At 67.0% G+C, this 225,366-nt stretch carries 207 protein-coding genes, 5 tRNA genes and 3 pseudogenes; 127 read left to right on the top strand and 88 right to left on the bottom strand.

Annotation, left to right across the window (positions count from 1 at the left end):
• Positions 1-293, bottom strand: a 293-nt coding sequence (locus BM031_RS02960) for a zinc ribbon domain-containing protein (protein ID WP_229408500.1), incomplete at its 3' end; no start/stop codon positions are given.
• Positions 294-324: 31 nt separating this feature from the next.
• Positions 325-375, bottom strand: a pseudogene (locus tag BM031_RS25830) (hypothetical protein); the annotation flags it as partial.
• A gap of 270 nt (positions 376-645) precedes the next feature.
• On the opposite strand from BM031_RS25830, the gene BM031_RS02950 reads away from it, so the two are divergent.
• Positions 646-2,844 carry an NADP-dependent malic enzyme gene (locus tag BM031_RS02950; RefSeq protein ID WP_091870871.1) on the top strand — a complete coding sequence of 733 codons (2,199 nt, stop codon included), beginning with the start codon at positions 646-648 and terminating at the stop codon, positions 2,842-2,844.
• Positions 2,845-2,884: 40 nt separating this feature from the next.
• Here the strand turns inward: BM031_RS02950 and BM031_RS02945 are convergent, their stop codons facing one another.
• From BM031_RS02945 to BM031_RS02935, 3 genes are all read right to left on the bottom strand, one after another.
• Entirely contained in the window at positions 2,885-4,255 is a 1,371-nt protein-coding gene (locus BM031_RS02945) for a serine hydrolase domain-containing protein (RefSeq protein ID WP_091870867.1), read from the bottom strand.
• A 167-nt stretch (positions 4,256-4,422) separates the two neighbouring features.
• Positions 4,423-5,193, bottom strand: a complete 771-nt coding sequence (locus BM031_RS02940) for a slipin family protein (RefSeq protein WP_091870864.1) — start codon at positions 5,191-5,193, stop codon at positions 4,423-4,425.
• Between the two features lie 10 nt (positions 5,194-5,203).
• On the bottom strand, positions 5,204-6,580 hold the full coding sequence (locus BM031_RS02935) for an NfeD family protein (RefSeq protein WP_091870860.1): 1,377 nt from the start codon (positions 6,578-6,580) through the stop codon (positions 5,204-5,206).
• 212 nt (positions 6,581-6,792) lie between these two features.
• Between BM031_RS02935 and BM031_RS02930 the strand changes: the two genes are divergently transcribed.
• Genes BM031_RS02930 through BM031_RS02920 form a run of 3 tightly spaced genes read left to right on the top strand, consistent with a single transcriptional unit; the run spans position 6,793 to position 10,540 of the window.
• Positions 6,793-8,028, top strand: coding sequence for a benzoate/H(+) symporter BenE family transporter (locus BM031_RS02930; RefSeq protein ID WP_091870858.1), 1,236 nt, complete (start codon positions 6,793-6,795; stop codon positions 8,026-8,028).
• Positions 8,029-8,063: 35 nt separating this feature from the next.
• The gene (locus tag BM031_RS02925) at positions 8,064-9,419 is read left to right on the top strand and encodes an MFS transporter (RefSeq protein ID WP_091870856.1); all 1,356 of its coding nucleotides are present in this window, start codon (positions 8,064-8,066) and stop codon (positions 9,417-9,419) included.
• 20 nt (positions 9,420-9,439) lie between these two features.
• Positions 9,440-10,540: a porin gene (locus tag BM031_RS02920; protein WP_091870853.1), complete on the top strand. Its 1,101-nt coding sequence runs from the start codon at positions 9,440-9,442 to the stop codon at positions 10,538-10,540.
• 16 nt (positions 10,541-10,556) lie between these two features.
• On the opposite strand, the gene BM031_RS02915 is transcribed toward BM031_RS02920, so the two are convergent.
• Positions 10,557-11,471, bottom strand: coding sequence for a LysR family transcriptional regulator (locus BM031_RS02915; protein ID WP_091871237.1), 915 nt, complete (start codon positions 11,469-11,471; stop codon positions 10,557-10,559).
• Between the two features lie 101 nt (positions 11,472-11,572).
• Here BM031_RS02915 and BM031_RS02910 point away from each other — a divergent pair, with 101 nt between their 5' ends.
• The 12 genes from BM031_RS02910 to gudD all read left to right on the top strand — a co-directional run bounded on the left by BM031_RS02910 (position 11,573) and on the right by gudD (position 22,063).
• Positions 11,573-12,688 carry a muconate/chloromuconate family cycloisomerase gene (locus tag BM031_RS02910; RefSeq protein ID WP_091870851.1) on the top strand — a complete coding sequence of 372 codons (1,116 nt, stop codon included), beginning with the start codon at positions 11,573-11,575 and terminating at the stop codon, positions 12,686-12,688.
• 12 nt (positions 12,689-12,700) lie between these two features.
• Complete coding sequence (gene catC, locus BM031_RS02905) at positions 12,701-12,991, top strand: muconolactone Delta-isomerase (RefSeq protein WP_091870848.1); 291 nt, start codon at positions 12,701-12,703, stop codon at positions 12,989-12,991.
• 37 nt (positions 12,992-13,028) lie between these two features.
• Positions 13,029-13,949, top strand: coding sequence for a catechol 1,2-dioxygenase (catA, locus tag BM031_RS02900; protein WP_091870845.1), 921 nt, complete (start codon positions 13,029-13,031; stop codon positions 13,947-13,949).
• An 11-nt stretch (positions 13,950-13,960) separates the two neighbouring features.
• Positions 13,961-15,331: a benzoate 1,2-dioxygenase large subunit gene (gene benA / locus BM031_RS02895; protein ID WP_091870842.1), complete on the top strand. Its 1,371-nt coding sequence runs from the start codon at positions 13,961-13,963 to the stop codon at positions 15,329-15,331.
• The gene (gene benB / locus BM031_RS02890) at positions 15,328-15,819 is read left to right on the top strand and encodes a benzoate 1,2-dioxygenase small subunit (RefSeq protein WP_091870840.1); all 492 of its coding nucleotides are present in this window, start codon (positions 15,328-15,330) and stop codon (positions 15,817-15,819) included. Before benA ends, benB begins: the two co-directional genes overlap by 4 nt.
• A 13-nt stretch (positions 15,820-15,832) precedes the next feature.
• The gene (gene benC, locus BM031_RS02885; RefSeq protein ID WP_091870837.1) at positions 15,833-16,858 is read left to right on the top strand and encodes a benzoate 1,2-dioxygenase electron transfer component BenC; all 1,026 of its coding nucleotides are present in this window, start codon (positions 15,833-15,835) and stop codon (positions 16,856-16,858) included.
• Positions 16,855-17,640: a 1,6-dihydroxycyclohexa-2,4-diene-1-carboxylate dehydrogenase gene (locus BM031_RS02880; RefSeq protein ID WP_091870834.1), complete on the top strand. Its 786-nt coding sequence runs from the start codon at positions 16,855-16,857 to the stop codon at positions 17,638-17,640. Before benC ends, BM031_RS02880 begins: the two co-directional genes overlap by 4 nt.
• A 10-nt stretch (positions 17,641-17,650) precedes the next feature.
• Positions 17,651-18,433 (top strand): 3-oxoadipate enol-lactonase, encoded by a 783-nt coding sequence (pcaD, locus tag BM031_RS02875; RefSeq protein WP_091870831.1) that lies wholly within the window; start codon positions 17,651-17,653, stop codon positions 18,431-18,433.
• Positions 18,434-18,466: 33 nt separating this feature from the next.
• A complete protein-coding gene (locus BM031_RS02870) occupies positions 18,467-19,177 on the top strand; it encodes a YjjG family noncanonical pyrimidine nucleotidase (protein WP_091870829.1) in 711 nt (236 codons plus the stop codon).
• 14 nt (positions 19,178-19,191) lie between these two features.
• On the top strand, positions 19,192-19,614 hold the full coding sequence (locus tag BM031_RS02865) for a DoxX family protein (protein ID WP_091870826.1): 423 nt from the start codon (positions 19,192-19,194) through the stop codon (positions 19,612-19,614).
• Between the two features lie 246 nt (positions 19,615-19,860).
• Entirely contained in the window at positions 19,861-20,571 is a 711-nt protein-coding gene (locus BM031_RS02860) for a GntR family transcriptional regulator (protein ID WP_091870824.1), read from the top strand.
• 151 nt (positions 20,572-20,722) lie between these two features.
• Entirely contained in the window at positions 20,723-22,063 is a 1,341-nt protein-coding gene (gudD, locus tag BM031_RS02855; protein ID WP_091870821.1) for a glucarate dehydratase, read from the top strand.
• Between the two features lie 17 nt (positions 22,064-22,080).
• Here gudD and BM031_RS02850 read toward each other — a convergent pair whose 3' ends face one another.
• The 3 genes from BM031_RS02850 to BM031_RS02840 all read right to left on the bottom strand — a co-directional run bounded on the left by BM031_RS02850 (position 22,081) and on the right by BM031_RS02840 (position 23,442).
• Positions 22,081-22,503 (bottom strand): response regulator, encoded by a 423-nt coding sequence (locus BM031_RS02850; protein WP_091870819.1) that lies wholly within the window; start codon positions 22,501-22,503, stop codon positions 22,081-22,083.
• Positions 22,496-22,999, bottom strand: coding sequence for a GAF domain-containing protein (locus BM031_RS02845; protein ID WP_091870816.1), 504 nt, complete (start codon positions 22,997-22,999; stop codon positions 22,496-22,498). Before BM031_RS02845 ends, BM031_RS02850 begins: the two co-directional genes overlap by 8 nt.
• Positions 23,000-23,079: 80 nt before the next feature.
• Positions 23,080-23,442 carry a translation initiation factor Sui1 gene (locus BM031_RS02840; protein WP_091871233.1) on the bottom strand — a complete coding sequence of 121 codons (363 nt, stop codon included), beginning with the start codon at positions 23,440-23,442 and terminating at the stop codon, positions 23,080-23,082.
• A 135-nt stretch (positions 23,443-23,577) separates the two neighbouring features.
• On the opposite strand from BM031_RS02840, the gene lldD reads away from it, so the two are divergent.
• The 5 genes from lldD to BM031_RS02815 all read left to right on the top strand — a co-directional run bounded on the left by lldD (position 23,578) and on the right by BM031_RS02815 (position 29,104).
• A complete protein-coding gene (gene lldD, locus BM031_RS02835; RefSeq protein ID WP_091870813.1) occupies positions 23,578-24,711 on the top strand; it encodes an FMN-dependent L-lactate dehydrogenase LldD in 1,134 nt (377 codons plus the stop codon).
• Between the two features lie 169 nt (positions 24,712-24,880).
• Entirely contained in the window at positions 24,881-26,332 is a 1,452-nt protein-coding gene (locus BM031_RS02830) for a glycoside hydrolase family 30 protein (RefSeq protein ID WP_218147554.1), read from the top strand.
• Between the two features lie 30 nt (positions 26,333-26,362).
• Positions 26,363-27,436: a LacI family DNA-binding transcriptional regulator gene (locus BM031_RS02825; RefSeq protein ID WP_091871228.1), complete on the top strand. Its 1,074-nt coding sequence runs from the start codon at positions 26,363-26,365 to the stop codon at positions 27,434-27,436.
• Positions 27,437-27,534: 98 nt separating this feature from the next.
• Positions 27,535-27,951, top strand: a complete 417-nt coding sequence (locus tag BM031_RS02820; RefSeq protein ID WP_091870810.1) for a ribbon-helix-helix domain-containing protein — start codon at positions 27,535-27,537, stop codon at positions 27,949-27,951.
• A gap of 28 nt (positions 27,952-27,979) precedes the next feature.
• Positions 27,980-29,104 (top strand): extracellular catalytic domain type 1 short-chain-length polyhydroxyalkanoate depolymerase, encoded by a 1,125-nt coding sequence (locus BM031_RS02815; RefSeq protein ID WP_091870808.1) that lies wholly within the window; start codon positions 27,980-27,982, stop codon positions 29,102-29,104.
• Between the two features lie 2 nt (positions 29,105-29,106).
• Here the strand turns inward: BM031_RS02815 and BM031_RS02810 are convergent, their stop codons facing one another.
• A complete protein-coding gene (locus BM031_RS02810; RefSeq protein ID WP_091871225.1) occupies positions 29,107-30,042 on the bottom strand; it encodes a N5-glutamine methyltransferase family protein in 936 nt (311 codons plus the stop codon).
• A gap of 171 nt (positions 30,043-30,213) precedes the next feature.
• On the opposite strand from BM031_RS02810, the gene BM031_RS02805 reads away from it, so the two are divergent.
• The 5 genes from BM031_RS02805 to BM031_RS02785 all read left to right on the top strand — a co-directional run bounded on the left by BM031_RS02805 (position 30,214) and on the right by BM031_RS02785 (position 35,257).
• A complete protein-coding gene (locus BM031_RS02805; RefSeq protein WP_091870805.1) occupies positions 30,214-30,396 on the top strand; it encodes a hypothetical protein in 183 nt (60 codons plus the stop codon).
• A gap of 34 nt (positions 30,397-30,430) precedes the next feature.
• A complete protein-coding gene (gene ypfJ / locus BM031_RS02800; RefSeq protein ID WP_091870803.1) occupies positions 30,431-31,303 on the top strand; it encodes a KPN_02809 family neutral zinc metallopeptidase in 873 nt (290 codons plus the stop codon).
• Between the two features lie 169 nt (positions 31,304-31,472).
• The gene (locus BM031_RS02795) at positions 31,473-32,657 is read left to right on the top strand and encodes a zinc-dependent alcohol dehydrogenase (RefSeq protein WP_091870800.1); all 1,185 of its coding nucleotides are present in this window, start codon (positions 31,473-31,475) and stop codon (positions 32,655-32,657) included.
• A gap of 9 nt (positions 32,658-32,666) precedes the next feature.
• Positions 32,667-33,314 (top strand): hypothetical protein, encoded by a 648-nt coding sequence (locus BM031_RS02790; protein ID WP_091870797.1) that lies wholly within the window; start codon positions 32,667-32,669, stop codon positions 33,312-33,314.
• 149 nt (positions 33,315-33,463) lie between these two features.
• Positions 33,464-35,257 carry a M4 family metallopeptidase gene (locus BM031_RS02785; RefSeq protein WP_091870795.1) on the top strand — a complete coding sequence of 598 codons (1,794 nt, stop codon included), beginning with the start codon at positions 33,464-33,466 and terminating at the stop codon, positions 35,255-35,257.
• An 8-nt stretch (positions 35,258-35,265) separates the two neighbouring features.
• Here the strand turns inward: BM031_RS02785 and BM031_RS02780 are convergent, their stop codons facing one another.
• Both BM031_RS02780 and BM031_RS02775 read right to left on the bottom strand, forming a co-directional pair.
• Entirely contained in the window at positions 35,266-35,991 is a 726-nt protein-coding gene (locus BM031_RS02780; protein ID WP_091870792.1) for a M23 family metallopeptidase, read from the bottom strand.
• Positions 35,992-36,020: 29 nt separating this feature from the next.
• Positions 36,021-37,004, bottom strand: coding sequence for a L,D-transpeptidase family protein (locus tag BM031_RS02775; RefSeq protein WP_091870791.1), 984 nt, complete (start codon positions 37,002-37,004; stop codon positions 36,021-36,023).
• A gap of 113 nt (positions 37,005-37,117) precedes the next feature.
• Here BM031_RS02775 and BM031_RS02770 point away from each other — a divergent pair, with 113 nt between their 5' ends.
• Positions 37,118-37,408 carry a 2Fe-2S iron-sulfur cluster-binding protein gene (locus tag BM031_RS02770; protein ID WP_091870789.1) on the top strand — a complete coding sequence of 97 codons (291 nt, stop codon included), beginning with the start codon at positions 37,118-37,120 and terminating at the stop codon, positions 37,406-37,408.
• Here the strand turns inward: BM031_RS02770 and BM031_RS02765 are convergent.
• Entirely contained in the window at positions 37,405-38,319 is a 915-nt protein-coding gene (locus tag BM031_RS02765; protein ID WP_229408437.1) for an alpha/beta hydrolase, read from the bottom strand. The genes BM031_RS02770 and BM031_RS02765 overlap by 4 nt on opposite strands.
• Positions 38,320-38,447: 128 nt before the next feature.
• On the opposite strand from BM031_RS02765, the gene BM031_RS02760 reads away from it, so the two are divergent.
• Positions 38,448-38,639 carry a hypothetical protein gene (locus BM031_RS02760; protein WP_091870783.1) on the top strand — a complete coding sequence of 64 codons (192 nt, stop codon included), beginning with the start codon at positions 38,448-38,450 and terminating at the stop codon, positions 38,637-38,639.
• Between the two features lie 12 nt (positions 38,640-38,651).
• On the opposite strand, the gene BM031_RS02755 is transcribed toward BM031_RS02760, so the two are convergent.
• Positions 38,652-39,065, bottom strand: coding sequence for a hypothetical protein (locus tag BM031_RS02755; RefSeq protein WP_143084499.1), 414 nt, complete (start codon positions 39,063-39,065; stop codon positions 38,652-38,654).
• Between the two features lie 144 nt (positions 39,066-39,209).
• Entirely contained in the window at positions 39,210-39,401 is a 192-nt protein-coding gene (locus BM031_RS02750) for a hypothetical protein (protein WP_091870778.1), read from the bottom strand.
• A 186-nt stretch (positions 39,402-39,587) separates the two neighbouring features.
• On the opposite strand from BM031_RS02750, the gene BM031_RS25410 reads away from it, so the two are divergent.
• Together BM031_RS25410 and BM031_RS02745 are read left to right on the top strand one after the other, a co-directional pair.
• Complete coding sequence (locus tag BM031_RS25410; protein ID WP_177207636.1) at positions 39,588-39,725, top strand: hypothetical protein; 138 nt, start codon at positions 39,588-39,590, stop codon at positions 39,723-39,725.
• Positions 39,726-39,786: 61 nt separating this feature from the next.
• The gene (locus BM031_RS02745; protein WP_091870775.1) at positions 39,787-40,164 is read left to right on the top strand and encodes a hypothetical protein; all 378 of its coding nucleotides are present in this window, start codon (positions 39,787-39,789) and stop codon (positions 40,162-40,164) included.
• Between the two features lie 19 nt (positions 40,165-40,183).
• On the opposite strand, the gene BM031_RS02740 is transcribed toward BM031_RS02745, so the two are convergent.
• The 3 genes from BM031_RS02740 to BM031_RS02730 all read right to left on the bottom strand — a co-directional run bounded on the left by BM031_RS02740 (position 40,184) and on the right by BM031_RS02730 (position 44,310).
• The gene (locus BM031_RS02740; RefSeq protein WP_229408435.1) at positions 40,184-40,414 is read right to left on the bottom strand and encodes a hypothetical protein; all 231 of its coding nucleotides are present in this window, start codon (positions 40,412-40,414) and stop codon (positions 40,184-40,186) included.
• Between the two features lie 129 nt (positions 40,415-40,543).
• Entirely contained in the window at positions 40,544-43,408 is a 2,865-nt protein-coding gene (locus BM031_RS02735) for a bifunctional diguanylate cyclase/phosphodiesterase (RefSeq protein WP_091870772.1), read from the bottom strand.
• Positions 43,409-43,527: 119 nt separating this feature from the next.
• Complete coding sequence (locus tag BM031_RS02730; RefSeq protein WP_091870769.1) at positions 43,528-44,310, bottom strand: fused MFS/spermidine synthase; 783 nt, start codon at positions 44,308-44,310, stop codon at positions 43,528-43,530.
• 115 nt (positions 44,311-44,425) lie between these two features.
• Between BM031_RS02730 and BM031_RS02725 the strand changes: the two genes are divergently transcribed.
• From BM031_RS02725 to BM031_RS02695, 7 genes are all read left to right on the top strand, one after another.
• On the top strand, positions 44,426-44,701 hold the full coding sequence (locus tag BM031_RS02725; RefSeq protein ID WP_091870767.1) for a hypothetical protein: 276 nt from the start codon (positions 44,426-44,428) through the stop codon (positions 44,699-44,701).
• 12 nt (positions 44,702-44,713) lie between these two features.
• A complete protein-coding gene (locus tag BM031_RS02720; protein ID WP_091870765.1) occupies positions 44,714-45,886 on the top strand; it encodes a GGDEF domain-containing protein in 1,173 nt (390 codons plus the stop codon).
• A gap of 64 nt (positions 45,887-45,950) precedes the next feature.
• Positions 45,951-46,904: a Ppx/GppA phosphatase family protein gene (locus tag BM031_RS02715; RefSeq protein WP_177207635.1), complete on the top strand. Its 954-nt coding sequence runs from the start codon at positions 45,951-45,953 to the stop codon at positions 46,902-46,904.
• Positions 46,905-47,018: 114 nt separating this feature from the next.
• Complete coding sequence (locus BM031_RS02710) at positions 47,019-47,828, top strand: transporter substrate-binding domain-containing protein (RefSeq protein WP_091870761.1); 810 nt, start codon at positions 47,019-47,021, stop codon at positions 47,826-47,828.
• 16 nt (positions 47,829-47,844) lie between these two features.
• The gene (locus tag BM031_RS02705) at positions 47,845-50,892 is read left to right on the top strand and encodes a response regulator (protein ID WP_091870759.1); all 3,048 of its coding nucleotides are present in this window, start codon (positions 47,845-47,847) and stop codon (positions 50,890-50,892) included.
• Positions 50,889-52,028, top strand: coding sequence for a response regulator (locus tag BM031_RS02700; protein ID WP_091870756.1), 1,140 nt, complete (start codon positions 50,889-50,891; stop codon positions 52,026-52,028). The genes BM031_RS02705 and BM031_RS02700 overlap by 4 nt, the downstream gene beginning before the upstream one ends.
• 78 nt (positions 52,029-52,106) lie before the next feature.
• On the top strand, positions 52,107-52,559 hold the full coding sequence (locus BM031_RS02695) for a hypothetical protein (protein WP_091870754.1): 453 nt from the start codon (positions 52,107-52,109) through the stop codon (positions 52,557-52,559).
• Positions 52,560-52,611: 52 nt separating this feature from the next.
• On the opposite strand, the gene BM031_RS02690 is transcribed toward BM031_RS02695, so the two are convergent.
• From BM031_RS02690 to BM031_RS02665, 6 genes are all read right to left on the bottom strand, one after another.
• On the bottom strand, positions 52,612-52,899 hold the full coding sequence (locus tag BM031_RS02690; RefSeq protein ID WP_036211798.1) for a hypothetical protein: 288 nt from the start codon (positions 52,897-52,899) through the stop codon (positions 52,612-52,614).
• A 180-nt stretch (positions 52,900-53,079) separates the two neighbouring features.
• Positions 53,080-53,724 (bottom strand): ABC transporter ATP-binding protein, encoded by a 645-nt coding sequence (locus tag BM031_RS02685; RefSeq protein WP_091870751.1) that lies wholly within the window; start codon positions 53,722-53,724, stop codon positions 53,080-53,082.
• Between the two features lie 7 nt (positions 53,725-53,731).
• On the bottom strand, positions 53,732-54,523 hold the full coding sequence (phnE, locus tag BM031_RS02680) for a phosphonate ABC transporter, permease protein PhnE (protein WP_091870747.1): 792 nt from the start codon (positions 54,521-54,523) through the stop codon (positions 53,732-53,734).
• A complete protein-coding gene (locus BM031_RS02675) occupies positions 54,520-55,356 on the bottom strand; it encodes a PhnE/PtxC family ABC transporter permease (protein ID WP_091870744.1) in 837 nt (278 codons plus the stop codon). Before BM031_RS02675 ends, phnE begins: the two co-directional genes overlap by 4 nt.
• Complete coding sequence (locus BM031_RS02670; RefSeq protein WP_091870741.1) at positions 55,356-56,174, bottom strand: phosphonate ABC transporter ATP-binding protein; 819 nt, start codon at positions 56,172-56,174, stop codon at positions 55,356-55,358. Before BM031_RS02670 ends, BM031_RS02675 begins: the two co-directional genes overlap by 1 nt.
• 21 nt (positions 56,175-56,195) lie before the next feature.
• Positions 56,196-57,083, bottom strand: a complete 888-nt coding sequence (locus tag BM031_RS02665; RefSeq protein WP_091870739.1) for a putative selenate ABC transporter substrate-binding protein — start codon at positions 57,081-57,083, stop codon at positions 56,196-56,198.
• Between the two features lie 179 nt (positions 57,084-57,262).
• On the opposite strand from BM031_RS02665, the gene egtD reads away from it, so the two are divergent.
• From egtD to BM031_RS02640, 5 genes are all read left to right on the top strand, one after another.
• Positions 57,263-58,222 (top strand): L-histidine N(alpha)-methyltransferase, encoded by a 960-nt coding sequence (egtD, locus tag BM031_RS02660; RefSeq protein ID WP_229408433.1) that lies wholly within the window; start codon positions 57,263-57,265, stop codon positions 58,220-58,222.
• A complete protein-coding gene (gene egtB / locus BM031_RS02655) occupies positions 58,222-59,445 on the top strand; it encodes an ergothioneine biosynthesis protein EgtB (RefSeq protein WP_091870734.1) in 1,224 nt (407 codons plus the stop codon). The genes egtD and egtB overlap by 1 nt, the downstream gene beginning before the upstream one ends.
• A 29-nt stretch (positions 59,446-59,474) precedes the next feature.
• Positions 59,475-60,377: a YihY/virulence factor BrkB family protein gene (locus BM031_RS02650; RefSeq protein WP_370660032.1), complete on the top strand. Its 903-nt coding sequence runs from the start codon at positions 59,475-59,477 to the stop codon at positions 60,375-60,377.
• Between the two features lie 157 nt (positions 60,378-60,534).
• Entirely contained in the window at positions 60,535-60,729 is a 195-nt protein-coding gene (locus tag BM031_RS02645) for a hypothetical protein (protein ID WP_091870729.1), read from the top strand.
• Positions 60,730-60,766: 37 nt separating this feature from the next.
• Positions 60,767-61,960: a glycosyltransferase gene (locus BM031_RS02640; protein WP_091870726.1), complete on the top strand. Its 1,194-nt coding sequence runs from the start codon at positions 60,767-60,769 to the stop codon at positions 61,958-61,960.
• 94 nt (positions 61,961-62,054) lie between these two features.
• Here BM031_RS02640 and selD read toward each other — a convergent pair whose 3' ends face one another.
• Positions 62,055-63,107, bottom strand: coding sequence for a selenide, water dikinase SelD (selD, locus tag BM031_RS02635; RefSeq protein WP_091870724.1), 1,053 nt, complete (start codon positions 63,105-63,107; stop codon positions 62,055-62,057).
• Positions 63,094-64,107: a selenoneine biosynthesis selenosugar synthase SenB gene (senB, locus tag BM031_RS02630; protein WP_091870721.1), complete on the bottom strand. Its 1,014-nt coding sequence runs from the start codon at positions 64,105-64,107 to the stop codon at positions 63,094-63,096. The genes selD and senB overlap by 14 nt, the downstream gene beginning before the upstream one ends.
• Positions 64,108-64,311: 204 nt before the next feature.
• Here senB and BM031_RS02625 point away from each other — a divergent pair, with 204 nt between their 5' ends.
• The 3 genes and pseudogenes from BM031_RS02625 to BM031_RS02615 all read left to right on the top strand — a co-directional run bounded on the left by BM031_RS02625 (position 64,312) and on the right by BM031_RS02615 (position 66,343).
• Complete coding sequence (locus BM031_RS02625) at positions 64,312-64,776, top strand: carboxymuconolactone decarboxylase family protein (protein WP_091870718.1); 465 nt, start codon at positions 64,312-64,314, stop codon at positions 64,774-64,776.
• 29 nt (positions 64,777-64,805) lie between these two features.
• Entirely contained in the window at positions 64,806-65,699 is an 894-nt protein-coding gene (locus BM031_RS02620) for an RNA polymerase sigma-70 factor (RefSeq protein WP_091870715.1), read from the top strand.
• A 75-nt stretch (positions 65,700-65,774) separates the two neighbouring features.
• Positions 65,775-66,343, top strand: a pseudogene (locus BM031_RS02615) (flavodoxin family protein).
• Between the two features lie 115 nt (positions 66,344-66,458).
• On the opposite strand, the gene BM031_RS02610 reads toward BM031_RS02615, so the two are convergent.
• Both BM031_RS02610 and BM031_RS02605 read right to left on the bottom strand, forming a co-directional pair.
• Complete coding sequence (locus BM031_RS02610) at positions 66,459-68,060, bottom strand: DEAD/DEAH box helicase (RefSeq protein WP_091870712.1); 1,602 nt, start codon at positions 68,058-68,060, stop codon at positions 66,459-66,461.
• Between the two features lie 389 nt (positions 68,061-68,449).
• Positions 68,450-69,784 (bottom strand): transglycosylase SLT domain-containing protein, encoded by a 1,335-nt coding sequence (locus BM031_RS02605; RefSeq protein WP_177207634.1) that lies wholly within the window; start codon positions 69,782-69,784, stop codon positions 68,450-68,452.
• A 334-nt stretch (positions 69,785-70,118) separates the two neighbouring features.
• Between BM031_RS02605 and BM031_RS02600 the strand changes: the two genes are divergently transcribed.
• Together BM031_RS02600 and BM031_RS02595 are read left to right on the top strand one after the other, a co-directional pair.
• Positions 70,119-70,685 (top strand): DUF1415 domain-containing protein, encoded by a 567-nt coding sequence (locus BM031_RS02600; protein ID WP_091870710.1) that lies wholly within the window; start codon positions 70,119-70,121, stop codon positions 70,683-70,685.
• Positions 70,669-70,878, top strand: a complete 210-nt coding sequence (locus BM031_RS02595; RefSeq protein WP_091870708.1) for a DUF1289 domain-containing protein — start codon at positions 70,669-70,671, stop codon at positions 70,876-70,878. The genes BM031_RS02600 and BM031_RS02595 overlap by 17 nt, the downstream gene beginning before the upstream one ends.
• A gap of 25 nt (positions 70,879-70,903) precedes the next feature.
• On the opposite strand, the gene BM031_RS02590 is transcribed toward BM031_RS02595, so the two are convergent.
• Positions 70,904-71,413 (bottom strand): DUF1993 domain-containing protein, encoded by a 510-nt coding sequence (locus tag BM031_RS02590; protein ID WP_091870706.1) that lies wholly within the window; start codon positions 71,411-71,413, stop codon positions 70,904-70,906.
• 231 nt (positions 71,414-71,644) lie between these two features.
• On the opposite strand from BM031_RS02590, the gene BM031_RS02585 reads away from it, so the two are divergent.
• Positions 71,645-74,764, top strand: a complete 3,120-nt coding sequence (locus BM031_RS02585; protein WP_502500395.1) for a bifunctional diguanylate cyclase/phosphodiesterase — start codon at positions 71,645-71,647, stop codon at positions 74,762-74,764.
• Positions 74,736-77,057 carry a xanthine dehydrogenase family protein molybdopterin-binding subunit gene (locus BM031_RS02580; protein WP_091870701.1) on the top strand — a complete coding sequence of 774 codons (2,322 nt, stop codon included), beginning with the start codon at positions 74,736-74,738 and terminating at the stop codon, positions 77,055-77,057. The genes BM031_RS02585 and BM031_RS02580 overlap by 29 nt, the downstream gene beginning before the upstream one ends.
• Here BM031_RS02580 and BM031_RS02575 read toward each other — a convergent pair.
• Positions 77,054-77,473, bottom strand: coding sequence for a thioredoxin family protein (locus BM031_RS02575; protein ID WP_091870700.1), 420 nt, complete (start codon positions 77,471-77,473; stop codon positions 77,054-77,056). The two genes, BM031_RS02580 and BM031_RS02575, sit on opposite strands and share 4 nt — an antisense overlap.
• A gap of 69 nt (positions 77,474-77,542) precedes the next feature.
• Between BM031_RS02575 and tsaB the strand changes: the two genes are divergently transcribed.
• Genes tsaB through BM031_RS02555 form a run of 4 tightly spaced genes read left to right on the top strand, consistent with a single transcriptional unit; the run spans position 77,543 to position 80,505 of the window.
• Positions 77,543-78,253: a tRNA (adenosine(37)-N6)-threonylcarbamoyltransferase complex dimerization subunit type 1 TsaB gene (gene tsaB / locus BM031_RS02570; RefSeq protein WP_091870697.1), complete on the top strand. Its 711-nt coding sequence runs from the start codon at positions 77,543-77,545 to the stop codon at positions 78,251-78,253.
• Positions 78,250-78,720 (top strand): ribosomal protein S18-alanine N-acetyltransferase, encoded by a 471-nt coding sequence (gene rimI, locus BM031_RS02565; RefSeq protein ID WP_091870695.1) that lies wholly within the window; start codon positions 78,250-78,252, stop codon positions 78,718-78,720. Before tsaB ends, rimI begins: the two co-directional genes overlap by 4 nt.
• A complete protein-coding gene (locus BM031_RS02560) occupies positions 78,717-79,565 on the top strand; it encodes a uracil-DNA glycosylase (protein WP_091870692.1) in 849 nt (282 codons plus the stop codon). Before rimI ends, BM031_RS02560 begins: the two co-directional genes overlap by 4 nt.
• Positions 79,549-80,505, top strand: a complete 957-nt coding sequence (locus tag BM031_RS02555) for a DUF1853 family protein (protein WP_091870690.1) — start codon at positions 79,549-79,551, stop codon at positions 80,503-80,505. Before BM031_RS02560 ends, BM031_RS02555 begins: the two co-directional genes overlap by 17 nt.
• A gap of 129 nt (positions 80,506-80,634) precedes the next feature.
• On the opposite strand, the gene lplT is transcribed toward BM031_RS02555, so the two are convergent.
• Positions 80,635-81,897, bottom strand: coding sequence for a lysophospholipid transporter LplT (gene lplT, locus BM031_RS02550; protein ID WP_091870687.1), 1,263 nt, complete (start codon positions 81,895-81,897; stop codon positions 80,635-80,637).
• Between the two features lie 137 nt (positions 81,898-82,034).
• Between lplT and alr the strand changes: the two genes are divergently transcribed.
• The 18 genes from alr to BM031_RS02460 all read left to right on the top strand — a co-directional run bounded on the left by alr (position 82,035) and on the right by BM031_RS02460 (position 101,703).
• Complete coding sequence (alr, locus tag BM031_RS02545; protein WP_091870684.1) at positions 82,035-83,141, top strand: alanine racemase; 1,107 nt, start codon at positions 82,035-82,037, stop codon at positions 83,139-83,141.
• Positions 83,134-84,510, top strand: coding sequence for a DNA repair protein RadA (gene radA / locus BM031_RS02540; RefSeq protein WP_091870681.1), 1,377 nt, complete (start codon positions 83,134-83,136; stop codon positions 84,508-84,510). Before alr ends, radA begins: the two co-directional genes overlap by 8 nt.
• Before the next feature lie 59 nt (positions 84,511-84,569).
• Positions 84,570-84,890 carry a PilZ domain-containing protein gene (locus BM031_RS02535; RefSeq protein WP_091870679.1) on the top strand — a complete coding sequence of 107 codons (321 nt, stop codon included), beginning with the start codon at positions 84,570-84,572 and terminating at the stop codon, positions 84,888-84,890.
• A gap of 534 nt (positions 84,891-85,424) precedes the next feature.
• Complete coding sequence (pstS, locus tag BM031_RS02530) at positions 85,425-86,462, top strand: phosphate ABC transporter substrate-binding protein PstS (RefSeq protein ID WP_091870677.1); 1,038 nt, start codon at positions 85,425-85,427, stop codon at positions 86,460-86,462.
• Positions 86,463-86,545: 83 nt separating this feature from the next.
• Entirely contained in the window at positions 86,546-87,571 is a 1,026-nt protein-coding gene (gene pstC / locus BM031_RS02525; RefSeq protein WP_091870674.1) for a phosphate ABC transporter permease subunit PstC, read from the top strand.
• Positions 87,571-88,428: a phosphate ABC transporter permease PstA gene (gene pstA, locus BM031_RS02520; protein WP_091870672.1), complete on the top strand. Its 858-nt coding sequence runs from the start codon at positions 87,571-87,573 to the stop codon at positions 88,426-88,428. The genes pstC and pstA overlap by 1 nt, the downstream gene beginning before the upstream one ends.
• 18 nt (positions 88,429-88,446) lie before the next feature.
• Complete coding sequence (gene pstB / locus BM031_RS02515; RefSeq protein ID WP_091870669.1) at positions 88,447-89,241, top strand: phosphate ABC transporter ATP-binding protein PstB; 795 nt, start codon at positions 88,447-88,449, stop codon at positions 89,239-89,241.
• Positions 89,242-89,279: 38 nt separating this feature from the next.
• Positions 89,280-89,981, top strand: coding sequence for a phosphate signaling complex protein PhoU (gene phoU / locus BM031_RS02510; protein ID WP_091870667.1), 702 nt, complete (start codon positions 89,280-89,282; stop codon positions 89,979-89,981).
• Positions 89,982-89,983: 2 nt separating this feature from the next.
• Positions 89,984-90,670 carry a response regulator gene (locus BM031_RS02505; protein ID WP_091870664.1) on the top strand — a complete coding sequence of 229 codons (687 nt, stop codon included), beginning with the start codon at positions 89,984-89,986 and terminating at the stop codon, positions 90,668-90,670.
• Positions 90,671-90,680: 10 nt separating this feature from the next.
• Positions 90,681-91,973 (top strand): phosphate regulon sensor histidine kinase PhoR, encoded by a 1,293-nt coding sequence (gene phoR, locus BM031_RS02500; RefSeq protein WP_091870662.1) that lies wholly within the window; start codon positions 90,681-90,683, stop codon positions 91,971-91,973.
• A gap of 132 nt (positions 91,974-92,105) precedes the next feature.
• On the top strand, positions 92,106-93,557 hold the full coding sequence (locus BM031_RS02495; RefSeq protein ID WP_091870659.1) for a hypothetical protein: 1,452 nt from the start codon (positions 92,106-92,108) through the stop codon (positions 93,555-93,557).
• Positions 93,558-93,578: 21 nt separating this feature from the next.
• Complete coding sequence (locus BM031_RS02490) at positions 93,579-94,499, top strand: hypothetical protein (RefSeq protein WP_091870656.1); 921 nt, start codon at positions 93,579-93,581, stop codon at positions 94,497-94,499.
• A 96-nt stretch (positions 94,500-94,595) separates the two neighbouring features.
• Entirely contained in the window at positions 94,596-95,510 is a 915-nt protein-coding gene (locus tag BM031_RS02485) for a patatin-like phospholipase family protein (RefSeq protein ID WP_091870653.1), read from the top strand.
• Positions 95,511-95,525: 15 nt separating this feature from the next.
• Positions 95,526-95,936 (top strand): GlcG/HbpS family heme-binding protein, encoded by a 411-nt coding sequence (locus BM031_RS02480; RefSeq protein ID WP_091870651.1) that lies wholly within the window; start codon positions 95,526-95,528, stop codon positions 95,934-95,936.
• Between the two features lie 307 nt (positions 95,937-96,243).
• Positions 96,244-97,407, top strand: a complete 1,164-nt coding sequence (gene carA, locus BM031_RS02475) for a glutamine-hydrolyzing carbamoyl-phosphate synthase small subunit (RefSeq protein ID WP_091870649.1) — start codon at positions 96,244-96,246, stop codon at positions 97,405-97,407.
• 1 nt (position 97,408) lies between these two features.
• Positions 97,409-100,639 (top strand): carbamoyl-phosphate synthase large subunit, encoded by a 3,231-nt coding sequence (gene carB, locus BM031_RS02470; RefSeq protein WP_091870646.1) that lies wholly within the window; start codon positions 97,409-97,411, stop codon positions 100,637-100,639.
• 102 nt (positions 100,640-100,741) lie between these two features.
• Positions 100,742-101,221, top strand: coding sequence for a transcription elongation factor GreA (greA, locus tag BM031_RS02465; RefSeq protein ID WP_091870643.1), 480 nt, complete (start codon positions 100,742-100,744; stop codon positions 101,219-101,221).
• The gene (locus tag BM031_RS02460; RefSeq protein WP_091870641.1) at positions 101,221-101,703 is read left to right on the top strand and encodes a DUF4149 domain-containing protein; all 483 of its coding nucleotides are present in this window, start codon (positions 101,221-101,223) and stop codon (positions 101,701-101,703) included. Before greA ends, BM031_RS02460 begins: the two co-directional genes overlap by 1 nt.
• Positions 101,704-101,954: 251 nt before the next feature.
• Here the strand turns inward: BM031_RS02460 and yhbY are convergent, their stop codons facing one another.
• Complete coding sequence (yhbY, locus tag BM031_RS02455) at positions 101,955-102,425, bottom strand: ribosome assembly RNA-binding protein YhbY (RefSeq protein WP_091870638.1); 471 nt, start codon at positions 102,423-102,425, stop codon at positions 101,955-101,957.
• Positions 102,426-102,467: 42 nt separating this feature from the next.
• On the opposite strand from yhbY, the gene BM031_RS02450 reads away from it, so the two are divergent.
• The 11 genes from BM031_RS02450 (at position 102,468) to BM031_RS02400 (ending at position 114,598) form a co-directional block, all read left to right on the top strand.
• Positions 102,468-103,115 (top strand): RlmE family RNA methyltransferase, encoded by a 648-nt coding sequence (locus tag BM031_RS02450; RefSeq protein WP_091870635.1) that lies wholly within the window; start codon positions 102,468-102,470, stop codon positions 103,113-103,115.
• Between the two features lie 226 nt (positions 103,116-103,341).
• Positions 103,342-105,228 (top strand): ATP-dependent zinc metalloprotease FtsH, encoded by a 1,887-nt coding sequence (ftsH, locus tag BM031_RS02445; protein WP_091871214.1) that lies wholly within the window; start codon positions 103,342-103,344, stop codon positions 105,226-105,228.
• Positions 105,229-105,311: 83 nt separating this feature from the next.
• The gene (gene folP, locus BM031_RS02440) at positions 105,312-106,160 is read left to right on the top strand and encodes a dihydropteroate synthase (protein WP_091870632.1); all 849 of its coding nucleotides are present in this window, start codon (positions 105,312-105,314) and stop codon (positions 106,158-106,160) included.
• Between the two features lie 21 nt (positions 106,161-106,181).
• A complete protein-coding gene (gene glmM, locus BM031_RS02435) occupies positions 106,182-107,522 on the top strand; it encodes a phosphoglucosamine mutase (RefSeq protein ID WP_091870630.1) in 1,341 nt (446 codons plus the stop codon).
• 54 nt (positions 107,523-107,576) lie between these two features.
• A tRNA-Pro gene (locus BM031_RS02430) sits at positions 107,577-107,653 on the top strand.
• A 72-nt stretch (positions 107,654-107,725) separates the two neighbouring features.
• A tRNA-Arg gene (locus tag BM031_RS02425) sits at positions 107,726-107,799 on the top strand.
• Between the two features lie 110 nt (positions 107,800-107,909).
• On the top strand, positions 107,910-108,257 hold the full coding sequence (locus BM031_RS02420) for a DUF5710 domain-containing protein (RefSeq protein ID WP_091870627.1): 348 nt from the start codon (positions 107,910-107,912) through the stop codon (positions 108,255-108,257).
• Between the two features lie 105 nt (positions 108,258-108,362).
• Entirely contained in the window at positions 108,363-109,322 is a 960-nt protein-coding gene (locus tag BM031_RS02415) for an MBL fold metallo-hydrolase (protein WP_091870623.1), read from the top strand.
• Between the two features lie 95 nt (positions 109,323-109,417).
• Complete coding sequence (locus BM031_RS02410; protein ID WP_091870621.1) at positions 109,418-111,034, top strand: energy transducer TonB; 1,617 nt, start codon at positions 109,418-109,420, stop codon at positions 111,032-111,034.
• Between the two features lie 106 nt (positions 111,035-111,140).
• Positions 111,141-112,268, top strand: coding sequence for a polysaccharide biosynthesis/export family protein (locus BM031_RS02405; protein ID WP_091870618.1), 1,128 nt, complete (start codon positions 111,141-111,143; stop codon positions 112,266-112,268).
• A gap of 53 nt (positions 112,269-112,321) precedes the next feature.
• Positions 112,322-114,598: a polysaccharide biosynthesis tyrosine autokinase gene (locus BM031_RS02400; protein WP_091870616.1), complete on the top strand. Its 2,277-nt coding sequence runs from the start codon at positions 112,322-112,324 to the stop codon at positions 114,596-114,598.
• 591 nt (positions 114,599-115,189) lie between these two features.
• On the opposite strand, the gene BM031_RS02395 is transcribed toward BM031_RS02400, so the two are convergent.
• From BM031_RS02395 to BM031_RS02320, 16 genes are all read right to left on the bottom strand, one after another.
• Positions 115,190-116,380, bottom strand: a complete 1,191-nt coding sequence (locus BM031_RS02395; protein ID WP_177207633.1) for an acyltransferase family protein — start codon at positions 116,378-116,380, stop codon at positions 115,190-115,192.
• Positions 116,381-116,407: 27 nt separating this feature from the next.
• Positions 116,408-117,001, bottom strand: coding sequence for a hypothetical protein (locus tag BM031_RS02390; RefSeq protein ID WP_091870611.1), 594 nt, complete (start codon positions 116,999-117,001; stop codon positions 116,408-116,410).
• Between the two features lie 15 nt (positions 117,002-117,016).
• Positions 117,017-117,607 (bottom strand): sugar transferase, encoded by a 591-nt coding sequence (locus BM031_RS02385; protein WP_091870608.1) that lies wholly within the window; start codon positions 117,605-117,607, stop codon positions 117,017-117,019.
• Positions 117,604-118,809 (bottom strand): DegT/DnrJ/EryC1/StrS family aminotransferase, encoded by a 1,206-nt coding sequence (locus BM031_RS02380; protein WP_307185275.1) that lies wholly within the window; start codon positions 118,807-118,809, stop codon positions 117,604-117,606. Before BM031_RS02380 ends, BM031_RS02385 begins: the two co-directional genes overlap by 4 nt.
• Positions 118,802-120,049 carry a glycosyltransferase family 4 protein gene (locus BM031_RS02375; protein ID WP_091871209.1) on the bottom strand — a complete coding sequence of 416 codons (1,248 nt, stop codon included), beginning with the start codon at positions 120,047-120,049 and terminating at the stop codon, positions 118,802-118,804. Before BM031_RS02375 ends, BM031_RS02380 begins: the two co-directional genes overlap by 8 nt.
• Entirely contained in the window at positions 120,046-120,825 is a 780-nt protein-coding gene (locus tag BM031_RS02370; RefSeq protein ID WP_229408430.1) for a polysaccharide deacetylase family protein, read from the bottom strand. The genes BM031_RS02375 and BM031_RS02370 overlap by 4 nt, the downstream gene beginning before the upstream one ends.
• Positions 120,826-120,830: 5 nt before the next feature.
• Positions 120,831-121,517, bottom strand: a complete 687-nt coding sequence (locus BM031_RS02365; RefSeq protein ID WP_091870603.1) for a hypothetical protein — start codon at positions 121,515-121,517, stop codon at positions 120,831-120,833.
• Positions 121,518-121,610: 93 nt separating this feature from the next.
• Complete coding sequence (locus tag BM031_RS02360; RefSeq protein ID WP_091871206.1) at positions 121,611-122,783, bottom strand: glycosyltransferase; 1,173 nt, start codon at positions 122,781-122,783, stop codon at positions 121,611-121,613.
• Positions 122,689-123,972 carry a hypothetical protein gene (locus tag BM031_RS02355; RefSeq protein ID WP_177207632.1) on the bottom strand — a complete coding sequence of 428 codons (1,284 nt, stop codon included), beginning with the start codon at positions 123,970-123,972 and terminating at the stop codon, positions 122,689-122,691. Before BM031_RS02355 ends, BM031_RS02360 begins: the two co-directional genes overlap by 95 nt.
• A gap of 11 nt (positions 123,973-123,983) precedes the next feature.
• Positions 123,984-125,243 (bottom strand): oligosaccharide flippase family protein, encoded by a 1,260-nt coding sequence (locus BM031_RS02350; protein WP_229408422.1) that lies wholly within the window; start codon positions 125,241-125,243, stop codon positions 123,984-123,986.
• 3 nt (positions 125,244-125,246) lie between these two features.
• Positions 125,247-126,371, bottom strand: coding sequence for a DegT/DnrJ/EryC1/StrS family aminotransferase (locus BM031_RS02345; protein WP_091870600.1), 1,125 nt, complete (start codon positions 126,369-126,371; stop codon positions 125,247-125,249).
• 75 nt (positions 126,372-126,446) lie between these two features.
• Complete coding sequence (locus tag BM031_RS02340; RefSeq protein ID WP_091870597.1) at positions 126,447-127,040, bottom strand: acyltransferase; 594 nt, start codon at positions 127,038-127,040, stop codon at positions 126,447-126,449.
• Positions 127,041-127,042: 2 nt separating this feature from the next.
• Complete coding sequence (locus tag BM031_RS02335; protein ID WP_091870594.1) at positions 127,043-128,104, bottom strand: Gfo/Idh/MocA family protein; 1,062 nt, start codon at positions 128,102-128,104, stop codon at positions 127,043-127,045.
• Positions 128,105-128,144: 40 nt separating this feature from the next.
• On the bottom strand, positions 128,145-129,473 hold the full coding sequence (locus tag BM031_RS02330; RefSeq protein ID WP_091870592.1) for a nucleotide sugar dehydrogenase: 1,329 nt from the start codon (positions 129,471-129,473) through the stop codon (positions 128,145-128,147).
• Between the two features lie 52 nt (positions 129,474-129,525).
• Positions 129,526-131,490 carry a polysaccharide biosynthesis protein gene (locus BM031_RS02325; protein ID WP_229408420.1) on the bottom strand — a complete coding sequence of 655 codons (1,965 nt, stop codon included), beginning with the start codon at positions 131,488-131,490 and terminating at the stop codon, positions 129,526-129,528.
• A 432-nt stretch (positions 131,491-131,922) separates the two neighbouring features.
• Positions 131,923-132,903: an N-acetylmuramoyl-L-alanine amidase-like domain-containing protein gene (locus BM031_RS02320; RefSeq protein ID WP_091870589.1), complete on the bottom strand. Its 981-nt coding sequence runs from the start codon at positions 132,901-132,903 to the stop codon at positions 131,923-131,925.
• A gap of 253 nt (positions 132,904-133,156) precedes the next feature.
• Between BM031_RS02320 and BM031_RS02315 the strand changes: the two genes are divergently transcribed.
• The 7 genes from BM031_RS02315 (at position 133,157) to BM031_RS02295 (ending at position 139,904) form a co-directional block, all read left to right on the top strand.
• Entirely contained in the window at positions 133,157-136,120 is a 2,964-nt protein-coding gene (locus BM031_RS02315) for a TonB-dependent receptor (protein ID WP_091870587.1), read from the top strand.
• A gap of 290 nt (positions 136,121-136,410) precedes the next feature.
• Entirely contained in the window at positions 136,411-136,572 is a 162-nt protein-coding gene (locus BM031_RS25405; RefSeq protein ID WP_177207631.1) for a hypothetical protein, read from the top strand.
• 59 nt (positions 136,573-136,631) lie between these two features.
• Positions 136,632-136,805, top strand: coding sequence for a hypothetical protein (locus BM031_RS25400; RefSeq protein ID WP_177207630.1), 174 nt, complete (start codon positions 136,632-136,634; stop codon positions 136,803-136,805).
• A gap of 203 nt (positions 136,806-137,008) precedes the next feature.
• Entirely contained in the window at positions 137,009-137,386 is a 378-nt protein-coding gene (locus tag BM031_RS02310; protein WP_091870584.1) for a LiaI-LiaF-like domain-containing protein, read from the top strand.
• Positions 137,376-138,086 (top strand): LiaI-LiaF-like domain-containing protein, encoded by a 711-nt coding sequence (locus BM031_RS02305; protein WP_091870582.1) that lies wholly within the window; start codon positions 137,376-137,378, stop codon positions 138,084-138,086. The genes BM031_RS02310 and BM031_RS02305 overlap by 11 nt, the downstream gene beginning before the upstream one ends.
• The gene (locus BM031_RS02300) at positions 138,086-139,162 is read left to right on the top strand and encodes a sensor histidine kinase (protein WP_091870579.1); all 1,077 of its coding nucleotides are present in this window, start codon (positions 138,086-138,088) and stop codon (positions 139,160-139,162) included. The genes BM031_RS02305 and BM031_RS02300 overlap by 1 nt, the downstream gene beginning before the upstream one ends.
• A 4-nt stretch (positions 139,163-139,166) precedes the next feature.
• Positions 139,167-139,904 (top strand): LytR/AlgR family response regulator transcription factor, encoded by a 738-nt coding sequence (locus BM031_RS02295; protein ID WP_091870577.1) that lies wholly within the window; start codon positions 139,167-139,169, stop codon positions 139,902-139,904.
• Here the strand turns inward: BM031_RS02295 and BM031_RS02290 are convergent.
• The 3 genes from BM031_RS02290 to BM031_RS02280 all read right to left on the bottom strand — a co-directional run bounded on the left by BM031_RS02290 (position 139,885) and on the right by BM031_RS02280 (position 144,677).
• A complete protein-coding gene (locus BM031_RS02290; protein WP_091870574.1) occupies positions 139,885-142,149 on the bottom strand; it encodes an ATP-dependent DNA helicase in 2,265 nt (754 codons plus the stop codon). The genes BM031_RS02295 and BM031_RS02290 overlap by 20 nt on opposite strands.
• Positions 142,146-143,816: a VRR-NUC domain-containing protein gene (locus BM031_RS02285; RefSeq protein WP_091870572.1), complete on the bottom strand. Its 1,671-nt coding sequence runs from the start codon at positions 143,814-143,816 to the stop codon at positions 142,146-142,148. The genes BM031_RS02290 and BM031_RS02285 overlap by 4 nt, the downstream gene beginning before the upstream one ends.
• Before the next feature lie 102 nt (positions 143,817-143,918).
• Entirely contained in the window at positions 143,919-144,677 is a 759-nt protein-coding gene (locus tag BM031_RS02280) for a hypothetical protein (RefSeq protein WP_091870569.1), read from the bottom strand.
• A 92-nt stretch (positions 144,678-144,769) separates the two neighbouring features.
• Between BM031_RS02280 and BM031_RS02275 the strand changes: the two genes are divergently transcribed.
• From BM031_RS02275 to BM031_RS02260, 4 genes are all read left to right on the top strand, one after another.
• Positions 144,770-145,612: a M15 family metallopeptidase gene (locus BM031_RS02275; RefSeq protein ID WP_177207629.1), complete on the top strand. Its 843-nt coding sequence runs from the start codon at positions 144,770-144,772 to the stop codon at positions 145,610-145,612.
• A 98-nt stretch (positions 145,613-145,710) separates the two neighbouring features.
• Positions 145,711-149,442, top strand: a complete 3,732-nt coding sequence (gene tssM, locus BM031_RS02270) for a type VI secretion system membrane subunit TssM (protein WP_091870566.1) — start codon at positions 145,711-145,713, stop codon at positions 149,440-149,442.
• A complete protein-coding gene (gene tagF / locus BM031_RS02265; RefSeq protein WP_091870563.1) occupies positions 149,442-150,407 on the top strand; it encodes a type VI secretion system-associated protein TagF in 966 nt (321 codons plus the stop codon). Before tssM ends, tagF begins: the two co-directional genes overlap by 1 nt.
• Positions 150,404-151,165, top strand: a complete 762-nt coding sequence (locus BM031_RS02260; RefSeq protein ID WP_370660031.1) for an OmpA family protein — start codon at positions 150,404-150,406, stop codon at positions 151,163-151,165. Before tagF ends, BM031_RS02260 begins: the two co-directional genes overlap by 4 nt.
• A gap of 123 nt (positions 151,166-151,288) precedes the next feature.
• Here BM031_RS02260 and icmH read toward each other — a convergent pair whose 3' ends face one another.
• The 3 genes from icmH to tssJ form a co-directional block, all read right to left on the bottom strand.
• Positions 151,289-152,050, bottom strand: a complete 762-nt coding sequence (icmH, locus tag BM031_RS02255) for a type IVB secretion system protein IcmH/DotU (protein ID WP_091870561.1) — start codon at positions 152,048-152,050, stop codon at positions 151,289-151,291.
• Positions 152,047-153,387: a type VI secretion system baseplate subunit TssK gene (tssK, locus tag BM031_RS02250; protein WP_370660030.1), complete on the bottom strand. Its 1,341-nt coding sequence runs from the start codon at positions 153,385-153,387 to the stop codon at positions 152,047-152,049. Before tssK ends, icmH begins: the two co-directional genes overlap by 4 nt.
• A gap of 61 nt (positions 153,388-153,448) precedes the next feature.
• The gene (gene tssJ / locus BM031_RS02245) at positions 153,449-154,012 is read right to left on the bottom strand and encodes a type VI secretion system lipoprotein TssJ (RefSeq protein WP_091870555.1); all 564 of its coding nucleotides are present in this window, start codon (positions 154,010-154,012) and stop codon (positions 153,449-153,451) included.
• Between the two features lie 197 nt (positions 154,013-154,209).
• Here tssJ and BM031_RS02240 point away from each other — a divergent pair, with 197 nt between their 5' ends.
• The 7 genes from BM031_RS02240 to tssA all read left to right on the top strand — a co-directional run bounded on the left by BM031_RS02240 (position 154,210) and on the right by tssA (position 161,575).
• On the top strand, positions 154,210-154,800 hold the full coding sequence (locus BM031_RS02240) for a tetratricopeptide repeat protein (protein ID WP_091870553.1): 591 nt from the start codon (positions 154,210-154,212) through the stop codon (positions 154,798-154,800).
• 52 nt (positions 154,801-154,852) lie between these two features.
• Positions 154,853-155,365, top strand: a complete 513-nt coding sequence (gene tssB, locus BM031_RS02235) for a type VI secretion system contractile sheath small subunit (RefSeq protein ID WP_091870550.1) — start codon at positions 154,853-154,855, stop codon at positions 155,363-155,365.
• Position 155,366: 1 nt separating this feature from the next.
• Positions 155,367-156,866: a type VI secretion system contractile sheath large subunit gene (tssC, locus tag BM031_RS02230; protein ID WP_091870548.1), complete on the top strand. Its 1,500-nt coding sequence runs from the start codon at positions 155,367-155,369 to the stop codon at positions 156,864-156,866.
• Between the two features lie 31 nt (positions 156,867-156,897).
• Entirely contained in the window at positions 156,898-157,389 is a 492-nt protein-coding gene (locus tag BM031_RS02225) for an Hcp family type VI secretion system effector (protein ID WP_091870545.1), read from the top strand.
• Between the two features lie 72 nt (positions 157,390-157,461).
• Positions 157,462-157,932, top strand: coding sequence for a type VI secretion system baseplate subunit TssE (gene tssE / locus BM031_RS02220; RefSeq protein WP_091870542.1), 471 nt, complete (start codon positions 157,462-157,464; stop codon positions 157,930-157,932).
• Between the two features lie 25 nt (positions 157,933-157,957).
• Complete coding sequence (tssH, locus tag BM031_RS02215; protein WP_091870540.1) at positions 157,958-160,588, top strand: type VI secretion system ATPase TssH; 2,631 nt, start codon at positions 157,958-157,960, stop codon at positions 160,586-160,588.
• 9 nt (positions 160,589-160,597) lie between these two features.
• Entirely contained in the window at positions 160,598-161,575 is a 978-nt protein-coding gene (gene tssA, locus BM031_RS02210) for a type VI secretion system protein TssA (protein ID WP_091870537.1), read from the top strand.
• A gap of 75 nt (positions 161,576-161,650) precedes the next feature.
• Here tssA and phaP read toward each other — a convergent pair whose 3' ends face one another.
• Together phaP and BM031_RS02200 are read right to left on the bottom strand one after the other, a co-directional pair.
• Entirely contained in the window at positions 161,651-162,202 is a 552-nt protein-coding gene (gene phaP, locus BM031_RS02205; RefSeq protein WP_091870535.1) for a phasin family protein, read from the bottom strand.
• A 52-nt stretch (positions 162,203-162,254) separates the two neighbouring features.
• On the bottom strand, positions 162,255-162,452 hold the full coding sequence (locus tag BM031_RS02200) for a hypothetical protein (protein WP_091870532.1): 198 nt from the start codon (positions 162,450-162,452) through the stop codon (positions 162,255-162,257).
• Between the two features lie 96 nt (positions 162,453-162,548).
• Here BM031_RS02200 and cueR point away from each other — a divergent pair, with 96 nt between their 5' ends.
• The gene (gene cueR, locus BM031_RS02195) at positions 162,549-162,977 is read left to right on the top strand and encodes a Cu(I)-responsive transcriptional regulator (protein WP_218147553.1); all 429 of its coding nucleotides are present in this window, start codon (positions 162,549-162,551) and stop codon (positions 162,975-162,977) included.
• On the opposite strand, the gene BM031_RS02190 is transcribed toward cueR, so the two are convergent.
• The 4 genes from BM031_RS02190 to BM031_RS02180 all read right to left on the bottom strand — a co-directional run bounded on the left by BM031_RS02190 (position 162,974) and on the right by BM031_RS02180 (position 164,147).
• A complete protein-coding gene (locus BM031_RS02190) occupies positions 162,974-163,501 on the bottom strand; it encodes a hypothetical protein (RefSeq protein WP_091870529.1) in 528 nt (175 codons plus the stop codon). The two genes, cueR and BM031_RS02190, sit on opposite strands and share 4 nt — an antisense overlap.
• 16 nt (positions 163,502-163,517) lie before the next feature.
• Positions 163,518-163,646 (bottom strand): hypothetical protein, encoded by a 129-nt coding sequence (locus BM031_RS26180; protein ID WP_267873303.1) that lies wholly within the window; start codon positions 163,644-163,646, stop codon positions 163,518-163,520.
• A 263-nt stretch (positions 163,647-163,909) separates the two neighbouring features.
• Positions 163,910-163,994: transfer RNA gene (locus tag BM031_RS02185), tRNA-Leu, on the bottom strand.
• Positions 163,995-164,062: 68 nt separating this feature from the next.
• Positions 164,063-164,147 (bottom strand) — tRNA-Leu (locus BM031_RS02180).
• A 330-nt stretch (positions 164,148-164,477) separates the two neighbouring features.
• Here BM031_RS02180 and rnr point away from each other — a divergent pair.
• The 4 genes from rnr to BM031_RS02160 all read left to right on the top strand — a co-directional run bounded on the left by rnr (position 164,478) and on the right by BM031_RS02160 (position 169,489).
• On the top strand, positions 164,478-167,060 hold the full coding sequence (gene rnr / locus BM031_RS02175) for a ribonuclease R (protein ID WP_091870527.1): 2,583 nt from the start codon (positions 164,478-164,480) through the stop codon (positions 167,058-167,060).
• A gap of 3 nt (positions 167,061-167,063) precedes the next feature.
• Positions 167,064-167,807 carry a 23S rRNA (guanosine(2251)-2'-O)-methyltransferase RlmB gene (rlmB, locus tag BM031_RS02170; protein ID WP_091870524.1) on the top strand — a complete coding sequence of 248 codons (744 nt, stop codon included), beginning with the start codon at positions 167,064-167,066 and terminating at the stop codon, positions 167,805-167,807.
• 255 nt (positions 167,808-168,062) lie between these two features.
• The gene (cysE, locus tag BM031_RS02165) at positions 168,063-168,800 is read left to right on the top strand and encodes a serine O-acetyltransferase (RefSeq protein ID WP_091870522.1); all 738 of its coding nucleotides are present in this window, start codon (positions 168,063-168,065) and stop codon (positions 168,798-168,800) included.
• Between the two features lie 8 nt (positions 168,801-168,808).
• Entirely contained in the window at positions 168,809-169,489 is a 681-nt protein-coding gene (locus tag BM031_RS02160; RefSeq protein WP_091870520.1) for a YceH family protein, read from the top strand.
• Here BM031_RS02160 and BM031_RS02155 read toward each other — a convergent pair.
• Genes BM031_RS02155 through BM031_RS02140 form a run of 4 tightly spaced genes read right to left on the bottom strand, consistent with a single transcriptional unit; the run spans position 169,449 to position 172,475 of the window.
• Complete coding sequence (locus BM031_RS02155) at positions 169,449-170,255, bottom strand: hypothetical protein (RefSeq protein ID WP_091870517.1); 807 nt, start codon at positions 170,253-170,255, stop codon at positions 169,449-169,451. The genes BM031_RS02160 and BM031_RS02155 overlap by 41 nt on opposite strands.
• Before the next feature lie 5 nt (positions 170,256-170,260).
• Entirely contained in the window at positions 170,261-171,229 is a 969-nt protein-coding gene (locus BM031_RS02150; protein WP_091870515.1) for a hypothetical protein, read from the bottom strand.
• Entirely contained in the window at positions 171,226-172,098 is an 873-nt protein-coding gene (locus tag BM031_RS02145; protein ID WP_091870512.1) for an ABC transporter ATP-binding protein, read from the bottom strand. Before BM031_RS02145 ends, BM031_RS02150 begins: the two co-directional genes overlap by 4 nt.
• Positions 172,095-172,475 (bottom strand): GntR family transcriptional regulator, encoded by a 381-nt coding sequence (locus BM031_RS02140; RefSeq protein WP_091870510.1) that lies wholly within the window; start codon positions 172,473-172,475, stop codon positions 172,095-172,097. The genes BM031_RS02145 and BM031_RS02140 overlap by 4 nt, the downstream gene beginning before the upstream one ends.
• 204 nt (positions 172,476-172,679) lie before the next feature.
• Between BM031_RS02140 and BM031_RS02135 the strand changes: the two genes are divergently transcribed.
• Positions 172,680-173,072, top strand: coding sequence for a type II TA system antitoxin MqsA family protein (locus tag BM031_RS02135; RefSeq protein WP_091870507.1), 393 nt, complete (start codon positions 172,680-172,682; stop codon positions 173,070-173,072).
• A 99-nt stretch (positions 173,073-173,171) separates the two neighbouring features.
• On the opposite strand, the gene BM031_RS02130 is transcribed toward BM031_RS02135, so the two are convergent.
• From BM031_RS02130 to BM031_RS02120, 3 genes are read right to left on the bottom strand one after another with little or no spacing between them, the layout of a single operon-like run.
• Entirely contained in the window at positions 173,172-173,933 is a 762-nt protein-coding gene (locus BM031_RS02130; protein WP_091870505.1) for a UDP-2,3-diacylglucosamine diphosphatase, read from the bottom strand.
• A complete protein-coding gene (locus BM031_RS02125) occupies positions 173,933-174,424 on the bottom strand; it encodes a peptidylprolyl isomerase (protein WP_091870502.1) in 492 nt (163 codons plus the stop codon). Before BM031_RS02125 ends, BM031_RS02130 begins: the two co-directional genes overlap by 1 nt.
• Before the next feature lie 49 nt (positions 174,425-174,473).
• Entirely contained in the window at positions 174,474-175,142 is a 669-nt protein-coding gene (locus BM031_RS02120; protein ID WP_091870500.1) for a peptidylprolyl isomerase, read from the bottom strand.
• A gap of 244 nt (positions 175,143-175,386) precedes the next feature.
• On the opposite strand from BM031_RS02120, the gene cysS reads away from it, so the two are divergent.
• The 6 genes from cysS (at position 175,387) to BM031_RS02090 (ending at position 181,505) form a co-directional block, all read left to right on the top strand.
• Entirely contained in the window at positions 175,387-176,781 is a 1,395-nt protein-coding gene (cysS, locus tag BM031_RS02115; RefSeq protein ID WP_091870497.1) for a cysteine--tRNA ligase, read from the top strand.
• Positions 176,781-177,446, top strand: coding sequence for a DNA-3-methyladenine glycosylase family protein (locus tag BM031_RS02110; RefSeq protein WP_091870495.1), 666 nt, complete (start codon positions 176,781-176,783; stop codon positions 177,444-177,446). Before cysS ends, BM031_RS02110 begins: the two co-directional genes overlap by 1 nt.
• A gap of 91 nt (positions 177,447-177,537) precedes the next feature.
• Positions 177,538-178,515, top strand: coding sequence for an acetyl-CoA carboxylase carboxyltransferase subunit alpha (locus tag BM031_RS02105; protein ID WP_091870492.1), 978 nt, complete (start codon positions 177,538-177,540; stop codon positions 178,513-178,515).
• On the top strand, positions 178,512-179,930 hold the full coding sequence (gene tilS / locus BM031_RS02100; RefSeq protein ID WP_370660029.1) for a tRNA lysidine(34) synthetase TilS: 1,419 nt from the start codon (positions 178,512-178,514) through the stop codon (positions 179,928-179,930). The genes BM031_RS02105 and tilS overlap by 4 nt, the downstream gene beginning before the upstream one ends.
• A 139-nt stretch (positions 179,931-180,069) precedes the next feature.
• Positions 180,070-181,317: an aspartate kinase gene (locus tag BM031_RS02095; RefSeq protein WP_091870489.1), complete on the top strand. Its 1,248-nt coding sequence runs from the start codon at positions 180,070-180,072 to the stop codon at positions 181,315-181,317.
• 95 nt (positions 181,318-181,412) lie between these two features.
• Positions 181,413-181,505, top strand: a tRNA-Ser gene (locus BM031_RS02090).
• Between the two features lie 231 nt (positions 181,506-181,736).
• Here BM031_RS02090 and BM031_RS02085 read toward each other — a convergent pair.
• The 4 genes from BM031_RS02085 to BM031_RS02065 all read right to left on the bottom strand — a co-directional run bounded on the left by BM031_RS02085 (position 181,737) and on the right by BM031_RS02065 (position 185,985).
• Positions 181,737-182,312 carry a TadE/TadG family type IV pilus assembly protein gene (locus BM031_RS02085; protein WP_177207628.1) on the bottom strand — a complete coding sequence of 192 codons (576 nt, stop codon included), beginning with the start codon at positions 182,310-182,312 and terminating at the stop codon, positions 181,737-181,739.
• A 7-nt stretch (positions 182,313-182,319) separates the two neighbouring features.
• Positions 182,320-182,799, bottom strand: coding sequence for a TadE family protein (locus BM031_RS02080; protein ID WP_091870484.1), 480 nt, complete (start codon positions 182,797-182,799; stop codon positions 182,320-182,322).
• Complete coding sequence (locus BM031_RS02075) at positions 182,796-184,283, bottom strand: hypothetical protein (RefSeq protein ID WP_091870481.1); 1,488 nt, start codon at positions 184,281-184,283, stop codon at positions 182,796-182,798. Before BM031_RS02075 ends, BM031_RS02080 begins: the two co-directional genes overlap by 4 nt.
• A 940-nt stretch (positions 184,284-185,223) precedes the next feature.
• On the bottom strand, positions 185,224-185,985 hold the full coding sequence (locus BM031_RS02065) for an AraC family transcriptional regulator (protein ID WP_091870476.1): 762 nt from the start codon (positions 185,983-185,985) through the stop codon (positions 185,224-185,226).
• Positions 185,986-186,000: 15 nt separating this feature from the next.
• On the opposite strand from BM031_RS02065, the gene BM031_RS02060 reads away from it, so the two are divergent.
• Together BM031_RS02060 and BM031_RS02055 are read left to right on the top strand one after the other, a co-directional pair.
• Positions 186,001-186,708: an SDR family NAD(P)-dependent oxidoreductase gene (locus BM031_RS02060; RefSeq protein WP_143084495.1), complete on the top strand. Its 708-nt coding sequence runs from the start codon at positions 186,001-186,003 to the stop codon at positions 186,706-186,708.
• 14 nt (positions 186,709-186,722) lie between these two features.
• Positions 186,723-186,920, top strand: coding sequence for a hypothetical protein (locus BM031_RS02055; protein WP_143084494.1), 198 nt, complete (start codon positions 186,723-186,725; stop codon positions 186,918-186,920).
• A 43-nt stretch (positions 186,921-186,963) separates the two neighbouring features.
• On the opposite strand, the gene BM031_RS02050 is transcribed toward BM031_RS02055, so the two are convergent.
• The 6 genes from BM031_RS02050 to BM031_RS02025 form a co-directional block, all read right to left on the bottom strand.
• Positions 186,964-187,587, bottom strand: a complete 624-nt coding sequence (locus BM031_RS02050) for an OmpA family protein (protein ID WP_177207627.1) — start codon at positions 187,585-187,587, stop codon at positions 186,964-186,966.
• Between the two features lie 20 nt (positions 187,588-187,607).
• Positions 187,608-188,207 (bottom strand): OmpA family protein, encoded by a 600-nt coding sequence (locus BM031_RS02045; protein ID WP_091870468.1) that lies wholly within the window; start codon positions 188,205-188,207, stop codon positions 187,608-187,610.
• A gap of 20 nt (positions 188,208-188,227) precedes the next feature.
• Positions 188,228-189,658 carry a DUF4384 domain-containing protein gene (locus tag BM031_RS02040; RefSeq protein ID WP_091870464.1) on the bottom strand — a complete coding sequence of 477 codons (1,431 nt, stop codon included), beginning with the start codon at positions 189,656-189,658 and terminating at the stop codon, positions 188,228-188,230.
• On the bottom strand, positions 189,648-190,574 hold the full coding sequence (locus BM031_RS02035) for a hypothetical protein (RefSeq protein WP_177207626.1): 927 nt from the start codon (positions 190,572-190,574) through the stop codon (positions 189,648-189,650). Before BM031_RS02035 ends, BM031_RS02040 begins: the two co-directional genes overlap by 11 nt.
• Positions 190,571-191,164 (bottom strand): hypothetical protein, encoded by a 594-nt coding sequence (locus tag BM031_RS02030; protein ID WP_143084492.1) that lies wholly within the window; start codon positions 191,162-191,164, stop codon positions 190,571-190,573. The genes BM031_RS02035 and BM031_RS02030 overlap by 4 nt, the downstream gene beginning before the upstream one ends.
• Before the next feature lie 73 nt (positions 191,165-191,237).
• Complete coding sequence (locus BM031_RS02025; RefSeq protein ID WP_177207625.1) at positions 191,238-194,987, bottom strand: caspase family protein; 3,750 nt, start codon at positions 194,985-194,987, stop codon at positions 191,238-191,240.
• A gap of 172 nt (positions 194,988-195,159) precedes the next feature.
• On the opposite strand from BM031_RS02025, the gene BM031_RS02020 reads away from it, so the two are divergent.
• On the top strand, positions 195,160-196,293 hold the full coding sequence (locus tag BM031_RS02020) for a helix-turn-helix transcriptional regulator (RefSeq protein ID WP_143084491.1): 1,134 nt from the start codon (positions 195,160-195,162) through the stop codon (positions 196,291-196,293).
• Here BM031_RS02020 and BM031_RS02015 read toward each other — a convergent pair.
• The 3 genes from BM031_RS02015 to BM031_RS02005 all read right to left on the bottom strand — a co-directional run bounded on the left by BM031_RS02015 (position 196,199) and on the right by BM031_RS02005 (position 198,805).
• A complete protein-coding gene (locus BM031_RS02015; RefSeq protein ID WP_229408409.1) occupies positions 196,199-196,927 on the bottom strand; it encodes a polyhydroxyalkanoate synthase family protein in 729 nt (242 codons plus the stop codon). The two genes, BM031_RS02020 and BM031_RS02015, sit on opposite strands and share 95 nt — an antisense overlap.
• A gap of 51 nt (positions 196,928-196,978) precedes the next feature.
• The gene (locus BM031_RS02010) at positions 196,979-197,803 is read right to left on the bottom strand and encodes a universal stress protein (RefSeq protein WP_091870451.1); all 825 of its coding nucleotides are present in this window, start codon (positions 197,801-197,803) and stop codon (positions 196,979-196,981) included.
• A gap of 105 nt (positions 197,804-197,908) precedes the next feature.
• Complete coding sequence (locus BM031_RS02005) at positions 197,909-198,805, bottom strand: LysR family transcriptional regulator (RefSeq protein WP_091870449.1); 897 nt, start codon at positions 198,803-198,805, stop codon at positions 197,909-197,911.
• Between the two features lie 151 nt (positions 198,806-198,956).
• Here BM031_RS02005 and BM031_RS02000 point away from each other — a divergent pair, with 151 nt between their 5' ends.
• A complete protein-coding gene (locus BM031_RS02000) occupies positions 198,957-200,138 on the top strand; it encodes an MFS transporter (RefSeq protein WP_091870446.1) in 1,182 nt (393 codons plus the stop codon).
• On the opposite strand, the gene BM031_RS01995 is transcribed toward BM031_RS02000, so the two are convergent.
• The 6 genes from BM031_RS01995 to BM031_RS01970 all read right to left on the bottom strand — a co-directional run bounded on the left by BM031_RS01995 (position 200,128) and on the right by BM031_RS01970 (position 207,448).
• Positions 200,128-200,763: a response regulator transcription factor gene (locus tag BM031_RS01995; protein ID WP_091870444.1), complete on the bottom strand. Its 636-nt coding sequence runs from the start codon at positions 200,761-200,763 to the stop codon at positions 200,128-200,130. The two genes, BM031_RS02000 and BM031_RS01995, sit on opposite strands and share 11 nt — an antisense overlap.
• A gap of 60 nt (positions 200,764-200,823) precedes the next feature.
• Entirely contained in the window at positions 200,824-202,638 is a 1,815-nt protein-coding gene (locus tag BM031_RS01990; protein ID WP_091870441.1) for an ATP-binding protein, read from the bottom strand.
• An 84-nt stretch (positions 202,639-202,722) separates the two neighbouring features.
• Positions 202,723-203,949 (bottom strand): MFS transporter, encoded by a 1,227-nt coding sequence (locus BM031_RS01985; protein ID WP_091870439.1) that lies wholly within the window; start codon positions 203,947-203,949, stop codon positions 202,723-202,725.
• Positions 203,950-204,052: 103 nt separating this feature from the next.
• The gene (locus BM031_RS01980) at positions 204,053-204,892 is read right to left on the bottom strand and encodes an alpha/beta fold hydrolase (RefSeq protein ID WP_218147552.1); all 840 of its coding nucleotides are present in this window, start codon (positions 204,890-204,892) and stop codon (positions 204,053-204,055) included.
• A 29-nt stretch (positions 204,893-204,921) separates the two neighbouring features.
• Positions 204,922-206,790 carry an amidohydrolase gene (locus tag BM031_RS01975; protein ID WP_177207624.1) on the bottom strand — a complete coding sequence of 623 codons (1,869 nt, stop codon included), beginning with the start codon at positions 206,788-206,790 and terminating at the stop codon, positions 204,922-204,924.
• 16 nt (positions 206,791-206,806) lie between these two features.
• Positions 206,807-207,448: a LuxR C-terminal-related transcriptional regulator gene (locus tag BM031_RS01970; RefSeq protein ID WP_229408407.1), complete on the bottom strand. Its 642-nt coding sequence runs from the start codon at positions 207,446-207,448 to the stop codon at positions 206,807-206,809.
• A gap of 184 nt (positions 207,449-207,632) precedes the next feature.
• On the opposite strand from BM031_RS01970, the gene BM031_RS01965 reads away from it, so the two are divergent.
• The 9 genes from BM031_RS01965 (at position 207,633) to BM031_RS01925 (ending at position 218,262) form a co-directional block, all read left to right on the top strand.
• A complete protein-coding gene (locus tag BM031_RS01965; protein WP_091870436.1) occupies positions 207,633-208,316 on the top strand; it encodes a YoaK family protein in 684 nt (227 codons plus the stop codon).
• A 105-nt stretch (positions 208,317-208,421) separates the two neighbouring features.
• The gene (locus tag BM031_RS01960) at positions 208,422-209,108 is read left to right on the top strand and encodes a hydrolase (RefSeq protein WP_091870434.1); all 687 of its coding nucleotides are present in this window, start codon (positions 208,422-208,424) and stop codon (positions 209,106-209,108) included.
• A 17-nt stretch (positions 209,109-209,125) separates the two neighbouring features.
• A complete protein-coding gene (locus tag BM031_RS01955) occupies positions 209,126-209,404 on the top strand; it encodes a XapX domain-containing protein (protein WP_091870431.1) in 279 nt (92 codons plus the stop codon).
• Complete coding sequence (locus BM031_RS01950; RefSeq protein ID WP_091870428.1) at positions 209,405-210,511, top strand: sensor histidine kinase; 1,107 nt, start codon at positions 209,405-209,407, stop codon at positions 210,509-210,511.
• Positions 210,499-211,065 (top strand): response regulator transcription factor, encoded by a 567-nt coding sequence (locus BM031_RS01945; protein WP_091870426.1) that lies wholly within the window; start codon positions 210,499-210,501, stop codon positions 211,063-211,065. The genes BM031_RS01950 and BM031_RS01945 overlap by 13 nt, the downstream gene beginning before the upstream one ends.
• A gap of 191 nt (positions 211,066-211,256) precedes the next feature.
• Entirely contained in the window at positions 211,257-213,215 is a 1,959-nt protein-coding gene (locus BM031_RS01940) for a TOL_0244 family TonB-dependent receptor (RefSeq protein ID WP_177207623.1), read from the top strand.
• A 1-nt stretch (position 213,216) separates the two neighbouring features.
• On the top strand, positions 213,217-213,786 hold the full coding sequence (locus tag BM031_RS01935; protein WP_091870420.1) for a TOL_0243 family YfiR-like periplasmic protein: 570 nt from the start codon (positions 213,217-213,219) through the stop codon (positions 213,784-213,786).
• Positions 213,787-213,788: 2 nt separating this feature from the next.
• Positions 213,789-216,203, top strand: a complete 2,415-nt coding sequence (locus tag BM031_RS01930) for a sensor histidine kinase, YfiR-like protein-associated (RefSeq protein ID WP_091870418.1) — start codon at positions 213,789-213,791, stop codon at positions 216,201-216,203.
• Between the two features lie 145 nt (positions 216,204-216,348).
• Entirely contained in the window at positions 216,349-218,262 is a 1,914-nt protein-coding gene (locus tag BM031_RS01925) for a PAS domain S-box protein (protein WP_091870415.1), read from the top strand.
• A 75-nt stretch (positions 218,263-218,337) separates the two neighbouring features.
• Here BM031_RS01925 and BM031_RS01920 read toward each other — a convergent pair whose 3' ends face one another.
• Positions 218,338-219,600, bottom strand: coding sequence for an aryl-sulfate sulfotransferase (locus tag BM031_RS01920; RefSeq protein WP_218147551.1), 1,263 nt, complete (start codon positions 219,598-219,600; stop codon positions 218,338-218,340).
• Between the two features lie 135 nt (positions 219,601-219,735).
• Here BM031_RS01920 and BM031_RS01915 point away from each other — a divergent pair, with 135 nt between their 5' ends.
• Both BM031_RS01915 and BM031_RS01910 read left to right on the top strand, forming a co-directional pair.
• Complete coding sequence (locus tag BM031_RS01915; protein WP_229408496.1) at positions 219,736-222,123, top strand: heavy metal translocating P-type ATPase; 2,388 nt, start codon at positions 219,736-219,738, stop codon at positions 222,121-222,123.
• A 119-nt stretch (positions 222,124-222,242) separates the two neighbouring features.
• Positions 222,243-224,963, top strand: coding sequence for an ATP-binding protein (locus BM031_RS01910; RefSeq protein ID WP_091870406.1), 2,721 nt, complete (start codon positions 222,243-222,245; stop codon positions 224,961-224,963).
• 273 nt (positions 224,964-225,236) lie between these two features.
• Here BM031_RS01910 and BM031_RS01905 read toward each other — a convergent pair.
• A pseudogene (locus BM031_RS01905) lies at positions 225,237-225,366 on the bottom strand (transposase); the annotation flags it as partial.

Here is a 225,366-nt window from a genome sequence, read left to right as displayed (position 1 = left end):
TCGCGGTCATGCAAGGTGCTGCAGCCGGGGCAGCTCCACTGGCGCATGCCCAGCACCATCGTGTCGAGCTTGTAGCCGCAGCACGAGCATAGCCTGCTGCTCGGGCACCAGCGGTCCGCCACCACGACACGTCCGCCGCGCAAAGCCGTCTTGTCGTCCAGCTGGCGCCGCAGTTCATGGGACCCCATGTCGGCGATGGCCCGCGCCAGCTTCCGGTTGCCCAGCATCCCTTTTACGTTCAAGTCCTCGATGCCGATCGTGTGGAAGCGCCGTGTGATGCCAGTTGTAGGCAAAGCGAGCCGTGCCTGCCGCCTTGGCGAAACAGGTGGCTTGCACATTGTTGGGTGCGAGCCGGATTTTGTGGGCTGGGAGCATGGCGTTTCCTGCACGACCAGGCATACGCCGGTTATGATAAGTCGCGGCTCCGTTACACTTCCCCCACCTGGCTCGATGATCATGCCCTGGACCTCCCTACCCTGAGACAGGAAAAAACCGCAGGCGTTCTCCGCCGGCGAGCCGTTCGGGCCGTATTCGAGGCATTCTTGTTGAGGCTCGACCCGGGAGCAGGAAACTTGCTCATTTTAGGCAGAAATGAGCAAAATTTGGTAAGTTCTATGAGAACTGTAACAACCCACCGACGACGACATGAGCACAGAATCCAGCAACAGCGAAAAAGACACCCAACTGCGCGCCGATGCGCTCGAGTACCACCGCAGCCCCACCCGCGGCAAGATCGAAGTGGTCGCCACCAAGCCGCTGTCGAACCAGCGCGACCTGTCGCTGGCCTACTCGCCGGGCGTGGCCTATGCCTGCGAGGAAATCGCCGCCGACCCGAACATGGCGGCCGAATACACTTCACGCGCCAACCTGGTGGCCGTGATCACCAACGGCACCGCCGTGCTCGGCCTGGGCAACATCGGCCCGCTGGCCTCCAAGCCCGTCATGGAAGGCAAGGGCTGCCTGTTCAAGAAATTCGCCGGGGTCGACGTATTCGACCTGGAGCTGGACGAGCTGGACCCGGACAAGCTGGTCGACGCCATCGCGATGCTCGAGCCCACCGTGGGCGGCATCAACCTGGAAGACATCAAGGCGCCGGAGTGCTTCTACATCGAGAAGAAGCTGCGCGAGCGCATGAACATCCCGGTCTTCCACGATGACCAGCACGGCACCGCGATCATCTCCACCGCCGCGCTGCTCAATGCGCTGAAAGTGGTGGGCAAGGACATCGGCAGCATCAAGCTGGCCGCCTCCGGCGCCGGCGCCGCGGCGATCGCCTGCCTCGACATGATGGTGCTGCTGGGCGTGAAGCGCGAAAACATCTTCGTCACCGACTCCAAGGGCGTGATCTGGGCCGGCCGCGAGGCCAATATGGAAGCCAACAAGGCGCGCTACGCCCAGGACACGGCGGCGCGCACCCTGGCCGACATCATGATTGACGCCGACGTCTTCCTCGGCTGCTCCACCGCCGGCGTGCTGACCGGCGACATGGTCAAGACCATGGCCAGCCAGCCGGTGATCCTGGCGCTGGCCAACCCGGAGCCGGAAATCCGCCCGGAAGTGGCCAAAGCCGCCCGGCCCGACTGCATCGTCGCCACCGGCCGCTCGGACTACCCGAACCAGGTCAACAACGTCCTGTGCTTCCCCTACATCTTCCGCGGCGCCCTCGATTGCGGCGCCACCCGCATTACCGACGAGATGAAGCTGGCCTGCGTGACCGCGATCGCCGAACTGGCCGAAGCCGAAGCGAGCGACGTCGTGGCCTCGGCCTACGAAGGCCAGGACCTTACCTTCGGCCCCGAGTACATCATCCCGAAACCGTTCGACCCGCGCCTGCTGGCCGCCATCGCGCCGCGCGTGGCCGAAGCGGCCGCCGCATCGGGCGTGGCCGCCCGTCCGATCGAAGACATGGCCGCCTACCGCGACAAGCTGGCGCAAATGATCTACCACACTGGCTTCTTCATGAAACCGGTGTTCACCAAGGCCAAGGCCACACTGCGCAAGGTCGCCTATGCGGAAGGGCAGGATGTGCGCGTGCTGCGCGCGGTGCAGACCGTGGTCGACGAAGGCATCGCCCACCCGGTTTTGGTCGGCGACAAGGGCGGCGTCGAGCGCGCCATCCAGGCAGCCGGATTGCGCCTGCAGGCGGGCAGCGACTACACGCTGGTCGAGGCCAGCGGCGACGCCACACTGCAGGGCGCGCGCCTGCTCAAGTCAGGCGAGGTCGACGCCCTCATCTGCGGCATGGCGGGGACCTACGACAGCCACCTGGAACACGTGAAAAACGAAATCGGCATGGCGCCCGGGGCCCCGGTGCTGGCCGCGATGAATGCGCTGGTGCTCGATCGCCTGACCCTGTTCATCACCGACACCTACGTCAACGAGCAGCCGAGCGCGCAGGAACTGGCGGGCATCGCGCGCCTGGCCGCATCGGCCGTGCGCCAGTTCGGCCTGGAGCCCAAGGTGGCACTGCTCTCGCACTCCTCGCAGGGCTCGTCCGAACGCCCGTCGGCGCGGCGCGTACGTGAAGCGCGCGCTCTGCTCAAGGAGAGCGCGCCGGAGCTGGCGGTGATCGGCGAAGTGCATGGCGACGCCGCGCTGTCGGAAGAAATCCGCGACATCTACCGCATCCCGGACAGCTTCGCCGGCAGCGCCAACCTCTTGGTGATGCCGTCGCTGGACGCCGCCAACATCCTGTTCAACGTGCTCAAGGTGGCGGCGGGCAAGGGCGTCACGGTGGGCCCGATCCTGCTGGGCACGGCCAAGCCGGTGCACATCCTGAGCCCGAGCGCGACGGTGCGGCGGATCGTCAACATGACGGCGCTGGCCGCGGCCAACGTGCAGTAAGGAAGGGGCGGGCGCCCATGCGTGGCCGGCCGCCCGCTGCTTACTCGGGCGAGAAATTGAAGCTCTTGAACTTGCCCGACTTGTCGAGCACCGCCGACACCAGCAGCGTTTCGTTTGCGTAGCTGAAGCGGTAGCGCAGGCTGCGGCCCGTGTCCGCGTCCTTGCTCGAGAGCAGGTCGACCGCGCGCAGCGACCCGGCTTCCGTGAGGAGCTCGCTGACCCGCTTGAGCATGGCCGGCTGGAATCGTTTGGCCAGTTCCTCGTCCATGTTGCCAGGCTGCTGTCCGGCGGCAAAGCTGGCCATGGCCGCGCGCGCCTGCGCTGTCACGGCCGGGTCCTGGTCGGCGATCGGCTTGGCGGGCGCATCGAACAGGGCCGGCACGTAGTGGGCCGCGATCATGTCGGCGAACTTGTTCGGGCGTGCCGAATCCGCATTGGCCAGCACCACCACGGTCAGCTTGTCGTCGACATAGCGGCACAGCTGGGCGCGGAAGCCCTGCCAGGAACCGCCGTGCATGATGTGGCGGCGTCCCTTTACCGTGTTGACGAACCAGCCCAGGCCGTAGGGCGCGGCGCTGCCGTCGTTCAGCCTGGCCGGCGTGAAGGCGGCGGCTCGCAGGTCCGCGTCCAGCACCTTGTCGCCATACAGGGCCTGGTCCCAGGCCGCCAGGTCGCGCGCCGTCAGGTACAGGCTGCCGTCGGCCGTGGTGTTCAGGCGCGGCGCGACCCAGTCCTGGTTCTTCAGCGCGCCCCCTTTCCAGGTATAGCCGGCGGCGCGGTGCGGGACGATGTCGGCCTCGCTGATCACGCGCGTACCCATGCCGAGCGGGGCGAAGATGCGCTCGCGCAGTTGTTCGCCGTAGAACTTGCCGCCGGCCCGGTTGGCGATGAAGCCCAGCAGGTGGTAGCCCATATTACTGTAGGCCCATTTTTCTCCCGGGGCGAAGCGCACCGGCACCGTCGCCTCAAGCGCGATCAGCTCTTCGTCGCTGTAATCCTTGCGAAAGTCGATGATCTCGTACGGGTCGCCCAGGCCCGAGGTGTGGCTGAGCAGGTGGCGGATCGTGATCTTTTCCCAGGCCGCCGGGGCGCCGGGCAGGTGGCGCGCCACCGGGTCGTCCAGGCGCAGCTTGCCATCCTTTTCCAGCAGCATGATGAGGGCCGCGGTAAAGGTCTTGCCGACCGAGCCGGACTGGAACACAGTCTGCGGCGTGACCTTCACACCGTGCTCGATATTGGCCAGGCCATAGCCTTTCTCCCTGAGCACCTTGCCATCCTTGATGACCAGCACGCTCAGGCCGGGCACATGGCGCAGCCTCATTTCCTTGAGCAGGGCATCGTCGAGGCTGTCGGCGCGCACGGCGCCGGCAAGGAGGAGGGCGGACAGCAGGGCAAGGCGGGCAAGGCGCATCGTGACTTCGGGGTAGTGTGAGCCTTGGATGATAGCCGTCGCTGCGCGGCAAAAGGGTGGTGCGGGGCATTTCATGCCGCACGCATGGTTCAGGCGCGATGCATGCTCGTAGGGCGGTCGGCAGAGCCGACCACCCTACCGTGCAGGCAACAGCACCGCCAGAAAACCTAGCCGGCGTCCTTGCGGCCTTGTCCCATGACGCCCGCCAGCACGTCGAGCGGCAGCGGGAACACGATGGTCGAGGATTTGTCGCCGGCGATCGCGCCCAGCGTCTGCATATAGCGCAGCTGCATCGCGCCCGGTTGCTGGGCCAGCACGAAGGCGGCCTGCTGCAGCTTTTCCGAGGCCTGCAGCTCGCCTTCGGCATGGATGACCTTGGCCCGCCGTTCCCGCTCGGCTTCGGCCTGGCGCGCGATGGCGCGGATCATCGATTCGTCCAGGTCGACGTGCTTGATCTCGACATTGGCCACCTTGATGCCCCAGGCATCGGTCTGGGCGTCGAGCACTTGCTGGATGTCCAGGTTCAGGCGCTCGCGCTCGGCCAGCATTTCGTCGAGCTCGTGCTTGCCCAGCACGGCGCGCAGGGTGGTCTGGGCCAACTGGCTGGTCGCTTCCATGAAGTTCGCCACCTGGATGATGGCGCGTTCCGGATCGACCACCCGGAAATACAGGACCGCGTTGACCTTGACCGACACGTTGTCGCGCGAGATCACGTCCTGGGTCGGCACGTCGAGCACGATGGTGCGCAGGTCGACCCGCACCATTTGCTGCACCACCGGGATGATGATTACCAGGCCCGGCCCCTTCACGCCCCAGAAGCGGCCAAGCTGGAACACGACGCCGCGCTCGTATTCGCGCAGCACCCGGATCGCCGTGGCCAGCAGGGCCAGCAGCAGGAACAAGAGGCCGCCAAGGCCGATACCGATACCGGAAAACATGGTTTTTCTCCTAGGCTGGGTCGACGGGAACCACTTCGACGGTCAGGCCGGTGCGGCCAACCACCCGCACGGTCTGGGATGGCCGCAGTGGGGTGCTGCAGACGGCCCGCCACAGCTCGCCTTCGAGCTGGACCCAGCCTTCGTGCGGACGGCGTTCGCCCACGCTGGACACGGTGCACAGCGCGCCGATGAGGCCATCGGCGCCGCTGCGTACCGGGCGCCGGCGGGTCTTGAGGGCCAGGCGCACGGTGCCGAACAGCAGCAGCGCGCTGGCGACGCCAAGCGTGCCGACCAGGCCCGGGGGAATCCCGTAGCCGGGTAATTCGGTGTCGACCAGCATCAGCGCGCCGGCCACGAAGGCGGCGATGCCGCCCAGCCCCAGGATGCCGAAACTGGGCAGGAAGGCTTCACCGGCCATGAAGGCCAGCCCCAGCACGATCAGGGCCAGGCCGGCGTAGTTCACCGGCAGCATCTGCAGCGCGTACAGGCCCAGCAGCAGGCAGATGGCCCCGATCACGCCCGGCGCCACCGCGCCCGGGTTCATGAACTCGAACACCAGGCCGTAGAAGCCGATGGTCATGAGCAGCAGGGCGACGCCGGGGCTGGTGATGGCGGCCAGCGCACTGGTGCGCCAGTCGGGGAGATACTCGACGAGCGCTGCGCCCCGGGTGGCAAGGCGATGCACCTTGCCGCCCGCCACGACGCGGCGCCCATCGAGTTGCGCCAGCAACGCCGGCAGGTCGGCGGCCAGGTGGTCGACGACGTTCAGCCGCAGCGCGTCCTCGGCGCTCAGGCTGCTGGCATCGCGCACGGCGCGCTCGGCCCAGTCGGCATTCCGGCCGCGCAGCTGGGCCAGGCTGCGCAGGTAGGCGGCCGCGTCGTTGACCTGCTTGGCCGTCATCGCCGGCGGCTTGTCCTGGCCGGCGCCGGCGGCGTCCTTTGGCGCCGGGCCCGGCTCGGGCTGGCGCGGCGCCAGGCCGATCTCGACCGGGGTGGCCGCGCCCACGTTGGTGCCCGGCGCCATCGCCGCGATGTGGCTCGCAACCAGGATATAAGTGCCGGCGCTGGCGGCGCGCGCGCCGCTCGGCGCCACCCAGGTGGCAACCGGCACCGGCGAAGCGAGGATGGCCTTGATCACCGTGCGCATCGACGTATCGAGCCCGCCGGGCGTATCCATCCGCAGGACCAGCAGTTGCTGGCCGCGCTCGTGGGCGTGGGCCAGGCTGCGCACGACGTGGTCGGCGGTGGCCGGCCCGATGGCGCCGTCCAGCGTCAACAGGCCGACCGGCGCGGCGCCGGCGGCCGGGCCGGGATGGGCCAGGGCCAGCACCAGCAAGAAGCTGGCGCAGGCCCAGGCGCGGTGGCGGAACAATCGGCGGAAGTTCATGACGGCCCCCGCAAGGTGGTGAGTCCAGTATGGTCCTGCCGGCGCCAGCTTGCAAGCGTTCGCGCGGCCGTGAAAACACGGGCGGCGCCATACCCTGGAGGTATTAACAAGATACCAAATCAGTGTTGGACCGGCCCAGCCGGTTTATCTACCCTGCAGTCAAAGGAGGCGCCACCCGGCGACCATCCGCACTGATCACAAGTGGAGACAGCATGCAGGGTCAAGGCCAGGACGGGTTTGGCGGGACGGGCGCCGCCCGCGCCGCGCGGCAGCACAGTTCGGTCGTGCCGGCGGTCGTGGCAGGCTTCGTCGCCGTGCTGGTGTCCTATTCCGGTCCCCTCGCCATCTTCTACCAGGCCGCCCAGGCCGCGCAGGTGTCGAACGCCATGTTCGCGTCCTGGGTCTGGGGCATCTCGATCGGGGCCGGCGTGGCCGGCATTGCGCTGAGCTGGTGGCTCAAGACGCCCGTCATCACCGCCTGGTCGGCGCCGGGCACGGCCCTCCTCATCACCCTGTTTCCCGCCTTGTCGCTCAACGAAGCGGTGGGCGCCTACCTGACGGCCGCTCTCATCCTGCTGGTGATCGGCATGTCGGGCTGGGTCGAGCGCGTGGCGGCCTGGGTGCCGCCCGGCGTGGCCAGCGGCATGATGGCCGGGATCCTGCTGCCCTTCGGGATGGGCGCCTTCACCGGCCTGAAGACCATGCCGCTGCTGGTGATGTGCATGATCTGCGCCTACCTCCTGTTCAGGAAGACTTCCCCGCGCTACTGCGTGGCGCTGCTGCTGGCCACGGGAGTCGCCGTGGCCTGGATGAGCGGCACGACCCATCTCGGTGCGCTCCAGCTGGAGCTGGCGGTGCCCCAGTGGATCGAGCCCGCCTGGTCCTGGTCGAGCACCTTCAGCCTGGCCTTGCCGCTGGTGCTGGTCACGCTCACCGGCCAATACCTGCCGGGCATGACGGTGCTGAAAACCTCGGGCTACGACACCCCGGTGCGGCCGGTGATCGCGGCCAGCAGCATCGCCTCGCTGGCGGTGGCCTTCAGCGGCGGGATCACCATTGCCATTGCGGCCATCACGGCCGCCATGTGCACCGGGCGCGACGCCCACGAAGACCCGCGCCGCCGCTATATCGCCGGCATCGCCAACGGCGGCTTCTACCTGCTCGCCGGCCTGTTCGGCGGCTCGGTGGTGATGCTGTTCGCCGCGCTGCCCAAGGAACTGATCGCCACGCTGGCGGGGCTGGCGCTGCTCGGGCCCATCCTCGCCACCTTGAACGGCGTGGTGGCCGCGCACGACCACCGCGAGGCCGCGCTGGTGGCCTTCGTCGCCACCGCGTCCGGCACCAGCTTCCTGGGCCTGGGCGCGGCCTTCTGGGGAATCGTCATTGGCATGATCGCGTGCCGGGTGCTGCATGGACCCGGCGCGGGCAGGGCAAGCAAGACCGTTTGATCGATAAAAAATCCAACCAACAAGGAGACAGCAGCATGCGACACATCGACGTACACAAGCTCGCCGACGGGGCCAGCTTCAATCGCTTCCACCTGGGCGTCCTGGCCTGGTGCGCCATCATCATCATTTGCGACGGCTACGACCTGGCGGTGGCCGGCATCGCGCTGCCCTCGATCATGAAAGAGATGGGCGTCACCGCCCAGGATGCGGGCTTCATGGTCAGCTCCGCACTGTTCGGCATGATGTTCGGCGCGATCTTCCTGGGCACCATCGCCGATAAAATCGGGCGCCGGCTGGCCATCGTCATCTGCCTGGCCCTGTTCAGCGTGTTCACGGCGGCGGCGGGCTTGGCCACCGACCCGTACACCTTCAGCATCATGCGCTTCCTGGCCGGCCTGGGGATCGGCGGCGTGATGCCCAACGTGGTCGCGCAAATGACCGAATACTCGCCCAAGCGCATCCGTTCGACCATGGTCACCCTGATGTTCAGCGGCTATGCGGTGGGCGGCATGCTGGCCGCGCTGCTGGGCAAGGGCCTGCTCGAGGCGCATGGCTGGCAGTCGGTCTTCCTCGCAGCCGGCGTGCCGGTGGTGCTGATTCCTTTCATCCTGAACAGCATGCCGGAGTCGATGCCCTTCCTGATCAAGCAGGGCCGCCAGGCGCAATTGCAGGACATCCTGGTGCGCATGGAACCCAGCTACCGTGTGCAGCAGGGCGACAGTTACCAGCTGCCGGCGGTCGACCGCGCAGGCGGCGCGCCGATCGGCAAGCTGTTCCAGGATGGGCGCGGCTTCTCCACCATCATGTTCTGGGTGGCCTTCTTCATGTGTCTGTTCATGGTGTACGCGCTCAGTTCCTGGCTCACCAAGCTGATGGCCGGCGCCGGCTACAGCCTGGGCTCGGCCTTGAGCTTCGTGCTGGTGCTGAACTTCGGCGCCGTCATCGGCGCGGTGGGCGGCGGCTGGCTGGCGGACCGCTTCCACATCAAGCATGTGCTGGTGGGGATGTACGCGCTGGCGGCAGTGTCGATCACGCTGCTTGGCGTGAAGGTATCGACGCCGGTGCTGTTCCTGCTGGTGGGCCTGGCCGGCGCCTCGACCATCGGCACCCAGATCGTCACTTACGCCTACGCGGGGCAGTTCTACCCGATGGCGGTGCGTTCCACCGGCATCGGCTGGGCCTCGGGCGTCGGCCGCAGCGGGGCCATCCTGGCGCCGATCGTGATCGGCACCCTGGTCGGCATGGCGCTGCCGCTGCAGCAGAACTTCTTCGCCATCGCGATTCCCGCGGTGATCGCGGCGATTGCCGTGTCCCTCATCCGCCACGGCCGTTCGGCCTCTAGCGCGCCGGTCGTGCGCACCGGCCCGCTGGCCGATGCATCCAAGGCATGACCCACAACATGGAGACAAGTATGAAAGCAGCAAACAAGGCGGCCATGCTGGCCGCGGCGCTGGCCGCCGGACTGTGGAGCGCCGCCGCCGGTGCGCAAACCCAGGTGACGGTGTACGGCATCGTGGATGCGGCCGTGGCCCGCACCGATAACGTGGACGCGGCCGGGAACTCCGTCACCAAGGTCTCGTCGCTGTCGGGCAGCCTGCCGTCGCGCATCGGCTTTCGCGGCAGCGAAGACCTGGGCGGCGGAACCTCCGTCATCTTCGCGCTGGAGAGCGGCTTCAATCCCGATACGGGCGTGTCGGGGCAAGGCGGGCGCCTGTTCGGGCGCCAGGCCTGGGTGGGCCTGAAGGGAAAATGGGGCACGCTGCAGGTGGGACGCATCCTGAACATGACCTTCCTGGCCACGGCGAAAAGCGATGTGCTGGGGCCGAACCTGTTTTCGATCAACAGCATCGATTTGTACCTGCCGAATGCGCGCAGCGACAACGCGGTCGGCTACCTCGGTTCTTTCAGCGGCGTGACCGTGGGCGCCACCTACAGCCTGGGGCGCGATGCGTCGGCGGCGGGCGGCCCGTCGGCGACCAATTGCGGCGGCGAGGTGGCGGGCAATGCCAGGGCCTGCCGCCAGGTGACGGCCTTGCTGGGCTACGACACGGCGGCGTATGGGATCAATGCCACCTACGACAAGCTGCATGGGAACACCGGCGCGGCGGGTGGCTTGAGCAGCAGCGACAGGTTTGACCGGCGGATCACGGTGAACGGGTATGTCATGCTGGGCGCGACCAAGCTGGGAGCGGGCGTCATCGACCGCACGCTTGATGCGGCGACGGGCGTGGTCGACTCCGACCTCTACTACCTGGGCCTCAGCCACCCGCTGGCGGCGGGGCTCACCCTGGATGCGCAGGTGGCGCGAAAGGATGTCAAGCATTCCCGCGACGACACCAAGATGTTCGTGGCGCGCCTGACCTATGCGTTCTCGAAGCGCAGCGCGGTGTACGGGGCGGTGGGGCGCATGGATAACCATGGCGCCGCGGCGGTGGCGCTCGATGCCGGCGGCACCGTGGGCGCGGGCAGGGCGCAGAACGGAATAATGGCGGGGCTGCGCCACATGTTCTGACGCTGCCCGCGCCGGTTCACAAGCTCTGTTTCGTGTGCGGCAGGGCGTAGTCGTCGTAGATGTCGTAGATCACGGCCAGCATCTGCTCCAGCTCCGGCGTGCGGTCCATGTGGCGCACGCTGAAGAAGATCGGCGAGAACGCGTGCTTGTCCTCGATCTGGCGATACACCACGTTCCGGTGATGCATGCCCTGCACGCTGGCCGGCACGATCGACAGGCCCTGTTCGGCCGCCACCAGGCCCATCGCGATCTGCAGTTCGCGCACTTCCACCACGTGGTCCGGGGTCAGGTTGGCTTCGCTGAACAGGGCCAGCACCTGGTCGGCGAAGCTCGGGCGCGGCGTGCTCGGGTAGACCAGCAGGGTTTCCTGCACCAGGTCGACCAGGCGCAGCGGCGCTTCACCGGCCGCCAGCCGGTGGCCGGGATAGAGCGCGACGATCATGCGCTCTTCGCGCAGCAGGATGCGGCGAATGCTCGGGTCTTCGCTTTTCAGGCGGCCAAAGCCGACGTCGATCCGCCCTTCCTTCAAGGCCTTCATCTGCTCGATGGTGGTCATCTCGTGCAGCACCACCTCGACTTGCGGGTGCCGTTCGCGGTAGCGCCGGATGATGTCCGGCAGCAGGCCATACAGCGTGGAGGCGACGAAACCGGCGTTGATGGTGCGCTCGAGTTTGCCTACGCGCTGGGTCATGGTTTTCAGGTCGCGCACCTGGTCCAGCAGCGGCTTGGCGTGCGCCAGGAAGAACTGGCCGGCCTCGGTCAGGCGCAGCGGGCGCGAGCCTTTTTCGATCAGTACCACACCCAGGAATTCTTCCAGCTGCTGGATCTGGCGGCTCAGCGGGGGCTGCGCGATATGCAGCCGCTCGGCCGCCCGCGTGAAGTTCCGCTCTTCCGCCACGGCGACGAAATAGCGCAGGTGACGCAACTCCAACATCATACCTCCCAGGTATTGAGGTGATACCAACTTGGTGTTGGACGATGGCTTTTAACGGGATTATTGTGTTTCTACCGACCCGATTATACGCAAAGAATATGATAACGAACATCGAGACCACGCTGGTCGAAGTACCGACCATCCGCCCGCACAAGCTGTCGGTGGCCACCATGAACACCCAGAAGCTGGTGCTGGTCAGGGTGAGTTGCGACGACGGCATCCAGGGCTGGGGCGAGGCCACCACCATCGGCGGCCTGGCCTACGGCGAAGAAAGCCCGGAGAGCATCAAGGCCAATATCGACACCCACATCGCCCCGCTGCTGGTCGGCATGGAAGCGTCGCAGGTGGCCAGGGCGATGGCGAAGATCCGCAAGACCATCCAGGGCAACCGCTTCGCCAAGTGCGCGATCGAAACGGCGCTGCTCGACGCCCAGGCACGCCGCCTGCGGGTGCCGCTGTCGGAACTGCTGGGCGGCAGGGTGCGCGACGCGCTGCCGGTGGCCTGGACCCTGGCCAGCGGCGACACCAGCCGCGACATCGCGGAAGCGGAGCAGATGCTGGAGGCGCGCCGCCACAACATCTTCAAGCTCAAGATCGGCCTGCGCGGCGTCGACGAGGACGTGGCCCACGTGCTGGCCATCAAGCGCGCCCTGGGCGAGCGCGCCAGCGTGCGGGTCGACGTCAACCAGGCCTGGAGCGAGCTCGATGCGGTGCGCGGCATCGCGGCGCTGCAGGATGGCGGCATCGACCTGGTCGAGCAACCGGTGAAAGCCGTCAACGTGGCTGCGCTGCGCCGCCTGAAAGACCGTTTCGACGTGGCGATCATGGCCGACGAAGCCCTGCACGGCCCGGACGACGCGATGGCGATTGCCCGCCTTGACGCCGCCGACGTCTACGCGGTGAAGATCACCCAGTCCGGCGGATTGACTCCAGCGCTGGAAGTGGCGACGGTGGCGCGCCTGAACGGCATCGGCCTGTACGGCGGCACCATGCTGGAGGGCGGCATCGGCACCGCGGCCACCGCCCACGTCTGCGCCACCTTCGCCGAACTGGCCTGGGGCACGGAATTGTTCGGGCCCTTGCTGCTCACCGAGGAAGTGCTGCTTGAGCCCCTGGTTTACAAGGACTTCATGCTGCAGGTGCCGACCGGTTACGGCCTGGGCGTCGAAGTCGACCTGGACAAGCTGCGTTTCCTGCAGCGCCGATCACATTAACAGGAGCTACCCATGCTGTTCCATGTCCGCATGAACGTCAACCTGCCGGCCGCGATGCCGGCCGAGGAGGCGACCCGCCTCAAGCTTGATGAAAAGGCGCTGGCCCACCGGCTGCAGGAAGAAGGCAAGTGGCGCCACCTGTGGCGCATCGCCGGGCAGTACGCCAACGTCAGCGTCTTCGATGTCGACAGCGTCGACGAGCTGCATGCACTGCTGACCTCACTGCCGCTATTGCCCTACATGCAGGTCGAGGTCATGCCGCTGTGCCGGCACCCGTCGTCGATCCGCCTTGATGACCGCTGATTTTCCACCCATCCAATCCCACTAGAGGAGACAAGCCATGAACCACACCGATATCGATACCCTGGTCAAGAACTGGGTCGTTGACGCCGCCGACAAGCCGGCCAACCCGCGCGTGCAACAAGTGGTGGTGCGCCTGCTTGGCGACCTGTGCAAGGCCATCGACGACCTGGACGTGACGCCGACCGAATTCTGGAGCGGCGTGGCCTACATGTCCGCCGCCGGCGCCGCCAACGAACTCGGCCTGCTGGCCGCTGGCCTCGGCCTGGAGCGCTTCCTCGACATCCGCGCCGACGAAGCCGAAGCGAAGGCCGGCCTGCAGGGCGGCACGCCGCGCACCATCGAAGGCCCGCTGTACGTGGCCGGCGCCCCGAGCAGCACCGGTTTTGCCCGCCTCGACGACGGCAGCGAGAGCGAGCAGGCCGAAGTGCTGTTCATGCAGGGCACCGTGTACGACGGCGCCGGCCAGCCGCTGCCCAACGCCAGCGTCGAAGTCTGGCACGCCAACCTGCTCGGCAACTACTCCTTCTTCGACCGCTCGCAAAGCGACTTCAACCTGCGCCGCACCATCGTCACCGACGACCATGGCCGCTACGCCTTGCGCAGCATCCTGCCCCGGGGCTACGGCTGCCCGCCGAACGGCACCACCCAGCAGCTGCTCGACCAGCTGGGCCGCCACGGCCAGCGCCCGGCCCACATCCACTTCTTCGTCTCCGCCCCCGGCCACCGCAAGCTGACCACGCAAATCAATATCGACGGCGACGAATACCTGTGGGACGACTTCGCGTTTGCCAGCCGCGAAGGCCTGGTGCCGCCAGTGACCCGCATCAGCGACCCGGCCCAGCTGGACGCGAAACGCGTCGATGTACCGTTCGCCTCGATCGACTTCGATTTCCGCCTGTACCGCGATACGGAAAGCGCACCGAGCCCGCTGGTCGACCGTCCGCGCGCCGCCGCCTGAAGGAGAGAGCGATGATCCCGATCCGTCCCGTCAGCGCTTTCCAGCCCAAGAACCTCGACGACTTCCTGGTCGAAGACGAGGCCACCGGCGACTACCGCCTGCACCGCAGCGCCTTCACCGACGAAGGCCTGTTCGAAGTCGAGATGAAGCATATCTTCGAGGGCAACTGGGTCTACCTGGCCCAAGAAAGCCAGGTCGAGAACGTCAACGACTACTACACGACCCACATCGGACGGCAGCCGGTATTCATCGCGCGCAACCGCCAGGGCGAGCTGAACGCCTTCATCAACGCCTGCAGCCACCGCGGCGCCCAGCTGTGCCGCCACAAGCGCGGCAACAAGGCGACCTATACCTGCCCGTTCCACGGCTGGACCTTCAATAACAGCGGCAAGCTGCTCAAAGTGAAGGATCCGGAGGACGCGGGCTACCCGGAGTGCTTCAACAAGGAAGGCTCGCACGACCTGAAGAAGGTGGCGCGCTTCGGCAACTACAAGGGCTTCCTGTTCGGCAGCATCAACCCGGACGTGCCGCCGCTCGAAGTGTTCCTGGGCGAAGCGACGAAGATCATCGATATGATCGTCGACCAGTCGCCGCAGGGCCTGGAAGTGCTGCGCGGCTCCTCGACCTATACGTTCGATGGCAACTGGAAGCTGCAGGCCGAGAACGGCGCCGACGGCTACCACGTGAGCGCCGTGCACTGGAACTACGCCGCCACCACCAACCGCCGCAAGGAAGAGCAGGCTGCGCGCGAAGACAAGATCCGCGCCATGGACGCCGGCAAGTGGGGCCGCCAGGGCGGGGGCTTCTACGGCTTCGACCACGGCCACATGCTGTTGTGGACCAAGTGGGCGAATCCGGAAGACCGCCCGAACTTTCCGCGCCATGCCGAATACGCGGAGCAGTACGGCAAGCCGATGGCCGACTGGATGGTGGAGCGCTCGCGCAACCTGTGCCTGTACCCGAACGTCTACCTGATGGACCAGTTCGGCTCGCAAATCCGCCTGCTGCGCCCCCTGTCGGTGGACAAGACCGAAGTGACGATTTATTGCATCGCGCCGAAGGGCGAGCCGGATGAAGCGCGCGCGCGCCGCATCCGCCAGTACGAGGACTTCTTCAACGTCAGCGGCATGGCCACGCCCGACGACCTGGAAGAATTCCGCGCCTGCCAGGAAGGCTATGCGGGCGGCGCCATGCAGTGGAACGACATGTGCCGCGGCGCCACCCACTGGGTAAAAGGCGCCGACGATGCAGCCAATGAAATCGGCCTGAAACCGGTGATGAGCGGCCTGCGCACGGAAGATGAAGGCCTGTACACGGTGCAGCATCGCTACTGGCTCGATGTCATGAAGAAGGCGCTGGCAGCGGAAGGCGGTGCGAAATGAGCGCGCCGACCATCGAGGCGCTGTGCGCCTTCCTGTACCGCGAAGCACGCCTGCTCGACGACGAGCGGTGGGATGAGTGGCTTGAGTGCTACGACGCGGATGCGCAGTTCTGGATGCCGGCCTGGGACGACGACGGCAAGCTGGTGACCGACCCGCAGCGCGAGATCTCGCTGATCTACTACCCTACCCGCCAGGGCCTGGAAGACCGCATCTTCCGCATCAAGACCGAGCGCTCCAGCGCGACCATGCCGGACACCCGCACCGCCCACAACATCGCCAACGTGGAAGTGGAAAAGATGGATGGCGGGCGGGTCACGCTGCGCTTCAACTGGCACACGCTGAGCCACCGCTACAAGACGACCTACAGCCACTTCGGCATGTCGCGTTACGTCATCGATTGCGCGCAGCCGGCCTGGAAAATCGTCGACAAGTACGTGGTGCTGAAGAACGACTACATCAGCCAGGTCATCGACATCTATCATATCTAAGGCAGGAGACAAGATGAGCCATACCATCGCACTGCAGTTCGAGGACGGGGTCACCCGTTTCATCAGCTGCAACCCCAACGAAAAACTGGCCGACGCAGCCTACCGCCAGAAAGTGAACATTCCCCTCGACTGCCGCGATGGCGCCTGCGGCACCTGCCGCGGGCTGTGCGAGTCCGGCCAGTACGATATGCCGCCGGAGAGCTATATCGAAGACGCGCTGGAACCGCAGGATGCCGCGGCGGGTTACGTGCTGGCCTGCCAGATGCGCCCGACCTCGGACTGCGTGGTGCGCATTCCCGCCAGTTCCGCCGCCTGCAAGACGGGCGTGCACAGCTTCCCGGGCAAGATCGCTTCCGTGGAGGCGCTGTCCGCATCGACCATCGCGTTCTCGGTGGCGCTCGATGCGCCCGATGCGCTGGACTTCCTGCCGGGGCAATATGTGAACGTGACCGTGCCGGGCAGCAGCGAGACGCGCTCGTACTCGTTCAGCTCTGCGCCCGGTGCCGCCTTGGCCAGCTTTGTGGTGCGCAACGTGCCCGATGGCCTGATGAGCGGCTACCTGGCCGGGCAGGCGAAGCAGGGCGATGCGATCGGCTTCGCCGGTCCCTTCGGCAGCTTCTACCTGCGGCCCCTGCAGCGGCCCTTGCTGCTGCTGGCCGGCGGCACCGGCATCGCGCCCTTCCTGTCGATGCTGGACGTCCTGGACCGCAAGGGCTTCAGCCAGCCGGTGAAGATGGTGGTGGCGGTCACCAACGACCACGACCTGGTCGGCATCGACCAGCTCGGCGCGATCGCCGCGCGCCATCCGCAGTTCGAATTCGTGACCTGCGTGGCGGCCGAGGCGAGCTCGCATCCTCGCAAGGGTTACGCCACGGCCCACGTGGAGCCGGCCTGGATGAACGGCGGCGACGTCGATGTCTACCTGTGCGGCCCGGTGCCGATGGTGGAGGCGGTGCGCGGGTGGCTGGACAGCACCGGCCTGAACCCGGCCAACTTCTACTTCGAGAAATTCTCGGCCAGCAGCGCGGGGGCCGCATGATCCACCCGCATCGATTCAAGGACCAGGTGATGGTCGTGACCGGCGCGGCCCAGGGCATCGGGCGCGGCGTGGCGCTGGCGGCGGCAGGCGAGGGCGCCCAGCTGGTGCTGGCCGACCGCTCCGCGCTGGTCAACGAGGTCGCGCAGGAAGCGGCCGCGTTGGGCGCGCAGGTGGTGGTGGCCGAAGTGGACCTCGAGACCTTCGCCGGCGCGCGCAGCATGGTGGCCCAGGCGCTGGAGTGTTACGGGCGCATCGACATCCTGGTGAATAACGTGGGCGGCACTATCTGGGCCAAGCCTTTCCAGGAGTATGACGAGGAGCAGATCGAGGCCGAGATCAGGCGTTCGCTGTTCCCCACGCTGTGGGCCTGCCGCGCCGTGCTGCCGGCCATGATCGAGCAGCGCGCGGGCGCCATCGTCAACGTGTCCTCGATCGCCACGCGCGGCATCTACCGCATTCCCTATTCGGCGGCCAAGGGCGGCGTCAATGCGCTCACGGCCAGCCTGGCCCTCGAGCATGCGCAGCACGGCATTCGCGTCAATGCGGTCGCCACCGGCGGCACCGAGGCGCCGCCGCGCAAGGTGCCGCGCAATCCGCAGGCGCTGAGCGAGCAGGAGCAGCTCTGGTATGCCGGGATCGTCGAGCAGACCAGGTCGAGCAGCCTGATGAAACGCTACGGGACCATCGACGAGCAGGTGGGCGCGATCCTGTTCCTGGCGTCGAGCGAAGCCTCTTACATCACCGGGACCGTGCTGCCTGTGGGCGGCGGGGACCAGGGTTAAGGACACCAGCATGCCATTCGCGGACATCGACGACGTACAACTCTACTTCCAGGCCGAAGGCAGCCGCGCCAAGCCGGCGCTGGTGCTGTCGAACTCCCTCGGCACCGACCTGTCCATGTGGGACCGGCAGGCGGCGGCGCTGGCGGCGCACTTTTTTGTGGTGCGCTACGACACGCGCGGGCATGGCCGTTCCAGCCTCGGCACGGCGCCGGTCACGCTCGATCGCCTCGGCCACGACGTGGTGGGCCTGCTCGACCACCTGGACCTGGCGCGCGCCCACTTCTGCGGCATCTCGATGGGCGGCCTGACCGGCCAGTGGCTGGGCATCCATGCCGCCGGCCGGATCGCCAGGCTGGCGCTGGCCAATACGGCGGCCCGCATCGGCACTGCCGAAGGATGGCTGGCGCGCGCCGCCCTGGTGCGCGAGCAGGGGATGGGCGGCGTGGCCGACGGCTCGGCCGCACGCTGGTTCACCCCAGGCTTCTTGGCGCGCGAGCCGGCCGAAGTCGACCGCCTGGTCCGGCGCCTGCGCGAACAGCCTCCGGCAGGCTATGCCGCCTGCTGCGAGGCGCTGGCGCATGCCGACCTGCGGGACGATGTGTCCACCATATCGGTTCCGCTGCTCCTCATCGCGGGCCGGCACGACCCGGTGACGACCGTGGCCGACGCGCAGTGGCTGGCCGTGCAGGTGAAGGACGCCCGGATGGAGGAGCTGGACGCGTCGCACCTGTCGAATATCGAACGCGGCGAAGACTTCACCGCCCGCCTGCGGAGCTTCTTCACTGCGTGCTAAGATCAAGGGCTGCAATGACGATGGGCGGCAGCCATGAAGCACAGACTATTCCTCTTCGACCTCGACGACACGCTCCTTGATTTCAGGGCCTCCGAGAAGCTGTCTTTCGTGCGCACGATGCGCGCACTCGGCTTCGACCAGTCCCTGGATAGCCTGTTCCTGGACTACCAGGCGATCAACCTGGCGCTCTGGAAGCGTTTCGAGCTGGGGACCGTGTCGAAAGATGTGCTGAAGGTGGAGCGCTTCCGCACGACCTTCGAGCGATATGGTTTGGCGCTCGATCCGCAGGCGGCCAGCGCGTGCTACCTCGAATCCCTGTCCGAGACGGTGGTGCTGGTCGACGGCGCGCAGCAGCTGTGCGCCACGCTCGCCGCCATCGGCGAGGTGGGTGTGATCACGAATGGCGTGCACCACATCCAGCACCGGCGCATCGCCGCCTCGGGCTTGGGCCAGCACATTTCCTTCATCGCCACCTCCGAAGCCTGCGGCCACGCCAAGCCGGACAGCCGCTTCTTCGAGTTCGCGGTGCAGATGGCGCGCAGCTTCTTAAAAGCCGATACCGTCATCGTCGGCGACCGGCTCGACGCCGACATCCTCGGCGCCAACCGCTTCGGGATCGACAGCTGCTGGTTCAACCCGGGCCGCCTAGGCAACGAGACCGAGGCGCGTCCTACCTGCGAAGTGCCCAGCTTGTACGAAGTCGTGCCTGCACTGCGTGGAATGCTATCCTTGGCTACCAACTAGACACGGAGGCCAGGATGCAGACCACACAAGTACGTTCCAACGGCGACGACATGGGTAAGCTGATTCTTCGCGTAGTCCTCGCTGTGCTGCTGCTGTTCCACGGCCTGTCCAAGCTGGGCAGCGGGATCGGCTTCATCGAGGGCATGCTGCAACAGGCCGGGCTGCCCGCGGTCTTCGGCTACCTGGTCTATGTCGGCGAGATCCTGGCGCCGCTGCTGATCCTGTTGGGCGCGCTCACCCGCGCGGCCGCCCTGTTGGTAGCCATCAACATGGTGGTGGCGCTGCTGCTGGCGCATAGCGCCGAGTTCTTCACGCTGTCCGGCACCGGCGGCTGGGCGCTCGAACTGCAGGGCATGTACCTGGGAACCGCGGTCGCACTGGTCTTCCTGGGCGCCGGCCGCTACAGCGTGGGTGGGGCGGGCGGGCGCTACAACTGAGGCGCGCGCTTCGGGGGCGCGCCGACAGGGCGGAACTGCGCCCTTGAATGACCGCATTCCCAACGCCATGACAAACAAGTAGCAGCCCCCGGCGAACAACACCGCGGGCGCACCGGCAGGCCGGCCCGAGAATCCCTTCATCGACGGCGCGTTCGACTGCGTCGTGAACGGGCGCGGTAATGGCCCCGTTCATGGCGAAGCACAGATATACTAGTACATTGGCATATCAGTGTTAGGCTTGCGTCAATGGAAACCATCGCTTTCAGCGGCCCCTTCATCCTCGACCGCTCGCGCCATGCCGCGGTCCAGGTGTACGAGTACCTGCGCGAAGAAATCGTCAATCTCGTCCTGAAGCCGGGCGCCGTCCTGTCGCGCAGCGAGCTGGCCGCGCACTTCAGGCTCTCGGTCACCCCGATCCGCGATGCCCTCACCCGGCTGGAAGAAGAGGGCCTGGTCGACATCTACCCGCAGCATGCGACGCGGGTGCGCGGCATCAGCATCGATTCGGCGCGCCAGACCCATTTCCTGCGGCTGTCGGTCGAACTCGAGATCGTCCGTACCCTGGCCGCGAGCCACGACGCCGCGCTCGATGCGGCGCTGGCCAGCCTGGTGCAGCAGCAGAAGGCGGCGCTCAAGGCCCGCGACATGGGCGCCTTCAGCCGCGCCGACCACGCCTTCCACCGCCAGCTCTACAGCGCGGCCGAGGTCGAGGACCTGTGGCGGCTGATGCGCGGGCGCAGCGGCAACATGGACCGCCTGCGCCGCCTGCACCTCCCGCTCACCAACAAGGCGGCATCGATCCTGAAGGACCACGCCGATATCGCCGCCGCCATCGCCGCCTCGGATGCCCCCCGGGCGGAGGCGGCGCTGCGGCGCCACCTGTCGGGCACCATGTCCGAACTCGATGCGCTGCGCCGTCAGTTCCCGGACTACTGGATGCCCGGGCCGGAGGCCTGAGGGAGAGCAGCGGGCGCCTTTTTTTCAGCACGGAGGTATACTAATATATCAGTGCCGGTGTACAATCGAACCGAGCCTGACGCCGCCCCGGCCTGGAGGCCAGCCTTTCGCGCAGCAAGCAAGGTCCCCCTACAACTAGTTGGAGTCTTCCATGAATATGAACGTCAGCGGCGCTCCGGTCATCGCGACCATGCAGGTTGTCCCGGTCGCCGGCCAGGACAGCATGCTCATGAACCTGAGCGGCGCGCATGGCCCCTGGTTCACCCGCAACATCGTGGTGCTCAAGGACTCCGCCGGGAATACCGGCCTGGGCGAAGTGCCCGGCGGCGAGGCGATCCGCCAGACCCTCGAAGACGCGCGACCTCTCATCCTCGGCAAATCGCTGGGCGACTACAACGCCGTGCTCAATGCGATGCGCACCACCTTCGCCGGTCGCGACGCGGGCGGGCGCGGGCTGCAGACCTTCGACCTGCGCACGACCATCCACTGCGTCACGGCGGTGGAATCGGCTTTCCTCGACCTGCTTGGCCAGTTCATGAACGTGCCCGTCGCCGCGCTGCTGGGCGAGGGCCAGCAGCGCGCCGCGGTGCCGATGCTGGGCTACCTGTTCTACATCGGCGACCGTGGCCGCACCAGTCTTGCCTATCGCAGCGAGCAGGAATCGGAGGACGACTGGTTTCGCCTGCGTAACGAAGAAGCGATGACCCCGGAGGCCGTGGTGCGGCTGGCCGAGGCGGCGCAGGCGCGCTACGGCTTCCAGGACTTCAAGCTCAAGGGGGGCGTGCTGGCCGGCGACGCGGAGATGGAAGCGGCAGTGGCGCTGCACGAGCGCTTCCCGGCGGCGCGCGTGACGCTCGACCCGAATGGCGCCTGGTCGCTGCAGGAAGCGATCCGCCTGTGCCGCGACAAGCTTGAGGTGCTGGCCTACGCCGAAGACCCCTGCGGCGCCGAAAACGGTTTCTCGGGCCGTGAAGTGATGGCCGAATTCCGCCGCGCCACCGGCCTGCTGACCGCCACCAACATGGTCGCCACCGACTGGCGCCAGATGGCCCATTCGATCCAGCTGCAATCGGTGGACATCCCGCTGGCCGACCCCCATTTCTGGACCATGCAGGGTTCGGTGCGCGTGGCCCAGCTGTGCGAGATGTTCGGCCTGACCTGGGGCTCGCATTCGAACAACCACTTCGATATCTCGCTGGCGATGTTTACCCACGTCGGTGCGGCGGCGCCGGGCAAGGTGACGGCGATCGACACCCACTGGATCTGGCAGGACGGCCAGCGCCTGACCAGGGAGCCGCTGCGCATCGAGGGCGGCGAGGTCAGGGTGCCGGCCAGGCCGGGACTGGGGATCGAGCTGGATCCCGATGCGCTGGCGGCAGCGCACCAGGCCTACCGCAACATGGGGCTGGGGGCGCGCGACGACGCGGTGGCGATGCAGTTCCTGGTGCCGGGCTGGAAGTTCGATAACAAGCGGCCCTGCATGGTGCGCTGAAGCGCGGCCCGGTCCTGCTAGCGGGCGGTGGCCACCCCCGCCAGCTCGCGCATGCTGTCGATCGTATCGATCACGTCGCGCACGCGGAAAGGCTTGATCAGGATGCGGCTGACGCCACAGGAACGCAGCACCCCGAGCAGTTCGGCATTGCAGGACTCGACCAGCACCGCGATCGGGATCGCTGCCGCGCTGGCGCTTTGCCCCATGCGGATCTGCTGGATCAGGGTCAGCCCCCGCGATTCATTGACCGGCTGTGGCCACTCGACCGCGACGACCACCCCATCGAAGCCGCGCCGCTCGCACACCTGCTGGGCAGTCTGGTAGGTGGCCGCTTCGGTGATTTCGGCCGTGCCGAGGCCGCGCACCGTCAGCGAGACGGTGCGCCGCAGCAGGTTGCTCGGCTCGACCAGCAGGACCTTGAAGGACTCGGCACTATGCATCGGTCGCAAGCTCCGGCGACGTCAGCTCGATTACTGCCAGGTCGCGCAGGCTTTTCAGGATCGCCTGTTCGACCGCATCGAGCGTGCGCGGCCTGGTATCGATCAGGCACAGCGTGCCGATCACCAGGCCATCCCGGCAGGTCAAGGGGGCGCCCGCATAGAAACGGACGTGCGGCGGGTTGCCGACCAGCGGATTGTCATGGAAGCGTGGATCGAGCAGGGCATCCGGCACCATCAACAGCCCGTCGCTCGATAGCGCGTGCGCGCAGAACGACACGTCGCGCGGCGTTTCGCATGCGCTGATCCCCACGCGCGCCTTGAACCACTGCCGGTTCGAGTCGACCAGGCTGATCAGGCAGATCGGGACATCGAACTCGCTCGCCGCGAACTCGACGATCTTGTCGAGCCGCTCTTCGGGCGGCGTATCGAGCAGGAGCAGCTCATGCAGCAGGGCCAGGCGTTCCTGCTCGTTGGCAGGGATGGGAGGCGTGATCATGGGGTGAGTAGGGCGCGCGTAAGGTGGCGTAACAATAGCGCATTTCCGGTGGCGACACCAACGCTGGCCGCCCGAAGCGCCTAGCCCCCGGCGCGCCTGGCGTCGTGGCCGCGTTCCCTGAGCAGCTTCACGACCAGCTCGCAGTGGTCGCCCTGCACCTCGATGACGCCATCCTTGACCGTGCCGCCGCAGCCGCAGGCCGTACGCAACTGCTTGCCCAGCACCGCCAGCGCCATCGCATCGAGCGCCACCCCGGTCACCAGCGTCACCGCCTTCCCGCCCCGCCCCTTGGTCTGGCGCGCCACCCGCACCACGCCATTGCCCACCGGCGCCGCCCTGGCCTGGGCCTTGCACACACATTGCGCGGCACTGTTCCGGCACTCCGGACACATCCGCCCACCCTCGGTGGAATACACGAGGCCGCTACTCGAACTGCTCTTCATCATTGCCATTGATCGCTGACGGGGTAATCCTCCAGTGTACCAACTTCGGGGTCAACCTGACCCCGAAGCGAGCAAGGTGGACGCCCGCGCCCGCCGCATCGTAGACTGCGGATTCGATCCGCCCCTGACTCCACCATGATCATTTCGTCCGCCACCGATTTTCGCGAAGCCGCGCGCCGCAAGCTGCCGCCCTTCCTGTTCCACTACCTCGATGGCGGCGCCGGCGCCGAGCAGACCCTGCGCGCCAATGTCGACGACCTGCAGGCGGTGAAGCTGCGCCAGCGCGTGCTGCGCGGCTCCGAGCAACTGGACCTGGGCGTGCAGTGGTTTGGCGAGGACTACGCGCTGCCGATCGCGCTGGCGCCGGTGGGCCTGGCCGGCATGTACGCGCGGCGCGGCGAAGTGCAGGCGGTGCGCGCGGCCTGCCGCCATCATATTCCCTTCATCCAGTCGACCGTGTCGGTGTGCCCGCTGGCCGAGGTGGCGGCCCAGGCCTCCAAGCCGATCTGGTTCCAGCTGTACGTGCTCAAGGACCGCGACTTCATGCGCGACGTGATGCGGCGCGCCTGGGAGCTGGGCGCGACCACGCTGGTGTTCACGGTGGACATGCCGGTGCCGGGCAACCGCTACCGCGATGCGCACAGCGGCATGAGCGGCGCCAACGGGCCGATGCGGCGGGTGCTGCAGGCAATGCTGCATCCGCGCTGGGCCTGGGACGTGGGCGTGTTCGGCCGCCCGCACGACCTGGGCAACATCTCGGCCTTTCGCGGCAACGCCACCGGGCTGGCCGACTACATCGGCTGGCTGGGCGCGAACTTCGACCCGGGCATCGCCTGGCAGGACCTGCAGTGGATCCGCGACGAGTGGAAGGGCAGGCTGGTCATCAAGGGCATCCTCGATCCGGATGATGCGCGCGATGCGCTGGCCTTCGGCGCCGACGGCATCGTGGTGTCGAACCACGGCGGGCGCCAGCTCGACGGGGCCTTGTCCAGCGCGGCGGTGCTGCCTTCGATCGCCGAGGCGGTGAAGGGCAAGCTGACCATCTTCGCCGACGGCGGCGTGCGTACCGGGACCGACGTGTTCCGCATGCTGGCGCTGGGCGCCGATGGTGTCCTGATCGGCCGCGCCTTCGTGTATGCGCTGGCGACCCAGGGGCAGGCCGGCGTCGAACGCCTGCTCGCCATCATGGAAAAGGACATCCGCACGAACATGGTGCTCACGGGCGTGAAGTCGCTGCGGGAGGTAGGGCCGCAGCTGCTGGCGCGCTGAGCCGCAAGCTTTGACAGCGCTGGATTCGCGGTGATATATTGGCCAGCCTAAATTGGCAACGTTTCCAATTGCACTGGAAGAAGTTTCTGGTCAGGCCTCCGGGCCGGCCTGGGTGCCGGACGGTCGAGCCCGTGTCCAAATGTCAGACCTGACCCCGAAGGAAAAAAACGTGAAGACCAGACGACAGACCATCCAGTTGCTGTGCGCGGCCAGCCTTGCCCCGGCCCTGATGGGGCAGGCCGCCCATGCCGCGCAGGACAGCTGGCAGGTGGTGACCACCGCCAAGGACAGCGGCACCCGTTTCGCCACCCAGGCCTTGCCGGTCCCGCAACCCTCAGGCCAGCCGCCCGAGACCGAGACCGCCGTCTTCGTCGACAGCGGCAAGCGCTTCCAGGAAGTGTTCGGCTTCGGCGGCGCCATCACCGATGCGGTGGCCGAGGTGTACGCCAAACTGACGCCGGCGGCGCAGAAGGAATTCCACACCGCCTACTTCGACCCGCGCCAGGGCCTGGGCTACAACGTGGTCCGCACCACCATCCACAGCTCGGACTTCAGCAGCGGCAGCTATACCTATGTGCGCGACGGCGACCGCTCGCTGGCTTCCTTCAGCATCGAGCACGACATGCAGTACCGCGTGCCGCTGCTGCGCCAGGCGCTGGCGTCAAGCAAGGCGCACGGCAGCGCGCTGCGCATCATGGCCACGCCCTGGAGCGCACCAGGCTGGATGAAGTCCAACAACAGCATGCTGCGCGGCGGTACCCTGCTGCCGGGCGACCGCGACCTGTGGGCCCAATATATGGTGAAGTTCGTGCAGGCCTATGAAAAGGCCGGCATCCCGGTGTGGGGCCTGTCGGTGCAGAACGAGCCGATGGCCACGCAAAAGTGGGAATCGATGATCTTCACCGCCGAGGACGAAACCCGCTTCCTGGGCGACCACCTCGGGCCGGCTTTGAAAAAGGCGGGCCTGGGCGACAAGAAGATCGTCGTCTGGGACCACAACCGCGACCTGCTGCCGCAGCGCGCCGCCCACATCCTGTCGGACCCGAAGGCGCGGCCGTTTATCTGGGGCGTGGGCTTCCACTGGTATGAAACCTGGGCCAAGGGCGAGCCGATGCACGCCAACGTGGCGGCCGTGCACCAGGCCTACCCGGAGATCAAGCTCCTCATGACCGAGGCCACGGTCGAGAAATTCGACCCCGCCAAAATGCAGCTGTGGGCCAACGGCGAGCGTTACGGGTCCGAGATCCTGGCCGACCTGAACGCCGGGGCGTCGGGCTGGATCGACTGGAACATGCTGCTCGATACCCGCGGTGGCCCCAATCACGTGGGCAACTACTGCTTCGCGCCGCTGCACGCGAGCGACGACGGCCAGCTGATCTATACGCCGAGCTATGCCTACCTGGGCCACTTCACGCGCTACATCAAGCCGGGCGCGCGGCGGGTGAGCGCGTCGAGCAGCCGCAGCACGCTGGCCACCACCGCCTTCCGCAACAGCGACGGCAGCCTGGCGATCGTGGTGCTGAACAAGACCGACGCCGCGCAGAAGTACCGCCTGATCGTCGACCGCAAGGAAGTGGTGGTGGACATTCCGGCGCATGCGATCCAGACTGTGCTGCGTTAGCGTTAGCCTTAGATAAGGGAGGGGATGCCTGTGCCAACGATCAAGGATGTCGCACGCATGGCGGGCGTGGGGCTGGGGACGGCCTCGCGCGTGGTGCGCGGCCAGGGCTCGGTGTCCCCGGACAAGCTGGAACGGGTGCAGAAGGCGGTCGAGGCGCTGGGCTACCGGCCTTCGCACACGGCGCGCTCGCTCCTGTCGGGCACCAGCCGCATGGTGGGCGTGTACATCCCGGACCTGACCGGCACCTTCTATACGCCGATCCTGCGCGTCATCGATACCGAGCTGCGCGCGGCCGGCCTGCACATGGTGGTGGCCTTCGGCGTCGGGCGCGGCGGCGCGCGCCAACAGGCCATCGAAGGCATCGAGTTCCTCATCGAGCGCGGCTGCGATGGGGTGATCGCCATGACCAATGCGCTTCTGGAGGAAGACCTGGCGCGCTTCGGCGTGGCGCGCGAGCGCCTGGTGGCGCTGAACCACTACTTCGACAGCATCCCCGGCCAGTGCTTTACCGCCGACCACCGCCTCGGCGGCCAGCTGGCGGCGCGTGCGCTGCTGGCGCACGACCACCGCGAGATCGCGGTCGTGGCCGGGCCGGCCAGCGTGCCGGACAACGCCAGCCGGATCGACGGCTTCATGGCCGAGCTGGCGCTGGCGGGGATCGACACGAGCGCCCTGTGGCAGCATGAAGGCGACTTTTCGTCCGACGCCGGCTGGAATGCGGCGCGCGCGCTGCTGGCCTCGAACCGACCGTTCACGGCGCTGTTCTGCGCCAACGACGAGATGGCGATGGGCGCGATGGCCTATTTCCAGGAAGCCGGGCTGCGCGTCCCGCACGACGTGGCCGTGATCGGCTACGACGACACCCCGGGCGGCAAGTTCTCGGCGCCGCGCCTGACCTCGGTGCATATCCCGTGGGACGAGATGACGCGCAACGGGCTCTCCGAGCTGCTCAACCGCTGTTATGGGCTGGACCGGCCGGTGGAACGCAACTTCGCCGTCAGCGTGACGATGCGCAGTTCGCTGTCGCGGCCGCCCCTGCAACGACGCAAGACCAGGGATAAACTGGCGTTTGCCACAGGGCGCGCGGCGTCGGTACAGGAATAGCGCAATACCGGGCCCTCGAACACGAGGGCCTGATTTTTTTGGCTCGCATCCTTGAAATACTCCGGATATACTCCACATGGAGTATAAGGAGAGTATAAATGAGCCATACCACTGCCCCGCAACGGGTTCCGGAGAGCGAGAAAGTCACCATCAACGTCGGCCTGGTCGACCTGGCCCAGGTCGACCTGCTGGTGAACGAGGGTTTCTATGCCAACCGCACCGACCTCGTCCGTACCGCCATCCGCAACCAGCTGCTGGCGCATGCCGACGCGCTGCGCCAGATCATGGTGCGCAAGCGCTACGTACTCGGGCAGTACCGCTATTCGCGCAAGGAACTGGAACAAGTGGTCGCCGCCAACCAACGCCTGGAAATCCATGTGCTGGGACTGGCCGTGATCGAGGACGATGTGACGCCGGAACTGGCCAGCGCCGCCATCGAATCCGTCCAGGTCCTTGGCGCCTTCCTCGCTTCGCCCGCCGTCCGGCAGGCGCTGGCAGACCGCATACACACGTAGCGCATCGCTGCGTCACCACAGGATACCCATGAAACAACTCGACCAATTCGTGCAGCAGATGATGGAATCGGCCAAGCTGGTCCGGTCAAACAACCCGGGCGCCGCAACCGACGTCATCCAGCGCGCACTGCAGCAGGCCGGCCTGATGGCGCCGGCCACGGCCACCGCCACTGTCGACGACGCCCCCGGCATGATCGACCTGAACCCGGCCCCCGGCTTCGCCGGCAAGCCCGCCGCGCCCAGGGCGCGCGCCGCCAGAGCGTTGCCGAAAACCGCCGGCGCCTTCAAGCGCAAGAGCGCGCCGCCGGCCGACTTGGGGCCGGGCCGCTTCATCGACGGGACATTTTCGTGCAGCGCCGGGCAGCGCCGCTACAAGCTCTACATTCCCGCCCGCGCCGCGACAGGCCCGCGTCCGCTGGTGGTCATGCTGCACGGCTGCACCCAGGATGCGCGCGACTTCGCCGCCGGCACGGCCATGAATTCGGTGGCCGAAGAGCATAACTGCCTGGTGCTCTATCCCGAACAGGAGCGCAGCGCCAACGCCAACGGCTGCTGGAACTGGTTCGAGCCGGGGCAGCAGCGGCGCGGCAGCGGCGAACCGGCGATCATCGCCGGCATGGCGCGGCAGGTAGCGGCCGAGCATGGGGGCGATGCCAGCAAGGTGTTCGCGGCCGGCCTGTCGGCGGGCGGCGCGATGGCGGCCATCCTCGGCGCCGAGTACCCGGACCTGTTCGCCGCGGTGGGCGTGCACTCGGGCCTGGCGGCCGGCACCGGCAAGGACATGATCTCCGGCCTGCACGCGATGAAACGCGCGCCGCAGGCGGCCACCGCAAAGTCGAAAGTGCCGGTCATCGTGTTCCATGGCGACGCCGACCACGTGGTCAATGCGGACAATGGCGATGCGGTGCTGCGCCAGTTCGCCGACGCCCATGGGGCCTTGACGCAAGAGCACATTCGCGGCGACGCAGCGGGACGCGGCTACAGCAGGACCAGCTGGCGCAACGCGCAAGGCCAGCGGATTGCCGAACACTGGCTGATCCACGGCGCGGCCCACGCCTGGATGGGCGGGAAGGCGGCCGGCTCGCACACCGACGCGACCGGCCCGAACGCCTCGAAGGAAATGCTGGCCTTCTTCCTCGAACAGCGCCCGTAAAATCAACGCCGGATCGCGTGCAGCCACACTGCCGCGATCCGTTCCACCTCTTCATACCCCGCTTCGCCGAGCTGGCCGCCGAAAATATCGGGATCCAGCTCGTCATAGGTCCAGTGGTCGCACACGCGCTCCAGTTCGGGCCGGATCGCCTCCAGGAAGTCATCCTGCGCCCCGGCGATCGCCACTCCCGTGTACAGCATCAGGCTGCCGCCCGGGCGCAGGTGCGCCAGCGCTTCCTGCACGATCCGCACCGACAGCTCGGCGCCACGCATGCCGCCGCCGTGGCGGTAGGGCAGTTCGCAGGGGTCGAGCACGTAGGGCGGGTTCGATACGATCAGGTCGAAATTCCCTTCCAGGCCCGCGAACAGGTCGCTCTGGCAGGCGGACAGGTTGTCCAGGCCGGCCAGCTGGGCGTTGACCATCGTCAGCGCCAGCGCCCGGGTATTGATGTCCGCGCCGATCACCTCGGCGTGCGGGAACTTGCTGGCAATGGCCAGCGCACCGGCGCCGCCGCCGCAGCCGATGTCCAGCGCCCGCACCGGGCCCGAACCCAGCCAGGAAAAATAGCGGCCCATGGTGCCGACGAAGCGGTAGGTGTCCGGCCCGAAGAACACGGCGTCGTCATCGTCGGTCGGGTAGCTCGAGTGGAACACCAGCAGCTCGCCCAGGGTCGAGGCGCGCAGGGCCGAGCGCAGCAGCGGGCCGTCCGGCACCAGGATGCGCGCTTCGCGCATCAGGGCCAGCAGTTCCGGGGCCACGTCGGCTTCGGCGAACGGCCGGCTCCATCCGAAGATGCCGCGCAGGTCGGCCGCGCGCTCGTTGCCGGGGCGGCGGTTGATGCGGCGGTGGGTGGCGGGCGTCACCGTCATGAAACGGTAGTCCTTGTCGCGCAGGTAGCGGCCGAGCGCGACCAGGGCGTTGGCATGGGAAGTGGTCATGCCTGGCAGCGTCGCACGGGCGGCGCGTGCGCGCTGTGCGGCAGCGAACATAGGCGTCATGGGCTGTCGGCATAGAAATTTCCACCACTATGTGAACACTCGAACATACCAATCCCGGGTGGGTGTCCATACTCGGACCCACATAGTTCATTCACACGCCGGGGAGGCGACATGCCGCACAGGGACAGCAGCGAAACACCGGGGCGGGTCGCGCGGGAAGTCGAGCGCGAGCGCCACGAGCGTGCGTTGCACGACGAAGCCAGGGCAGGGCTGGCCACATCGGAAGAATTCCGTACCAAGGACGCGCGCGAGCGCGCCGATACAGGCAATCTGAAACGGCATCCGGGGCGCTGAGGCGCGCCGGCTGGCCGACATCGAGGAGACAGGCATGAAATGGGAAGGTGACCGACAGAGCGACAATGTGGACGACCGCCGCGGCGCTGGCGGCGGGGGCGGGGGCTTCGGGGGATTCGGCGGCAAGTCGGTCGGCATCGGCACCATCGTGATCGCGCTGATCGGCAGCGTGTTCTTCGGGATCGACCCGAGCGTGATCCTCGGTGGCGGGGAGGGCACGGTACCCACCCAGGCCCAGCAGGCGCCGCGCGCTACGCCGGCCAACGACCGCGAAACCCAGTTCGTCAAGACCACGCTGGCCTATACCGAAGACGTCTGGGGCCAGGTCTTCGCAGCCCAGGGCTCGCAGTACCAGCCCACCATCCTGACCCTGTTCGAAGGCGCCGTGCCGACCGCCTGCGGCACCGGGCGCAGCGCCACCGGGCCGTTCTACTGCCCGGCCGACCGCCGCGTCTACATCGACCTCGGTTTCTTCCGCCTGATGCAGCAGCGCTTCAAGGTGGAGGGCGAATTCGCCCAGGCCTACGTGATCGCGCATGAAGTGGGCCACCACGTGCAGAACCTGCTGGGCATCTCCGACCAGGTGCACAACGCCCAGCAGCGCGCGTCCGAAAAGCAGGGCAATGCGCTGTCGGTGCGGCTCGAACTGCAGGCCGACTGTTTCGCCGGCCTGTGGGCCAACCGCACCAACCAGCGCGAGCAGTTCATCGAGGCGGGCGACGTCGAAGGCGCGATGGCCGCGGCCACGGCGATCGGCGACGACGCGCTGCAGCGCCAGTCGCAGGGCCAGGTGGTGCCGGATTCCTTCACCCACGGCAGCTCGGCCCAGCGCGTGCGCTGGTTCCAGCGCGGGCTGGAAAGCGGCAAGGTCGAGGACTGCAATACCTTCGACGCGAAGCAGTTGTAGGACGAGCGCCCGTCGAGGGGGCGGTGGGCCCCAGAGCCCGCCAAAACGCCGTGTTCGTTTCCGTGCGCGTATCGCATTCCTCAGCGTTTTGACATAACGTCATTCCACAAGCCCGCCAAGCCGGCGGGCTGCCGTGAATCACGTCCGTGAACAATATCGAGGAGGAGTTATGCTGGCAATGAACTACCGCGGGCCCTACCGTGTCCGCGCCGAACACAAGCCCGACCCTGTCATCGAGCACCCCGGCGACGCCATCGTGCGCGTCACCCGCTCCTGCATCTGCGGCTCGGACCTGCACCTGTACCATGGCCTGGTGCCCGACACCCGTGTCGGCCACACCTTCGGCCACGAGTTCATCGGCGTGGTGGAAGAGGTCGGCCCGGGCGTCCAGAAGCTGAAGGTGGGCGACAAGGTACTGGTGCCGTTCAACGTGTTCTGCGGGTCCTGCTTCTTCTGCGACCGCGAACTCTACGGCAATTGCCACAACATGAATGCGCAATCCACCGCGGTGGGTTCGATCTACGGCTACTCGCACACGGCGGGCGGCTACGACGGCGGCCAGGCCGAACTGGTGCGCGTGCCGATGGCCGACGTCGGCCCCATGATCATCCCCGAGGACATCCATGACGACGACGCCGTGCTGCTCACCGACGCCGTGCCCACCGGCTACCAGGCGGCCGAAATGGGCGACATCAAGGAAGGCGATACGGTGGTCGTGTTCGGCGCCGGCCCGGTCGGCATCTTTGCCGCCAAGTCGGCCTGGCTGATGGGCGCCGGGCGCGTGATCGTGGTCGACCACATCGAATACCGGCTCGAGTTCGTCAAGCGCTACGCCCAGTGCGAAATCGTCAACTTCAAGGAAGTGCGCGACATGGCCGAGCACATCAAGAAAATGACCGACTGGATGGGCGCCGACGTCTGCATCGACGCGGTCGGCTGCGAAGCCTCGGGCAACGCCATGCAGTCGCTCACCGGGCGCTACCTGATGGCCCAGGCCGGCTCCGCCACCGCGCTGCACTGGTGCATCAATTCCGTGCGCAAGGGCGGCAATGTGTCGATCGTCGGCGTGTATGGCCCGACCTTCAACGCGATCCCGATCGGCAATGCGCTCAACAAGGGCCTGACCATGCGCATGAACCAGGCCAGCGTGCGGCGCCACCTGCCGCGCCTGATCGAGCACATCCGCGCCGGGCGCCTGAACCCGAAGGAAATCATCACCCACCGCGTGCCGCTGGAAGAAGTGGCGGACGCGTACCACATCTTCTCGGGCAAGCTCGATGAATGCATCAAGACCGTCCTGATCCCACCCAACGCCAACCAGGTGCGCCAGGTCTCGGCCAGCACAGCCAATTAAGGAGCGAGCATGGAATCCCGCGACATCGCCGAACATTCCCACGACAATCACCACGACCACCACGACCACGGCCACATCCAGCAGCACCCGGGCCAGGGCCACATCGCGCCGCGCCGGCCTGGCCGCGACGAGCTGCAGCACATCCATGGCTGGGGCGCCGACCTCGACCGCAAGGACCGCCCCGGCGTGCCGATGGAGCGTACCCCGCCGCGCTTCATCAACCAGCCCGCAGGCGACCCGCCTCAGCAGCAGGAAAAGGTCGAGATCCTGGTCTCGAGCGAGCGCCCGGGCATCACCCAGGTGTTCGGCACCGTGCAGCCGCCCTCGGGCCTGTCGGGCATGATCCGGCGCCTGGCCTTCAAGGCCAGCGAGAACGACCTGCGCCACTGGCTGCTGCTGCTGCTGGCCGACCGGGTCAACGTGGTCGAAGGCGTGGCCGACGACCTGGCCAGGGGCCACATCCCCAACATCCTGGGCGAGATGGGCATCAAGGCCGAGATGCAGCACAATCCGGCCGGCCTGGCGAAGAAGGTGGCGATCACCGGGTGCGTGATCGGCGCGGCCTGGTACCTGCTGAGCCGGCGCGACCGCGACGAGCAACCGGACTATGAGCGCGAGCGCGAGCGCCATTTCCACCACAAGCGGCATTACCGGTAACACCTGGGGGTGGGCGGTCTTCCCGCCCACTCTGCGAACCAGCCTCTAGCGCCAGCCTTTGCGCCCGAGCAAACCCTTCCTGCTGAGCTCGTCCAAACTGTCCGATGCGTGGTCCATTCCCGGGCCGCGCTCCCACGGACGGAGACGAGATGAACCTGCACCCCACCATACCGGCTGCGCTTCTCGGCGCCGCCCTGCTGCTGGCGCACCTGCCGCTGGCCGCGGCGCCCACCATGAGCGCGCCGGTCACGCTCACCGCCAAGGCCAAGGCCTCCATCCTCGCCCAGCTGGCGAACGGGCGCCAGGCCAAGGGGCTCGACCAGGACCACCACTACCGCATCACGGCCCAGCACCCGGGCGCAGGCGGCACCCAGATCGTGCGCGCCGCCCACACCTACAAGGGCCTGCGCGTGTTCGGCTCCGATTCCGTGGTCACGCTCGACCAGGCCGGCAAGGTATTGTCCGAGTCGGCGTCCGAGCGCCGCCAGCACCTGGGCACGGGCAGCGCCAACCGCCTGGGCGCGCTGACCGCCAGCTTTTCGGTGCAGCCGCAGGTGTCGACCAAGGCGGCGATCGCGTCCGCCCTGGCGTCGCTGCTGCCCAGCCTGGGCGGAACGGCCGTGCACGTGGTCAAGCCGAGCGCCGAACTGCTGGTCTACCCGGTAATGCGCATGCAGCGCGTGGTCGGCGCCGGCGCCAAGGAAGAAGCCGAACTCAATGCGCTGGACGTGCAGGACGTGGTGGAGCGCTACGAGCTGGCCTGGCTGGTGCGCACCCGCATGCGCCAGGGCGAGCAGCCGGTGTACTACGACACCATCGTCAGCGCGGTTGATGCCACCATCCTCGACCAGTGGAACATGCTGCAGACCGTGGTCGGGGTGGGCAAGAGCCAGTACAACGGCGAAGTCCCGATCAACACCAAGCTGGTCAACGGCAGCTACCAGATGCTGGACCCGGAACGCGGCAAGGGCGGCGCCTTCGGGGCGATGGCGATCACCAATGCCAACAATAGTTCCAGCGCCGGCAAGATCTACAGCAATGCCACCAATATCTGGGGCGACGGCAAGCAGTTCGTCGAAGGCGGCAGCACCACCGGGCCGAATGGCCAGACCGCCGCCGTCAACGCGATGTGGGGCCTGATGAATACCTATGACGCCCACAAGAACGTGTTCAACTGGCTCTCGCTCGACGGCAAGGACACCGCCACCTACATCGCCGCCCACGTCAACCGCGGCTACGACAATGCCTATTACAGCGACACCTGCCGCTGCATGTTCATCGGCGACGGCACCTATTTCACCAGCCTGGGTTCGATCGACGTGATCGGCCACGAGATGGGGCACGGCATCACCGCCGCCACCTCCGACCTCGTGTACACGGGCGAATCGGGCGGGCTGAACGAATCGAGTTCCGATATCTCGGGCGAAGTGGTGGAAGCCTATGCGCGCGCCGGCGGCAAGGGCGACAAGTTCCCCGAAGAGGGCAATGACTGGGTATTGGGGGCGGAGATCAGCCGCAACGGCACGCCGCTGCGCTGGATGTACCGCCCCAGCAAGGACGGCAGCAGCCCGGATGCCTGGAGTACGTCGCTGCGCCGGCTCGACGTGCATTACAGCAGCGGGCCGAACAACCGCATGTTCTATTTCCTGGCGCGCGGCTCGCAAGCCGACAAGGCCGGGGATTACTACAGCAAGTACCTGGTCAAGCAGCCGTCGGCGATGACCGGCATCGGTACCGACAAGGCCTTCCGCATCTGGTTCCATGCGAATACGAGCAAATTCACGTCGAGTACCAATTACGCCGATGCGCGCGCCAAGATGATCCTGTCGGCGGAAGAGCTGTACGGCAAGGACAGCAAGGAAGCCGTTGCCGTCCAGCGCGCCTATGCCGCGATCAACGTGGGCGCCGACCTGGACGAACCGGGCGCCGTGGCGACGCCCTGAGCCGCCACTCAGTCGGCCATGAGCGGGAAGGGATTGAGCGGCGTCCCTTTCCACCACTGTTTCTCGGGCGTGAGCTCGAACACGGCGAAGTGCAAGTGCGGCGCGTTCGGGTCGGAATTGCCGGTCACGCCGACGTAGCCGAGCACCTCGCCCTTCTTGAGGTCCATGCCTTCCTTGACGCCGTCGGCGTAGCGCTCCAGGTGGGCGTAGTAATACGCGTACTTGCCGCTCGGGTCGAACTGGTACAGCGTCGTCCCCCCTGGTTTGCTGGTGAACAGCTTCTCCACCTTGCCGTCGGCCGCCGCCAGCACCGGCGTGCCCTTCGGCGCCATGATGTCGAGCGCCTCGTGGTGGCGCTGGCTGCCGCGCGGCTGGTCATAGGTGTCGGCCAGGGCGGCCAGCTTGATGCCCTGCACCGGCAGCAGCAGCTTGCCATGGACGGCCATCGCGGCCGCCGCGGCCGGCGCGGTCGCGGTGGTAGTGCCGGCCGCGGGCGCCGGCGCGGGCACGGAAGCGGAGCTCGGGCGCAGCGGCAGGTCGACTTCGGTCAGGTCGGTCTGCACCACCGGCGCGCCCGGCAGGTGGGGATCGATCTGCGCAGCCGGGACGCCGGCGGCCGGCGCCGGCGCGGCCGCCACGACCGGCGCCGGGTCGTCCGGCACCGCGCGCAACACCACGAACAGGCCACCGGCGCCGACCAGCACGCCGAACAGGAAGCTCATCAACCATTTCATGTCATTCTCCGCTCAGGTCAAGGGATGGATCAGTCCTGCAGCACGACCTCCAGCCCGGCCGCCACGGCGGCGGCCACTTCGGCCGCGCTCCAGTTGGTCAGGCGGATGCAGCCGTGCGATTCGGTCTTGCCGACGTGGGCCGGCACCGGGGTGCCGTGGATGCCGTAGTGGGGCTTGGACAGGTCGATCCAGACCACGCCGACCGGGTTGTTCGGTCCCGGCGCGATCTTGGCTTTCTTGTCGCCCGGCTCGGCGTCCCAGAACAGTTTCGGGTTGTAGTGGTAGGTCGGGTTGGCGTGCACGCCTTCGATCTTCCAGGTGCCGATCGGCAGCGGGTCGTTGGCACTGCCGGTCGAGACCGGGTATTGCGCGAGCAGGGCGCCCTCCGCGTCATACAGCTGCAGCACCTTGGTCTGGTCCTTGACCACGACTTTCGACGCCTTTGGCAGCGCGGTCTTGCCGATGATGTTCGGCACCACGATCTGCTCGCCGGCGCGGCCCAGGTCCTTGCCCGCGTTGAGGCGCTGGATCAGGGCCGGGCTGGCGTGGAACTTCTCGCCCAGGCCTTCTTCGACGCTGGCGTAGCCGAGCGCGGGGAGGGCGGCCTTGTCCATCATTTCCGCCGGCACGGCGCGGAAGGGACCGGCGACGTCCGATTCGGCCAGCGTATAGTTGACCAGGGTCGGGGTGTTGTCGGTATTCAGGGCGTTCCAGGTGGCCTCGTCGAGCTTGCCGGTCACGGGCAGCTTGCGCGTGGCCTGGAAGGTGCTCAAGGCCTGGCGCATGTTGGAGCCATAGGCGCCGTCGATCTCGCCGGGCGAGAACCAGGCGCGGTCGAGCAGGACCTGGGCGCGCAGGTTGCGCTCGAATTCGGCCTGCTTGCCGGTGGCCGGCGCCGCCGGCTGGGCCGTGGCCTGGGCCGCAGGGGCCGCGGCCGGCTGCTGGGCCTGGGCGGCAGGGAGGGCGCCGAGCAGGGCGGCGACGAGGAAGGGAAGGGTGCGCGATGTTTTCATGTAGTTTCCTGCAATGCTTGCTTTTGGAAACTTCAGGGTAGTTCCGCCCCGGCGCCGGGTCTGTGCGTGAACGAACTCTACGACAAGCGGCGCGGCGGCGCTACAATCCGGCCATGACCCGCCACACCATCCTGCTGCAGCCAAGCGGCCTTGCCTTCGACGCCGACGAGCACACCAGCCTACTTGCGGCCGCCGAAGCGGCCGGCATCGCGCTGCCCAGTTCCTGCCGCAACGGCACCTGCCGCACGTGCATCTGCCGCCTGCGCCGCGGTGCGGCAAGCCACCTGGTCGAGTGGCCCGGCCTGTCCTTCGACGAGAAGCGCGAAGGCTGGATCCTGCCCTGCGTGGCGGTGGCGCGCGCCGACCTCGAGATCGAGGCGCCGCTGGCGCGCCTTGCCCTCTAAGGTTTGCCCATGCCCAGGGCGCCTTCGATCACCGCCAGCACCTCGGGCCACGACGCCGAGGTGGCTGCCACTTCATCGTAGTGGCTGGCGCCGGCCAGGATCACCACCTCGGCCGCGTCGCCCGCCTTGCGCGCCCGCGCGGCGTAGTCATGCGCCACGCGCGGCGGCGAGATCGTGTCGAGCTCGCCCGTAACCAGCCAGGTGCGGCTGCCATTCGGCATCAGCTCGGCGGCATTGGTATCGGCGAAGACGTCGGGCCGGCCCGGGGATGGCAGGCCGGCCAGTTCCGCCGTGTCGCGGCCGCAGCTCGATTTGATCAGGGCCGCCTCGTTGCGCAGGTCGGCCAGGCCGCCCAGGCTGACGACGGCGCGCACCGGCAGCAGTTCCTTGCGGTAGAGCGGGCTGCCGGGGGCGATGCGCCCGCGTCCGGCCATCCACTGCACCAGTTGCCCGCCGGCCGAGTGGCCGACGGCGACCAGCCTGCCGGTGTCGAGCCGATGCAGCCCGGACTGGGCCGCCAGCAGCTCGAGCGCCGCATGCATGTCCTGGTAGGTGCCCGGATAGCCGCCGCCCGGCTCGTCGCTGCGCCGGTATTCGACGTTCCAGACTGCGATGCCGCGCGCCGTCAGGGCGCCCGCCATATTGCGCAGCTGGGTGATGCCGCCGAACTTGCTGGTCCAGCAGCCACCATGCACCAGCACCGCGACCGGGAAGGGCCCGCTGCCGGCCGGCAGGAACAGTTCCGCAAATTGCGAGGGGGCGTCGCCGTAGGGGAGGCGGGCGCTGGGCGCGGGGCCGGACAGGGCCAGGTAGTCGTCGAGTTTCATGGGCTTGGTGGGAGGGGCTGCATGGACACTGCCCGCAAGCAAGGCGGCCAGCAGGAAGGGACGGAACAGGGGGCGAAGCGTCATGGTCGGCCAGGAAGTGGTTGAGCGAGCACTATAGCCGAGGATGCAACGCACCGCACGATTGAAAACCCGGCCGTGGCAATCATGCTAGGCTGCATCCAACGTAACCCATGTGAACCAAGGAGGCTGCAATGACCACATTTACACAGGTAAACAGCCTGCACGGCGCATCCACCGTGCGCGCCCACAGTACCCCCGATCCGGATGTCCCCGATCCAAAACCGACGCCCGACCCGGGTCCGCCGGTGCCGGACGACGTGCCCGATCCGGTCAATGCGCCGGTCGAAGAGCCGGGTTTCCCCGGCACGCCGATCAAGGCGTAGGCCCGCGCCGGCTCAGGCCGGCCTGCTGCGAGCGTGCAGCCGGTAGCCGGCCGGGCTGGCCAGGTAGAGGTAGCCGAAGGCCGCCGTGAACACCAGGAAGATCGCCACATTCAGCCAGCCCGACTGCGGCACGGCCGCATCGCTGAGCTGGCGGACCAGGCTGACCAGGAAGCCCAGCACCTGGGTCACCAGGTTGCCCAGCAAGACGTAATGGATCTCGGCGATCTGCGGCGCATTGCTCGCCGCCCAGTTCATTGCCGCCCACCCCAGCAGCATCGCCCCCGACAGCATCGCGAAATACAGGCCCGTGTCCTGCAGGGCTTGCGCGCGGTACAGGTTCATCAGTGTATTCGGTGAGATGACCAGGATCAGGCCGTACAAGCTGCCGACAACCGCGCCGATCCTGAGGATGATCCGGTGATTCATGCCCGCCTCCATGTGGTGGATGGGCCAGCCTGTGTGCAGGCTGGCCGCAGCCCGGCCGGGCTGCCCATTCAGCATAGGCGAGATGCCCGACAGTGCAAGCTCGAGAGGGGGGCAGGCGGCCCGCGCGCGGCAGGCCGCCCTGGTTCAGGCGCGCGGCTGCTCGCCGGCGGGACGCGGTTCGGCTTTGTCGCCCGAGGGCGGTAGTGGTGGGATGCCGCGAATCATTTCCTCAGTTTCAATTTCCGCTGGCGATTTTTCGCCGCTGCCGATATCGGCTTCGTTGTACAGGGGGCGGCCTTGTGCGGCGGGATCGACTGGGCGAGTCGGGTCGTTCATGCTGGGCTCCGGTGGTTGTCGATGTACGATGATCCTAACAGGCCTACCCCGGCGTCGGCGCGCGCTTCGCAGTGCAGCAAAACGTGGCGCGCACGCACGCCAGGTGGCGGCGAACGATCCATGTCATATTGCCGACATGATGCCATCCCTATAATGCATGCATGTCATGCGACGCGGGAGGAGATCATGGGCCATACTCTGTACAACACCATCTATTTGGGCCGCAGCCCGCTGTATTGCTCGCGCCGGGCGCGCCTGGCGCTGGCGCTGGGGCTTGCCGCCAGCGCCGGCCTTGGCTGGCTGGCGCTGCGCGCGCTGCGTTGACGCTTGCCGTGGCGGGGCGCGCCGGGTACCATGGCGCGCCAAGACCGATGTGAAAGCAGGAATGAAGAACGAACAACTGACGACAGACGAATACGATGCGCTCGAACTGGTGCGCCGCGGTGTCAAGCGCGACGCGGCCGGTGCCTGCGTCGGGCGCAATGCCAAGCGCTTGTCGGGACTGAAGATGCTGGAAAATACCCGCGACGGGCGGATCCTGCTCACGGAAAAAGGACAGCTCGTGCTGTTCCTGCGCCGCGCGGTGAAGGCGCTGACGGCGCTGGAGTCCGACCCGCAGGCGCCGGTCGATACCGACGTGGTGCGCTTCCTGAGCGCCAAGTCGCACATCGCACCCGTCGACGGCGGCGGCTTCGCCCTCACCGACAAGGGCCGCGAATCGCTGGCCGACATCGCCCAGCAGCAAGGGCAGCAGCGCCGCTAGGCGCCGCGGCGCTGCGCGCTTAGTTGGCGCGGCGCCGGTTCGGGTACACCAGCACCCGCACCGCCACTTCCGCCGGCACGTTCATCGTCGCCAGGAATTCGGCGGCGCGTTGCAATCCCAGCGTGGGGATCGAGGCCACGGCCTGGTTGATCAGGTCGCGGGTGTGGCTGTCGGTGCGCTGGCGGCGGATGCGTTCGGCATCGGCGGCAGCGGCGCTCACCGGGGACAGCTCGGCAGTATCATTCATCATCATCAATATCCGTATGTCCGGGTTGCTAAAGAGACACGGCTATTCTACGGCCATCAATATTGAATTAGCTACAACTAAATGGCCATTGGGTAACGTTTTTTTATTCTGGTGCTGATTTTCTGCGCAGAATCAAGCCGGAAGCGCTTCCGGCGCGCTGTCCGGCGCAGGTTCGCGCTCCAGGAGCACCGGCGGCGGCAGTGCGCGGCCCTGCACCAGCAGTTGCTCGAACTCCGCGGCCGGCAGCGCCTTGCTGAAGAAATAACCCTGCATTTCATCGCAGCCGTGGCTGCGCAGGTAGTCCAGTTGTTCCAGCGTCTCGACGCCTTCCGCGATCACCGCCAGCTTCAGGTTGTGGGCCAGCGCGATGATCGAGGTGACGATGGCCGCGTCGTTGGCGTCGACGGTGATGTCGGCGACAAAACTGCGGTCGATCTTCAGCACGTCGATCGGGAAGCGCGACAGGTAGGACAGGCTCGAGTAGCCGGTGCCGAAGTCGTCGATCGACAGGTTCACGCCCAGCGACTTCATGCGGTGCAGCAGGTCCACCGCCGGCGTGATGTCGTTCATGAACAGGCTCTCGGTCAGTTCGATCTCCAGGCAGTCCGGGTCCAGCATGGTGTCGGCCAGCACCGATTCCAGGCCGGCGATCAGGTCGGGCGCACCGAACTGGCGCGCCGACAGGTTGACCGCCACGCGCAGTTTGCCCAGCCCCGCATCCTGCCAGGCCTTGTTCTGGGCGCAGGCGGTGCGCATCACCCAGGCGCCGATCTGGACGATCAGGCCGGTTTCTTCGGCGATGCCGATGAAGCGCACCGGCGGCACCATGCCCAGTTCCGGGTGCTGCCAGCGGATCAGCGCTTCCATGCCGACGATCTGGCCGGTCTTGAGGTCGACCTGCGGCTGGTAGTGCAGCACGAATTCGTTGCGTTCCAGCGCATTGCGCAGCGCGCTTTCGATGCGCACCCGCTCCATCGACTCCTCGTTCATGGCCGGGGTATAGAACTGGAAGTTGTTGCGCCCCATCTTCTTGGCGCTGTACATGGCGATGTCGGCGTGTTCGATCAGGCTGTCGGCCGGCGTGCCTTCGCTCGGGTACACCGCCACCCCGATCGAGCAGGTGACGAAGAACTCCTTGGGACCGAGCATGACCGGCTGGGCCACCGAATCCATCACCCGCTGCACGATGTCGGGGGACAAGGGCTCGTCGTGGTGTTCCGACAGGATCACGACGAATTCGTCGCCCGACAGGCGCGCCACGGTGTCGGTGTCGCGCAGCGAGGCCGTCAGGCGCGCCGCCACCGTCATCAGGAGCACGTCGCCGGCCTTGTGGCCCATCGAATCGTTGACGAACTTGAAGCGGTCGAGGTCGATCAGCATGACCCACATCGGGCGCGCGCTGCGGTTGGCGTAGGCGATCGCCTGGCCCAGGCGGTCCTGCAGCAGCGAGCGGTTCGGCAGGCCGGTCAGCACGTCGTGCTGGGCCACGTGATGCACCCGCTGCTCGGTGAGCTTGCGCTCGGTGATGTCGCTGCCGGTGCCGCGGTAGCCCAGCAGGTCGCCCTGGTCGTCGAACACCGGCTGGCCGTTGACGCAGAACCAGCGGGTGGCGCCGTGCTCGTCGCGGATCTGGTATTCGAGGTTGGCGAAGGGTTCGTGCGCCTTGACCTGGGCCACGTGGGCGCGGCCGACGTCGAGGTCGAGCAGCGCCGGCACGTATTCCCAGCGCGTCTTGCCCAGCAGGCTCTCGACCGAGACCCCGGCCTTTTCGGTGAAGCCGCCGGTGACCATCGTGAAGCGCAGGTCGCGGTCCTGTTCCCAATACCAGTCGGACGACATCGACACCAGCTGGCGGAAACGCTGCTCGCTCTGCTGCAGGGCGCGCTCGGCGCGTTCGCGTGCGGCCATGTCCTCGACCAGGCGGCGGTTGGTGCGGCGCAGGTCGGCGGTGCGCTGGCGCACCAGCTGCTGGACCTTGCGCGCGCGCTGGCCCGAAGCCTGCACGAAGGCCGTGCCCAGCAGCGTCATCAGGATGCCGCCCACCAGCAGCGCGGTGGACGCCATGTGGTCCTGCAGGAAGGCGCGCGGGGCGCTGGCCACTTCGACGCGCCAGGGCTTGCCGGCGATGCGCAGGACCTTGCTGTTGTAGCCGGTGTGGCCGGGCGACATGAAGCCGGCCAGCCAGCTGTCTTCCGGCTTGCGGGTGTCGCCCGTGGAAAACATCAGGGCGGACCGGGAAGCGCGCTCGCCCGCATACACGGACACGAAGATGTCGCGCGAATCGAGCAGGCCGGAGCCGGCCAGCGACGCCCGCACCAGTTCCGGGCCGCGGATGATCACCGCGGTGTCGCCCGCCAGCATGCCCTGGCGGTCCAGCACCGGCATGATCAGCTCGAACGCCGGCTGCAGGTCGCGATCCTGGGCCAGCTGGATCAGGTCGGTGGCGGCGGCGCGGCCTTCGCCGCGCGCGGTTTCCAGCGCGCTCATCACCACGAGGTTCTCGGTGATGTTCAAGCCAAAGGCCGCCTCGTTGCCGGCCATCGGCTCGATGTAGTCGACGATGTGGTAGCGGGCGCGCAGGGGCGCCGGCGCCAGGCCGTCGGGACGCAGTTCGGTGAACACCGTACCCGGGCGGACCCGCTGCAGGTCCGCTTCCACCGCCGCGCGCGCCTCGCCCGGCACCGAGCGGTGGAAATTGAATGCCTGGATATATTGGTGGCGCTGCAGCAGCGCCGCGGTGAAGTCGCGGAAATGCTCGCGGCTGACCAGCTCGCCACGGGCGAAGAGCTGGTTGGTCACGGTCAGCACCTCGACCGCCTGGTCGATGCCCTGGCGCACGGCCGCCACGCGCTCGTCGGTCCGCTGGCCGAAGGCGAGCGCCATGTTGTCGTACTCGAGGTGGCTCACGCCCAGGAACAGGGCGCCGGACGCGGCAAGGCCGCCCCCGAGCGTGAGGGCCGCCGCAAGGGTGAGCGACAAAGGCAGGCGACGCGGCATCGAGTAGTCCAGGGTATCCGTGAAAGAGGGAATGGAAAGGCTTGCCAGCAGGCATCAATACATGAAGTGTGTCACAACAGGCGCTTTTCTTGCAAACGAAATGTCGCGCCCAAGCCGGTTCAAGGATGGCGCCAGGCCAGCCAGGCCACGACCAGGCGCGCCAGCAGGCGGTTGAGCGGGGCGGCGCCGAGGCCGCGGTTGCGCAGGCGGTCGCGCAGCAGGCGCAGGGCGCGCCCGGGTGGCGCGCCGGGCTCGCCCGGCCGCTGGGCGAACAGGATCTGGTTGTTGCCGGCCATGCCCGCCAGCCAGCAGGCGTGGCCGTCGAAGGCCTGCTGCAAGCGTTGCACCGCAGTCACATAGTCGGGATCATAAGTGAAGATATTGGCCACCAGCACGCCTTGCGGACGCAGGGCGCGCCGGCAATCGGCATAGAACGCGCTGCTCGACAGGGCCGGCGGCAGCCCGGCGGCGTCGAAACCATCCACCAGCAGCACGTCGGCGACGGCGTCGGCGCGCGCCAGCCAGGCCGCCGCATCGCAGTGCAGCACCTGCAGGCGGGTGTCGTCCGGCGGCACCAGGAACTGCGCGCGCAGCGCGATCACGTCGGCGCGCACTTCCAGCACCGTGATGCGGGCCCAGGGCAGGTGACGGTGGCAGAACTTGGCGAAGGAGCCGCCGCCCAGGCCCACCATGACGATATGGCGCGGGCGCGGCGCCAGCAGCGCGAAGCACATCATGGCGCGCGCATACGACAGCACCAGGCTGCTCGGGCGCGAGAGCCGCATCTCGCTCTGGATGTCGCCCAGGGTAAATTCGAGCGTGCGGCGGTCGCCCCGGGTCTGCACGATCGGGGCGGGGCCGGGTGGCGGCTCGGGGTGGGGAAGGGGGCGCGGCGCAGGCATGGCGCCAGTATAGGGTCGCCGGGCGCGGATGGGCGGCCTACCACGCCGGATGGTGCTTGTTGTACGGCATCGCTTTCTGCTAAAGTGGGCATTCGAACAACTGGAAGACCCCGCCATGTTCCTGGACCATCCCTCCATTACCGCGACCAATGCCGAGACCGAGTCCGACCGCGTCGAGCGCCTGCAGCGCGTGTACGGCTACGCGATGGCCCTGGCCGACAGCGCCGGCAACGCCGCCTTCGTCGACAAGCTGTCCCAGATCCATGACCACAAGGGCACGCTGATCGTGTTCTGGCACGCGCCCCCGAGCGCGGAAGAACAGGATTATTTCGCGCGCGCCTGGGCCAGCCGGGTCGGCGACGGGACCACCAAAGTCGAACATGAGTTCTAACAGCAGGACGCCATGACGAACCTGGATGCAAGCACGATGGTGCTGGTGCTGGCGCTGGGCAACCTGGCCCTGTGCGCGGTACTGACCTTCTTCGAGCACGGACCGGTGCGCGCCCCGGCGCTGGCCGCGTGGGGCCTGTCCAAGCAGGTGCAGGCGGGCGCCTGGACCCTGCTGGCGCTGGGCAGCGCCGGCGTGGTGCCCGAACCGCTGGCCCTGCCGGGCGGCTACGCGCTGCTGTTCGCCGGCGTCGCCATCGAGGCCGGCGCATCCTGGGAACAGGCAGGCCGCGAGGGCTGGCGCCGTCCGACCCTGCTGGCGGGCGGGCTGGCGATCCTGGTGTTCTTCGTGTGCTACCTGATCGACGAGCAGGGCTTGCGCAGCCTGGCCGCCTCGCTGCTGCTGGGCGCCCTGTACCTGAACGGCGCCGCGGCGCTGGCCAGCGGCTGGCGCCAGGCCAGCCTGCTGCAGCGCTTCCTCGCCATCCTCACCGCCGTGCTGGCGCTGGTGGTGGCCGCGCGCGGCCTGTCGGTGCTGCTGCTGCCGGGCGGCTGGCGCTGGCTGTCCAGCGAGCTGCCGCGCCAGCTCTCCAGCGCCGCGCTGTATGTGCTGATGCTGGCCAACGGCTTTGGCGTGCTGCTGCTGGCGCGCGAGCGCGCCACCCGCGAACTGGCCCGGCTGGAAGTGGTCGACCCGCTCACCGACGTGCCGAACCGGCGCGGCCTGTTCGCGGCGCTCGGCCCCTGGATGGCGCTGGCGCGCCGCCCCGGCCTGCCGACCGCGCTGGTGGTGCTCGACCTCGACCAGTTCAAGCGCGTCAACGACGGCTACGGCCACCCGGCCGGCGACGCCGTGCTGCGCCACGTGGTGGAACTGTGCAAGCGCCAGCTGCGCGACTCCGACATGCTGGGGCGCCTGGTGGGGGTGGAGTTCGCGATCCTGCTGCCGCGCACCAAGCTGGAGGAAGCGGTGCTGGTCGCCGAGCGCATCCGCGCGGCGATCGCCAGTTCGCCGGTCAAGAGCGAGCGCGCCATGATCGCCATGACGGCCAGCTTCGGCGTCACGGTCATCCGCCCGGAAGACAGCACCGTAACCCTGTTCCAGCGCGCCGACGACGCCCTGCGCGCGGCCAAGGAAGCGGGCCGCAACCGGGTCAGCCAGGCCGCGGCCGCCGAGCTCGAGGCCTGAGGCGCGTCACAATCCTGTCATATCGTGGGCGTATCCTGCGGCATCCCTGCTGCAGGAGCGCTCCATGGTCACCTTCTCCCCCGATACCCCACGCTACGCCGCCGTCGAACTCGGCTCCGACAGTTTTCGCCTGCACATCGGGCGTTTTGAGCAGGACGAGCTGCGGCTGGAGGCGACGCTGGCCGAGCCGGTGCGCCTGGCCGCTTCGTTCGAGGACGACGGCAGCCTGTGCGAAGCGGCCATGCGCCGCGCGCTGGCCTGCCTGCGCGAATTCGCCGACACCCTCGACGCCTGGCATCCGCGCGCCGTGCGGGTGGTCGCCACCTCGGCCCTGCGCATGGCGCGCAATGCGGCCCTGTTCCTGCCGGCCGCCGAAGCGGCGCTGCGCCGGCCGATCGAACTGATCAATGGCGACGAGGCCGGACGCCTGGTCTACATGGGCGTGGCCAGCACCCTGGGCGAGAGCCGGGACGCGCGCCTGGTGCTCGATATCGGCAGCGTCTCCACCGAACTGGTGCTGGGACGCGGCGCCGCCATCGAGCGCATCGAATCCTTCCCGGTGGGCGCCGTGCGCCAGGGCCTCACGTTCTTCGCCGACGGCCGCATCGACGCCGCCGCCTTCGAGGCCGCCGTGCACTCGGGGCGCAGCCGCTTTGCCGACAGCGCGCTGGCCGGGCGCGGCTGGCAGGCGGCCTATGGCGCCTGCGGCACGGTGCGGGCGCTGGCCGAAATCGCCCACGACGACGGCATCGCAGGCGGCCACCTGGACCTGGACTGCCTGCTGGCGCTGCGCGCGCGCTTCCTGCAGGCCGGCCACGTGGCGCGGGTGCGCCTGGCCTGGCACGCTGCGGCCCGCGCGCCGCACCTGGTGGGCGGGCTGGCGCTGCTCATTGCCTTGGTGGAGGAGTGCGGCGTGGCGCAGGTGATCCCGGCCCATGCCGGTCTGCGTGTGGGCGCGCTGTGGGACCTGCATGCGCGGGCGGCCGTGGCTGCGCCGGCGTCCCTGCGCCACGCATGAGGCCGGAGGCGTGTGTCGCTTTTCCACGCCTGCCCTCGATTTTCTCTGTTGTTTGGAAATTTCTAGTGGCATACTTCTGTTGTTCATTCAACCACGCCCGCCACGCTGTTTTCCATGCGCCGCTTCCTCATCCCCGTCCTGGTCGCTTCCTGCCTGCTGGTGCAGGGCCGGGTGCAGGCCGCGCCGAATGACAGCATCACCCTGTGTTTCGAGCGCCAGGAAGTGCCGCCCTGGCGCACGCTGGACGGCGGCGGCCTGAATTTCGAGCTGCTGGCCGAAGTGTCGAGGCGCACCGGCGTCAGCTTCGATTACCAGAGCATGCCGTGGAAGCGCTGCCTCGAGCAGCTCAAGGCCAACCAGGTCGGCGGCGCCTTCGCGGTAAGCTTCACCCGCGAGCGCATGGGGCTGGGCGCCTATCCGGGCGTGGCCGCCGGCGGCGCCAACCCGCAGGCCGACGCCGCCAAGCGCATGCACGTCGACCGCTACGTGCTGGTGCGGCGCCGCGGCAGCCGCCTGGAGTGGGACGGCAAGTCCTTCCGCCACCTCGACGGGCGCATCGGGGTCCAGCTGGGCTACTCGGTGGGCGACTTCCTGCGCGCCCAGAACATCGCGATCGACGAGGGCAGCCAGCGCGCGGACGAGCTGGCGCAAAAGCTCATCGCGGGACGCCTGGCCGGCGCCGCGATGGGCGGCGGCGACGCCTCCCGCCTGCTGCGCGGCCATTACGGCAGCCGCCTCGAAGTGCTGCCGGTGGCGCTGATCGAAAAACCGTACTTCCTGGTGCTCTCGAGCGCCCTCGTGGCCAGCCAGCCGCAACTGGCCGCGCGCCTGTGGGACGCGGTCGAACAGGTGCGCACGGGCGCGGCCTACCGCAAGCGCGAGCTGCAGGCGCTGGCGGGCAGCGCACCGGGAGCGCGCGATTAACCGCCGCCGCAAGCGCATGCGGATCGTGCCACGCCGCCTGATCGAGAACTGGCGCCAGAACATCGTGTTCCGGCTCGGCGCCGGGATCGTGCTGGCGGTCGCGCTGTCGACCGGCGTCTACACCACCTACACCCTGCATGCGCTGAGCCAGGATGCCGACCGGCGCCTGCAGGAGCGGGTCGAGCGCCAGGCCGACGTGCTCTCGCACGCGCTGGCGCGCCCGCTGTTCGACATCAACAGCGCCGCCGTGTCTTCGGTGGTCGACGCGCTCGGCGCCACCCCGGAGGTGCAGACCCTGCGCGTGCTGGCGCCGGACGGCAGCCTGATCGCCGCGCTCGGCAACCGCGACTACGGCGACGCCGCGGTGCGCCTGCGCCGCCGCATCAGCTACAACGACGGCACCCGCGCCTATTCGGTCGGCGCGATCGAGCTGGCCTTCTCGCGCGAGCAGATCGACCAGGACCTGCGCAGCCAGATCATCCACACGGCGGCGGCCAATATCCTGCTCACGCTGGCCATCGTCGGCTGCGTGTTCGTGGTGGGGCGGCGCATGTCGCAGCCCTTCGCCGATATCCAGGACGCGCTGGAAAAGCTGGCGCGCGGCGAGACCGACATCCGGCTGTCCGGCATCGGCCGGCGCGACCAGGTCGGGCGCCTGTCCTCGGCAGTGCGGAGCTTTCGCGATACCCTGAACCGCTTGCGCCAGGCCGAGCAGGTGACCAACGGCCTGCTGCGCGAAAAAAGCCGCATCGAACAGCAGCTGCGCGAACTGAACGAAGACCTGGAACAGAAGATCGCCGCCCGCACCGAGGAGCTGACCCAGTCCAACCTGCGCGCGGAGGCGGCCAATGTCGCCAAGTCCGAGTTCCTGGCCAATATGAGCCACGAGATCCGCACCCCGATGAGCGCGATCATCGGCATGGCCTACCTGGCGCTGCGCACCGACCTGAACCCGAAGCAGCAGGACTACGTCGGCAAGATCCACCGCGCCGCGCTGTCGCTGCTGGGGATCATCAACGACATCCTCGATTTTTCCAAGATCGAGGCCGGCAAGCTCGAGGTGGAAGAGGTTCCGTTCAGCCTCGACGAGGTCTTGCTCAACGTGGCCAGCGTGACCAGCCAGCGCGCCGCCGAGAAGCGCCTCGAATACCTGTTCCACGTGCCGCAGGCGGTGCCGCGCCAGCTGGTGGGCGACCCGCTGCGCCTGGGCCAGGTCCTCATCAACCTGATCAACAACGCGGTCAAGTTCACGCCCGAGGGCGAGCTGCAGCTGTCCTGTATTGCGCTCAAAGGGGCGGACCCGGGACGGGTCAAGCTGCGCTTCGCGGTGCGCGACACCGGCATCGGCATCGGGGTGGACGCCCAGGCCAAGCTGTTCCGCGCCTTCAGCCAGGCCAACGGCTCGACCACGCGCGAATTCGGCGGCACGGGCCTGGGCCTGTCGATCTCGCAGCAGCTGGTGGGCCTGATGGGCGGGCGCATCGCGGTGGACAGCGCGCCGGGCGCCGGCTCGACCTTCCATTTCGACCTCGACTTCGCACTCTCGGGCGTACCCGAAGCGCCGCTGGCGGCCCCGCCGGAACTCACCGGCGCGCGGGTGCTGGTGGTGGACGACAGCGCACTGGCGCGCGCCATCCTGCGCGAGGCGCTGGCGGCGCTGCCGCTTCGGATCGAATGCGCGTCGGATGCGCGCCATGCGGAAGGCGCGATCATCGCGGCCGACGCCGCCGGCATGCCCTACCGCCTGGTGCTGACCGACTGCACCATGCCGCGCATGGACGGCATCGACCTGGTGCGCCGCATCACGGAAAACCCGGACCTGGGCGCGCCGCCGCTGACCATGCTGGTGACCGCCTTCGGGCGCGAGGATGTGCAGGCCAGGGCCGAAAGCGCGGGCGTGAACGGCTTCCTGTTCAAGCCCTTCGTGCAATCGTCGCTGGTGGCTTCGCTGGCGGCCTTGTTCGCGGGCGCGCCGGCCGGCGCGGCCGGCGCCGGCGTGGTGCGCGCCCACCAGCAGGGCGCGCGCGTGCTGGTGGTCGAGGACAACCTGGTCAACCAGCAGATCGCGCGCGAGCTGCTCGAAGCCCAGGGCATCGACGTCGACGTCGCCTCCACCGGCCACCAGGCGCTGGAAAAGCTGTTCGCCGGCGGACCCAACGCCTATCGCCTGGTGCTGATGGACCTCGAGATGCCCCAGATCGACGGCCACGAAGCCACGGTGGAACTGCGCCGCGACCCGCGCTTCGACGAACTGCCGGTGATCGCGATGACGGCGCACGCGCTGTCCGAGATCCGCGAGCGCTGCCTGAACGAAGGCATGCAGGACTACATCACCAAGCCGGTCGACCCGGAAAAACTGGTCGCCACGCTGGCGCGCTGGATGGGCAAGGCACTACCGGCGCGCGCGGCGCAGGACGTTGCCGGCGAACTGGCGCCGCTGCCAGGCCTGGCCGGCATCGATTCGGGCTTCGGCCTGCGCAATGTGGGCGGCAACAGCGCCCTGTACGTCGAGCTGCTGGACCGTTTCCGCGCCTCGCAGCGCGACGCCGGCTGCAGCATCCGCAGCGACCTCGATGGCGGGCACCTGCGCGAGGCGGCGACCCGCGCCCACTCCTTGCGTGGCGTGGCCGGCAACATCGGCGCGCGCGCGTTGCAGGCGCTGTCGCAGGAAATCGAGGAAGAAGCGGGCCGCCCGGCGCCGGACCTGGCCGCGCTCGAACGCAGCGCCGGCGCGCTCGAGCGCGCGGTGGCCGACCTGATGGATGCGCTCGACTGCTATTTTGCGAATGCGCCGGAAGTGCCGGCCGCCGTGCCCCTGGCCGGCGCGCAGGACGCGCTGCCCGACCCCGGCCAGGCCGTGGCCCAGCTGGAAAGCCTGCTGGCAGAATTCTCCGGTGATGCCACCGACTATTTCGACACCGTGCGCGTCTCGCTGGGACGCCTGCTCGGCCCGGGCGCGCTGGCGCGCCTCGAGGCGCACCTGTCGCGTTACGAATTTGAAGAAGCGCGCCTGGTGCTGGTCCAGGCCCGGGGCGCTGATTCGTCCATCGCGGAACACATATGACTGCAGCCCAGCTGGAAAAACACAAGGCGGACAAGCCGACCATCCTGATCGTCGACGACACCCCGGACAACATCATGCTGCTGTCGCGGCTGTTGAAGGACAGGTACCACACCAAGGTGGCCACCAACGGCACGACGGCGCTGCAGGTGGCCGCGGCCACGCCGGACCTCGACCTGATCCTGCTGGACGTGATGATGCCCGGGATGGATGGCTACGAGACCTGCCGCCAGCTCAAGGCCAACCCGGCGACTGCGGACATCCCGGTGATCTTCCTGACCGCGAAGAACCAGATCGAAGACGAGGCCATGGGCCTGTCGGTGGGCGCGGTGGACTACCTCGGCAAGCCAATCAGCCCGCCGATCCTGTTCGCCCGCGTCTCGACTCACCTGACCCTGCGCAGCGCGCGCAAGCAGCTGCAGGAGCACAACCAGAACCTCGAGCGCCTGGTGCAGCAGCGCACCGCGCAGCTGATGATGATGCAGGAGGCGATCATCCTGGCGATGGCGTCGATGGCGGAAACCCGCGACGGGGGGCCGGGCAACCACATCCGCCGCACCCAGCACTACATGCGCGCGCTGGCGCTGAAGCTGCGCAGCCACCCGCGCTTCGCCGGCAAGCTGCCCGACGAGAACATCGAGCTGCTGTACAAGTCGGCGCCGCTGCACGACATCGGCAAGGCCGGCATTCCCGACCACATCCTGCAGAAGCAGGGCAAGCTCGACCCGGAAGAATTCGAGGTGATGAAGCTGCATGCGGCCTACGGACGCGACACCATCATGCTGGCCGAGAAGCACCTGGGCGGCACCAACAGCTTCCTGATGTTCGCGCGCGAGATCGCCCATTCGCACCAGGAGAAGTGGGACGGCAGCGGCTACCCGGAAAGCCTGAGCGGCGAGGACATTCCGGTATCGGCGCGCCTGATGGCGGTAGCCGACGTGTATGACGCGCTGATCTCGCGCCGCGTGTACAAGCCGCCGTTCTCGCACGCGCAGTCGCTCGAGATCATGCGCCAGGGGCGCGGCTCGCATTTCGACCCCGACGTGCTCGAGGCCTTCTTTGCGATCGAAGCGGAATTCGCCCGCATCGCGCAGGAATTCCGTGACGCCGACGACCTGGAACGGGAAGGCGCCGCATAGCGTTCGTTTGACGCGCGCCTTGGCAGCGGCGGGGCAAATCGACTATATTGTTTAGCTTGTTGAACGATGGAGTCGGTAATGCCCAGGAAGTCAGCTGCTGTCGGCACCGCAGCAAAGGGAGCCGCGCGCGCCAAGGCCGCGCCGGCGAAGCAGGTCACCAAGGTGGCAAGAAAGGCCGCTCCGGCCAAGGCCCCCGCCCCCAAGCTCAAATCGGCCGTCAAGACAGCCGCGAAGGCACTGGCCGCGGCGCCCGTGAAACGCGCGCCGCGCAAGGCTCCGGTGACTCCCGCGCGTGAAACAGCGCCCGCCACCCGCCCGGCGCTGGTGCGCGACAGCTTTACCATGCCAGAGCAGGAGTACGCGGTGCTTGCCGACGTCAAGCAGGCCTGCCTGCGCGCCGGGATCGACGTCAAGAAGAGCGAGCTGCTGCGCATCGGCGTGGCCCTGCTGGGCCAGGTCGACATCGCCACGCTCAAGGCGGTGCTGGCGGCGCTGCCGCAGCTGAAGACCGGACGGCCGCCGGCGGCGTAGTGCCGCGACCACCCTACAGTATTCACCCCAACGGGAGTCATTCACATAGTCCCTAATGGATCGAGGCGCTGGTCAGCTCCTTGAGTTCGCGGATCGGGATGTTCGACTTCTCGTGCATGCGCAGCAAGATGGTCGCGCCGACGTTCAGCTTGCGGTGGCGGATCTTGCTGATGATCGGCGGCTGCACCTCCAATACCCGGCACAGCTCGGCATCATTCTTCAGCTGCATCCGTTCGATCAGGGTATCGAGCAGCTTGTTGGGCACAAAACTCGACGGTTCCAGGGCACGGGCCCGGTGCATCGCGGCGAGCATTTCCTGTTTTTTCTGTCGTACACTCATATTGCTTCTCCGAATATAACTGCATGAATTCGGGACAGATCGGCTCGTTCTGGAAAATGGCCCAGCCTGTTGTGATAGGGGTTTGGGTGGCGGGTCGTTGTGATATTACTACGATTGCGTTACGCACGATTCACGAACTGAACGTAAAGTTCGCCTAACAGCAGTCTTTCCTCGCGGAATTTACGCTAATTTCAATCCGGAATGACTCAGGATGAGGATCTGGTCGGCCATCGCGGCCGCCGCGTGCGAGTGGGTGACCATGATGGCGCCGGCGCCGCTTAGCCGGGTTTCCTGGCGCAGCAGGGCCAGGATGCCGGCGGCGGTCTCGGGGTCGAGGTTGCCGGTCGGCTCGTCGGCCAGCAACAGGGCGGGCCGGTGCACGAGCGCGCGCGCGATCGCCACGCGCTGCAATTCGCCGCCGGAGAGCTGGCGCGGGAAGTCGGCGCCGCGGCCTCCCAGGCCCACCGCGTCCAGCATCTGGTCGGCGCGCTCCAGCGGATCGCGGTTCAGCAGCAGCGGCAGCGCCACGTTCTGGCGCAGCGTCAGGTGCGGCAGCACATGAAAGGCCTGGAAGATGAAGCCCATGCGGCTGCGGCGCAGGCGCGTCGCGGCGGCGTCGTCGAGCGCCGACATGGGGGCGCCGTCCACCAGCACCTGGCCGCTGTCGGGCGTGTCCAGCCCCGCGATGATATTGAGCAGGGTCGACTTGCCCACGCCCGATTCGCCCATGATGGCCACGAATTCGCCTGGGCGGAAACTGTGCGACAGGTTCGACAGCACGGTGCGGCCGCCATAAGATTTACTGAGTTGGTCGAGGACGAGCACGGGGTCCTTAGCGGGTGAGGGCGCGCCGCAGCGCGTAGCTGGCGGCGTCCACCGCCGCCACCAGCAGCAGCATGGCAATGACCACCGTGGCCGCGCTCGGCATCTGGAACAGCGACAGGTGGTACTTCAGCATCTGGCCCAGGCCACCGGCGCCCACCACGCCCAGCACGGCGGCGGCGCGGATATTGTTCTCCCAGCGGTACAGGGTATAGGACAGCATCTGCGGCAGCGCCTGCGGCAAGGTAGCGTACAGGAAGGCCGCCAGCGCGGCGGCGCCATTGGTGCGCAGGCTCGCTTCCGGCAGCGGCTCGACGTTTTCCAGCGCATCGGCGAACAGGCGTCCCAGCACGCCGCTGGTGTGCGCCGCCAGCGCCAGCGTGCCTGCGAACGGCCCCAGGCCGGCCGCCACCAGCAGCAGCGACGCCCACACCAGCTCCGGGATCGAGCGCAGTACATTGAGCAGGGCGCGGGTCAGGCCGCGCAGGGCGCCGCCCAGGCGGCCCGCGGCCGGCAACGCCAGCGCCATGCCGCCGATCACCGCCAGCAGGGTGCCCACCAGCGACATCGCCAGCGTCTCCCACAGCGCCCAGAAGGTCTTGGCGAGGAAGGCCGGGGCGGTGTCGGGCGGCGTGAAGCCTTCCAGGAATTCGGCGGCCGAGGTGAGGGCTTCGGGGGTGAAGAAGGCGGCCCACTGCAGCGGCAGCGACGCGAAGCTGGCGGCGACCAGCGCCACCAGCGCGGCCAGCAGCAGCCACGAACCGGCGGCGCGCGGCGGCGCGGGCGGAAGCCCGGCCTTCATCCGAGCCTCCGGCGCAGCAGTTTCGATACCAGGTCGGCCAGCGCCACCAGCAGCACGAACATGATCAGCATGGTCGACACTTCGCCGCCGGCCATCATCTTGGTCGATTCATCCATGCGCTGGCCGAGGCCCCCGGCGCCGACGAAACCCATGACCGCCGAGCCGCGGATCGCGCACTCCCAGCGGTACACGGTGTACGACACCAGTTCGGCGGCGGAATCGGGCAGGGCGCCGAACAGCAGCGCGCTGATGCGCCCGCTGCCACCGGCCAGCAGCGCGTCGGTGGCGTGGGCGCTGGAGGATTCGAGGATCTCGGCATACACCTTGGCCAGCATGCCGCAATAGGTCAGGGCGATGGCCAGCACGCCGGCGGTCGGCCCCAGGCCGACGATGCGCACGAACAGCAGCGCCCACACCAGTTCCGGCACGCTGCGCAGCAGTACCAGCACCCAGCGCAGCAGCTGGCGCACCAGCATGGCGGCGGGGCGCATGCGTCCCGTGCCCAGGGTGGAGATCGACAGGCGCTCGGTGATGATGAAGGTGGCGGGAATCGCCCCCAGCAGGGCAAGGGTGAGGCCGGCGGTGGCAATGGCGACGGTCTGCCAGGTCTCGCGCAGCACCATGGCGAGGAACTCGGCGCCGGTGGCCGGGCGCAGGAAGTCGGACAGGAACATGCCCGCCGCGCGCAGGCTTTGCGGGTCGAACAGGATCCAGGGCTTGAATTCGCTGGCCGTGAGCATGGGCCACAGCAGCAGCAGGCCGGCCACGGTGGCGATGACGCGGCCGCGCCAGGCCGGGTCCGGGTGACGGGTCGGGGCCAGGGCCGCTGGCATCAGAAGCAGGCCCCGACGGCGATGCGCTCGGGTGTCTCGTGCGGGTGGCCAGGATGCGGCTGCATGTGGTCGTTCTCATACAGTGCGGCGATCATGGCGTCGGTCACCGCTTCGCGCGGCGCGTCGAACACGATGCGGCCGTCGCGCAGGCCGACCAGGCGCGGGAAGTGCTCGCGCGCCATCTCGACCTGGTGCAGGCTGCACACCAGGGTCGCGTTGCGCGCGCTGGCTTCGTGCTGCAGGGTAGTCAGGGTGTGCTGCGACAGCGCCGGGTCGAGCGCGGAAATCGGCTCGTCCACCAGAAACGCTTCGGCGCTCGAGAGCAGCAGCCGGGCCAGGCCGCAGCGCTGGCGTTCGCCGCCGGACAAGCGGTCGACGCGCGCGTACAGCTTGTCGCCCAGGCCGAAGCGCGCCAGCGCGGCATGCGCCGCGTCCGGGTCGGAGGGGCGCACCAGCGAGGCAAAGGCCTGCCACAGCGTCATGTGCGGCAGGCGCGCGGCCAGCACGGCGGTGACGACGCGCTGGCGCGGCGGCAGCGGCGGCGCCTGCGGCGCCAGGAACAGGCGCGCGCGCAGGCGATGGCGCGCGGCCTGGGACAGCGCCCACGGGTCTTGCCCCAGCACCGAAAAGCCGCCCTGGGCCGGCCGGTGCGCGCAGGCGAGGGTGGCGAGCAGGGTGGTCTTGCCGGCGCCCGAAGGGCCGATCAGGGCCAGCTGTTCGCCGGCTTCGACGACCAGGTCGAGGTCCACCAGGGCCGGCGCCGCATGCTGCGCCGCCGCCAGGTGGCGTACCGTGAGTTTCTCGAGCCGGAAGGTCATCGTTGCCAGGCTACGCGTTGATTACTTCAGCAGGCCGGCGTTGCGCGCCGCCGCTTCGATCGCCGAGTAGTTCGATACCTTGGTCGGGATGAACCTGGTGGCGCGCTGCAGTTCCAGGATTTCCTTGCCTTCCGGGGTCGATGCGTCCAGCGCCAGGAAAGCATCAAGGATCTTCTTCTTCAGGGCCGGGTTCATGTCGCTGCGCACGGTCCAGTTGTAGTCGAAGTAGCCCGGGGTGGTGTAGAACACGCGCACGGTTTTCGGGTCGACCTTCTTGGCTTCGACCAGCTTGTCCCACACCGAGATGTTCAGCGCGCCGGCATCGACCTTGCCGCCCGCGACCGCGGCCACGGTGGCGTCATGCGCACCCGAGAAGGCGATGCGCTTGAGGTCGGTGTCCGGGTTGATCTTGGCGCCCAGCAGGAACGAGCGCGGCATCAGGTGGCCCGAGGTCGACGATTCCGAGCCGAACGACAGGGTCTTGCCCTTGAGGTCTTCCAGCTTGGTGATGGCCGGGTTGGTGGTGATAAACACCGAGCGGAATTTCTCGTCCTCGACGCGCTGCACCAGCGGCGTGACCTGGCCCTTGCTGCGCTCGTTCGCCTGGACGAAGGTGAATCCGCCGAACCAGACCATGTCGATCTTGCGGTTGACCAGGCCTTCCACCGAGGCGGCGTAGTCGGTCACCGGGGTGAACTCGACCTTCAGGCCGGTGGCCTTGGCCAGGTAGTCGCCCAGCGGCTTGAACTTGCGCTGCAATTCGGTCGGCGCTTCGTCGGGGATGGCCGAGACGCGCAGCACGCCCGGGGTGTTCTGGGCATAGGCGCCGCCGGCGGCGAACATCAGGCCGGCCGTGGCGGTGGCGGCAAACAGGGTTTTCAGGACACGCGATGGCGAAAACGAAGTCATGGTGGGCTCTCTTATTGGTTGTTGGAAATATGGTGAACCGCTTGCGTCACGCGTGCACGCCAGCCGGATGCGGCAAAAACCGGGAATCCGCTATCATGGCCAAAACGGCAACTCGCTGTAGAGGCAAACCCTTATGCCATGGCGCATGGTGCGGTGTGGCGGCACGAATGATAACGCTTATGCACATCTCCTGCACGCAAGACCGGCCGCGCGCCGCCAATGCCCACGTGGCGGACGAACTGCATGCGGGCCTGGCCGCGCCTGACGCCTGGATTTCGCCCAAGTTCCTGTACGACGCGCTCGGCTCCAAGCTGTTCGAAGCCATCTGCGAACTGCCCGAGTACTACCCGACCCGCACCGAAGCGGCCATCTTCGCGCGCCACGGCGCCGAGATCGCGCGCGTGGCCGGCAGCGGCACGACCCTCATCGACCTGGGCGCCGGCAACTGCGCCAAGGCCGCTTCGCTGTTCCCGCTGCTGCAGCCGGCCCAGTACGTGGCGGTCGACATCTCGGCCGAATTCCTGTGCGACGCGCTGGTGCGCTTGCGCCAGCGCTTTCCGCATATTGCCATGGAAGGGCTGGGCATGGACTTTTCCAGCCGCTTCGAGCTGCCGCCCCAGGTCAAGGCCGAACGCCGCCTGTTCTTCTATCCCGGTTCGTCGATCGGCAATTTCACGCCCGACGAGGCGCAGGGTTTCCTGCGCCGCCTGCGGGCCCAGTGCGGCGACGACGGCGCCGTGCTGATCGGGGTCGACCTGGCCAAGGACAAGCCCACGCTCGACGCCGCCTACGACGACGCGCTCGGCGTCACCGCCGCCTTCAACCTCAACGCGTTGCGCCACGTGAACCACCTGGTCGGCGCCGACTTCGACATCCGCGCCTGGCGCCACCACGGCTTCTACAATGAAGCCATGGGCCGGGTCGAGATGCACCTGGAAGCGGTGCGCCGCCAGGACGTGCATTGGGAAGGCGGCGCGCGTAGCTTCGAAGCGGGCGACCGTATCCACACCGAGAACAGCTACAAGTACCAGCAGGGCAGCGCCATCGCGCTGCTGGAGCGTTCCGGGTTCGAGGCCACGCGCGTGTGGACCGACCCGCAGCGCTGGTTCGCGGTGATCCACGCACAGGCGATCCACTGATGGGCATCGGGCAACGCGAAGACCTCCAGCACGCCTTCGAGCGGGTGCGCCGGCGCTCGCTCGACATCGCCGCGCCCTTGTCGGCCGAGGATTGCTGCGCCCAGTCGATGCCGGACGCCAGTCCCATCAAGTGGCACCTGGCGCACACCACCTGGTTCTTCGAGACCTTCATCCTGGAAGCGCACGAGGCGGGCTTCGCGCCCTTCCACCCGGCTTTCCGGGTGCTGTTCAATTCCTATTACAACGGCATCGGCGCCAAGCACCCGCGTGCGCAGCGCGGACTGCTCACGCGCCCTTCGCTGGACGACGTGCTGGCCTGGCGCGCTAATGTCGACGGCCGCATCGCCGGCCTGCTCGCCGGCGGCGCCGACCCGGCCATCGTCCCCCTGCTCGAACTGGGCTTGCAGCACGAGCAGCAGCACCAGGAACTCATGCTCACCGACGTCAAGCACCTGCTGGCGCACAACCCCATTTACCCGGCCTATACGCCGCAGCCGATGGAGGCCAGCACGGCGCCCGATGCGCTGGCCTGGATCGAGTTCGACGGCGGCCTGGCCGAAATCGGCTACGGCGGCAACGGCTTCTGTTTCGATAACGAGTTGCCGCGCCACTGCACCTACGTCGCGCCCTTCGCGCTGGCCTCGCGCCTGGTCACCAATGGCGAATACCTGGCCTTCATCGAAGCCGGCGGCTATCGCGACCCGGCGCTGTGGCTGGCCGAAGGCTGGGACCGCGTGTGCGCGGGCGAGATGCTGCATCCGCTGTACTGGATCCAGGACGGCGATGGCTGGCGCGAGTTCACGCTGCATGGCGTACAGCCGCTCGACCCCGGCCGCCCGGTCACCCACGTCTCGCTGTACGAGGCCGACGCCTATGCGCGCTGGTGCGGCCAGCGCCTGCCGACCGAGGCCGAGTGGGAATTCGCCGCGCGCCAGGCCGCGCTCGCGGGCGGCGGACTGCACCCGTCCCCGGCCGTCGGCGACGGCATGCTGCAGCTGTTCGGGGCTTGCTGGCAGTGGACCAGCAGCAGCTACGCGCCTTACCCCGGCTATGCACCGGCGCCCGGCGCCATCGGCGAATACAACGGCAAGTTCATGATCAACCAGTACGTGCTGCGCGGGTCCTCCTGCGCCACGCCCGATGGACACGCGCGCGCCAGCTACCGCAACTTCTTCCCGGCAGGCGCCCGCTGGCAGTTCACCGGGATCAGGCTGGCCCGATGAGCAGGCGCAGGGTTTGGCGCGAACGCCTCATGGACCAGCGGGCCAATGTCTACATCCTGTCCCATCCGCTGGCCTTCACCCTGCAGGTGATCCGGGGCTTCCGCGCCAACCAGGGCCTGCTGCTGGCCGGCGCCGTCGCCTACTACGCGCTGCTGTCGATCGTGCCCTTCCTGATGCTGGCGGTGGTGGCGCTGTCGCACTTCATCGACCAGGCCGAACTGCTGGAAACCCTGCGCCGCTACATCGGGCTGCTGGTGCCGGGCCAGTCCGAATCGATCGTGGTCGAGGTCGCGCACTTCCTCGAAGACCGCGACCTGATCACCTGGGTGCTGGGGGGCACCATGCTGTTCTTCAGCTCCCTGGCCTTCACGGTGCTGGAAAACGCCATGAGCGTGATCTTCAACCACCGGGTGGCGGTCAAGCGGCGCCACTTCCTGGTGTCGGCGATCCTGCCGTACTGCTACATCCTGGCGCTGGGCGTGGGCGTGATGGTCGTGACCCTGGTGGCCGGCACGCTGGAAGTGATGGGTCACGAGAGCGTGTGGCTGTTCGGGGTCGAATGGTCGTTGGATGGCGTGTCGGGCGTGCTGCTCTACCTGCTCGGGCTGCTGGGCGAGATCCTCGTGCTCACCTCGATCTACCTGGTGATGCCGGTGGGCCGGCTGTCGCTATGGCATGCGACCATCGGCGGCGTCACCGCGGCCCTGCTGTGGGAAGCCGCGCGCCATGTGCTGGTGTGGTACTTCTCGACCCTGTCGCAGGTGAACATCGTGTACGGCTCGATGACGACGGCGATCGTCGTCATGTTCAGCCTCGAAATCGCCGCGACGCTGCTGCTGCTCGGCGCCCAGGTGATCGCCGAGTACGAACGGGTCGGCCACGGCGATGCGGACAAGCCGGCGCAGCCCTTGCGCACGGATGCGCCGGCCTGAAGGTCCGTCGGGCGGCACGGTGTTGCCGCCACGCCTGCGGCCACACCCGCGCTTGCGCTTGGTCAATTTCTCCGTTTAAAGCAATGGCACAGTAGGGACTTGCGCCAGGTTTGGTCCACCTCAATCGGGCGCAAGATCACGCTTACCGGGAGATGCCATGAGCCAAACAATCGCCTTCGTCCTTCCGCTGCCGGTCGTGCTCGCGCTGGTGCTCCTGTTGCTGGGGTTCCTGGCGCTTAGTGCGGTGCTGCTGTCCTTGCGCCAGCCGGCGCCGCTGCGCTGCCCAGCCACGCCCTCGTCCGATGTGCTCGCCGACGATGCCTGCACGGACGAGGAGCCGGCCTTCCGCTAGTCCCTCCACCCATGCCCGGTAGGCTACACTGCCGGGCATGGCTCATTTCTACCTCTGCTGGGAACTCGGCGCCGGGCTGGGACACGCCGGCCGCCTGAAATCGATCGCGCTGCCGCTGCGCGCGCGCGGCCACCGCGTCACGTTCGTGCTGCGCGACCTGGTGCTGACGCGCCGGCTGCTGGCCGGGCTTGGCATCGACACCCTGCAGGCCCCGGTCTGGCTGCACCGCACGGCCGGCATGCCGCCGGACCAGGCCAGCCTGGCCGAGATCCTGCTGGCTTGCGGCTACCTGGATGCGGATGCGCTGGCCGGCCTGTGCGACGGCTGGCGCGCGCTGTTGCGCCTGGGGCGCCCCGACCTCGTCATTGCCGACTATGCGCCGACCGCCATCCTGGCCGCGCGCAGCCTGGGCCTGCCCAGCGCCGCCGTCGGCCCGGGCTTCACCATTCCGCCGGCGGGCGAAGCCTTGCCGCCGCTGCGCAGCTGGGAGCAGGCGCCGTCGGCACGGCTGCGCGCCACTGAAGCGCGCCTGCTGGCCAGTTGCAATACGGTGCTGGCGGCGCATGGCGCATCGCCCATGGCCTATGGAGCCGACCTGCTGCTGGGCGACCATCCGCTGCTGTGCACCTGGCCGGAGCTCGACCACTTCGCGCGCCCGGGCGGCGGCCCCTGGCTGGGGCCGAACCTGCCGCCGCCAGCTGGCGGCGCTGCGCAATGGCCGGCGGGCGAGGGCAGGCGCGTGTTCGCCTACCTGCGCCACGGGGCGCCCGGGACCGCCGAGGTATTGGGCGCCCTGGTGCGCCAGGGTTGCCGCGTGCTGTGCTACCTGGCCGACGTCGCCGCCGGCGCGCCCGCTCCCGTGGACAGCCCGCTGGTCCGCTATGCGGCTGCGCCGGTATCGCTGCCGGATGCGCTGGCGCAGTGCGAACTGGCCGTCACCCACGCGGGCGAGGCGACCACCGCCCAGGCGCTGCTGGCCGGACGGCCGCTGCTGATGCTGCCGCATGCGGCGGAAAGCTTCCTGATGGCGCGCCGCGTGGTGCAGCTGGGCGCGGGGATCAATGCGATGGAGATGGCGCGTCCGCGGGATTGGGACGGGATGGTGGTGGCGCTGATGGACAAGCCGGCATACCGCGAAGCGGCTGCGGCGTTTGCGGCGCGTTACAAGGACTTCACTGCGGCGGACCAGGCGCAAGACCTGGCGGACCGCTTCGAGGCGATGGTGACGTAGGGTGGTCGGCTGCGCCGTACGCGCGTTCAACCGCCGCCGGCTGGACGCGCGGTCGGCGGAGCCGACCACCCTACGGGACGCTGGCGTTGCCGCCTCAGGCGACCGACACGCGGGCTGCGCCTTCGCCCATGCGGCCGATGACCGCTGCTTCGCCGAAGCCTTCGCGCGCGAACAGCGCCAGCACCTCGTCCACGCTGGCCGGGTCGCAGGACACCAGCAGGCCGCCGGAGGTTTGCGGATCGGTGAGCAGCGCCTGCTGCGCCGGCGTGATGGCGGCGCCCAGGTCGACGTCCTTGCCATAGGCATCCCAGTTGCGCCCGGACGCGCCGGTGAAGTAGCCGTCGTGCGCCAGCTGCAGCACGCCGGGCAGCAGCGGCACCGTGTCCATGTCCAGGCTGGCCGCCAGCCTGGCGCCGCGCGTCAGTTCCAGCAGGTGGCCCAGCAGGCCGAAACCGGTGACGTCGGTCAGCGCATGCACGCCGGCCATCTCGGCCAGCGCCTTGCCTGGCTTGTTCAGTTTGGTGGTGTTGGCGATCATCGCCGCGTAGCCGTCTTCGCCCAGCATGTCCTTTTTCAGCGCGGCCGACAGCACGCCCACGCCCAGCGGTTTACCCAGGATAAGCACGTCGCCCGCGCGTGCGTCGGCATTGCGCTTGACCTTCGATGGGTGCACCAGGCCCAGCACCACCAGCCCATAGATCGGCTCGACGGAGTCGATGGTATGGCCGCCCGCGATCGGGATGCCGGCGTCGGCGCACACCGACTCGCCGCCGCGGATGATCTCGCCGATGGTCTCGAGCGGCAGTTTGTTGACCGGCATGCCGACCAGGGCCAGCGCCATGATCGGCGTGCCGCCCATCGCGTACACGTCCGAGATCGCATTGGTGGCGGCGATGCGGCCGAAGTCGAAGGGGTCGTCCACGATCGGCATGAAGAAGTCGGTGGTGGCGATCAGGGCCTGCTCGTCATTGAGCTTGTAGACGGCCGCGTCGTCGGCGGTCTCGATGCCGACCATCAGTTCCTTCGGCACGGGGAAGCCCTTCGACTTGCCCAGGATTTCGGACAGCACGCCGGGCGCGATCTTGCAGCCGCAGCCGCCGCCATGGGAAAACGAGGTGAGTTTGATGGGTTGGTCAGGCTTGCTCATCGGGGTATCCAGGTGTGAGTGGGTGCGCGCCGGGCGCGGCAAGGAGCAGATTATCCACCAAGTCGCGCAGCGCCGCTTGCTCGGCCGCCGGCGCGAACAGGGTGGCGCGCGCCGCGCACTGGCGCCGCAGCAGGGCGTCGAACGCGGCGTCGCCGATGCAGCGGTCGACCAGGCGCGCCAGCGCGGCCGCGTCGCCCGGCGCGAAGTAGCCTGCGTAGTCCTCATCCAGCATGCCGCGGTTGCCGTCGATGTTGGAGGCCAGCACCGGCACGCCGCTGGTGACCGCTTCGATGATGACGTTGGCGCCGCCTTCCATGCGCGAAGTGATCGCCATCGCGTGGCAGCGCTTGAGGCGCTGGCGGGCGGCGGCGTGGGGCAGGGCACCGAGCCAGCGGTATCGGGAGTTAGTGGCCTGCGCGGCGTCGGCAGCGCGGCCGAGTTCCGGATCCAGCGCGCCGCCGATATGGACCAGGCGCGCGGCCGGATGGGTCACCAGTGCGGCGGCGCGGATGAAGGTAAGCGGGTCCTTTTCGTCGCGCAGGTGGCCGACCAGGGCGATGTCGGCATGGCGCAGCGATGCTGGACGCGGCCAGGGGCGCAGGCTGGGGGCGGACTGGTAGATGACATGGGCTTTGGCGCGCAGGGCGGCGGGCAGCAAGGCCAGGCCGGCCGGCTGCAGCAGGACCAGGGCGCTGGCGCGCTCCAGCGAGGCGCGGGCGTCGCGGTCGCTGTGGATGTCGCGATACAGGTCGGTGCCGGTCAGTACCAGCACGGAGGGCCGCCCCGGGTGGGCGCCGGTGAAGGCGGCCAGCGCCGCGGCCGAGCGGCGCGCATGCAGCGCCACCATCAGCGCCGGCGCCGCGTCATGCTCGGTCCACCCGCGCGCGACCTGCACGTCGTGCGCGCCGCGCAGGCAGCGCGCCCAGCGGCTGGCGGTTTGCCAGTTGCCGTTGTTCTCGCGCGCGCTGGCAGGGCTGACGATGACGATGCGCTTGCGCACTGCGGGACCTCCTCGGTTGGGTTGGCGATTATACGATGGCCCGGCCGCGGATATGCATGCCGGATGGCGCCCGTACCATGCGGGGCACAGCGCTTGAATAAATAATTCAAAATTTTTCGTGAACCTGTCACAGAGTCCAAGGCTGGCTCGTCTTATCGGTATGAGAGCGCATCGGGTGCTCTCACTCACCGATCAGAGGTCATCATGTCCCACGCCGCCCGTCTCCCGTTTTTCTCCCTCGCGCCCAAATCGCTGCACGCGATGATCAACCTGTCCAAGTCCGTGAGCCAGGGTGCGATCGGCGAACGTCTGTTCGAGCTGGTGAACCTGCGTGTCTCCCAGGTCAACGGGTGCGGCGTGTGCGTCGACATGCACTGGCGCTTCCTGCTCAAGCAAGGCGCCGACCCGCGCCACCTGAACGCCATTGCCGGATGGCGCGAAGCACCCTTCTTCAGCGCCCGTGAACGCGCGGCGCTGGCATGGGCCGATGCGCTCAACGCGCTGCCGCAGCGCGACGACACCGATGCGGCCTACCTCGAAGTGCTCGAGCATTTCAACGAGACCGAGATCGCGGAACTGAGCTACGGTGTCGCCGCCATCCGTGGCTGGAATGTGCTGAACATCGCACTGCGCAACCAGATCCCGGAACAGCCTGCACCTGGCTTCTAAGCCGCACGCCAGCCACCTTCGAGCCGAACATGAGCGAGTACACCCTTCCTGAACCAGAGCAGCTGTTCAACGCACTGCGGCCCCGGCTGTTCTCGATTGCCTACCGCATGCTGGGGATCAGGGCCGACGCCGAGGATGTCGTCCAGGATGCCTGGTTGCGCTGGCATGCGAGCCCGAAGGATGGAATCGCGTCCCTGGAAGCATGGCTGGTGACGGTGACGACGCGCCTGGCCATCGATCGCCTGCGCACGACGAAAATCGATCGCGAAGCCTATGTCGGCTGGTGGCTTCCCGAGCCGATCGTGGAGCTCGACGAGAATACGCCCGAGCGCATCCTTGAACTGGCCAACGATGTGTCGGTCGCCTTCATGTGGGTGCTCGAGCGCCTCTCCACGCAAGAGCGTGCGGCCTTCCTGATGCGCCAGGTATTCGATTCCGACTACGCCGAAATCGCGGACGTCGTCAAGAAATCCGAACCGGCCTGCCGGCAGCTTGTCCATCGTGCGCTGGCGCGGGTCCAGCAAGAACGCCCACGTTTCAATGTGCCGAAGGACCAGCATCGGGACTTGCTGGCCAAGTTCATGCAGGCGGCGAACCAGGGCAAGCTCGCCGATATGCGGGCGCTGATGTCGGACGACGTGCAGCTCGTCGCGGATGGCGGCGGCAAGGTCAGCTCCTTCATGCGCATATTGACGGGCGCTGGCCGGGTCGCCGGCGTGTTCTGGTCGCTGGAGCACAAGCATCCCGCCCAGGTCGTCTATAAAGCCGCCACCGTCAACGGCGAACCAGGTCTACTGCGCTACGTCAATGGAGCGCTCGAATCGGTCCAGTCCTTCATCGTGGACGACGGACGCATCGTGGCTGTCTTCATCATGCGCAACCCGGAGAAACTGGCGTCGATACCGCAAACGCTCCCGGCGTGATCACTGGCGTCCGGGGCGCAGCCACCCGATTTCTCTTACCGCGGCATCCTGCGCCGCTCATCAATAAAGATCATCATGACTACTCCTATTGTTCGTATCGCCGTCGTCTTCCATAGTGGCTATGGGCACACCGAACGTTTTGCCCAGGCCGTCGCACAAGGCGCCGAAGAGGCGGGTGCGCAGGTCTTGCTCGCCAGCGTGGAGCACATCGACCAGCATTGGGACGCGCTGGAAAGGGCGGACGCCATCATCTTCGGCTGCCCGACCTATATGGGCAGCGCTTCAGCGCCGTTCAAGCAATTTATGGATGACAGCTCGCACCGGGCATTTGCCGGGCAAAAGTGGCACAACAAGCTCGCCGCAGGATTCACCACCGCGGCCAGCCGGGCCGGGCCGTGTTCGCCGCCCAGCACGGCATGCACTGGGTGAACCTGGGCCTGCAGGCCGGTCATAACAAATCGACGACCAGCGAGGACAGCTTGAACCGGCATGGCTTCTTCATCGGCGCCGCCGCGCAGTCGAATGCGGACCCGCCGGCGGATCTGTCTACCACCGCCGCCGACCTCGCGACCAACGCCCACCTCGGCGCACGGGTCGCGATGGTCGCCCGCCAGCTTGCTTGCGGACGGGCATTGCTGTCCTGAGCCGGATCGATTCGGTGCGCGAATATGTTCGGCGCCGACGACTGAGCGATTCACTTTTGTCCAGACGAAAAAAATGGCTGCCGAGGCAGCCATTCTTTACTGAGCATCCAACGAATCAATACTCGCCGAAGCTGCGACGGGTGCCGTCGGCCGAGCGCGGGTGCGCCGATGGCTTGGCGAAACCGCTGTCGCGGCGTGCGCCTTCAGGACGGGGGCCACGGTGGCCAGCGTCGCGCGGTGCGCCGGCTGGGGCTGCTGCGCGCGGTGCTGCGTCGCGGCGGAAGCCTTCGCGTGGTGCGCCGGCGTTTTCACGCGGGCCGCGGTCGGCGTAGCGGCTGTCGGCCGGACGGGCGAAGCCGTTGTCCTGGCGCGGTGCGCGGTCGGCGAAGCCGCCTTCACGCGGTGCGCGGTCGGCGTAACCCGGCTTGGCGAAGCTGCGCTGGCCTGGCTTGGCGGCATTGCGGCCGTCGCCCGGTTTCCAGCCCGCGCGGGCGCCGGTGCGTGCCGGAGCCGAACGCTTCGGCTCGAAGCCTTCCACGACGTCGACCGGGATCAGCTGCTTGGTGAAACGCTCGATACGCTTCACGTTCATGCCTTCGGCGTGGTTCACCAGCGAGATCGCCAGGCCATTGCGGCCGGCACGGCCGGTACGGCCGATACGGTGCACATAGTCTTCAGGGAACTTCGGCAGGTCGTAGTTCACCACGTGGGTGATGGTCGGGACGTCGATGCCGCGGGCGGCGACATCGGTCGCCACCAGCACGCGCACCTGGCCGCGGCGCATGCTGTCCAGGGTGCGGTTGCGCGCGCCCTGGTGCATGTCGCCGTGCAGCGCAGCGGCTGCGAAGCCGGCGATGTTCAGGCGGTCGGCGATCATGTCGGCGTCGCGCTTGGTCGCGGTGAACACCACGGCCTGGTCCAGGCCTTCGTCGCGCAGCAGGTGATCCAGCAGGCGATTCTTGTGCGACAGGTCGTCGACGAAGTGGACGCGCTGGGTGATGTTCTCGTGGCGGTTGGCCGCGCTCATGATCTGGATCGTCTGCGGATCCTTGGTGATGCGGCGCGCCATGTTGCCGACGACGCCGTCGAGCGTGGCCGAGAACAGCATGGTCTGGCGGCTGGCCGGGGTAGCGGCGACGATCTTTTCGATGTCGTCGATGAAACCCATGTCCAGCATGCGGTCGGCTTCGTCCAGCACCAGGATTTCCAGTTCCGAGAAGTCGATCTTGCCCGATTCCATATGGTCGATCAGGCGGCCTGGGGTTGCCACCAGGATTTCAGGATTCTTCGCCAGCAGTTGCATCTGCTTCGGGTAAGGCATGCCGCCCAGGATCGACACGGCGCGGATGCGGCGCATGTCGGTCGTGTATTGTTCGGTCGCGCTGGTCACTTGCAGGGCCAGTTCGCGGGTCGGGGTCAGGACCAGCATTTTTGGCTGGGCTGCGGTGAAACGGACGCGCTCGCCTTTGGCGCGTGCCGACTGCGCGCTCTGCGCGGTCGTGCGGGCCTGGACGATTTCAGCGTTGGCCAGCTTGTTCAGGGCAGGCAGCATGAAGGCTGCGGTCTTGCCCGAACCGGTCTGCGACGACACCAGCAGGTCGCGGCCGGCGATGGCGGCAGGGATCGCCTGCGCCTGGACCGGGGTTGGCTGGGTGTAGCCGGCTTCGGCGACTGCTTTGACGAGGGACGCGTGTAAACCTAGTGCTTCAAAACTCATGTGGACTTGTACTTTCGAATTAAATCATGATCGCGCGTGTCGAAACGACGAGCGCAAAATAGCAACGCGAACCAACACTACGAAATGACTCAGAGAGAAAGAAATTTCGGCACAAAAGCTTTGCGCCGGGACGGTGTCTTGGTGCTGACACACAGGGCGGGAGGGCTTTATGGGGGGCGACCTACAATGTCGCCAGGGGTTGCGATGCTGCTTGTTTTACTGCTGTTGCGCCGCTGGATCGCCTGGATCCACACTACTGCGTCCGGTCTGTTTGGACGTTCTATTGCAGCGCACAAACGACACTATACAACAGATTGGAAATCTCTGCACGGACCGGTCAAGTTGTGCATGTGACGAAAAGGCCGGCATGGCGCCGGCCTTGATGTGAATCAACGCTGCTTGCGTTTGGAAGAGGTGTTGCGGGAAATGCGGTTCTTGCTTGGGCCGCCGGCCTTGGCCTTGTAGCGCGAGACCGAGGCCTTCACGCGCGGGGTGCGCTCGGCTTCGAAGGCCACCACGGCGTTGTCGATGATGTTTTCGGCGATGTCGCCGGCATTGCCTGCCGACACCTTCGGCACCAGGATGGTGGAGCCGGCCTTGATGGTCGATTTGGCCGGGATGTTATTGGCCTGGCGGATGATTTCCGGGGTGGTGCCGAACTTCGAGGCCAGCGAGGCGATCGAGACGCGGGCGCCGGTGATCTTGTGGGTGGTCCAGGTCGACAGCTCGCGGCCCCACTGGGCCAGGTTCAGGTGGAACTTCTCGGCGTTTTCCTTCGGCAGCAGGATCTTGGTCTTCTCGCCGCCGGTGATCACCGGCTTGTTGAACTGCGGGTTCAGCGCCTTGAACTCGTCGAGCGACATTTCGGCCAGCTGGGCCGCGACCGCCAGGTCGATGTCGCTGGTCTTGTCGACCGCGGTGAAGTAGGGCTGGTTGTCGATCGCCGGCAGGGCCACGTTGTACTGCGCCGGGTTGGCGATGATGTTCTTGACCGCCTGCAGCTTCGGCACGTAGTTGCGGGTCTCGGCCGGCATCAGGTCGGCCAGGCTCTCGAAATCGGTGGGCTTGCCGAGGGCCTGGTTTTTCTTGATGGCTTTCTGGACGTTGCCTTCACCCCAGTTATACGCCGCCAGGGCCAGTTGCCAGTCGCCGAACATGGTGTACAGGCGCTGCAGGTAGGACAGGGCCGCATCGGTCGAGGCCAGCACGCCGCGGCGCTCGTCCTTGAACATGTTCTGCTTGAGGTCGTAGTCCTTGCCGGTGCCCGGCACGAACTGCCACAGGCCGGCCGCGCTCGCAGTAGACAGCGCTTGCGGGTTGAAGGCCGATTCGATCACCGGCAGCAGCGCCAGTTCGGTCGGCATGCCGCGCTTTTCCAGTTCCTGCACCACGTGGTAGAGGTACAGCGAGGCACGGCCGGAGATGCGCTTGAGGCTGTCCGGACGGGCGCTGTAGCCCTTGGTGTGGCGAGCTACCAGCTGGTTGTCGAGGTCGGGAATGGCGTAGCCGCTGCGGATCCGGCCCCACAGGTCGGTTTCCCGGTATTCGTCGATCTTCAGGACGCCAGGGGTGGTGGACAGGGCAGGGCGGGTGGTCGGTGCGGTGGTGGCGGAGACTGCTGCCGCTGCGTTTGCAGCAGGCGCGGACTCGATTGCGTAGGTCATCGGGGCGGCCAACAGGGCCAGCGCGGCAGTCGCTAGGGTCTTGCGGATCATATCGTGCATCGCTTTCCAGTGTTGCGTCCAGGAACGAACGGGACAAGGTAAGGGGGCAGTGTACGTAGGCAAGCTTGAGTCAGTCAAGAAATATGTCCCCCTCGTTACAAATTTTTTCTGCCGCTTCAATTCTGAAAATTGACAACATGAAAACAGAACATGCCGTGAAATGCGGGCGAGATGGCAGCAATATCGCACAGAAGCACGTCGCTGATGGGAGCCGGGGCGGAACCGGGCCGTTTCCTGCGTAGACTAACGCCCAGGGGCGCTCCATCTATGAGGGCACGCAAAGAGTGCGTACAATCCGGCTTTCGCTTCCCGCGTTTTTTGATGAGTCGTTAACATGAGTACTGCAAACCTGAACGCCGACGATGACCAGGTCATCGCCGCCACCCGCGCATGGCTGGAGCGGGCCGTCATCGGCCTGAACCTCTGTCCCTTTGCCAAGTCGGTCTATGTCAAGGAGCAGGTGCGCTACGTCGTGTCGAACGCGACCACGCCCGAAGCGCTGCTCGAGCAGCTCATGGACGAACTGCAGCGCCTGTCCGACACCCCAAGCGAGGAGATCGACACGACCCTGCTGATCCACCCCTTCGTGCTGGGCGAATTCGAGGACTACAACGAATTCCTGGACGTGGCCGACGCCGCCGTGGAAGACATGCAGCTGGACGGCGAACTGCAAGTTGCAAGTTTCCACCCCGAATACCAGTTCGCCGATACCGATCCCAACGACATCACCAACTACACCAACCGCGCGCCTTACCCGATCCTGCACCTGCTGCGCGAAGACAGCATCGACCGTGCGGTCGAGGCCTTCCCGGAAGCGGCCGAGATCTTCGAGAAGAATATCGAGACGATGGAAAAGCTCGGCCACGAAGGTTGGGACAAGCTCGATGTCGGCCCGGCCTGAAGCGGGCGGCGCGCCGCCCGAGCGGCCGGACACGCCCTGCGTGGCGGTGTGCTCGACCACCTTTGACGATGTGTGCCGCGGCTGCGGGCGGACCGTGGCCGAGGTGGCGCACTGGGTGTCGATGAGCGCCGCGGACAAGGAGCGCGTGTGGGTGCGCATCCTGTCGGAGGGTTATCCGCGGCGAAATACGTAGGGTGGGCGGCTATGCCGCCCGCGCGTTACGAAATCCCCAAAAAATCGCGCTTGCCCAGCGGTACGCCGTTGTGCCGCAGGATCGCGTATGCCGTTGTCACGTGGAACATGAAATTCGGCAGCACAAACCCGGTCAGGTAGTCGTCGCCCCGTTCGAAGTGGCGCGCGCGCTCGCCGGCGCCGTGGGTCACCGGCCGCTCGCCGGACGCGTCGATCGCTTCCTGCGCCAGCGTCTCGATATAGCCCAGCGTCTTCGTAATGCGCTGCTGTAGCTCGGCGAAGGTCTGCTCGTTGTCCTCGTAGCGCGGGGCGTCGGCGCCGGCCAGGCGGGCGCTGGCGCCCTTGGCGAAGTCGGTCGCGATCTGTACCTGCTTAATAAGAGGGAACATGTCCGGGAACAGGCGCGCCTGCAGCAGGGCCGCCGGTTCGATCTTGCGTTCCAGCGCGTGGGTTTCGGCTTTTTCCAGCACCGCGGCCAGGCTGCCCAGCATTTTGCGGAACACCGGCACCGAGGCGGAATACATTGACAGGCTCATCTGTTACTCCTCTGAAAGATTCAATCATAACAAGTCTTGTCGCGTCCTGCCGACACCCGTAAAAATAGCGGCGCCTGCCGCGTTCAATTTGCTGACTTGTGACAATCTACCATGCATAATCGGGGCAATTCCATTGCCACCCGTAATGGCTGTGTGCCCCGCTGCAAGCCGGGGGCATGGCCGCACCCCATGCCCCTGCCACGATCACCACTACGCGGATTACCGGCCCGCTTGCGCAAGCTGTACGGCCGCTCGATCCACGGGGCGCTGCTGCTGGTGGTGTTCGGCGGGCTGGCGGTGCCGGCGATGGTCGGCGGCTACTTCCTGATCGGGGTGCAGGAGCGTGAAGCCACCGCCCGCACCCTGAATGACGCGCTGCAGCGCAATGCCGACATCCTGGCCCTGGGCATCCAGGAATCGCTGTGGGACATGAACCTGGATGCGGCGCGTTCGCTGGTCGATTCCTTCATGCGCGACCCGGCGGTGGTGCATATCGAGGTGCGCGGCCTGTCGCAGCTTGAAGTCATCAACCGGCGCGCGCTGCTGCCGCCGGGCACGCGCGCCTACCGCGCCGAACGCGACATCGTGGTGCGCGGCCAGGCCATCGGCCACGTGGCGATCGAAATGGGCGACTATTATTACCAGCAGGCGCTGCGCGCCAAGCAGCGCAACTACGTGCTGGTGCTGGCAATCCAGTTGGGGGTGTCGCTGCTGCTCATTGGCCTCCTGATCCGGCGCCGCCTGCTCTCGCCGCTGCGTACCCTCACCGGATTTTCCGACCGGCTCGCGCGCGGCGACTTCGATACCCCGCTGGCCTTGCAGGCCGACGACGAACTCGGACGCCTGGGTGGCCAGATGGAAGGCATGCGGATGGCGATCGGCCAGCTGTTCGCCGACATCGCCCGGCGCGAAGAGCAGTTCCGCACCATTGTCACGCAAGTGCCGGGCGCCGTGTTCCGCGCCCGCCCGGGCGGCCACATCGACTTCGTCAGCGACGCCATCGAGGAAATCTCGGGCTTCCCGGCCGAGCGCTTCATGCTGGCCACCACCGACGACTGGTCCAACATCATCCATCCGGAAGACCGGCGCATGCAGCGCCACGTGGCCAAGGATGCGCTGGTGTCGGGCATTCCCTATGAAGTCGAATACCGGATCGTCGACGCCGGCGGCATCGAGCGCTGGGTGCTCGAGAGCGGCCAGCCCCAGGGCGAGTGGGGCAGCCCCGATTTCCGCGTCGACGGCATCATCTACGACATCAGCGAGCGCAAGCACGACGAGATGCGCATCGAAGCGCTGCTCAACGAACAGGGCGCGATCCTCGACAACGTCATGTTCGGCGTGCTGTTCATCCGCGAGCGCCGCATCGTCTCGGCCAACCGCCGCGGCGAAGAGCTGTTCGGCTACGGCGACGGCGAGATGGCCGGCAGCTCCACCGAGATCCTGTTCCCCACCCGCGCCGCCTTCGAGCGCCTGTGGGCCGAGCGCTACCCGAAGATCGCCGCCGGGCCCGACACCGGCGAAGAACTGCAGCTGCGGCGGCGCGACGGCTCGCTGATCTGGCTGCTGGTGAGCGGCTGCGCGCTCGACGCCGCGCGCCCGCACGAGGGCAGCATCTGGGTGTTCGCCGATATCACCGAGCGCAAGCTGGCCGAGGAAAAGCTGCGCCTGTCCGCCACCGTGCTCGAACACATCGCCGACGGCGTCATGGTGCTCGACGTGGGCGGGCGCATCGTCGCCACCAACCCGGCCTTCACCCAGATCACCGGCTATACCGAAATCGAGGCCGTCGGCCAGCATTCGAGCCTGACCCGCGCCACCCTGCGCGACGAGGCGCAGTCGCAAGGCCTGTGGCGCGACCTGCTCGACGCCGGCTTCTGGCGCGGCGAGCTGTGGGAAACCCGCAAGAACGGCGAGGTCTACCTGGAGTCGCTCACGGTGTCCGCCGTGCGCGACGACGACGATGCGGTCACCCACTACGTGTGCGTGTTCAGCGACATCACCAAGGTCAAGGAATCGCAGGACAAGCTCGACCACCTGGCCCACCACGACCCGCTCACCGCGCTGCCGAACCGGCTGCTGTTCCACGACCGCCTGCAGCACGCCATGGTGCGCGCGGCGCGCGAAACAGCCCAGCTGGCGGTGCTGTTCATCGACCTGGACCGCTTCAAGAACGTCAACGACACGCTCGGCCACCATGTCGGCGACGAGCTGCTCAAGCAGGTGGCCGCGGCCCTTGCCGGCTGCCTGCGCGAGGACGACACGCTGGCGCGCCTGGGCGGCGACGAGTTCATCGTGCTGCTCGAAGGCGTCAACGGCGCCTCGGGCACGGCCCATGTGGCCGACAAGCTGGTCAAGCTGTTCGAGCAGCCGTTTACGGTGTCGGGCTACGAGCTGTTCGTCACCGGCAGCGTTGGCGTGAGCCTGTTCCCGCAGGACGCCACGGACCTGAACATGCTGGTCCGGAATGCCGACGTGGCCATGTACCAGGCCAAGGCGCGCGGCCGCAACGGCTACCAGTTCTATGCCGCGTCGATGAGCGGCGAAGGCCTGGAGCGCCTGCGGCTCGAAGCGCTGCTGCGGCGCGCGATCGAGAAGAACGAGATCTACCTGCACTACCAGCCGCAGGTCGACATCGCCACCCGCCAGCTGATCGGCGTGGAAGCGCTGGTGCGCTGGCACAACCCGGAGCTGGGGCAGGTAGCACCGGTGCGCTTCATCCCGGTGGCGGAAGACACGGGCTTCATCAGCCAGCTGGGCCAGTGGGTACTGGCCGAGGCCTGCCGCCAGATGATATGCTGGGATACGGCCGGGCTGCGGGTGCCCAAGATGGCGGTCAACCTGTCGGTGCGCCAGTTCGAGCGCGGCAGCATCGCGCCGATGGTGGCCTCGGTGCTGCAGGAAGCCGGGCTGGAAGCGCAGCGCCTGCAGCTCGAAGTGACCGAGTCGGTGATCATGAATACCGGCGACGCGCTGGGCTACGTGAACGACCTGCGCGCGGTCGGCGTGGGACTGGCGATCGACGACTTCGGCACCGGCTACTCGTCGCTGGCCTACCTGAGCCAGCTGCCGGTGCAGACCCTGAAGATCGACCGCAGCTTCATCCAGGATATCTCGACCGACGCCAACGACGAGGCGATCGCGGTGGCGATCATCCAGCTCGGCAAGAGCCTGAACTTGTCGGTGGTGGCGGAAGGCGTGGAAAACGAAGAACAGGCGGCCTTCCTGCTGCGGCACGGCTGCCGCCACGCGCAGGGCTACCTGTACAGCCGGCCGGTGGCGCCGGACGACCTATTGGCACAGTGGGGACAAGGACACGATGAACATGAGGCTGGAACAACCGTCCCAGGCTGACGAAGCACCGGCGCAGGACGCGCCCCCACGCAGCGGCGTCTCACGGCGCCGTTTTCTTTTGGGTGGCGTGCTGGCCGGCGGCGCCCTGCTGGTGGGTTGGGGCGCCCAGCCGCCGCGCCAGCGCCTGCACACGGCCGCGCCGCTGCCGGTCGATGCGGGTACGGTTGCCCTCAACGGCTGGATCGCCATCGCGCCGGACGGCACGGTGTCGGTGGTGGTGCCGCGCAGCGAAATGGGGCAGGGCGTGCATACCGCGCTGCCGATGCTGGTGGCCGAAGAACTCGACGTGGCGCTGGCCTCGGTGCGCGTGCTGCAGGCCCCGATCGACAAGATCTTCGCCAACATCACGGTGCTGCGCGAGAACCTTCCTTTCCATCCCGATGACACGGGCGCGCTGCGCCAGGGCGCGCAGTGGATGCTGGCCAAGATCGGGCGCGAGCTGGGCATCATGTTTACCGGCGGCTCCACCAGTGTGAAAGATGCCTGGGCGCCGATGCGCGAAGCGGGCGCGGTGGCGCGCGCCATGCTGCTCAAGGCGGCGGGCGAAGCATGGAACACACCGGTGGCCCGGCTGGCGACCCGGGACGGCTTCGTGCTGCATCCGGACGGACGGCGCGCGGGCTATGGCGCGCTGGCGGCGCAGGCGGCCCGGGTGGGCGCCGGCATCGACAGCGCGGATGTACGCCTGAAACAGCCGGGCCAGTTCCGTCTGATCGGCCAGCCCGCGCCGCGCCTGGACAGCCGCGCCAAGTCGGACGGCAGCGCGCGTTTCGGCATCGACGCGCGCATTCCCGGCATGGTGTATGCGGCGGTGAAGATGTCGCCGGTGATCGGCGGGGCGGTGGCGTCGTTTGACGCGGCCGCGGTGGCGTCGATGCCGGGCGTGCTGCAGGTGGTGCCGGTCCCTGGCGTTCCCGGCGAGCGCAGCGGCGCCGGCGCCGGCGTGGCGGTGCTGGCGTCCAGCTGGTGGCAGGCGCGCCAGGCGGCGCAGGCGCTGCCCGTCACCTGGAACGAAGGCGCGGCGGCGCGCCTGTCGAGCGAAGCGGTGTTCGGCGAGTTCGCGCGGGCGCTGGACGAGGACAGCGGCTACGTCTACCACGAGAGCGGCACCCAGGACGTGGCCGGGGTGGCGCTGTCCATCACGGCCGAGTACCGCGCGCCCTACCTGGCGCATGCGGCGCTGGAACCGGTGAACTGCACCGCGCAGGTAGCAAACGGCAAGGTGCGGCTATGGGCCTCGACCCAGGTGCCGAGCATCGCGGTGGACGTGGCCGCGCGCGTGGCCGGCGTGGCGCGCGAGGACGTGGCGATCGAGGTGATGCTGCTGGGCGGCGGTTTTGGCCGCCGGCTGGAGGCCGACATGGTGGCCCAGGCCGTCGCCATCGCCATGGCGGCAGGCGGCAAGCCGGTGCAGCTGGTCTGGACCCGCGAAGACGACACCACGCACGACGTCTACCGCCCGGCCGCGCTGGCGCGCTTTCGCGCCCACCTCGACGCCGATGGGAACATCCTGGCCTGGGACAACAAGTCGGCCGGCGGCGCCATCGGCCACCAGTATTTTCCGCGCAACCTCGGCTTGCCCGGCGTGGGGCCGGACCGCACCACCGCCGAGGGCGAGTACGACATGCAGTACGACATCGCGAACCAGCGCATCGAACACGTGATCGTCGACAGCCCGGTGCCGCTGGGTTACTTCCGCTCGGTGGGCCACTCGCACAACGCCTTCTTCAAGGAGGGCTTCCTGGACGAGGTGGCGCATGCCGGCAAGCGCGATGGCGTCGCCTTGCGGCGCGCGCTGCTGGCCGGGCAGCCGCGCGCGCTGGCGGTGCTCGATGCGGCAGTCGCACGGGCCGGGCAGCCGGCGCCGGGCCGGGCCCACGGCGTGGCGCTGCACCGCTCCTTCGGCAGCACGGTGGCCCAGGTGGCCGAAGTGTCGGTGGCGGGCAAGGAGATCCGCGTGCACCGGGTGGTGTGCGCGATCGACTGCGGCCTGGTGGTGAACCCGAACATCGTGGCCCAGCAGGTGGAGTCAGGGGTGGTGTTCGGCCTGTCGGCGGCGCTGCATGGGGAGATCACGCTCAGGGATGGGCGCGTGCAGCAGTCGAATTTCGGCGACTACCCGGTGCTCAGGATGGCCCAGGCGCCCGAAGTGGAGACCATCATCATGCCGAGCGCCGCGCATCCGGAAGGCGTGGGCGAAGCGACGGTGCCGCCGATCGCGCCGGCGGTGGCGGCCGCGGTGTTCACGCTCACCGGGCAGCGGCTGCGCAGCCTGCCTTTGCGGCTGGCTTAGGCTGCCAGCAGCGCGCGCAGGTTGCAGTCGCGCTGCCAGCCGCGCCGCTCTTCGCTGGAACTGGCCCAGCGCGCCATCTCGTCCGGCGCCTGGGCCGCCTGCGCCTGCACCAGGCGCTCGGCCACGGCGCCGTCGGGCAGCACGGTGCCGAAGAACGCCACCGTATCGCCGCGCTGCACCAGGAGGGTCGGGAAGTTGTCGACGTCGAGGTCGCCCACGATGTCGGACTGGTCTTCGATGTCGATCCACACGAAGGTCTTGTCCGGGTGGCGCATGGCCAGCTCTTCGAAGGTGGCGCGGTAGGTCGAGCAGGTGCCGCACCAGGCGGCGCACAGGCAGGCGACCGTCAGGGCGTCGCCCTGCATGGCGCTGGCGACGTCGTCGCGGTTGGTGGAATCCAGGGTCAGACTTTGCATGAGCCGGATTTTACCTCGCTTCGGGCAGGCGGCGTGGATCGGGGCCCGCCGAGCGGGTAAAATAGCGGCATGCCTACCATCCTCGCCATTGAAACTTCGTCCGAGCTCGCCTCCTGCGCGCTGCTGGCCGGCGACCACGTGATTTCTCGTTCCACTTCCGGTGTGCGCACCCATTCGCAAGCCATCCTGCCGATGGTGCAGGAGCTGCTGCGCGAAGCCGGTGTCAAGCTGGCCGATGTCGACGCCATCGCCTTCGGCGCCGGTCCCGGTTCGTTTACCGGCGTGCGCACCGCCTGCGGCGTGGCCCAGGGCCTGGCCTTCGGCGCGGGCCTGCCGGTGCTGCCGCTGGTGACCCTGGCGGCGATGGCCGAGGCCTGCCGCGCGCGCACCGGCGCGCTGGACGTGCTGGCGGTGCTCGACGCGCGCATGAACGAGGTGTACTGGGCGCAGTACCGGTATCAAGGCGGTCACTGGATCGAGGTCTCGCCGCCCGCATTGTGCGCGCCGGACGCTCTTGAGCCGCTCGCGGCCGAAGGCCTGGCAGCCTGCGGCAACGGCTTCGCCGTCTATCCGGAAGCGTTTGCCGGCAAGGCCTTCGCGGCCGGCGCCATCGGCGACATCCTGCCGCATGCGCGCGAACTGGCGCTGCTGGGCGTCGCGGCGCTGGCCGCGGGGCTGGCCGTGCCGGCGGCCCAGGCCCAGCCGCTCTACCTGCGCAACAAGGTCGCCTATACCAGCGCCGAGCGCCAGGTGATCAATGCCGCGAAGGCCGGGGCATGACGGTACTCAACGCGACCGCCCAGCTCACGTTCGCGCCGATGACGGCGGGCGACGTCGACGAGGTGCATGCGCTCGAATGCAGCGTCTTTCCGCACCCCTGGAGCCGCGCCAATTTTTCCGATTCGCTTGCCAGCGGCTACGACGCCTGGGTGGCGCGCGATGCGCAGGGCGCGCTGGCTGCCTATTACCTGCTGATGTACGCGGTCGATGAAGCCCACTTGCTCGACGTGGCCGTGGCGGCCGGCAGCCAGCGCCAGGGACTCGGGCGCCACCTGCTCGACCGGATTGGCGCGCGCGCGAAATCGCAGGGCATGGAATCGATCCTGCTCGAAGTGCGCCCGACCAATGAACGTGCGCTCGAGGTCTACCGCCGCTATGGGTACCGCGAGATCGGGCGCCGCAAGGGCTATTATCCGGCGCATGCCGGGCAGCGCGAGGATGCCATCGTGATGAGGATCGCCCTGTGAACCGGTTGAGCGAGCGCGACGCGGCCTTCCTGGCCGAGATGGGGATCGGGCCGCTGTGGAAGCTGCGCGCGGTAGCGGATGCCGCAACGCAGGCTGACATCCCTGAAGCCGCCGCGCCGGAAACCCCGGCAGCCGCGCCGCAGCCGCTGGCGCCGCCGCCCATGCCGCGCCAGGTCGCCGAGCGCGTGGTGAAGCCCGCCTGGACGCCGCCCGTGAACGACAACAGCGCATGGGGCGCCGAGCCCGCGCCGGAACAGGTCGACGTCTCCACCCTCGACTGGGCCGGCCTGCGCCTGGCGATCGCCACTTGCAAGCACTGCAGCGCCTGCAGCGAAGGCCGTAAGCCGGTGCTGGGCGCCGGCGCGCGCCAGGCGCGCTGGCTGGTCGCCGCCGGCACCGCCAGTGCGGCCGACGAAAAGGCCGGCCAGCCGATGACCGGCGAGCCGGGCAAGCTGCTCGACAATATGCTGGCCGCGGTCGGCATGTCGCGCGAAACGGACGTGTATGTCACGTCCCTGGTCAAGTGCCGTCCCGTCAACGCCAAGGGCGGCGACCGTGCGCCCACCGCCGAGGAAGCGGCGGCCTGCCGTCCCTTCCTGGAGCGCGAACGCGCGCTCACCGGCGCCGGGGTGGTGCTGACCATGGGCCAGGTGGCGGCCAACGGCCTGCTCGGCCAGCCGCTCGCGGAGCCGCTGGCCGGTTCGCGCGGCGCCGTGCATCGCCTGGGCGACGTGCCGATGGTGGCGACCTTGCACCCGGCCGAGCTGCTGCAGCGTGGCCATGACAAGGCCCTCGCATGGGCCGACCTGTGCCGCGCCAGGGCGCTCGATGGACACGCGGGCTGAAAGCTACCAGCAAGGCTTCCACCGCCGCTGGGGCCAGCTGCGGCGCCCGCGGGTGCGCGCGCTGGCCTGGCTGCTCGACGCCCCCGACCTGCTCGACGCGGCCGATCCGCAGTGGGCGGGCCGCATCGCTTCCACCGGTCCCGCAAGCCCGGAACTGAGCGCCTGGCTCGGCGCGCTCGACCACGATCCTGCCGCGCTCGACGAAGCGCTCGGCCCGCGCGTCTACACCCGCCTGGGCCTGTACGCCGAGAAGCTGATGGCTTTCTACTACCAGCAGCACGGCCGCCTGGTCGCCCACGGCCTGCAGGTGCGCGCCAACCGCAACGACACCGTCGGCGAGTTCGACTTCCTGCTGGAGCACGGACCCGATGCGCTCGAGCACATCGAATTGGCCACCAAGTTCTATCTGCTGGACGGGGAGGGCAGGTCGCCGCAGGACTGGCAGCTCAGCGCCCTGGTCGGCCCCAACCTGGCCGACAGCCTGGGCCTGAAGATGCGCAAGGTGTTCGAGCGCCAGCTCGAACTGGGCGCGCATCCGGCCGCGCAGGCGCTGCTGCCGCGCCCCGTCGCGCGGGCGCGGGCGCTGGTCAAGGGCTGGCTGTTCTATCCGGCCGGGAGCTGGCCGGCCATGCGCGGGATCGCCGCCGGGCATTGCCGCGGGTTCTGGTGCGCCCTGGCCGAAGTCGGCCAGCTGGCCGGCGACGCCTTTGTCGTGCTGCCCAAGCTGCAGTGGCTGGCGCCGTTTCGCAGCACCTCGGCCGCGGTAATGAACCGCGCGCAGCTGCATGCGGAATTATCGGCGCAGTTCGAAACGAATTCCACGCCGGTGCTGGTCGCTGTGGTGCGCGAAGGGCCGGGCTATGTGGAAGAGGTGGAGCGCGGCTTCATCGTGCCGGACGACTGGCGCGAGCGCGCCGCGGCAAGGCGGATGGTCACGTAGGGTGGTCGGCTCCGCCGACCGCGCGTTCAACTGGTGCAAGCACTGTTTGAACGCGCGGTCGGGGAACCCGACCACCCTACGGTAATACGTAAAACATTCAGTTTGCGGCCCTGTGATACGCGCCGTGTATCAGTGCTTGTGCTCGCCGATCAGCGCCAGCGAATCGTGCTCGCGCTGGTTCGCCGCATGGCGGCGTCCGATGAAGTACATGATGCCCGCCACCGACAGCCCGAACATGACCACGATGATATCCAGGTCCAGGTTCAAGGTGATCATGATGGCGTACAGGGCCAGCATGGTCAGGATCGACAGGTTCTCGTTGAAGTTCTGCACCGCGATCGAATGCCCCGCGCTCATCAAGACGTGGCCGCGGTGCTGCAGCAGCGCGTTCATTGGCACCACGAAGAAGCCCGACAGGAAGCCGATGAGGGTGAGCAGCGGGTAGGCGAAGTTCACCGAGGTCACGAACACCATGCTGCACACCACCAGGCCCATGATGATCCCGAGCGGGATCACGGTGAGCGATTTGCGCAGCGGAATCATGCGCGCCGCCATGACCGCGCCCAGCGCCACGCCGATGGCGACCACGCCGATCAGGTTGGTGGCTTTATCGAGCGGCATGTGCAGCGAGCGCTCGGCCCATTTCAGCACGATGAATTGCAAGGTGGCGCCGGCGCCCCAGAACAGGGTCGTCACGGCCAGCGAAATCTGGCCCAGCTTGTCGCGCCACAGGGTGGCCGAGCAGTTGGCGAAGTCGGCGATCAGCTTGGCAGGATTGCGCTCCTGGTGCTCGTAGCGCGCGCCGGTGTCGGGGATGCGCAGGTTGAACAGGGCGGCCAGGATGTAGATGCCCACCACCACCGCCATCGCCGCTTCGGCGCCGGTGTCGATGCCGGTACTAATGCCCGGCAAGTCGAAACTCAGGAGCCAGGCCGAGCCACGTTCGCTCACCAGGGTGCCGCCCATCACGGTGCCGAAGATGATCGACATGACGGTCAGGCCTTCGATCCAGCCATTGGCGGGAACGAGTTTTTCAGGCGGCAGCAGTTCGGTCAGGATGCCGTACTTGGCCGGCGAATAGACGGCTGCGCCGAAGCCCACCACGGCATAGGCCAGCAGCGGGTGCACCGACAGGAACATGAGCGCGCAGCCGAACACCTTGACGATGTTCGCGATGAACATCACGCGGCCCTTGGGCAGCGAATCGGCGAAGGCGCCCACGAAGGCGGCCAGCAACACGTAAAAGAGGACGAAGGAAAGCTTCAGCAGCGGAGTCAGCGAAGCCGGGGCATTCATCGACGTCAGCAGACTGATCGCAACAAAGAGGAGCGCATTGTCTGCCAGCGACGAGAAAAACTGCGCCGCCATGATGGTATAAAAACCACGGTTCATTCTAAAAGAGTAAAAGCTGGTCCGAGTTGCTTTATACCATGAATGGGTCGCGCTCCAAAAGAAAACGCGCCTTGTCAGCGACGCGGTTTTGCCCTGTCCGGTAAAATAGACCCTTTCGAAAACCGCCGGTTTTGACGATGCCACGCCCGCTTTCCGCCACCATTCACCTCGACTCGATGCAGCACAACCTGGCCCGTGCCCGCGCATGCGCGCCGCATGCCAGGATATGGGCGGTGGTCAAGGCCAACGCCTACGGCCATGGCCTCGAGCGCGCCATGCGCGGCTTCGCCGGCGCCGACGGCCTGGCCCTGATCGAGCTCGAGAACGCAGTGCGCCTGCGCGAGGCCGGCTGGAGCCGCCCGGTCCTGCTGCTGGAGGGGTTTTTCGACCCATCCGATGTGCCGCTGCTGGCCGAACACAATATTAATAGCGCGGTCCACAATATAGAGCAGGTCAAGATGCTGGAATACACCCAGCTCTACCGCCCGATCGACGTGCACCTGAAGATGAATACCGGGATGAACCGGCTCGGCTTCCGGCCCGACGAATACGCGGCGGCCTACCAGCGCCTGCGCGCCATCCCGGGCGTGCGCAACATCACCCACATGACCCACTTCGCCAATGCCGACGAGCTGGAGCACCCGCGGCTGACCATCGCCGAGCAGGTGCGCCGCTTCCAGTTCGGCGCGGGCGACCTGGCGGGCGAGCGCAGCCTGTCCAATTCCGGCGGCGTGCTGCACCAGGCCGAACTGGGCGACAGCCTGGCCAACGACTGGGTGCGACCGGGCGTCATGCTCTACGGCGGCACCCCGGGCGGGCGCAGCGCACTGGACTATGGCCTGCGCCCGACCATGACCCTGCGCTCCGAGATCATCGGCATCCAGCAGATCGAGGCCGGCGACACGGTCGGCTACGGCAGCCGCTTCGAAGCGAGCGGCCCGATGACGGTGGGGGTGGTGGCCTGCGGTTACGCCGACGGCTACCCGCGCCATGCGCCGCACGGCACCCCGGTGGTGGTCGACGGCGTGCGCACCACCCTGGTCGGGCGGGTCTCGATGGACATGATGACGGTCGACCTCACCCCGATCCGCAATGCGCGCATCGGCAGCAAGGTGCTGCTGTGGGGCGACGGCCTGCCGATCGACGAAGTGGCGCACAGCGCCGGCACGATCGGCTATGAACTGATGTGCGCACTGGCAGGCCGGGTGCGCGTACTTGAAGGAAGAATGGGAACCGATGGCTAAGGCAAGAACCGCTTTCACCTGCAGCGAGTGCGGCGCCACCACCAGCCGCTGGGCCGGGCAGTGCCCCGACTGCAAGGCCTGGAACACGCTGGTCGAAACCGTGGTCGAGACGGGCGGCGTCAACCGCATGTCGCAGACCCAGCATAAAAGCCTGGCCCAGACCGCGCCGGTGCTCTCGCTCAAGGACATCGACGCCCTCGACGTGCCGCGCTTCGGCACCGGCATCGAGGAATTCGACCGGGTGCTGGGCGGCGGCCTGGTGGCTGGCGGCGTGGTGCTGATCGGCGGCGACCCCGGCATAGGCAAGTCGACCCTGCTGCTGCAGGCGCTGGCCAACCTGGCCGCCACCCGCAACACGCTCTACGTGTCGGGCGAGGAATCCGGCGCCCAGATCGCGCTGCGCGCGCGCCGCCTGTCGGTCGATTCGTCCGACCTGAACTTCCAGGCCGAGATCCAGCTCGAGAAAATCCTCGGCACGCTGGCCGACCTGAAGCCCGAAGTGGCGGTGATCGACTCGATCCAGACCCTGTATTCCGACGCGCTGACCTCCGCCCCCGGTTCGGTGGCCCAGGTGCGCGAATGCGCGGCCCAGCTCACCCGCCTGGCCAAGCAGACCGGCGTGACCATCATCCTGGTGGGCCACGTGACGAAGGAGGGTGCACTGGCCGGCCCGCGCGTGCTCGAGCACATCGTCGACACCGTGCTCTACTTCGAGGGCGACACCCAGAGCAGCTTCCGCCTGGTGCGCGCCATCAAGAACCGTTTCGGCGCGGTGAACGAGCTGGGCGTGTTCGCGATGACCGAAAAAGGCCTGAAAGGGGTGTCCAACCCGTCGGCGCTGTTCCTGTCGCAGCACGACAACCAGGTGCCGGGTTCCTGCGTGATGGTGACGCAGGAGGGGACGCGGCCCTTGCTGGTGGAAATCCAGGCCCTGGTCGACGCCAGCCACCTGCCCAACGCGCGCCGCCTGTCGGTGGGCCTGGAGCAGAACCGGCTGGCGATGCTGCTGGCGGTGCTGCACCGCCATGCCGGCATCGCCGCCTTCGACCAGGACGTGTTCATCAATGCGGTGGGCGGCGTCAAGATCACCGAGCCGGCGGCCGACCTGGCCGTGCTGCTGGCGATAAATTCGTCGATGCGCAGCAAGCCGCTGCCGCGCGGGCTGGTGGTGTTCGGCGAAGTCGGCCTGGCCGGCGAGATCCGTCCGGCCCCGCGCGGCCAGGAGCGCCTGAAGGAAGCGGCCAAGCTCGGCTTCTCGATCGCCATGATCCCCAAGGCCAATGTGCCGAAGCAGAAGATCGAAGGCATGACCATCGTCGCGGTCGAGCGTATCGACGAAGCCTTCACCAAGCTGCGCGAGTTGGACTGATGCGCCGTCCCGCTCCTGTCATGCCGCCTGTTTCATCTCCTGATCGATTGGTATAACACGTGTTTGCAGAACAAAGAAAATCCGAACGCAAGGTGCTGCGTACCCGCGCCAGGGTGCTCATGGAGGGCCAGCCCCCTGCCAGCGGCCGCACCAGCGACCTGGGCGCCAATGGCGTGAGCATCAGCCTGCCGGACCCGCTGCTGGTCGGCCAGGCCGGCCAGGTCAGTTTCGACCTGCTGGTCGAGGGCAAGCTGGTGCCGGTCACGGCGCGCGCCAAGGCCTTGTACTGCATCTTCAGCGGCGGCGAGTTCAAGGTGGGCTTCCAGTTCCTGAACCTGGAACTGTCGGCGATGACGGCGGTGGCGCGCTTCCTGCGCTGACCCGGAAGGGCAGGGCGGCGCAATGCAAAACGGCGAGTGCCCTTGGGCCTCGCCGTTTTGTCGCTTGATGACATGGGCCCGGAGATCCGGGCCAGCACTATTCGTGATAGTGATCGGTGAGGCTTTGCTTACTGCCACGCACTTCCTGGTAAATCTCGAAGGCGACCAGTCCAGCCAAGCCACTAAGTATGCCAAATACCATAACACTGAACATATACGTTAACGCTTTTCAGCATCCCCTCCCTATGAAAGATGACGATTTCAGCTTAGCAGCTTGCTTCGTATTTACAAGGTAGCCAAGGCACTGCGGGCGGGATTATTTTCATACCAGGCGTGCCCATCAGCACGATCGTGGAGCCCGCGTTTCAATCGCGTGCGGCAAGGCCGGAAACTGCGCCAAGATAGCGCCGCTGCGCCCGCGACTCCCCGCCGATTCCCGAATTATTACATCTGTCATGAACTTGTCATAATCGGCCAGTAGACTTCGCAGCGTCAATGAACCGGGCCCCGCCCGAGCCTCTTTAAGGATCCATCATGCGCATGAAGCACCTGTTTGTCTCCATCGCCATCGCCGCCGCCAGCTTCTCCGCCGCTTCCCAGGCTGCCAACATCACCGGCGCCGGTGCGACCTTCCCGTATCCGATCTACGCCAAATGGGCCGAGATGTACAAGGCCACGTCCGGCAACGGCATGAATTACCAGTCGGTCGGTTCGGGCGCGGGCATCAAGCAGATCAAGGCCAGGACCGTCGATTTCGGCGCCTCCGACATGCCGCTGCCGGCCGCCGAGCTGGCTGCCGCCGGCCTGTTCCAGTTCCCCGCCATCATGGGCGGCGTGGTTCCGGTGATCAACCTGCCGGGCACCACCCCGGGCCAGCTCAAGCTGACCGGCGCCGTCCTCGCCGACATCTTCCTGGGCAAGATCACGATGTGGAATGCGCCGCAGATCGCCGCCCTGAACCCGGGCATCAAGCTGCCGGCCACCGACATCACCGTCGTGCACCGCGCCGATTCGTCTGGCACGTCCTTCCTGTGGACCGATTACCTGTCGCAGACCAGCCCCGAATGGAAGACCAAGGTCGGCGCCGGCACCACCGTCAAGTGGGCGGTGGGCGTGGGCGGCAAGGGCAACGAAGGCGTGGCCTCCAACGTCCAGCGCATCAAGGGCGCGATCGGCTATGTCGAGTGGGCCTATTCCAAGAAAAACCGCATGCAGCACACCCAGCTCCAGAACAAGGATGGCGCCTTCCTGCAGCCAAGCGACGACGGCTTCATGGCCGCCGCCGCCAAGGCCAACTGGGCCGGTACCCCGGGCTTTGCCGTGGTGCTGACCAACCAGGCGGGAAAGGCCAGCTGGCCGATCACCGGCGCCAGCTACATCCTGCTGCACAAGAGCCAGGCCGATGGCGTCAAGGGCAAGGAAGTGCTGAAGTTCTTCGACTGGGCCTATAAAAACGGCGACGCCGCAGCAAGCGAGCTGGACTACGTGCCGATGCCGGACACCGTCACCAAGCTGGTGCAGGATGCCTGGCGCGCCAACGTGAAGGATGCCGCCGGCAAGGCGCTCTGGTAATCCACCCCCACTGCACAGGACAGGGCCGGCTGCGTTCATCATGCATCGGCCCTTCCGTTCGCCAGAATGATTGACAAAAAACCATGAGCGCACACGCCTCCGTACCACTCGATAAGCTGGCCAGCCAGGCCGATATCGAGGCCGATGCCCGCCAGCACGCCGCCCTGCGCAACACCATGCGCAACCAGCGCATCCAGGACTTCCTGTTCCACAAAGTGACCCTGCTGTTCGCCGCCTCGGTGCTGCTGGTGCTGGTCGGGATCATTGTTTCGCTCGCCATCGGCGCAGCCCCGGCCTTCCGCGAATTCGGCCTCGGCTTCATCACCACCGTCGAATGGGATCCGGTGGGCGACAAGTTCGGCGCCATGATCGCGATCTGGGGCACGCTGGCCACCTCGATCATCGCCCTCAGTGTCGCCTTCCCGATCAGCTTCGGCATCGCTCTGTTCCTCACCGAGATCTGTCCGGCCTGGCTGCGCCGCCCGCTGGGCACCGCGGTCGAGCTACTGGCCGGCGTACCCTCGATCATCTACGGCATGTGGGGCTTCTTCGTGTTCGCGCCGCTGTTCGCCGACCATGTGCAGCCGCTGCTGAAAAGCACCCTCGGCCAGGTCCCGGTGATCGGCCAGCTGTTCCAGGGCCCGATGATGGGCATCGGCATCCTGACCGCCGGCCTGATCCTGGCGATCATGATCATCCCCTTCATCGCCTCCGTCATGCGCGACGTGTTCGAGATCGTCCCGACCGTGCTGAAGGAATCCGCGTATGGCCTGGGCTGCACCAAGTGGGAAGTGGTGCGCAAGGTCGTGCTGCCCTACACCCGCAACGGCGTGGTCGGCGGCGTCATGCTGGGCCTGGGCCGCGCGCTGGGCGAGACCATGGCCGTGACCTTCCTGATCGGTAACGCCCACGGGCTGTCCTGGTCGCTGTTCTCGGCCGGTAACTCGATTTCCTCGACCCTGGCCAATGAATTCAACGAAGCCACCACGCCGCTGCACTCGTCGTCGCTGTATGCGCTCGGCCTGATCCTGTTCGCCATCACCTTCATCGTGCTGTCGGCAGCCAAGCTGATGCTGGCCGGTATGTCCCGCAAGGAAGGAACCAAGTAATGGATAACCCAGTCAAGAACCCCGTCTACCGCAGGCGCCTGCTGGCCCACCGGATCGGCATCGTGCTGTCGGTGTCGGCGATGGGCGTCGGCCTGGCCTTCCTGGCCTGGATCCTGGCCACGCTGCTCATCAACGGCTTCGGCGCCCTGTCGCTGAGCATGTTCACGGGCGACACCCCGGCCCCGGGCAGCCCGGGCGGCTTGCGCAACGCCATCGTCGGCAGCCTGATGATGGTCGGCCTGTCGACCCTGGTCAGCACCCCGGTCGGCATCCTGGCCGGCATCTACCTGGCCGAATACGGCGAGAACAACCGGTTCGCCCAGGTGACCCGTTTTGTGACCGACATCATGCTGTCGGCGCCCTCGATCGTGATCGGCGTGTTCGTGTACGCCCTGTATGTGACGAAGACCGGCAATTTCTCGGGTTTCGCGGGTTCGATCGCGCTGTCGCTGATCGCGGTGCCGGTGGTGGTGCGCACCACCGACAATATGCTGCGCCTGGTGCCCACCAGCCTGCTCGAGGCGGCCTACGCGCTCGGCGCCCCGCACTGGAAAGTGGCGATGCTGGTGCGCCTGCGCGCCGTCAAGGCCGGCGTAATCACCGGCGTGCTGCTGGCCGTGGCCCGGGTGTCGGGCGAGACCGCGCCGCTGCTGTTCACCGCGCTGAACAACCAGTTCTACAGCAACGACATGACTTCGCCGATGGCCAACCTGCCGGTCGTGATCTACCAGTTCGCGATGAGCCCTTACGACGACTGGCGTTCGCTGGCCTGGGGCGGCGCGCTGCTGGTCACCTTCACCGTGCTCATGCTCAACATCGTGTCGCGCACCCTGTTCAGCCAGAAAACTCCACGTTAATTTACCTAGATAACAGTGATGAACCAACTCATGTCCAACCCGGCCGCTGGCGCTGCCAAGACCAAGACCATCGAGATCGAGGGCCTGAACTTCTTCTACGGTAAGACGCAGAGCCTGAAGAATGTGTCGCTCGACGTCCACGACAAGCAGGTGACGGCCTTCATCGGCCCGTCGGGATGCGGCAAGTCGACCCTGCTGCGCACCCTGAACCGCATGTACGATTTATATCCGGGCCAGCGCGCCGAAGGCTCGATCATGTACCGCGGCCGCAATATCCTGGAGCCGGGTGTCGACGTCAACATGCTGCGCGCCAAGGTCGGCATGGTGTTCCAGAAGCCGACCCCGTTCCCGATGTCGATCTACGACAACATCGCCTTCGGCGTGCGCCTGTACGAAAACCTGTCCAAGGGCGAGATGGACGAGCGTGTGGAATGGGCGCTGAAAAAGGCGGCGCTGTGGGAAGAAGCCAAGGATAAGCTCAACAAGAGCGGCCTGTCGCTGTCGGGCGGCCAGCAGCAGCGCCTGTGCATCGCGCGCGGCGTGGCGGTGAAGCCGGACGTGCTGCTGCTCGACGAGCCGACCTCGGCGCTGGACCCGATCTCGACCGCCAAGATCGAAGAGCTGATCAGCGAACTGAAGCAGGATTACACGATCACCATCGTGACCCACAATATGCAGCAGGCCGCGCGTTGCTCCGACTACACCGCCTATATGTACCTTGGCGAGCTGGTGGAATTCGGCGAGACTGACCAGATCTTCATGAATCCGGCCAAGAAAGAAACCCAGGATTACATTACCGGTCGTTTCGGCTGATCACGCAATAACAACACTACAGACTTTGGAGAGCAGTAATGACAGGCGAGCATTCATCCAAGCAGTATGACCAGGAACTCGAAGCCATCCGTTCCAAGGTGCTGCTCATGGGCGGCATGGTGGAAACCCAGTTCGAGGCGGCGCTGGAATGCTTCCGCGTGGGCGATTCGGCGCGCGCCGACCGCGTGATGGCCGACGACCAGGCCGTCAACCAGCTCGAAGTGCAGCTCGACGACGCCTGCAGCCACCTGATCGTGCGCCGCCAGCCAACCGCCAACGACTTGCGCACCGTGATGGCGAGCATCAAGGTGATCACCGACCTCGAACGCATCGGCGACGAGGCCTCGAAGATCGCGCGCACGTCCAAGAGCCTGTACGAGCGCGGCGGCAGCACCTTCGCCCACTACGACATGATCAAGACCATCGCGAAAGCCACCTGCGAGCTGCTGCACAATGCGCTGGATGCGTTCGCGCGCCTGGACGGCAAGCAGGCACTCGAGCTGATCGCGGCCGACGAAGGCATCGACCACGAGTTCCGCACCATCCTGCGCAACCTGATCACCTTCATGATGGAAGACCCGCGCACGATTTCATCGGCGCTGGACACCTTGTGGGTGGCCAAGGCCATCGAACGCATCGGCGACCATGCCAAGAACATCGCCGAATACGTGATCTACGTGGTCGAGGGCCGCGACATCCGCCACAGCAAGCCGCTGGCGACCGAACAACCGGCGCCGTAAACATGGCCGACAACACGAGCGTCCTGGTGGTCGAAGACGAACCCGCGATCGTCGAACTGGTGAAGTATTCGCTGCGCGAAGCCGGCTGGGACATCCGCACCGCGGATACCGCCAATGGCGCCTGGGACAGCATCTCGCACGGCAAGCCCGACCTGGTGCTGCTGGACTGGATGCTGCCCGACCAGAGCGGCCTGCGCCTGCTCTCGCGCCTGCGCGCCGACCGCGATTTTCAGGAAATCCCGGTCATCATGCTCACCGCAAAGAGCATGGAAGAGGACAAGCTGGCTGGCCTGAACACCGGCGCCGACGACTACGTCACCAAGCCGTTCTCGCCGCGCGAATTGCTGGCCCGCTCGCGCGCGCTGCTGCGCCGCAAAAGCCCGCACCTGTCGGAAGCGCCGCTGCGCGCCGGTAGCGTGGTGCTGGACCCGAACAGCTGCACGGTGAGCGTGGACAACGCGCAGATCGAGATCGGCAACGCCGAGTACAAGCTGCTCAAGTTCATGCTGGCCCACCGCGAGCGCGTGTTCTCGCGCGCCCAGCTGCTCGACAAGGTGTGGGGCGACCACGCCGTGATCGAAGAGCGCACCGTCGACGTGCACGTGCTGCGGCTGCGCAAGGCGCTGAAAAGCGCCGATGGGCTGATCCGCACCGTGCGCAGCGTCGGCTACATGCTGTCCGAGAAGTGAAGGGCGCGCCATGAGTCCGAAGGTGCTGTTCTGGGTGCCGGCGGTGCTGCGGCTGGGGATGGTGTTCGCCGCGGCCGGCGTGGTGTGGTGGATGTCCGGCCTGGTCGAGGCGCTGGTGTTCGCCTTGGCTGGCGTGGTGATCGCCCTGTTCGTCCAGCTGCGCTACCTGCACGAGCTGGGCGAATGGCTCAACGATCCCCACAGCAGCCGGCTGCCGGACGGGTGGGGCGCCTGGACCGACGTGTTCGCGCGCCTGTACCGGCTGCGCCGCGAGGACGAGCGCCACCAGGCCGAGATGGCCGAATGGCTGGCGCGCTTCCGCCAGGCCATGCAGCTGCTGCCGGAAGGCGTGGCCATCATGGACGACGTGCTGTTCCTGGAATGGTGCAACGAGGCGGCCGAACGCCACCTGGGCCTGACCATGGCGCGCGACAAGGGCCTGCGCGTGACCAACCTGGTGCGCCATCCCGAATTCATCGACTACGTGATCCTGGGGCGCTACGAGCAGCCGCTGACCCTGTCCTTCCGCGGCCGCAAGCTCGAATGCCGCATCATCCCGTTCGAGAACCGGCGCCAGATCCTGGTCACCCACGACGCCACCGATACCGAGCGGATCGAAGCGATGCGGCGCGACTTCATCGCCAACGCCTCGCACGAGCTGCGCACGCCGCTCACCGTGATCGTCGGCTTCCTGGAAATCGCGATGTCGGACCCGGGCCTGGACGTGGCTACCCGCACCGCCCACCTGTCCTTGATGACGGAACAGGCCCACCGCATGCAGCGCCTGATCGGCGATATGCTGACCCTGTCGCGCCTGGAGTCGGACGAGTTCCCGTTCCGCCGCGAGCGGATCGACATGCGGGCGCTGGTAGAGTCGGTGGCGACCGAAGCCAAGGCGCTGTCGGGCGGGCGCCACCAGGTCGAGGTCCAGTTCGACGGCCCCGACGTGATGGGCAGCCTGGAAGAACTACGCAGCGCCTTCGCCAACCTGGCCTCGAATGCGGTGCGCTACTCGCCCGACGGCGGCACCATCCGCATGGCATGGACGCGCGGCCCGGACGACCTGCGCTTCGCGGTACAGGACTGCGGCATCGGTATCGAACCGATCCACATCCCGCGACTGACCGAACGTTTCTACCGGGTCGACAAGAGCCGCTCGCGCGACACCCAGGGTACGGGGCTGGGACTGGCGATCGTCAAGCACGTGCTGCTGCGGCATGGCGGGCGCTTGATGATCAGTTCGGTGCCGGGCAAGGGCAGCAGCTTTACGGCGGTGTTGCCGAATACGTCGCTGCCGGGCTGAGCGCGATTGCGCTTCTACAAGCGTAGCGCTCGGCATGTCTGAAATATTGTGATCCGGCAATAGGCGCAAAGTGGGCGGGGGTAGATTGCCTATGCAGGCAATCGCCCACTCTCCACAACTTCCCCCGCCGACATGACCTACACCCTCTACCTGCCTTCCGGCCGCGTCCCGCTCCTTTCGGTTCCCCTGGCAGCGGCCTGCCTTGCCGTGATCGTTCCGGCCGCAATCGTGTATGCCTGGCTCCAGCTGCAGGTGCCGGCCGTCCTCGGTTTTTTCGTCGCATGCCTGTTTGCCCTGTTCATGGCGAGCGGCGTCAAGCGCGTCTGCGCGCTTGGCAAGCTTAGGCATCCGGGCTGGATGGGGTGGGCCGGCATTCTCGTCGGCCTGGGCGGCTGGTATGTGCAGTGGGCCGCCTGGGCAGCGCTGCATGCCGGCAGTCACGACCTTGCCGGTGTCCTGCACATGGCGATCCATCCCGCCGAGGTCGCCGGCCATGCACTGGATGCAGTCTGGCCGGCGCAAGGGGGCGCACGCTACCTGGTGGCCGCCTCCTGGCTGGGCGAATTCTGGATGCTGCTGTTCTTCCCCCATTACATGGGCAAGATGCGGGCGGAAGAAGTGTTCGACGAGGCTGCCGGCGCGTGGGCCAGGTATGAAGAATTGCCCAACAAGTTCAAGCCGGTCGGCCAGCCCGACTTGCTGCGCGTCTTTTCCGAACGCGGACAAACCCTGGCGCACATCCTGCACGTCGAAGCCGACGAGGCGAGTACACAATTCGCGAGATTGCGGGTTTATCGGCTGGCCGGAAACGAGCAACTGGTGTCGATTGTGAACGTTGAGGTAAAGGGGAAAGAGGGCGCTGAAAAAATCGTTGAAAGCTGGCCCGGGAAGTACCTGTACGTGCCGACGCCTGAACTGGACCAGCTGCTGGCCACGACAGCCGGTACTGCCGAGGTGGATCCCCCCGAACTGGCAGAAGCAATCGAGCGTCTCCAGGCCGGTGACGCGGAAGCGGCTTTCCAGGCAGCGCTGCCATTCATTGCCGCCGATGAGCAGTGCCTGTATTGCGACGCCAACCGCATCTGCGCCCTCGCTTGCTCGCAGCTGGAACGTTGGACCCAGGCGCTGGCCTACTGGCAGGCCCTGTTCTCGAAAGAAGCGACCGCGCACAATGCCCTGCAGGTCGCCACCAGTGCCGTGATGGCGAACGAGCCTGCCCACGGGGCTGCCTGGGCAGAAACGGCACACACGATCAACAAGTCGTCGCGCGAAATGCCCAGCATCAGCATCATCACAGGCATGCTGAGTGCTCTGTCCAGGGCCGGTCACCATGGCAATGCCATGCCTTTCCTGGAGGAGCTCAAGAGCATCTATACCCAATTGCAGGTGACCGACCCCACCGTATTGTTCGCGCACCGGATGCCCCTGTTTCACGTCTTCCTCGAAAAGAGCACGCCCATTGTCACCGACGTGCTGGGCGTGCAAGGCGGGAGGAGCTGGTTTGCGTCGATGCTCCCCCACCTCGATGAGCGTGGAAAGGCAGAGCTGAGCGCCTGGCTGGATCGGGAAAGCACGCCGGCCTAGGTATCCCTGTTCCTGCTGATCATGCGTCCGGTTTTCTACGAGCCGTCGGGACGGGTCCCGGCATCGATCGCCCTCGTGCTCGTGTGCGCTCTTGCCGGCGCCGGTATCGGGGCACTCCCGTACGCCTGGCTGTCCTCGGGCGACGACTGGGTCTTTATTATCCTGGGCGCATGGATATTCGCGCTCTGGCTCGCCTTTCTCGTGAAGTCTGCCTGCCATCTGGCGAAAATTCGAAACCCTGGCGTGATGAGGCAGTTCGGCTTCGTGGTCGGCGCGGCGGGGTGGGCCGGCCAGTGGATCTTCTGGATCGTGTTCGTGTCCTACGGCCCAGTGCGCAATATGCCGGGCCTTTCCCTGGCGATTCCCGTCGCCGACCTGCTGGCGGACCCGGGCACCTTCCTCCACGCACTGCGCATGGTCCTCGCTGCCAGCGGTTGGTTCGACGATGCGTTTTACATGCTGGTGAGAAGCATGTTTTGGTGTTGTGAACTGAGCATGTTATTGATGTACCCGGGCCAGGCGGGCCTGGCGTACGCGGGCAAGCCGTTCTGTGAAGCGTCGGGCCGGTGGATCCCCCCGACCATGCTGCCGCAGAACTTCACGGCGGATATCTTGCCAGGAAGCCGGACCCATTTCTCGGGGCATCCAGACCAGCTGCTCAATGCCCTGTCCCCGCTGAAGAGTGCACGGCCCTGCTATGCGAAGGTGACGTTTTACACGGGAAAGACCGGCATATTCATGTCCGTCCAGGTCACCAGGCGCTCGTTCGTTGGTGGCCAAGAAAGGGTGGACGAGGAAATGCTTGTCGAATACCTCCGCGTGCCTGCAACGGACGTCGAACTCTTTATGCAGCGCTTGTCCATGCGGCCGCAAGCCAGGGCCAGATCGCGCAGGCAGAAGGCAAAGCGCGCCGCGGTGAAGAAGACGCAGGCATCCAGTTAGCGGCCGGCGCAAGAGAAGAATTTCCGGATCAGGCGGCTTGGACAGGGCAGGGCGGACTCAGGGTACAATCGTGCCTCGCTCCTTTTCGCCCCACCTATGTTCCCTCGCCGTAGCTCCCTCATCGCCTGCGCCGCACTGTTTCTCACCGCCTGCGGCAGCACCCCGACCCCGCCTCCCGTTACCCCGGTTGCCCAGCAGGCAACGCCGCCGGCGCCGCCGCGCAAGGTCCGTATCGGCCTCGCCCTCGGTGGCGGCGCCGCTCGCGGCTTCGCGCACATTGGCGTCATCAAGGCGCTCGAAGCCCAGGGCATCGTGCCCGAGATCGTGGTCGGCACCAGCGCCGGCTCGGTGGTGGGGGCCCTGTACGCCTCCGGCATGAACGGCTTCGCGCTGCAGAAGACGGCGCTGGCGATGGACGAGGCCACGATTTCGGACTGGGCCCTGCCGCTGTTCGGCAAGTCCACCGGCGTGCTGAAAGGCGAAGCGCTGCAGAGCTACGTCAACAAGGCCGTCAACAATGTGCCGATGGAGCGCCTGAAGATCCGCTTCGGCGCCGTCGCTACCGACCTCAAGACCGGCCAGCCGATCCTGTTCAACAAGGGCAACACTGGCATGGCCGTGCGCGCGTCCTCGGCCGTGCCAAGCGTGTTCCAGCCGGTCAAGATTGGCGCCAATTCCTATGTCGATGGCGGCCTGGTGGCCCCGGTGCCGGTCAAGTTCGTCAAGGACATGGGCGCGGACTTCATTATTGCGGTGAACATCTCCAGCGCCACCGAGGGCGCGGCGACGGCCAGTTCGCTTGACGTGCTGATGCAGACCTTCAGCATCATGGGCCAGCGCCTGAACCATTTCGAGCTGAAGGAAGCCGACATCGTCATCACCCCGGCCCTGGGCAATATGGGCAGCGGCGACTTCAGCAACCGCAACCTGGCGATCCTCGCCGGCGAGCAGGCGGCAGCCAGTGTGATGCCGCAGATCAAGGCCAAGCTCAAGGCCAAGCAGCAACCCTAATCAACAGGACCCCACATGCAATCGAAGCCCTACCTCACCCTGGAAGACGTCAAGAACATCGCCGCGGCTGCCGAAGCCGAAGCGCTGCGCAACAGCTGGGCCGTATCGGTCGCCATCGTCGACGACGGCGGCCACCTGCTGTGGTACCAGCGCCTGGACGGCGCGGCGCCATCGTCGGCCTATATCGCACCGGCCAAGGCCCGCACCGCCGCGCTCGGCCGCCGCGAGTCGAAGGTGTATGAGGACATGATCAATAACGGCCGCACCTCCTTCCTGTCGGCGCCGGAGCTGGAAGGGATGCTCGAAGGCGGCGTGCCCGTCATCGTCGATGGCCACGTGATTGGCGCGGTGGGCGTGTCGGGCGTGAAGTCGAACGAGGACGCGCAGGTTGCCAAGGCCGGCATCGCCGCGCTGGTCGGCGCATAAGGCTGGGTTGCTCCGGGGAAGGGCGCCTGCGGGCGCCCTTTTGCTTTCAGCGAAACAAGTGTTTCCGCGCCGATTTCATTCTGGTTTCGGCAAAAATAGCGCCACTTCTATAGAATTGCTGCATTGCCGAAACCAGCCGATCCGCGCTATAATTTGGAAGTTTAACCATTCACACATTTGCCGTAGCGCCTACCCACCATCCCTCATTCAACTAGATATCCATCTCCCGGCTAGCAGCACTCCGCCCGGGCGCCTTGGATGTCGGTCTGACGTGGCGCAGCTACGGTAACTTTATTGGGAGTTACCCTTGCCGCCATTTTTTTCTGGCCCAGCCGTCCCGGCCATCCTGGCCCTCGCAGACGGAACGATTTTCAAAGGATATTCCATTGGCGCCGCCGGCCATACGACCGGTGAAGTGGTGTTCAACACCGCGATGACCGGCTACCAGGAAATCCTGACCGACCCCAGCTATTCGCGCCAGATGGTCACCCTGACCTATCCGCACATCGGCAACTATGGCGTCAACGCCGCCGACGTCGAGGCATCGAAAGTCCATGCCGCCGGCCTGATCATCCGTGACCTGCCGCTGCTGGCATCGAATTTCCGCTCCACCATGTCGCTTGGTGACTACCTGAAGGCAGAGAACGTGGTCGCCATCGCGGGCATCGATACCCGCAAGCTGACCCGCATCCTGCGCGAGAAGGGTGCCCAGGGCGGCGCCATCCTCACCGGTACGCAAGGCAACCAGCCGTCGGAGGCGCAGGCGCTGGAACTGGCGCGCTCCTTCCCGGGCCTGTCGGGCATGGACCTGGCCAAGGTCGTATCGGTGAAAGAATCGTATGTGTTCACCGAAACCGAGTGGAAGCTCGGCGAAGGCTACGGCAAGCAAGAGAACCCCCAATACCACGTGGTCGCCTTCGACTACGGCGTCAAGCGCAACATCCTGCGCATGCTGGCCGAGCGCGGCTGCAAAGTGACCGTGCTGCCGGCCCAGTCCACCGCGGCCGACGCGCTGGCGCTGAACCCGGACGGCATTTTCCTGGCCAACGGCCCGGGCGACCCGCAGCCCTGCGACTATGCGATCAAGGCCACCGCCGAGCTGATCGACAAGGGCATCCCGACTTTCGGCATTTGCCTGGGCCACCAGATCATGGCGCTGGCTTCCGGCGCCAAGACGCTCAAGATGAAGTTCGGCCACCACGGCGCCAACCACCCGGTGCAGGACCTCGACAGCAAGAAGGTCTTGATCACGTCGCAAAACCACGGTTTCGCGGTCGACCCCGACACGCTGCCGTCGAACTGCCGCGTCACCCACGTGTCGCTGTTCGATGGTTCGCTGCAGGGCTTCGAGCGTACCGACAAGCCGGCGTTCTGCTTCCAGGGCCACCCGGAAGCCTCGCCTGGCCCAACCGACGTCGCCTACCTGTTTGACCGCTTCATCGGCCTGATGCAAGCAGCGGAGAAAAAATAATATGCCAAAACGTAGTGATATCAAAAGCATCCTGATCATCGGGGCCGGCCCGATCGTCATCGGCCAGGCGGTCGAATTCGATTACTCCGGCGCCCAGGCCTGCAAGGCCCTGCGCGAAGAAGGCTACAAGGTCATCCTGGTCAATTCGAACCCGGCAACCATCATGACCGACCCGGAAACGGCCGACGTCACCTACATCGAGCCGATTACCTGGAAGGTCGTCGAGACCATCATCGCCAAGGAGCGCCCGGACGCGATCCTGCCGACCATGGGCGGCCAGACCGCGCTGAACTGCGCGCTCGACCTGCACCACAACGGCGTGCTGGAAAAATACAATGTCGAGCTGATCGGCGCCACGCCGGAAGCCATCGACAAGGCCGAGGACCGCTCCAAGTTCAAGGACGCGATGACCAAGATCGGCCTGGGTTCGGCGCGCTCGGGCGTGGCGCACTCGATGGAAGAATCCTGGACCGTGCAGCGCGAGCTGGGCTTCCCGACCATCATCCGCCCGTCCTTCACGATGGGTGGCAGCGGCGGCGGCATCGCCTACAACGAAGAAGAATTCGAAGCGATCTGCAAGCGCGGCCTGGAAGCCTCGCCGACCAACGAGCTGCTGATCGAAGAATCGCTGCTCGGCTGGAAAGAGTACGAGATGGAAGTCGTCCGCGATAAAAAGGACAACTGCATCATCATCTGCTCGATCGAAAACCTGGACCCGATGGGCGTGCACACCGGCGACTCGATCACGGTCGCGCCGGCGCAGACGCTGACGGACAAGGAATACCAGATCATGCGCAACGCGTCGATCGACGTGCTGCGCGAGATCGGCGTCGACACCGGCGGCTCGAACGTGCAGTTCGCGATCAACCCGAAGGACGGCCGCATGATCGTCATCGAGATGAACCCGCGCGTGTCGCGTTCGTCGGCGCTGGCCTCGAAAGCCACCGGCTTCCCGATCGCGAAAGTGGCGGCCAAGCTGGCCGTGGGCTTCACGCTGGACGAGCTGCGCAACGAGATCACCGGCGGCGCCACCCCGGCCTCGTTCGAGCCCTCGATCGACTACGTCGTGGTCAAGATCCCGCGCTTCACCTTCGAGAAATTCCCGACCGCCGACAAGCACCTGACCACCCAGATGAAATCGGTGGGCGAGGTGATGGCGATGGGCCGCACCTTCCAGGAATCGTTCCAGAAGGCGCTGCGCGGCCTGGAAGTGGGCGTCGATGGCCTGAACGAGAAGACCCGCGACCGCGAGAAGATCGAAGAAGAACTCGGCGAGCCGGGCCCGGACCGCATCTGGTACGTGGGCGACGCCTTCGCCCAGGGCTTCACGCTGGAAGAGGTGCACAACCTCACCAAGATCGACCCGTGGTTCCTGGTGCAGATCAAGGAGATCGTCGACATCGAACTGTGGCTGGATCACCAGAAGCTGGAAAGCCTGGACAAGCCGCTGCTGTATAAACTCAAGCAGAAGGGCTTCTCGGACCGCCGCCTGGCCTTCCTGATGCAGACCACGCCGGCCGCCGTGCGGGCGCGCCGCCATGAGATGGGCATCCGCCCGGTCTACAAGCGCGTCGACACCTGCGCCGCCGAGTTCTCGACCGACACCGCGTACATGTATTCCACGTACGACGAAGAGTGCGAGTCCAACCCGACCGACAAGAAGAAAATCATGGTGCTGGGCGGTGGCCCGAACCGCATCGGCCAGGGCATCGAGTTCGACTACTGCTGCGTGCACGCGGCCCTGGCCATGCGCGAAGACGGCTACGAGACCATCATGGTCAACTGCAACCCGGAGACCGTGTCGACCGACTACGACACCTCGGACCGCCTGTACTTCGAATCGCTGACCCTGGAAGACGTGCTTGAAATCGTCGAGCTGGAAAAGCCGGTGGGCGTGATCGTGCAGTACGGCGGCCAGACCCCATTGAAGCTGGCACTGGACCTGGAAGCGAACGGCGTGCCGATCATCGGCACCTCGCCGGACATGATCGATGCGGCCGAAGACCGCGAGCGTTTCCAGCAGCTGCTGCAAAAGCTCGGCCTGCGCCAGCCGCCGAACCGCACCGCACGCACCGAGGCCGACGCCCTCGCGCTGGCCGATGAAATCGGCTACCCGCTGGTGGTGCGTCCTTCCTATGTGCTGGGCGGCCGCGCGATGGAAATCGTGCACGAGCAGCGCGACCTCGAGCGCTACATGCGTGAAGCGGTCAAGGTGTCGCATGATTCGCCAGTGCTGCTGGACCGCTTCCTGAACGACGCCATCGAAGTCGACGTCGACTGCATCTCGGACGGCGAAGCCACCTTCATCGGCGGCGTGATGGAGCACATCGAGCAGGCCGGCGTGCACTCGGGCGACTCGGCCTGCTCGCTGCCGCCGTATTCGCTGTCGCCGGAAACCATCGCTGAACTCAAGCACCAGACTTCGCTCATGGCCAAGGCCCTGAACGTGGTGGGCCTGATGAACGTGCAGTTCGCGATCCAGCAGTCGGAAGTGGACGGCAAGACGGTCGACACGGTGTTCGTGCTGGAAGTGAACCCGCGCGCTTCGCGTACCGTGCCGTTCGTGTCGAAAGCCACCGGCCTGCAGCTGGCCAAGATTGCGGCGCGCTGCATGGTGGGCCAGACCCTTGCGCAGCAGGGCATCACGCAAGAGGTAACGCCGCCGTTCTACAGCGTCAAGGAAGTGGTGTTCCCGTTCGTGAAATTCCCGGGCGTGGACACCATCCTGGGGCCGGAAATGAAATCGACCGGTGAAGTCATGGGCGTGGGCATGAGCTTCGGCGAGGCCTTCGTGAAATCGCAGCTGGCGGCCGGCATCATCCTGCCGACCAAGGGCACGGTATTCCTGTCGGTGAAGGCCTCGGACAAGCCGCGCGCGGTCGGCGTGGCGCGCGAGCTGGTGGGGCTGGGCTTCTCGCTGGTGGCGACCAAGGGCACCGCCGCCGTGATCTCGGCAGCCGGCATCCCGGTGCGCCAGGTGAACAAGGTGCTGGAAGGCCGTCCGCACGTGGTCGACATGATCAAGAACCGCGAGATCGTCATGGTCGTCAATACGGTGGAAGAAAAGCGCTCGGCGATTACCGACTCGCGCACCATCCGTACCTCGGCCCTGCAGTCGCGCGTGGTCACCTACACGACCATCGCCGGCGCCGAAGCCGCGATCGCCGGCATGCAGCACCTGGACGAACTGCGGGTCTATGATTTACAAGGTCTCCATAAAACCTTAAACTAAGCACCAAGTAGTACCCGTCAAACCACAGAGCTCGCGCGCCCTAGGGCGCGCGCCTCTGTGGTTTTCACTTGGTACCTCGACAAACGAACAGACCATACTGAGATGAACAATACCGTCCCATTGACCAAATACGGCGCCGAACTCCTCAAGGAAGAACTGCACCAGCTCAAGACCAAGGAGCGCCGTAGCGTGATCGACGCGATCGCCGAGGCGCGCTCGCATGGCGACCTGTCGGAAAACGCCGAATACGATGCCGCCAAGGAGCGCCAGGCCTTCGTCGAAGGCCGCATCGCCGAACTCGAAAGCAAGCTCAGCGCCGCCCAGATCATCGACCCGGCCACGCTCGACGCCGAAGGCCGCGTGGTCTTCGCCTCGACCGTCGACCTGGAAGACCTGGACAACGGCCAGAAAGTCACCTACCAGATCGTCGGCCTCGATGAAGCCGACCTGAAGCTGAACAAGGTATCGGTGACTTCGCCGATCGCCCGCGCCCTGATCGGCAAATACGCCGGCGACGTGGTCGAAGTGCAGGCCCCGTCGGGTCCGCGCGAGTACGAAATCCTCGAAGTGCGCTACGTCTGATGACGGGCGCCGCGCCTGCCGCAGGTTCCCGTCCTGGCGCGCGCCTGGCGGCCGCAAGGCTGCTGGTGGCGGTGCTGTGGGCGGGAGCATTGTGGGCGCTGGGCTATATCGCGGCGCCCGCGGTGTTTGCGGCGGTGTCCAGTACCTTGGCGGGCGATGTCGTGGCCGTGCTGCTGGCGCGGCTGGCGTGGGTGTCGATTGCCTGTGCGGGCTTGATGCTGGTGCTGGTGCGGGTGTCGCAAGACCTCGATGCCGGCCGCCGGCGCTTCCTGAACCTGCTGGTGCTGGCGATGCTGGCGTGTGCGCTGGTGATGTTCGTTGGCCTGCAGCCGGGCATGGCGCAGCTGCGCGAGCTGGCCGGGGCAGCTGGGGTGAAGGCGTCGCCGTACTGGACGCAGTTCGCCGTGATGCACGGGGTGTCGCAGCTGTTTCATGTAATCGAGAGCGTGCTGGCGGCGTTTTTGGTCTTGAAGAGCCGCTGACCGCGTCATTTGCACGCTAGCACCGTCGCTCCGGCGAAGGCCGGAGCCTAATTTTCCCTGAAAACCAGTGCGTTTCCTTTTCACCGCATGCGTTCGCGGTGCAAGGGGAGGGGGGGTGGTTTGCGTGGAAAATTGGGTCCCGGCCTTCGCCGGGACGACGGTTCGGAGGTTGGTGGTCACAAAGGAGCGATCACAAATCTCCGGACGAAAAAAAACCGGGTCGCCCCGGTTTTTCCTGCGCAGCCCGAATCTCACTTGTTCAGTGAGGTTTTCTTGGAGCTGGTCTGGCGCGGTTTTGCGCGCTTGATGTTGCCGCCGGCGGTGACCCGCTCGTTCCCCTTGATCATGACCTTGGTGACGCTCGGCTTCTTGGTGCCGCTGGCGCTGGCCTTGACGATGGTGACTTCGCGCATGCCCTTGCCGGACTTGCTGCTGCGTTCCTTGGCCACTTCCTTCTTCGGGCGGTACAGCACCAGCAGCTTGCCGATGTGCTGGACCGGCGCGGCGTCGAGTTCGGCGCTGATCTGTTCGTACATGCCCACGCGGGCTTCGCGGTCGTCGCCGAACACGCGGACCTTGATCAGGCCGTGCGCGTCGAGGCTGGCGGCGATTTCCTTCATGACCGATTCGGTCAGGCCGGATTCGCCGATCATGACGACAGGGGAGAGGCCATGGGCCTCGGCGCGCAGTGCGCTGCGCTCGGCCGGAGTGAGTTTAAGCATAATAATTTTTGGATGTACCTTTAAAAGCAGTATTCTACGCGAATGGCCAAGAACAAATTAAACAAAAACTGGTTGCACGACCATATTAACGACCCCTACGTCAAACTGGCCCAGAAGGAAGGCTTCCGCGCGCGTGCTGCGTTCAAACTCAAGGAAATCGACGAAAGCGAGAAACTGATCAAGCCCGGGCAGGTCATTGTCGACCTCGGCTGCACTCCCGGCAGCTGGGCCCAGTACACCCGGCGCAAGCTTGCCGGCAAGGACGGCGGCGGCATCCACGGCACCATCATCGGGCTCGACATGCTTCCCATGGAGCCGATTGCCGATGTCGAGTTCATCCAGGGAGACTTCCGCGAGGAAGAGGTGCTGGTCCAGCTCAACGCGCTGCTCCAGGGCCGCAAGGCCGACCTGGTCCTGTCCGACATGGCGCCCAACCTGTCGGGGATTCCGACCGCCGATGCGGCGCGAATGGAACACTTGATCGACCTGGCGCTTGAGTTTTCGCAAAGTCACATGAAACCGGGCGGTGCTTTGGTCGTGAAGTGCTTTAAAGATATGGGATTTACCCAGATACTGGAAAAATTCAAGCGCGAATTCACGACCGTCAAGCAGGTCAAACCCAAGGCGAGTCGCGACAAATCGTCGGAAATTTTCCTGCTTGGGCGTGGTCTGAAGAATCCGACAGCGTAAATCGACGTCGAAATGGCCTGTCAAACGCTTTTTGCCCTTGATATTTGGCGCGGCAACCGCACATCAGCCGCGTAAGGCTGGTTGCGCGTGGGCTTGCGCGGCTGGCCCGGTATGTATTAATGGCTTTTTGACACTATTGCCTTAGTTGCGTGGCAGCGTCGGCTTATTACGGTTAAAATCGTCATACTGAAATCGGTAGAGATGCAATTGCATCGGAGGAGTGCTCGTGAATAATATGTTTTCCAAATCCGCCATCTGGGTGGTCGTTGCGCTGCTGTTGTTCATGCTGTTCAAGCAGTTCGACAACCACAGCGTCGCCGGCGGCAGCAAGACCATCGCTTATTCCGAGCTGCTCGACGATGTGAAGGCCCGCCGCATCAAGGACGTCGTGATCGAAGGTTCCAATATCACCGCGACCCGTTCCGACGACACCAAGGTGCGCGCCACCGCCACCATCCTCGATCGCGGCCTCATCGGCGACCTGCGCGAGAACGGCGTGCGCTTCGACGTCAAGCCGCCTGAGGAACCATCGTTCCTGCAACAGGTCTTCATTTCGTGGTTCCCGATGCTGCTGCTCATCGGCGTGTGGGTGTTCTTCATGCGCCAGATGCAGGGCGGCGGCAAGGGCGGCGCTTTCTCCTTCGGCAAGTCGAAGGCGCGCATGCTCGATGAAACCAACAACACTGTCACCTTCGCCGACGTCGCCGGCTGCGACGAAGCGAAGGAAGAAGTCTCCGAGATCGTCGACTTCCTGAAAGACCCGACCAAGTTCCAGAAGCTGGGCGGGCGCATCCCGCGCGGCGTGCTGATGGTCGGTCCTCCGGGTACCGGTAAAACCCTGCTGGCGCGCGCCATCGCGGGCGAAGCCAAGGTGCCGTTCTTCTCGATCTCGGGTTCCGACTTCGTCGAAATGTTCGTCGGCGTCGGTGCAAGCCGTGTCCGCGACATGTTCGAGAACGCCAAGAAGCACTCGCCGTGCATTATCTTCATCGACGAGATCGACGCTGTCGGCCGCCATCGCGGCGCCGGCATGGGCGGCGGTAACGACGAACGCGAACAGACGCTGAACCAGCTGCTGGTGGAAATGGACGGCTTCGAAGCCTCGTCCGGCGTGATCGTCATCGCCGCCACCAACCGCGCCGACGTGCTGGATAAAGCGCTGCTGCGCCCGGGCCGTTTCGACCGCCAGGTGATGGTGGGCCTGCCGGACATCCGCGGCCGCGAGCAGATCCTCAACGTGCACATGCGCAAAGTGCCAATCGGCACCGACGTGAAGGCCGACATCCTGGCGCGCGGCACCCCGGGCTTCTCGGGCGCCGACCTGGCCAACCTGGTCAACGAGGCTGCGCTGTTCGCCGCGCGCCGCAGCAAGCGCCTGGTCGAGATGATCGACTTCGAAGACGCCAAGGACAAGATCTACATGGGTCCTGAGCGCAAGTCGATGATCATCCGCGAGGAAGAGCGCCGCAACACGGCGTACCACGAGTCGGGCCACGCAGTGGTGGCCAAGCTGCTGCCGAAAGCCGACCCGGTGCACAAGGTCACGATCATGCCGCGCGGCTACGCCCTCGGCCTGACCTGGCAGCTGCCCGAGCATGACAACCTGTCCGGCTACAAGGACAAGATGCTCGAGGAAATCTCGATCCTGTTCGGTGGCCGTATCGCCGAAGAGATTTTTGTCGGCCAGATGTCCACCGGCGCCTCGAACGACTTCGCCCGTGCCACCAAACTGGCGCGCTCGATGGTCACCCGCTTCGGCATGTCCGAGAGCATGGGCGTGATGGTCTACGAAGACAGCGAGAACGAAGGCTTCTTCGGCGGCGCCACCAAGACCATCTCGGAAGCCACCCAGCAAAAGGTGGATGCGGAGATCCGCGCCATCCTCGACACCCAGTACGCGCTGTCGCGCCGCCTGCTCGAGGAAAACCGCGACAAGGTCGAAGCCATGACCAAGGCGCTGCTCGACTGGGAAACCATCGATGCCGAGCAAATCAACGACATCATGGCCGGCCGCGAGCCGCGCCAGTCGCCGACCAGCATCCTGACCAAGCGCACGCCGCCAGGCGACGGCGGCTCGGGCGGCGTGGCGCCGAACGCCACGGCACCGGCCTGATCGCACGCTTGACCGCTTGATTGGTCCCACGCAAAAGGCATCCCACCGGATGCCTTTTGCTCGTTAACGCTTCTCCATTTTCTATGCCAAAGTATTTGCAATGCGGCCAATTCAGCTTCGCGCTGGAAGGCGCGGCCTCCACCCATCCGGTCGTGATGGGCATCCTCAACGTCACACCCGATTCGTTTTCCGACGGTGGCCGCTACCAGGGCCTCGAGTTCGCGCTCTCGCATGCCGAAGAGATGATCCGTGACGGCGCCACCATGGTTGACATCGGCGGCGAATCGACGCGGCCCGGCTCGCCCAGCGTGCCGCTGGCGGAAGAGCTGGCGCGCGTGATGCCCACGCTGTACGCGCTGCGAACGCTGGACGTGGCGCTGTCGGTCGATACCACCAAGCCGGAAGTGATGGCGGAATCGATCATCGCCGGCGCCGACATGATCAACGACATCAACGGCTTCCGCGCGCCGGGCGCGATCGAGGCGGTGCGCGACAGCGACTGTGGCCTGTGCGTGATGCACATGCAGGCCACGCCGCAGGACATGCAGGATGCGCCGGCCTACGCCGACGTGGTGGGGGAGGTGATCGCCTTCCTTAATGCGCGAGTGTCGGCCATGGCGGCCGCCGGCATCGCGCGCGAGCGCATCTGTATCGATCCGGGCTTTGGTTTCGGAAAGACGGTCGAGCACAACTACGCGCTGCTGCGTGGCCTGGCACGCATCCGCGACGAAGTCGGCTTGCCCTTGCTGGCCGGCCTGTCGCGCAAGTCGATGATCGGCGCCGTGACTGGGCGGCCGGTAGAACAACGTATCGCAGGCAGTGTCGCTGGGGCATTGGCTGCGGTAACGCATGGCGCTAGAATCGTGCGTGTGCATGATGTAGCAGATACCGTCGATGCCCTCAAGGTATGGCACGCGGCTAATAACGGATAATCACGGAAAAGAAAGAGAAGAATGGCACGTAAATATTTCGGTACGGATGGTATTCGCGGTCTGGTCGGCACGGCGCCGATCACGCCGGACTTCGTCATGCGCCTCGGCTACGCGGCCGGCATGGTGCTGGCCAAGGGCAGCAAATCGACCAGCGGCCGTCCGGTCGTCCTGATCGGCAAGGACACCCGCATTTCGGGCTATATGCTGGAAGCCGCACTGGAAGCCGGCTTCTCGGCCGCCGGCGTGGACGTGATGCTGGCCGGCCCGATGCCGACTCCGGCGATCGCCTACCTGACCCGCGCGCTGCGCCTGCAGGCCGGCGTCGTCCTCTCGGCCTCGCACAACCCGTTCCAGGATAACGGCATCAAGTTCTTCTCGGAACACGGCACCAAGCTGCCGGACGCGGTCGAACTCGAGATCGAAGCCGGCATCGAGCAGCCTATGGGCTGCGTGCCGTCCGACAAGCTCGGCCGCGCGACCCGCCTGCGCGACGCCCAGGGCCGCTACATCGAATTCTGCAAGAGCACCTTCCCGAACGAGCTCGACCTGCGCGGCCTGAAGATCGTCGTCGACAGCGCCAACGGCGCCGCCTACAACATCGCTCCGCACGTGTTCCACGAACTTGGCGCCGAAGTGATCTCGATCGGCGCCCAGCCGGACGGCTTCAACATCAACGCCGGCGTCGGCGCGACGGCACCGAAGGCGCTGTCGGAAGCCGTCGTCGCCCACAAGGCCGACCTCGGCATCGCGCTGGACGGCGACGCCGACCGCCTGATCATGGTCGACGCCACCGGCCGCGTGTACAACGGCGACGAGCTGCTGTACCTGATGGTGCGCGACCGCATGTCGACCGGTCCGGTGCTAGGGGCCGTCGGTACCCTGATGACCAATATGGCGCTTGAAGTGGCCTTTAAACAAATGGGCATCGGCTTCGCGCGCGCCAAGGTGGGTGACCGCTACGTGCTGGAAGTGATGCAGGAGAAGGGCTGGCTGTTCGGCGGCGAAAGCTCGGGCCACCTGCTGGCGCTGGACAAGCACACCACGGGCGACGGCATTGTCTCGGCGCTGCAAGTGCTGTCGGCACTGAAACGCAGCAACAAGTCGCTGGCCGAATGCTGCAGTGAACTGACGCTGTATCCGCAGACCCTGATCAACAAGAAGGTCACGCCTGGTTTCGACTGGACCAGCAACGCCGCCGTCGTGGCCGAGAAGGAAGCCGTGGAGCGCGAACTGGGCGACACCGGCCGTGTGCTGATCCGGGCGTCCGGCACCGAGCCGCTGATCCGCGTGATGGTCGAAGCGAAGGAGGCGGTCACGGCCGACAGCATGGCGCGCCGCATCGCCGACAAACTTGCTGCCTGAAAACCGATGTTGATTTGACGTAGGCGCTCCGAAGGAGTATCATGGATCTTACTTCGGAGTGTAGCGCAGCCCGGTAGCGCACCTGGTTTGGGACCAGGGGGTCCAAGGTTCGAATCCTTGTACTCCGACCAAAGCTTTCCCCTACGGGCTGTCTTTTGACAGCCCGTTTCATTTCCGGCGTGCCAATCGTGCGCGCCATCTTACTGCCCATAGCTCAGTTGGATAGAGCATCAGCCTTCTAAGCTGAGGGTCGCTGGTTCGAACCCAGCTGGGCAGGCCCAAAAACACCGTCCCATTCGTTGATTCTTCGCGATTGCGCCCCGGTGCAGTAAGATCACGGTCCCAGGCCCGGCACCCGCCGTGGCTGCCCTTATATTTTCGGACCGCATGCTTTTCCTCACTGTTCCCTACGCCGAGAAAGATGAAGCGAAGGCGCTCGGCGCCCGCTGGAATCCCACAAAACGCCGCTGGTATGTCCCGGACGGCGTGGCCACGGCCGCCTTCGCCAAGTGGGCAGCGCAAGGCGCCGAAGCCGTCACTGGCTCGGGCGGCGGCGCGCCGTCGGGCGGACGCGTCGACAGCTACCAGGGCAAGACCGTCGTCGGCACCAACTATGTTGCGCTGGACCATGCCTGCAACCCGTTCGAACCCTGCGCGCAGTGTTCGACGGCCCTGGCCGGCACTGCATGGGAAAAGGCGCGCAAGCAGGTGGCCGGCCTGGTCGCCGCGCTCTAACCGGGCGCACGGTCGCAGCGGCAAGCGAACGACATTCCCGGCGCTGCCGTGTTAACGTTTCGGCAGTGCGCACCGCCCCGGGACGCGCAGCGCCGGAGTTCGCCAATGCCCGCCGTACGACTTTTCCAGTTCTGCGTCCTGCTCGCCTCGCTGTGCGGCGCAGCTGGCTTGGTCCGGGCGGCCGATGCACCAGCCACCCCGGTACAGGGTGAGATATTCACGTTGCAACTACCGGCAGGCAGCGCGCCCGCGGCGGACACATCGACGGGGACGGCGCAGTTCATTGGCACGGCCACGGTCATCATCCGGTTCCAGGGATTTACCATCCTGACCGACCCGAACTTCCTGCCCAAGGGCGGTCAGGCGCAACTGGGCTACGGTATCACCGCCGAGCGCAAGACCAGCCCGGCCATCAGCTTTGACAAGCTGCCGCCGATCGACCTGGTCGTACTCTCGCACTTCCATGACGACCATTTCGACAAGCTGGTGCAGGAACGGCTCAAGCCCGCGACACCCATCATCAGCCCGAAGGAAGCGAGCGAGCGGCTCAAGCGCATGGGATTCACGCACACCTATGGCCTGAGCACCTGGGACCGGGTCGACGTGAGCAAGGGCGAGGCTCGCCTGCGCATCACGGCCACGCCTGCTCGCCACGGGCCCGCGGGGGTCGCGGTGCTGCTGCCCAAGACCATGGGCGCGGTGCTGGATTTCGGCGCGAATGCGGCGCTGCCCGATTACCGCATCTACATCAGCGGCGATACGCTGGTCTACGACGATACCGGCGCGATCCCGCAGCGCTTCCCGAACATCGACCTGGCGCTGCTGCACTTGGGCGGTTTGCGCATCCCCGGCGGCGTCAAGCTGACGATGGACGGCAAGGACGGCGTGCGCATGATGCAGGTGGTCCGGCCGAAAATTGCGGTGCCAATCCATGTCGACGATTACGACGTGTTCACGTCACCGCTGGAGGAGTTCGCACGCGAAGTCAAGGCGGCGGGGCTGGAAAAGGAAGTGGTCTACCTGGCGCACGGCGAAACCTATTCGTTCAGCCCGGCACAGCGCTAACTACCCGGTCGACCTGCTTCAAACGCGCGCCCTCGTCATCCTGCTGAGTAAACGCTATGATGCCTGCCTGACAATAATCGCTTCCCAGCCCCGGCATGCCCTACGCGCGCGTACGCAGTCTGAACGATACCCTGGCCCAGCGCGACCGGCGTCTCGTCACCGGCCTGGCGGTATCGGTCCTGCTGCATGGCTTGCTGCTGTCGCTGCAGTTCGGCATTCCCGGTGTCGGCGCCGGACCGGGCGGGCCGATCCAGGTCACGCTGGCGCCCGCGCCGCTGCCGGCGCCCGAACCACTTCCGGTGCCTGCCGTCGCGCCCGTTCCGCCTACTCCCCCCGCCACCTCGACCGCAGCGAAAACCGCCACCGGCATGCAGCTGGTAGACCCGCGCCCGGAGCCCGTCGCCGTCGCCCAGGCGGTGGCGCCCAAGCCGCGGCCGGCCGCCACGGCGACGCCCCGCAAGCCGCCAAAGCGCCGCGCCCCGGTGGCCCCGCCGGTCATCGCAATGGACCAGCAGGACGCCGCCTTCGCGGTGGCGCCGCCCTTGCCGGAGGTCGAACCGGATTCCTTGCCCAGCGTCGCGCTTCCCGACGTGGAAGGAGCGCCGGATGCCGTGGCGGCGCGCGAGGACGAGCAGGCCAGGGAGGCCGCGCGCATTGCTGCCCGGGAGGCGCAGCAGCGCGAGGCCGAACGCCAATTGCGCGAGGACCAGGAGCGCCTCGCGGCCCGGCGCGCCGACGAGCAGCGCCTGCTCGAACAGCAGCGGGCCGAACAGCGCCTGGCGGACCAGCAGCTTGCCGAGCGCCAGCAGGCCGAGCAGCGAGCCCAGGAACAGGCGCGTGACGAGCAGCTGGCCGCCGAGCAGGCGCGCATGGCCAATCAACAGCTTGAAGACCGGCGCCGCACGGAAGCGGAGCAGCAGCGTCTTGCCCAATTGCGCGAGCGCGAAGAAGCATTGGCGCGGGAGGCCCAGGAGCTGCAACGGCGCCAGCTCGCGGCCGAACGCCTGGCGGCCGAGGAAGCCGAGCGGCGCCGCGTGCAGGCGCAGCTGGAAGCGCAGGCGCGCCAACGCGCCGAGGAGCTGGCGCAGCGCCAGGCCGCGGAAGAGGGCGCACGCCGCCTGGCGGAGGAAGCCGGGCGGCGCGCCGCCGCCGAACGCATGCAGGCGCAGCCCCTGCCAGGCAGCGGCAGCGCGGGGCCCGGCGGCCCGGGCAGCGGCAGCGGTGACGGCAACCGGCCGCCCGGCGCCGTACCGGGTAGCGCAATGGCGAGCCGCGCGCGCGAGCTGCTGCGCGGCCTGAGCATCCCGAGCGTGCACCCGCCGCCGGCGCGCCCCGTCAACCCGTTCGCCGGATCGCGCCGGGTGGTCTCCGACGGCGCCGAGGGCGATGTGCCGCTGCGCCTGTACGTCGACAGCGTGCGCCAGAAGCTAGAGCGAAATGCGGTCCTCGGAGGATCGCGTTTCAAGCTGCAGGACGTGCGCATCGACCCGCTGATCAGCCTGTCGCTGCGCAGCGACGGCAGCATCGACGACGTGACCATCGTGCGCTCCAGCGGGCGCCCCGACATGGACGACGCCGTGCGCCGTTTCGTCCAGCTCAATGCGCGCTATTCCGCCTTTCCCCCCAATGTCGCCGCGCGCTTCGACGTCATCGAAATCCGCCGCGTCTGGCGCTTCGTCGACGGCCTGAAATTACTCGAGGAAATGCGGTAGGCGCACACCAGCCCGCAGTTTGATCCGCTACAAAGCCAAGCCTGTTGAACGCCGTACGCTGGACTTAACTGTCCAGTAATGCGTCTATTTTTGATAGGCAACAATCATGGCTTCGATTTGTTCAGCTGCACTATCCGGTTGCCGGTCGCTGGCCCCCGCCATCGCACTGGTACTGGCCTTGGGGGGCTGCACCACCGGCATCCAGTTCGCCGGCGGCGACAAGGAGGGCGGCGGCGATGCGCCGCCCACCGAAAAAATCACCGAGCAGCTGATCGACAGCGAGCGCCGCGCCTATGTCGACCAGGCCCGCCAGGACCTGACGCCGCTTATTGTCCCCAACCCCTCGCCGTACACGATCGGCCAGGGCGATGTGCTGTCGATCGTCGTGTGGGACCATCCCGAGCTGGCCGGCGGCGGCATGACGACCGCCACCGCGGCCGCCGACACCGGCACCATCGCCCCCAATGTCATCCCGCCGGGCTTCGCGGTCGACCACCTGGGCCGCATCCAGTTCCCGCTCATCGGCTTGCAGCACGTCGAGGGACAGACCGAAGAGCAGGCCCGCACCATGCTCACCAAAAAACTGGCGCGCTACATCGCCCAGCCGAGCGTCACCCTGCGCGTGCAGTCCTACCGCAGCAAGCGGGTGTACATCGACGGCGAGGTCAAGGCGCCCGGCCTGCAGGCCATCAACGACATTCCCATGACCCTGGTGGAAGCGCTGAACCGCGCCGGCGGCATGCTGCCCAGCGCCGATCAGAGCCGCATCGTCATTGAACGCGGCCCGCGGCGCTACCAGATCAACCTGCGCGAGCTGGTGCAGAAGGGCGTCAACCCGGGCAGCATGCTGCTGGCGCACGGCGACGTGGTGCGGGTCCATTCGCGCGACGAGAGCAAGGTGTTCGTGTCCGGCGAGGTCGTCACCCCGCGCGCGCTCACCATGCACAACGGCCGCCTCACCCTGAACGAGGCGCTCGGCGAGAGCGGCGGCGTAAGCCCGCTCAGTGGCGACGCGCGCCAGATCTACGTGGTGCGCAAGACGCCCGAGCGCACCCGCGTATTCCAGCTCGATGCGCGCGCCAGCGGCGCCCTGGCCATGGCCGAATCGTTCGAATTGCGCCCGAAGGACGTCGTGTACGTCGCCGCCTCGCCGCTGGCCAACTGGAACCGTCACCTGAGCCTGCTGTTCCCGGGCGCACTGACCTCGGCGGTCGGCGTCACTACCCGTCCCTGAGCACCACCGAGCACCCGACCCCGAGCACCCGTACCTGAGCGAGATCCGCCACCATGAGCAATCCTGCCGACGTCCACCAGCTGACCCATGTCTCGCACAGCCCGCCCGTGCTGTCGGTGCCCTTCGACCCGCGCCCGCCCGAACCCCTGCTCGAGGAGCCCACCGTCGACCTGAAGGGCTACTTCAACACCCTGTACGACAGCCGCTGGCTCATCGGCAGCATTACGGCCTTCATCACCGTGGTGGCGGTGCTGTACGCGCTCGTGGCCAAGCCGGTGTACGAAGCCAACCTCATGATCCACGTCGAGGAAGAAAGCCCGAACGCGTCCAAGAACATCCTGAGCGAAGCCTCGTCGCTGTTCGAAACCAAGAAGGCCGCCATCGCCGAGATGGAGCTGCTGCGCTCGCGCATGGTGGTGTCGCGCGCGGTCGACAACCTGCAGCTGTACATCGAAGTCCAGCCGAAATACTTCCCGGTGGCGGGCTTCTGGTTCGCCACCCAGAACGCCGGCAACCTGTCCAACCCGGGCCTGTTCGGCTACGGCGGCTACGTGTGGGGCGGCGAAAAGGCCGATGTCTCGGTGTTCGAAGTGCCCGAGTCCTGGCTCAACCGCGAATTCGTGCTCACCGCGCGCGCCGGCAACCGCTACCGCTTCTCGGGCGGCGGCCAGCGCCTGGCCTTCGACGGCACGGTGGGCCAGCGCTACCGGGTGCCCTTGCCCGATGGCCTGCTCGAAATCAAGGTTGACCGCCTGTTCGCCAACCCCGGCGCGCGCTTCCGCATCAAGCGCAAGTCGCGCCTGGGCACGATCCAGGCGATCCAGAGTTCGATGGTGATCACCGAGCAGGGCAAGCAGTCGGGCGTGATCGAAGTCAAGCTGCAGGGTGAGAGTTCGGCGCGCATCAACAGCCTGCTGAGCGAGATCGGGCGCGAATACATGCGCCAGAACCTGGCCCGCAAGACCGAGGAAGCAGAAAAATCGCTGGCCTTCCTGAACCAGCAGCTTCCCATCCTCAAGCGCCAGCTGGAGCAGTCCGAAGACCGCTACAACCAGTTCCGCAACGCCCACGGCACGGTCGACCTGCGCGAAGAGGCCCGCATGAGCCTGACGCAGGCGGCGGCGGCGCGCACCCGGCGCATGGAGCTCATGCAGAAGAAAACCGAGCTGCTGGCGCGCTTTACCGAAGACCACCCGATCGTCGCGGCGATCAACCGCCAGCGCAAGGAAGTCGATACCGAGATCGACGCCATCGCCAGCCGCATCCGCACGCTGCCCGTCATGGAGCAGGACGAAGCGCGCCTGACGCGCGACATCAAGGTCAATACCGACCTGTACACGGCGCTGTCGAATACCGCGCAGCAGCTGCGCCTGATCTCGGTCGGGCGGGTGAGCAATGTGCGCCTGGTCGACGCCCCCATCGCTCCGGAGCGCCCGATCAAGCCGAACCGGCCGCTGATCGTCGCAATGGCGGTGGTCACCGGGCTGTTCCTCGGTACCCTCATCGCCTTCACCCGCAAGGCGATGCGCGGCGGGATCGACGACCCGCAGAAAATCGAGCGGATGCTGCGCGCGCGGGTGGTGTATGCCTCGATCCCGCACAGCAGCAACCAGGACAAGCTGATGCGCAAGTCCAAGCCGGACGGCGTGCTGCCCCTGCTGGCGCAGATCCTGCCGGAAGACCCGGCCGTCGAGAGCCTGCGCAGCTTCCGCGCGGCGCTCCAGTTCTCGATGCCGCACTTCAAGAACAACGTCGTCATGATGGCTGGGCCGACGCGCGACCTGGGCAAGTCCTTCATTGCCGCGAATTTCGCGGCCGTCATGGCCGCCAGCGGCAAGCGCGTGCTGCTGATCGACGCCGACATGCGCAACGGCCACCTGCACCGCTACTTCGGCGTGGAACGCGGCAACGGCCTGTCGCGGGCGATCGCCGGCGGCGCGTCGGTCGACGAAGTCATCCACCGCGAGGTGCTGGAGCGCCTCGATTTCATCGCGACCGGCGAACTGCCGACCAACCGGGCCGAATTCCTCCTGCACCTCAATTTCGGCACCCTGCTCGAGACGGTCAGCCCGCACTACGACCTGGTGCTGATCGATCCGCCGCCCGTGCTGGCGGTGGCCGACGCGCTGATCATCGGCGCCCATGCCGGCGCGGTGTTCCTGGTCACGCGCTACGCCATCACGACGGAAGGGCAGATCAACGAGTCGATCAAGCGCCTGAACCATGCCGGCATCTCGCCCCGCGGTGTGCTGTTCAATGATATGGCGCTGCGGCTGGGGGATTACCGGTCGCAGTACGGCGGCGGGCCGCAGCTGGCCTACGTGGCTTGAAGCCAGCCGATGCGCGCGGCAGGTGCGCGCAGATGCCCGCGGCGCGTCCGCCCCTGATCCACTGGCAGGCCGGGAACCCCTGCGTTTTTCGGGGCCTGCCTTTTTTTCGCTTACACGTAGCAGACCCGATTGACGCAACGGACGAATGCCGCGCCATTGCCGCGGGTGTCCCTGGCCCCACGCTGGCTTGCCGCTCAAGCCACTCAAGCCGCGCAATCCGCGACAGCCGCTCCAGCCATTTCGAACGTTCCAGCCGTTATAACCTCCGCAGTCTCCGCAGCCGAGGCAAGCGCCGCAGCCTGCGCGCCAGCCCGGCGTTCGCTCATCACCGCTCCGTGCATCGCCACCGCCGCCGTGTCGAAGCAGGGAAGCGCCTTCCAGCCGCACCCGCCACGCGCTCGCCGGCGCGCGCCATCAGGCGCTGGCCTGGCAATTCACCCGTTCGGGATGTCGGGAACTGTTTGGGGTCGCCAGTGACCGCGCAGACGGCCAGGCGTGACATGGCAGGGCGTCCGGAATGCAGCGAACGGGCCGCCGCCTGTCGAGGCAGCGGCCGGCCCGTTCCGTCCGGGGGCCCGGATCGAAGGCCGCTCAGTCCGGCGACAACACCGCGTGGACCGGCTTGGCGCGCGGGCTGAGGAGCCAGTGCTTCATGGCGTTGCGGATACGGATGGTATGGCGCTCGAACAGCAGGTAGAACACATACGAAATCGCCACGATCGCGCCGACGACGAAGAAGTACCACAGGTAATCCGTCGCAATGGCCGGGTCGAGGCGGTCGCGGCCGAGGAACTGGCGTCCCAGGTAGCGCATCAGCTCGATAACCGGAATATGCAGCACGTAGAGCGAGAATGAGAACTCCGAGAAGAAGACCGCCACGCGGTTGGCCCGGACGTAGGCCGGCGCCCTGGCGTCGACCTGTTGTTGGAGCGAGGCCAGCAGTAGCAGGAATGGGATGCTGCAGATGATGTCCTGGACGAAGGAGCCCGGCACCAGGTCGTCATTGTTGCCGCGCAGCCGGTAATACACGAACAGGGCCAGGGTCAGCAACAACAGCACCCCACGGACCACGTTGCCGCAGTCGATGCGGATGCGCGAGAACGCGGCGCCCAGCAGCCAGATCGCGAAGTACAGCGAAATCATGTCGCGCATCGTCGCCAGCAGCAGGACCAGGGCCGCGGCCGCGGCGGCGCGGCGCAGCACGCCGCCGCCAGCGATCACCAGCAGCAGCAGGGGAAACTGGATGTAGTACCAGGTTTCATGCGCCAGGCTCCACAGCGGATAATTGCCGCCGAAATCAGGCACCGTTTGGGTCTGCAGGCCGAACAGGTTGCCGGCGAAGGACGCCGCCGAGTATTCGTTGGCCGGGTCGAAGTTGACCGGGCCCGGTGCGGCGGCGCCGATGAGCAGGCCGATGCCCAGGGTGAGCAGCAGGGTCGGCAGCAGGACGGTCCAGAGCCGGGTGAAGCGGTCGATCGCATAGTGCGCCAGCGCCTGCGGCTTGCCGAAGCGGTTCATCAGGCTGCCGCCCACCAGCCAGCCGCTGATCAGGAAGAACACCACCACCGCCTGGTGGGCGAAGCCGGTGACGAAGGCCAGGCCCAGGTAGGCCAGGGTGGGCTCCTCCAGCGTGCGCAGGCCGGGATAGATTTCGGCGCGCAGGTGCGAGGCCGCGACCTGCAGGGCCGCCAGGCCGCGCAGCGCGGAGATCAGCAGGGATTGCACCGCATTGTCGCCTAGCGGCGCCCGTGCCTGCCAATGTATCGAGGGGAAGGAAACCATTCTGTTGTTCTCCATTGGTAGTAATCGTTAGCCGCATGTGTCCCATGAAAATGGCTCGGTATTGCCCGACAGCGCCAGCGCCAGCTTGATCATCCAGTAGCCGACATGCGCCGATTGCATCAGCGCCGCTGATGCGACATACACCAGTACGGCGCTGGCTGCAGCCGGCAGCCCGAGCGCGACGCCGCGTGGCTCGGCCTGGTACAGCGTGCCCACGCTGACGCCGGCGCCGAGCAGCCATCCGGCCGCCGCTTCGGCCGCCGCGTGTTCGTCATACAGGACCAGCCCGGCGGTGACGGCCAGCCCCAGCACCAGGCCGGCGCCGGCGGCGGCAAACGCGGGCCCGCGCCCCGCTTGCCGGCACAGCAGGTAGCCAAGTACCGGGTACACCGCCGTCACCCCGGTCGCGTGGCCGCTGAGCGCCTTGAAGTCGAGCACCGGCACATCGACGCCCCAGGCCAGGTAAGCGACCTTGCTGCCGCCCACCAGCGCCAGCGCCCCGGTGTACAGGAGCGTCCAGGCGGCGGCGGCGCGCCAGGCGCGCGCCGCCAGCAGCCAGGCGCCCGCCGCCATCGCCAGCGGCAGGGTCAGCTCGAGGTCGCCCAGGTGCAGCAACTGCATCGCCAGTTCGCGCGCTCAGCGCACGATCGCCGCCAGCGTGTGCGCCAGGATCCGCAGGTCGCCCCAGAAGCTGCGTTCCCTGACATAGCGCACGTAATAGTCGAGCTTGACGGGCAGCACGGCTTCAACGTAGGCCCGCTCGGGATCGGCCGCGCGGGCCAGGATCGCGTTCTCGTCCTTGTAGCGGATCGCGGCCCAGTCGGTGATGCCGGGCGCCACCGACAGCACCACCCGGCGCTGGTCAGGGGGATAGCAGTCGACGTAGCGCGGCACCTCCGGCCGCGGCCCGACCAAGCTCATGCTGCCCTCCAGCACGTTCCACAGCTGGGGCAGCTCGTCGAGCTTGTAGTGGCGCAGGAAGCGGCCGGCGCGGGTCACGCGCGGATCGGCGCCCACGGTCAGCTGCGGCCCGTCGACCGGCCGCAGCGACATGCTGCGGAACTTGTAGATCGTGAACAGCCGGCCGCCGCGGCCGACCCGCTGCTGGCGGTACAGCACCGGACCGCGCGAATCGAGCTTGATCCACAGGGCGATGGCCAGCAGGACCGGCGCCAGCAGGGCCAGCCCCGCCAGCGCGCCCAGCAGGTCGAAGACGCGCTTGCTCATGACAGCAGGGTGCGCAACGCGGCGATGACACGGTCCTGGTCGGTGTCGTTCATCCTGGTGTACAGCGGCAGCGTGAGCATCGCCTCGAAGGCCGCCTCGGCGACCGGGAAGGCGCCCGGATTCAGGCCGCAGGTGTCGCGCCAGTAGGGTTGGCGGTGCAGCGGGATGAAATGCACGCTGGTGCCGATGCCGCGCGCCGCCAGGGCGCGGATCAGCTCGTCTCGTTCGATGCCGGCGCCGTCCTGCAGGCGCACCACGTACAGGTGCCAGGCGTGGGTGCTGCCCTCATTGGCCGGATGCGCCGGCAGCAGCAGGGGCAGGCCGGCCAGGCCTTCGTCGTAGCGCTGGGCCAGCCAGGTACGGCGCTGCTGGAAGCGGTCGATCTTGCGCAGCTGTTCGATGCCGATCGCCGAGGCGATATCGGTGAGGTTGTACTTGAAACCGGCCGCAACGACCTCGTAGTACCAGGCCGGCACCCGCGAGTTGTAGCGGTCGAACGCATCCTGGCTGATGCCGTGCAGGCGCATCACGCGGATGCGCGCCGCCAGCGCCGGGTGGCGCGTCACCACCATCCCGCCTTCGCCGGTGGTCATGGTCTTGTTCGCGTAGAAGCTGAACACCGTGATGTCGCTGCCCAGAGTGCCGACCAGCTTGCCGTCGAGCCGGGTGGGGAAGGCGTGGGCCGCGTCCTCGATGACGCGCAGCCCGTGGCGCGACGCCAGCGCCAGGATCGCCTCCATGTCGCAGGCCAGCCCGGCGTAATGCACCGGGATGATGGCGCGGGTGCGCGGCGTGACCGCGGCCTCGACCGCGGACGGGGCCACGTTGAGGGTGACAGGGTCGACGTCCACGAACACCGGGCGTGCGCCCAGGTAGCGCACCACTTCGGCCGTTGCCGTGAAGGTGAGCGTGGGGACGATGACCTCGTCGCCCGGCCCGATGCCGACGCTCTCCAGCGCCAGGTGCAGGCCGGCGGTGGCCGAGTTGACCGAGATCGCTTCGACGTCTTCGCCCAGGTAGGTGCGGAATTCCTGTTCGAAGCGGCGGGTGGCGGGGCCGGTGGTCACCCAGCCGGAACGCAGGCAGGCTTCGACGGCGCGGATTTCCTCGTCGCCGATGTCGGGCAGCGCGAAGGGCAGGAATGGGGGAGGAACGACGATATCGTCCATCGGGTCGGCGGCCGCCGGTGCCTGTTCAGCCATGGGAAACCTCGTGTGCGAAAGTGGTCAGGAAACGTTGTCCGAGGACGGGATAGGTCAGGTTCGCCAGCGCGTAGGCGCGGCCGCGTTCGCCCAGCACGCGCCGCTCGGCCCTGGACAGCGCGAGCAGGGCGGCCAGGCCGCGGGCGACGGCGGCCGGATCTTCCGGTGCCACCGTGATGCCGCAGGCGGCTTCGGCGACCGGGTCGTTGCCGGCCTCTACCGCGTGCAGCACCGGGCAGCCGCCCATCATGTAGTCGATCAGTTTGTTCGGCGCGATGCCGAAGCGGTACAGCGGCTGGCGCTGCCAGCCGAGGTAGGCGATGTCGAGCTCGGCCATGAGGGCCGGGATCTGGCTCTTGGGGATCGGCGGCGCAAAATACAGGTGCTTCAGGCCGAGCGCGCGCGCACGGCGCTCGAGGCGGGGTTTTTCGGGGCCATCGCCGACCAGCACGAAGGCCAGCTGCCGGTCGTTCATGAGGCTGGCGGCGTCGAGCAGGGTGTCGAGGGCATTGGCCAGCCCGTGGCTGCCGGCGTAGCCCACCACCGCCAGCCCCTGGGCGCGCAGGCCGGCCAGCAGGGCGTCGAGGGCCTCGGGCAGGGCGGGGGCGGCGGCCAGCCACTCGGCCGGGTCGGTGCCGTTCGGGATCACGTGCAGCTTGTGCGGCGCCATGCCGCGCGCCTCGAGGTGGGCGCGCACCTTGGGCAGGATCGAGACCACCGTGTCGGCATGCCGGCAGGCGTAGTCCTCGGCGGCCTGCAATACCCGGATGAAGGGATGGTGGCGCGAGTAGCCGCCCAATTCCATCGGCGACAGCGGCCACAGGTCGTGCACCTCGTGCAGCAGGCGCGCGTTGGCGAGGCGGGCGATGCGGTGGGCCGGCCAGATATCGAGCGGATAGGTGCTCGACGCGATCACCACCTGAGGCCCCACCTCGCGCACCAGCGTGCCCGCCTCGCGCCACAGGCGCGCGACGAAGGACGCCATGTTGCGCACCCGCTGTACGCCATTGCCGCGGTAGGACGGTGTGGCGAACCAGGTGTAGCCGATGCCGTCGATGGTCTCGTCGCGCCGGCTGCGGCCCCCCATGTCGGGCGCGCGGGCGCGCACGTGAGCGTGGCTGGCGGCCACGATGCGCACCCGGTGGCCAAGACGGACCCACTCGCGTGCGAGGTAATAGGGCCGGTATTCCATGCCGTGGTGGACCGAGCCGGCATAGTGGTTGATCAAGAGGATGTTCATGCCCAGCGCCACGCCATTTCTTCGATCGCGCGGCGCACATTGAGGCGCGTGCTCTCAAACCAGTTGGTTTCCCATTGCACCGGATGGGTCAGCAGGCAGATGTTGGTGTGCTTGCCGAGGGCGTCGAACGGCGACAGCGGGTAGTAATAGACCGGGTGCTTGCGGTCGCTGATGTAGATGTCGAAGCAGCGCAGCAGCTCGGCGTCGTAGGATTCGCATTCGATGCCGCAGCGGCGGCGCAGCGCCTCGTCGCGCAGGAGTTCGTGGTTGATCACCTTGAGGCGGCGGTTGGCGAAGTCGCCGTGGCTGGCCACGGTGGTGATGGGCAGGCCCAGGCGCTCGACGATGTGGCTGACGTTGCGCGCGAACAGTTCGCGGATCTCGGGGAAGCGCTGGCGCACCGCCTCGGCGCTGCGCAGGCGGTGGCGCTTGGCGAAATCGGCCACCTCCTCATAGTGGTAGCTCGCTTCGCTGCCGGCCGCCTCGATGTCGCGCATGAAGCCGAAATCGAGCGTGGACAGCCGGAAGTAATAGCTGGCGCGCACCCCATGGCGCGATTCGATGGCGAACATCTTGCGCGCGGTGCGCAGGTCGCTGTCGATGTCGTGGCGGTGCACGAAGGCGTTGCCGGCGGGACGGTCATTGCCATGGATGTCGCGGAAGAACTCGCGCACCGACATCTGGGTGTAGCCGGCAGCGGCGACGTCGCGCACCAGCGCCTCGTATTCGCCGAGCCGGCTCGGCATCAGGTAATCGGCATACACACGGTTGAGCATGGCGGTCATTGCAGCGAATAGCTGGCGCGGTAGGGGCGAAAGCCCAGGATGGTCTTGAAATTGCGCAGCCCGGGCTGCGCGCCGAAGAAGGTGTCGTACATGACGTAGCGGACTTCGCCCGCGTCGATCAATTGGCAAATGGCTTCGCTCAGCAGCAGGTGCATGATGCCGTCGTTATTCCGGATTCCCATCATTTGTGAGAACGAGGCGAAATTGCCGTAAATGCCCAAGCTGGCATAGGCCACCAGTTTTCCTTCCGGGTTTAGTACACCCCAATAACGGAAGTGGTTTTGCTGGTCGAATTGATGGGTCTTTTCGGTATATTTCTGGTCCATCGGGCGGCCTTGCCGGGTATCGAGGCTGGTATTGATGGCGTGGATATCGTCGACATAATCGTTGCGGTTAATCTCGCACACCACATAACCCCGGCTGCGCGCCCGTTTGGCGTGATAGGCGCCCTGGTTCTTGCCCTTGATCGCGTCCAGATAGGCGTTGCGATCAGGATAGGCCGACAAGTCGACCAGCGCCGCGCCGATGGTCTTGTGGCCGATGATCTTGTAGCGGGGATGCGGCTTGGTGTAATTGCGGTACGTCGCCTTAATATCCGCTGGATCGATCCATTCTGCAAAATGGAGCTCAGCGCGAGGTAACTTCATTACCTCTAGAAACATATTGTAGTGTTGCAAGAACATGGGGCTACTCGCATATTTCTTTGATAAGCAGACGATAAAGCCGATGCTGCAGGCGGCGTTTGAACTGGCTTAAATGCCGGCCTCGCAATTCAATCAATTGTTTGAATTGAGGGCCGGATTAATCCGTGCTTTCCGGAATCGTTTTTCAAACAAGGGACGGGGCGCGAGGATGTCGGCATAAAACGCAATGAGCTTGTCGGCTTCGTTTTCCCAGTTGTAGCGCTCCATGACCGCGCGCCGGCCGTTGGCGCCCATCTGCGCGGCCAGGCGCGGGTGGGCCGCCAGGTGATCGATGGCGGCGGCGATCGCGGCCGGGTCGCGCGGGTCGACGCACAGTCCGCATGCGCTGTTTTCGACGATGTCGCGCCACAGGGGAAAGTCCGAAGCGATCACGGGTATTCCGGCGGCCATGTATTCGAACATCTTGACGGGCAGCGCTTCGCGGTAGCTTGCGGTCGGCAGCAGCGTGACCAGCCCGGCAAATGCCCGCCCCATCAGGCCGGCAACCCCGGCGCGGTCGAGATGTCCGAGCTGGTCGACGCGCGGCCATCCGGGAGAGCAGGCCACCGCGGCTTCGAGCGCCGGTTCGGCAAAGCTGCCGGCCAGCGCCAGCCGCGCGGGCGAGCGCAGCAGTGCGCAGGCGTCGACCAGTTCCCGTACGCCGCGGATCGCCGAGATGCTGCCGACATAGCAGAAGCAGTCGCGCGCCGCCGCGCCGGCGGGCAGCCCGGTGAATTCCTCGGTGCGGGGGTAGTTGTTCACGTCCACCGTCAGCGGGTGCAGTGCGGCCAGGCGGTCGCGGATGAAGGGCGTGGCCGCCAGCACCCCGTCGAAGCGCCGCAGGGCGAAGCTTTCGAACTGCAAAAAGGCGCGCGACAGCAGGCGGGCACTGCGCGGCGACAGGTAGGGCTTGTCGAGCAGCTGGGTGGGCACGTCCTCGTGCGCATCGAACACGACCTTTTTCCCGGCGTAGTGCAGGCGCAGCCCGAGGGGGATGAGCTCGGGGTCGTGCAGCTGGTAGACGTCGGCGCCAAGCGCCAGCGCCGCCTGGCCAACGCGGTGGGTGGTGCGCAGCATGCGCTCGCGCCGGCCGGACGGGCGGCCGACGTCGACGACACGCACGCCGTCGCAGCAGGCGTCGCCGAGGCCATCGGCGACGACCAGCGCGACCTCATGGCCGTGGCTGGCCAGGCTGCGGCATTGCTTCACGAAGATCCGCGTATCGAAGCGCGGATGTGCCGAGGTCAGGTGCACGATGCGGGGCATGTTTCCTCTCGAACGAGTAGCGCGCGCAGGCGCCAAGGGTGGCGCTGAGCAGCATGTCGGTGAAATAGTGGGACGTCAGCAGCAGCAGCACGGTGACGCAGGCAAAGGCGAAGGCGCACAGGAACAGGCCGCGGGCGCGGGCGGCGAAGTATTCGTGGAAGAACATGGGCGTGATCGGCACCAGCGCCAGCGCCGCCAGGTAGACCATGCCGAACAGGCCAAGGTCGACCCAGGCCGACAGCACGTTGTGCGAGTAGTAGCCCGGCTTGTAGCTGGCATAGTCGCCGAACAGCGGGTGGGCGGCCACGGTCTGCCAGGCATGCACGGTGAGCTGGTGGCGCTTGTTGGCCGAGGTCGAGTGCGACAGGTCGAGCAGTTCCAGGATGCGGTTGGACGGCAGCGCGGCCAGGATCTGGTCGAAGTACAGGGTGACGAAGGTCGCCAGCAGGGCGGCGGCCAGCAGGAAGTAGAGCTTGTGGCGGGAAAAATAGAATTCGATGAGGGGAATCGCGAACATCAGGGCCGCGAATTCGCTGCGCGCCGTGTTGACGAACAGGGTGGCCGCGCCCAGCGCGTGCAGCACCAGGCGCAGCGGCAGGCTGCGCGTAAAGCACACCACCGCCAGGTAGGTGAACAGGTAGGAGCGCGAAAAGCCCTGGTAGGTGGCAAGCGCGTCGGCATCCTTGGCGATGCCGAGCGCGCCCAGGTAGAACACGCCGTCGACCGAATTCGAAAACGCGATCGCCGACATCGCGGCCAGGCTGAGCAGGCCGACGCTGCGGAAGCGCCGCCCCTCGAAGTCGATGAAGCTGAACATGATATAGACCAGCACCATGAACAGCACGCCGAGGATGTGGTTGGTTACGATGGTGCGGTTGGCGCCGGCCGCGCCATTGACCACGACGACCGTCAGGAAATAGGCGAAGAACAGGCCGTAGCACAGGTCGACCATGGTGAGGCGGCGCGGGTCGCGCCGCATGCGCGCCAGGTAGACCAGGCACAGGGGGAAGGCGAAGGCCACCGCGACCGGCGCGAAGTAGCCGCCCAGGAAGGCGCCGGTGGTGCCGGTGCCGAGCAGGGTGTGATAGAAGAAAAAACCGGGGAACAGCATGAAGAAGCAGGCCACCAGCAGCAGCTGGTCGCGCCGCTCCCAGCCGCGCTCGCGTGGGCCGCGCCTGGAGCGTTTCATGCTGGCCGGGCTCATGCGGCCGCCAGCACGTTGCGCGAACACTGCCAGGACATGTGCAGGTAGACCAGGTATAGGAAGGAATACCCGATCGCATACCACAGCACGTTCTGCTCGATGCTGCCGGGCGCGAGGAAGGCGCCGACGGTCAGGGCGAACAGGCTCACCTGCCACAGCAGGTCGGCCTTCTGGCGCCCGGCGACGAAGAACACGTAGCTGAGCGGGCTGGCCACGAAGTTCAGCAGGAACAGCGGCGCCATCAGCTGGGCCAGGTGGCCGGAGGCGCGCCAGCGCTCGCCGAACACCAGGGCGAACAGGTCGGGCGCGAACAGCAGCAGGACCAGCGCCGGGCCGGCGCCGAGGGCCGCAAGGGCCTTGAAGGTGTGGCGGTAGGTGCGTTCGCAATTGCCGTGTTCCTGGAATTCGCGTACCGATTCGCGCTTGAACACTTCCAGCACGGAGGCGGCGAGCAGCGAGATCGGGGCCGACAGCACGCGCTGGGTCAGGGCGTACAGGCCGGCGGCCAGGGCGCCGTGGCGCATGCCGATCAGGAACAGCGGCAGCTGGCTGACGGCGCCGTTGAGCAGGTTCGAAGGCAGCGAATAGCGCCAGAACTTCTGGTGCCGCAGCAGGTGGCCGCGCTGCTCGGTGTCGAGGCGCCAGCCGATCGGCGCGGCGGGCGGGTGCAGCAGCATGCGTGCGGTGGCGAAGCCGGCCGCCGTGCCGGCCAGGTGGCCGAGCACCAGGCCGATCCCGCCCAGCCCGGCGTACAGCAGGGCCAGCTGGGAAGCGACGATGATGGCCGCCGTGGCCACCTTGGCGCGCGCCGCCTTGCCGAAGGCATTGTGCGAGGTGGCGAAGGCGAGGGTGGTCTGCATGCAGCCAGTGAGCCAGGTCGCGATGCCGATGGTGAGCAGGGCGGTCCAGGGCAGCTTGGCGGCCAGCTCGAACCCGGCCAGGCGCGCCCCCGCGGCCAGCACGGTGAGCGCCAGGGCGGCCACGCTGGTGGTGTAGAACACGACCCGGAAGCAGGCGCGCTGCCGCTCTGGCTCATGGTCGAGGATCATGGCCGCTTCCATGCGCAGCGTGGCGCCGATGGCCGAAATGGCGACCAGGCCCAGCCACACGCTATAGGCCCCGAGTTCGCCGGGGCTGCACATCCGGGTCAGCAGGGGCGCCGCCAGCAGCGGCAGCGCCTGCGCGCCGGCGGCGCCGCCCAGCACCGTGGCCACGTTGCGCCAGAACGGCCCCAGCTGTTGGATGCGCTGCCTCATGCCCTAGGCCGCCTTGCCGCCGGCTTCCTGGAGGCCCAGCATGGCGAGCGCCCCCGCCAGTGCCTGGGCCACCCGATGCGCGCTGGGGCGGTCGAGGTAGGGGCCCATGGGCAGGCTCAGCACTTCATGTGCGAGGCTGGCCGCCACCGGGCAGCCGCCGGGGCTGGCCCAGTGGGCGTAGGCCGGCTGCTGGTCGATGGGAACGGGATAGTGGACGGCGGTGGGGATGCCGGCCGCCTGGAGCAGTTCCTGCAGGCGCGCGCGCTGCGGCGCCAGCACCGTGTACTGGGCCCAGGCGCTGCTGCGGTCGGCGCGGCAGCCGAGCGAGGCCAGCTGGCCGCCGAGCAGGTCGTGGTAGGAGGCGGCGGCGCGCTGGCGCTGCTCGATCTCCCAGTCGAAGCGGTCCAGCTTGGCCAGCACCACCGCGCACTGCAGGGTGTCCATGCGCCCGCCGACCCCGATGCGGGTGTGCACGTAGCGGCGCGACTGGCCGTGCACGCGGATCTCGCGCATCGCCGTGGCCAGGCTGTCGTCGCTGGTGAACAGCGCGCCGCCGTCGCCGTAGCAGCCGAGCGGCTTGCTGGGGAAGAAGCTGGTGCAGCCGATGGTCGACAGGTTGCAACTCTTGCGGCCCCGGTAGGTGGCGCCGAAGCTTTGCGCCGCGTCTTCGATGACGGCCAGGCCATGGCCTTCGGCCACGGCGTTGATCTCGTCCATGTCGGCCGGCTGCCCGTACAGCGATACCGGGATGATGGCGCGGGTGCGCGGGGTGATGCGCGCTTCCAGCAATCGGTGGTCGAGGTTGCCCGTGCCGGCCTCGACGTCGGCGAACACGGGGGTGGCCCCCAGCAGCACGATGGCTTCGGCGGTGGCGATGAAGGAAAAGGGCGTGGTGATCACTTCGTCGCCCGGCTTGACGCCCAGCGCCATCAGGGCGATCACCAGCGCTTCGGTGCCGGAGGACACCGTGATGCAATGGCGCGCGCCGGTGTAGGCGGCCAGGCGGTCCTCGAGTTCGGCGACTTCGGGGCCCATGATGTACTGGCCGTGGTCGAGCACGGCCTGGATGCGCCCGTTGATCAGCTCGCGGGAGGCCAGGTATTGCGACTTGAGATCGATGAAATCCATGGAACAGTCCTCGTGGCGTTTGCAGTGAAGTGCTTGCGGCGGAGTGGCGACAGTGAAGTGGCTGCAGGGAAGCAGCTACAGGGAAGCGGCGGCGCGTTCGAGCCGGCAGGCGCCGTCGCGCAGCACGTACAGGTCGCCGGTGTGGGGGCAGCGCGCCTCGTCGTCGCCGGCCAGGGGCAGCGGCAGGCGTTCGCCGAAGCGGCTGGTCCAGCCGAGTTGGCGCGCCGGTACGCCGGCCACCAGCGCAAAGGCCGGCACGTCGCGGTTCACCACCGCGCCGGCGGCGACAAAGGCGTATTCGCCGATGGTTACGCCGCACACGATGGTGGCGTTGGCGCCGATGGTGGCGCCGCGCCGCACCAGGGTGCGGCGGTATTCGTCCTTGCGCCTGATCGCGGCGCGCGGGTTGTAGACATTGGTGAACACCATGCTGGGGCCGCAGAACACGTCGTCTTCGAGCGTGACGGCGTCGTAGATGGAGACATTGTTTTGCACCTTGGCGCCGTCGCCGATCACGACGCCGTTGCCAACATAGACGTTCTGGCCCAGCGAGCAATCGGCGCCGATGCGGGCGCCGGCGCAGACGTGGGCGAAGTGCCACACCCGGGTACCGTCGCCGAGGGCGGCGCCGTGGTCGACGATGGCGCTGGAATGGATGACGATGGCCATGATCAGTACTCCAGTGGCAGGGCGACGCGCTTGCCGTCGCGCGCCGAGCGGTAGGCGGCCACCAGCACTTCGAGCGACTTCAGGCCTTCGCGCCCGTCGGTTTCGGGCTCGGCCTCGCCGCGCAGCACCTTGATGACGTTGTCGTAGTAGAGCGGGTGGCCGAAGCCGTAGACCGAGGTGGTCTGGTAGCTGGCCCCCTTCACCAGGTCGTCGTCCGGGTCGGGGTGGGCGAATTCCCATTGCTGCACCTCGTTGACGGCGACGCCGCCGATCCGCACCGTGCCGTGCTCGCCGAGGATGGTGATCGAGCCTTCGAGGTTGCGCGGGTAAGTCAGCATCGTGACGTTCATCGAGCCGAGCGCGCCGTTGCGCCAGCGCAGGCTGATCACGCCGGTGTCTTCCACCTCGATGTCGCGCGCCAGCGTGGCGGTGTAGGCCTGCAGGCTTTCCACCGGGCCGATGATCCAGTCGATCAGGTCGACGTAGTGGCTGGCCTGGTTCATGAAGGCGCCGCCGTCGAATTCCCAGGTGCCGCGCCACCTGGCGCTGTTGTAGTACTCGTCCGGGCGGGTCCAGAAGACATTCAGGTTGACCATGTAGATGCGGCCGAAGCGCTTCTTTTCCACTGCGCTCTTGAGCAGTTGCAGGGTGGCGTTGCGGCGGTTCTGCTTGACGACGAACAGGTGCACACCGGCGGCGTCGGCCGCCGCGACCATCGCCTTGCCGTCTTCCCAGCGCGTGGCCATGGGTTTCTCGGTGACGACGTGGCGGCCGGCGCGCGCGATCTGGATCGACTGCTGCGGGTGCAGGCCCGAGGGCGTGGCCAGCACGAAGGCGTCGGCCTCGCACTCGCGCAGCATCTGCTCGAGGCTGCGGTAGGGGCGGGCGCCGGTGGCGCCGGCCGCTTCCTCGAGTGCGCGCGGGTCGACGTCGCACACCCCTGCCAGTTCGCAGCGCGCGTGGTGCTCGCGGATGGCGTTCATGTGGTTTTTCGCAATACGGCCGCAGCCGACCAGGGCGAAGCGGATCTTGCGGTCGAGGATGGCGGGGGGATAGGAACGCATCGTGTTCTCCGGGCGTGGGTCGGGCGGTGGCGGCGCTGGTTCAGGCCTTGATGACATTCGGCAGGCGCTCGGTGTACACGCCCCGGGTGTCGACGATCAGGTTGGCGTACTGGCGCAGCAGTTCGTAGTCGAAGGCGCTGTGCGCGGTGGCCACCAGCACCACGTCGTACGAGGCGATGACGTTGGGCGTCAGGGGCACGCTGGACAGGTCGAAGCGGTGTTCGCGCATGCGCGGGAAGGTCGGCACGTGCGGGTCGGAATAATCGACCGTGGCGCCCTTGCGGCGCAGGATCTCCATCAGGGCCACCGAGGGCGATTCGCGCATGTCTTCGACATCTTTCTTGTAGGCGATGCCGAGCACCAGCACGCGGCTGCCCATGATCGAGCGGCCGCGCTCGTTGAGGGCGTCGGCCACCTTGCCGATCACCCACTGCGGCATGTCGCTGTTGATCTCGCCCGCCAGCTCGATGAAGCGGGTGTGCACGCCGTATTCGCGCGCCTTCCAGGTAAGGTAGAAGGGATCGATCGGGATGCAGTGGCCGCCCAGCCCGGGGCCCGGGTAGTAGGGCGTGAAGCCGAAGGGCTTGGTGGCGGCGGCGCGGATGACTTCATGGATGTCGATGTCCATGCGGTCGGCGATGATCTTCATTTCGTTGACCAGGCCGATGTTGACGGCGCGGTGGATGTTTTCCAGCAGCTTGGTCAGTTCGGCGGCCCGGGTGGAGCTGACCGGCACCACGTGGTCGACCGCGGCGCGGTACAGGGCCACGCCGGCCTCGAGGCAGGCGCCGGTGGAGCCACCGCAGACCTTGGGAATGGTGCGGGTCTGGAACTGCGCATTGCCGGGGTCTTCGCGCTCTGGCGAGAACACCAGGAACAGGTCGCGCCCCACGGTGAAGCCGCGCGACTCGAGCCGCGGGCGCAGTTCTTCCTCGGTGGTGCCGGGGTAGGTGGTGCTCTCCAGCGACACCACCTGGCCTTCGCGCACATAGGGCAGCAGGGCGGAGACGGTACCCAGCACATAGGACAGGTCGGGCTCGCGGTAGGCGTTGAGCGGGGTGGGCACGCAGATGATCAGGGCGTCGGGCTCGCCGGCGCGGGTGAAGTCGGCGGTGGCCTCGAAGCCGTGTTCGCGCGCGGCCCCGACCGCCCGGGCGTCGATGTGCCTGATATAGCTCTCCCCGCGGTTCAGGCGCTCGACCTTGTCGGTATCGATGTCGATGCCGAGCACCTTGAAGCCTTGCGCCGCGTAGCAGAGGGTCAGCGGCAGGCCGACGTAGCCGAGTCCCACGATGCCGATGACGGCGCTGCGGTCCTGCAGCTTCGCCAGCAGCTGCTCCAGGTGGGGGGAGGTTTTCTCGTCGCGCATGTGTTTCCTCGTCAGTCAGTGGCAGTGAAATAGCGGCAGTGGTGCCTCAAGCCTAGATACGGAAGGGCACGAATTTCTTGATCAGGCTGGGGCGCTGGGTATCGGCCACCAGCGGCGGCGCCACGTCGGGCGTGGTCGGCACGTATTCGGCCACGATGGCCTTGACCATCGATTCGATGGTGCCGCGCTCGTGGGTCTCGCAGGCCATCATCAGGCAGGTGATGCAGGTTTCCAGCACGCTGGGGCGCAGCGCGCTTTCCTTCATGCGCATGATGCGCGGGTGCTCGCTGGGGAACACGGTGCCCTCGGTGAGCAGCTCCTCGTGCAGTTTCTCGCCCGGGAACAGGCCGACGAACTGCACCTCGATGTCGCCGCGCGGGTTCTGCGGCGTGCGCTCGGTGAGGCCGGACATGGCGATCATGGTGCGCGCCAGGTCGACGATCTTGACCGGCTCGCCCATGTCGAGCACGAACACGTCGCCGCCCTTGGCCATGGCGCCGGCCTGGATGACGAGCTGGGCGGCCTCGGCGATGAGCATGAAGTAGCGCGACACTTCCGGGTGGGTGATGGTCATGGGGCCGCCGCGCGCGATCTGGCGCTGGAACAGCGGGATGACGGAACCGGAGGAGCCCAGCACGTTGCCGAAGCGGACCATGCAGAAGGTGGTGTGGGCGCCGTGCCGCACCGCCGCCGCCTGGAAGATCAGTTCGGCGATGCGCTTGCTGGCGCCCATGATGTTGGTCGGGCGCACCGCCTTGTCGCTCGAGATGAGCACGCAGGTTTCCACCTGCTGGCGGGCGGCGGCGCTGGCCACCACCTGGGCCCCGAGCACGTTGTTGCGCAGGCCTTCGACGATATTGGCCTCGACCAGCGGCACGTGCTTGTAGGCGGCGGCGTGGTAGATGGTGTCGACCTTGCCGTCGCGCAGCACCCGTTCGATCAGGTCGTCGTTGCACACCGAGCCCAGGTGGGCGTGGATGGCCAGGCCCGGGAAGCGCGCGGTGAGCTCCTGGCGCACCGTATAGAGCGCGTATTCGGAGTGGTCGAGCAGGTGCAGCGCTTTCGGGGTGAGGGTGACGATCTGGCGGCACAGTTCGCTGCCGATGGAGCCGCCGGCGCCGGTGACGAGCACGCTCTTGCCGCGCACGCAGCGGGCAAACAGGTCGAGCCGCGGCGGCACCGGCGGGCGGCCCAGCAGGTCTTCGAACTTGAGCTCGCGGATGGTGCCCTGGGCCGGCGGGCGGTCGTCGGCCAGGTCGACCAGGCGGCTGAGGATTTTCACCGGCACCCCGGCCTGCCCCAGGCGCTGCATGATGTCGCGCAGGCGCTCAGGCGACACGGTGGTCAGGGCGATGACGATGGTGCGGATGCCCTGGGCGGCCACCTGTTCGGCCAGGCGGCCGGTGTTGAACACGCGCAGGCCGGCGATGGTGCGTTCGTTCAGGGCGCGCTTGTCGTCGAAGAAGCAGACCGGGCGGTAGTCGTCGCTGTGGCGCATGGCCTGCACCAGCCTGGCGCCGGCCTCGCCGGCGCCGTAGACGGCGACCGCGTCGGAGCTGCCGGCGCGCCGCCCGCCATGGGCGCGCAGCAGGTTGCGCAGGCCGATGCGCGAAATGACGACATAAGAGAAAACCACGAACCAGTAAATGGCGAGCGCGCTGCGCGGGAAGCGCGGCTCATTCATGATGATTAATACGATATACACGCACAATATGGCAAATGCCAATGCGGCGCCGGTAAAACTCAATAAGCGCTGGTCGATAAAGCGGATGACCGCGCGGTATAAATCGGAGACCGAGAATGCGGCAATGGTGACCACCGCCACCAGCGCATAAGAAGCGGGACCGAAATCCATTGCCAGCTTCAGGTCGCCACCGCGCAATATCATCGCGATCAGGAAGCAGACCGGCAATGCCAGCAGGTCGGCGCCCACCATCAGGGCGATCTTGCTGGAACGGCTCATCGACACCATGCGTGCGCACAGCAGGCTGAAACGATCGGAGCTGAAATTGGACATGGCAACCCGGTGCTTGGTTAGTAATAACAAATAAGAAGCCTTGAAGGCGATGTCAGGCGCGGCATTGGATGAATTGGATTAATCCGGCATTTCCCGGGATGGAGGGAAGGGTTGTTTTGTAAATTTATTATCTTTCGTCCACACCACGCGGCGCTTGACCTGACTCAACGGCGGCAAGTGAATTAAATCGAAAATGCCAAAAAATAAATATAAGCAATGAAACCGGGAAATAACCCGGCAATTTAATTTCCGCTGATTATTTAATTGATGAGCAAATGCGAATGACGGCAGGACAAGCGCGCGGGCTGCGGCCTGTAGCGGCGAAAAACGGGAAGGATGAGGCGGGAATACAACAGGCCGCCATCAAGGCGGCCTGGGGCGTAAGCGAAGGGAAGGGCGGCGGCGCCGGCGGGGCCGCCGGCGTGCAGGGTGTCAGGCGCCCGGGCGGCCCGGGCGCGGCTGCGGCGCCATCGGCGGCACCGTCACCTGCTCGTTCAGGCGCAGGAACTTGAAGCCGGCCAGCACCTGGCCCGGCTTGCCGGCGGCGGCGTTGCGCGCCTCGCGCTCGGCGGCGCGCGCCATAAAGGACGCGAACGTCTCCTCGCGCACCTTCGGCTCCTGCGAGTGCAGGAAGTGGCGCTCGCCATTCGGCCCCAGCACCACCAGGCCCACGTGCGAGGCCCAGTATTCGCCGTTGCGGGTCGAGATGACGTTGACGAAGTCGCCTTCCTGCAGCTGGGCGGCGACCGCCGCCACCTGCTCTTTGGCGACATAGGCCTGGCGGCTGCTCTCGATCGGGAACTCGGCCACGGTGTTGTGGCGGGTGCGCAGGAAGCGCGCGCGGTCCACCGTCATCGGGTAGGACGGGCCGCCCGCGCCCGCCAGTTCGGCGCTCACGTCGGTCACCAGCCAGCGGTTGGCCACGTTCCAGTCCATCTCGGTGTAGTGGTTGCGGGTGGCCACGCCGATCACGCCGTCGCGGTAGCGGATCCGCTGCAGCATCCAGAAGAATTCTTCCCAGGACTGCGACAGCGCCATGGCGTAGGTGTGTTCGGCGAAGACGACGCAGTCGCTTTCCTTCAGGCTGTACAGGGGCAGGTTGTCGTGCAATTCATACGGAAATTCGCCCAGCAGGTGCAGCGAATAGGGCTGGCCGAGGTTCTTGCGGCCGATCGCGGCGATGCGCTTGCGCAGGTCCGGTTCGGCCGTGTGGACGTGGGCGATGTAGCGCCCGGCTTCCTGCGGCGTCATCTGGAAGATCTGCTTGGCCAGCACCGCCGCCAGCGGCAGTTCAGCGGGCGCGGCGGGCGCGCTGGCCGCTGGCGTGGACGGGGCGCTGGCGCAGCCGGCGAGGGCGGCCGCGGCGAGCAGCAGGCAGGCGGGACGGAGTGCTGGAGGCAGGGCGATCGGCATGGTCGACAGGGTCGGTTGAGGGTAGGGCCAAGGTACCGGCGCGCGCGTGGTCGAGGGTAATGAAAATATGTTCAGCAACCATAACTTTTGCAAGCCTTGCATATGTACATTCCTCAAAGTTATATAGGCGCGAAAACAAGTGATTATTCAGCAAGGGTGCACATCATCAATACTCCGAGAATGGCAGCGATGGCGCCTGCCATTGCACACCGACAGCTGTTCATTAAAGCTAAAAACACCAGGAGAGACAACAATGTTCAAACAAAAGCCGCTTGCCGCAGCCGTATCGATGGCGGTATGGAGCCTGGCCGCCGTGCCGGCCATGGCGCAGGACGTCCCGTCCGGCCAGATCCAGACCGTCGAGGTCACCGGTATCCGCGCCTCGATGGCGAAGTCGCTGGCCGTCAAGCGCGACTCGGCCGCCAACGTCGAGGTGATCACCGCCGAAGACGTCGGCAAGATGCCGGACAAGAACCTGGCCGACTCGCTGCAGCGCCTGGCCGGCGTGGCGGTGCGCACCGACTATGACGAAGCCGAGAAAGTCGCGATGCGCGGCTCGAACCCGGACCACACCCTGATCCTGTTCAACGGCCACACCGTTTCGGGCGGCGACTGGTATGTCGCCGACCAGCTCTCCAGCAGCCGCTCGACCAGCCTGTCGCTGATGCCGTCCTCGGTGCTGAACCAGGCCGTCGTGTACAAGACCTCGTCGGCCAACCTGGTCGACGGCGGCATGGCCGGCACCATCAACGTCAGCACCCGCAAGCCGCTGGCGCAAAAAGAGCGCCTGACCGGCATCGTCAACCTGGGCGGCGTGTACTCCGAACTGCCGGGCAAGGCGGCGCACGACCTCAACGCCTCGATGAACTGGAAGAACGAGTCGAATACCTTCGGCTTCATCATGCAGGGCTTCGCCGAGAAGCGCTTCGTGCGCCGCGATTCGGCCTCGCGCTTCGCCTACGTGGGCGGCAGCGGCTGGGACGTGATCAATACCTCGACCATGCTGGGCATCACCGACGCCTCGCTGGCCGGCACCGGCTACAAGGCCTCGGACCTGAACGGCGTGCGCATCCCGGGCTCGATGAGCACCGAATTCGTCGAAAGCGTGCGTGACCGCAAGGGCGGCATGTTCTCGGCCCAGTTCAAGCCGAACGCCGACCTCGACATGACCATGACCGGCTTCCATTCCGAGATGAAGGCCGATAACTTCGGCCGCCTGAATGCCGGCGCCATGTTCAGCATGCTGCGCGGCCAGGGCGGTGCGCAGGGCGCCACCACGCCGACGCTGTCGAACGGCCAGCGCGTCTACGCGCAGATCAAGAATCCGGTGATCGTCACCGAACGCACCGTCTACGGCCACGACCTGAAGGTGCTCAAGTCGGCCGACATCGTCTACCCGGCCGGCACCACCCCGCAGTACATCGGCGAAACCGAGGGCGCCTACCGCGAAGGCGCCAAGGCCACCAGCGCCTTCCTCGACCTGGATGTGAAGTACCGTGTCAACCAGGACCTGAGCCTCAAGGGCCTGTTCTCGACTACCAAGGGCGTCGGCCAGACCGGCCTCGACCAGGGCCTGACCTACACCCGCTATGGCACCGGCGTGCGCTACGCGCTGGGCGCCCTGCGCGATGCGCCGTTCGTGCAGTACCTGGGCACCGGCCCGAATGTCCCGGGCCGCAACGCCGACGGCAGCGGCTTCGTGCTGACCGGTCGCGCCGCCTCGGGCGTGAAGACCACCGACAAGGAAAACAGCCTGCAGCTCGACGCCGAGTACCGCCTCGACCGCGAGATGGTGAAATCGCTGGAATTCGGCGCCCGCCATGCCGACCACCGCCGCGAGAGCGCGCGCCGCTTCCCGCAGCTGCGCACCGGCGCGCTGTCGGCCAACGAGCCGGTGGCCGGCTCGAACTTCATCCCTTACCCGTCCGACTTCGGCGCCGACCTGGACGGCCCGGCCGGCTGGGACAACACCAGCTGGACCCTGACCCCGGAAGCGCTGAAAGCCTACTTCGCGGCCAACTACAAGCCGACCAGCGCGGACTGGGAGCGCCGCACCTCGACCGAACTGGACATGCGCGAGCGCCAGAGCTCGGCCTTCGTCATGGCCAACCTGGAAGGCAACAAGTGGTCGGGCAACATCGGCCTGCGCTACGTGCGCACCCAGGTCAATGCGGCAGTGCCGTCGCCGATCCCGGTCGGCCTGTGCCCGCGCACCGAACCGGGCAAGCCGGCCACCACCTGCGCCGCCGTGCCGGGCGCGATCACCACCGCCAGCGACGGCGTGCAGTACTACGACGGCGTGCCGTTCAATCCACTGGCCGGCGTGATGTACTACAAGCAGGCCAAGGAAAGCACGTTCAACAACCTGCTGCCCAGCATGAACATCCGCTACGAGCTGGAGAAGGACCATATCGTCCGGGTCGGCATCAGCAAGACCATCTCGCGCCAGAACTACAACCTGCTCGGCGCCGGCTATGGTTCGCCGACCTGTACCGACGGCTTCTGCCAGGTCACCGGCCCGAACCCGAACCTGGAGCCGCTGTTCGCCAAGAACATCGACCTGTCCTATTCGTGGTACATGGGTCGCCGTTCGATGTTCGGCTTCAACATCTTCGCGTCGGACATCACCGGCTATCCGAAGACCGGCATCGCCGGCCAGGACACGGTGCAGCTGCTCGACCCGCGCGATTCGCAGATCAAGAGCTTCGCGGTCAACTCGGCGTCGCAGCAGGGCGCCCGCATCGCCGGCATCGAGATCATGTACGAGCAGCCTTTCGGCAACAGCCCGTTCGGCTTTACCTCGAACGTGAGCAAGTCGCGCACCCGCGTCGACGACGGCCGCCCGATGGTGGGCGCGTCGGAATACGCGGCCAACCTGGGCGTGTACTTCGAGAACGACAAGCTGTCGGCCCGCCTGGTCGCCAACTATCGCAGCGAGTACATCAACACCTCGACCGCGCCGGCGCCGAACGCCAACAGCCAGGGCCTGTCGACCATCAACGGCATCCTGATGCCGGTCGCACCGACCTATGCCGCTCCGGTGACCACGCTGGCCTTCAACTCCACGTACAACCTGATGCCGAACCTGCAGCTGTCGTTCAGCGCGACCAACCTGACCAATGTGAAGCGCGCCTACTATCGCTACAGCGAAGAAGAGCAGCAGAAACTGGACGTCTCGGGCCGCATTTACTATCTGAACCTGAAGTACCGCTTCTGATCCTGGTGGTGTAGTCGTATTGGGGGAGCTTCGGCTCCCCTTTTTTCATGGCGCAGCGGCGGGCCTTCCAATGCTGCCAACGGCCGTGTAGGAGTTGACCTATAGAAAAATGTGCGCCACCTAACGGTAGCCTTGCCGGGTCATCGATATCATGAAGCTGTGTGAGTGAGGGACCTGCAAAGGAATGAGCGGGTCGCCAACAGCTCAACAGGTTCAGCCGGTCGCCTCGAGGACCGGCACCAATTCAGGCCAGCGCAGATGCGAGGGCCTACACGGTAGTGGAGGTCGCCATGTCCGAAGTCAAGCACCCGCCCAAGCACCTGGTTCGCGAATACCTCGAGCGCCGCGCGCGGGATACTGCCCCGCCGCCGACACCGGAAGAAATCCGGCGCCAGCTCGGTTGGGGTATGCTGATGCCGTCGGACCTCAAGATCGGCACCCACCGTTCGTAGCCATTCGCGCCAGGGAAGGCGCATCACTACCGTGCATACGGTTTATCCAGGAGACATCCATGACGAACAAAGTCGGCAACAAACACGAAGCACAGCACCGCGGCAAACAGGAACGCCTGGAGATCCGCCGCACCAATATCGCGCGCGAAGCGGTCAAGCTGGCCGAAGCCCGCGCCAAGTACCGCAACCAGGTCAAGGGCCGCCCGCAGGCGGACCAGTCGGCCACGGCCTAAGCCGCGCCGCGCACCTGCGCTGCCAGCAAGCCCGCCCCCTGAGGCGGGCTTTTTTACGTCGTGGCGCCCGGCATTTCCCGCCATCCGCCGAAATCTTCGCCATTCACCGCCGCCGCGCCGCCATTCACCGAAAGGCGGTTTCGCGGCGCCCGGCGCCTTGCTATCGTGTGACCATACCAACACACACACGAGGAGCATGCATCATGAACAACGTAGACGCGTACAGCTGGCGCAAACAGGTGGTCTGGGGCCTGCTCCTGATCGTCGTCGGCAGCATCGTCCTGCTCGACCGCCTGTACTACATCGATGCAGGCAGCTTCTGGCACTACTGGCCGCTGCTGCTGGTGGTGGTCGGCATCAACCAGACCATCGGCTACCCGAGCCCGCGCGAATTCGGCAACGGCCTGTGGACCGTCTTCATCGGCCTGTGGCTGTTCGCCTGCTTCGAACACATCTTCGGCCTGACCTTCCGTAACAGCTGGCCCTTGTTCATCCTGGCCGCCGGCGTGAAAATGGTGGCCCAGCCCCTGATCGCACGCCGCTTTGCCCTCAACAACCCGGAGCACCGCAATGAAAAATGATCTTTCGTCCAAGGGCGTGACCAGCCAGGTCGTGCTGGGCCTCCTGGTGATCCTGATGGGACTGCTGTTCCTGCTCGATAACCTCGGCATCCTCGACATGCACCGCGCCTTCTCGTTCTGGCCGATGGCCTTCATCGTCATCGGCACGGTCAAGCTGTGCGACACCCAGACCCGCGGCGGGCAGCTGATGGGCAGCGCCTTCGTCGGCATCGGCGTGCTGCTGCTGCTGGACCGGATGGACATCATCGACTTCAACGTGCGCACCATGTGGCCGGTGTTCCTGATCGGCTTCGGCGGCTTCGTGCTGTACAAGGCGATCACCGGGCCGCGCCTGGCCACCGCGGTCTCGCTCAAGGACGGCATGACCGGCGGCAGCGACGTGGTGGAGTGCACCGCCATCCTGGGCGGCTTCGAGCGCCGCATCACGACCCAGAACTTCCGCGGCGGCGAAGTAACGGCGGTGCTGGGCGGCTGCTCCCTCGACATGCGCAACTCCTCGATCCAGGGCGAGGCCGTGATCAATGTATTCGCCTTCTGGGGCGGTGTCACCATCAAGTGCCCGCCCGACTGGACCGTCGTCCTGCAGGGCACGCCGATCATGGGCGGCTTCGAAGAGAAGACCATCGCCCCGCCCGACAGCAGCAAGCGCCTGGTGGTGCGCGGCTACGCGATCATGGGCGGCGTGGAAGTGCGCAACTGATGAATGGCGGCTTGTGGGCGCGGCGCAGCATCGCGCTCTACCTGCTGGCCTGGCTGATGCTGGGCCTGCTGCTCGCCGGGCTGGTGCATGCGGGCAGCGGCGCCGGCCCCGGCGCCAGCCTGCTGTTCGCGCTGCCCCTCACGCTGTGCTACGCGATCGGCTGCGGCTTTTCCGCCTACTATCTGTGCCGCGCCTATCCACTGGCCCAGCGCAGCCTGCGCGCGGTGCTGCCGGTGTTCGCCTTCAGCGCCCTGACCGCGGCGCTGCTGTGGTGCGCCGCCGGCAGCGCCTGGGCGGCCCTGTGCCGGCTGGTGCTGGGCGAGGGCCAGGCGCTGGCGGTGACGCGCCCGTTCGTGGCGGTGATGCTGGGGATCGGGGTGCTGCTGTACTGGATGACGGCGGTGGCCCACTACCTGGCGCTGGAATTCGAACGGGCCAGGCGCGCCGAGACGCGCGAGCTGGAATCGCGCCTGCTGGCGCAGGACGCCGAACTGCGCATGCTGCGCACCCAGATCGACCCACACTTCCTGTTCAACAGCCTCAATTCCATCAGCGCGCTGACCGCGATCGATGCGGGCCGGGCGCGCGACATGAGCCTGCTGCTGGCCGGGTTCTTCCGCCAGACCCTCGGCCTGGAAGCCCACCGCAAGGTCCTGCTGACCGAGGAAGTGCAGCTGGCCGAGCGCTTCCTGGCGATCGAGCAGGTGCGCTTCGGCCCGCGCCTGGCCTTTGAACACCGGCTGGGCGAAGGGGCCGGCGGATGCCTGCTGCCGCCGATGATCCTGCAGCCTTTGGTCGAGAACGCGGTCAAGCACGGGATCGGCCAGCTGCTCGAAGGCGGTACCATCACGGTGGTGGCCGAACGGGCCGGGTCGCTATTGCGCATCCGGGTCGAGAACGACACCGACCCGGACGACGCCGGGACGCGGACGGCGGGCAGCGGCATCGGCCTGGTGAATGTGCGCCAGCGGCTGGCGGCGGCCTATGGCAGGGAAGGCAGCGTGCACTGGGCGCGCGACGACAACAAGTTCCGGGTAGACCTCGTGCTGCCCGCGGAAACGGAAGAGAAAGGCTAGTTCCATGCGAGTGCTGATCGTCGACGACGAACACCTGGCGCGCGCGCTGCTGCGCGAATTCCTCGGCCACCATCCCGACGTCGAGATCGTGGGCGAGTGCGCCAACGGCTTCGAAGCGGTCAAGGCCATCGGCGAGCTCGAGCCGGAGGTGGTATTCCTGGATATCCAGATGCCCAAGCTCGACGGCTTCGAGGTGGTCGAGCTGGCGGGCAGCAAGCCGCACTACATCTTCGCCACCGCCTACGACCAGTTCGCGCTGAAGGCTTTCGAGGTGCATGCGATCGACTACCTGCTCAAGCCCTTCAGCCGCGAGCGGCTGGCGCAGGCGCTGGACCATGCGCGCAGCCGCCAGCCGCAGCCGGCCCAGGCGGCGCAGCTCGAAGCCGTGGTGCAGGACGCGGCCCAGCGCCGCGGCTACCTGGAACGGGTGCTGATCAAGGATGGCGCGCGGGTGCATGTGGTGCCGGCCTCGAGCATCGACTACATCGAGGCGCAGGACGATTACGTGCAGGTGACGGCGGGTGGAAAAGCCTACCTGAAGAACCAGCGCCTGTCCGAGCTGGAAGCCCAGCTCGACCCGCAGGTGTTCATCCGCATCCACCGATCCTATATCGTGAACGTCGGCGCGATCACGCGCATCGAGCCGGCCAGCAAGGACAACTACTGCGCGGTGCTCAAGGATGGCGTCAAGCTGCCGATCAGCCGCAGCGGCTACCAGCGGGTCAGGGAGATGATGCGATAAAGCGCTTGTCGACGTCCCACCACGCCGGCAGCAGGCCGCGCACGTCCGGCTTGCCGAAGCGGTCGTCGATCAGCCACACCACGCCGCGGTCGTCCTCGGTGCGGATCACGCGCCCGGCCGCCTGCACCACCTTCTGCATGCCCGGGTACAGGTAAGTGTAGTCGTAGCCCGCACCGAACATCGCCTGCATCCGCTCGCGCAGCTGTTCGTTCACCGGGTTCACCTGGGGCAGTCCGAGCGTGGCCACGAAGGCCCCGATCAGGCGCGTGCCCGGCAGGTCGATCCCTTCGCCAAACGAGCCACCCAGCACCGCGAAGCCGACCCCGCGTCCCTTCAGCGTGAAACGCTCGAGGAAGGCGGCGCGTTCCAGCTCGCTCATGCGGCGTTCCTGGCGCCAGGCCGGCACCTGCGGGTGGCGTTCGCGCAGCTGCGCCAGCACCTGTTCCAGGTAGTCGAAGCTGCTGAAGAAGGCCAGGTAGTTGCCTTCCCGGTCCGCGTACTGGCGCGCCACCAGGTCGGCGATCGGCGCCAGCGAGGCGGCGCGGTGCTGGTAGCGGGTCGAGATGCCGCCGGCGACATGGACCTCGAGCTGGCTGGCGGTAAACGGCGAGGCGACGTCGGCCCAGGCGGTGTCCGCCGGCATGCCCAGCAGGTCGCAGAAATAATGCCAGGGACTGAGCGTGGCCGAGAACAGGGTCACCGAACCGGCCAGCGCGAAGCGCGGCGCCAGGAAAGGGGCGGGCACCACGTTGCGGATGCTGATGGTCGAGTCGCGCACGCCATGGCGCCCGAGGTCGCACAGCGAATGCTCGCCGAAGGATTCGGCCAGGCGCAGGAAACCCAGCGCGTCGAAGTGGAAGCGCTGCAGGTCGGGGTCGAGCGGGCCGGGGAAGTCGGCGAGGAAGTCGTTGACGGTGCTGGTGGCGTTCTGCAGCGCGTCGAGCAGCTTTTCGGGCGGCTTGTCCAGCACCTGGTAGGGCGCGGGGGCGTCCTTGTCGACGCCGGTCCAGGCGCGGCCGACGCGCTCCAGCGCTTTCTTCACCAGCTCGGGCGCATTGGCGCGCGCGACACGCAGGTTCGCGCGGTCGAGTTCCGCGCTGTACATCGAGCGCGCGCGCGAGACCATATTGTGGGCTTCGTCGACCAGCACGCTGGTGCGCCAGCCATTGGCCAGGGCCAGCGCGTAGAGCATGGCGCCACCGTCGAAGTAGTAGTTGTAGTCGCCCACCACCAGGTCGGCCCAGCGCGCCATTTCGCTGCCCAGGTAGTAGGGGCAGACGTTGTGCGCCAGTGCGACCTCGCGCAGGCCTTCGCGGTCCAGGTTCGACAGCTGGGCGGCGGCCGAGCGGGCGGCGGGCAGGCGGTCGTAGAAACCTTTGGCGAGCGGGCAGGCGTCGCCGTGGCAGGCCTTGTCGGGATGCTCGCACGCCTTGTCGCGCGCCGTCAGTTCCAGCACCCGCAGCGGGATCGTGCCGCCCGCGCTCAAGGTGGCGGCGGCGTCCAGCGCCAGACGCCGGCCCGGCGTTTTGGCGGCCAGGAAAAAGACCTTGTCCAGGCGCGCCGATGGCATGGCTTTGAGCACCGGGAACAGGCTGCCGACGGTCTTGCCGATGCCGGTCGGCGCCTGCGCCAGCAGGCAGCGCCCGCTCGTATTGGCACGGTAGATGTTTTCGGCGAGCTCGCGCTGGCCGGGGCGGAAATCGGCATGCGGGAAGCGCAAGGCGCCAAGGGCCGCATCGCGGGCGGCGCGGTGGGCCGCTTCCTGTGCGGCCCAGCTTGAAAAGCGATCGCACAGCTGCACGAAGAACGCGGACAGCGACGCCGCATCCTGGGTCTCGCGCAGCACCGTTTCATGGCCGCTGCCGATATCGTAGTAGACCAGGGCCAGGTTGACCTGCGCCAGCCCCAGTTTCTGACACAGCAGGTGGCCATACACGCGCACCTGCGCCCAGTGCAGGTGGCGGTGGTTGTCGGGAATCGCGGAGAATTTGCCGCGGTGGGTCTTGATCTCTTCGAGCAGGTTCTGGTCGGGGTCGTAACCGTCGGCGCGCCCGCGCACGTGCAACTCGCCCCAGTCGCCGGACAGCGACACTTCGGCCTGGTAGTTGCCGCCACGCCGAGCCTGTACGACGGCGTGGCCGGCGATGCCTTCCTGGGCGGTGGGCGAGGGCGTGAAGCGCAGGTCGAGGTCGCCCTGCTTGGCCGTGAATTCGCACAGCGCCCTGACCGCGACGGTATAACTCAAGCCGCTTCCTGTCCAGCCGCGTGCTCCCACTGCAGGTAGCAGACCGTCACCGGCATCTGGTGTGCGCCGCAGTACTCGATCCAGCGCAGCTGGTTGTCCTGCAGGCGGTCGCCCGGGCCCTTGACTTCGATCATCGTGTAGCGCTGCTCGGCGGGCCAGAACTGGATCAGGTCGGGGAAACCGGTACGGTTGGCCTTGACGTCGACCAGGATCCGTTCGCACCACTTGCGCAGGTGGGCCGCCGGGATGCAGGCCAGGGCCAGTTCCAGCAGGTCGGCGCCCAGCGTCTCCCACCAGACAAAGGGTGAGGAGATGCCGGCCTTGTCGGCGAAATTGCGGCGGATGGTGTCGCGGTAGCGGCCGTCGTCGAGCTGGTCCAGGCAGGCCGCGAACTCGGCTTCGCGGCGGTGGTGGAAGTCGGCACTGTACAAATCGGCTGGGCCGCGGTGGAAGGGGTGGAAGAAGGCGCCAGGAATGGCCGTGAAGATGGCCTGCCAGCACAGCAGCCCGAACAGGGAATTGGCCAGCGCGTTTTCGACGTAGAACACGGGCGCGTCCTCGCGCGCCAGGTGATCGCGCACCACGCCTTCGACCCACCAGCCGGCAGGGGGCATCGGCAGGCTCAGGTCGAGGCGCTCGACGCCGGGCGCGCGGCGCGCGGCCAGGCGCGGGTGGCCGAGGCGGCGCGCCAGGCGTGGGCCGATGCGGGCCAGGTGCTGGCGTTCGGCTTCGCTTTCCGGCGCGGCCTGGGCCTGGGTGAGCAGGGCAAAGGCTTCGCCGAAGCGCTCGTGCTTTTCCAGCACGCGGATCGCGCGCCCGCGCGCGCCGGGGAAGCGGCAGCGCGCATACACGCCATGGGCCTTGTCCCAGTCCTTGAGTTTTTCGTATTGCTGGCCGATCTGGAACAGCAGCTTCTCGCGCCGGCTCACCAGCCAGTCGTTGTCGAAGGCATGCGAGGGCAGGTCGGCCGCCACCTCGTCGAGCGGCTCGCCGGCGGCGAAGCGCTCCTTGCAGGCGTGCAGCAGCAGGTAATGGTCGACGTCGCCGCGCGAGCGGAAACCGCGCGAGGCCTGCGAGATCTCGACCTGCTCGTAGCGGAACATGCCGAGGTCGGACAGCACGAATTCGGTCCAGTCCTGGTGCAGGTTGCCGAAGAAGATCAGGCGCAGGCGGTCGCACAGCGGCTTGACCAGGATGCGCAGGGCCACGTCGGCGCAGCCTTCGTACCAGTCGAGGAAGGGGCGGCTGTCGCCGAATTGCGCACGCAGGGCTTCCAGCTGCTCGCCCTTGCGCGCGCTCTTCTGCTGCGCCGACTGCAAATGGGGACGGAAGGCGTCGGCGATCTCGGGCTTGGACAGCAGCTCGAACAGTTCGTCCAGGGTGAGGGCCGGGTTGGCCTGCACCCAGCCGGTGCCGAGCAGGTGGTGTGATGCTTCGACCGGGCAGCCGATTTCGGCGTACACCAGCTTACTGGCGCGGAACAAATTTCCCTTGCGCATGACCATGCGAACGAACAGGGCGCGCGCATTGTGCGGCAACTGGGGGAAGGCGGCCAGGAAGGCGAGCTCGTCGTCTCCGAGCAGGTCGCGATACCGCTCGCCTATCCAATCAAGGACGCGCTGGAAATTGTCCAGATAATAAAACTCGTTTTCCAGAACCCGGATCATGTCGTGAGGCCATACTGTGCTTATGTACAGTATAAGGCCTTTGGGCATCAACCACCCAGCACTATCCCGGTTTTTCGGCGCTGGTGGTGGCTTTTCGCCACGCTATTGCTGCGCCGGCTTGGACTGGCAGGCATTGTTCGGGCACAGCAGCTCGGTCATTTGCGAGCCTTCCGGGGCGTGGCCGTTGGCATGCAGGATCACAGCCGAGATCAGGGCGACGTCGGCGTCGGGCGCGCCGTCGGCCGCCTTCACAGGCGGCGTGCCGCGCTGGGCCTTCGCCTGGCCCGGTCGATTGGTGTTTTTTGCCGCCAGCACCGGTTTGACGCGCGCCGGCGCCGGGGCCGGGCGGGCAGCCTGTTTCGCTGCAGGGGCGGGCGCTGGCGCCGGACGGGGCGGCGCAGCCGTTTTCGCGAGGGGACGGGCCGGGAGCGCATCCGGCGCCGGAACCCTGGCCGGCGCCGCCGCTTTTGGCGGCGCCGGCTTGAGCAGGCGCAATGGCGGCACGCCATCCGGAGGAGGCGCCTGGTCGACGATGACCGCGGCGCTGGTTCGCCGGAGCTCGAGCGCGGGTGGGGCCATGGCGACCTGGATCAGGGCCACGCCCGCCGGCTGCTGCTGGGCCGCCTTGCCGGCTTCGGCCAGCGCCATCTCCTGGGCATTCGGGCGCATGCCGTCGTTGTTCGCCGCCAGCCAGACCAGCGCGCCCACCAGCGCCAGCGCCATTGCCGCCCCACCGCCATACCAGGCCAGCCGTGCGGCGGACCGGCCGCTGCCGCGCTTGCGCGCCGGATCCCGCTCGAGCATCGCCAGGATGCTGTCTTCGCCGCTGGTGCGGCGCGGCGACATCAGGTTCGGACGCATGGACGCAGGTTGATTTTCGTCTGTAGGCCGCACGGTATTACTCCTAAGATTGGTTCTCCCAATTCTGATTAGAAACAATCTCGGAGGTGCCGGTGCTGATTTTTCTCGCCCTTCTGTACTTTTGTCTCGCCTCGTGTGCGATCTGGCTTGCCCTGTTCCCGAACGGCCGTGCCTTCGTCGCGCGCGGACTGGGCGCGCTGCGCCAGCGCCTGTCGCAGCGCGCGCTCGGCTGGCAGATCGCGGGCAGCCGCTACAGCGGCGCGGTGCGCGGCAGCGTCCCGCGCGACGTCCAGGGCAGCATCGTGCGCTTCGTGCGGCGGCACCGGATCGCCTGCGCCATCGGCGTGCCGGCGGTCCTGATCCCCTCGCTGCTGGCGCTGGCCCTGAGCAGTCCCGCCATGCTGCCCGTGTACGAAGGCGGCACCGCCATGCCGGACGTCCAGGTGGCGGCCCTGCTGCAGGGCGAGCGCCTGGCGCCGCCCAGCGCGCTGCCGCCCAGCGTGTTCACCACCGGCGAGGTGGAGCTGGTGCGCCCGCTGCTGGTGAGCGCCAGCCGCAACTGGGGCCTGCTGCATCCGGACTTCAACCAGCGCCTGCTGCTGGCCTTCAAGATCATGAAGGAAAAGCACGGCTACGACATGGCGCTGCTGGAAGGCTACCGCAGCCCCGCGCGCCAGGATGAACTGGCCAGCGCCGGCAGCCACGTCACCAATGCGCGCGCCTTCCAGAGCTGGCACCAGTACGGGCTGGCGGCCGACTGCGCCTTCCTGCGCGACGGCAAGCTCGTCATCTCCGAGAAAGATCCATGGGCCATGCGCGGCTACCAGCTGTACGGGGAAGTGGCGGAATCGCTTGGCCTGACCTGGGGCGGGCGCTGGAAGATGATGGATTTTGGCCACACCGAACTGCGGATGCGCGGCGTCATGCAGCGCTAGCGGCCGGGCAACTATTGAGGCGTCGCAAGCGTTGCACGGTGCCGGCATGCGAGCATTTCCAATAGAACATTCCTACAACCCACCATCCTGCTCCCGCCATGGCCCGAATCTGGCAGTTACTGACCGACAGCCGCGTGCTGGTCGCGATCGGCATCGCCGCGCTTGCGGCTTGCCTCTTCATCGGCGCCGACCTGATCGGCATTGACCTGATCTGGGGCCTGATCGCCGGGCTCCTGCTGCTCGCGCTCTGGGGCGTGGGGTGGGGCGTGCGGCGCCATATCCGCGGGCGCATGGCGAAACAATTGGGCGAGGCCATCATTCCGGGCGAGGACCAGGGCCCCGGCGCTACCGGCGACGTGGCGGTGCTGCGCAAGAACATGCTCGAGGCGATCGCCACCATCAAGACCTCGAAGCTGGGCCTCACGCGCGGCGCGGCGGCGCTCTACGAGCTGCCCTGGTACATGATCATCGGGAACCCGGCGGCGGGCAAGAGCAGCGCGGTGGCGCGCTCCGGCTTGACGTTCCCGATCCCCGGCAACAAGGCGCTGCAGGGCGTGGGCGGCACGCGCAACTGCGACTGGTTCTTCACCACCGACGGCATCCTGCTCGATACCGCGGGCCGCTATTCGGTACAGGACACCGACCGCGAAGAGTGGTTCAGCTTCCTCGACCTGCTGAAGAAACACCGTTCACGCGCGCCCATCAACGGCATCCTGATCGCGGTGAGCGTGGCCGAACTGGTGGCCGGCCCCACCAGCGCCTCGCACGAACTGGCCAAGAGCCTGCGCACGCGGGTGCAGGAACTGACCGAACGCCTGGGCGTGCACGCGCCGGTCTATGTGGTGTTCACCAAGGCCGACCTGGTGGCCGGCTTTACCGATTTCTTCGCCGAGACCGAGCGCACCGAGCGCGAACGCATCTGGGGCGCGACCCTGCGCTACAACCGCCGCAGCGCGCCCCAGGACGTGCTGGGCTTCTTCGACGAGCATTTCGACGAGCTCTACGACGGCCTCAAGGAGATGAGCCTGGCCAATATGGGCGCCAACCGCAGCACCCAGATGCGGCCCGGCGTGTTCACCTTCCCGCTCGAATTCGCGGCCATCAAGACGCCGCTGCGCGCCTTCCTCTCGACCCTGTTCGAAGAAAACACCTACCAGTTCAAGCCGGTGTTCCGCGGCTTCTACTTCACCAGCGCGCTGCAGGAAGGCAGCGTGCAGGACTTGTCGAGCAAGCGCGTGGCCAGCCGCTTCGACCTGGCGCTGCGCGAGCAGAAAGGGGAAGAGGTCGCCGAGCAGTCCGGTTACTTCCTGCTCGATTTGTTCCGCAAGGTGATCTTCGCCGACCGCGAGCTGGTCAAGCGCTACACCAATCCGTCGAGCGCGCGCTGGAAGGTGGCGGCCTTTTTCGGGGCCACCATCCTGCTCGGCTGCGCGCTGGGCGGCTGGAGCTGGTCCTACATGGGCAACCGCCAGCTGGTGGCCAATGTCCAGACCGATCTCGACAAGGCGACCCGGCTGCAGCTCGGGCGCACCGACCTGCAGTCGCGCCTGGAAGCGCTCGACATCCTGCAAGACCGCATCGAGCAACTGGACAAGTACCGCGAAGACCAGCCGTGGGCGCTGGCTTTCGGGCTGTACCAGGGCGAAGCGCTGGAGCGCAAGCTGCGCGACGAATACTTTGCCGGCGTGCGGGCGGTGATGGTGGAGCCGGTGACGGCGGCGCTGGAAGCCATGCTGGCCGAGGTCAACGCCAACGCTTTCCAGCTGGCGCCCACGGCCGCGCCGGATGCGGCGCCGGCCGCCGCACCAGCCCCGGCCGGCCAGCCTTACCAGAGCGTGTCCGCCACCAGCGTGGCCGACGCCTACAACGCCCTCAAGACCTACCTGATGCTGGGCGATAAATCGCACGCCGAGCCTGGCCACCTGAACGACCAGCTGACCCGCTACTGGCGCACCTGGCTCGACGCCAACCGCGGCAACATGCCGCGCGAGCAGATGATCCGCAGCGCCGAACGCCTGCTGACCTTCCACCTGTCGCAGGTGAACGACCCGGCCTGGCCGCAGATGACGCTCAAGCTCAGCCTCCTGGACAGCACCCGCGAGCACCTGCGCCGCGTGGTGCGCGGCACTCCGGCCCGCGAGCGCGTGTACAACGACATCAAGACCCGCGCCTCGACCCGCTTCCCGGCGGTGACGGTGGCGCGCATCGTCGGCGAACAGGACCAGAACCTGGTGGCCGGCAGCCATGCGGTCTCCGGGGCCTTCACCCGTCAGGCCTGGAAGGAGTTCGTGCTGGGCGCCATCCGCGACGCCTCCAACAGCGAGGCGAAAAGCGCCGACTGGGTCCTGAAAACCGTCTCGAAGGACGACCTGACGCTGGAAGGCAGCCCGGAACAGGTGCAAAAGGCGCTGATCGACCTGTACAAGGCCGAGTATGCGCGCGAGTGGCTGAAATTCGTGCAGGGCGTGGCGATCGCCGACCTGAAGGGTTTCGACGGCAGCGTGCAGGCCATGAACCGCCTGGGCGACCCGCAAACCTCGCCGATCGCCAAGCTGCTGCGCTTCATCTACGACGAAACCGTGTGGGATAACCCCGGTGCGGCGGGGGCGGGGTCGAGCCAGACCGAGCGTGGGTTCGCCGACTGGTTCAAGGAAAAAATCCTGCGCCGCGCGCCGTCGGATGCGCGCACCCTGGCCAACGCGATCGACCCGGCGGCGCTGCTGGGCGGGCAAAGCGGCGCCGGCCCGATCGGGCGCGAGTTCGCCGGCGTGGCGCGCCTGGTCGGGGTCAAGGAAAAGGATGCCTCGCTCATGACAGGCTACCTCGACGCCCTGTCGAAACTGCGCACCCGCCTCAACGCGTTGAAAAACCAGGGCGACCCCGGCCCCGGCGCCAAGCAGTTCATGCAGCAGACCCTGGAAGGCAGCGGCTCCGAGCTGGCCGACGCACTGCGCTACGTCGACGAGCAGATGCTCACCGGGATGACCGACAGCCAGAAGCAGGCCCTGCGCCCGCTGCTGGTGCGCCCCTTGATCCAGACCTTCGCCATGATCGTGCTGCCCTCCGAGGCCGAGATCAACAAGACCTGGCAGTTGCAGGTGGTCGAACCCTTCCAGCGCCTTCTCGCCACCAAGTACCCGTTCGCCGCCGGCGGCAACGTCGAAGCCACCGCCGACGAGATCGGCCAGATCTTCGGGCCGCAAGGCGAAGTGGCGAAGTTCGTCAATACCGCCATGGGGCCGCTGGTGGTCAGCCGCGGCGGGGTGCTGGCGCCGCGCACCTGGGCCGACATCGGCATCACGCTCGCGCCCCAGGCGGTGTCGGGCTTCCCGGGCTGGATCGCACCGCTGTCGTCCAAGGGCGTAGCGACCAGCAGCGGCCCGCAGACGGTGTTCCAGATCCTGCCGCAGGCGGCGCCCGGCACGCTCGAATACACGCTCGACATCGACGGCCAGCAGCTCAAGTACAAGAACACGGCCCCCGTCTGGATCAATATGGTGCACCCGGGACCGCAGGGCGTGGCCGGGGTGCGCATCAGCGCCGTCACCTTCGACGGGCGCACGGTCGAGCTGCTCAATGAACCCGGGCAGGCGGGCCTGAAACGCATGATCGACGCGGCCCAGAAGAAGAAAAAGGACGGCGGCGTGTTCGAGCTGCGCTGGAGCGCCCAGAACGTGGCGGTGACGGTGGACCTGAAGATCGTCAGCAGCGCGGCCGCCAACGGCAGCGGCGAGCAGGGCGCCGGCTTCCGCGGGCTGCGCCTGCCGCCCACCATCGTCGGCCGGCCGCCGGACGCGCCGGCGCTGGCCTCCACCGGCGGGGGGCAGTGATGCGCGGCCCCGCCTCGGAACGGATCGGCTACTTCGGCAAGATCCCGGCGCGCGCCGACTTCGTGAAGCTGGCCGACGACCCGGCCGCCATCGCCATGCTCGACCGCTGGCTGGCCCAGGTGATGACGCAGCTGGCCGAGGACGCACGCTGGCGCATCAACTACGACGCCATGCCGGCCGTGAGCTTCGCCCTGGTGGGGCCCGCGCGCCGGCATGCGATCGCCGGCCACCTGCTGGCCAGCCACGACCAGTCGGGGCGGCGCTTTCCCTTCCTGGCCGCGCGCACGCATGCGGTGGCCGACCCGGCGGCGTTTGTGACGCGCTGCCCGCTGGCCTTCGCGCCGCTGTGGACCTTCCTCGAGTCGATGTGCCCGCGCGTGTTGTGCGAGCTCGACCCGAGCCCGCACCTGCAGGCCATCGCCGACGCCGCCGTGACCTTGGGCGAGGTCGAACCGACGCTGTCGCACCTGATGGCCAACGGCACAATCGGCTCGCTCGGCGCGCTGCTCGAAGAGCGCCAGTTCGCGCGCATGGTGCTGGCGCTCGGTCTGCTGCTGCAGCCGGTGATGCACAGCCAGCCGGCCGAACTGCATAAAAGCCTGGTGCTGCCGCTGCCGAACGACGCGCAGGCGCGCTACCCGGTGGCCGCGTTCTGGCTGCAGCTGGTGGCGCCGTTCCTGCGCCGCGCCAGCTTCGACCTGGCGATCTTCATCACCCGCCAGGAGGGCCGGCCGGTGCTGGTGGTGGGCTTCTGCGCCGCGCTGGCCGCGACCCTGCGCGCCCTGGTCGACCCGCTGGTGGGCGCCGACCAGCAGGTACGCCTGAGCGACACCGGCTGGATCGACGAGCAGCTGTATATCGATACCGACGTGCGCTCGCTGGCCAGCTACCTGGCCCAGGCCGACCTGCCGCTTGGCCTCGCACGCGACATGTTCATGAAGACCTTCATTGGAGCTGCGACGTGAAACCACCCGTGATACTCAGCGTGCTGCTGCTCGTGTGCCTGGCCGGCCCCGCCCGCGCCGACCAGGACGCGCCGATCGTCGTCAGCGGCACCGTGGCCGATGAGCCGACCAAGGCCGCGCTGCTCGACCGCCTGCGCATCGTCTACGGCGCTTCGCGCGTGGTCGACCAGCTGTCGGTCGGCACCGTGGCGGCGCCGGCCAACTGGAACGAGTATGTGGCCAAGCTGATCAACCCGAACCTCAAGCTGGTCAGCCGCGGCCAGCTCAAGGTCGAAGGCAACAAGGTCAGCCTGCGCGGCGACGTCGCCAACGAAGCCCAGCGCCAGCAGATCGCCGGCGACATCGCCGCCAGCCTGAATTCTTCGTATACGGTCAATAACGGGCTGCGGGTGGCGGTGTCGGAACAGGGCGTGCTCGATGCGGCGCTGGCGAACCGGATCATCGAATTCGAATCGGGCAAGGCGGCGCTGACCGAGGCGGGCATGAAGGTGCTGGACCAGATGAGCGAGGCGATGCAGAAGCTCAAGGGCGTCAAGGTGGAAGTGATCGGGCATACCGACAACGCCGGCTCGCGCGCGGGCAACCTGTCGCTGAGCCAGGCGCGGGCGGAGGCGGTGAAAGCCTATATCGTCGGGAAGGGGATTGCGCAGGACAGTATTGCGGTGTCGGGGGAGGGGCCGGATCGGCCGGTGGCGGATAATCGGACGCCGGAGGGGAAGGCGCGCAATCGGCGGATTGAGTTCAAGGTGGTGCAGTAGGGTTGCGGAATAGCTTGGGTCCCGGCCTGCGCCGGGACGACGGTTTTTAGGCCAACAATGAAAGCACGTCGTCCCGGCGCAGGCCGGGACCCAGTTTGGTAGCGTACCGCGAACCCACGAAAACTACGGTAGCGTGATGGTCACATGCGCCGCCTTCGGCGGCAACTTCACCAGGTCGTTATATTTCGCCATCGCCGTCCCCGTCTCGTTCGACAGCGCCGTGCGAAAGCCCACATACGCCCCCAGCCCCGCCACCATGAACACGGCCGCCAGCACCCACAGCGACAAATCGCTCTGCAGCCGGTTGACCACCTGGTCCGGCCGCTCGGCGTGGGGTGCGAAGCCGCGGGTGCGGCCGCGCATGCGGGCGATTTCGTCGCCCAGGCGGGCCACCAGGTAATCGAGCTTGTCGCGCCCGTCGAGCGCGTAGCGGCCCTGGAAGCCCAGCAGCAGGCACATATGGAACACCTCCAGCGCTTCCACATGCACCTGGCCCTTGGCGCGCAGGTCTTCGAGGCGGTGGAAAAAGTGTTCGCCCGCGAGCTGGTCGCCGAACACGCGCAGCTGCAGCGGCCGGGTTTCCCAGGCTTCGCGCACGTCGAAGGTCGAGCGCAGGATGATCTCGTCGACCGCCGAGCAGAACGCGTACTTGGCGGCGGTGACGTCGTCGGCCGAGATGCCGAGCGCCTTGGCGTTGCGGTCGACGTCGGCGAGAAAGCCGGTCATGTTGTCGGAGAAGGCCACCTTGTCCTGCGGCCCGCAGCCGTTCTTGAGCAGGAACAGGGCGTAGAAGCCTTCGTACATGATGTCCACCAGCCGCTGCGGCGGGCGGGCCGCGCGGGCGCCGGGTTGCGGCGCCACGCGCCGTTCGACGAAGGCGTTCATGCCGCCACCGCGACCAGTTCGAGGCGCAGGTCGCGGATCCCGTTGGGGACATAGATCGAGATCGCCTGCGCTTTGAGCATCGTTTCGTACAGCATGCCTCGGTTCTCCAGGATGAAGTAATAGGTATCGGGCCGCACCGGCACTGCCGCCGGCACCTGCGGGGCGTGCACCAGCTTCACGCCGGGCAGGGCCGACAGCACGAACTTGTCGACGTCTTCCGGCGCGCCCACCTTGAACTGCAGCGGCACCACGTCCACCAGCTGCAGCGCCGGCATGTCGGCCGACACGGCGAGGTAGAGCGTGGTCTGCAGGTTGATGCGGCCCGAATCGAGGGCGCCCAGGTAGTAGGACGGGCGCTCGCGGTTCAGGACGATCGTGAAATAGCGCGCCGAGATCACGGTATCGAGCAAGTCGCGGATGATGCCGTCCAGGCGCGCGAACTGCGGCCCCGGGTCAGCGTGCACGTAGGACGGCAGGTCTTCCAGCCGGTAGCTGCGCGAGTACGTCATCAGGCCGCCGGCCAGCGCCAGCAGCTCGCCGAACAGGCGCTCCGGGTGCAGGTCGCGGTGGCCCAGGTAGTGCGACAGCGCGGCGTAGCCGGTGCTGGCCGTGTGCAGCAGCCAGAAGGCCGAGACGTCGCCGCCGCGGATCTCGATCACGTTCTTGCTCGGCTCGCGCATGTGGCCATACAGGGCGTTGACCTTGGCCAGCAGCTTTTCCATCAGGCGCGCCAGGCTCAGGTGCAGGCCCGGCGCCGCATCGATCGACAGGCTGGGCGGCACGAAGGACGGATCGGCCTCGAAGCCGCCGGTGGGCACGCGGCGCAGGCGCACCAGCGGGAAGCTGTCGTAGGCTTCGAGCGGCTCGGTGTCGGCCACCAGGCGCAGCGCCTTGCGCAGGTAGGTGATCGGCGCCTCGGCCGCGCGCGTGTACAGGTCCTGGGTCTCGTGCTCGTGGCTGGAAAAGCGGGCGTCGGCGTGCAGCTCGCTGTCGAGCGTGGTGTTCTCGCCCCAGGCCTTCAGGGAAGGCAGCGCGGCGTGGAAGGTGACGCTTTGCAGGCCGGCCGGCAATTCGCCCAGGCGCACCTGCAGCGGCAGCGGGTCGCCGTCGGGCGCGCGGACCACCTCGCCGTCGGGGAACAGCACCGACAACTCTTCCACGCGCAGCACGTCGTGGCGCAGGGCGTCGTGGTCGACGACCAGCTTGCGCACGCCCCAGGCATAGGGATGGAGGGCGGCCGCGGTCTGGTTCAGGCGCGCCTCGTGGTAGCGGTCCTGCTGCTGGAAATGCTGGGGCCGCAAGAACAATCCTTCGCCCCACAGTAGCTTCGCTGGCATGCTCACATCGACCTCGCCTTCGACTCCAGAAATTCCTAGCTTGGCGGAAACGACAAGCCGTTCATTGACAGCGCACAGAAGAAAGCATCGATGCCTGGGAACTGCCGCCCATCGTGAGCGCGCAAGCGTGCAGCCCGACCGTCAGCCCGGTGAGCTCGGCCTCGGCGGCGGTCATCGTCACGCGCCAGCGCTGGTCGGCCGGGCGCTGGAACAGGGCGACCACCGCCACGTGGCCGGCCTCGCGGCTCACTTTTTCCGTCAGCTCGAGCTGCTGGCCCGGCACCAGCATCAGCTCGCGCACCTCGAGCAGGTCGGCGCCCAGGCTGTCGCGCTCGGCCTGCGGGTTCAGGAAGGCGGAGTAGGGCGCCTGCTCGAAAGCTTCTTTTTGCCGCAGCTTGTAGACGCGCACCGCCAGCGCCAGCGGCTGGCCGCGCTTGTCGACGTTGAGCTTGGGCGAGGCGTGCAGGCGCAGCAGCACCGTGCGTGGCGGCTTCTGGGAGTCGAGCAGCTCGGGCGGCTTGCGCAGGCCGGTCGCTTCGAGGGCCGCGCTGGCGAGCCCGTTGCTGCCGCAGCCCGACAGCAGGGACGCGCAGCACAGCGCTGCCAGCAAGAAAGCTGTTCTCATCGCCATTTCCTTTATTCATCGATTGAAGGATCAAACACGGATTGAACCGGAGCCGCGCGCGGCTGCCCTGATCGGGCGCAAGCGCAAGCCATCCACGGGAGAACTAAAGCGAACTCGGCTTTGCTTGACGGTCCGCAATTTCCTGAAACTCGGCATGCGAATAATGGTGGCTGGTTTAACTGTCGTGGAGAGCCAGCATGATGTGCAAACGCTTGATGCCGTTGATGATCGTGGGAGTCGTCGCCCTGGCCGGGTGCGCCACGACCGACAAGGTGGTCGCCAAGTCGACCGCCAACGCAGGGGAACAGGTCTTTACCGACGCCGACATCGCCATCGCGTCGAAACAGGAAGAAAAAGCCTACGCCATGCTCAAGGCCGCGGGCGACGCCCACCCGGTCGACAAGCGCCCGTGGGTCAAGATGGCGCAGATCCGCTTCAACGCCGGCGTGTATGGCGAGGCGATCACCAACGCGCACGAGGCGCTCGAACGCGACCCGGACGATACGGTGGCGCACAGCATCGTCGCCGTCAGCGGCCTGCGGGTGGCCAGCAAGGCGCTGGCAGACCTGACCCGCAAGAACAACCTGAATGGCGACGTGAAGAGCGAGGCGCAGGACCTGGCCAAGCTGCTGCGCACCAGCCTCGGCGAGAACGACCTGTTCAAGAAGGGCGACGCGGTCAAGACGACGCCGGTGCGGGTCCGCTCGTCTTCCACCACCGCCGCCTCCGCCCCGCCCGAGAAGAAAGCTGCCAGCAGCAGCAACGATCCGTTCAGCGGCCTCAAATAATCCGCGCGGCCGGCGCCCCCGGCTGTCCCCATCCCCGCAACCTGGAGTCGACATGGCCAAGAGTGAAAGCGTGCAGAAACGCTTGCAGAAAGTGCGCGCGCCGCGCGTGCAGATGACGTATGACGTCGAGATCGGCGACGCCATCGAGAACAAGGAACTGCCCTTCGTCGTCGGCGTGGTGGGCGACTTCGGCACCGACCCGGATGCGGAAAAGAAGCGCCTCAAGGACAAGAAGTTCGTCAACGTCGATGCGAGCAATTTCGACGAGGTGCTGGGCGCGGTGGCGCCGGTGGCCAGCTTCCGGGTCGACAACCACTTGTCGGCCGAGGGCGGGCAGTTCGCGGTGCAGCTGCAGTTCAGGGAGATGGACGACTTCCGCCCGGAGTCGGTAGTGCGCCAGGTGAAGCCCCTGAGCGGCTTGCTGGAAGCGCGCACCAAGCTGGCCGACCTGCGCAACAAGCTGGCCGGGAACGACAAGCTGGAAGACATCCTGAGCGAGGTGCTGGGCAATACCGAGAAACTCGCAGGCCTGCGCAAGCAGGGCACAGAAGAAGGGGAGGCGTGAGATGGCGGCAGTCCTCGATACCAATGTACAGAAAACCGCGGCCGCGCCCTCGGTGGAACTCGACGATTCGCTGCTCGACCAGATCGTCGAGCAAAGCCGGGTGGCGAAGTCCAGCAGCGAACACGAACGCGCGCGCGACATCATCTCGGAACTGGTGACCCAGGTGATGCAGGGCACCATGGTCATGTCGAACAACCTGTCGGCCATGATCGACGCGCGCCTGGCGGAACTGGACCGCATGATCTCGGAGCAGCTCTCCGCCGTGATGCACGCGCCCGAATTCCAGAAGCTCGAGCGCAGCTGGACCGGCCTGAACTACCTGGTGAAGAACAGCGCCACGGGCGCCAACCTGCAGGTGCGCATGCTCAACGCCAGCAAGCGCGAGCTGGTGAAAGACTTCCAGTCGGCGCTGGAGTTCGACCAGAGCAGCATGTTCAAGAAAGTCTATGAAGAAGAATTCGGCACCTTCGGCGGCGCCCCCTACGGCACCCTGATCGGCGACTTCGAGATCTCGCGCCAGCCCGAGGACATCTACTTCCTCGAGCAGATGTCGCACGTGGCCGCGGCCAGCCACGCGCCCTTCATCACGTCGAGTTCGCCGGAACTGTTCGGCATCGACAGCTTCGGCGACCTGGGTAAACCACGCGACCTGGCCAAGGTGTTCGACACGGTCGAATACGCCAAATGGAAGGCCTTCCGCGAATCGGAAGACGCGCGCTACGTCGGCCTGACCCTGCCGCGCTTCCTGGGACGCCTGCCTTACCATCCGGCCGACGGCATGACCACCGAGGGTTTCAATTATGTCGAGGACGTGGACGGGAGCGACCACCAGAAGTACCTGTGGTGTAACGCCGCGTATGCCTTCGGCGCCAAGCTGACCAAGGCCTTCGAGGACTACGGCTGGTGCGCCGCGATCCGCGGCGTGGAGGGCGGCGGCCTGGTGGAGAACCTGCCGGCCCACACCTTCAAGACTGACGAAGGGGAAGTCGCGCTCAAGTGCCCGACCGAGCTGGCGATCACCGACCGCCGCGAGAAAGAGCTGTCGGACCTGGGCTTCATCTCGCTGGTGCATTGCAAGAACACCTCGTACGCGGCCTTCTTCGGGGCCCAGTCGGCGCAGAAGGCGAAGAAGTACAACAACGAGGCGGCCAACGCGAACGCCGTGCTGTCTTCGCAGCTGCAGTACATCTTCGCGGTTTCGCGCATCGCCCACTACATGAAGGCCATGATGCGCGACAAGATCGGCAGCTTCGCTGCCGCATCGAACGTCGAGGATTACCTGAACCGCTGGCTGACCCAGTACGTCCTGCTGGACGATAACGCCAGCCAGGACCAGAAGGCCCAGTTCCCGCTGCGCGAGGCCAGCGTGCAGGTGTCCGAAGTCCCGGGCCGCCCGGGCGTGTACCGCGCCGTGTCCTTCCTGCGGCCGCATTTCCAGCTCGACGAGCTGTCCGTTTCGCTCCGTCTGGTCGCGGAGCTGCCGCAGTCGACCAGTGCTTAAGCAGTCCTTATCAACGTGAATGGAGTAGAACATGGCAATTGACGTATACCTGCAGATCGATGGGATCAAAGGCGAATCGATGGACGACAAGCACAAGGACTGGATCGAGTGCCTGGCGGTGGACTGGGGCGTGAAGCAGCCGCGTTCGGCGACTGCTTCGACCGGGGGCGGCCACACCGCCGAACGCTGCGAACACCAGGAGATCCAGTTCAAGAAGCTGGCCGACCTGGCCTCGCCGATCCTGCTGCAGACCTGCTCGGCCGGCAAGACGATCCCCAAGGCCAAGCTGGAGTTCATGCGCGCCGATGGCCAGGGCGACCGCGTCAAGTACTTCGAGATCGAGCTCGAGAACGTCCTGATCGGCTCGGTGGAACCGAGCGTGAAGGAGGGCAGCATCATCCAGGAAGACGTGGGCCTGAAGTTCTCGAAGATCAAGTGGAAGTACACCCAGCAGAAGATCGGCGGCGGCTCCGGTGGTAACACCTCGGGCGGCTGGGACCTGGCGGCCAACAAGGTGGTCTGACCCACGCGGCACGCTTGCCCCCGCGCGGCGCACGCAAGGATGCGGCGCCGCGCTTCTTTTTTTGGAGAGACCATGAAGGGCTTCACGCCGGGCCTGCTGGACCGCCTCATGGACGAGCGCCCTGACGCCTGCGCCGGCACTCCCATCACCTGCGAGCAGCTCAAGGACAGCGTGGCGCGCGACCTCGAGGCGCTGCTCAACACGCGCCTGGCCTTCGACCCGGCAATATTGAATGGCTACCCGGAAGCGCGCGGCTCGCTCCTGCTCTACGGGCTGGCCGATTTCGCCAGCTACTGCCTCACCAGCAGCCTTGATCGTGCCGCCGTCTGCGCCAGCATCCAGGACGCGATCGAAGCCCACGAACCGCGCCTGCGCGACGTCACGGCCACGCTCGACGTGGTCCCGGGCAGCGTCAACCGCCTCAACTTCGTCATCCATGCCCGGCTGGCCGTGTCGCCCACGGCCGAGCCAGTGAACTTCAATGCGGTGCTGCAGCCTTCGTCGCTGCACTACGCCGTCAGGCGCACCAGCCGGCGCGCTTGACTTCAACCCACAAGGAAGCGATACGATGGACATCAATCTCAAGACCCTGATCGGCAAACTCAACGACACCACGCGCGCCGCCGCCACCCGTGCCGCGTCGATCTGCGTCGGCATGGGGCAGTACGAGGTCGAGATCGAGCACCTGTTCCTGGGCCTGATCGAGCAGCCGGGCAGCGACCTGTGCGTGGTCGCGCAAGGCTGCGACATCAGCCTGACGGGCCTGGAGACCGACCTGCGCAAGGAGATTGCGCGCTTCGCCACCGGCAGCGCGCGCACGCCCGTGTTCTCGCGCCACCTGCCGCTGCTGTTCGAGCATGCGTGGCTGATCGCTTCGCTGGGCAACGGGCAGCCGAACCAGATCCGCAGCGGCCACTTGCTGCTGGCGCTGCTGACCGAGCCATCGCTGTCGCAGCTGGCGCTGCGCGCCTCGCCCTTGTTCCGCCAATTCCCGATCGACCGCCTGAAGCACGACTTTGCAAAGATCACGCGCGGCTCGCAGGAAGCGCAGCCGGTGGCGGAACAGGCCGAGATGCCCGGGGACGCGGCCGGCGAAGTCGCGGCCAGCGCGGCGCGCGCCACGCCGGCGCTGGACCAGTACACCACCTGCCTGACCGCGCGCGCGCGCGATGGCCGGGTCGATCCGGTGATCGGGCGCGACCCGGAAATCCGCCAGGCCATCGACATCCTGATGCGGCGGCGCCAGAACAACCCGATACTCACGGGCGAGGCGGGGGTCGGCAAGACCGCCGTGGTCGAGGGCCTGGCCCTGCGCATTGCCCAGGGCGACGTGCCGGAGGTGCTGCGCGGGGTCGAGATCCACACGCTCGACATGGGCCTGCTGCAGGCCGGCGCCAGCGTCAAGGGCGAGTTCGAGAACCGCCTCAAGAACGTGATCGACGAGGTGAAGAAAAGTCCGCACGCGATCATCCTGTTCATCGACGAAGCCCACACCATGATCGGCGCCGGCGGGGCGGCCGGCCAGAACGACGCGGCCAACCTGCTCAAACCCGCACTGGCGCGCGGCGAGCTGCGCACCATCGCGGCCACCACCTGGAGCGAGTACAAGAAGTATTTCGAGAAGGACGCGGCGCTGGCCCGGCGCTTCCAGGTGATCAAGGTCGAGGAGCCGGACGAGCCGACCGCCTGCGCCATGCTGCGCGCCATGGCGCCGCTGATGGAAAGCCACTTCAATGTGCGCATCTACGATGACGCCGTGACGGAAGCGGTGCGCCTGTCGCACCGCTACATCAGCGGGCGCCAGCTGCCGGACAAGGCATTCAGCGTGCTCGATACCGCCTGCGCCAAAGTGGCCTTGGGCCAGAGCGCGACCCCGGCCGCGCTGGAAGACTGCACCCGCAAGATCGAGCGCATCGACGCCCAGGTGTCGGCGCTGCAGCGCGAGGCCAATGCCGGCGCCAGCCACGAGGACAAGCTGTCGCAGCTGCGCCAGCTGCGCGGCAGCCTGGACGACGAGCGCATCGGCCTGCAGCGGCGCTGGGATGCCGAGCAGGCGCTGGCCGCGGAAATCAATGAGATGCGAACGGCGCTCGAGGACGGACGCGCGCAGGACGGCACGGCGATGCGCTCCCTCACCGAGCGCCTGCGCGCGATGCAGGGCGAGTCGCCGCTGGTGCCGGTGCAGGTGGATGGCCACACGGTGGCCGAGATCGTCGCCAGCTGGACCGGCATCCCGCTGGGCCGCATGGTCAAGGACGAGATGCGCACGGTGCTCAACCTGCAGTCGCTGCTTGACGAGCGCATCCTGGGCCAGTCGCACGCCAGCCACGCCGTGGCCCAGCGCGTGCGCACCGCGCGCGCCAACCTGGACGACCCGAACAAGCCCAAGGGCGTGTTCCTGTTCGTCGGCACCTCGGGCGTAGGCAAGACCGAGACCGCGCTGGCGCTGGCCGACATCCTCTACGGCGGTGAGCGCAAGCTGGTCACCATCAACATGAGCGAATACCAGGAAGCGCACAGTGTCTCGGGCCTGAAAGGCTCGCCGCCGGGCTACGTGGGCTATGGCGAAGGCGGGGTGCTGACCGAGGCGGTGCGGCGCAACCCCTACAGCGTGGTGCTGCTGGACGAAGTGGAAAAGGCGCACCCGGACGTGCTCGAGCTGTTCTTCCAGGTCTTCGACAAGGGCGTGCTGGACGACGCCGAAGGGCGCCAGATCGACTTCCGCAACACCATCATCATCCTGACCTCGAACGTGGGCTCGAGCCAGATGATGGCGGCCTGCCTGAACAAGCCGGTAAGCGAGGTGCCGGCGCCCGAACAGCTGGCCGAGCTGATCCGCCCACAGCTGATGAAGCACTTCAAGCCGGCCTTCCTGGGACGCCTGGCGGTGGTGCCGTTCTACCCGATCCGCGACGAGGTGCTCACCAATATCATCCGCCTCAAGCTGGACCGCATCAAGGCGCGCGTGATGGACAACCACCGCGCGCGCTTCGAGTACGACGACGCGCTGGTGTCGGCGGTGCTGAGCCGCTGCACCGAGGTCGATTCCGGCGCGCGCAACGTCGACAACATCCTCAATGGCACGCTGCTGCCCGAGATCGCCGACAGCGTGCTGGCGCGCATGGCAGAAGGCGGCAGCATCGCGCGGGTCAAGGTGGGCGCGACCAAGGCCGGCAAGTTCAAGTATGCGATCGAATAAGGAGCGGCCATGCTGAACCTGGACAAGCTGCTGGTCCCGATTTCCATGGACCGGCCCTGCGGCGAGGACCTGGCGTTCTCGCCGGAGTTCGACGCCATCAACCGCGCGCGCCAGGCCGACGACCCGTCGATCGAGCAGGGCGCCTGGGTCACCACCCTGAAGGAAGCGGACTGGAAGTTCGTCACCCGCCGCTGCGTCGAATTGCTGGAATCGCGCAGCAAGGACCTGCAGCTGGCGGTCTGGCTGGCCGAAGCGGCGACCAAGACCGGCGCCCTGGCGGGCCTGGCCGACAGCCTGCGCCTGCTGGCCGGCCTGTGCGCGCGCTACTGGGACAGCGTGCACCCGCTGCCCGACGAAGACGGACATGAGCGCCGCATCGGCAACCTGGCCTGGGTCGCCGCCCGCATCGCGCCGCTGGTGAAAGACATCCCGCTGGCCGAGGGCGTGACGGTGCGCGGCTGGGAGGCGGCGCGCGCGAAGGGGCCGGAAGCGGTGGCCGAACTCGAAGTTGCCCGCGCCAGGTCCACGCAGGCGGCGCGCCAGCTGCTGGCGGGCGGCGCCGAAGACTGCCTGGCCGCGCTGGCCGAGCTCGAGCACGTCGCCGACGAGCGCCTCAGGGCCGACGGCCCGAGTTTCGGCGCCGGCCGCGCGGCCCTGCGCGACTTCATCGACATGGTCGCGCCCTCGCTGCCGGTGGCCGCGCCGGTTGGCGGCGCGGCGGCCGCCATGCCGATGGTGGTGGCCGCGGGCAGCCCGGTGCCGGTGCTGGAGGGGCCGCTGCACAGCCGCGAGCAGGCGCTGGCCCAGCTGCGCAGCGTGGCCGCATTCTTCCGCCGCACCGAGCCGCACAGCCCGGTGGCCTACCTGGCCGAAAAGGCCGCGCGCTGGGGCGAACAGCCGCTGCACGCGTGGCTGCGCTCGGTCATCAAGGATGACGCGTCGTTGGCGCGGCTGGAGGATTTGCTGGGAATCGAGGCGGAGGGTTGAAAGAAAATTTCATCCAGACGCAATAAATGAAATTTTCTTCCGGGTGGTGGGCGGGGATTCCCGCCCACCACCGGTTTATTCTGCTGCTTTTTGCGTGCCCGGCTGGACCATCGAGCTGGCTTTCGCGATCTGGTCTTCGACCGTCTGCACCGCCTGGCGGGTGGCTTGCGTTACTTGCTCATAGCCCTTGAAGGCATTGTCGATCGCGGTCTTGATGATCTCCACCGCGTTTTCCGACCCCGGCTTGACGTTTTGCGTGACGTCGTAGATCAGCGCCGACAGGGTGGTCTTGGCTTCGGTCACGTGCGAATCGGCGGCCTGGCGGAACTCCTTGTGCATCTCCTCGATAATCGATTTCAGCTGTTCGCGGTATTCCGAGGCGCCGGCCACGCCCGGCTGCATGCGGGCGTGCAGGGCGGCGATCGCCTGCTTCGGGTCGCCTGCCTTGGCCATTTCCTGGCCTGCGGCCAGTGAGCCTTCCATCGAGCTCTTCGCGGCATTCATGTTCAGCGCCACTACCTGTTCCACGCTCTTGACGGTCTTGCTGGCAAGGGCGTTGAAGGTCTGCATCTGCAGGTCGAACAGGGTCTTGGTGGCGTTGGCGAACTGCTCAGGACTTGTGAACATCGGTGTCTCCTCCGTTGTGGAATGGATCGTGTGAGCTACGCTTGCCACCCCATTATTTAGCAACAATGAGTTTTTCGCAACGCGCGTCCCGGTATGGCCCGGCAGATTTTTCCCAGCCCGGTCCGAGCGGGGTCTGCGAGCACGTTAAAGTGCCGTTGAGTTTGCTGCGCCACTGGTACCAGGGCGCGGGCCCGGCGAGGGCTGCGTGTGCTGCCAGGCCAAGCGCGAGGAGGAGGGTGATCTGTTTCATGACCTGCCGAGCTTAACCCGATTGCGCGCCAAGTCAAGCGCCGTCTTGCGCTTCCCACCGTGGGAAGGTGTATCCTGCCTCTGGATACAACAGGAGATGAGCATGCAGCAAGATGCCCCGCAATTGAATATCGGCGATGCGGCCCGGGCCTCGGGCGTGTCGGCCAAGATGATCCGCCACTATGAATCGATCGGCCTGGTGCGGCAGGCGCGGCGCACGCAGGCCGGCTACCGCCTGTATTCGGGCGAAGACGTGCGCGTGCTGCAGTTCGTCCATCGCGCCCGCGTGCTCGGCTTCTCGCTCGAGCAGATCGGCACCTTGCTGGGCCTGTGGCACGACAAGGACCGCGCCAGCGCCGACGTGCGCCTACTAACGCGCAGCCACATCGAGGAACTCGACCGCAAGATCGCTGAGATGCAAGCGATGCGGCGCACGCTGGAGACGCTGGCCGCATCCTGCCATGGCGATGCGCGCTCGAGCTGCCCGATCCTGGACGACCTGGCCGCGCCCGGGGTTTGCAGCTAGCGCCCCCGGTGCAGCGCGCATTTCAGCCAGATGAACGGCGCGGACAGCGCGTACATTTGCACCAGCATCAGCGCGCTGGCGAACACGCCCAGCGCCAGCCTCGAATGGCAGATCGCGCCTTCCCACCCGGCCGGCCGGCCGACACCGTCGAGCGCCGGGCCGGGCCAGATGAACGGAATGCATGCCAATGCCGCGATCGGCCAGCAGGACCATTCGAAATCCGCGCGGTCCTTGAGTGTCGCCGGGTCGAGCAGGCGCACGTGGAAGTACACGAACAAGGGCATGGCCAGGAAGGCCAGGCCGATGGCGAGCAGGAACGTGAACGTCGTCACCTGCGGCCATGGGGACAGGCGCGCAAATGCGGCGACAAATGGAAGGTGGCTGGATGCGGCGTCGGCCAGCGCCGCCAGGCGCGGGACGCGACTGACGATATCGCCCGGCGCCGCCAGCGCGGCCAGCACGATCGTCGCCATCGCGGCCAGCCAGGTGGCGTCGCCATAGAAGCGGGAGCTTGTATCGTTCATCGGGACAGCCTCGCCATCACGGGGAAGGCAGGGCGAGCGCGCGCGCCAGCGCCAGGTCGGGAAAATCGACGACGCGGTAACGCTCCGGGAAGGCATCGGCCATCGGCGCCATCAGGTGCCCGAGGCGCCCTACAGCGACTCCCACGACAGCTGCAGCAGACCAGCAGCCGAAACGCCGCCTCGTCGAAGCGCACCGGTTCGTCGGGAGCATGGATGGCCAGCTTCTTCATCAGGAGCTGGGCGTAGCTGCGGGGCGTCGGCGGGCGCCGGAAGAAATCGAACAGGGACATGTGGCGCAGTCTAGGCAGCTTCGCCATGCCTGTCCAAGCGGGGAGCATAAAACGCAAAACGCCGTAAGCCTTTTTCAAAGCTTACGGCGTTTTGCGGGACTACCGTCCAGGTAGAGTTTGGTGCCCACGGAGGGACTCGAACCCCCACACCTCGCGGCACATGGACCTGAACCATGCGCGTCTACCAATTCCGCCACGTGGGCACTGACACTGCTACTGCAACAACAAACTGCTTTACTACGAACTGCTGCGGAAAACATCTCCGGTAGAGTGGTGCCCACGGAGGGACTCGAACCCCCACACCTCGCGGCACATGGACCTGAACCATGCGCGTCTACCAATTCCGCCACGTGGGCACTGAACTGCTTACTCTGCTACAATAGCAGGCTTTGTCACTTTTCGCTAGATCAACTTTCGTTGCCCATCGCGCCAAACGCACCCGCCGCTACTGCCTTCTCTCCTGCTGCAGCTTGCGGCCGTTGCTGAAGAGACCGAGATTATAGCGGAAGGATTTCAAAAGTCAAAGACCCGCGCTCGGGTTTCCACTTGGGACTTCCGCGAGCACGCTTCGCGCCTTAGTTAGGCGAATCGCACGGCTCTCCGTTACACTACGCCTGTCAAGGTGGCAAACAATTCCCTGGTTCCGCACGGGCGGCGCCGATCACTAAGAGAAATAAGAAAACGATTTGAAGCAACCTACTCATACCATTCCGAGCCGCGAAGAAATCCTCGCCGTCTTCCGTACTGCCAATAGCCCGATCGACGCGGCTGAACTGGCGCGCGCCCTGAAGGTCAAGCCTGCCGCACAGGAAGTGCTGGGCCGGCGCCTGAACGCGATGGAGCGTGACGGCCAGATCCGCGCCGACCGTAGCGGTACCTATACGCTGGCCGACCAGACCAGCTTCATCACCGGCCGCGTCAGCGCGCACCGCGACGGCTTCGGCTTCGTCATCCCCGACGAAGCAGGCGCCGACCTGTTCTTGAACGACAAGGAAATGAACAAGGTCCTGCACGGCGACCGCGTGCGCGCACGCGTCACCGGCACCGACCGCCGCGGCCGCCTGGAAGGCACGATCGTCGAAGTGGTCGAGCGCGCCAACACCCACATCATCGGCCGCCTGATGAACGAGGGCGGCGTCTGGATCGTCTCGCCCGAAGACAACCGCATGAACCAGGACATCCTGGTGGCGGGCGGCCCGGGCAAGGCCAAGGCCGGCCAGGTGGTCAGCGTCGAAGTCATCGAACAGCCATCGCGCTTCCAGCAGCCGACCGGCCGCATCCACGAAGTGCTGGGCGAGCTCGACGACCCGGGCATGGAAATCGAAATCGCGGTGCGCAAATTCGGCGTGCCGCACGTGTTCTCGCCAGCCGCGCTGAAACAGGCCAACCGCCTGCCGAACGAAGTGATCGACGCCGACCTGCGCGACCGCGTCGACCTGCGCGACGTGCCACTGGTCACCATCGACGGCGCCGACGCACGCGACTTCGACGACGCGGTCTACTGCGAGCCGGTCAAGATCGGCAAGACCCGCGGCTACCGCCTGCTGGTGGCCATCGCCGACGTCAGCCACTACGTCAAGCCGAACGACGCGCTGGACGAAGATGCGATCGAGCGCAGCACCTCGGTGTACTTCCCGCGCCGCGTGATCCCGATGCTGCCGGAAAAGCTCTCCAACGGCCTGTGTTCGCTGAACCCGGCGGTGGACCGCTGCACCCTGGTGTGCGACATGGTCGTCACCCTCGACGGCGAAGTGACCGCCTACCAGTTCTACCCGGCCGTGATGCACTCGGCCGCGCGCATGACCTACGACGAAGTGGCCGATATCCTCGGCAACACCGCCGGCCCCGAAGCCGCGCGCCGTCCGGGCATCGTGCCGCACCTGCTGCACCTGAACGAAGCGTTCCGCGCGCTGCTCAAGGCGCGCCAGGAACGCGGCGCGATTGATTTCGAAACCACCGAGACCTACATCGTCTGCAATGCGGTGGGCAAGATCGAGAAGATCATCCCGCGCACCCGCAACGATGCGCACCGCCTGATCGAAGAGTGCATGCTGGCCGCCAACGTGTGCGCGGCCGACCTGCTCATTCGCCACAAGCATCCGGGCACCTTCCGCATCCACGCTACGCCGACCGAGGAAAAGCTGCTGCAGCTGCGCACCTTCCTGAAGCTGGTGGGCCTGAACCTGGGCGGCGGCAACAAGCCGACCGCGCGCGACTACGCCGAGACCATGCAGAAGATCAAGGAGCGCCCGGACGCGGCGCTGCTGCAGACCATGCTGCTGCGCTCGATGCAGCAGGCCGTCTACAGCCCCGACAACGTCGGCCACTTCGGCCTGGCCTACGAGGCCTACGCCCACTTCACCAGCCCGATCCGCCGCTACCCCGATCTGCTGACCCACCGCGCGATCAAGGCCATTTTGCTAGGGAAGAAGTACGAGCCGAAAGGCATCGAGTTGGGCAAGCTGAACACCACGGTGTCGAATTCGGCGCGCAAGCAGGCCGCCAAGGACAAGGCGGCGGGCACGCAGAAAAATGAAAAAGACCTGACCATCTGGGACGCGCTGGGCGTGCACTGCTCGGCCAACGAGCGCCGCGCCGACGAAGCTTCGCGCGACGTCGAGAACTGGCTCAAGTGCTTCTTCATGCAGGACAAGCTGGGCGAAGACTTCACCGGCACCGTGTCCGGCGTGACCGCCTTCGGCCTGTTCGTCACGCTCGACCAGCTGTACGTCGAGGGCCTGGTGCACATCAGCGCCCTGGGCACCGATTACTTCAAGTACGACGAAGCGCGCCATGAACTGATCGGCGAGCGCAGCGGCCAACGCTACGGCCTGACCAGCAAGGTGAGCGTCAAGGTGGCCAAGGTCGACCTCGAGTCGCGCAAGATCGACCTGGTGCTGGCCGACGCGCCCGAGGCGGTGCCGGCGCCGATGGAACGCGCCCGCCAGGCGGCCATCGAAGCGATGGAGGGCAATGGCAAGCCGGCCAAGGGCAAAGGCCGCGGCCGTGGCCAGGGCCAGGGCGCGCAAGGCGCAGTGAAGCCGTCGCGCTTGACCAGCACCGAAGCCGAACCGGTCGAAGAAGAAGAAGTCGTCTTCGTGCCGCCGACCGGCAGCCGCCGCAAGGCTGCGGCTCCGGAGGCCGCGCGCAAGACCGCCAGCAAGACCGCCAGCAAGACCCCAAGCAAGAGTGCCGCCAAGTCGAGCGCACCGAAAACCAAGGCGGAGGCCAAGACCCCCGCTGCCAAAACCAGCAGGAAGAAGACGTAAGACATGAAAAACAAAATGCTATTCGGCTTCCACGCCGTCACCTCGCGCCTGCGCCATGAAGCGCAGTCGGTGGAAGAGATCTTCGTGGACGCCACCCGCCAGGACCGCCGCATGCAGGACCTGGTCGCCAACGCCAAGGCCGCCGGCGTGCGCGTGATGCCGGTCGATGCCGGACGCCTGGACAAGATTACCGGCACCCGCCGCCACCAGGGCGTGATCGCCTTCGCCAGCCAGCTGGCGCTGGCGCGCAACCTGGACGAACTGCTCGACGCCATCGAAGGTCCGCCGCTGCTGCTGATCCTCGACGGCATCACCGACCCGCACAACCTCGGCGCCTGCCTGCGCGTGGCCGACGGCGTCGGCGCGCACGCGGTCATCGTCCCGAAAGACCGCGCGGTGGGCCTGAACGCCACCGCCGCCAAGGTCGCCAGCGGCGCCGCCGAAACCGTCCCCTACATCACCGTCACCAACCTGGCGCGCACCATGCGCGAGCTGAAGGAACGCGACATCCTGCTCATCGGCACGTCCGACGACGCCGACCGCGGCCTGTACGAAGCCGACTTCACCGGGCCGGCCGCGCTGGTCATGGGTTCGGAAGGCGAAGGCATGCGCCGCCTCACGCGCGAGACCTGCGATGTGCTGGTGAATATTCCGATGTTCGGTTCGGTCGAGAGCTTGAATGTGTCGGTGGCGTCGGGGGTGTGCTTGTACGAGGCGCGGCGCCAGCGCCTGTCGCGCGAGAGCTAACTGGTTTCACGCACAATTGGTTCCCGGCCTTCGCCGGGACGACGGTCTTCAGGCTGGAGGGGTCAAGTACGTTAGCAAGCCGCTAGCTTTCATCCAGCCACATCTCTCAGCACGTCGTACGCGCCACTGGCGCCTACGACTTCCGGCGCAGGCCGGAACCTAATTCCGTTGCGCAGCCCCGCAGGATCCTCCCCCCGCAAGCAAACCGAATAGACATGCGCTACCATCATCACTTGGTTTGCGATCATCCATATTATGTTTTCCAACTTACGCGACGATATCCATAGCATCATCCAGCGCGACCCCGCCGCCCGTAACGGCTGGGAAGTCCTGACCTGCTACGCCGGCCTGCATGCCGTCATCATGCACAGCTGGGCGCACGCCTGCTGGAAGCTGAACCTCAAGTGGATCGGCCGCTTCATTTCCTACCTCGCCCGCATCGTCACGGGCATCGAAATCCACCCCGGCGCCGTGATCGGCCGCCGGGTCTTCATCGACCATGGCTTCGGCGTGGTGATCGGCGAAACCGCCGTGGTCGGCGACGACTGCACCATTTACCAGGGTGTCACGCTGGGCGGCACCACGCTGGTGGCCGGCACCAAGCGCCATCCGACGCTCGAGCGCGGCGTGATCGTCGGGGCCGGGGCCCAGGTGCTGGGCGCGTTCACGGTGGGCGAGTACGCCAAGATCGGCTCCAACGCGGTGGTGATCAAGCCAGTCCCCGGTGGCGCCACGGCGGTGGGCAATCCGGCCCACATCATCCGCAAGGAAGACCAGTCGCGCAGCGCCCACCTGTTCGCCGCCTACGGCGTCACGCCCAACGGCGACGACCCGCTGTCGAAAGCCCTGCGCGGCCTGATCGACCACGTGGCGCGCCAGGACGAGCAGATCGAACGCCTCACCAACACCATGCGCGAGGCCGGGCTGTGTTGTCCGCGGGTGGAGGAGGGTGATAAACTCGATTCGGAACAACTGAACCGACTGGTCGAATAAGGACACGCATGACGAACGAAGCGACGGGCACGCCCGCCAATGGCGCCGAACTGGACCAACTGGAAACCCGCGTGCTGGCGGTGCTCGCGGAAAAAGAGGCGCTCACGCCCGATAACTACCCGATGTCGCTCAACGCGATCGTCAACGGCTGCAACCAGGTGTCGAGCCGCGACCCGATCATGCAGCTCACCGACGACACCGTGCAGGACACGCTGCAGCGCCTCATCGAGCGCAAGCTGGTGAGCGCCATCTCGCAGGCCGGCGCGCGGGTCGTGAAATACGAGCACCGCATGCGCATCAAGTGGACGCTGGAGCAGGACAAGGTGGCGGTGCTGAGCATCCTGATGCTGCGCGGCCTGCAGACCGCCGGCGAGATCCGCACCCGCACCGGCCGCATGCACGAGTTCAAGAGCGTGCAGGACGTCGAGACCACGCTGCAGTTCCTGATCGATAAATACCCGCCGCTGGTGGTCCGCCTCGACCGCGCGGCGGGCACCAAGGAGCCGCGCTACGGCCATCTGCTGGCCGGAGAAATTTCCGCCACCTACGAGGCGCCGTCGTCGGGCGCCGCGCTCGGCGGCGGCGGCGCCAGCCGCGTGGGCCAGCTGGAACAGGAAGTCGCCGCATTGCGCGGCGAACTCGAGGACCTCAAGGCGCAGTTCGAGGCGTTTCGCCAGCAGTTCCAGTAGCCGCTTCAGCCCAGGTCAGTTCGACCACCGCATCGTCGCTCCATGTGTGGTTGCCGATCGGGACGTTGAACGACCTGCCTTCCACTTTCAGCAACGCCGAGCGGTTGCCGTCCACCAGCAGCGCCCGCGCCAGCGGGCGGTCGGTGCGGTAGCCGAAATGCGCATGCCTGCTCGCGCCTTCGAAGCGGGTGTCGTCCGGGTCGCCAAAGAAGCCGCACCAGTCGGTCCGCATCAGGAAGGTGTTGATGGTCAGCACCCAGAAGGTCGGGATCTCGGCCTTGGCCATCGCGATCGTCACCTTGCATTCGAGCCGCAGGTCGCCCAGGCGGCGCTGGTTGTCCGGCAGGCCCGGCGTGCGGATCTCTGGCTCGGTGCGGTAGACGCCCTTCTTGCGATTGAGTTCGAGCTCGCTCGCCGCATCCAGTGCCGCCTCGCTGCGCGGCACCGTGAAGCGTCCGCTGGCGTCGATGGCAAGGGGCAGCTTGAAGCCGTCGTCGCCGGCCAGGCGCACCGCCAGCGGTTCGGGCGATTCATCCTTCTTGCGGGTCGTCACGCGGAACAGCAGGCGTTCGGCGGCGGGCGCCAGCTTGCGGTCGCGCTCGAAGGCGTCCAGGCCGGCCACGATCACCTTGTACTTGCGCACTTCCGGATTGCGCATGGCGTTGACATGCACGGGGTCGAGTTCGCGCACCGCTTCTTTTTCTGCGGCGCCGGCGGCGCCGCAGAGGAGGAGGGTGGCGAGCGTGATGCTGGAGAGTCGGCGCATCGCGGTCAGCCCTCGTCGCGGTAGCGGCGCAGGCGCATCGCCGCGTAGATCATCGCGCTGCCGAGCACCGCGCCAACCCACACACCGGGCGAAGCCAGGGTACGGTAGGACTCGCCCAGCACCAGCATCGCATCCAGGCCCTGGTCCATGCCGGTGAAACGGCTGCCGTCGATTTCGCTCAGCCAGACGCCCGGCGTGAGGCCGCCCAGTCCGCGCAGGATCACCTGTTCGGCGAAGAAGTCGATGTCGATGATCGAGCTCGAGAACTGGCCGACCAGGAAGTTGAACCAGGTGAGCAGCATCAGCACGATCAGCGGGGTGCCCACGGCCCACAGGAAGACTTTCGACCGCGCCCAGCTGGACACCATCAGCAGCCAGCCCACCGTCGGCAAGGCCCACAGGATGTACAGCGGCAGGAAGGCCAGCAGGTACAGGGGGCTCAGGTACAGGCCGGGGTGGCTCAGCACCGGGGCGAACAGGTTCAGGCCCTTGCTCGAGATGCCGATCATGCCCAGCACCAGCAGCAGCAATCCGGTGGCGACCGCGATGGCGATCGTGATCATCGGCGCCACGCACAGGGCGGTGATGACTTTCGAGAGCACGGTGTCGCGCTCGGACAGCGGCAGCGACTTCCAGAACAGGATGCTGCGGTCGCGCCGGTCGTCATGCAGCGCCGACAGGCAGTAGAAGAACACCACCACCGACAGCACCAGGAACAGCGGGGCGGCCACGCCCAGGTAGCTGGTGGCGGCGATGTTGGCGATCTTGTAGCGCAGCGCCGGCGGGAAACCCTGGAACGAGACCACGGTCTGGCCGTCGAACTGGATATTTTGCGGCCCGCCGAAGGCCATGCTGTACAGGAAGCCGCCGCCGATAAACAGGATCATCGCGGCCGCGACGGCCAGCGGGGCCCAGAAGAAGGATCCCTTGTGCTCCCAGAACTCGCGCCGGAGCAGCCATTTCATCGTATTCATGCGTAGGTTCCTTTCATGGTCGCGACGAACAGGTCGGCGACGCTGGGGTTGCGGGTCTCGCCGAGCGTGGCGAGCTGGCTGCGCGAGGCGCCGCCCGGCCTGCTCGAATCGAACAGCATGACCGACTTGCCGAACACGGTGCGCTGGTCGATCGGGGCCAGCGCGTTGGCGGCGCTGACCTTGTCGGCCGGGACCATCACTTCGATATAGCGCTCGCCGATTTCTTCCATCGAGGCGGCCAGCACGATCTTGCCGTCGCGGATGAACATCAGGTCGGTGAGGATGTGCTCGACTTCTTCCACCTGGTGGGTGGTGATGACGATGGTCTTGAGCTCATCAAAATAGTCTTCCAGCAGGTTCTGGTAGAACTGCTTGCGGTAGATGATGTCGAGGCCCAGGGTCGGCTCGTCGAGCACCAGCAGCTTGGCGTCGATCGCCATCACCAGCGCCAGGTGCAGCTGGACGATCATGCCCTTCGACATTTCCTTGACCCGCATGCCAGGCCGCAGCTTGGTATTGGCGATGTAGCGCTCGGCCTTGCTGCGGTCGAAGCGCGGGTGCACGCCGGCCACGAAGTCGACCGCGTCCTTCACCTTCAGCCAGCGCGGCAGGATGGCGACGTCGGCGATGAAGCAGACTTCCTTCATCAGGTCGTCGCGCTGGGTGCGCGGGTCGTAGCCCAGCACCGACAGCTGGCCGTCGAAAGGAATCAGGCCCAGCGCCGCCTTCAGGGTGGTGGTCTTGCCCGAACCGTTGGGGCCGATCAGGCCGACGATGCGCCCGGCCGGGATGTCGAAATCGATGCCGTCGACCGCGGCACGCTTGCCATAGCGCTTGGTCAGGCCGCGTGCGGAGAGCACGGCGCTCATGCCGTGCCTCCGGGCGCGTTGCCGGGCTGGGCCACGTGCAGCAGCTGCTCCAGGCTCAGTCCGAGGCGGCGGATGCGCTCGACCATGGCGGGCCATTCCTCGCGGATGAAGCGCTCGCGTTCGGTGGCCAAGAGTTTCTCGCTTGCTCCTTCGGTAACGTACATGCCAATTCCCCTTCGCTTTTCCACTAAGTTCTCGTCGACCAGTTCCTGGTAAGCCTTCGATACGGTGATCGGATTCAGTTGATACTCGGCCGCGATCTGCCGGACCGAGGGCAGGGCGTCGCCGGCTTTCAGGATACCGTCGAGCATCATGCCCACCACCCGCTCCTTGAGCTGGCGGTAGATGGGGGTGTTGTCATTCCAGCCGACTGTCATGTCCAGTCCTCCTCTGTCGTAGTGCTGCGTGAGCCATGTCCGTCTCCGTGTTGGTGCTGCGTTGAAGTGGTGTTGTAGTGAAGTATAACAGCGGTTTGGTTAGTGTCAACATATGCATTGAACAATGATTGTGGGTGTGTGCGCGGGCGCGGCGTGCAGCCGCTGTTTGGTAGGATGCGTGCAAGCGAATCGATGGAGGAAGCAATGCTGAAATGCCCGAACTGCGGCGTGTCGCCACTGGCGCACGCGACCAGGGAACTGGTGTACAGCTACAAGGGGAAGAGCACGTCCATTCCGGATGTAGTGGCGGAATATTGCGCGGGGTGCAGCGAGGTCATGTTCACCCAGGGCGAGCACGAGCACTACGGCGAGATCATCCGCGCGTTCAGGAAGCAGGTGGACGAGGCCGCGCCTGCCGATATCCGCGACCTGCGCAAGCGGCTGGGGCTCACCCAGCGCAAGGCGGATGCGATGTTCGGGGAAGAGTCGGGGGAGTTTGCCGGGTATGAATCCGGCAAGGAGCAGGCCCCGGTGGCGCTGGTGAAGCTGTTGAAATTATTGGGCAGCCATCCCGAGTTGCTGGACGAGGTCCGGTAGGGTGGCCGGCTCCGCCGGCCGCGCGTTTAAGCAGTGCATGAACAGCCGTCGCCTCTGCTCACGCCAGGTTTGAACGCGCGGGCGGGATACCCGCCCACCCTACGGTAAACCGTGCTGGGCTATGTTGCCGTCGACATCCAGTGAAATCCACCCGCCACGCTGCGGCTCGGTATCCAGCTCCCAGTCCGGCAGCACATAGCGCAGCTTGCCGCCGGTATCGTGCACGGCCGGCCGGTGCGTATGCCCGTGGATGATGACGCCCGCATCGGTCGCGGTGAACAGCGCCTGCACCGCGGCCGGGGCCACATCCATGATCTCGTAGGAGGTGCCCGCCTGGGCCTCGCGGCTGCCTTCGCGCAGGCCGGCGATGATGCTTTTCCTCTGCGCCAGCGGCATGCCGAGGAACTGCTGCTGCCATTCGGGGTCGCGCACCTGGGCGCGGAAGGCCATGTACTTGAGGTCGGCCGTGCACTGGGCGTCGCCATGCACCAGCGCGATCCGCTTGCCGCCCGTGCTAATGACGTGTGGCTCTTGCAGCAGCGTCAATCCGGCCGCTTCGGCAAATCCGGGGCCGACCAGGAAATCGCGGTTGCCCGCCAGCCAATACACCGCCACACCAGCAGCGCTGACGGCGCGGATGGCGTCGACTAGCTGCCGATGAAAAGGCTCGGCGAGGTCATCGTCGCCGGCCCAGTATTCGAAGATATCGCCGAGCAGGTAGAGCCGCTCGGCCTGCACCGCGGGCCCGGCCAGGAAGCGCAAAAAAGCTTCGGCCGTGCGCGGGTGGGCCGCCTGCAGATGCAGGTCGGAGACAAAGAGCGCGAACTGCCTGGACGGCTGCGCAGTCCGCACTTCCTCCATCAGACGACTTCGACTTTCTCGATGATGACCGGTTCAGCCGGCACGTCGGAATGCATGCCGGTGCGCGAGGTCTTGACGCCGTTGATCTGGTCGACGATGTCCTGGCCTTCGGTCACTTTGCCGAACACGGCATAGCCCCAGCCGTCCTGGCCCGGGTAGTTGAGGAAGGCGTTGTCCTTGGTGTTGATGAAGAACTGGGCCGATGCCGAGTGCGGGGCCGAGGTGCGGGCCATGGCGATGGTGTACTTGTCGTTCTTGAGGCCGTTCTTGGCTTCGTTCTCGACAGTCGTGTCGGCCGGCTTTTGCGACATGTTCGGCTCAAAACCGCCACCCTGGATCATGAAGTCCTTGATCACGCGGTGGAAGATCGTGTTGCTGAAGTGACCCTTGTTGACGTAGTCGACAAAGTTGGCAACGGTCTTCGGCGCTTTTTCGGCGTCGAGTTCGACGGTAATGTTGCCCATATTGGTAGTCATGCGAACGCTGGTCATGTGCTGTCCTGTAAGTTGGTTATTGTTAAGAATGCGAAAAACGCATCCCCTATTTTACAAGCTTGTCGCCCTTGAGCACGGTAACGGACTTGATGAAGATGGGTTTTACCGGGACGTTCTGCATGCCGCGCACGTCATCCACCATCACGCCCTTGATCTTGTCGACGACGTCCTGGCCCTTCACGACCTTGCCGAAGACGGTGTAGCCGGAACCCTTGTAGAACGGGTGGTCGATGCCCGAATTGTCGGCCACGTTGATGAAGAATTGCGAAGTGGCCGAATCCGGGTGCTCTTCGCGCGCCATCGACACGGTATAGGGCTGGTTCGACAGGCCATTGTTCGATTCGTTCTTGACCGGCTTGTTGGTCTTGCGGCCCTCGAACTTCTCGTTCATGCCGCCGGCCTGGATCATGAAGCCCTCGATCACGCGGTGGAAGATCGTGCCCTTGTAAAAGTCCTGCTTCACGTACTGCATGAAATTGGCGACCGTTTTCGGCGCCTTGTCTTCGTCGAGCTGGAGTACGATCTCGCCCATCGTGGTCTTGACCGACACCTGCGGGCCTTTCACAACGGGGGCGACTGGCGCGGCGTCCGGGACGGCGGCGGCGGGCGTTTCCGTCTGCGGCGAAGCCAGCGCCAGGCCGGAGAAGAACAGGGCGGCGGCGCCCAGGGCCAGGCGTTGCAGGGCAGGGCGGCGGAACGGGATCTGCGTTGTCATGGATTTCCTCTGGTGGACCTCGCGCAAGGCGGTGTCAAGTCTTTTGCCGAAAAATAAAGCTGAACCATATGCGGCCAGACGGGATTTTAACAATGCTATACTTTGCGAACAGCATTTCATTCTACCAAAGAAGAACAACACCGAGGGTTCAGACGATCTCGATGCATTCCGGCCGTGCCGCTTTTCCTGGCTTGCCGCCGAATTGCCGCGACATCCTGATGATTCCCCTCACCAGAACACACCCATGAGCCAACTGAAGATCTACAACACGCTCGCGCGTGACAAGCAGGTATTTGTCCCGATGGAAGCCGGCAAGGTCGGCATGTATGTGTGCGGCATGACCGTCTACGATTATTGCCACATCGGGCACGCGCGGATGATGATGGCCTTCGACGTCATTTACCGCTGGCTCATGGCCTCGGGCTATGAGGTCAAATACGTCCGCAACATCACTGACATCGATGACAAGATCATCCGGCGCGCGGTGGAGAACGGCGAGACCATCGGCGAGCTGGTGGCGCGCAACGTCGCCTACATGGACGAAGATATCGCCGCCCTCAACATGCTGCCGCCCACCGTGGTGCCGCGCGCGACCGAATACGTGCCGCAGATGCTGTCCATCATCGAGCAGCTGGAAGCCAAGGGCCTGGCCTACAAGAGCGATGACGGCGACGTCAACTACGCCGTGCGCGGCTTTAACGGTTACGGCAAGCTGTCCGGCAAGTCGCTCGACGACCTGCGCGCCGGCGAGCGCGTGGACGTCACTAGCGGCAAGCGCGACCCGCTCGACTTCGTGCTGTGGAAGGCCGCCAAGGAGGCCGAACCGGCCGAAGCGAAATGGGATTCCAAGTGGGGCAAGGGCCGTCCGGGCTGGCACATCGAATGCTCGGCCATGTCCTGCGCCACCCTGGGCGAACACTTCGATATCCATGGCGGCGGCGCCGATTTGCAATTCCCGCACCATGAGAACGAGATCGCCCAGTCCGAAGGCGCCTTCGGCGGCGAGATGGTGAACTACTGGATCCATAACGGCTTCGTACGGGTCGACAACGAGAAGATGTCCAAGTCGCTGGGCAACTTCTTCACCATCCGCGACGTGCTCAAGCAGTACGACGCCGAGGTCATCCGCTTCTTCATCGTGCGCGCCCACTACCGCAGCCCGCTGAACTATTCCGACGCCCACATCGACGATGCCAAGGGTGCGCTCACGCGCCTGTACACGGCGCTGTCGACCGTCGACCTGGAAGGCGAGACGCCGGCGGTGGATTGGGACGAAGCCCACGCGCTGCGTTTCCGCGAAGCGATGGACGACGATTTCAATACCGCGCTGGCAGTGGCCGAGCTGTTCGATCTGGCCAGCGAGCTCAATCGCACCAGGTCGGTGGAGACGGCGCGCCAGCTGAAGGCGTTGGCCGGCGTGCTGGGCCTGCTCGAGCGTTCGCCGCAGGCATACCTGCAGGCGGGCGTGGGCGAGGACGCCGCGAACGATGCGGGCATCATTGAGGCCATCGCGCGCCGCGCCGCCGCCAAGAAGGCGCGCAATTTCGCCGAGGCGGATGCTATCCGCGCCGAACTCACCACCGCCGGCATTGTCCTCGAAGACAAGCCGGACGGAACGACGACCTGGCGCCGCGCATAATGGCCGCGGACAAGGACAAGCCCGACGCCGATGCCGCGTCGACGGGAGAGCTTTCCGTTCCCGCCTACTGGGCGGAAGCGAAGGCCGCGCTGATGCAGCGCGACCGCATCATGAACAAGCTCATCCCGCAGATCGGCGACCTGCACCTGCGCGGCCATCCCGACCCCTTCACTACGCTGGCGCGCTCGATCGTGGGCCAGCAAGTGACGGTAAAGGCCGCCGATGTCGCCTGGGGCAAGCTGCTGGCGATCTGCCCCAAGCTCTCGCCCGCCCAGGTGATCAAGGCCGGCGCGCTCGAGCTGGCCGGCTGTGGGCTGTCCAAACGCAAGACCGAATACATCCTCGACCTGGCCGACCATTTCAAGGCCAAGCGCGTGCATGCCGACCTGTGGTCGGAAATGGATGACGAAGCCGTCATCGCCGAGCTGGTCCAGATCCGCGGCATCAGCCGCTGGACAGCGGAGATGTTTTTGATATTTAATCTGCTCCGGCCGAATGTCCTGCCGCTGGATGATCCCGGCCTGATCCAGGGCATCAGCCAAAACTATTTCTCTGGCGAACCAGTTTCGCGCAGCGATGCACGCGAAGTCGCGGCCAACTGGGAACCCTGGCGCACGGTCGCCACCTGGTACCTGTGGCGCAGCCTGGATCCGGTCTCGAATTAGTTTCTAGTGCGGGCGGGCTGCCCGCTACGGTAAAATAACGCCTGATCAGCCGCGCGGAAACGCTGCGGCCACGAAATATTCCGGAGGTACAATGACTAAAACAACTTTCCTCAACTTCGAACAGCCAATCGCCGAGCTGGACTCCAAGATTGAAGAACTGCGCTTCGTGCAGGACGATTCCGCCGTCGACATCTCCGAAGAGATCGACCGCCTCGACAAGAAGAGCCAGCAACTGACCAAGGATATCTACGCCAAGCTCACCCCTTGGCAGGTGTCGCAGATCGCCCGTCACCCGCAACGTCCCTACACCATGGACTACGTGAACGCGATCTTCACCGACTTCCACGAATTGCACGGCGACCGCAGCTTCGCCGACGACCAGTCGATCATCGGCGGCCTGGCCCGTTTCAACGGCCAGTCCTGCATGGTCATCGGCCACCAGAAGGGCCGCGACACCAAAGAGCGCGCGATGCGCAACTTCGGCATGCCGCGCCCGGAAGGCTACCGCAAGGCCATGCGCCTGATGAAAGTGGCGGAAAAATTCGGCCTGCCGATCTTCACTTTCGTCGACACCCCGGGCGCCTTCCCCGGCATCGACGCCGAAGAGCGCGGCCAGTCGGAAGCGATCGGCCACAACCTGTATGTCATGGCCGAACTGAAAGTGCCGCTGATCGCCACCATCATCGGTGAAGGCGGCTCCGGCGGCGCGCTGGCGATCGCCGTGGGCGACGCCGTGCTGATGCTGCAATATTCCACCTATTCGGTCATCTCGCCGGAAGGCTGCGCCTCGATCCTGTGGAAGACCTCGGAGCGCGCCTCCGACGCCGCCGACGCGCTGGGCCTGACCGCGCACCGCCTCAAGGCCATGGGCCTGATCGACAAGATCGTCAACGAGCCGCTGGGCGGCGCCCACCGCGACCCGAAACAGATGGCGCAATTGCTCAAGCGCGCACTGGCCGACACCCTGCGCCAGTTCCAGGGCGTCAAGACCAAGGACCTGCTCGAAGCCCGTCACCAGAAGCTGATGAGCTACGGCAAGTTCAAGGAAACGCTGCCAAGCGAAGAGTGAGCCAGTCCAAGGCCGGAGCCGTTCCGGCAATCTGTGCGCAGGCCTTGAACGGCCTGCGCGACACGTATTCCCCCACCTCGATGGCGATTGCCTGCAGTGGCGGCCTCGATTCGATGGCCCTGCTGCGGCTCTGCCACGCCTGGGCCGCGCCCCAGGGCATCGCACTCTACGCCTTCCACGTCCACCACGGCCTGAGCCCGCATGCCGACGCCTGGCTGGCGCATTGCGCGCAAGCCTGCGCGGCGCTCGGCATCGCCTTCGATGCGCGCCATGTCGACGTGCTCAAGGGCAAGGACGGGGTCGAATCGGTAGCGCGCAAGCTGCGCTACCGCGCGCTGGGCGAAATGTGCGTGGCGCACGGCGTGCCGCTGCTGCTTACCGCCCACCACCTCGACGACCAGGCCGAAACGGTGCTGCTGCAACTGCTGCGCGGCTCGGGCCCGGCCGGCCTGTCCGGCATGGATGCGGCCAACCACGCCCCCGACCTGCTGGGCGATGAAACCCTGGTCATGGCGCGCCCGCTGCTGCCGCTGTCGCGCGCCCAGCTCGAAGCCTACGCGGCCACCGAGGCCCTGGCCTGGGTCGAGGACGAATCCAACAGCGACCCGCGCTTTGCCCGCAACGCGCTGCGCCACGGCGTGATGCCGGCGCTGGCCGCCAGCTTCCCCGGCTACCAGGCGCGCCTGGCGCGCGGCGCGGCCCACGTGCAGGCGGCCCAGCGCATCCTCGACGAGGTGGCGGCGCAAGACCTGGCCGCCTGCCTGGAGGGCGACACGGTTGACCTGGCGCGCCTGCAGGCCTTCAGCCGCGACCGCGTCGACAACCTGCTGCGCCACCTGTTCGCGAGCCGCGGCCTGGCGATGCCGTCAACGGCTTGGCTTGGCGAAATGGTGTCGCAGCTGTTTTCCGCGCGCGAAGATGCCCAGCTGAAAGTGACTCACCCGTCCTGCCACATCCGCCGCCACCGCGGCAAGCTGCACATCACGCCCAAGCTGCCCGACCTGGCCGGCATGCGCGATCCGGACGACGAGGGCGTGATCGTCAAGGAAGGCGAGACCTTCCTGTGGCGCGGCGAAGCGGCGCTGCCCTTCCCGGCCTATGGCGGGGTGCTGCATTTCGACGTCGCCGCTAGCGGCTTCGATCCGGCCTGGCTGCGCAGCCGACAATTAATCATCGATTTCCGCAAGGGTGGCGAGCGCCTCAAGCCCGCCGCCAACCGTCCTACCCGCAGCCTGAAGGCGCATTACCAGTCGCTGGGCGTGCCAGCCTGGGAGCGCGAGCGTGCGCCGGTCGTCAGCACCGGCGCGGACTTGCTGTTCGCTGCCGGCATCGGCATGGATTGCCGCCATATGGTGGAGGGGCAGGGCGGCTTGATTGCCTTGCGCTGGGTTGCGGACCCTAGCCAGGGTGCATAGAAGTTTCTATACGAAAAAGGTATTACTTTATTTTCTTTTCGTATAGCTTTTTCTCCCCCCCAGTCTTGTGATAGTGCGCTGCAGCATGCTAGAGTAAAGGTCCCCTTTTGATCTTTCAACAAGCTGGAACCCTCCTGATATGGCTTTAATTGTCCACAAATATGGCGGGACGTCGATGGGCTCGACGGACCGTATCAAGAATGTCGCGACCCGCGTAGCCAAGTGGCATGACGCCGGCCACCAGGTCGTGGTGGTGCCCTCCGCGATGTCCGGCGAAACCAACCGCCTGATTGGACTGGCCAAGGAGATCATGGCGCAGCCGGACCCGCGCGAACTCGACATGATCGCCTCGACCGGCGAGCAGGTCTCGGTCGGACTGCTGGCGATGGCGCTGCTGGCGATCGGCAAGGATGCGGTCTCCTACACCGGCTGGCAAGCCGGCATCCGCACCGACTCGTCCTTCACCAAGGCGCGCATCCAGTCGATCGACGACACCCGCGTGCGTAGCGACCTCAATGCCGGCAAGATCGTCATCATCACGGGTTTCCAGGGCATGGACGAGGATGGCAACATCTCGACCCTGGGCCGCGGCGGTTCGGATACGTCGGCGGTGGCCATTGCGGCCGCGCTGAAGGCCGACGAATGCCTGATCTACACTGACGTGGACGGCGTCTACACGACCGACCCGCGCGTGGTGGACGAGGCGCGCCGCCTGTCGAAGATCACCTTCGAAGAAATGCTCGAGCTTGCCTCGCTGGGCTCGAAGGTACTGCAGACCCGCTCGGTCGAGTTTGCAGGCAACTACCAGGTCCCGACGCGCGTGCTGTCGTCGCTGACCGATCCCCTGATGCCGCTGGACGAAGAAGCGAAGTCCGGCACCCTGATTTCGTTTGAGGAAGAAAGCAATATGGAACAAGCCGTCATCTCCGGTATCGCCTTCAATCGCGATGAAGCCAAGATCACCGTCCTGGGCGTGCCGGACAAGCCGGGCGTCGCCTTCCACATCCTCGGCCCCATCGCCGAAGCCAATGTGGAAGTGGACATGATCATCCAGAACCAGTCGGTCGACGGCAAGACCGACTTCACCTTCACCGTCTCGCGTAACGACTACGTGAAGGCGATGAGCGTGCTGGAAAGCCAGCGCGAAGCCCTTGGCGCCGCCAAGGTGCTGGGCGACGCCAAGGTGTCGAAGGTGTCGGCGGTAGGCGTGGGCATGCGCAGCCACGTCGGCGTGGCTTCGCAGATGTTCCGCACGCTGGCGGAAGAGGGCATCAACATCCTCATGATCTCGACCTCGGAGATCAAGATCTCGGTGCTGATCGACGAGAAATACATGGAACTGGCCGTGCGCGCCCTGCACAAGGCATTTAACCTGGAAGAGGGTTAATTATTTTCAGAAATTTTGCTGTGCAATCTTGACCAAATGGGGTGCAGACCTTAAGATGCCTGCACTCAGCGCTGACTGCGAAGTTGGTCCTGATTGGAGACGTGGCCGAGTGGCCGAAGGCACATCCCTGCTAAGGATGCATACGGCTTATACCTGTATCGTGGGTTCGAATCCCACCGTCTCCGCCAAGTTGCAAAAGTGAAAGCCACCCTCGGGTGGCTTTTTCTTTTGCAACTTCGCGTAGACGAGGAGAGCGCCTGCGCGCTCTCCGCGTGGGATTCGAAGCGCGTCCGCCTGCAGGCGGCGCGGCGGCCTGCGGAACGCAGGCGAATCGCCACTCTGCGCCCGCATCGCGGGCTCCCCGCGAGCGCAGCTCGCGTCCTCTCCCCACTTTAGCCTTTGAACCTTCGCCCCGCATCCTAACAAGAACACCCCGGCGGCAACCTCCCCGGTACATACCCAAAGGACTCGACCGGCACAATGGTCGTCGCCCGATGAAGCGGCACGCGTAGGTCAATGAACGGCAATATCATCTGCGCTGGCACCGCATTGCATACGGAAGCGTCTGCAGGATCACAGACCTGCACCTGCACAAAGTGGATGCAGTTTGCAGCATGCGAATTGGTCATGCACACCCGCCGGTTTTCGCTGGCGTTCGCTGGCCACGAGCCCGCAGGGATATGGGACAAATCAAACGCAAGGTAGCTCAGGCGGATATGTTCGTCGGTAATTGGCGGCGCAAGCATGAGTTCGCCAGGAGAGTTCCTGAATATTGCGTGCTGCCTGACCGCCGCAATCGCGGTGTCGGTTGGATAGACCTTGACCGCAGCCGCAGCACCACGCCGCGTTACTTCCTGCAAGGTGTTAAAGACAAATAGCAGGCGTGCAGTCTCGATGATCCCGAATACGAGACTAAAAAAAATGACCGCCAGAAGGGCAAACTCTACCGCGGCCGTGCCAGCCTGCTTGAACGGAGGGCGCTGGAGCTTGCGCATGGGTCGCTTAGTTGCCGGCATAGCGCATGGTGTGGTTAGCAGTGATCTCCAGGCCGTACCAGCCGAAGTCGATCAGGCCGGTCGGATCGGCCATGGTAAATGCCAGCCGCACACGGACAGTCGCGGGCACTCTCCCAGCGATCAGGTCGCCACAGCTTTCCGCGTCGCAGAACGCTTTAGGACCAATGATTTCCAGGTCTGGCGCGAGTTCCGCAATCTCCCGCCCGGCAATGTCGATCGCCAGGTCGCCCGCTTCGGCGGCAAGGTCGCGCGACATCATTTCCGAGCGAGGCACCGTTGACAGGTAGCGCGCAGCATCCTGGGCGGCCTTTTGCGCCACTGTGTAATGCCAAAGCACCTTCGAGATGAAGATCGGGAAGAGAAGGAAGACGATGAGGACCGGCAGCAGGAGTGCCAGCTCGATCGCCGCGACTCCCGCTTCACGCTTCCGCGGCAGATTGGCAAGCGATAAAGTGCGTTTATTCATGGGAAGAGCTCCACTTGGCCCGACAAGGATTGTTCAGAGGCTAGTCCGGCGAATTCAGCGATGAGCGTCTCGTCCGTGGCTTGGACGGTCATGAAAAACTTTCCGATGCCTTTGACGGTCGCCTGCGTGTTAGTGCCTGATGGCGATGCCGACAAGCATTCCAGCAGGGGAATGTTCAGGACGCGCCGGCGGGGCACTGCCAGCGGCCTGTTGGCGGCGCTCGGCGCCACATAGTGTCCGCTCGATGCAACACCCGACTGATAAGGTGGATTGCTGGGATAGCTCGGCGCCGTCGGCCCTGATTTGTACAGGTCCGGCCACTTGCCCGCTGCGAAGCTCGTGTAGCCGCTGGCGGGCTCGGGAGTAGTGAGCGGCGAGGGTGCCTGGACGGCCCTCGCAAATGCCCAGAGAGGACCGTACATGCCCGGGGAGGCGGGCGGATCGGTTACGTCGGCGACGGTCTCGATTTTGTTGCGGCTATTCGCCCGTTCCGCAGACCGGCTGCCGCTGTTTGGGCTCATCCATTTGACTTCGCCTGCAAGGTCATACGCGTAGGCCTTGATGTTCACGTCCGGCGGCGCGCCTCGCGGCGTGCAGGCGGTGCCACCGTACAGGTCGAAACGCGTGTTCAAGGCAGGACGCAAGGACGCGAGCGGGGAGGAAGACGGTAATTCGGAGACACGGACCGCCCTCCCGGTAAGGTGCTGCGCCCACATCGAACCGCTGCACACGAAGGGCTCCAGGTCTGAGACACCGAATGAATGGCCGGCCGCTGCGCGCGCGGCATCCGGGTTCACTGCAAACCTGAGCGGCGCGGTACTGCCAGTGACAGGGTTGAGGTTCATGAGGTCATAGCTGACTCCACGGCGGAAGCCATACTGCACCAGCTCGGATAGCGTGCTGGCCCCGCTGCTCGCAGTGCGCACCGCTGCGGCGTCGGAGGACATGGCGCACACGCCGATCGGGGTCACGTTCAGGGATGTCCGTCCCGCGACCGCACTGTCGCTGACCTGGATTGACGAAAGGCTGCTGGCGAGAATCCGCATGAAGAAGGTATTCACTGCGCCGATCTCCGGCGCGAGCTGGGCCGTATCCACCCGTGCGAAGTAAAGTCCGCTGAGCGTGGCGCTGGAGGATCCGCCGGCGGACGCCGACGCAATCCACGCCCCATTGCCGTCGGACGAATCGCTGAAACTCAGTGCATCGTCGCTCCATGACACTGTAGCGCCACCGTTATAGTGCTGGTACCGAAGCGCTTCAGCCGTTTCCTTGGCTGCCGCCCTGGCTGCCGCGATACCCGCCGGCGTGCCGTTGAGCTCGCGGGCAGCGGCGAGCGCGGCTGCTTTCGCGATGCCGTAAACGTCGACCTTGCGGTTATAGATGAGTCCAGCATCGATCGCGAGGCCACAAAAGCCGATCATTACGATCAGCAATGGGATAAACATGATGGCAAAGGCGCCGTCCTGGCGGTCGCGCCTCGACATGCGCGGCCTTCGCTTTGCACGGTTCGTCGAAGCTCCGGAACCCTTGGGCGCTGCGTTCTGCCGTCGTGCCATATGCTGCCTCATCATGTCTGCTGGTGCGCTCGATGCATCAGTGAAGTGGAGTTGAAGCTGGACCTGCAGCCTGTGCCGGATGGGCGTAGCCGCAGCGGGCAGCTGCCCTGCGCTTCGCGCGCCAGGACTGTTCGGCTCTCAGGACCAATCCAATGCAAGCGCATACCCAGAGCGCCCAGGCAGCGAGGGGAAGGAACATCGGCTCGATTGACCGGTATCCTGCCAGGACGGCCGCTGCAAACCCGCAGAGGGCGGCTGCACAAGGCAGGGCAGGATGGCGCTGGCCAATACGCAGCCGCGGCCAGGGTACGAAATGCAGGGCCATGGCGCCCACGCATAGCAAGAAGAGACTGCCTTTGGCGATCAGGCCCCCGAGAACTGCGCCGATGGCGAGCAAGAGCAGGGCGTCCGCTGTGGCCGCCCAGCGGGATGCGCGGTCGGGCTTGTCGGCCGCTTGCGGGGGGATGTGCCCGGTACCTGGAAAAGGAAAGGCCGACCAGAGGGTCAGGACTGCGCCTGGCACCGCGACGAGGATGTGTGCCCGATAATTCGCGCCGATGAGCGCAATCCATGCCTGGAGGAGGACCCACCCGGCAATCGAGAAGAACAGGGGCAAGAATGGCCGGTATGGACGAGGCCTTCTCAGCTGCACGGTGTCCGAATCCATGGATCGCCCTCGCGTTGCACAGGCTAGCTGCTCGATGGGGCAGCTCAGCCCTTGACTGCTTTCTCAACAAGTGTGAGCCTCGAAAGGGCGTGCTGCAAGTAAAGTACTTTTGAACATTGAGGAGCGTCAGGAAGTGCGTGAAGCACAACGCTGACTTGGGTTGCGGACGAGCATATGCGCCGAGCGTAAGCGGCTGAGCGCTCAGTGCATCCGGTGCTGGGCCTGGATCCGCGCCGCATCCCGGGCCGGCGGGAGGCCGAACGCGCGCGCGTATTCACGCGAGAACTGGGTCGCGCTTTCGTAGCCGACCTCGAGCGCCGCCGCTGTCACGCTGGCGCGCCCGGTGGCCAGCATCGTGCGCGCGTGCAGGAGCCGGATCTGCTTCTGGTACTGCAGGGGGCTGAAGGCGGTCACCGACTTGAAGCGGCGTTGGAAGGCCGAAGGGCTCATCGCCGCCATTTCGGCCAGGGCTTTGACGCGCAGGGGCTGGGCGAAGTCGCGCCGGATGCACTGGATCGCATTGTTCAGCCGCGCCAGGGCCGTATCGGGGGTGGCGATGTCGCGCAGCATCTGCCCGTGCGGGCCTTGCAGCAGCCGGTACAGGATCTCCCTCTCGTAGGCCGGCGCCAGCGCGCCGATGTCGCCCGGCCGTTCCGTCAGCGACAGCATCCTCACCCAGGCATCCATCAGTTCCGGGGTCATGGCGGCGACCGAAAAACTGTCGTCCCTAGCCGGCCCGCCGGCCCCGGCCTGGAAATTGGGCAGGTCGCCGAGCAGGTCGGAAATGATGTGCGGCTTGAGCGTCAGGCTGACCGCCAGGTAGGGCCTGCCGTCTGCCGATGGGTGCACCGCCCCCACGGCGGGCAGGTCGACCGACATCAGGAAATAGGTCGCGGGATCGTAGTGCAGCGTGTGCGTGCCAACCGGCGGCAGCGGCGGCATCGGGGGCAGCGCCGCAACCATGCCGCACAGCGCGGCATGGGCGTGATCCTGACCTACAAGGGCAACCCGGATGCCGCGGCTAGGACCGTTCGCAGCATCCGGGAAAACGGCGGCCAGGCGCTCGCGCTGCCGCTCGATGTGAGCGACACCGGCAGCTTCGCCGCCTTCCGCGACGCGGTAAAGGAGCAGCTCCAGGCGGTCTGGGGAATCTCCCGGCTGGGCGGGCTGGTGAACAACGCGGGCTACGGCTTGTACCAGCCGATCGACACCGTGACCGAAGACCAGTCCGATGGCTTGTTCGATGTCCACCTCAAGGGGCCGTTCTTCCTGACCCAGGCCTTGCTGCCGCTGCTGGCCGATGGCGGCGCCATCGTCAACGTCACCAGCGCGACGACCCGCGTGGCGACGGCCGGCGTCGCACCCTACGCCGCGTTCAAGGGCGGGCTCGAGCTCCTCACGCGCTACATGGCCAAGGAGTTCGGCGCACGCGGCATCCGCGCCAATGCAGTATCGCCCGGCGCCATCCGTACCCGACTCGGTGGCGGACTCAACCAGGAGTTCGAAACCTTGCTGGCCTCGCACACCGCACTGGGCAGGGTAGCGGAGCCGGACGACGTCGGCCGCGTGATCGCGACGCTGCTGTCCACCGAGAGCGACTGGATCAATGCGCAATCGATCGAGGTTGCGGGCGGCTACAACATCTGGGTCTGCTGGAAACCACTGTTGTCGCATACCTTCACCTAAGCTGTCCATCTACCATGAAAAAACTCATGATCTACGGCGCCACCAGCTACACCGGCCGCACGGCCGCCACCTACGCACGGGAAGCCGGCATCGACATCATCATCGCCGGCCGGGACGGCGCCGCGCTGGCCGACTTGGCCCTTATTGCCGGGCAGCGCGACCAGCGCTTGATCTGGACAAATCCGGACAGCCGCCATTCGCCGACGCTGTGAAGACCAGCACATCGCTTTGCGTCCGACGGAAAAGCGAGCCTTGTCAGAACCGCCGTATCTCGACGCGGCGATTGACTTCGTTTTCGGGCGTTTCCGCGTCGAGCAGCTTGTCGAATCCAAATCCCAGCGCGACCAGACGCTTGCTGTCGATAGCGTATCGCTTCACCAGGAATGCGCGCACGGCTAGCGCGCGTTCGCAGGACAGGCGCTTGTTGTAGTCGTTGCTGCCGCGCCTGTCCGTATGGCCTGCAACCACGAAGCGATGTCCCCGCAGCTCGGGACTGGTCAGGGCAGTGGCCAGGGCCGCCAGCATCGGCTCCGCATCGGGGGTGATGGCGGCGGAGTCGAAGCCGAAGCGCACGTTCAGGTCGACCTTGGGCGCCGCTGTCACATACAGGTTGCGCGTGCCGCCATCGGGCGTGGCGGACGAAGGCGTGTTGTCGGGACCGACGCAAAGACTGGTGGCCGGATCGGGCGCGTTCGCTGTCGCCCTGCCGAGGCTGCGCGTGAGCATGGGTGCAGGGGGCTCGGGGGCCGTCGTGGACAGGGCGGCGACCAGTTCGGCGCTGGTGGCGCTGTCAAGGCGCGACTGGGCCGACGGCAACGGCGCCGCTGTCGCCAGCAGTCCGGCGGCTGCCACGCGAAACAGCAGGTGAAGCTGTCGCATGCGATGGTGTCGGCCGGCATTCATGGGCGCACCGTCAGGGTGCCGCCTGAGGGCGGCAGCGCGTATGGCGCCGGCCCGGCTTGCGCGGCGGCCGGCAGCGGCGCCCGCGGCTGATCCGGCCCGGCCGGCAGGCGGCGGATCTCCACGCGGCGATTGATGGCGGCGCCGGGACGCAAGGCATCGGCAAGACGTTCGAAACCGTAGCCGCGCGCCACCATGCGTTCGGTGGCGATGCCGTGTTTGCGAATCAGGTAGTCACGGGTGGCGCTTGCGCGGTCGGACGACAGCTTCTGGTTGTAGGCCGCATTGCCCACCTGGTCGGTGTGGCCCGCGACCTCGAAGGCAAACGTGGCCAGAGCCGGCTGCCTGAATGCGCTTGCGAGCTCGTCGAGCTGCCGTTCGCCCAGCGGCGTCAGGCTGCTCTTGTCGAACTCGAACTGCACCTGCAGGTCGATGCTGGGATCGCGCTGCAGCCAGCGGCCGTCGGCCATCTGCACGGCCTTGGGTACCTTGCTGAGGGCGCCGACGATGTCCGCCGCTTTGACGATGTCGGCGGCAGGGGCGTGTGTAACGGCGAGCGCCGCCAGCAGGGCGGCGGCAAGACGAAAAGCGACGTTCATGTGTTTGCCTCGTTGGAATGTCAATGTACTTCGTGCACCGCAAGCACCTGGCTTGCGCCCATGCGTCCCGGTGATTCGCTGCCTTGTCCCATGCCGACCACGCCCAGGTTGCGCGTGGCAGCACCAGTGGCATTGCTCGATTTGAACGGCGTCCCGGCCGAGCCCGTCATGCCCTTGTCGAACTGGCGCGGCTTGTCGGACAGGATGGCCAGCACATGGCTGGTGCCGGGCGGACCCATTGCCTGGATCCCCCAGCCGGCGCGGGGCAGGGACATCGTGCCGGCCCTGACGTAATTGTCGCTGTCGCGTGCATTTGGATACAGCAGGTCGAAGGTCTTGCCATCCGACCCGACGTGGAGCAGGTACAGGTAACCCGCCTGCCCCGTGGTGACACGCAGGTCCAGGTAATCCTTGCCGATTGTCATGCGCGGGTTCGGCGCATGCAGTTCGACACTGCTGGCCGGCGACGCCTGCCGGCGAAGGTTGTCGAGCGTGGCGAGCGCATCCACGTTCGCTCCCGTGGCATGGCCCTCGCCGAACGACAGGGGCAGGTCGGCGTTGCCGACCAGGGTGATCGTCTGCTGGTAGCCGTTCGAACGCACATAGTCTTGTGCGCACTGCTGCAGTTCGCGCCCTGTCAGCATGCCGCTGCGGTCGGCGTCGGCGCCGGAGCGCAGGCAGCTGACCCATGCAACGGTGGCCGCGCTGCCCCCGCTGCTGGCGAAAGCGACCTCATTGTCGCCGGCGGCGGCGATGTACAGCAGGTTGGCGCCGCGCCGGGCCGCGGTCGGGACCAGGTTGCGCGTGAATTTCGCATTGATCGCCTGGCCGCATTCGTAGCCGGAGCCGGACCCCTCGCTCTTCCACGCCTTGCCCCGTGAGCCGGGCGTGGCGCGAACCGTCTTGGTGGCCTGCCCGCCGGAAAAGCAGGAGTCGTTCAGCATCACGACCTGGCCCGCTTTCGAAGCCAGGTCGGCCAGCGAGACCTCGATGTCGGCATCGTCGAACGACGCCATGTCGTGCGCCACCATGCCCTCCAAACATTTCGCGCCGCCGCTGCGTTGGGTGCCGTGCCCGGAGTAATAAATGAAGACATTGTCGCCGGCGCTTATCCGGCTGGTCAGCCTGGCAAAGCCGGCCCGCATCCCCTCGCGCGTCAGCTGCGCGTCCTTGTATTCAAGGATATTGCGATCATCCACGCCCATCGACGCAGCGATCCTGCGCGCAGACGCTGCATCGAGGTCGATGCCGGGCAGGGCGGCGGCGGGATTGCTGTAGCTGCCGATGGTCATGATCAGGGCAAAGTTTTCCGCGCCCGCCACCGGCGCGAACAGTGCGGAGGAGGCGAGTAGCAGGCTGGACGCAATCAGCTTGCGCCAGGAGGCAGGGGATTGCATCGCCTTGACGCTGGCGTGCCGGTCGCCGCCGGGACCGCGATGCTTACTGCACATGTTGCAGCGCCAGCAATTGCGTCAAGCCCATATGGCTTCCAGGCTGGACGAGCTGGGCAAAACTGGTCATCCCCTGCGCGTCGTGCCGGTAGACGGGCTGGCGATTGAGCAGCGCGTTGCTGGCCTGGGGATGGCGCAGGTTCAGCGAGACCATGTCGACGCCTGGCCTGCCGTCGAAAGTGAAGTATTCACTGGTCCCAAGCGGGAGATAGACCACTTCGCCGGCCTTCGCTTGCACCACCTGCTCCTGTCGTGCAGGATAGAGTTGACCGATCCATGAGGGCTGGTGCAGCAGTACACCGTTCGGTCCGACCGTTCCGCGTGGCGCGCGCAGGGCGTCGAGCGAGATCAGGACATCGGACGTGCTGACGATGCGCAGCTTGAACCGTTCGCCGGCGCGGAACGGCGCTGCCAGCGAGCGGGTGTCGGTGACCAGGTTCTGGCTGTCGAGCATGACCGCGGACACTGCCATGCCGTGATAGTTCGCATTCACGTCCCATGGCCGGCCGGGGTCGCTGCCTCCATCGGCGAGCCGGAACGGCACATCGGGCTGGGCGAGGACCACGGGAATGGCCGCATACGAAGGGGCTTGCGCCAACGGCCGCGGCAGGCCCTGGGCCAGCGGCGGGTGCACCAGCCAGAAAGCGGCTGGCGTGGCGGCTAGGGCAGGGCTCGCGACCGGGCTCGCGCCGGGCGTGGTGGGGTTGACCCGGCCCGCCGTCCAGTTCGCCAATGACTGGAACACCGCGTTGCCCGGCGTGGCAATGCCTGTTTGCCTGCAATCTTGCGCCAGGGCGGTGGCGATGCCGCATGCCGCCAGCGTGCACAGCGCTGCTGCGAAGCGCAGGGCTGCGCTCGCTCGCCCCCCGGTCGACCTGTTCCTGTTCATTGTCCTGTCCCTGTCCATGTCGATCAATGACGAATGCGGATCGTGACCAAGCCGCCCTGGCCGTCCGGGTTGTACACATACGTCGTTTGCTGCGTATTCTCCGTCACCAGCCGGATATCCTTGCCGTTCTTGCCGCCGGCCAGGAGCTCCTGGAACCAGGCGAACAGGTTCGTGACCGCTGACCTGGGCTGCAGCACCACATGCAGCAAGTCGTCGCCTGCCGCGCCGGTGACCTGCATCGGTTCGGATACCAGCTCCACGCCGCCCTTGGCCCCGGCTTTCCAGATGGGCGTCGCGCCAGTCCGGCCGGCGGGCGTCGTGTTGAAGACGAGGATGTCGCCGTCGCGTGGCGCGAGCACCTTGATACGGAACCTGTCGCCATCCGAGAAGCTGGCATCGGCCGGCCGCTGCAACAGCACACCGTAGGGGCCGTCGACCAGCACGGATACGGCAAGCGTGTCGGGGCGCGCCTGCCCGGCGGCAGGGCGCGCCTCTGGTGCGAGGCTGGCCAGCACGATGTCCTTGGCGCCCGGCCCGGGCTGGGCCAGCGCCCCCGCCGCGGCGCAGGCGCACATCGAACCGACGACAAGTATCGGGACTGCACTATGTTTGAGCATGGTCATCCTTGATTAAGCAGGTCCGGCGCGCATGCTTCGCAACAGCCGGAACCCGGCGCCCGGCGGCGCGGCCTTACGGCAGGGTGTACACCGGGCTGTCCAGTCCGAAGTTCACGATCAACGGGTCTTGCCTGTGCTGCATTTTCTTCGCCAGTGCCTGGGTCAGGGCTTTCGAGTAGTGTCCCAGCTCGACCATGCTCACCTGTTTGTCCGTGTTGGTGTCGGCCTGCCGGTTGTTGTTCAGTCCTGCGAGCAGGGTGTGCGTGAACAAGCCATTGCCTTCGAACCCATCCAGTGCCTCTTCTGTCGAACTGGCCGACGCGTACAAGTGCAGTCCCATCTTCTTGGCCAGCACGCTGACGCGTGCGTCGTAGAGCCCGCTGACGATGCCGCCGACACCGCCCGCATGACAGGTGTCGAGGATGTAGAGCTGCGACAGGGCCTTGATGCGCTTCGAGAAATCGACGATCTCGTTGGCGCTGATCATCGTCGACGGCTGCAGCTTGCCGTTGTAGTCGCTGGTGACCATGTAGTACTGATCGCCCAGCAAGACACCATGGCTCGCGATGAACAGCAGGAAGTGGTCCGAAGGTTTTATCCGTGCAGCCAGTGCATTGATGCGTGCGAGTACGCCTTCCCTGCTGGCTTGCTCGTTCGAGATGGTCTCGACAAAAATATTTTCGGGCCGATAGATCGCGGCCGCCTGGGCTTTCCAGCGGTTCGCCAGGTCGCTCGCATCCTTTGCCGCGAACTTCAGGCTGGCCGACTTGTCGCGGTATTGGTCGATGCCGATGGCCAGGATGTGCAGCCGTGGTGGCGCTGGCGCCAGCGTCGACGTGAATGCGACGGTGTGCGCCGCGGAGTGCACCGTATTCGGGGCGTTGAAGGCGAGCACCGAGATTTCGTTCGCGCCCGAGACGGGTTCCACTTCCACCGTCGCCTCATACAGGTCCGGCTTGGGCCGGGACTCGGTGATTCCTCCCGTGGCGCCGTTCTTGACGGCTTGCTGTGCCAGCGCCCGCATCTGGCCTGCCAGCGCTTCCGCATTCAGGTCCGTGGTCTTCGCGCCAAGGCTGGCGGCCGGCGCCTGCCGGATGAAGCCGTCGGACTGGATCAGTTTGCCGTTGTGGAAAACCCGCACCTCGCCGATGCCGCCTCCAGTCGACTTGATGCGGTAGGCGATGCGGGTCGTTGCCGCGCTGCCGGGGGAGGGCAGCTCGATGCGCTCGACCATCGGCGGCGGCTGCCGCACCGCTTCAGCGATCGTGAACCCGGCCATGCTGGAAAACTCCTTCCCGGCGATGGCGGCCTCGACGATGTCAGGCCTGTAGAACACGTCGTAGAGTTGGTCGACGCCGAAAACCTGGTCGCCACGGCGCACGCCAAGGTAGGCCGCTGCCTTCGGCGACGACGCCGCGAAATAGCCGGCAGGCGTGATCGAGACCCATTCTCCATCCTTGAACTTGATCATGGACAGGATCTCCTTGCCGGTCCCGACATCCCACAGGCGGGTGGTGGAGTCGGCGCTGCCGGACGCGGCTCGCCGCCCGTCCGGGCTGAAGGCGACCGCGGAAACCATGCCTGTGTGTCCGCTCATGCTGCGCAGCTCCTTGCCGGACTCGACTTCCCACAGCCTGATCTTGTTGTCCATGCCGCCACTGAGCGCCAGCCTGTCGTCGGCACTGAAGGCGAGCGACTTGACGCCGAATCCGCTGCCGGCGAATGTGCGCAGCGCGGCGCCGGTGTCCACGTCGAACAGGGTGAGGTCGTCGAGCGACGCAGCCAGTACCCGCCGGCCGTCGTGGCTGATCGCCATGACGCCGACATGGCCGAATGGGATAGCGCGCACCAGGCTGGCGTTGGTCGTATCCCACACCTTGATTCCGCTTTTGGTCGACGACAAGGCACGCTTGCCGTCGGCACTCAACACCGCGCCGTTCACGATGTCCTCGTCTTCCCTCCAGCTGCGCAAGAGTTGGCCGCTCTGGACATCCCACAGCCTCAGTTGCTGGTCGAACTGGCTTGAAATGACGCCTTTCCACATGCTGGAGGTCGCTCCTCCGGAGCTCAGCAATATCCGGCTGTCCTGGCTCAGGCTGGCGGACGTGATGATGCCCGCATGTCCTTCGAAGACGCGTACCACCTTGCCACTCTGCACTTCACGCAGGGTTAGCTTCTTGTCATGCGAGCCGGTCAGCACGTGGCGTCCGTCCCCGGTATGGCGCATGGCGGAAATGCCCTGCGCCGAGGATTCGTCGAAGCTGGCTGCCGGCTTGCCGCTTGCGAGGGTCCAGATGTCGGTCGAGTACAGGCCGCCCGATGCCAGGAAGCTGCCGTCCGGGCTGAACGAGATCGCGTCGACGGTATTCCCCGTGCCTTGTATGCGGCGGATCACCTTTCCACTGGCGATATCCCACATACAAATTCCACCAGTACCACCGGTCAGCAGCGAACGGCCATTGGGGTGGAACCCAATGGACTGGGCATTAGTGTTGCATTTTACGCCGCGGCTGTCGCCGGCATCCTGAAACCGGCGCACTTCCTTGCCGGTTAGGGCATCGAGCATCGCCAGCGCTTTGCCGGAGACGAAGACGTGCCGTCCGTCCGGCGCCAGCGCGGCATCGCTTACGCCATCCGAGCCTGGGCTTGAATCTATTGATCGCAATTCCGCGCCACGTGCGAAGTCCCAGAGTTTCACCTGCTTGTCGTTTCGTGACAGGAGGATCTTCCCATCGGCTGAGAAAGCCAGGGAATGCACCAGCGATTGGTGCGCGGCGATGGCACGAAGCAACTCGCCCGTCGCCACATCCCACACGCGCACGTCCCCGACGAGCTTATCGAAGAAGCCAGACTCCATATGCGCCCCATCCGCTACCGCATGCCGTCCATCGGGACTGAACGCCAGGGTGCGCGGCATATGCCGGTCGCCCGGCGATGTCCTCATCATGCGGATGAGATTGCCTGTGGCAAAGTCCCATAGGCCAAGTCCACCGACGCTGCTGGCCAGGAACTGTTTGCCGTCCGGGCTGAACGCCGCGCCCGAGAAAAAGAACATGCGCGCCTTGGGTGGGCCGGGTATGTGGTAGGCGATTTTCCCGGATTGCAAATCCCACACATATAATTTTGCATCCCCGCCCCCCGAGATGGCGTAACGGCCGTCTGGACTGATTACCACGAAATGGTCGCCGGTCGAATCACTGGCGAGGGACCGGATCTCTTTTCCCGAGTCGAGATCCCACAGTTTCAGCGCTCCCGTGCCCGCCGACACCGCACGTGTTCCATCCGGGCTTACTGCCACGTTGATGACGACGTCGTACGGGTGACCAGTCTGGACATGCAGCGCAATATCGTCCTGGCCCTTGTTATTTCCCCGGGAAGCTGCGTGTGCGCTGGCATTCGCCGGCATGGCAAGCGTCTCGAGGACGGGGTGGAACATCAATCCGAGTTTGCCGGCTTGCACCGTGATGTTCTTGCGCTGGCCGTCGCGGACGTAGCCCAGGCCGATACCCTTGCCAGACGCCGCCTGCGCACCGACCTGCTCGATCAACGAAGCGACGTCGTCAACGGGCTTGCCCGCATAGGCCACCACGACATCCCCTGGCCGGATATCGGCAGCTTCCGCCTGGCTCCCCGGGACGCGCGCGAAGATCAGGACGCCCTTCGCGCCACCGAGCAGCTCCGAGCGCTGCGCGCGCAAGAGGTTGAGCGCCTGCCCGGCACTGATGGCCTGTGCGGGATCCATCCGGACCAGGTCTTGCGCAGCCGCCTGCGGCCCCCCGAGGATCGACAGGGCGGCAAGGAAAACTGCGAATAGTTTATGCATGTGCTGCTCCGGTGAGCTCATCCTGGTCAATACAGACACGACAATATAGGCTTGGACCCCCCGCGCGAATCGCCCATTTAAGGTATGGAAGGACACAGCCCAGGCCGGCAAGCCTGGCGACTCCGAATGCACGCCGGACAGCTGAATGCTATATTGTCAACTTCTCAAGAGAATGTGCCGTATGGACGAGCCCTGCACCAATGACCTGATCAGCAATATCTACGACGCCGTTACCGGAGCTGACGGGTTCCAGCAATTCGTCGCCCGGCTTGCCGCCGCCTTCGACCTGAAAGCGGCCATGCTGTTCACGCATAACGTCCTGAACGGGGAGGCAAAGGGAATGTGGGAATACGGCATGGCCCGCTCCTGGATGGAAAGCTACGCCATCGACTATGGGCGCGAAGACCAATTGGCCAGGCATCTGTCGAGCGCACCGATCGCCACCTTCTATGCGTCGAACGTCCACCTGCCGGCCGACGAGTACACCGGGTCGCGCTTCTACCGGGAATGGGTCCTGCCCCAAGGCGTCCAGTGCGCCGCCGGGGCGGTGATCCTGCGCGAAGGCGTGTGGGCGACCCAGGTGGTCTTGCAGCGCTCGCCATCGCAGCCGCCTTTCGCACAGGAAGAACTGCAGCTGCTCGACCGGCTCGTCCCGCATCTGCAGCGGGCGGTGCAGATGCGGCAGCGCTTCCTGGAACTGCAAATAGGGCAGAACCTGCTCACGGCAGGACTCGACGCGCTGGTCATGCCTTCGCTGATGGTGGACGAATGGGGGCGCATGGTCTATGCGAACCAGGCCGCTACCCGGCTGATGGAGGAGCGCGACGGTATCTGGATCGAGGACCGGTACCTGTGCACGAGCAGGCTTGCCTTGACCAAGCAGGTCAATGTGGAGATCCTGGTCGCCCTCGGCGCCAGCCGCGGCAGCGGCAGCGCCGTCCCCGGCGTCGTCTTCGTCCCGCGACAGCGGCGCGCGCCCCTGACCCTGATGATCGTCCCGATGCAGGCGTCCGGGGGGCCGTTGAAGCGGGCGGCTCTGTTGTTCCTGTACGATCCGGCTGGCACGCCGAGCGCGCCGCCCGAACTGATCGCACGCCTGTTCTCGCTGACCTGCGCGGAGGCTGAACTGGTGGTCGCCTTATGCGGCGGCAATACTCTGGAACAGGCGGCGCAGGCCCGCCAGACCTCGATCCATACCGCGCGCACCCAGCTCAAGAGCATCTTCGACAAGACCGGTACCCGCAGGCAGGCCGACCTGGTGGCGCTGGTCTTGTCGAGTCCGGCCTATTTCGTCGCCCGGCCCTAGCGTGGCCTAGCGTTCCATCACATAGCTCCCCGGCGCCGGCGCCAGTCCGGGAGCCGCTGCGCGCGCCTGGATCCCACGGCCCGGCCCGCTGAGCCAGCCATGCCTCGCACGCCGGCCACCAGCTGCCCTCGTGCAGCGGCGCTTCGCGCTGCCAACGGTCCGGATCGATATAGTAGACGCTATGGCCATGCCCGACCAGGTAGCGCACCAGCGAATTGTGGGGCGAGAGGTCGAGGATGTAGTGCTTCATGATCCAGGCCGGCACCACCAGCAGCGGCGCCGCATGCACCTGCGGCGTGGCCGGGTCATGGCGGATCAGTTCGATGAAGCGGTTGCGCAGCACCACCTGGTCCGGCGTGCAGGCCACCTCCACACCCGGCCGGTAGCCGGGCTGGTCGGCGTCGCCGGCCGCGCTGCGCCAGGCGCCGGCCAGCGCGCGCCCGGTGCCGTTGACCAGGTTCATGCCGCCGCGCGCGATGCTGGCCTGCTGGACCACCGGGTTGGTGAGCACGAAGTTCGAGGGCGCGACGCAATCGAGCAGCTGGCCGGCGACGAAGGTGGCGACGTCGGCGTGGTGGCGACGTCGGCGTGGTGGCGCGACATGCCGCGCGCGCTGCGGGTGGCGCGGTGCCACCCTTGCTGCTGCAGCAGGAAGCCCTGGGCCGGGCTGCTTCATGCCGTAGCCTCAGTGCGCCACCAGTACCGGCACCGGCGCGCGGTCGAGCAGCACCCGCGTCACGCCGCCCAGCACGATCTCGCGGTAGCGGCTGTGGCCGAAGGCGCCGGCCACCAGCAGGCCGGCGCCGCTGGCGCGCACGATGCCCAGCAGCGCGTCCCCGGTGGAGGCCAGGGTGCGCTCGCCCAGCACTTCCACCCGCACCCCATGGCGCGCCAGGAACAGCGCCATGTCGGCGCCCGGTTCTTCGCCGTGCAGGCCGGACTGCAGGTCGGGATTGACCAGGGCCAGGCGCACGTCGCGGGCGCGGGTGAGGATGGGCATGGCGCCGCCGATGGCGCGCAGCGCCTGCATGCTGCCGTCCCAGCCGATCACGACGGTGTCGGCGATGGGGGCGCCGGCGTAGGCGGGCGGCACCACCAGCACCGGGCGCACCCCGTGCATGGCCAGGTATTGCGGCAGCCCGCGCACGGTGGCGGCGTCGCCCGCGTCCTGGCCGGTGACGACCAGGTCGGCGTAGCGCGCCTGCAGCAGCAGCGCGTCGCGGTTCTCGTCTTCGACCAGGCGCTGTTCCAGCGACTGCACGCCGAGCTGGCCTGCGCGCTCGGCGAAGCGCGCCAGGGAGCCGCGCGCGAGCACGCGCAGCGACTCGAATTCATCGATCGGGGTGACCGCCATCGAGCCGGTGAGCAAGGCATAGGCGGGCCAGGACATGCCGGTGGTGGCGCAGCCCACCAGGTGCGCCTCGTGCGCATTGGCGAGCCAGGCGGCGGCCTGCAGCCTGGCATCGAACAGCGGGCTGTCGTCGACATGGACAACGATGGTCTTGAACATGGCGGATCCTTTCGTCGGGATGGCCTTCACGACTCTACGCCGAGCGCGCAGCTGCGTCAGACGCGCTTCTGATGCACATCAAAATTCTGTCGAATTTTTTCCCGGCTAGGATTCCGTGTAGCGGATGGCGTCGATGACCAGGGCCAGCGCGCGTGAGGAATTGCGGCGGCTCGGGTAATAGGCGTACAGGCCCGGCCAGGTCGGGCACCAGTCGGCCATCGCACTGAGCAGCCGGCCGGCCGCGATGTGCGGGCCCACCAGCTCGTCGGGCAGGAAGCCCAGCCCGTTGCCGCTCAGCGCCGCGGCCAGGATGTGCTCGGCGTCGGAAAAGGTGAGCTGGCCGCGCACCCGCGCTTCGATGTCCTGGCCTTCGTGGCGCAGTTCCCACGCGTACAGGCCGCCGCTGCTGGCCAGGCGCAGGTTGATGCAGTTGTGCTTGAGCAGTTCGGGCAGCGAGGCCGGCAGCGGGCGGTGCGCGAAGTACTGGGGCGCGCCGACGATGCGCATGTTGACGTCGGGCGTGAGCCGCACCGCGATCATGTCCTTGTCGACCTGGTCGCCATGGCGCACGCCGATGTCGAAGCGTTCGGCGGCGATGTCGACGATGCGGTAGTCGGCGCTGAATTCCACGTGCAGGTCCGGGTACTGCGGCAGCAGCGGGGCGATGCGCGGCCACAGGACCCGGTCGATCACGTGGTCGATGGCCGTGATCCGGATGGTGCCGGCCGGTTTGCCGCCGAGGTCGCTGACGGCGGCGATCTCGGCCTCGATTTCCTCCAGCCGCGGCGCCACGTTCTGGATCAGGCGCTCGCCCGCCTCGGTGGGCGAGACGCTGCGGGTGGTGCGCTGCAGCAGCCGCACCCCGAGCCGGTTCTCCAGCGAGCGCACGATGTGGCTCAGGGCGGACTGGGTCATGCCGAGCCGGGCCGCCGCGCGGGTGAAGCTGCGCTCGCGGGCGACCGCGAGAAAAACCAGGATGTCGTTGATGTTGTCGCGGGCCATGCGCGGCTTTCAGTGTGGATTATTCAAATTCTCTCACGAATACGCATGGCTATTCATGATGCTGCCTCATAAGGCCATGCAATTCCCGGCCCGTTCGCCCGCCTGCCCGCGCCTTACCATGCGTCTCCCCCAAGAACCAAAGGATCGAAGCATGAACGCGAGCGCCAGCCATCCCGGCACCCTTGAACAAGCACCTGCGTGGGGCGCCGTGTGCGCGCTGGCGCTGGGCGCCTTTGCGCTGATCGCCTCCGAGTTCATGCCGGTCAGCCTGCTTACGCCGATCGCCGCGGACCTGGGCATCAGCGAAGGCCAGGCCGGCCAGGCCATCGCGATCTCGGGCGCCTTCGCGCTGGTGACCAGCCTGCTGTTCCCGGCGCTGGCCGGGCGCATCGACCGCAAGCACCTGCTGCTGGGACTGACCCTGCTGATGATCGCGTCCGGCACCCTGGTGGCGGTGGCGCCAAACTACACCGTCTTCATGGCTGGGCGAGCGCTGATCGGCGTGGCGATCGGCGGCTTCTGGTCGATGTCGGCGGCGGTCGCGATGCGGCTGGTGCCGGCGCCGCAGGTGGGACGGGCGCTGGCCATCCTCAACGGCGGCAATGCGCTGGCCACCGTGGTGGCGGCGCCGGCCGGCAGCTACCTGGGCGCCGTGATCGGCTGGCGCGGGGCCTTCTTCTGCGTGGTGCCGGTGGCGGCGCTGGCCTTTGCCTGGAAGCTGGCCAGCCTGCCCAGGCTGCCGGCCGGGCCGGAGCGCGCCTCCGCCAACCTGTTCCTGCTGCTCAAACGCCCGGCCGTGGCCTGGGGCATGGCGGCGGTGAGCCTGTTCTTCATGGGCCAGTTCACGCTGTTTACCTACCTGCGGCCCTTCCTCGAGCGCGTGACCGGGGTCGGCATTTCCACGCTCTCGCTGATGCTGCTGCTGGTCGGCGTCGCCGGTTTCATCGGCACCACCCTGGTCGGCGCCGTGCTGGCCAGGGGCCTGTACCGCACCCTGGTGGCGGTGCCGGCGCTGATGGCGGCGATCGCCGTGGCGCTGGCTGCGTTCGGCAGTTCCGTGACGGCCACCGCCATCCTGCTGGCGCTGTGGGGGCTGGTCGCCACCGCGGCGCCGGTCGGCTGGTGGATGTGGCTCTCGGCCACGATGCCCAAGGATGCGGAAGCCGGGGGCGGGCTCATGGTGGCCGTGATCCAGCTGGCGATCATGCTTGGCGCCGGCGCCGGCGGCTTCCTGTTCGACCTGGCCGGCTACCGCGCCACCTTCGGCGCCAGCGCCCTTATCCTGGCCATCGCCGCGCTGCTGGCGGTGCGCGCCAGGCACGCTACAGGCTGATGAAGCCGCGCTGGGTCGCCAGCGTCACCGCATGGGTGCGGTCGTTCGCGCCCAGCTTCACCAGGATCGCGCTCATGTGGGTCTTGACGGTGGTCTCGCCGATCGCCAGCAGGATGCCGATCTCGCGGTTGGAATTGCCGGTCGCGGCCAGGCGCAGCACGTCGAGCTCGCGCGGCGACAGCGCGTCGCCCGCATAGTGGCTGGCAAGCTCGCGCCGCAGCAGCTGCGGCATCACATGCACGCCCCGGTAGACCTCGCACACGGTATCGGCCAGCTGCCTGCCCGGCATGCTCTTGAGCAGGTAGGCCACGGCGCCCGCGTTCAGGGCCGCCGCCACGCGCGCATCGCCCCCGAAAGTGGTCAGGACGATCAGCCTGGCGTCGGCCTGCAGCGCGCGCAGCGCGCGGATGGTCTCGATGCCATCCTTGCCCGGTATCTGCAGGTCGACCAGGGTGACGTCGGGCCGGTGGCGCGCAAAGGCGGCGATGGCTTCGTCGCCGCTGCCCGCCTGCGCCACCACTTCGATGCCGCCGTGGGCCGCCAGGCAGGCGGCGATCCCCTCGCGCATCAGGGGGTGGTCGTCGGCGATCAACACGCGCACAAGGGAGGGGACAGGCTGGTTCATGGATGCGTTGGGGATCGCCAAGGGAGTGTTCAGAAATATACAACAGGGCGGCGCGCCGCGTCAGGCCGGCAGCGGCAGCACGATGCTCAGCAGCGCGCCCTGCGGCGTCGCCTCGGCGGCCTCGATGCTGCCGCCGTGCGCCTGCACGATCGCCAGGCTGATCGACAGCCCGATGCCGGTGCCGCCCGGCTTGGTCGAGACCATCGGCTCGAAGATGCGGGCGCGCTCGGCCCTGGCGATGCCGGGGCCGTTGTCGGCCACCGTGATTTCGGCCGTGCCGCGCGCGCCAGGGCGCGAAGCGAGCACGATGCGGCGCGGCCGGCCGGCGACGCCGGCCAGGGCTTCGATGGCGTTGAGCAGCAGGTTGACCACCACCTGCTGCAGCTGGGCGCGGTCGCCGTGCAGGCGGCGCGCGCCCAGCGCCAGGTCCAGTTCGACCGCCACCTGGTGGCGCTGCAGCGGGTGACCGAGCAGCTGCAGCGCTTCGCGCAGGGCTTCGTCGGGCGCGAACAGGCTGCGCTCGGCCGCGCCATGGCCGGCCAGGCGCTGCACGCTGCGCACGATCTCGCCGGCCTGGCGCCCGGCCGCCACGATCTGGTCGAGCGAGGCGATGGCGCGCCCGGTATCGGGCTGGGGACGGCGCAGCCACTTGCGGGCCGCGGCGGCATGCAGCATGACGGCCGCCAGCGGCTGGTTCACTTCGTGCGCGATCGACAAGCCCAGGTCGGCGGCCGGCGCGGCGGGCGCGGGGCACCGGTCAAGCCGCCAGGCGCGCGCCAGCCGCCGCGCGTGCTCGGCGGCGCCCCAGGCCGCGTAGCCGTTGATGGCCAGCCGGCGGTAGCCCTGCTGCGCCGTGGCGAAGCCGGCCTGGCCGGCCACGGCGGCCGCCATGTCCCAGGCCAGCGTGGCCAGCCAGTCCATGTCCTGGCCGGCCGCGTCCGCGGCGGCGGCTTCATAACCGCGCAGCGCGGCCGAGGTGTCGCCCTCGCAGTGGTGGCCGGCGGCGGTGGCCAGGCAGGCCAGGCCACCGCTGCGCGCCAGCATCAGGAGCGTAAACAGGTGATGGCACAGCAGCTCGGCCGGCGGCGTGAAAGGACCGGCCAGCGGCGCCGCCATCGCCACCGCATGGCCGGCACGCGCGGCATCGTCGGCATGGAAGGCGGCCTGCAGCTCGGTGCTCCAGCCGGCGAAGCAGGCGGGCGCGCCGCGCCGGGGCGCCGCGGGCCGCGCCAGTTCGCACAGCAGCGCGTAGCGCGCGGCAACGATGCCGGTGGCGCGGCCGCCCGGCAGCGCCGCTTCCAGCTGGCCGGCCTGTTCGGGCAGCGGCAGCCCGGCCGCCATGGCCGCACCGGCCAGCAAACGGCGCGCCTGCACGGCGCCATGGCCGGCCGCCGCTTCGTCCTGCGCCAGGCTGGCCAGGATGGCGGCCACCTGGCGCCATGGCGCGGTGCGTGGCAGCACCAGCCCGGCGTGCAGGGCGCGCACCAGCCAGGCGTGGGCGCCGCCGTCGCGCACGGCGATGTCGACCGCCACCGCGGCCACCCGCAGCGGCGCCGGCCCGCTGTCGTAGCGGTCGGCGGCAAGGATGGCCAGCAGCAGCAGCGCCAGCGCGGTGCCCGGGCGGACCCCATGCAGCAGGCCATGCTCGACTTCGGCGGCAATCGCGCCGTGGGGCGGCAGGCTGCGCTCGCTCGCCCCCTCGAGCAGCGCCAGCGCGGCGGGGGCCAGCGGCGCCGCGCAGGGCGGCAGCGACAGCAGGGTCAGGGATTCCAGCAGGCGCAGGCGCTCCCACAGCCGCTTGCAGGCCGGTTCGCCGTCCGGGACGGTGTGCTGGGTTCGCGCTGGCGCTGCATCGATGGCGATCAAGCTGGTCATGGGGGCCGTCCGGGGTACGCGCGCTGGCGGGAACCGCCCTTGCGCATTGCACCATGATTATGGACGCGCATGGCGTCCGCCCGGTCATCCGAAAGTAGGAGCGCTGCGCGCGGCTTTCGCGCTGGCGGCATATTCCGTGGTCCAGTACAGCAGGGCCAGGGCCGGCATCGCCAGCCCGGCCAGCAGGGCGGCCTCCCAGCCCCAGGTGGCGTAGGTCCAGCCGCCCAGCGCGGAACCGAGCGCGCCGCCGGCGAAGAACAGCGCGAAATACAGGCCATTCAGGCGGCTGCGCACCTCGGCGCCCAGGCTGAAGATGGCGCGCTGGCCCAGCACCAGGTTGGCGGCCACCGCCATGTCGAGGATGATCGAGGCCGCCACCAGCAGCCCAAGCGCGGCCGTCCAGGATGCCGCGGCGAACAGTGGCAGTGCAAAGCCGGCGATGCCCAGCAGCAAGGCGCCGGCGGTCGCCAGCAGGGTGTGGCCGCGGTCGGCCAGGTGGCCGGCCACGGGCGAGGCCACGGCGCCGGCCATGCCGACCAGGGCGAAAATGGCGATTCCGGTTTGCGACAGGTGAAAGCGCGGGCCGGCCAGCACCAGCGGGGCGACGGTCCAGAACAGGCTGAAGGCGCCGAACAGGGCGGCGTGGTAGGCGGCGCGGCGGCGCAGCACCGGCGTGGTGCGCAGCAAGGTCCACAGCGAGCCCATAAGGGCGGCGTAGGACACGGTGGAGGCGGGCACCCGCAGCGGCAGGCGGCGCCGCAGCACCAGCGCCAGCACCGCCATCAGCACGGCGGCGCCGCCGAACACGGCGTGCCAGCTGCTGTGGTCCGCCACCAGCGAGGCCACCGGGCGCGCCAGCATGATCCCCAGCAGCAGGCCGCTGACCACCTTGCCGACGGTACGCCCGCGCGTAGCCTCCAGCGACAGGTGGGCGGCGAATGGCACCAGCACCTGGGCCGCCACCGACCCGAGGCCAATGCCCAGCGCGGCGGCCAGGAAGGTCCAGGCGCCGCTGCTGAAGGCGGCGGCCAGCAGGGCCAGCGCGGTGAAGGCAAGGCCGCCGACCACCAGCCGGCGGTTCTCGACCAGGTCGCCCAGCGGCACGATGAACAGCAGGCCCAGGGTGTAGCCGACCTGGGTGAGGGTGACTACCAGCCCGGCGGCGGACGGCGACAGGCCGGTGGCGGCGCTGATCGGGCCCACCAGGGTCTGGGCGTAGTAGAGGTTGGCGACGATCAGGCCGGCGGCGACGGCCAGCAGCAGGACCATGCCGGGCGCGATGTCGCGCTCGATTGGGGATGGGTGATTCATGAATGGCTCCATGCGTGGGTGAACGGTGAAGCCATTCTAGGGAGGTCGGGAGCAAAGATCATTACCTGACAAGCCTCCCACACTTGTCAGGTTTCATGAACAATCAAGAGCGCAGGAACGCCAGCAGCTCGGCGTTCAGGCGCGCCTTGTGGGTCTGCGGCAGGCCATGGCCGGCGCCTTCATAGACGCTGAGCGTGCCCTGCGGCAGGATCTCGACCGCGCGCCGCGCCGTGGTGGCCAGCGGGACGATCTGGTCGTCGTCGCCGTGGATCACCAGGGTCGGGATGCTCATCTTCTTGAGGTCTTCGGTAAAATCGGTCTCGGAGAACTGCTTGATGCAGGCATAGGCGCTTTTCAGGCTGCAGCGCATGCCTTGCAGCCAGAAGGTCTGGCGCATGCCTTCCGACACCTTGGCGCCGTCGCGGTTGAAGCCGTAGAAGGGCATGGACAAGTCGAGGAAGAACTGTGCGCGGTCGGCTTTCACGCCCTCGCGGATGCCGTCGAAGGCCGCCAGCGGCACGCCGTCCGGGTTGGCAGCCGACTGCATCATCTGCGGCGTGACGGCGCCGATGAGCACCGCGCGGCTGACGCGGCCGGTGCCGTGGCGGCCGATGTAGCGCGCCACTTCGCCGCCGCCGGTCGAGTGGCCGACCAGCATGGCGCCATTCAGGTCGAGCGCCTCGATCAGGGTGGCCAGGTCGTCGGCGTAGGTGTCCATGTCGTTGCCGTGCCAGGCCTTGCTCGAGGCGCCGTGGCCGCGGCGGTCATGGGCGATCACGCGGTAGCCGTGTTCGGCCAGGAACATCATCTGGTCTTCCCAGGCGTCTCCCTGGAGCGGCCAGCCGTGGCTGAACACGACCGGCTGGCCGTGGCCCCAGTCGGTGAAATGGATGATGCTGCCGTCGCGGGCGGTGACAGTGTTGATGGTAAGGTTGGCGCTCATGGTGGTCCTTTCAGTGGATGAGTCGTGGATCAGAAGGCGAAGCAGTTGCAGCCCAGCGCGCCCCAGAAGCCGGTCACGTTAGACACCGGAACGGGCGATTTGCGCGCGCGGTCGTGGGCGTGGCCGTGCACGCCGCAGGCGCTGCGGCACTGGTGCGGCAGCGCGGCCGCGGCTTGCGGCGGCGCCGCCCGGTAGCGGCCCGGCACCTTGTTGACCGGCGACCAGTCGGGCAGCACCGGGATCGGCGGCGGGCCCAGCGCGGTGAACTCGGCCTGGCCGAACACCAGCTTGCCGCCGACGATGGTCAGGACCGATTCGATGTCCTTGATCGCTTCTTCGTCGATGCGGAAGAAGTCGGCGCTCAGTACGCTCAGGTCGGCCAGCATGCCCTCGGCAATCTGGCCCTTCTTGCCCTGGTCGTTCGAGAACCATGCGCTGCCGCTGGTCCACAACGCGATCGCCGTGTCGCGCGACAGCCGGACGCCCGCGTCGTAGAGCTTCAGGCCGCCCACGGTGCGCCCCGACACCAGCCAGTACAGCGCGGTCCACGGGTTGTAGCTGGCCACGCGGGTGGCGTCGGTGCCGGCGCCCACCGGCACGCCGGCTTCCAGCATGCGCTGGATGGGAGGCGTTTCCTTGGCCGCCTCGGCGCCGTAGCGTTCGACGAAGAATTCGCCCTGGAAAGCCATGCGGTGCTGGATCGCGATGCCGCCGCCGAGCGCGCGCACGCGGTCGATGTTCTTCGGCGTGATGGTCTCGGCATGGTCGAACAGCCAGTGCAGGCCATCGAAAGGAATGTCGCGGTCGACCTTCTCGAACACGTCCAGCATGCGCTCGATCGATTCGTTGTAGGTGGCGTGCAGGCGGAAGGGCCAGCGCTGCGTCACCAGGTGGCGCACCACTTTTTCCAGCTCGTCCTCCATGGTCTCGGGCAGGTCCGGGCGCGGCTGCAGGAAGTCCTCGAAGTCGGCCGCCGAGAACACCAGCATCTCGCCGGCGCCGTTGTGGCGGTACCAGTCGTTGCCCTGGTGGAGTTCGACGGTGTCGGTCCAGTTCTGGAAGTCGCCCAGCTCCTTGCCCTTGTTCTGGGTGAACAGGTTGTAGGCCACGCGCACCGTGAGCTGGCTTTCCCGCGCCAGTTCCTCGATGACCGAATAGTCTTCCGGGTAGTTCTGGAAGCCGCCGCCGGCGTCGATCACGCTGGTCACGCCCAGGCGGTTCAGCTCGCGCATGAACTGGCGGGTCGAGTTCACCTGCAGTTCGCGCGGCAGGGCCGGGCCCTTGGCCAGGGTGGCGTACAGGATCATCGCATTGGGGCGGGCGATCAGCATGCCGGTCGGGTTGCCGGAAGCGTCGCGCACGATCTCGCCGCCCGGGGGATTCGGCGTATCCTTGCCGTAGCCGACCGCGCGCAGGGCGGCGCGGTTGAGCAGGGCGCGGTCGTACAGGTGCAGCACGAACACCGGGGTGTCGGGCGCGGCGGCGTTGATCTCTTCGATGGTCGGCATGCGCTTTTCGGCGAACTGGAACTCATTCCAGCCGCCCACCACGCGCACCCACTGCGGGTTGGGGGTGCGCAGCGCCTGTTCCTTCAGCATGCGCAGCGCGTCGGCCAGCGAAGGCACACCTTCCCAGCGCAGCTCCAGGTTGTAGTTCAGGCCGCCGCGGATCAGGTGGATGTGCGAATCGTTCAGGCCGGGAATCGCGGTGCGGCCGTTCAGGTCGATCACCTGGCTGTCCGGCGCGCGGTGGCGCATGACCTCGTCACTGTCGCCCACGGCCAGGAACCTGCCGTCCTGGATGGCCACGGCGCTGGCCTGCGGGTTGGCACGGTCGTTGGTGTGGAAGCAGCCGTTGACGAGGATCAGCGGCGGGCTCAGGGGTGATGGCTGGGTCATGGTGGACGCTCCGGAATCAGTAAGAGTGGATCAGTCCGCGCCGCAGCGCCACGCAGGCGGCTTCCGTGCGGCAGGAGACGTTCAGCTTGGACAGGATGTTATTGACGTGGTACTTGACGGTGCCGACCCCGATGCCGGCCTCGCGTGCGATCACCTTGTTGCTCTTGCCGTCGCTCAGGAAGGCCAGGATTTCCAGTTCGCGGGGGGACAGCGCATTGCCCTGGATGCGGCCGGCGAGCTTTTTCGCCAGCTCGGGCGGCAGGTAGCGCCCGTGGGCCGCCACCTGGTGCAGGCAGTGCAGGATCTGCTCGAAGCCCGACTGTTTCGGCAGGTAGCCGCCGGCGCCGGCCACCAGGGCGCGGTGCACGTCTTCGACGCCATCCTGCGCGCTCAGGACGACGATGCGGGCCTGCGGGTCGAGCGCGCGTACCTGCCCGATGGCCTCGATGCCCCCGCCAGGCAGGCAGGGGTCGATCAGCATCAGGTCCGGCCGCAGCTGGGCGTACTGCTCGAGCGCCTGGTGGGCGTCCAGCGCCTGGCCGGCCAGGGTGAAGGCGGGTTCGGCGGCGACCAGGGCCGCCAGCCCGGCAAGGATCAGCGGATGGCCGTCGGCCACCAGCAGGGTAGCCGGGCGCGGCCCGGGAAAATGCATGTTCATGTGGGGTCTGCCTCCAGCGTCGATCCGTCGGCGCCGCAGCATGCAGCGCCGGTCATCATTGTCGGGAAGGCAGGCTTGCCGGTCTAGCTATACAAACAGATACCACGGCGCGCCCTGTCCGTTTGGGATGGGCGGCGCGGCGGCGCCCGCGTTAAGCTGGACCGTTTTCATGGAAGGAGCAGGGATGACGGGACAACAATGCGCCAGGGTGCAGGGAATCAGCCTGGGCTTCCTGGCCGGCTACGTGGACACGCTGGGCTTCCTGGCGCTGTTCGGGCTGTTTACTGCCCACGTGACCGGCAACTTCATCCTCATCGGCGCCGCGCTGGCCGACCCGGGCAGCATGCCGGTATTGCTGAAATTCCTGGCCTTCCCGGCCTTTATCGCCGGAGTCGCGGCGGCGCGCCTGCTGGTGGCCGCGTACGAGGCGCGCAAGGCCAAGGCGCTGCGCCCGGCGCTGCTGCTGGAATTGGCGCTGCTGGCCGCCTTCATGGGCGCAGGCCTGGTCGCCACGCCGGTGGCCAGCGCCGGCGAGGCGTGGGCGATGGCCTCCGGCCTGCTCGGGGCGGCCGCGATGGGCGCGCACAGCGCCACCAGCCGCCTGCTGCTGGGCCACCTGGCGCCGACCTCGATGATGACCGGGAACGTCACCCAGATGGTGATCGACGGCGTCGACTGGCTGCGCGGCGGGCGCGAGGCCGGCCTGCGCGCGCGGCTGGCGAAGTTCGCCTGGCCGCTGCTGGCCTTCGCGGCCGGCTGCGTCATCGCGGCCTTCGGCTTCCATGGCTTCGGCTTCGTGGCGCTGGTCGTGCCGCTGCTGATCCTGGTGGTGCTGATCGTCCTGGGCGAGCCGGACGTATACGTTTAGATACTGTCTGGCCGGGCCGGCGGCTTCTAAGATTCATCGTGGGAGCGGCCGCACGGGTCTCGCGTGCCGGCCGCGCAACTCCACCAACCACTATGGGTAAGCACGATGAACAATCCAAAACTCGAAGTCCTGACGCCGCATAACTCGCAGCTGATCATCATCGACCACCAGCCGCAGATGGCCTTCGGCGTGCAGTCGATCGACCGCCAGGTCCTGAAGAACAATACCGTCGCGCTGGCCAAGGCCGCCAAGGTCTTCAATATCCCGACGACCATCACCACGGTCGAGACCGAGGCCTTCTCGGGCCACACCTACCCGGAACTGCTCGATGTGTTCCCGGGCCAGGACATCCTCGAGCGCAGCTCGATGAATTTCTGGGACGACCAGAAGGTGCGCGACGCGCTGGCCCGCAACGGCAAGAAGAAGGTGATCGTGGCCGGCCTGTGGACCGAGGTGTGCAACACCACTTTCGCCCTGTGCGCCATGCTGGAAGGCGGCTACGAGATCTACATGGTGGCCGACGCCTCGGGCGGCACCTCGAAGGACGCGCACGACTACGCGATGCAGCGCATGGTGCAGGCCGGCGTGGTGCCGATGACCTGGCAGCAGGTGCTGCTGGAGTGGCAGCGCGACTGGGCTCTCCGCGATTCCTACGACGCCGTGATGGACATCGTGCGCGAGCACTCGGGCGCCTACGGCATGGGCGTGGACTACGCCTACACGATGGTGCACAAGGCGCCGCAGCGCACCAGCGGCAGCCACGAGACGCTGGCCCCAGTGCCGGCCAAGTAAGCCGGAGCGCCACGACCATGAAAGTCTATGTCGTGTCACTGGCGGCCGGCTTGCTGGTCGGCCTGATCTACGCGCTGATGCAGGTTCGCTCGCCGGCGCCGCCGGCGATCGCCCTGGTCGGTCTGCTGGGCATGCTGATCGGCGAGCAGATCGTGCCCGCCGTGAAGCGAATCGCCAGCGGCGAGCCGATCACGGCGGCCTGGCTGCGCAGCGAATGCGTGCCGAAGATCATCGGGGTGGACGCCAAGCCGGTGCTGCTGGCCCAGCAACAGGACCAGCAGGAATCCGCCCGATAGATGGACGCGCCCGCGCCGCACACCGACACCGCCCTGGCGGCGCAGGCGCTGTTCGCCGCGGCCTTCGGGCTCACCGGCGTGCGGCGCGCGGTGCTGCTGCGCCTGCACGACGGCAGCGAGCGCAGCGCGGGCAGCGGCGGCGCGGCGCCGCCGGCGCTGGTCGACGCCGCCATCGCGGCGCGCCGCCCGGTGCACGCGGCCGGCCTGGCCTGCGTACCGCTGCTGGCCCAGGACGAGCTGGCCGGCGTGCTCTACCTCGAACACCCCGCCGGCTTCTCCGCCCGCGACATCGACATCCTCGCGCTGCTGGCGGCGCAGGCCGCGATCGGCTTGCGCAGCGCCGCGCTGCGCCGGCTCGACGCCGGCCTGGCGCGGGCGCTGCGCGCCAGCACGGTGGACGAACTCACCGCCGCCATCGCGCACGACATCAACCAGCCGCTGATGGCGATTGCCTCGCACGCCGGCGCCGGCCTGCGCTGGCTCGACCGCGACCCGCCGCGCCTGGCGCAGGCCAGGCTGGCGCTCGCCACCATTGCCGAGCAAAGCAGCCGCGCCGGGCGCGTGCTGCAGTCGCTCGAGGCCGGGGCGCCGCCGCGGGCCGTACCGGTCCGGCTGCATGCGGCGCTGCGCGAGGTGCTGGCGCTGGAAGGCCCGGAGCTCGAGCGCCACGGCATCGCGCTCGAGCTCCGCCTGGGCGCGCCGTCCGCCTGGGTCAGCGCCGATCCGGTGCAGCTGGGCCAGGTGCTGCGCCACGCGCTGGCCAACGCCCTCGAGGCCCTGGGCGCAGGCGGGGAGGGCGCGCCCCGGCTGCGCGTGGCCGTGCGCGCGGTGGAGGGAGGCATGGTGGAGGCCGAGTTCACCGACAACGGCCCCGGCCCGGGCGACATCGACCCGGAGCAGATGTTCGAACCCTTCTACAGCACCCGCCCGGGCGGGGTCGGCATGGGCCTGGCGATCTGCCGCGCCATCGTCGAGCCGCTGGGCGGCAATGTCCGGGCGGTCAAGCGCCTGCCGCGCGGGTGCAGTATCATTTTCACCTTGCCTTGCCTGGCGCAGGGCGCGCAGGGCCAGGCAGCCGAAGGGGAGGCGGACCCATGGAACAATTAGTGTATGTCGTCGACGACGACGAAGCCGTGCGCGGCTCGGTGCGCAACCTGCTCGAAGCCGAGGGCTACGCGGTGCGCAGCTTTGCCTCGGGCGCCGCCTTTTTCGACGCGCTGGCGCCGGACGTGCCGGCTGAACTGGCGCGCCGCGGCGCGATGCTGCCGATCATCTTCATCACGGGTTACGGCTCGATCCCGATGACGGTGCAGGCGATGAAGGCCGGCGCCACCGAGTTCCTGACCAAGCCGGTGGCGCCGGACGAGCTGCTGCGCGCGGTCGCCGACGCGCTGGCGCTGGATCAACGGCAGCACGGGGCGCGGTGCGAGCTGGCCGAACTGCGCCGGCGCCACGACAGCCTCACGCCGCGCGAACGCGAAACCATGGAACTGGTGATCGGCGGCCTGCTGAACAAGCAGGTGGCAGATGCGCTGGGGGTGAGCGAAATCATGGCCAAGACCCACAAGCGCAAGGTGATGGAAAAGATGCACGCGCGCTCGCTGCCCGACCTGGTGCGCGGCGCCGAGCGCCTGCAGATCGAGAAAAGCCGCAGCCGCTGAGCTCGCCTGGCGGTCAGATTGTGCCGTTGTACGGACGCGCCGACACACACTTTCTTTTGATTCAAGAAGTGTATTCTCTGATAAAATTCTTTGTTGCAATGTATTTGCAATGTAGTGCTACGGACGTTCGTTGCGTTCTGAATGCCCGCGCAGCAGCGCGGCCTGCCCGATCCACCGCCTTTGACTTGTCCATGAACCTGCGTCGTCAGCCGCCCGCCGGCCCGTTGTGCCTTCCCCTGTCCCGCGTCAAGCAGGCCGTGTTCCTGCTCGCCGGCGTGCTCGCCTTGCCCGCGCAGGCCTTCGACTCCGAACCGGAAGATCTCGAAACCCTGAGTCTGGAAGCACTGGCGAACGTGCGCGTCACGTCGGTGTCGCGCCGCTCCGAAGCGGCCGCCGACGCCGCCGCATCGGTGTATGTCATCAGCGCCGAGGCCATCCGCCGCTCGGGCCTGCCGACCTTGCCCGAAGTGCTGCGCCTGGCGCCGAACCTGCAGGTGGCGCGGGTCGACGCGCGCAACTACGCGGTCACGGCGCGCGGCTTCAACAGCGCCTTCGAGAACAAGCTGCTGGTGCTGATCGACGGCCGCAGCGTCTATACCCCGCTGTTCTCGGGCGTGTTCTGGGATGCCCAGGACGTGGTGCTGGAAGATGTCGAGCGCATCGAGGTGATCAGCGGCGCCGGCGCGACCATGTGGGGCGCCAACGCCGTCAATGGCGTCATCAACATCATCACCAAGGCGGCCGGCGCGACCCAGGGCACGCAGCTGAGCGCCTCGACCCAGCGCGACCTGCACATCGGCGCGGTGCGCCACGGCGGCACCCTCGCCGGCGGCGGGCGCTACCGCGTCTACGCCAAGGCGCTGGAGCAGGACGACATCGCGCGCGAGAACGGCCTGGAAAACGTCACCGGCTACCGGCGCTCGCAGGCGGGTTTCCGCGCCGACTGGGGCCAGGGCGCCGACACCTCGACCCTGCAGGGCGACGCCTACCAGGGCGCGCTGCACCAGCAGGGCACGCGCGCCATCCGCATCGCCGGCGCCAACCTGCTGGCGCGCAAGTCGATGCGCCTGCAAGGCGGCACCGACGTATCGGCCCAGGCCTACTGGGACTTCACCGAGCGCAACCAGCCGCTGGCCTTCGTCGAGCACCTCAACACCCTCGACCTGCAGGTGCAGGCGAGCCAGGTGCTGGCCGAGCGCCACCGCCTGGTGTGGGGCGCGGGCTACCGCAAGGCCTACGACCGCATCGAGAACGGCGCCGGCTTCGGCTTCCTGCCCGGCAAACTGGATATGCACTGGGGCAATGCCTTCGTGCAGGACGAGATCGACGTGACGGACACCGTGCGCGTGATCGCCGGGGCGAAATTCGAGCACAACAACTACACCGGCATGGAATTCCTGCCGACCCTGCGCCTGGCCTGGAAGCCGTCCGGCGACAGCCTGGCCTGGGCCTCGGCCTCGCGCACGGTGCGCGCGCCTTCGCGCATCGACCGCGATTTCTACAGCCCGACCGTGCCGCGCGTGGTGAACGGCGTGCCGCAGTTCGCCATCGCCGGCGGACCGGACTTCCGTTCGGAAGTGGCCAATGTGTTCGAACTGGGCTACCGCATCCAGCCGCTGCCGGGCCTGTCGTATTCGGCCACCGCCTTCCTGAGCGACTACGAGCGCCTGCGCACGCTGGAGCCGAACCCGAACGGCCCGGGTTCCGTGTTCAGCAACCTGGCGCGCGGGCGCACCCGCGGCATCGAGATGTGGTCGACCTGGGAAGCCGCGCGCGCGCTGCGCTTGACGGCCGGCCTGGTGGTGCAGAACGTGCGCACCGAGGCCGAAGCCGGCAGCAAGGACGCCAGCGCGGCCACCGGCCTGGCCACCAGCGACCCGAGCAACTACTGGAAGCTGCAGGCCTCGTACGATATCGCGCCCGGCCACTCGTTCGACGCGCTGCTGCGCCACTACGGCAGCCTGAGCCGCCCGGAAGTGCCGGCCTACGAATCGCTCGACCTGAACTACACCTGGCGCATCAACCGCCAGGTCGACCTGTCGGTCAGCGGCCAGAACCTGCTGGACGCGGCCCACCCGGAATTCGGCGGCGGCGTCAACCGCGCGGTCTACGAACGCAGCCTTGGCCTGAAGCTGGTCTGGCGCCTGTAGCATGAGCGCCGCCAGCAACAAGTTCGTCCTCCGCCTGCTGCCGGCGCTGCTGTTCGCGCTGGCATGGCTGGCCGCGGCCGGCGCCCAGGCCCAGTTCGCGCCGACCGAAGACGCGGTGAAGGCGGCCTACCTGTCCAAGCTGCGCCACTACGTGGAATGGCCGGCGCGCGCCGCGCCCCCGGCCGAGGGACGCACCGTGATCGGCATCGTCGGCGCCGACGAGGTGGCCGACAACCTGGGCAAGCTCGCCGCGGTGCGCGACCCTGTGCGCGGCACCTTGGCGGTGCGCCGCCTGCGTCCCGGCGATGCGCTCGAGGGCGTGCACATCCTGTACATCGGCGACGCCTGGTTCACCCGCGCCGGCGCCATGCTCGACGCGGCCAGTGCGCGTTCGATCCTGGTCGTCACCGAGACCGACGGCGCGCTGGGGCGGGGCAGCGTCATCAACTTCCGCGTCGCGGAAGAACGCATCCGCTTCGATATCTCGCTCGATTCGGCCGACAAGGCCGGCCTGCGGGTCAGCTCGCAGCTGCTGTCCCTGGCGGCGACCGTCATCAAGGAAAAGCGTTAATCATGTTCAGTTCGATCCGGCGTTCCATCTCGCGCAAATTCATGGTCGCCGTCATGGCGACCACGTTTACCGCCGTCTTCGTGTCGGGCCTGGCCAACCTGGCCTACGACATCAACGATTTCCGCACCAGCGTGCTCGAAGAGCTGGGCGCGCAAGCCGACATCCTGTCCCAGGTCAGCACCGCCGCCCTCGAGTTCGAGGACCGGCCCAGCGCCGAGACCACGCTGGGCCGCCTGGGCGCGCGCCCGAACGTGCACGCGGCGGCGATCTACCGCGCCGACGGCAGCCTGTTCGTGTCGTATGCCGCGGCCGGCCAGCCGCAGGCGCTGTCGCCGCCGAGCCGCCCGAGCGCGGCCGGCCACATCATCGACGGCGACAAGCTGCACATCTTCCGCCCCATCCTGCGCGCCGGCGAAAAGGTCGGCACCATCTACCTGCGCTCGGCCTATCCGCTCGACGAACGCATCGAGCGCGGTCTCAAGATGTTCGCGGCGGCGCTGGCGGTGAGCCTGGTGGTGGCGGCGCTGGCGGCCGGCTGGCTGCAGCGCGCCGTCACGATGCCGGTGAAAGCCATGACGCGCGCGGTGCGCGAGCTGGTCAAGCAGCGCGATTTCTCCCAGCGCGTGAGCAAGACCACCGAGGATGAAACCGGCATGCTGGTCGACGCCTTCAATTCGATGCTCTCGGAGATCGGCCGCCATGCGGCGCGCCTGGAACAAAGCAATGCCTCGCTCACCCACGAGATCGCGCAGCGCGCCCGCATCGAGCAGGCCCTGAACGAACTCAATGCCTCGCTCGAGCAGCGCATCGCGGCCCGTTCGCTGGAACTGGAAAAGGCCAACGAACAGCTGCACCAGTCGCAGAAGATGGAAGCGATCGGCCAGCTCACCGGCGGCGTCGCCCACGACTTCAACAATGTGCTGCAGGTCGTCGGCGGCAACCTGCAATTGCTCGGCATGACCCTGCCCGACGACGCGGCCGCGCAACGCCGCCTCGAAACCGCCCGCTTCGCCACCGAGCGCGGCGCCAAGCTGGCCTCGCAGCTGCTGTCCTTCGCGCGGCGCCAGCCGCTGCAGCCGACCCCGACCGACCTGGGACGGGTGCTGCGCGACATGGACGACATGCTGCGCCGCGCGCTGGGCGAGAGCGTGGAAGTGGAATCGGCGGTCAGCGGCGGCCTGTGGAACACCATGGTCGACCCGAACCAGCTCGAGAACGTGATCCTGAACCTGGCCATCAACGCGCGCGACGCCATGCAGGGTAGCGGCAAGCTGACCCTGGAACTGGGCAATGCGATGCTGGACGACCATTACGCGGCGCGCGAGCCGGAAGTGGTGGCGGGCCAGTACGTGATGCTGGCCATTTCCGACACCGGCTGCGGCATGCCGCCGGAAGTCGTGGCGCGCGCCTTCGAACCCTTCTTCACCACCAAGCGCGAAGGCGAGGGCACGGGCCTGGGCCTGTCGATGGCTTTCGGCTTCGTCAAGCAAAGCAGCGGCCACATCAAGATCTACAGCGAACCCGACTCCGGCACCACCATCAAGATCTACCTGCCGCGTTCGCACCAGGCCGAAGAGCAGCAGTTCAACATGGGCGTGGGCGAGGTGGTCGGCGGCAGCGAAACGGTGCTGGTGGTCGAGGACGACCTGGCGGTGCAGGGCACCGCGGTCGACATGCTGACCCAGCTCGGCTACCGCGTGCTGCGCGCCGACAATGGCGACGCCGCCGTCGCCATCCTGCACGAGCAGCCGCGCATCGACATGCTGTTTACCGACGTGGTCATGCCGGGCAAGGTGCGCAGCCCGGAGCTGGCGCGCATCGCCAGGACTGTGCATCCGTCGATCGCGGTGCTGTACACCTCGGGCTACACCCGCAACGCGATCGTGCACGGCGGCCGCCTCGACCCGGGCGTCGAGCTGATCAGCAAGCCCTACCGCGCCGACGACCTGGCGCGCAAGATCCGGCACGTGTTTGCCAACGCCCGCCAGGTCGAGCAGCTGCGCCACGACCGCGCCCAGCCCGCGCCGCCCGCCAGCCACACCGGCGACGGTCTGCGCCTGCTGGTGGTCGAGGACGATCCGGACAACCGCCTGCTGCTGCAGGAACTGCTTGGCATGCTCGGGCACCGGGTGACCGCCGTGGCCAGCGGCGAAGACGGCCTGGCGGCCTTCCAGCCGGGGCAGTTCGACGCGCTGGTGACCGACATCCAGCTGCCCGGCATCTCGGGCATCGTGCTGGCCGAAACGCTGCGCAAGATGGAGCCGGGGCTGAAGGTCGTGGTCGCCTCGGGCGCGGGGCAGGCGCCGGTTGCCGCCAGCGGCAAGCCCTACCTGAGCCTGGCCAAGCCCTACCAGGTCGAGCAGATGGACGCCCTGCTGCGCGGGGCGCTCGAGCGGGGAGCGGCGGCCACGGCGTGAAGTCAAGCTGAAAGTGAAAGCTGTCGCAATTGGCGACACAGTGTTGGCGTACGGGACACGAACATTTTGTGTTAGCAATTGAATATCTGTTAAAGTTGACGCTGGCCGGCAGCCATGCCGGTTCACCTGACTTTGATGGATGTGTATGCCAGCTGCCCCACTGCCTCCCGACGAACTCGCCCGCCTGTCGGTGCTCGACGACCTCCACCTGCTCGACACGCCGTCCGAACCCGTGTTCGACCGCGTCACGCGCCTGGCCTGCCGCCTGCTCGACGTGCCGATGGCGCTGTTCTCGCTGGTCGATGCCGACCGCCAGTGGTTCAAGTCGCGGGTCGGGCTCGACGCGGAGGAAACCCCGCGCGAGTATGCCTTCTGCGCCCACGCGATCGGCATGAGCACGCCGCTGGTGGTGAACGACGCCCTGCTCGACGCGCGCTTCAGCGACAACCCGCTGGTCAACGGCCCGCCGAATATCCGTTTCTATGCCGGGGTCCCGATCCGCACCAGCGCCGGGCTGGCGATCGGCACCCTGTGCGCGCTCGATACCCGGCCGCGCGTGCTGACCGAGGACGAGGCCCAGGTGCTGGGTGACCTGGCCGCGATCCTGACCAAGGAAGTGCACTACCGCGAACGCATCGGCGTGGCGCGCGACCACCTGCAGCGCTCGACCGAGGTGCTGGGCGCGAGCGAGGCCCGGTTCCGCACGATCTTCGAGATCGCCAGCATCGGCATCGCCCTGGTGGCGCCGGACGGCGGCTGGATCAGCGTCAACAAGGCCTTGTGCGACATCGTCGGCTATACCGAGGACGAGCTATGGGGCCGCACCTTCCAGCAGATCACCCACCCCGACGATGTCGGCGCCGACGTCGGATTGCTGCAGTCGATGGGACGCGGCGAGATCGACGAGTACCAGCTGGAAAAGAGATATATCCGGAAAGATGGCGCGGCCGTCTGGATCAACCTGAACGTCTCGCCCAAGCGCGATGCCGCCGGTGCGGTCGAATACTATGTCACGGTGGTCAAGGACATCGACGCCCAGAAGCGCGCGCAGCAGGAAATCGCGGCGCTCAATGCGGGGCTCGAACGGCGGGTCGACGAACGCACCGCCGAACTGCAGCAAGCCGCCGAACGCCAGCGCATGGCCGAGCAGGAACTGCGGGTGCGCGAAGCGGAACTGCGCAGCGTGATCGAGAACGCCAACGACGCCTACATCAGCCTGGACGAGGCCGGGGCCATTACCGCCTGGAACCGGCAAGCCGAGGAAACCTTCGGCTGGAGCCGCGCCGAGGCGCTGGGGCAGATGCTGGAAGAATTGATCATCCCGCTGGAATACCGCGAGCGCCACCGCGATGGCATGCAACGCTTCCTCTCGACCGGGGTGGCCAGGGCGGTCGACCAGCGCCTGGAACTGCCGGCCCTGCGCCGCGACGGCACCGGGCTCACGGTCGAGGTGCGCATCCGCGCCCTCGACATCAACGGCCGCACCATGTTCAGCGCCTTCCTGCACGACATCACCGACCGCAAGCAGGAACAGGCGCAGCGCGAATACGAAAGCCGTCATGACGTGCTCACCGGCCTGCTGAACCGGCGCGCGCTGCAGGAGTCGGTCCCGCTGGCCCAGGCCCGCGCCAGCCGCAACGGCAAGACCGTCGGCATGCTGTTCATCGACCTCGACGGCTTCAAGGCGGTCAACGATTCGCAGGGCCACGAGGCCGGCGACATCCTGCTGGGCGTGATCGCCGAGCGTTTGCGCGCCGGGGTGCGCAAGACCGACAGCGTCTACCGCCTGGCCGGCGACGAATTCACCGTGCTGCTGGAAGACATGGCCGATACCTTCGACGACGCCCACACGGTGGCCGAGAAGCTGATCGCCAGCATTTCCGAACCGGTCGAGCTGCCGGGCCGCGCGGTGCGCGTGCGCGCCAGCATCGGCATCGCGCTGGATGCGGCCAGCCAGGGCCGGCCGGCGGAAGAGCTGCTCAAGGAAGCCGACCAATACATGTACCGGGCCAAGAAGGCCGGGCGCGGCAGGGTGTGTTCGGCCAAGTATCCCTGCTAGCGACCATCCGGCGGCTTGTCAACCGCGCGCCGCGAGACCGTCGCCCCGGCCCAGGCCGGGGGCAGGTCTGCCGCGTCACCTCAGCCGCAGGTCGTTCCACCCCAGCGGCTGCGCAATGAACACGGTATCGCACACAGTGGTCGGATAGGCGAAGTCGAACGCCACCTTGCCATTGCTGTCCACCCCGAGCAGGCGCGCCTCGGTGCGCGACAGCGCCACCGAATACGCCACCAGGTATGTCCCCGGCGTGCCTTCATACACGCTCGAGCAGATGTCCGAATACAGCCGCGTACGGCTGTGGTCGGGCTCGTGCTCATAGGTCCAGACCTCGCGCGCGGTACCGGCTTTTTCATCGATCGCATAGCGTGAAGGCGTGCTGTAGGTGAGGGTGGCGCCACGCGGCGCCCATGGCGGCTGGGTGAGGCTGCCCAGGCCATTATTGAACAGCAGCAGCTGGCCGTCCGGCGTGACCGACAGCGAGTGCTGGCCGATCGGCGCCTTGCCTTCGACCAGCTTGAGGGCGAGCGCGCGCAGCGAGGGGAAATTGACGTACCAGTGTTTCAGCGGGTCACCGAATAGCCAGCGGATGGCGCCGCTGTCGTAGTCGAGCTTGACCACGAAGTTCTCGCGGCTGGAGACGAGCAGCGAATTGTCGGCCGCGTTGTAGATCGCCGAGTTCATGTGGAACCAATCTGCGCCTTCGCGCACGAAGCCGGCCGGATCGTCGCCCCTTGCGCGCATATGCTCGCTGAAGATCCGGCCCAGGTCCCATTCCTTGAGCACCGCGCCGTTGGTGTCGATCGCGGCAAGGGTGGACTCGACGCGCGCCACGCCGCCCTCGATCGCATCGAACTCGGCCAGGATGCCGGTCTTGCCCGGCGCCAGGTCATGGTGGAAGTTGGTGTAGCGGCTGACGCCAACCGGCACGCTGGTGAAGGCGCCGCTGACGTCCATCCGGTGCAGCACGCGCTCGGTTTGGCTGCCGATGTAGAACATGCCGTCGCTGAACAGCGACGAGAACGAATCCGGCAGCACGGCGCCGGTCCAGCGCATGTGGCCGTCGGTATCGACGACCACCGGCGAACTCAGGCCGTTCTTGATCATCATGAAGTCGAACCCGGGTACGCGCTCCGGGCCCCGGGCCATCCTGATGGAGGGCGAGGCGTACAGCTGCGCCGGTCCGCTGTAGCCGCCGGTTTCCACCGAGGCGCGGAAATCATGCCTGGAACCGTCGCGGAAGCTGGCGCTGAGCGCCACCGAATTGAGATAGTTGGCATACAGGCCGAACACCGGCAGCTCGAGCCGTTGGCGCAGCGCATGCGCCACCGATGAGCGCAATCGTCGCGGAGAAAATGCACACAAGATGCTTGACCTTCCCATCGTGGGAAGGAATATTCTTCGGGTATGGAAAAAGGACGACACGTGGAGCAAGCGACACACCCCGGCGGCGCGACCGTGCTGGACATCGGCGGCATGACCTGCGCGTCCTGCGTGGCGCGGGTCGAGAAGGCGCTGCAGAAGGTACCCGGCGTGACCGGGGCGGCGGTCAACCTGGCGACCGAAAGGGCCACAGTGCACGGGGCTGCAACGCGCGATGCGCTGGTCGCGGCGGTGCGCGCGGCCGGCTACGAGGCCTCCACGCAGGCCGCGGCGCCGGAGGCTGCGGCGCAGGGCGCCGCGCTGCCCCCATGGTGGCCGGTGGCTGCGGCGGCGGCGCTGAGCTTCCCGCTGGCCGCGCCGATGCTGGCCCAATTGTTTGGCGTGCACTGGATGCTGCCCGGCTGGCTGCAGCTGGCGCTGGCCACGCCGGTGCAGTTCTGGCTGGGCGCGCGCTTCTACCGCGCCGGCTGGAAGGCGCTGCGCGCCGGCAGCGGCAACATGGACCTGCTGGTCGCCATCGGCACCAGCGCCGCCTACGGCCTGTCGCTGTACCTGCTGCTGCGCCCCGGGCACCACGGCGCGCCCCACCTGTACTTCGAATCCTCCAGCATCGTCATCACGCTGGTCCTGCTCGGCAAGTGGCTGGAGAGCCGCGCCAAGCGCCAGGCGCTGGCCGCCATCGGCGCGCTGGAGGCGCTGCGCAGCAATGAAGCGCTGGTGCGGCGCGACGGCGCCGACGTGGTCGTGGCGCTGGCCGCGCTGCGGGTGGGCGACCTGGTGGTGGTGCGGCCCGGAGAGCGGGTGCCGGCCGACGGCGTGGTGCAGGAGGGCAGCAGCCACCTCGACGAATCCCTGCTGACCGGCGAAAGCCTGCCGGTGGCCAAAGGCCCGGGCGAGCGCGTGGCCGGCGGGGCAGTGAACGCCGACGGCCTGCTGCTGGTGCGCGCCACGGCGATCGGCGCCGACAGCATGCTGGCGCGGATCATCCGCATGGTCGAGGAGGCGCAGGGCGCCAAGGCCCCGATCCAGCGCCTGGTCGACCGCGTCAGCGCGGTGTTCGTGCCGGTGGTGCTGCTGGTTTCGCTCGTGACGCTGCTGGGCTGGGGCCTGGCGAGCGGCGACTGGCAGGCGGCCCTGCTCAATGCGGTGGCGGTGCAGGTGATCGCCTGTCCCTGCGCGCTGGGCCTGGCCACGCCGGCCTCGATCATGGTGGGCACCGGCGCCGCCGCGCGCCACGGCATCCTGGTCAAGGATGCGGAAGCGCTGGAAGCCGCGCACGCGATCGGGGTGGCGGTATTCGACAAGACCGGCACCCTGACCGAGGGCCGGCCGCAGCTGGTGGCGCTGGAGGGCGCCGACACGGCGCGCCTGCTGCAGCTGGCGGCGGCCGTGCAGCAGGCCAGCACCCATCCGCTGGCGCAGGCGGTGCTGGGCGCGGCCGGCGCGCGCGGCTTGCCGCTGCTGCCCGCGCAGGACGCGCGCGCGCTGCCGGGCCGCGGGGTGCAGGCGGTGGTGGAGGGCGTCACGATCCTGCTCGGCAACGCACGCCTGATGCAGGAAGAGGGCGCCAGCATGGACGCCTTGGGACCGCAGGCGGCGGCGCACGAAGCCGGCGGGCGCACCGTGTCCTGGCTGGCGCTGCGCGGCGCCGGCGGCGTGCAGGTGGCCGGGCTGCTGGCCTTCGGCGACGCCCTCAAGCCTGGCGCCGCGGCCGCCGTGGCGCGGCTGGCGGCGATGGGCATCGAGTCCGTGATGCTCACCGGCGACAGCGAAGGCGCGGCCCGCGCCGTGGCCGCGCAGGCCGGGATCGCGCGCTACCATGCCGGCGTGCTGCCGGGCGAGAAGGCGCAGCTGGTGCGCGCCTTGAAAGCGTCCGGGCGCCGGGTGGCGATGGTCGGCGACGGCATCAACGATGCGCCGGCGCTGGCCGCGGCCGATGTCGGCATCGCCATGGCCAGCGGCACCGACGTCGCCATGCAGACGGCCGGCATCACGCTGATGCGGGGCGACCCGGGGCTGGTGGCCGACGCGGTGGCGGTGTCGCAGCGCACCTATGCCAAAATACGCCAGAACCTCGGCTGGGCCTTCGTCTACAACGTGGTCGGCATTCCGCTGGCCGCCTTCGGCATGCTCGACCCGGTGCTGGCCGGCGCCGCGATGGCGCTCAGTTCGGTGAGCGTGGTGGCCAATGCGCTGCTGCTGCGCGGCTGGCAGCCGGCCCCTTCTTCTTCAAGCAACAGGGCGCAAGCGCCCGTCCAACCAGGAGCACACACGATGGGAACCCATGAATTGACGGTCGAAGGCATGAGCTGCGGGCACTGCGCGGGTCGCGTGACCGCATCGGTGCAGGGCGTCGACCCGGCGGCGCAGGTGCGGGTCGACCTGGCGACCAAGCGCGTGCAGGTCGACAGCGGCGCGCAACTCGACAGTATCGTGGCGGCGATCGACGCGGCCGGCTATCCGGTGTCGGCCCGTTCGTAACATGACAAAAAAATAAGGTGCTGATTTAACGCAAGTGAGCTATATTTTATGTGCAGGACGTAAATACACAACTACACCGCAGCACGGCTGATCTGGCCTGCATTCCATTGGGATGACCTATGCGACACGGTGTTCTGGCAGAACCGGCAGACCTGGCGAAACACCCTCCCTCCGGGGCGCAGCTGCGCAGCGTCCTGGTCGTGCTCGGGGTCCTGGCGGGGCTGTTCGCGCTGCTCGCGCCGCTGGCGCGCACACCGCTGCCGGCGGCGCCCGAATTCGTGCCGATGTACCAGTCCATGCTCATCGGCAGCAACCTGCTGACCGGCATCCTGCTGCTGGGCCACGTGCAGACCAGCCGCTCCTGGTCGCTCGGCATCCTCACCCTGGGCTACCTGTTTACCGCGCTGATCGCGCTGGCCCACATGCTGACCTACCCGGGCCTGTTCTCGGCCCACGGCGTGCTGGGCGGGAACAACCAGACCACGCCCTGGCTGTTCATCGTCTGGCACGCGCTGTTCCCGCTGTTCGTGATCGGCTACGCGCGCAGCTACCGGCGCCCACTGCCGGCCCATTTCATCCGCGTGGGCGCCTTGCTCACCTGCCTGTTCGTGGCGGCCCTGGTGCTGGCCTGCACCAGCGGCGCGCCCTATCTGCCGGCGCTGGTGCGCGACTACCGCTTCCTGCCGGTTTACCGCTGGATCAGCGCGATCGTCCTGGCGCTCTCGCTGTACGCCCTGTGGACCACGGCGCACAAGCGCCCGCGCGCGGTGCTCGACGTCTGGCTGACGATCGCCATGTCGGCCTGGATCTTCGAGGTGATGCTGTCCTGCCTGCTCAATACCGGACGCTACGACCTGGGTTTCTACGCGGGGCGGCTCTACGGCCTGGCGGCCTCGCTGTTCGTGCTAGGCGCTGTCGCGATCGACAATATCGCGCTGCATGCGCGCCTGCGCGACACCTTCGAAGAGATGATCGAGACGCGCGCCCGCGCCCAGTGGCAAAGCCTGCTCGGCTCGGTGCTGCGCCAGCTGCCCGACGGCGTCCTGATCGTCGACCGCGACGGCCGCTGCATGATGGCGAACGACCAGGCCGAGCGGATCGCCGAACGCTTCGAGCCGGCCGGCATGGCCGGGATGGCCGGTCCGGCCACGATGCTGTCGCTGATCGGGGAGCCGGTGCGGCGCGCGATCGCGGGCCGGCCTTTCCGCGATGCGCTGCTCGAGAGCGCGAGTCCCGAGGGACGGCGCGTATACACCGTCAGCGGCGCGCCGCTGCGCGACGCGGCGGCCGAACTGGCGGCGGCGGTGATCGTGCTGGACGATATCACCGAGCGCACCGAGGCCAGCGCCGCGCTGGCGCGTGCCCTCGACCAGACCCGCTACCTGATCGAGAACACCCCGCTGGCGGTGATCGAATGGGACGCCGACTTCGTGATCCGCCTGTGGAACTGGCGCGCCGAGGAGCTGTTCGGCTGGAGCGCGCGCGATGCGATCGGCCAGCGCATCGACGCGCTGCCGGTGATCCATGAGGACGATGCCGGCATCGTGGCGATGACGATGGGGCGCCTGATCGATTCAGCCACCAAGTACGTCAAGTCGACCAACCGCAACCGCACGCGCGACGGCCGCACCCTGACCTGCGAGTGGTACAACTCGGTGCTCTACAAGGAGCACGGCGAGATCGACAAGGTATTTTCGCTGGTGCTCGACGTGAGCGAACGCGAAGAGGCGATGGAGGGGCTCAAGGAAGCCGACCGCCGCAAGGACGTCTACATCGCCACCCTGGCGCACGAGCTGCGCAACCCGCTGGCGCCGATCGCCAACGCCGCCTCGCTCCTGCGCGGCAAGGCGCTGCCGCAGGAGCGGATCGAATGGATCGCCGCGATGGTCGGCCGCCAGACCGCGCAGATGGCGCGCCTGCTCGACGACCTGCTGGACGTGACGCGCATCAGCCGCGGCAAGATCGAACTACATCGGGCGCCGCTGGAACTGGGGCGCCTGGTGCGCGACACCCTGCAGACCAGCATGCCCCTGATCGAAGCCGGGCGGCACACGGTGGCGCTGGAGCTGTGCGACGAGCCGGTGTGGGTCGAAGCCGACGCGCTGCGCCTGACCCAGGTGCTGGCCAACCTGATCAACAACGCCGCCAAGTACACGCCGCCGGAAGGGCGCATCGAGATCACGCTCAAGGAACGCGACAGCGAGGCCGCGCTGTGGGTGCGCGACAACGGCATCGGCATCGAACCGGACATGCTGGCGCGGGTGTTCGATCCCTTCGTGCAGGTGAGCAGCGCCAGCCACCTGGCCCAGGGCGGCCTGGGCATCGGCCTGTCGCTGGCGAAGGGACTGGTGGAGCTGCACGAGGGCCGGCTGGACGCCCACAGCGACGGGCCCGGCCACGGCTCGGCCTTTTGCGTGCGCCTGCCTGCGATCGCTGCGCCAGAGGCGGCCGAAGGCGTCGCGCCGCAAGCCGGCAGCACGGCCGCCCTGGGCAAGACCATCCTGGTCGCCGACGACAACGTCGACGCCGCCGAATCGCTGGCCTGGCTGCTGCGCTCCGAGGGCGCCACGGTGGAAGTGGCCCACGACGGGGCCGCCGCCCTGCGCCTGTTCAACGAACGCCCCACCGACATCGCCGTGCTGGACCTGGGCATGCCCGAGATGGACGGGCTGGAACTGGCCGCCATCCTGTCGCGCCGCAGCCCGCGGCCCTTCCTGGTCGCGGTCACGGGCCGCGGCCGGCAAGAGGACCACGCCGCCTCGCTGGCGGCGGGGTTCGACGCGCATCTGACCAAGCCGGTGGCGCCGCAGCAGTTGATTGAGTTGTTGAGGGGGGTGTAGTGTCGGTGTTGGTGTGTTCGCCCGCGCCGAGTTGACACTTGCAATGCGCGCTAACCCCTAAGACCGTCATTCCCGCGCAGGCGCACTGCTGTCCGGAATAATTCTGTTGACCTCTTCATCAGAATAGGCACCCCTGATTTTTGGCGTGCGTCTGCCATTCTCGTCGCCTTCGGACAGCAGCGGCTTCCGCGTCAGGACGTTGGAAAAGGGTGGCGCTGATCAGGCAGAGAAAGTCCCACAGCGAGTTGGTGGCTTGCCTTGAATGGTGCAGCAGAGCCACGAGCAAGTAAGTGATCAGGGCAGTCAGGATCTGGATTCTGACTGCATTTTCCGAGCGGCCCAGGAACGACTTGATCTTCAAATGCTGTTTGATCCACTTAAAGAACAGTTCGATGCCCCAGCG

Origin of the sequence: Massilia yuzhufengensis (genome assembly GCF_900112225.1) — a bacterium.
In the GTDB taxonomy this organism is placed as follows: domain Bacteria; phylum Pseudomonadota; class Gammaproteobacteria; order Burkholderiales; family Burkholderiaceae_D; genus Telluria; species Telluria yuzhufengensis.
The sequence above is the reverse complement of the archived record's forward strand: the minus strand, read 5'-3'. Positions and strand labels throughout refer to the sequence as shown.

What these genes read in the sequence shown, in the direction of transcription:
- BM031_RS02950 (WP_091870871.1), top strand. Translation starts at nt 646, where the DNA reads ATGAGCACAGAATCCAGCAACAGCGAAAAAGACACCCAACTGCGCGCC.
- BM031_RS02945 (WP_091870867.1), bottom strand. Translation starts at nt 4,255, where the DNA reads ATGCGCCTTGCCCGCCTTGCCCTGCTGTCCGCCCTCCTCCTTGCCGGC.
- BM031_RS02940 (WP_091870864.1), bottom strand. Translation starts at nt 5,193, where the DNA reads ATGTTTTCCGGTATCGGTATCGGCCTTGGCGGCCTCTTGTTCCTGCTG.
- BM031_RS02935 (WP_091870860.1), bottom strand. Translation starts at nt 6,580, where the DNA reads ATGAACTTCCGCCGATTGTTCCGCCACCGCGCCTGGGCCTGCGCCAGC.
- BM031_RS02930 (WP_091870858.1), top strand. Translation starts at nt 6,793, where the DNA reads ATGCAGGGTCAAGGCCAGGACGGGTTTGGCGGGACGGGCGCCGCCCGC.
- BM031_RS02925 (WP_091870856.1), top strand. Translation starts at nt 8,064, where the DNA reads ATGCGACACATCGACGTACACAAGCTCGCCGACGGGGCCAGCTTCAAT.
- BM031_RS02920 (WP_091870853.1), top strand. Translation starts at nt 9,440, where the DNA reads ATGAAAGCAGCAAACAAGGCGGCCATGCTGGCCGCGGCGCTGGCCGCC.
- BM031_RS02910 (WP_091870851.1), top strand. Translation starts at nt 11,573, where the DNA reads ATGATAACGAACATCGAGACCACGCTGGTCGAAGTACCGACCATCCGC.
- catC (WP_091870848.1), top strand. Translation starts at nt 12,701, where the DNA reads ATGCTGTTCCATGTCCGCATGAACGTCAACCTGCCGGCCGCGATGCCG.
- catA (WP_091870845.1), top strand. Translation starts at nt 13,029, where the DNA reads ATGAACCACACCGATATCGATACCCTGGTCAAGAACTGGGTCGTTGAC.
- benA (WP_091870842.1), top strand. Translation starts at nt 13,961, where the DNA reads ATGATCCCGATCCGTCCCGTCAGCGCTTTCCAGCCCAAGAACCTCGAC.
- benB (WP_091870840.1), top strand. Translation starts at nt 15,328, where the DNA reads ATGAGCGCGCCGACCATCGAGGCGCTGTGCGCCTTCCTGTACCGCGAA.
- benC (WP_091870837.1), top strand. Translation starts at nt 15,833, where the DNA reads ATGAGCCATACCATCGCACTGCAGTTCGAGGACGGGGTCACCCGTTTC.
- BM031_RS02880 (WP_091870834.1), top strand. Translation starts at nt 16,855, where the DNA reads ATGATCCACCCGCATCGATTCAAGGACCAGGTGATGGTCGTGACCGGC.
- pcaD (WP_091870831.1), top strand. Translation starts at nt 17,651, where the DNA reads ATGCCATTCGCGGACATCGACGACGTACAACTCTACTTCCAGGCCGAA.
- BM031_RS02870 (WP_091870829.1), top strand. Translation starts at nt 18,467, where the DNA reads ATGAAGCACAGACTATTCCTCTTCGACCTCGACGACACGCTCCTTGAT.
- BM031_RS02865 (WP_091870826.1), top strand. Translation starts at nt 19,192, where the DNA reads ATGCAGACCACACAAGTACGTTCCAACGGCGACGACATGGGTAAGCTG.
- BM031_RS02860 (WP_091870824.1), top strand. Translation starts at nt 19,861, where the DNA reads ATGGAAACCATCGCTTTCAGCGGCCCCTTCATCCTCGACCGCTCGCGC.
- gudD (WP_091870821.1), top strand. Translation starts at nt 20,723, where the DNA reads ATGAATATGAACGTCAGCGGCGCTCCGGTCATCGCGACCATGCAGGTT.
- BM031_RS02850 (WP_091870819.1), bottom strand. Translation starts at nt 22,503, where the DNA reads ATGCATAGTGCCGAGTCCTTCAAGGTCCTGCTGGTCGAGCCGAGCAAC.
- BM031_RS02845 (WP_091870816.1), bottom strand. Translation starts at nt 22,999, where the DNA reads ATGATCACGCCTCCCATCCCTGCCAACGAGCAGGAACGCCTGGCCCTG.
- BM031_RS02840 (WP_091871233.1), bottom strand. Translation starts at nt 23,442, where the DNA reads ATGAAGAGCAGTTCGAGTAGCGGCCTCGTGTATTCCACCGAGGGTGGG.
- lldD (WP_091870813.1), top strand. Translation starts at nt 23,578, where the DNA reads ATGATCATTTCGTCCGCCACCGATTTTCGCGAAGCCGCGCGCCGCAAG.
- BM031_RS02820 (WP_091870810.1), top strand. Translation starts at nt 27,535, where the DNA reads ATGAGCCATACCACTGCCCCGCAACGGGTTCCGGAGAGCGAGAAAGTC.
- BM031_RS02815 (WP_091870808.1), top strand. Translation starts at nt 27,980, where the DNA reads ATGAAACAACTCGACCAATTCGTGCAGCAGATGATGGAATCGGCCAAG.
- BM031_RS02810 (WP_091871225.1), bottom strand. Translation starts at nt 30,042, where the DNA reads ATGACCACTTCCCATGCCAACGCCCTGGTCGCGCTCGGCCGCTACCTG.
- BM031_RS02805 (WP_091870805.1), top strand. Translation starts at nt 30,214, where the DNA reads ATGCCGCACAGGGACAGCAGCGAAACACCGGGGCGGGTCGCGCGGGAA.
- ypfJ (WP_091870803.1), top strand. Translation starts at nt 30,431, where the DNA reads ATGAAATGGGAAGGTGACCGACAGAGCGACAATGTGGACGACCGCCGC.
- BM031_RS02795 (WP_091870800.1), top strand. Translation starts at nt 31,473, where the DNA reads ATGCTGGCAATGAACTACCGCGGGCCCTACCGTGTCCGCGCCGAACAC.
- BM031_RS02790 (WP_091870797.1), top strand. Translation starts at nt 32,667, where the DNA reads ATGGAATCCCGCGACATCGCCGAACATTCCCACGACAATCACCACGAC.
- BM031_RS02785 (WP_091870795.1), top strand. Translation starts at nt 33,464, where the DNA reads ATGAACCTGCACCCCACCATACCGGCTGCGCTTCTCGGCGCCGCCCTG.
- BM031_RS02780 (WP_091870792.1), bottom strand. Translation starts at nt 35,991, where the DNA reads ATGAAATGGTTGATGAGCTTCCTGTTCGGCGTGCTGGTCGGCGCCGGT.
- BM031_RS02775 (WP_091870791.1), bottom strand. Translation starts at nt 37,004, where the DNA reads ATGAAAACATCGCGCACCCTTCCCTTCCTCGTCGCCGCCCTGCTCGGC.
- BM031_RS02770 (WP_091870789.1), top strand. Translation starts at nt 37,118, where the DNA reads ATGACCCGCCACACCATCCTGCTGCAGCCAAGCGGCCTTGCCTTCGAC.
- BM031_RS02765 (WP_229408437.1), bottom strand. Translation starts at nt 38,319, where the DNA reads ATGACGCTTCGCCCCCTGTTCCGTCCCTTCCTGCTGGCCGCCTTGCTT.
- BM031_RS02760 (WP_091870783.1), top strand. Translation starts at nt 38,448, where the DNA reads ATGACCACATTTACACAGGTAAACAGCCTGCACGGCGCATCCACCGTG.
- BM031_RS02755 (WP_143084499.1), bottom strand. Translation starts at nt 39,065, where the DNA reads ATGAATCACCGGATCATCCTCAGGATCGGCGCGGTTGTCGGCAGCTTG.
- BM031_RS02750 (WP_091870778.1), bottom strand. Translation starts at nt 39,401, where the DNA reads ATGAACGACCCGACTCGCCCAGTCGATCCCGCCGCACAAGGCCGCCCC.
- BM031_RS25410 (WP_177207636.1), top strand. Translation starts at nt 39,588, where the DNA reads ATGGGCCATACTCTGTACAACACCATCTATTTGGGCCGCAGCCCGCTG.
- BM031_RS02745 (WP_091870775.1), top strand. Translation starts at nt 39,787, where the DNA reads ATGAAGAACGAACAACTGACGACAGACGAATACGATGCGCTCGAACTG.
- BM031_RS02740 (WP_229408435.1), bottom strand. Translation starts at nt 40,414, where the DNA reads ATGATGAATGATACTGCCGAGCTGTCCCCGGTGAGCGCCGCTGCCGCC.
- BM031_RS02735 (WP_091870772.1), bottom strand. Translation starts at nt 43,408, where the DNA reads ATGCCGCGTCGCCTGCCTTTGTCGCTCACCCTTGCGGCGGCCCTCACG.
- BM031_RS02730 (WP_091870769.1), bottom strand. Translation starts at nt 44,310, where the DNA reads ATGCCTGCGCCGCGCCCCCTTCCCCACCCCGAGCCGCCACCCGGCCCC.
- BM031_RS02725 (WP_091870767.1), top strand. Translation starts at nt 44,426, where the DNA reads ATGTTCCTGGACCATCCCTCCATTACCGCGACCAATGCCGAGACCGAG.
- BM031_RS02720 (WP_091870765.1), top strand. Translation starts at nt 44,714, where the DNA reads ATGACGAACCTGGATGCAAGCACGATGGTGCTGGTGCTGGCGCTGGGC.
- BM031_RS02715 (WP_177207635.1), top strand. Translation starts at nt 45,951, where the DNA reads ATGGTCACCTTCTCCCCCGATACCCCACGCTACGCCGCCGTCGAACTC.
- BM031_RS02710 (WP_091870761.1), top strand. Translation starts at nt 47,019, where the DNA reads ATGCGCCGCTTCCTCATCCCCGTCCTGGTCGCTTCCTGCCTGCTGGTG.
- BM031_RS02705 (WP_091870759.1), top strand. Translation starts at nt 47,845, where the DNA reads ATGCGGATCGTGCCACGCCGCCTGATCGAGAACTGGCGCCAGAACATC.
- BM031_RS02700 (WP_091870756.1), top strand. Translation starts at nt 50,889, where the DNA reads ATGACTGCAGCCCAGCTGGAAAAACACAAGGCGGACAAGCCGACCATC.
- BM031_RS02695 (WP_091870754.1), top strand. Translation starts at nt 52,107, where the DNA reads ATGCCCAGGAAGTCAGCTGCTGTCGGCACCGCAGCAAAGGGAGCCGCG.
- BM031_RS02690 (WP_036211798.1), bottom strand. Translation starts at nt 52,899, where the DNA reads ATGAGTGTACGACAGAAAAAACAGGAAATGCTCGCCGCGATGCACCGG.
- phnE (WP_091870747.1), bottom strand. Translation starts at nt 54,523, where the DNA reads ATGAAGGCCGGGCTTCCGCCCGCGCCGCCGCGCGCCGCCGGTTCGTGG.
- BM031_RS02675 (WP_091870744.1), bottom strand. Translation starts at nt 55,356, where the DNA reads ATGCCAGCGGCCCTGGCCCCGACCCGTCACCCGGACCCGGCCTGGCGC.
- BM031_RS02670 (WP_091870741.1), bottom strand. Translation starts at nt 56,174, where the DNA reads ATGACCTTCCGGCTCGAGAAACTCACGGTACGCCACCTGGCGGCGGCG.
- BM031_RS02665 (WP_091870739.1), bottom strand. Translation starts at nt 57,083, where the DNA reads ATGACTTCGTTTTCGCCATCGCGTGTCCTGAAAACCCTGTTTGCCGCC.
- egtD (WP_229408433.1), top strand. Translation starts at nt 57,263, where the DNA reads ATGCACATCTCCTGCACGCAAGACCGGCCGCGCGCCGCCAATGCCCAC.
- egtB (WP_091870734.1), top strand. Translation starts at nt 58,222, where the DNA reads ATGGGCATCGGGCAACGCGAAGACCTCCAGCACGCCTTCGAGCGGGTG.
- BM031_RS02650 (WP_370660032.1), top strand. Translation starts at nt 59,475, where the DNA reads ATGGACCAGCGGGCCAATGTCTACATCCTGTCCCATCCGCTGGCCTTC.
- BM031_RS02645 (WP_091870729.1), top strand. Translation starts at nt 60,535, where the DNA reads ATGAGCCAAACAATCGCCTTCGTCCTTCCGCTGCCGGTCGTGCTCGCG.
- BM031_RS02640 (WP_091870726.1), top strand. Translation starts at nt 60,767, where the DNA reads ATGGCTCATTTCTACCTCTGCTGGGAACTCGGCGCCGGGCTGGGACAC.
- selD (WP_091870724.1), bottom strand. Translation starts at nt 63,107, where the DNA reads ATGAGCAAGCCTGACCAACCCATCAAACTCACCTCGTTTTCCCATGGC.
- BM031_RS02625 (WP_091870718.1), top strand. Translation starts at nt 64,312, where the DNA reads ATGTCCCACGCCGCCCGTCTCCCGTTTTTCTCCCTCGCGCCCAAATCG.
- BM031_RS02620 (WP_091870715.1), top strand. Translation starts at nt 64,806, where the DNA reads ATGAGCGAGTACACCCTTCCTGAACCAGAGCAGCTGTTCAACGCACTG.
- BM031_RS02610 (WP_091870712.1), bottom strand. Translation starts at nt 68,060, where the DNA reads ATGAGTTTTGAAGCACTAGGTTTACACGCGTCCCTCGTCAAAGCAGTC.
- BM031_RS02605 (WP_177207634.1), bottom strand. Translation starts at nt 69,784, where the DNA reads ATGCACGATATGATCCGCAAGACCCTAGCGACTGCCGCGCTGGCCCTG.
- BM031_RS02600 (WP_091870710.1), top strand. Translation starts at nt 70,119, where the DNA reads ATGAGTACTGCAAACCTGAACGCCGACGATGACCAGGTCATCGCCGCC.
- BM031_RS02595 (WP_091870708.1), top strand. Translation starts at nt 70,669, where the DNA reads ATGTCGGCCCGGCCTGAAGCGGGCGGCGCGCCGCCCGAGCGGCCGGAC.
- BM031_RS02590 (WP_091870706.1), bottom strand. Translation starts at nt 71,413, where the DNA reads ATGAGCCTGTCAATGTATTCCGCCTCGGTGCCGGTGTTCCGCAAAATG.
- BM031_RS02580 (WP_091870701.1), top strand. Translation starts at nt 74,736, where the DNA reads ATGAGGCTGGAACAACCGTCCCAGGCTGACGAAGCACCGGCGCAGGAC.
- BM031_RS02575 (WP_091870700.1), bottom strand. Translation starts at nt 77,473, where the DNA reads ATGCAAAGTCTGACCCTGGATTCCACCAACCGCGACGACGTCGCCAGC.
- tsaB (WP_091870697.1), top strand. Translation starts at nt 77,543, where the DNA reads ATGCCTACCATCCTCGCCATTGAAACTTCGTCCGAGCTCGCCTCCTGC.
- rimI (WP_091870695.1), top strand. Translation starts at nt 78,250, where the DNA reads ATGACGGTACTCAACGCGACCGCCCAGCTCACGTTCGCGCCGATGACG.
- BM031_RS02555 (WP_091870690.1), top strand. Translation starts at nt 79,549, where the DNA reads ATGGACACGCGGGCTGAAAGCTACCAGCAAGGCTTCCACCGCCGCTGG.
- lplT (WP_091870687.1), bottom strand. Translation starts at nt 81,897, where the DNA reads ATGAACCGTGGTTTTTATACCATCATGGCGGCGCAGTTTTTCTCGTCG.
- alr (WP_091870684.1), top strand. Translation starts at nt 82,035, where the DNA reads ATGCCACGCCCGCTTTCCGCCACCATTCACCTCGACTCGATGCAGCAC.
- radA (WP_091870681.1), top strand. Translation starts at nt 83,134, where the DNA reads ATGGCTAAGGCAAGAACCGCTTTCACCTGCAGCGAGTGCGGCGCCACC.
- pstS (WP_091870677.1), top strand. Translation starts at nt 85,425, where the DNA reads ATGCGCATGAAGCACCTGTTTGTCTCCATCGCCATCGCCGCCGCCAGC.
- pstC (WP_091870674.1), top strand. Translation starts at nt 86,546, where the DNA reads ATGAGCGCACACGCCTCCGTACCACTCGATAAGCTGGCCAGCCAGGCC.
- pstA (WP_091870672.1), top strand. Translation starts at nt 87,571, where the DNA reads ATGGATAACCCAGTCAAGAACCCCGTCTACCGCAGGCGCCTGCTGGCC.
- pstB (WP_091870669.1), top strand. Translation starts at nt 88,447, where the DNA reads ATGAACCAACTCATGTCCAACCCGGCCGCTGGCGCTGCCAAGACCAAG.
- phoU (WP_091870667.1), top strand. Translation starts at nt 89,280, where the DNA reads ATGACAGGCGAGCATTCATCCAAGCAGTATGACCAGGAACTCGAAGCC.
- BM031_RS02505 (WP_091870664.1), top strand. Translation starts at nt 89,984, where the DNA reads ATGGCCGACAACACGAGCGTCCTGGTGGTCGAAGACGAACCCGCGATC.
- phoR (WP_091870662.1), top strand. Translation starts at nt 90,681, where the DNA reads ATGAGTCCGAAGGTGCTGTTCTGGGTGCCGGCGGTGCTGCGGCTGGGG.
- BM031_RS02495 (WP_091870659.1), top strand. Translation starts at nt 92,106, where the DNA reads ATGACCTACACCCTCTACCTGCCTTCCGGCCGCGTCCCGCTCCTTTCG.
- BM031_RS02490 (WP_091870656.1), top strand. Translation starts at nt 93,579, where the DNA reads ATGCGTCCGGTTTTCTACGAGCCGTCGGGACGGGTCCCGGCATCGATC.
- BM031_RS02485 (WP_091870653.1), top strand. Translation starts at nt 94,596, where the DNA reads ATGTTCCCTCGCCGTAGCTCCCTCATCGCCTGCGCCGCACTGTTTCTC.
- BM031_RS02480 (WP_091870651.1), top strand. Translation starts at nt 95,526, where the DNA reads ATGCAATCGAAGCCCTACCTCACCCTGGAAGACGTCAAGAACATCGCC.
- carB (WP_091870646.1), top strand. Translation starts at nt 97,409, where the DNA reads ATGCCAAAACGTAGTGATATCAAAAGCATCCTGATCATCGGGGCCGGC.
- greA (WP_091870643.1), top strand. Translation starts at nt 100,742, where the DNA reads ATGAACAATACCGTCCCATTGACCAAATACGGCGCCGAACTCCTCAAG.
- BM031_RS02460 (WP_091870641.1), top strand. Translation starts at nt 101,221, where the DNA reads ATGACGGGCGCCGCGCCTGCCGCAGGTTCCCGTCCTGGCGCGCGCCTG.
- yhbY (WP_091870638.1), bottom strand. Translation starts at nt 102,425, where the DNA reads ATGCTTAAACTCACTCCGGCCGAGCGCAGCGCACTGCGCGCCGAGGCC.
- BM031_RS02450 (WP_091870635.1), top strand. Translation starts at nt 102,468, where the DNA reads ATGGCCAAGAACAAATTAAACAAAAACTGGTTGCACGACCATATTAAC.
- folP (WP_091870632.1), top strand. Translation starts at nt 105,312, where the DNA reads ATGCCAAAGTATTTGCAATGCGGCCAATTCAGCTTCGCGCTGGAAGGC.
- glmM (WP_091870630.1), top strand. Translation starts at nt 106,182, where the DNA reads ATGGCACGTAAATATTTCGGTACGGATGGTATTCGCGGTCTGGTCGGC.
- BM031_RS02420 (WP_091870627.1), top strand. Translation starts at nt 107,910, where the DNA reads ATGCTTTTCCTCACTGTTCCCTACGCCGAGAAAGATGAAGCGAAGGCG.
- BM031_RS02415 (WP_091870623.1), top strand. Translation starts at nt 108,363, where the DNA reads ATGCCCGCCGTACGACTTTTCCAGTTCTGCGTCCTGCTCGCCTCGCTG.
- BM031_RS02410 (WP_091870621.1), top strand. Translation starts at nt 109,418, where the DNA reads ATGCCCTACGCGCGCGTACGCAGTCTGAACGATACCCTGGCCCAGCGC.
- BM031_RS02405 (WP_091870618.1), top strand. Translation starts at nt 111,141, where the DNA reads ATGGCTTCGATTTGTTCAGCTGCACTATCCGGTTGCCGGTCGCTGGCC.
- BM031_RS02400 (WP_091870616.1), top strand. Translation starts at nt 112,322, where the DNA reads ATGAGCAATCCTGCCGACGTCCACCAGCTGACCCATGTCTCGCACAGC.
- BM031_RS02395 (WP_177207633.1), bottom strand. Translation starts at nt 116,380, where the DNA reads ATGGTTTCCTTCCCCTCGATACATTGGCAGGCACGGGCGCCGCTAGGC.
- BM031_RS02390 (WP_091870611.1), bottom strand. Translation starts at nt 117,001, where the DNA reads ATGCAGTTGCTGCACCTGGGCGACCTCGAGCTGACCCTGCCGCTGGCG.
- BM031_RS02385 (WP_091870608.1), bottom strand. Translation starts at nt 117,607, where the DNA reads ATGAGCAAGCGCGTCTTCGACCTGCTGGGCGCGCTGGCGGGGCTGGCC.
- BM031_RS02380 (WP_307185275.1), bottom strand. Translation starts at nt 118,809, where the DNA reads ATGGCTGAACAGGCACCGGCGGCCGCCGACCCGATGGACGATATCGTC.
- BM031_RS02375 (WP_091871209.1), bottom strand. Translation starts at nt 120,049, where the DNA reads ATGAACATCCTCTTGATCAACCACTATGCCGGCTCGGTCCACCACGGC.
- BM031_RS02370 (WP_229408430.1), bottom strand. Translation starts at nt 120,825, where the DNA reads ATGCTCAACCGTGTGTATGCCGATTACCTGATGCCGAGCCGGCTCGGC.
- BM031_RS02365 (WP_091870603.1), bottom strand. Translation starts at nt 121,517, where the DNA reads ATGTTCTTGCAACACTACAATATGTTTCTAGAGGTAATGAAGTTACCT.
- BM031_RS02360 (WP_091871206.1), bottom strand. Translation starts at nt 122,783, where the DNA reads ATGCCCCGCATCGTGCACCTGACCTCGGCACATCCGCGCTTCGATACG.
- BM031_RS02355 (WP_177207632.1), bottom strand. Translation starts at nt 123,972, where the DNA reads ATGAAACGCTCCAGGCGCGGCCCACGCGAGCGCGGCTGGGAGCGGCGC.
- BM031_RS02350 (WP_229408422.1), bottom strand. Translation starts at nt 125,243, where the DNA reads ATGAGGCAGCGCATCCAACAGCTGGGGCCGTTCTGGCGCAACGTGGCC.
- BM031_RS02345 (WP_091870600.1), bottom strand. Translation starts at nt 126,371, where the DNA reads ATGGATTTCATCGATCTCAAGTCGCAATACCTGGCCTCCCGCGAGCTG.
- BM031_RS02340 (WP_091870597.1), bottom strand. Translation starts at nt 127,040, where the DNA reads ATGGCCATCGTCATCCATTCCAGCGCCATCGTCGACCACGGCGCCGCC.
- BM031_RS02335 (WP_091870594.1), bottom strand. Translation starts at nt 128,104, where the DNA reads ATGCGTTCCTATCCCCCCGCCATCCTCGACCGCAAGATCCGCTTCGCC.
- BM031_RS02330 (WP_091870592.1), bottom strand. Translation starts at nt 129,473, where the DNA reads ATGCGCGACGAGAAAACCTCCCCCCACCTGGAGCAGCTGCTGGCGAAG.
- BM031_RS02325 (WP_229408420.1), bottom strand. Translation starts at nt 131,490, where the DNA reads ATGTCCAATTTCAGCTCCGATCGTTTCAGCCTGCTGTGCGCACGCATG.
- BM031_RS02320 (WP_091870589.1), bottom strand. Translation starts at nt 132,903, where the DNA reads ATGCCGATCGCCCTGCCTCCAGCACTCCGTCCCGCCTGCCTGCTGCTC.
- BM031_RS02315 (WP_091870587.1), top strand. Translation starts at nt 133,157, where the DNA reads ATGTTCAAACAAAAGCCGCTTGCCGCAGCCGTATCGATGGCGGTATGG.
- BM031_RS25405 (WP_177207631.1), top strand. Translation starts at nt 136,411, where the DNA reads ATGTCCGAAGTCAAGCACCCGCCCAAGCACCTGGTTCGCGAATACCTC.
- BM031_RS25400 (WP_177207630.1), top strand. Translation starts at nt 136,632, where the DNA reads ATGACGAACAAAGTCGGCAACAAACACGAAGCACAGCACCGCGGCAAA.
- BM031_RS02310 (WP_091870584.1), top strand. Translation starts at nt 137,009, where the DNA reads ATGAACAACGTAGACGCGTACAGCTGGCGCAAACAGGTGGTCTGGGGC.
- BM031_RS02305 (WP_091870582.1), top strand. Translation starts at nt 137,376, where the DNA reads ATGAAAAATGATCTTTCGTCCAAGGGCGTGACCAGCCAGGTCGTGCTG.
- BM031_RS02300 (WP_091870579.1), top strand. Translation starts at nt 138,086, where the DNA reads ATGAATGGCGGCTTGTGGGCGCGGCGCAGCATCGCGCTCTACCTGCTG.
- BM031_RS02295 (WP_091870577.1), top strand. Translation starts at nt 139,167, where the DNA reads ATGCGAGTGCTGATCGTCGACGACGAACACCTGGCGCGCGCGCTGCTG.
- BM031_RS02285 (WP_091870572.1), bottom strand. Translation starts at nt 143,816, where the DNA reads ATGATCCGGGTTCTGGAAAACGAGTTTTATTATCTGGACAATTTCCAG.
- BM031_RS02280 (WP_091870569.1), bottom strand. Translation starts at nt 144,677, where the DNA reads ATGCGTCCGAACCTGATGTCGCCGCGCCGCACCAGCGGCGAAGACAGC.
- tssM (WP_091870566.1), top strand. Translation starts at nt 145,711, where the DNA reads ATGGCCCGAATCTGGCAGTTACTGACCGACAGCCGCGTGCTGGTCGCG.
- tagF (WP_091870563.1), top strand. Translation starts at nt 149,442, where the DNA reads ATGCGCGGCCCCGCCTCGGAACGGATCGGCTACTTCGGCAAGATCCCG.
- icmH (WP_091870561.1), bottom strand. Translation starts at nt 152,050, where the DNA reads ATGAACGCCTTCGTCGAACGGCGCGTGGCGCCGCAACCCGGCGCCCGC.
- tssK (WP_370660030.1), bottom strand. Translation starts at nt 153,387, where the DNA reads ATGCCAGCGAAGCTACTGTGGGGCGAAGGATTGTTCTTGCGGCCCCAG.
- tssJ (WP_091870555.1), bottom strand. Translation starts at nt 154,012, where the DNA reads ATGAGAACAGCTTTCTTGCTGGCAGCGCTGTGCTGCGCGTCCCTGCTG.
- BM031_RS02240 (WP_091870553.1), top strand. Translation starts at nt 154,210, where the DNA reads ATGATGTGCAAACGCTTGATGCCGTTGATGATCGTGGGAGTCGTCGCC.
- tssB (WP_091870550.1), top strand. Translation starts at nt 154,853, where the DNA reads ATGGCCAAGAGTGAAAGCGTGCAGAAACGCTTGCAGAAAGTGCGCGCG.
- tssC (WP_091870548.1), top strand. Translation starts at nt 155,367, where the DNA reads ATGGCGGCAGTCCTCGATACCAATGTACAGAAAACCGCGGCCGCGCCC.
- BM031_RS02225 (WP_091870545.1), top strand. Translation starts at nt 156,898, where the DNA reads ATGGCAATTGACGTATACCTGCAGATCGATGGGATCAAAGGCGAATCG.
- tssE (WP_091870542.1), top strand. Translation starts at nt 157,462, where the DNA reads ATGAAGGGCTTCACGCCGGGCCTGCTGGACCGCCTCATGGACGAGCGC.
- tssH (WP_091870540.1), top strand. Translation starts at nt 157,958, where the DNA reads ATGGACATCAATCTCAAGACCCTGATCGGCAAACTCAACGACACCACG.
- tssA (WP_091870537.1), top strand. Translation starts at nt 160,598, where the DNA reads ATGCTGAACCTGGACAAGCTGCTGGTCCCGATTTCCATGGACCGGCCC.
- phaP (WP_091870535.1), bottom strand. Translation starts at nt 162,202, where the DNA reads ATGTTCACAAGTCCTGAGCAGTTCGCCAACGCCACCAAGACCCTGTTC.
- BM031_RS02200 (WP_091870532.1), bottom strand. Translation starts at nt 162,452, where the DNA reads ATGAAACAGATCACCCTCCTCCTCGCGCTTGGCCTGGCAGCACACGCA.
- cueR (WP_218147553.1), top strand. Translation starts at nt 162,549, where the DNA reads ATGAGCATGCAGCAAGATGCCCCGCAATTGAATATCGGCGATGCGGCC.
- BM031_RS02190 (WP_091870529.1), bottom strand. Translation starts at nt 163,501, where the DNA reads ATGAACGATACAAGCTCCCGCTTCTATGGCGACGCCACCTGGCTGGCC.
- rlmB (WP_091870524.1), top strand. Translation starts at nt 167,064, where the DNA reads ATGAAAAACAAAATGCTATTCGGCTTCCACGCCGTCACCTCGCGCCTG.
- cysE (WP_091870522.1), top strand. Translation starts at nt 168,063, where the DNA reads ATGTTTTCCAACTTACGCGACGATATCCATAGCATCATCCAGCGCGAC.
- BM031_RS02160 (WP_091870520.1), top strand. Translation starts at nt 168,809, where the DNA reads ATGACGAACGAAGCGACGGGCACGCCCGCCAATGGCGCCGAACTGGAC.
- BM031_RS02155 (WP_091870517.1), bottom strand. Translation starts at nt 170,255, where the DNA reads ATGCGCCGACTCTCCAGCATCACGCTCGCCACCCTCCTCCTCTGCGGC.
- BM031_RS02150 (WP_091870515.1), bottom strand. Translation starts at nt 171,229, where the DNA reads ATGAATACGATGAAATGGCTGCTCCGGCGCGAGTTCTGGGAGCACAAG.
- BM031_RS02145 (WP_091870512.1), bottom strand. Translation starts at nt 172,098, where the DNA reads ATGAGCGCCGTGCTCTCCGCACGCGGCCTGACCAAGCGCTATGGCAAG.
- BM031_RS02140 (WP_091870510.1), bottom strand. Translation starts at nt 172,475, where the DNA reads ATGACAGTCGGCTGGAATGACAACACCCCCATCTACCGCCAGCTCAAG.
- BM031_RS02135 (WP_091870507.1), top strand. Translation starts at nt 172,680, where the DNA reads ATGCTGAAATGCCCGAACTGCGGCGTGTCGCCACTGGCGCACGCGACC.
- BM031_RS02130 (WP_091870505.1), bottom strand. Translation starts at nt 173,933, where the DNA reads ATGGAGGAAGTGCGGACTGCGCAGCCGTCCAGGCAGTTCGCGCTCTTT.
- BM031_RS02125 (WP_091870502.1), bottom strand. Translation starts at nt 174,424, where the DNA reads ATGACCAGCGTTCGCATGACTACCAATATGGGCAACATTACCGTCGAA.
- BM031_RS02120 (WP_091870500.1), bottom strand. Translation starts at nt 175,142, where the DNA reads ATGACAACGCAGATCCCGTTCCGCCGCCCTGCCCTGCAACGCCTGGCC.
- cysS (WP_091870497.1), top strand. Translation starts at nt 175,387, where the DNA reads ATGAGCCAACTGAAGATCTACAACACGCTCGCGCGTGACAAGCAGGTA.
- BM031_RS02110 (WP_091870495.1), top strand. Translation starts at nt 176,781, where the DNA reads ATGGCCGCGGACAAGGACAAGCCCGACGCCGATGCCGCGTCGACGGGA.
- BM031_RS02105 (WP_091870492.1), top strand. Translation starts at nt 177,538, where the DNA reads ATGACTAAAACAACTTTCCTCAACTTCGAACAGCCAATCGCCGAGCTG.
- BM031_RS02095 (WP_091870489.1), top strand. Translation starts at nt 180,070, where the DNA reads ATGGCTTTAATTGTCCACAAATATGGCGGGACGTCGATGGGCTCGACG.
- BM031_RS02085 (WP_177207628.1), bottom strand. Translation starts at nt 182,312, where the DNA reads ATGCGCAAGCTCCAGCGCCCTCCGTTCAAGCAGGCTGGCACGGCCGCG.
- BM031_RS02080 (WP_091870484.1), bottom strand. Translation starts at nt 182,799, where the DNA reads ATGAATAAACGCACTTTATCGCTTGCCAATCTGCCGCGGAAGCGTGAA.
- BM031_RS02075 (WP_091870481.1), bottom strand. Translation starts at nt 184,283, where the DNA reads ATGTCGAGGCGCGACCGCCAGGACGGCGCCTTTGCCATCATGTTTATC.
- BM031_RS02065 (WP_091870476.1), bottom strand. Translation starts at nt 185,985, where the DNA reads ATGGTTGCGGCGCTGCCCCCGATGCCGCCGCTGCCGCCGGTTGGCACG.
- BM031_RS02060 (WP_143084495.1), top strand. Translation starts at nt 186,001, where the DNA reads ATGGGCGTGATCCTGACCTACAAGGGCAACCCGGATGCCGCGGCTAGG.
- BM031_RS02055 (WP_143084494.1), top strand. Translation starts at nt 186,723, where the DNA reads ATGAAAAAACTCATGATCTACGGCGCCACCAGCTACACCGGCCGCACG.
- BM031_RS02050 (WP_177207627.1), bottom strand. Translation starts at nt 187,587, where the DNA reads ATGCGACAGCTTCACCTGCTGTTTCGCGTGGCAGCCGCCGGACTGCTG.
- BM031_RS02045 (WP_091870468.1), bottom strand. Translation starts at nt 188,207, where the DNA reads ATGAACGTCGCTTTTCGTCTTGCCGCCGCCCTGCTGGCGGCGCTCGCC.
- BM031_RS02040 (WP_091870464.1), bottom strand. Translation starts at nt 189,658, where the DNA reads ATGTGCAGTAAGCATCGCGGTCCCGGCGGCGACCGGCACGCCAGCGTC.
- BM031_RS02030 (WP_143084492.1), bottom strand. Translation starts at nt 191,164, where the DNA reads ATGCTCAAACATAGTGCAGTCCCGATACTTGTCGTCGGTTCGATGTGC.
- BM031_RS02025 (WP_177207625.1), bottom strand. Translation starts at nt 194,987, where the DNA reads ATGCATAAACTATTCGCAGTTTTCCTTGCCGCCCTGTCGATCCTCGGG.
- BM031_RS02020 (WP_143084491.1), top strand. Translation starts at nt 195,160, where the DNA reads ATGTGCCGTATGGACGAGCCCTGCACCAATGACCTGATCAGCAATATC.
- BM031_RS02010 (WP_091870451.1), bottom strand. Translation starts at nt 197,803, where the DNA reads ATGTTCAAGACCATCGTTGTCCATGTCGACGACAGCCCGCTGTTCGAT.
- BM031_RS02005 (WP_091870449.1), bottom strand. Translation starts at nt 198,805, where the DNA reads ATGGCCCGCGACAACATCAACGACATCCTGGTTTTTCTCGCGGTCGCC.
- BM031_RS02000 (WP_091870446.1), top strand. Translation starts at nt 198,957, where the DNA reads ATGAACGCGAGCGCCAGCCATCCCGGCACCCTTGAACAAGCACCTGCG.
- BM031_RS01995 (WP_091870444.1), bottom strand. Translation starts at nt 200,763, where the DNA reads ATGAACCAGCCTGTCCCCTCCCTTGTGCGCGTGTTGATCGCCGACGAC.
- BM031_RS01990 (WP_091870441.1), bottom strand. Translation starts at nt 202,638, where the DNA reads ATGACCAGCTTGATCGCCATCGATGCAGCGCCAGCGCGAACCCAGCAC.
- BM031_RS01985 (WP_091870439.1), bottom strand. Translation starts at nt 203,949, where the DNA reads ATGAATCACCCATCCCCAATCGAGCGCGACATCGCGCCCGGCATGGTC.
- BM031_RS01980 (WP_218147552.1), bottom strand. Translation starts at nt 204,892, where the DNA reads ATGAGCGCCAACCTTACCATCAACACTGTCACCGCCCGCGACGGCAGC.
- BM031_RS01975 (WP_177207624.1), bottom strand. Translation starts at nt 206,790, where the DNA reads ATGACCCAGCCATCACCCCTGAGCCCGCCGCTGATCCTCGTCAACGGC.
- BM031_RS01970 (WP_229408407.1), bottom strand. Translation starts at nt 207,448, where the DNA reads ATGAACATGCATTTTCCCGGGCCGCGCCCGGCTACCCTGCTGGTGGCC.
- BM031_RS01965 (WP_091870436.1), top strand. Translation starts at nt 207,633, where the DNA reads ATGACGGGACAACAATGCGCCAGGGTGCAGGGAATCAGCCTGGGCTTC.
- BM031_RS01960 (WP_091870434.1), top strand. Translation starts at nt 208,422, where the DNA reads ATGAACAATCCAAAACTCGAAGTCCTGACGCCGCATAACTCGCAGCTG.
- BM031_RS01955 (WP_091870431.1), top strand. Translation starts at nt 209,126, where the DNA reads ATGAAAGTCTATGTCGTGTCACTGGCGGCCGGCTTGCTGGTCGGCCTG.
- BM031_RS01950 (WP_091870428.1), top strand. Translation starts at nt 209,405, where the DNA reads ATGGACGCGCCCGCGCCGCACACCGACACCGCCCTGGCGGCGCAGGCG.
- BM031_RS01945 (WP_091870426.1), top strand. Translation starts at nt 210,499, where the DNA reads ATGGAACAATTAGTGTATGTCGTCGACGACGACGAAGCCGTGCGCGGC.
- BM031_RS01940 (WP_177207623.1), top strand. Translation starts at nt 211,257, where the DNA reads ATGAACCTGCGTCGTCAGCCGCCCGCCGGCCCGTTGTGCCTTCCCCTG.
- BM031_RS01935 (WP_091870420.1), top strand. Translation starts at nt 213,217, where the DNA reads ATGAGCGCCGCCAGCAACAAGTTCGTCCTCCGCCTGCTGCCGGCGCTG.
- BM031_RS01930 (WP_091870418.1), top strand. Translation starts at nt 213,789, where the DNA reads ATGTTCAGTTCGATCCGGCGTTCCATCTCGCGCAAATTCATGGTCGCC.
- BM031_RS01925 (WP_091870415.1), top strand. Translation starts at nt 216,349, where the DNA reads ATGCCAGCTGCCCCACTGCCTCCCGACGAACTCGCCCGCCTGTCGGTG.
- BM031_RS01915 (WP_229408496.1), top strand. Translation starts at nt 219,736, where the DNA reads ATGACCTGCGCGTCCTGCGTGGCGCGGGTCGAGAAGGCGCTGCAGAAG.
- BM031_RS01910 (WP_091870406.1), top strand. Translation starts at nt 222,243, where the DNA reads ATGCGACACGGTGTTCTGGCAGAACCGGCAGACCTGGCGAAACACCCT.